Below are 230,686 nucleotides of genomic sequence, written 5' to 3' on the forward strand. Positions count from 1 at the left end.
GCGCAAATTCGAACGAGATCGTGGCGCACTACGCACACCGATCGGATACCCCAAACCATTTGTGGATGGATCTCCTGGTTGGAGCACAGCAGAATATCGATCTATTTGCTAACGCAAGCTTGTTTCTTCCAGAGGACAACCCGGAAGCAATCAGCATAATCAAACATAAGGCGAGCCGTGGCGTCAAGGTCCGCGTCCTGCTTGCAAACCCAGATTCAGCAGCCGCCGAACTTCGAGGAAAAGAAGAGCGACTGTTTGATGGCATACCCGGACGAATCAAGATGGCCCTCGCCTACTATCGCCCTCTGCTCGATACCCCCGGAGTCGAATTTCGTCAGCACGAGACGTCACTCTACAATTCAATCTTTCGTTACGACGACCAAATGCTCGTCAACCAGCACATTTATGGTACCTACGGCTACATGGCCCCGATCCTGCATCTGCGTAAAGCCGCCGGTGCCGACATGTTCGACACCTACCTGGCAAGCTTCGAGCTAGTCTGGAGTGAAGAGTCGTACCCTTACCGAGCCGATGACAAAGGGAAGATGACTTCCACGTCAGGCCCTGGTACGCACCTCCAGCAGGACCGACGAGAAACGGTCTAGATCAACCAGACTTTCTATGACGGCGTCCGCTCCCGCGGCTTGCAGAGTACTGACATCGCTGGCTCCGGTCGCGACTGCAATAATCTTAGCGCCGCCGTTGCGCGCAGCTTCAATGTCGCGAGGAGTATCACCAATCAGGATTGTTGAGGTAGCGCCAAACTTCTCGCCATACTTCAAACGGACCTTCTCACGGGCAGCATCGACCAGTTCCGATCTAACGATACTGTCTGAGCCGTAGCCGCCGACTCCCAAGTCGACTAGCCGATCAAGATCAAATGCGTGCAACTTCGCCCAAGCGTTCGCTTCGATATTGCCCGTGAGCACCGACTGCACAACGGCCGGGACTGATAACAGCGCTCTGAGCGCATCGGCTGCACCCGGAAGCGCGTAACCTCGGTCAGGCAGCAGCGGAGCGTTCCGTTTCATCGCCTCGGCAAGCGCCTGCTCGATCCTCCCGAGATCCGCACACCTGTCGGGGGCAACTGAATTCGCACTGAACAGCTCACGCATGATCTGGAAATCTGTCCGACCGTCTGTCACCGGCCGGCCCGACGGCAGCCTCCCCGTTAGCAGCTCGAACGCCAGACTATATGTCGCCTTGCTCACGCCCCCATTTTCAATCAGAGTGTGGTCGACATCCCAAAGAACGAGAGTCTTGGGTAGCTGGTCAAGAACGCCAACTCCTACGGCAGCCATACCCTCGATCCTTTCATGATCTCGATCGGAACCGAGCATCCCGGTGTGGTACCCGACACCGTCGCCATGATCTCTCGCGCCCGGCGAACACACGGACCCTGCTCGAACGGTTCCGGGCGCACGGCCTCAACGCAGTAGCTGGCGGTGCAGCAGGTCGGTGAGCCAGCGGGTGTAGCGCTCGGGCGGCCAGCCGAGCTCGAGCACCAGCAGCCCGTACAGCTCCGGCGAGGTGTGGGCGAAGAGCAGGTCCCGGGCCTCGGTGACGGTGAGGCCGGGGCGCGTCTGGCCGGTGTCGATCAGGTGTTCGGCGAACCGCGCCATGCCGTCCAGCCGCTCGGCCTTGCGCGCGGTCCAGATCTCGGCGGCGTCGTCGTCCGCGTCGGCGGCCGCCCGCACGGCGAGGAACAGCGGCGCGAGCGAGGCGTAGACACGGCCGATCTCGGTGGCCGCCGTGGCGAGCTTGGTCGCGGCGTCGGGCTGGGCCAGCACGCGGGCGACCCAGGCGCGCTCGGCGACCGGGACCGGGTGCGGCCCGCCCAGGTCGGCGTCCAGCAGCGCGCGCAGCAGCGCCGGTTTCCCCCGCACGTGCTTGTACACGGTCTCCACCGCCACGCCGGCGCGGGTGGCGATCTCCCGCATCGTGGTGCGGGCGTAGCCGCGCTCGATGATCAGGGCGCGGCCGGCGTCCAGCACGGCCTGGCGGGTGTCCTGGGCCTGCGCCTGGCGCCTGCTGGAGTCGTAACGGCGGCGCGGCGGCGGATTTGAGCGTACGATGCCTGTATCCAATCCATGCTGTCTGTATTCAATACTTCGAGGCTGACATGAACGGTACCGAAACCACCGCCGGCGACCTGGCCCGGCGCGCCATCGACCTCATCAACACCCGCCGCCCCGACCTCGCGGCCGAGATCTTCGCCGAGGACTTCGTCATGATCGACCCGCACGGGCACGACCACGCGCCGGAAGGCAGCCCGCGCGGACCGGCGGTGTTCGCCAACATCGTCGGCTACCTGCACCGGATCTTCGACGACCTGCGCGTCGAGGTCACCGACAGCTACGACGCCGGCGACCGCGCCGCCGTGGTCGTCGACGTCATCGGGAACTACCGGGGCACCCCGGAGTCCCCCGGCCGGGGCCAGCCGGTCCGTGTCGAGCAGGTGCACTTGTGGCGCGCCAGGGACGGCAGGCTCGCCTGGCACCGGTTCGTGGAGAACGACGCCGAGCTCGAACGCCAGCTCGCCTAGCGCGAGCCCTGCTGGACGGCGCGGCCGCGCTCGGCGAGCTGATCTCGCCGCCGCGCTAGGGAACGTGGCCTCCGCGAGACCCGGACGCCTCGACGCGGTAGTGGGCGAGGCTTGCGCGGACGCTGATCGTGTGGGGGTGGTCGGCGCCCAGCACCCGGGCGAGATCGCCGAGAAGCTGCTCGAAGGCGGCGGCCGCGGCGGCCGGGTCCCCTGCCTGGCCTCGCGAACGTGCGATGTTGTGCCGGATGGCGAAGATGTGAGGGTGGTCGGGGCCTACCACCCGGAGTCGGTCGGCGAGAAGCTGCTCGAAGGCGGCGGCCGCCCCGCCCGGATCCCCCGCCTCTCCTCGCCAGCGCGCCGCGAGGTGGCGGGCACCGAGCGTCTGGGGATGGTCGGCCCCCAGCACCCGGAGGCACTCGGTGAATATCCGCTCGAAGGCATCGGCCGCCCCGGCCGGGTCGCCTGCCCGGCCTCGCCAGTGCGCAAGAGACATGCGAGTACCGAGGGTATGGGGGTGATAGGCACCGAGCACGCGGAGACGGTCGGGAAGCAGGCCCTCGTAGGCGGCGATCGCGCCGGCATGATCCCCCGCCTCGCCTCGCTGTTCAGCGACGTTGGCGCGGGTGGTGAGGGTGTCGGGATGGTCGGCGCCCAGCACCCGGAGGCGGTCCGGGGGCAGCAGCTCGAACTCCTCGGCCGCGCCGCCCGGATCTCCGGCCTGGCCTCGCCAGTAGGCGAGGTTTCCTCGGGTCGTGAGGGTGTCGGGATGATCGGCGCCCAGCACCCGGACGAGATCGGCGACCAGCTCCTCGAAGGCGATGACCGCGCCGCCCGGATCCCCTGCCTCGCCTCGCCAGCGCGCGAGGTTTCCTCGGTGGGCGAGGGTGTCGGGATGATCGGCGCCGAGCAGCCCGACGAGATCGGCGACCAGTTGCTCGAAGCCGGCGGCCGCGCCGGCCGAATCGCCCGCCTCGCCCTGCCAGTAGGCGAGGCTGCCTCGGACGGCAAGGGTCTCGGGGTGGTCGGCACCGACAACCCCAACAAGATCGGCGACGAGCTCCTCGAAGTCGGTGGCCGCGCCGGCCGGATCCCCGGCCTCGCCTCGCCAGTCCGCGAGACCGCGGCGGCAGGCGAGAGTGTCGAGGTGGTCGGGGCCGAGACGATCGCGGGATTCGGACACCATCCGCGACCAGTAGGTGATCGCCGCGTGGACCAGGCCGCACTCGCCCAGGCTCCGTCCAGCTCGCCACAAGAGCGGGTGCGCCTCGGGTTGCCAAAGATCCGCGCCGGCGCGGGTGACGAGTGTTGCGGCATTGGATCGCAGGACCTGGCCCAGTTCGGCGTCGCGCTCGGTGTGCGGCCAGATCGCCGCCAGGCTGTCGGCGGCTGCCCTGTGCAGCGCGCTGAGCCGGCCCGGGGTGAGACGCTCGACGGTGGCGCGCTGGACCAGGCCATGCACTCGCGCCGTCGCGACGGGGGCGTCGGGCTCGAGGGTGATCAGGCTGAACCGAGCGAGGTTGCGCAGGGCGTCCGAAACATCGCGCGCATCGCGTGGCCGGATTCCTCGGTCGGCCGCGTAGTCGGTGGCGGCGGCGGTGGTGGTGAGGATGTCGGTCGGGATGCCCTTGGGGTCGAGCACACCGAGCAGTTCGAGGATCGGACGAGCCAGCCCTGCCGGGGGCAAGGCGTCAGCGGCGTCGATGGAGATCGACCATGTCGCGGCCACGGTGGCCCGGTAGTCGTCGGCCAGCGCGTCCGGCGGGAACACCTCGGCAAGGCGGCGCCGGCGGTCGGTCAGGCGGGCACGGTAGCGGGCGCAGGTGTCCCCGCGATCGAGGATGAACGCGCCGGCCTGGGCCAGCGCCAACGGCAACCGGCCAAGATCGGCGGTGAGCTCATCGACCTCGCGCATCCGCGCGTCACCCGGGTCGATGTCCAGGTGGGCGCCGAGCTTCTCGGTCAGGTAGGCGCGGGCCTGGTCCGGGGTGAACACCCCGACGTCGACCCGCAGGCGTGAGATTCCGGGTCCGGTCAGGGCCGCGTCGACGCGCCGGGTGGTGACCACCGTCAGTCCCCGTGGCCCGTCCGGCCACAGTCCTTGCAGGTCCGCGGGATCGACCAGGTCGTCCAGCACGATCAACCACGACCGCTCGGTCGCGCTCTGCAGCCAGGCCAGCAGCCACCGGGCGGCCTCCTCGGCATCGCCGAAGGACCGGTGGCCGAGTTGCGCGGCAGCCCGCGCGTAGCCGGTGAGAATGGCGTCGCGGCTGTCCGAGGGCATCCACACCAGCAGATCGACATCGCCGCGGGTGCGCGCGTAGGCCGCGGCCAGCTGTGTCTTGCCCACCCCGCCAAGGCCGGACAGCACCCGCGTCACCGCCGCCGTCCCACCCTCGTCGGCCGCGGCGGCCAACAAGCGGCTTTCCTCGCGGTCCTGGAAGCAGGCCGCGAGCAACGGCACCGCGCCAACCCGTATCGGCCACGAGATCTCCACCGGCGCCATGACCGTGACGGGACCGTGGATGTTGGTCTGGACGTTGCGGTGGCCGTACTGAACGCCTTGCGCGCCTCGGAAGTCGGGTCCGCTGCCCGTGCTCACGCTGTCCTCCGCCCGAGGGGTCACGGTGATGCTACCCCGCCGCGCCGAGCGCGCTGATCAGCTCAGCATCGCCTTGACCCAGGCGCGGCCCTGGTCGCTGAGCTTCGGCGGGATCGGGGCCGCCGGCGCGCCGTCCAGCGCGTCCGACACCAGCCGCAGGAACGCGCTCGCCCGCAGGCCCTCGTTCGCCTCCCACCAGACGGCGGCCTCGCCCATCTCGGGCGTCCAGACCCCGCCGCCGAGGGCCAGCACCCGACCCTGCTCGTCGCGTTTGCGCACGCCGCTGTGGTGGATGCCGACGACCTCCCACTCGTCGTTGAACAGCGGCGCGCCCGACGAGCCCGGCGCGGTGTCCGTCTCGTAGTGCAGCCAGTCCTCGGCGAGCGCCGGGCTCTCGATCGCGGTGAGCCGGTTCTCCCGGATGCTGATCACTCGCGGCTGGCCCTGGGGGTGGTGCACGGCGTTGACCATGCCGCCCTTGGTGAGCTTGCCCAGCTCGGCGCTGAGCGCGTTGTGCGGGAGCTGGTCCAGGGTGAGCCCGTTCGAGTCGGCGCGGGCGGTGGGTGCCACGGCCACCAGGGCGTAGTCGTGCCCGCCGTCGGCGGGGCTGGCCAGGAACACCTCGTCCGGGGCCAAGTCGAACGTCGCGGTCGGCGGGATATCGCCGTCGAAGCCCTCCTCGTAGTCGAACTCGATGCGGCTCTCCCGCGCGGTGGCCAGGTCCGGCAGCACGTGCTGGTTGGTGACCATCAGGTTCGGCGCGACCAGGAAACCGGTCCCGTAGCCGACCCGCCGACCGGCGAGCCGGATGTGCACCCGCCCGACGCTGCGCCGCAGCTCGCCGCCGCGCACCAGGAACCAGGCCGGCTGGCTGTCGTTCCCGCCGATGTAGCGCTCCAGCCCCCGGTCCTCGTCGCCGGCGACCATCGCGCGGGCCGGGCCGGCGAGCAGCCGGCGGCGGCGCAGCTCGATCCGCTCCGGCGCGTCCGCGTCGAGCAGGGTGCCCAGCCGCACGTGCCTCCAGGTGGCGGTGCGCTCCTCGCGGGTGGCGCGAACGCGGCTCTCGGCGTCGGGCTGCATCGGACTACAGGGCGACGTTGGCGAAGTCGGCGCCGATGGGGAGGCGGGTCGGCGCCCTTTCCAGGCCGCTGGAGTCCAGCGGTGTCTCGTGCGCGGCCAGGTAGCCGAAGTCCAGCCCGGTGCGTTCGCCCAGCTCGGCGAGGGTCACGCGGTACATGCCGGCGTCGAACGCGGCCTCCAGGTCGGGCAGCTCGTGGATCAGCGCGGCCTGCTCCAGGGCGTAGGCCGAGGCCGCGAGCTCGCCGGCCGGGCGGCGGAACACCGCGATCTTCCAGAACGCCAGCGGCAGGCGCACGCCCTTGTAGAGCGGGTCGTCGTCGGCCATCACCGGCCCGGTGAACACGGTCAGCCGCTGGTCGGCCAGGTCGGCGTGGCCGAGCAGGAAGTTCTCCAGGCCCTGCCAGAGGTCCTGGCCCTGGTTGAACCGCTCGTGCTGCGGCGAGCAGTTCGTGAAGTGGAAGGTGTCGTCGTTGGCGCGGGGGCCTCGGTCGCCCCACACCGGGTCGAGCCGGCGCACCAGGTGGCCCCGGTCGAGGGCGTTGCGGCGGTAGAGGCCCTCGCCGATCTGCTCCGACTCGGCGATCCGGGGGTCGAAGTACCACTTGTCGTCGGCCCGCTCCAGCTCGATCGACTCGGCGCCGTCGATGTTGACCACCGTGTAGTACGCGAGCTGCCGGCTGCGGTTCATCACCAGGCTGAAGTGCGTGTAGGGCAGCACCGTGTCGTCGCTGCCGGGGTCGGCGGCGGTGTTCTTCGCGGCGTTGCGGCGCTGCTCCTCGGTGAGGACCGGCACCGGGACGCTCACCCCGAGGAAGGCCGGGTCGTAGCCCCGGTAGGCCGCGTAGTAACCGATCGGGCGGGTGGCTCCGGCCAGGGCGGGGCCGAGATCCGGGCCGGCGGTCGTGGTGTCCATGGTTGGGATGAGCGGGGGCGCGGACGCCCAGATACCGCCGCCACCCGAACGGCTCAACGCGGTTGGTGTCGCTTGAGCATCGCCCAAACCATCTCGCAAGAACCCAGGAACCATTTGTTGAACGACCACAGCCGAATCTTCAACATGCTCAGCGGCCTCATTGGTCACGCCCCTTCTCAAGCGCCTTTGCCCGAACCACCGGATGACAATTTCCAGCCGGGCACAGACCAACTTCTCGCCACGGCTGGGGCTGCATGTGATGTAGGGGATCAGATACCCGACCTGATCGCAACCGTACGTGCGGTTGAATCTATGTACGTCGAGTGGCAACGTCATATGCGTGCCGGACTGAAGCAGTCGCAAACTCAGCCCGTTCCACTCTACGAGAGAACTCGACTGTTCAGGGTGTACGAGAACACCGTGATACCTGGACTTTTCCACACGGCCGAGTATGCAGCGGCGATCTTTCGGTTCTGGAACACGTTTCTCGATATCCCCAACGATGTGGATGAAGCAGTGGCCGCACGCATGGACCGACAGCACATCCTTTACGCCGGCCGTCGTCGCTTCTCGTTTGTACTGGAGGAGCAAACCTTGTACACCCGGGTCGGTGACGTGAGTGCTATGGCTGGCCAGCTTGACCGACTTTTGGCCGTGATGACTCTTCCACGTATAAGTCTCGGCATCATTCCAGCATCCGCGGAAAGGCACTGCCTCACCCAAAGAAGTTTCTGGATTTTCGACGAGGAACGCGTGGAGGTTGAAGGCGTGTCAGCGGGTCTTGACATCACACAACCGCGGGAGATCGCACTACATGCCAAGGCATTTGCACTGCTCCAACAGTCGGCCGTGCACGGCCAAGCTGCCCGTGAGCTCATACAGCGCGCCATGACCGACCGCGCTCGAAACCTAACGGCAGTCTCGATGAAGTCGCCGGCCGGGCGGTGTAGACATAGCCGGCGCATTCAACCGCCGCCACCCGATCGGCCGCGTCAGTGCGCCCTGGCCGCCGCGGTCCGGCCGGGGGTGAGCACGGCGGGGGGCGGGGCGGGAGCGGTGGTCGCTTCGGTCGCGATGTAGCGGGCGGCGAGGCCGCCGAGCTCGGCCAGGGGCAGCGTGACGGCGGTCAGGCCGAAGATGGCGGCGGCCCGGGTGCCGCCGATGCCCGCGATGGAGACGTCGTCGGGCGCGCGCAGGCGGTGCTCCCACAGCGCGGCGAGCGCGCCGACGGCCACCTCGTCGTTCACGCAGACCACCGCGTCGGGCAGCCCGCCGGACTCGATCAGCCGCGACATCGCGGCCTTGCCGGACTCCTGGCTCAGCCCGTCGGTCTCGGCCACCGCGGCGCCGAGGCCCGACTCCCCCAGCGCCCGGCGGTAGCCCGCGATGCGCCGCTCGGTCGCGGTCAGGCCGGGGATGCGGCCGAGGCAGGTCACCTCGCGGTGCCCGAGCGCGAGCAGGTGGCGGGTCACCTCGTAACCGGCCAGCTCGTTGTCGACGATGATCTTCGTGGCGTCGAAGCCGCGCGGCGCCAGCGTCACCACCCTGGTGCCCTCCCGGACCGCGAAGTTGACCTCCTTCGCCAGCCGGGCGGTGCCGGGCGAGCCGTCGATGTCGCTGCCGCAGAACACGATCCCCGACGCCCGGTGCTCGCGCAGGACCTGGAACTTCTCCCGTTCCTCCTCGGCGTCGCGGTTCGCGTTGGCCAGCACGGTGACGTGGCCGTGGCGCGCCGCCTCGACCTCGATCCCCCGCGCCACCTCGGCGAAGTACGGGTCGAGGACGTCGCTCACGATCACGCCGATTATCCGGGCGCGCCGGTGCTTGAGCGCCTGGGCGGCGGCCGAGGGCGCGTAGCCCAACCGCTCGGCCGCCGCCTGCACGGCCTGCCGGACTGTCGCGGACACCGGGTGGTCGGAGCCGTTGAGGACCCGGGACGCGGTGGCGACCGAGACCGAGGCCGCCTCGGCCACCTCACGCAACGTGCTCATCGACGCGGATCCTCCGCCGTTGACACCCGGAACTGTCGAACCTAGGTTAGCGGCAAACGTTATCCATGATTCCGGGCGACACACCGGTACGAACGGCAAACGTTATCCACGGACGGAAGGAACCACGTGACGGGGAGCTCATTCGACCTGGTAGTCGTCGGCGCCGGCGCGGGAGGCCTGGCCACCGCGAACCGCGCCGCGAGCCTCGGCGCACGAGTCCTGGTGCTGGAGAAGGGTGCGGACGTCGGCGGCTCGGCGGCGCTGTCGGCCGGCATCCTGTGGACCGCGCCGGACCTGGCGACCCTGTGGCGGGTGCAGCCCGACGCCGATCCGGTGCTCGGGCCGCTGGTGGTCGAGGGTTACGAACGGGCGGTTGCGGACGTGCGCGCCGCCGGCGCCGAGGTCAGCGAGCCGTGGGCCGACCACCTGGAGTGGGGCCTGGCCTGCAAGATCGATATCCCGGCGTTGTTCGCGGCGTGGTCGGCCGAGGTGCGGGCGAGCGGGTCGCTGCTGACTCAGGTGAGCGAGGTCGAGCTGGTGCGCGAGCGGGGGCGGGTGGCCGGGGTCGAGTACACCCACGAGGGGCGGCGAGAGCGGGCGTCGGCCCCGGCGACGGTGCTCGCCACCGGCGGGTTCCAGGGCGACCCTGAGCTGCGGCAGGCGTTCATCGGCCACGGCGCCGACGACATAGCGGTGCGCAGCAACCCGTGCTCGGTCGGCGACGGCTTCCGGCTCGGCAAGGCCGCGGGCGGCGCCGCCAGCCGGCACCTGTCGGCGTTCTACGGCCACCTGCTGCCGAGCCCGATGGCGGTCACTCGCGAACGACTGCTGCGGCTGACGCTGTACTTCTCCGCCTACGGCGTGCTGGTCAACCGGGACGGGCGCCGGTTCACCGACGAGTCACTCGGCGACGAGGTGTCCAACCAGTTCGTGGTGCGCCAGCCCGGCCGGCGCGCGGTGCTGATCTGGGACGAGCGGGTGCAGCGCGAGCGGGCGCTGGCCGTGCCGTACCCCAGCGGCATGGCGCTGGACCGGCACGCCGAGGCGACCGCCCTGGGCGCGCGCGCCGCCCGGTGCGCGGACCTCGGCGAGCTGGTCGACGCGGTCGCGGGCTGGGGCGTGGACGGCACGGCGCTCGCGGCCACCCTGGACGGCTACCGGCGGTTCGCGGCGGGCGAGGCCGTCGCGCTCGACGCCCCGGCCAGCAGCCCGTGCCGGCTGGGAGACGGCGGTCCGTACTACGCGCTGGAGGTGCAGCCGTGCATCACGATCCCGTTCGGCGGGCTGCGGGTGGACGGCGACGCGCGCGTGCTGGACCGCGACGGCGTCTCGGTGCCCGGCCTGTACGCGGTGGGCGCGGACGCCGGCGGCGCCCAGGACCTGCGCTACATCGGCGGGCTGGTCTTCGGGTTCGTGTTCGGACGCCGCGCGGCCGAGGCGGCGCTGTGCCGGGCATGACGACGGCGACGAACCGGGTCGTGCGGTGGGCCGGCGCGCGGCGGCTCACCGTGGAGGACGCACCGTTCCCGGACGCCCGCCCTGACCAGGTCGTCGTCCAGGTGCACGGCGTCGGGATCTGCGGGACGGACCTGAGCGTGTGGCGCGGCCAGGTCGGCCGGGCGCGCCCCGGGGTGGTGCTCGGGCACGAGTTCGGCGGCACGGTGGCCGGCGTCGGGTCCGAGGTCGCCGAGTGGCGGGAAGGCCAGGCCGTCGCGATCGACCCGAACGACGGCTGCGGCGACTGCTCGCACTGCCGCGAAGGTTCGCTCGGCGCGTGCGCCCGCCGCAAGCTGCTCGGGGTCGACCTGGACGGCGGCCTGTGCCGCTACCTCGCGCTCGACCCCGCCCAACTGGTCGCCGCGGACCCCTGCACGGAGCCCCACCGCCTGGCCCTGGCCGAGCCCCTCGCGGTCGCCGTCCGGGCCTGCGAACGGGCCCGGATCGCGGCGGGCTCCCGGGTCGGAGTGATCGGCGCCGGCTCGATCGGCACGGCCTGCGTGGTGCGCGCCCGCGACCTGGGCGCGGCCTCGGTCACGGTGGTCGAGGCCGCCCCGGACCGGCGCGCGGACGCCGCCCGGCGGGGCATCGACGCCATGGCCCCCGACGAGCTGAGGCCGGACCGCTGGGACGCCGTCGTGGACACCGTCGGCATCGGCGCGACGGCGGCCTCGGCGGCCGAGGCGACGCAGCCCGGCGGCACCGTCTGCGTGGTCGGGCTCGCGCCCGAGCTGACCCCGCCGCTCGGCCAGCGCCTGGTGCGCGAGGAGATCACCCTCACCGGGTCGTTCTGCTACTCGCGCGCGCAACTGCACGAAGCGACCCGGCTGCTCGCCCGCATCGACCCCGCCGACCTGCCGGTCCGCGTCCTCGACTCGCTCGACCACGCCCCGGAGGCGTTCCTGGCCCTGGCCGACGGCGCGCTCGGCCCGTACAAGACGGTCTTCCGCCCCGAAGGAGCCCAACGGTGAGCTCGAACAGCCCCCGCCGCGCGGCGGTCGCCAGCCTGGCCGGCAGCACCCTGGAGTACTACGACAACTACATCTACGCGCTGGCCGCCGCGCTGGTCTTCGGCGAGGTGTTCTTCCCGCACGCCGGGGGCGTCGCCACCCTCGCCTCGCTGGCCACCTTCGGGGTGTCCTACGTGGCCCGCCCGCTGGGGGCGATCCTGCTCGGCCACATCGGCGACCGGATCGGCCGCAAGCACGTCCTGGTGCTCATCCTGCTGATGATGGGCTCGTGCACGTTCCTGGTCGGCTGCCTGCCCGGGTACGGCCAGATCGGGTTCTGGGCTCCGGTGCTGCTGGTGACGCTGCGGATCCTGCAGGGCATCTCGGTCGGCGGCGAGACCGCGGCGGCCACCACGCTGACCGTCGAGGTGGCCCCGCCCGGGCGTCGCGGGCTGTTCACCAGCTTCGGGCCGGTCGGCATCGTCGCCGGCTTCACGCTGGCCACGCTGGTGTTCCTGCCGATCGAGGCGCTGCGGCCCGACCAGCTGGCGAGCTGGGGCTGGCGGGTGCCGTTCTGGCTGAGCGTGTTCGTCATGCTCGCCGGCTACCTGATCCGCGCCAAGCTCAGCGAGCCGGAGGCGTTCGTCGCGGCGCAACGCAACGACGAGCTGGCCAAGCTGCCGATCGTGGAGGTGCTCCGCACGCACTGGGCGGCGATCCTGCGGGTCACGTTCTGCTCGCTGGCCTTCGCGGTGGACACCATCATCAAGGTGTTCGCGCTGTCGTACGCCACCGGCCAGAACCACGTCTCCAAGACCACCATGCTGTGGGTGCTCGTGGTCACCCACCTGTGCGCGCTGGCGACCCAGCCGCTGCTCGCGGCGCTGTCCGACCGGATCGGCCGCAAGCCGGTGTTCGTCGCGGGCAACCTGGCGTCCGCCGTGATGATCTTCGGCTACCTGGCGGCGATCGACAGCGGCAACGTCGTGCTGGTGCTGCTGGCCGCGTTCGGGTCGGTCACCGGGGCGTACGCGGCGATCAACGCGGTGTACCCGGCGCTGTTCGCGGAGATGTTCACCCTGCGGGTGCGCCAGACGGGCATGGCGCTGGGCATCCAGATCGGGCTCATCGCCGCCGGCCTCGGCCCCGCGCTGGCCACCGCGGTCACCGGCGGCTCCACCCGCTGGCTGCCGGTGGCGATCATGACGGCGGCGGTGAGCCTGATCGCGACGGCGGCCGCGCTGACCGCGAAGGAGACCTTCCGTACGCCGCTGTCCGACCTCGGCGCGCCGGCCGTCCAACGCCCGAGAAGGGTCGACGCCGCCCATGGCTGACCCCACCGGCCTCGCCGACACCCGCTGCCTGGTGGTCGGCGCGGCCAGCGGCATCGGCGACGCCGTCGCCACCCTGCTGGCCGGTGCCAGTGCCGGTGCCGAGTTCGTGGCCGCCGACCTGCCCACCGCCCGCTGGCCCGACCCGCGCCCTGGCGAGCACCGCGTCGACATCGACGTCACCGACCCGTCGAGCGTGGACGCCGCGGTCGCCGCCGCCGGGGAGGCGCTCGGCCGGATCGACGCGGTGGTCAACTGCGCCGGCGTCCTCGGCCGGGTCCAGCCGTCCTCGCACGAGACCGTCCAGGAGTTCGAGCGCCTGCTCGCCGTCAACCTGACCGGGGCGTTCATCCTGTCCCGCGCGGTGCTGCCCGCGATGGCGGCGCGCGGCTACGGCCGGCTGGTGCACCTGTCCTCCACCGCCGGCAAGGAGGGCAGCGCCGGCATGACCGGCTACTCGGCCGCGAAGGCGGGCGTCCTCGGCCTGGTCAAGGCCCTCGCAAGGGAGTACGCCGACACCGGCGTGACGGTCAACGCGATAGCCCCCGGCACCGTCGAGACACCGCTGATCGCCGCGATGTCCGAGCGCCAGCGGGCCGAGAAGCGACGGCTCATCCCGATGGGCCGCTTCGGCCTCCCCCGCGAGGCCGCCGAGCTGATCGCGTTCGTGATCTCCCCCCAGGCGTCGTTCACCACCGGCGCCGTCTTCGACCTCTCCGGCGGCCGCGCCACCTACTGACCGCCCGCACACCCAGGAGCGAGCCGCATGACCGTCGAACTGAGCCTCAACCAGGCCACCACCCGCCCCTACCCGCTCACCGACACCGCCAGGGCCGCCTCCGCCGTCGGCATCCGGCACCTCGGCCTGTGGTGCGAGCCCGTCCGCGAGCTGGGCGCCGGTCCGACCGCGCGCCTGCTGCGCGACACCGGCCTGGGCGTCACCTCGCTGAGCCGGGTCGGCTTCGTCGCCGACAAGCGCGGCCCCGAGCTGCGCGCCGCCCTCGACGAGGTGGCCGGGGCGATCGAGCTGGCGCACGCGGTCGGCGCGCCGATGCTCACCTTCATCGCCGGCGGACTGCCCACGGAGAACCCCGACCCGCGCGCCGCCGAGGCCCGCGTCGCCGACGCCCTCGCCCAGGTCGAGCCGCTCGCCCGCGCCGCCGGCGTCCGGCTCGCCCTGGAACCCCTGCACCCGCTGTTCGCCGCCGACCGCAGCGCGGTCACCACCCTGCGCGCCGCGCTGCGCACCATCGCCGAGCTGCCGCCACAGTCCGTCGGCGTGCTCATCGACAGCTACGCCACCTGGTGGGACCCCGACCTCGCCGAGGGCGTCGAGGCCGCCGGCCCCCGCATCGCCGGCTACCAGGTCAGCGACTTCCGGCTGCCGCTGCCCGCGCCCGACCACATGAACGGGCGCCTGCTGCCCGGCGACGGGATCATCGACCTGGCCCGGATGACGACCACCGTGCGCGCCGCCGGCTTCACCGGGCCGATCGAGGTCGAGGTCTTCAACGACGAGATCTGGACGCTCCCGCTCGCCGACATCGTCGCCAGGACCGTCCAGCGCTTCGAGACGCACGTCGCGTCGGGTATGCCCTACCGCCGTTAGTCGGGACAACTCCATCGCGGTCCAGTCAAGATTCGGGTGAGGTGTCCTGTGGCTGGCTACGATGTGTCGCCGTGGCGGAGGGGAGCCGTGATGGGTTACTGCCTCGGTGTAGATCTCGGCACTACCTTCGTGGCCGCCGCGCGCGCCGACGGGGCTCAGGTCGAGATGGTCACCCTCGGGGACCGCTCGGTGGTGATGCCCTCGATCGTCTACGCCGGCGAGGACGGCACCCTGGTGACCGGGGAGGCGGCCAACCGGCGGGCGGCGACCAGCCCGGAACGGGTCGCCCGCCAGTTCAAGCGGCGCCTCGGTGACCCGACGCCGATGCGCCTGGCCGACAGCTCGTACTCGGCGACCGACCTGCTCGCCACCCTGCTCCGCGAGGTGATCACCAGGGTCACCGAGACCGAGGGCGAGGCGCCGGAGCGGGTGGTGCTGACCCACCCCGCGAACTGGGGCCCGTTCCGGCGCGGCGTGTTCGAGGACGTGCCCCGGCTGGCCGGCCTCGACGACTCCGTGATGATCACCGAGCCGGAGGCGGCGGCCACCCACTACGCGGCGTCGCGGCGGCTGGAGAGCGGCGCCCTGGTGGCCGTCTACGACCTCGGCGGCGGGACGTTCGACGCCACCGTGGTGCGCAAGGTCGGCAACGGGGTGGAGACGCTGGGCACGCCCGAGGGCGTCGAGCGGCTCGGCGGGATCGACTTCGACCAGGCCGTCTTCGACTTCGTCAGCTACTCCTCGGACGGGGCGCTGGCCGACCTCGACACCCGCGACCCGAAGGCCCTGGTGGCGTTGAGCCGGCTGCGCCAGGACTGCGTGCTGGCCAAGGAGGCGCTGTCGGTCGACACCGAGACGCTGCTGCCGGTGTTCCTGCCCGGCAGGCACTTCGACGTGCGGATCACCCGCTCCGGGTTCGAGGACCTGGTGCGGGCGCAGATCGAGTCCACCATCAGCGCGCTGTCCCGCGCGCTGCGCTCGGCCCAGGTGAGCGCCGATGAGCTGAGCGCCGTACTGCTGGTGGGCGGCTCGTCGCGCATCCCGCTGGTGGCCAAGATGGTCTCCGACGAGCTGGGCCGGCCCATCCTGGTCGACACCCACCCGAAGTACGCGGTCGCGCTGGGCGCGGCCACGGTGGCGAGCATGGCCAACGGCACGGCGGCCGACCCGACGCCCGTCGAGGCCGCCCCGGCACCGGCCCGCCCAACCCGCCAGCGGGTCCGGGCGGCGGCGCCCGAGGCGACGGCGGTCGACACCGGACGGCCCGCCACGTCGGTCGTGTCGAAGATCCTGCTGGCGGTGGCGCTGCTCGCGTTGGCGGTGGCGATCGTGCTGGTCGCGATGTTCGTGTTCCAACAGATCTGGTCGGGGGCCAACCCCACCTCGGGTTAGCGGGATGGCACTCGGGTTTGGGGGGCGCACCCCCTCGTACCGCCCGGGTGCCGCTGGGAAGCTTCGGTTCGAGACGAACTCTCGAAGGGGGAAGATCATGAGCCGACGCGGGCCGTACCTCACGTTGCTGGCGGTCGCGGTGCTGGGCCTGGTGCTGCTGGGCGTCAACCTGTCCGGCACGCCGTCCTCTGCCACACCGGCACCGGCACCCGCCGCTCAGGCCCCCGCCGCGCAGGCACCCGCGCCGGCCCCGCCCGCTCCGGCGGCGGTCAGCGAGCCGTTCCCGGCCGAGGCCAAGTACACCGGGTACACCGAGGGCAACCACGCCGCCATCGCGGTCACCGTGCGCGGCGGCAAGGTGGCCGCCTACCTGTGCGACGGCAAGGCGACCGAGGCCTGGTACCAGGGCAGCGCGACGGACGGGAAGGTCGACGCCAAGGGCGGCGGCGGGGCGAACACGCTGAACGGCACGCTGGCCGGGTCCACCCTGACCGGCACCGTCACGGCCGGCGGCAAGTCCTGGACCTACTCCGCGGCGGCCGCCTCCGCACCGGCCGGGCTCTACCGCGACAAGGCCGGCGAGCGCACCACCGGCTGGATCAAGGACAAGGACGGCAAGGTCACCGGCCTGTCCCACCGGGGCACCACGATCGAACCGGCCGCCCCGCTCAACCCGTCCGCCGCCCAGTTCGTCAGCGGTGACCTCGGATGACCACACCACCGGTCCCGCCCCGCACCGACCCGAAGGCGGCCACCCTGGTGGCCCCGGTGCTGGTCGGGTGCCTGGTCGCGGTGGCGCTGGGCGTCTACGGCGCCGTGCACCAGCCGACCGGCTTCTCCATCAACGTGTCCGGGTTCAGCAGCGGGGTCTACGTCAAGTCCTGGCTGGTCACCGTGTCCGCGCTGCTGGCGATCACCCAGCTGGCGACCGCCTCGCTGCTCTACCGGGGCAACACCGCGAGCTGGGTGCCGGCCCTGCACCGCTGGTCGGGGCGCGTCGCCGTGCTGCTCACCGTCCCGGTGGTGGTGCACTGCCTGTTCGCGCTGGGCTTCGAGGCCTCCAGCCCGAGGGTGCTGGTCCACTCGCTGCTCGGCTGCCTGTTCTACGGCGCGTTCGTGACCAAGATGATGACCCTGACCAGGCGCGGCCTGCCGGGGTGGGTGCTGCCGGCGGTCGGCGGCGTCACGTTCACCGCCCTGATAGGCCTGTGGCTGACCTCGGCGCTGTGGGCGTTCGGCAACCAGGGCCTGCACCTGTAGGAAACCGCGCTACGAGCATGGCGGCTCGATCGTCGAGCCGGACGGCAAGAGGGCGCGCTCGGCCGGGGTGAACGGGCGGTTGGAGAACCGGCAGAGGGAGTCGAACCACTGCTGGCCCGTCAGCGGCATGCTGAACGGTGCCGAGCCGTCCACGCCCCTGGCATCCATCCCGCGACCGTTCTTGAGCCGACCGGCGAGTTGGTGGAACGCCGTCGGCACCAGGAACGAGCCGCTGAGATGCCCGCCCTCGACCTCCCACAGCTGAGCGAGCTGCTGGGTGCCGCCCACCGTGCGCACGAGCATGACGTGTCCGTCCTCGGTGAAGCCCTCCGCCTGCGCGAGGACGCCGGTGGGGATGGGTGGACGGATCAGCTCGCCCGTCTCGACGTCCCAGATGTCGAGCGTGCGGGCCTGGGTGGTGGCGGCGAGGCGGCGTCCGGTCGCGTCGAACGTAAAGCTCACCGTCTTGCGCCCACCCAGGCTCGGCAGCGTCACCAGCCGCCGGCCGGCCACCGCGTCCCAGACCTGGATGGCATTGTCCGGGCCCAGCGCGGCCACCTGCCCCGGATGCCCCGGCCTCGCTTCGAAGTTCGCGGCGCCTCGGAACCATCCCTGCTCGGCGGGGGTCTGACCGAGCCGGGTCGGCGGCGCGAGAGGCGCGGCGGAGGCCCGGTCCCACACGGTGACCACCCCGCCGGCATAGCCGACCACCCGCCCGTCCGCGACCTCGAACCACCGGCTGTGCTCCGACTCGCCCGCCGCACGCGGCATCGTGTAGCTGCCCATGAGGGCCAGCGTGGGAAACGCGTGATCCCGAAGAACCCACCGGTCGGGGGTCTCGATCGCCACCAGGACGGAGTCCCCCACCATCTCTTCGACGCTGCCCCCGGGGCCGGCGTCGGGCTTGGCGGCCCTGGTCAGCTCGCGGCCCGAGGCCGCATCGAAGACCGTGTACCCGGCGTCCTCGACGCCGATCAGGAACCTCCCGTCATCGCTGCCCCCCAGGGCAGGGCCGGTCCCGTCGGGGCGGACGCCCACCCGGCTCGCGCCCCGCATCCGCAGCAGCGAGGTGCCCTGGCCGAGCACGGCCGAGGGGGCGCCGTCCCGCGCCGGGAGCACGCCGAGCAGCGTCTGCACCGTGACCTGGTTCGGGTCGATCATGGGGTTCTCGCCGGGCATCGCGACCTCGAACGTGCGCCCGTCGACCAGGTTGGTGACCCGGGTGGTGCTGTAGTCCCGCGCGCCGTGCGGCCTGTCGACGAGGTGGTACCCGTCCCGGGAGATCGTGGACCGAATCCCGGACTGCAGGCATGACCGCGTCGGGATGCGCAGCAGCTCGGCGGACAGGTCGGCGCGCTGGACGACGGCGGTCCGCTCCCCCGCGCAGGAGACCACCGCGTCCCCGCTGCCACGCAACACCGTGCCGGGCGGGTACTCCCGCGTCACCGAGCCGTTCGACAGCGACCGCGCCACCAGCCGCCTGCTGCCGCCGACCGGGTCGCCCCGGCTGACGAACAGCGCGTCGGGGTCGGCGCCCAGCGCGATGTCGGAGACGTCCGCCTCGGCGAGCGGCGCGAGCGGACCCCCGGTCCGCGCCCGGCGCTCGACGTCCCAGACCTCGATCCCGCGCCCGGCCGGCCCCGGCGGCGTCAGCCAGGCGAGCCGGCGCCCGTCCGGTGAGAAGGCGTGCCCGACGGGGTCCGCGCTGCCCGGCTCGGCCAGCCGGTCCGGCCCCCGGCGCGCCGCCACGTCCCAGGTCCACACCGCGCCGTCACGGTCCGCGACCGCGAGCCGGCGCCCGTCCGGGCTCAGCGCCGACCAGCGCGACCTCGGCGGCACCCCGGGCACCACCCAGCGCGACTCCGGCCCGCCGACGACCACCAGCCCGGCGCCGTCGGGGAGCAGCACGGTGCCGTCGGTGGACATCTGGTAGTCCACGATCGGGGTGTCCGTCACGCCGGCGAGCACCGCGTCCACCGACCGCAGCCCCAAGAACTGCTTGGCGAGCACGGTTCTGGCGTTGGCGTTGCGCGGGTCGAGCCGGAACGCGGCGAGCGCGAGCTGGGTGGCGGTCACCGGGTCGTTGTCCGCCTGGGTCAGGGCGTTCGCGGCGAGCAGCTCGGAGTTCGCGGTCCGGAGCTGGTCGCCGAGCTCGTCGCCGCGCCGCACCGCGACCGCCGCGAGCACCCCGGCGAGCACGACCAGCGTCGCCAGCACGGCCGTCACCAGCCGCCAGCGCCGCGCGTCCCGGCGCTGGCGGGCGCGGCTGCGCCGCACGTACTCCCGGCTCGGCTCCGCCAGGTCCCCGGCCCGCGCCGGCAGCCAGTCCGACGCCGCGGCCAGCGCCGCCCCGCGCAGCAGCGAGCCGTCGTCGTGGCCGGACTCCTCCCACCGCTCCCGCTGGGCGTCGAGCCGGGCCCGCCAGGTCAGGAAGGCCTGGTCCTCGGCCAGCCAGTCACGCAGCCGGGGCCAGTGCTCGATGACGGCCTGGTGCGCGAGCTGGACGACGTGCTCCCCGCCGGCCTCCACCACCAGCAACCGGCCCTCGATCAGCCGGTGCACCAACGGGTGCAGCTCCGGCGCCAGGTCCTCCAGCCGAACCGGCCGGCGGGTCAGCCGCCCGTCGCGGTCCGCGCCCGCGAGTGCCACGAACAGCCGGCGCAGCTGCGGCTCGTCCATCGAGCCGGTCACCTGCTCGGCGCGCTTGGCCACCACCCCCGCGACGCCACCGGCGCGCTCGTACGCCTCCACCGTGAGGAAGCCGCCCTCGCGCCGCTCCCACAGCTCGGTGAGCAGGGACTCCACCAGGGGCAGCTGGCCGGGCTCGGCTGCGGCGTCGTCCAGGATGCGGTCGACCAGTCCGAGCTCGAAGGACAGCCCCGGCGCCCACTCGGCGGGCGCCACGATCGCGTCCCGCAGCTGGCCGCGCCGCATCGGCGGCAGCAGCACGGTCCCGGTGCTCAGCAGCGCCGCCGCCTCGGGCGCGAACAGGTTGTCCAGGGTCGCCGAGCGCAGCGTGAGCAGCACCAGCACCCGCCGGGCGTCCCGTTCGGCCAGCTCGACCAACCGCTCCAGCAGCTCGCCCGCCTCGGCCGGCTCGGTCGACTCCAGCTCCTCGAACTGGTCGACCAGGAGCACCAACCGCTGTTCGCGCTCGGTCCTCGACAGCGCGGCGTCCAGCGCGGCCGCGGTGCGTACCTCGACGATCTGGTCGCCCCGCGCCCGCAGCCTGGGCAACAGTCCGGCCCGCACCAGCGACGACTTGCCGGCCCCGGACGGGCCCGCCACCGCGACCAGCCGCTGCCGCGCGGCGACCTCCTCGAGCCGGGCCAGATCGTGCCCCCGGCCGAAGAACAGCGAGGCGTGTTCCTCGCCGAACGGTTCCAGCCCCCGGTACGGGCAGGGCAGCAGCTCGGGATCCACCCCGAGCACCGCGTCCAGCGGGATCAGGTACGCCGTGGTGGTGGCGCCGCTGCCGTCCGCCGCGACGGTCATGCCCACCACCGCGCCGGCCTCGGTGTGCCACACCGGCGAGCCGCTGTAGCCGCCCACGATCTGCTGCTCGCCCACCTCGGTCTGCAGCTGGAACCAGCCGGTGGCCTGCTCGCCCCTGATGTGCCCGGTCGTCCAGACGCCGTCCGCCATCCCCTCGGGGAAGCCCAGCACCCGGAACCGCTGGTCCCACATCTGGTCGATCCGCCGCAGCGGCGGCATCCGGACCCCGGCCGGCAGCTCGCCGCGCAGCGCCAGCACGGCGATGTCCCCGCTGCCGTCCGCCCCGATCGGCCGCCACCGACGCACGGTGGCCATCACCGACGGCGGCGCCGAGCCGGGCTCGCCGAACAGCGGGAAGTCCACCCGCACCGGCGTGGTGGGCGCCGCGTCCCGATGCGGGTCCTCGCCGAGCGCCGTCGCGATCACGTGCGCGCAGGTGACCATCCGCTCCGGATCGATCAGGAACCCGGCGCCGACGACCTCCCCCTCCGAGCCAAGAACCCGCACGACCACCCGCGCCGCGAGCGAGTGATCCTGCCCAGCCGCACTCACCCATCCAGGCTAGCCACGCCGCCGCTTTCGGCCGCACACACCTCATGGCCGCCGCACACCAACCGCCGCCACCCCCGCCAGTGATCATCAGGTCACCACGGTTGCTATAGCACCCGCGCAACAACCGTAGTGACCTGATGATCTTCTTACACCGCTAGACCGACCGTCGGTCTAGAAGGTTCCGGGCGACCAGGAACGCGACACCGAACCAGCACGCGGACCTCACAACATGCCGCCCAGCACCCGGCGACGCCTCGGTGAACGTGTCGAAGTCCCCGTCCCTCGGTCAGCCCCGACAACGTCGAGCCGATCGAGCGGCCCGTCACCGCGAGCGGCAAGGCGGCCGAGGCGATGCCGCCCCGATCACGGGCGCACGCCGGCCTGCGCACCCCGTTGCCCGTGCCACCCAGCGCTGATCATCAGGTCACCACGGTTGCTATAGCGCCCGCACAACAACCATGGTGACCTGATGATCTCTTCACACCACTAGACCGACCGTCGGTCTAACCGGAATCGGACGTGTCACCGCCGACGGCGAAGGTCAACAAGGCGTTCCCGCACGAGCGGTCCCGAACCATGCCGTCCGCGTCACGTCGCGATGCCGGATCGGCAGTTCGCGCGCCCCCGCACATCGACTGGGATGGGTGCATGAGCACGGACGAGCTCGACCCCGCCGGCATCGACCTGTCGGACATCAACGGCTTCTGGAGCCGCCCGATCGAGTACCGGCACGCGGCGTTCGACGCGCTGCGCGCCCGCCCCGGGCTGCCGTTCTACGCCGAGCCGGACTTCTCCTTCGGGCAGCCCGGGCCCGGCTACTACGCGCTGACCAGGCTGGACGACATCGTCACCGCCAGCCGCACGCCGGCCGTCTACATCTCCGGGGAGGGCGCGGCCGGCGCGGTGGACTTCCCCGTCGAGCTCCGCGAGTTCTACGGCTCGATGATCAACATGGACGACCCCCGGCACGGCAGGCTGCGCCGGATCGTCTCCCGGGGGTTCACCCCGAAGATGCTCGACGCGCTCACCGACAACGTCTCCCAGGTCGCCACCCGGATCGTCGACGAGGTGATCGAGTCGGGCGAGTGCGACGCCGTCGCCGACCTCGCCGCCAAGCTGCCGCTGACGATCATCTGCGACATGATGGGCATCCCGGCCAGCCAGCACCGGTTCGTCTTCGACACCACCAACGTCATCCTGGGTACGCAGGATCCGGAGTACGTCCCGGACCGGAGCAACATCTTCCAGGCCTTCCTCGATGCCGGCCAGGACATGGCCAACCTGGTGCGCGAGCTGGCCAAGCTGCGCGCCGAGCACCCCACCGACGACCTGATCTCCAAGCTGACCAACGCCGAGATCGACGGCGAGTCCCTGACCCCCGACGAGCTGGCCTCGTTCTTCATCCTGCTGGTGGCGGCCGGCAACGAGACCACCCGCAACGCGATCAGCTGGGGCATCGACCTGCTCACCAAGAACCCCGAGCAGCGCACCGCCTGGCTGGCCGACCTCGACGGCGTCACCCCGACCGCGGTAGAGGAGATCGTCCGCTGGGCCTCACCGGTGATCTTCATGCGGCGCGTGCTCGCCGAGCCCGCCGAGCTGTCCGGCCAGCGCCTCGAACCCGGGGACAGGGTGCTGATGTTCTACTGGGCCGCCAACCGCGACCCGGCCCACTTCGAGCACCCCGAACGGTTCGACGTGCGCCGCTCGCCCAACCCGCACATCGGCTTCGGCGGCCCCGGCCCGCACTTCTGCCTGGGCGCCCACCTGGCCCGCCGCGAGATCACCGTGATGTTCCGCGAACTGCTCACCCGCATCCCCGACATCCACGCCACCGCCGAACCGGCCCGGCTGAGCTCGCAGTTCATCAACGGCATCAAGCGGCTGCCCGTCGCCTTCACCCCAGGAGGCACCATGTGATCGTCAGCCCTTGACCGAAGGAGAGAAGCGGATGACCGACGGCCGGCTGCCGAAGATCACGTTGGAGGAGGCGTACCAGCACCCGGACGCGGTGCGCGCCATTCTCGCGAACGAGGAGGACCTGCGCGGGCTGTTGGAGAGCGTGGCGCTGACCCCGGAGTACTACCACCGGGTCGCGCGGCGGCTGCCCGAGTTCGACGAGCTGCGCCTGGCCAGCATGGACGCCGCCGGCATCGAGCACCAAATCATCTCGCTGACCGCCCCCGGCATCCAGGCCATCGCCGACCCCGCCGAGGCCACCGCCGAGGCCCGCCGGCAGAACGACTTCCTGGCCGGCCAGGTCGCCCGCCACCCCGCGCGCTACTCCGGTTTCGCCGCCGTCGCGCTGCAGGACCCCGAGGGCGCCGGCAAGGAGCTGCGCCGGGCCGTCACCGAGCTGGGGTTCAAGGGCGTGCTGGTCAACGGCTACACCAACGTCGGCGGCCACGAGCACGGCCGGTACCTCGACGACCCCGCGTACCACCCGTTCTGGGAGGCGCTGGCCGAGCTCGACGTCCCGCTGTACCTGCACCCCCGCCCGCCGCTGCCCGGCGCGCAGGCCGACCTCTACCGGGGGCATCCGGAGATGCTCGGCGCCACCTGGGGCTTCGGCAGCGAGACGGCCACCCACGCGGTGCGGCTGCTGCTGAGCGGGCACTTCGACAGGTTCCCCAGCACCCAGCTGATCCTCGGTCACCTCGGCGAAGGCCTGCCCGCGCTGCTGTGGCGGACCCAGAACATGTTCGACCTCAACCCCGGCGACAAGAAGATCAGGAAGACCATCCCGGAGTACGTCGCGGACAACATCTGGATCACCACCAGCGGCACCTTCTCCGACCAGGCCCTGATCAACGCCGTCCTCGCGGTGGGCGCCGACCACATCCTGTTCTCGGTGGACTACCCCTACTCGGACAACGCCGACGGCGCGGCCTGGATCGAACGCACCCCGATCAGCGAGCTGGACCGCCGCAAGATCGCCCACGGCAACGCCCGCGCCCTGTTCGGCCTGGGCTGAACCCGTCAGCTCCGGGCGGTGTTGGCGCCGCAGAGCACGACGCACACCGACTCGCCCGGTTCCGGGGCGTACGCCGGGCGTTCGCCCAGCAGCGCGGCCAGCGCGGTGGCGGTGCCGTGCTCGACCAGGATCCGGAGGTCGTCCCAGAGCAGCTCCCGCGCCGCCGCGATCAGCGGGTCGTCCACCAGCACGCAGCGGGTGTCGAAGGACAGCGCGGTGCGCACCGCCAGCTCGCTCGCCCGGCGCGCGCCCAGCGAGTCCGCCGCTATCGAGTCCACCTCGACGTCCACCGGCCGCCCGGCCGCCACGCCGGCGTGCAGGGCGCGGCTGCCGGCCGGCTCCACCCCGACGGTCCGGATGCCGTGCGCGGCGGCGGCCGTCGCGACGCCGGAGAACAGCCCGCCCCCGCCCACCGCGACGACCAGCGTGGCCAGGCCGGGCAACTGCGCGCGGATGTCGGCCACCAGGGTGCCGGCGCCGGCCGCCATCAGCCGGTTGTCGTAGGCGTGGCCGAGCAGGACGTCCCGCTTCAGGGCGAACTCGCGGCAGGCCTGGGCGGCGTCGCCGTACTCGGTGCCGACCCGGTGCACGACGGCGCCCAGCCCGCTCAGCCGCTCCAGCTTGACCGCCGGCGTTCCGACCGGGACGAACACGTTGGCCTTGGCGCCGACCAGCCCCGCCGCCCAGGCGTAGGCAAGGCCCGCGTTCCCGCCGCTGGCGATGGCGACCCCGCCGGGCGGCAGCGTGCCGTCGGCGGCGTGCGCGAGCACGAAGTTGGCCGCCCCTCGCGCCTTGAACGAGCCGGTGAACTGCAGGAACTCCAACGCCAGCGACGCGCGCACCCCCGAGGGGGCCACCCGGGCGACGGTCACGGGGCGCACCACGCCGGCGATGCGCTCACCGGCCTCGGCGATGTCGTCGGGCTTCAACAGGTCGATGTGGGGATGTTACCGGCCCAGGGCGGTGTGGCGGGTGCGGTAGGTGCCCGGTGGCGGTCCGAACGCGCGCTTGAACGCCCTGGTGAAGGTGCCGACCTCGGGGAAGCCCCAGCGCGCGGCGATGGCGGAGATGGGCTCGTCCAGGCCGGAGCGGATGAGGTCGCGGCGGGCGTTCTCCAGACGGCGCTTGCGGATCCAGCTGCTCGGCGACTCGTTGCGGGAGTGGAACAGCAGCTGCAGCGAGCGCAGCGACATGAAGTGCGCGGACGCCACCACCTGCGGGGTGAGGTTGGCCTCGGTGAGGTGCGCTTCGATGAACGCGAGCACCTCGGCGAAGCGCCCGGACTCGGTCTCGGACAGCGAGCTGCCGAGCGCGTCGCGCAGCACCGCCCCGCCGAGCTCGATGAGGGTCTCGGACAGCGCGAGGCGGTTGCGCTCGGACAGGGTGTGCACGTCGGAGTTGAGCCCGCGCATGATCCGGGCCAGCACCCTGGCCGCGCCGCGCTCGATGGGGGTGGCGGTCGCGGTGACCGACGCGACGGCGTCGCCGGAGATGTCCAGGGCGTCCCGAGGGATCATGAGCACCTGGTGGCTGTACGGGCCGAGGAAGTCCAGCGAGTACGGCCGGGTGGTGTCGGAGATGACCAGGGCGCGCTGCTGCAGCTCGGCGGTGCGCCCGTCCTGGGAGACCCGGCAGGTGCCGCCCAGGTGGAAGATCAGCTTGTAGAACCCGTCGTCGCCGCCCGAGCGCACCAGCTGCGGGGTGCGTTCGACCGTGGCGGAGTCCGCCCTGATCGTGAGCACCCGCAGGTTGCCGACCAGGTCGGCGCACAGCCGCCCGACGGACTCGCCCCGGGAGTAGACGTTGATCGGGACCGAGGCCCGGGCGATCGCCCGGTTCCAGGACCCGGCCCGCTCGTCCGCGCGGGTGTGCCGGGTGTCGATGTCCACCAGGTGCCGAGCGTCGATGCTCATCGCTCGACGGTAGGCCCTCTGTCCAGCCGCCCGGCAGCGGCGGTTCGCGGAATGCCGGCCGGTGTGCGCGTTGTGCCGGTTCGGCGGGCCGGCCGCCACGGTTAGCGTCATTTGGCCATGAGTGACGACACCGCACAGTTCGGTTATCGGCAGGAGTTCCGCCGCACCGTACGGTCATTCGGGTCGTTCGCGATCGCATTCTCCACCGCGTCCGCGCTGACCGGAATCGTGACGACGTACGGGTTCCTGCTCACCACCGCGGGCCCGCGCGGCACCTGGATGTGGATCGGCTCGGTCGTCGGCCGGCTGGCGGTCGCGCTCATCGTGGCCCAGTTCGTGGCGCGCATGCCGCTGACCGGGTTCATCTACCAATGGTCGTCCAAGCTGGCGAACCCGATTGTGGGCTGGGGAATGGGCTGGCTGTATTTCGCGACGATGCCGATCGTGATCGTCGCGACGGACATCGGGCTGGCCACCCAGGCGTTCCTGCCGCTTTTCGACATCGAACCAACCCCGTTGGCGATGACGCTGGTCGTGCTCGCCACGCTGTGCCTGCAGGCGCTGGTGGCGGCGTACTCGACCCGGCTGGTCAACGCGGTCAACGGCACGGCGGTCGGCGCCGAGATCGTCGCGCTGGTGGTGCTCACCGTCGCGCTGTTCGTCGCGGCGCTGGCCAGCGGGGGCGTGCGCCCGGCAACCCTGTTCTCCGCCGGCGTCGTCGACGAGGGCGGCTACTGGGCGTTCGCCGGGCCGTTCATGATGGCCGCGCTGCTCGGCGCGTACACCATCGCCGGGTTCGAGGGCGCGGCCGAGCTGTCCGAGGAGACGCACAACCCGAGCCGCACGGCGCCGCGCGCGATCATCCGCGCGGTCGTCATCTCCGGGGTGACGGGGTTCGTGTTCCTGCTCGCGCTGACCATGGCGATCACCGACGTCGGGCAGGTCAGCGAGGCCGGCTCGCCGGTCGCGTTCATCCTGGGGCAGTACATCGGTCCGCCGGCGGAGCGGTTCGTGCTCGCGCTGGTGACGGTGGCGATGTTCTCCTGCGGGCTGTGCCTGATGCTCTCGGCGTCGCGCACCAGCTTCGCGATGGCCCGCGACCGGCGGTTCCCCGGCTACCGGCTGCTGCGCCGGGTTCCGCCCCGACTGGGCACGCCGGCCTGGGCCACCGCGCTGGTGTGGGCGATCGCGGTGGCGGTGGTGCTGACCGTCGGGCAGCGCCCGGAGCGGCTCAACGACGTGCTCTCCGGCGGGACGATCATCTCGGTGTTCCTCTACCTGTGCACCGTCGTGGTCTACCTGGCGATCCGGCGACGGCTGCCCGACGTCCCCGCCGGCGGGTTCGACCTGCGCGGCTGGGACCTGCCGGTGGCCGCGTTCGCCGGGCTGTGGTGCCTGTTCGAGCTGCTGGTGCTCACCGTCCCGGAGATGTTCCACGCCGGGCTGGCGCTGTCCACGGTGTTCTTCGGCACCGGCGCGGCGATCCTGGCCTGGTACCTGCTCGTCCTGCCCGGCCGGTTCGGCGAGCGTCAGCGATGAGCGTCGAGGCGCCGTTTCGCATCTCGGTGGACGTGGGCGGCACGTTCACCGACCTGGTGCTCGACGACGGCTCGGGCTCGCCGCGGGCGTTCAAGGCGAGCACCACCCCGGACGACCCCACCCAGGCCATCACCGCCGCCCTGCTCAAGGCCGCGCAGGCGTCGCGGCTGCGGCTGCGCCAACTGCTCGGGCGCACCGAGCTGCTCATCCACGGCACCACGCGCGCGCTCAACGCCATAGTGACCGGCCAGACCGCGCGCACCGCGTTCGTGACCACCAAGGGCCACCCGGACATCCTGCTCTACGCCGAGGGCGGCCGGACCGACCTGTTCAACTATGCGGTCCCTACCCGCGAGCCGTACGTGCCCAGGGCGCTCACCGTCGAGGTCGACGAGCGCATCGGGGCGGGCGGCGAGGTGGTGCGCGCGCTGGAGCCGGCCGAGGTGGACCGGGTCGTCGCGGCGGTGCGCGCGCTGGGCGTCGAGGCGGTCGCGGTGTGCCTGCTCTGGTCGCCGGCCAACCCGGCCCACGAGCTGCGCCTGGCCGCCGCGCTGGGCCAGGCCCTGCCCGCGACGGCGATCACGCTCTCGCACCGGCTCAACCCGACCCTGCGGGAGTACCGCCGCGCGTCCTCGGCCGCGATCGACGCCTCCCTCAAGCCGCTGATGGCCGCGTACCTTGGCGGGCTGGAACACCAGCTGCGCGACAACGGCTTCGCCGGCCGGCTGCTGGTGGTGACCTCGTCGGGGGGCTTCCAGGACGCCCGGCGGGTGGCGGAGAAACCGATCCTCAGCGTCAAGTCAGGCCCGGCGATGGCCCCGGTCGCGGGCCGGCGCTTCGTCGAGCGGGAGCTGCCCGGCCGCACCGCGATCGTCACCGACACCGGCGGCACCACCTACGACGTGAGCCTGGTGCGCGACGGCGCCATCCCGACCACCAGGGAGAGCTGGATCGGGCGGCGCTACCTCGGGCACATGACCGGGTTCAGCTCGGTGGACATCCGGGGCATCGGCGCGGGCGGCGGCTCCGTCGCGTGGGTGGACCGGGGCGGGGTGCTGCACGTGGGCCCGCGCAGCGCCGGGTCGACGCCGGGGCCGGCCTGCTACGGGCTCGGCGGCGAGGAACCGACGCTGACCGACGCCTGCCTGGTGCTGGGCTACCTCGACCCGGAGTACTTCCTCGGCGGCGCGGTGCCGCTGGAGCCCGGCCTGGCGCACGAGGCGATCGGGCGCGGGGTCGCCGAACCGCTCGGCATCGACCCGGTGGAGGCCGCCGAGGCCGTCCACCGCCTGGCCACCGAGCGGATGGTCACCGGGATCGAGGAGATCGCGCTGGAGCAGGGGCAGGACCCGGCCAAGGCGGTGCTGGTCGCGGGCGGTGGGGCGGGCGGGCTCAACGCGGCGGCGATCGGGCGCCGGCTCGACTGCCCGGCGGTGATCATCCCGCACGCGGCGCCGGTGATGAGCGCGTTCGGGGCGCTGACCAGCGAGCTGTCCGACGAGTTCGAGCTGCCGGGGCCGACCTCCAGCGACGGCTTCGACCACGACGCGGTGGGCGCGGTGCTCGGCGAGCTGGCGGGCCGCTGCGAGAAGTTCATCGCCGGCCCCGGGGCGGGCAGCCTGGCCGCCCGGGTCGCGTACTCCGTGGAGGCCCGCTACCCGAACCAGGTCTGGGAGCTGGCCGTCCCGTTCGAGCACGACGGCGCTGTCAACGCCCGGGACCTGGTCGGCCGGCTGGTCGCCGGGTTCCACGACGCCCACCTGCGCACCTTCGCCGTCGCCGACCCCTCCTCGCCGGTGGAGTTCATCACCTGGCGGGCCCGGGTGGACTGTTCGCTGCGCCCGGCGCCGGAGGTTCCCCTGGACACCGGCACCGGCACCGACACCGGCACCGACCCCGAGCCCGACGCCCGCCCCGCCGGCCGGCTGGCCTACTTCGCCTCGCTGGGCTGGGCCGAGGTGGGCGTGCACCGCCCGCTGTCCATGCCGGTGGGCGCGCGCGTCGCCGGGCCGGCGATCGTGGAGTCGCCGATGACCACGGTGGTGGTGGAACCGGGCTGCGGCGTCGTGCGCACCGCCGACGGCAACCTGCTCCTGCGCCTCGACCGGGAGCCACGGGGATGACCAGGAAGGACTCGCGTGGCGTGGCGCTCGCGGTGATCACCACCCGGATCGAGGCGGTCATCCGCAAGATGGTCAACACGCTCTACCGCACCGGCCGCTCCGGCGTGATCAACACCGCCAACGACTTCTCCTGCGCGATCGTCACCGCCGGCGACGAGCTGCTGGCCTCGGTGGAGAGCCTGCCCATCCACGTGATGAGCGGGCCGGACCTGATGGCGGCCTCGCTGCGGGAGTTCCACCCCCGGTTCGCCGCCGGCGACGCGTTCCTGCACAACTCGCCGTACCACGGCAACAGCCACGCCGCCGACCACACGCTGCTCGTCCCGGTCGTCGACGCCGACGGTGTGCACCGGTTCACCGTGGTCGCCAAGGCCCACCAGGCGGACTGCGGCAACGCCCTGCCCACCACGTACATGCCCGCCGCCTCGGACGTCTACGAGGAGGGCGCGCTGATCTTCCCCGGCGTCCGGATACAGCGCGACTACGCCGACTGCGAGGACATCGTCCGGATGTGCCGGATGCGGCTGCGGGTGCCCGACCAGTGGTGGGGCGACTACCTCGCGCTGGTCGGCGCCGCGCGGGTCGGCGAGCGCGGGCTGCTCGCGCTCGGCGAGGAGCTGGGCTGGGACGCGCTGGAGCGCTACGTGGCGGACTGGTTCGACTACAGCGAGGCACGCATGGCCGAGGCGATCCGGGGGCTGCCGGAAGGGTCCGTGTCGGCCACCAGCGTGCTCGACCCGAACCCGGCCGCGCCGGACGGGCTGCCGATCACCGCCCGGGTGAGCGTCGACCCCGCCGAGGCCCGGGTCACCGTCGACCTGCGCGACAACCCCGACTGCGTGCCCAGCGGCCTCAACCTCACCGAGGCCACCGCCCGCACCTCGGCCATGATCGGCGTGTTCAACAGCCTCGGCCCGGGGATCCCGCCCAACGCCGGCAGCTTCCGCCGGCTGCGGGTGCTGCTGCGGGAGAACTGCGTGGTGGGCATCCCGCGCCACCCCACCTCGTGCTCGCTGGCCACCACCGGCGTCGCCGAGCGCGCCGCGAACGCGGTGCAGGCCGCCCTGGCCGAGCTGGGCGAGGGCGTCGGAATGGCCGAGGCCGGCTACGTCATGCCGCCGTGCGACGCCGTCATCTCCGGCACCGACCCGCGCCGGGGCGGCGAGCGGTTCATCAACCAGATCTTCTTCGCCAGCTCCGGAGGCGGCGGCGCGCCGGTGGAGGACGGCGTGCTCTGTCTCGGCCACGTCGGCGCGGCGGGGGTGGTGCGCCGCGACGGGGTGGAGATGAACGAGCTGCGCTTCCCCATCCGCATCGTCGCCCAGCGCCTGCTGGTGGACAGCGAGGGCGCCGGGCGGCGGCGCGGCTCGCCCGGCAACTACGTGGAGTACGGCCCGGTCGGCACCGAGCTGCGGGTGATCTACAGCGCGGGCGGGTCGGCGCACCCGGCGGCCGGGGTGCGCGGCGGCGGGCCGGGCAGCCGCTCCCGGGCGATGCTGCGCGCCCGCGACGGCTCGGTGCGCGAGCTGCCCGCCGACGGTGACCTGGTGCTGCGCGACGGCGAGACGGTGATCTCGCTGGCCTGCGGGGGCGGTGGCTACGGCCCGCCGCACGAACGCGAGGTCGAGCGGGTGGCGCACGACGTTTCCGAGGGCTGGATCTCTGCTGAACGCGCCCGCCAGGTGTACGGGGTCGTCTTCGACGCCGACGGCAACCCAGGGAGGCACCCGTGAGCGCTGAAGCAATCATCGCCCGTGAAAGGGCCGCCTACCGCGCCGCGCACCCCGCCTCCGAGCGGATGCGCGAACGTGCCCGCCGCGCGCTGCTGGACGGCGTGCCGCTGCACTGGATGGACCTCTACGCGCTGCCCTACCCGTTCTACCTCGACCGGGCCGAGGGCAACCGGGTCCGCGACATCGACGGCAACGACTACCTCGACTTCGGCCTGTGCGGCACCGCCGCGCTGTGGGGCCACTCCGGCGCGGAGATCCTGTCCGAGCTGGCCGACGACCCGGGCGGCGGCGTGGTGTCCGGCTGGCCGGGGGAAGACTCGGTGCGGGTGGCGGAGAACCTGGCCGGGCGGTTCGGGCTGCCGCTGTGGCAGTTCACCCTCTCGGCCACCGACGCCAACCGCACCGCGCTGCGCCTGGCCAGGCTCGCCACCGGCAGGCCCGGGGTGCTCGCGTTCACCGGCTGCTACCACGGCAACCTCGACGAGCTGACCACCGCCGAGCGCGTCGAGTTCAACGACCCGCCCGCGCTGGAACGTGCCCTCGCGCGCGGCGACATCGCCGCCGTCATCGCCGAACCCGTCCGCACCACCGGCGGCGGCATCGCCGCGCCCGACGACGGCTTCCACCCCCGGCTGCGCGAGCTCACCCGCGCGGCCGGCGCGCTGCTGGTCGTCGACGAGACGCAGACGATCGTGGCCGGCCCCGCCGGCGTCACCGGATCCGGCACCGGCCTGGACCCCGACCTGCTCGTGCTCGGCAAGTCGTTCGCGTTCGGCCTGCCGATCGGCGCGGTCGGCATGACGCAACCGGTCGCGGACGCCTTCCACGCCCACACCCACCCGTCCAACCAGGGCGGCCTGGGCGGCACGCTCAACGCCGGCCAGCTGCCGATGCGGATGGCCCGCCGCTGCCTGGAGACCGCCATGACCGAGGCGGCCTACCGGCGGATGAGCGCGCACGCCGCCCGCCTGGCCGACGGCCTGGACGACGCGATCCGCCGCGCCGGCCTGCCCTGGACGGTCGCCAGGCTCGGCGCGATGGTGACCTGCGCGCTCCCCCACAACGACCCGACGCTGCGCGACCTGCTCTTCCTCTACCTGGCCAACCGGGGCGTCCTGGTCGGCTGCTTCGGCGGCGCCGCCGTGGTCTCCCCGCACACCACCGCCGCCGACGTCGACGCCCTGCTCGACGCCGCGCGCGCCGCGATCACCGAGATCGCCTCAGAGCCGCCAGGACCGCAGCCAGACCGTCTGCGGTGACCCGCCCAGGGTCGAGAGCGTCTCCTCGGGCAGCGCCGCGTCGGTGTCGGTGACGACGTAGCCGTACTCGCCCCTGGTGGACAGCGACTGGCCGATCACGTTCGTCCCCGCGTCGGCGACCGCCCGGTTGATCCCGGCCAGCGTCCCCGGCACGTTCCGGTGCAGGTAGGCCATCCGGAACACGCCCGGCGGCCGCGGCGGCGCCACCTGCGGCAGGTTGACGCACAGCGCGGTGCCGCCGCCCTGGACGAACCCGATCAGCTTGCCGGACACGAAGTGGCCGATCTCGCGCTGCGCCTCCTGCGTCGAACCGCCCACGTGCGGGGTGAGGATGACGTTGTCCAGCCCGCGCAGCGGGGACTCGAACGGGTCGCCCTGGGCCTTCGGCTCGATCGGGAACACGTCGATCGCGGCGCCGGCCAGGTGGCCGGACAGGATGTTCTCCCGCAGCGCCGCGTCGTCCACGACCATGCCCCGTGACGCGTTGATGAAGATCGCTCGCGGCTTCATCTTGGCGAACTCGTCCGCCCCGAACAGCCCCGCGTTGCCGGGCCGGCCGTCGACGTGGATGCTCACCACGTCCGACTCGGCCAGCAGCTCGTCCAGCGAACCCATACGCTTCGCGTTGCCGTGGGCCAGCCGGTCGGCGGTGTCGTAGAAGATCACCCGCATGCCGAAGGCCTCGGCGACGTTGGACAGCTGGGTGCCGATGTTGCCGTAGCCGAGGATGCCCAGCGTGCGGCCCCGCACCTCGTGGCTGCCCTTCGCCGACTTGTCCCAGACGCCCTCGTGCATCCGCTGGGTCTTCTCCGGCAGCCGGCGCGCCAGCGCCACGATCTCCCCGATGACCAGCTCGACCACGCTGCGGGTGTTGGAGAACGGCGCGTTGAACACCGCCAGCCCGCGCTCCGCCGCCTCGTCCAGGTGCACCTGGTTGGTCCCGATGCAGAAGCACCCCACGGCCAGCAGGTCCTTGCCGGCCTCCAGCACCCTCGGGGTGACCCTGGTGTTGGACCGGATGCCCAGCAGCTCGACCCCGGACAGCTCGTGGACCAGCTCGTCCTCGCTCAGCGAGCCGGCGCGCACGTCGACCTCGCAGCCGGCGTCGCGCAGCGCCCGCGCCGCGTCCGGGTGGATGCCCTCCAGCAGAAGTACCTTCACACGCCCCAACGTAGGCCACCGCCGCGTGTAGTCCGCCGCACACGCCGGGTGAGCCCGCCACCCCCTATGGTGTTCGCCTGTACACGCTCGGTAACGAGTTTCGCCAGGAGGGGATCCGAAAGATGCGCGTGAAGCCAACGGGACGCGGGCTCGCCGGCATGCTGGTCGTCGCCGCCGCCACGACGGCCGGGCTCGCCCTGGTCACCGGCCCGGCGTACGCGGCCGGCCCGAAGACGCTGCCGGCGCAGGGCGGCGACGCGCCGTCGTCGTGCCGGCCGGCCAACCATCGAGCCGTGGTCACCCCCGACCACCCCAGCGCCGGCCACCGCCACTATCGCGTCGTACTGACCGCCGCCCCGGGCTACAGCGACTGCACCCTCGCCGGCGTCCCCACCGACGTGGTCTTCCAGGGTGACGGCGGCGGGCCGCTCGGAGTCCGGCCGGCGCCGGCGTCCGCGCAGGCCGTGCCGGTGACCTTCGGACCCGAGCACCCGGTGCACTTCGACATCCAGGTACCCAACATCCCCGGCGGCGCCCGCGCGAGCGGCCTGACGTACACCCTGCCGGCCCCCGGCGGCGACATTCCCGGCGAGCAGGAGGCGTCGGGTCCGCTGGAGGTCGACGGAGGCACCCAGATCGGGCCGGTCCAACCCGGCCGGTAACGGCGCGTTTGCAACCGGCGGTATGCCGCACCAGAATAGCCGTAACCACATGTAGGCTTGAAACTCATCGATCGTTCTCCCCAACAGCACGCGATCGATAGAAACTATTCAAAATCGTTTATCACAAAAGACCCTCATTTGATCGCCCGAAACCGGCGAGATAGATTGATGCCGGTTTTCGGCGTCCTAGAGGGGTGGCTCACGCATGGGCGGCTCGAATCGCGGTCGAACGGCGAATGTCCCGCTATTGCTGATAGTCGTCGGAATGATCGCGAGCGGGTGCGGCTGGGCGGTCACCGAGGACCAGCTCGCCACGCTGCCGCCCCGGGCCGCGTTGCCCTCGGCGCAGGAATGCGCCGACCGGGCGGGCCGCGGCCACCCCGAGGAGGTCCAGGAGAACGACCGCTTCAACCACGTCGAGCCGGCCAAGGCGGTGTTCCCGGTCTGGGAGGACTTCACGGTCCAGGCCAACCAGCGGTTCGTCTCGCGCATCGACGGCCGGTTCGGCGGCAGCACCGGCGAGATCCTCGCCTGGGGCGCCTGCAAGTGGGGCCTCGACCTCGACGTGCTGCGCGCGGTGGCCTACCAGGAGAGCGACTGGAAACAGGCCACGACCGGCGACAAGAGCGACGACCCGGCCGACTGCCAGGGCGGGGCGAAGCCGCCGTGCCCGACCAGCTTCGGCATCCTCCAGCTCAAGGCCACCGACCTGCCGGGGTCCTACCCGCACTCCCAGGCCAGCACGGCGTTCAACGTCGACTACTACGGCGCCCGGATGCGCGCCTGCTACGAGGGCTGGGTCACCTACCTCGGCGCCGACTACGCGCCCGGCGACCTGTGGAGCTGCGTCGGCTGGCACTGGTCGGGCAAGTGGAAGGACGCCGGCGCGCTGAACTACATCGCCAGGGTCCAGCGCCACCTGCACAACAGGTCCTGGACGGACCTCGACCACCAGACCTGACAGGGGGCGACGGTGCGTACCAGGTATGGCCGGATGGGGGCCGTGGCAATGCTCGGGCTGGCGCTCGCGCTGGGCGGATGCGCGGGCAAGCCGCCGATCGAGAAGGTCAGGGTGGGCGTCCTGCTGCCCGGGGACGACGCCGGGCCGCGCTGGGAGCAGGCCGACCGCCCCGCCCTGGAGAACGAGTTCAAGGGCCAGAACTACGCGTTCCAGCCGGACATCGAGACCGCCTCCACCCCCGCCGAGGCGACCGCCGCCGCCACCAAGATGATCAACGACGGCGGCCGGGTGCTGGTGTTCGCCGCCGCGAACCGGGACGTGGAGGCAGCGATCACCGCCACGGCCAGGGCGCGGGGCGTCCCGACCATCGGATACGACCTGACCGACGCCAAGGGCAACAGCGCCGCCGCCTCGGCCGACTTCGTGGTCACCACCGACTACCGCCAGGTCGGCGAGCTCGCCGGCCGGGCCCTGGTCCGAGGCATCCGCACCAAACCCGACGCCACCGTCATCGAGCTCGCGTCCGGCCCCACCCGCGAGGCCGCCGTCCAGATCGCCGAGGGCGAGCGCGACATCCTCGCCCCGCGCTACGACAAGCGCCTCTACCGGCTGCTCGCCACCGAACCCGTCAACCCGGCCGACGCCCGCGCGGTCACCGCGACCCTGACCCGGCTGCTCGACGCGCACGGCGGGCGCGTCGACGCCGTCCTGACCGCCAACGACGCCGTCGCCCAGGCCGCCATCGCCGTGCTGCGCCAACGCGGCCTGGCCGGCAGGACCATCGTGACCGGCTACGGCGCCCGCACCGACGCCCTGAAGGCCGTGCTCAGGGGCGACCAGTTCGCCACCGGCTACACCCCGCCGCCCGCCCAGGCCACCGCCGTCGCAACGCTCGCCAAGGCACTCGCCCTCGGCGACCGCGCCCGCGCCGACCAGCTCAGCGCCCCCGGCCGGCCCCGCCGGCTGCTGGTCGCGCCGGCCGCCGTCACCCTCGCCGACATCAGCCAGGTGTTCAACAACGGCATCGCCGAGTCGTCCGACGTCTGCGATCCCACCCTCGCCCTGCGCTGCAACCAGCTCAGCGTCCCCTAGCCCGTGCCGTCAGCATCGTGATTCGCTACGAGACTGCTGGTCGCGACGATGCCGCGCCCCCGCAACCCGGGCCTGGCCGGCGGGGATGCTCATCGCGGCTGCTCGGCGCGCAGCGCGGGCAGGAACGTGTCGCCGACGAAGGACTCGATGCTGGTGGGTGTGGTCGTCCGCCGGGTGCGCGGTTGCAGGGTCGCGGTGTGGCCGGAGTTGATCGCGTGCACGACGTCGACCATGAGCCCGGTGACGTTCTCCGAGACGCCCGCGCGGCGCTGCTCGGCCGCGAACTCCTCGACGGTCCGCCGGACGTAGCGCAGGCCCGGCCGGCCGGTGACCGCGGCGATGACGTCGACGACCTCGCTCATGCTCAGGTCGCGCTCGCCGTGCAGCTCCAGGACCTCCGGTGCGCCGGCCGAGGCGGCGGTCGCGCCGGCCAGGCGGTGCGCCGCGGCGCGGCCGACGTCCTCGGCCGCGATGAACGGCATCGGGAGGTCCGGCGCGAACGGAGCCGCGACGACCCCGCCGGCGTGGACGCTCGCCACCTGGCCGAGCAGGTTCTCCATGAAGTAGCCGGCCCGAAGGTGGGTCACCGCCGCGTCGAGGGCATTGGTCCGCTCCTCGAGGTGGCGCAGCCCGAGCACCGGCCCGGTGCCGTGCTCCTTGTCCGCGCCCCAGCTGCTCAGGGTGACGACCCGCCCGACACCGGCCGACGACAGCGCCTCGGTCATGGCGTCGACGATGGCGCGCTGGTGGGCGGGGAAGTCCGGGCTGTCGGGGATGTAGTTCGGCTGGACCATCACGTACACGCCCTCGGCGCCGGAGAACGCCTCGGCCAGGGCGTCGCGATCGGTCGGCTCGGCCACCGAGGCGCGCGCGCCCGCCGCCTCCAGCGGCGCCAGGGTGCGCGGGCGGCGCCCGATCGCTCGGACCGGGTGGCCCGCGCGGAGAAGCTCGTCGACAACGGCCCGCCCGGTGCGCCCTGTCGCGCCCGTCACCACGAACATCCGCCCGTCCTCCTCGTTCGACCCGTCAGCGCCACCGACGCTAGGAGCGGGCACCCGTTCGCCGGTGGTGCCGACAGGCCCACCCCGGGTCGCCGAACCGCACGTACGGTGGGCGGAGTGGGCAGCACCTCGGACGCGCTCGGCGAGTTCCTTCGCGCGAGACGCGCGCTCGTGCGGCCCCACGATGTCGGCCTCGACCCCGGCGGGTCACGGCAGGTCCCCGGCCTGCGCCGCGAAGAGGTCGCGGTCCTGGCCGGGGTGAGCACCGACTATTACGTACAGCTCGAACAGGGCAGGGGGAAACGCCCCTCGACCCAGGTTCTCGACGCGCTCGCCCGGGTCCTGCGGCTCGACTTCGACACGCACGCGCACCTGCGCAACCTGGCGGCCCGCGACACGGCCCTCCGAGGGTCGGTCGCGATCACCGACGACACCCGCCGCGCCCTGGATGACCTGGTTCGGCGGTGGGTGGGCGTGCCGGCGATGCTGGTCACGCCCTGGATGGACGTCGTAACCCGCAACGGGCCGGCCGATGCGCTCTACGCCGGGCTGGCGTTGCGCGACAACCTGGCCCGGATGGCGTTCCTCGACGAGAACATCGGGAGCTTCGTCGCCGACCCCGCGCACCTGGCCCGGTGCACGGTGGCGACCCTGCGGGCCTCGGCGGGGCCCGAGCCCCACGCACCGAGGCTGGTCGAGCTGATCGGCGAGCTGTCCGTGCGCAGTGAGTTGTTCCGCCGGCTGTGGGCTCGACACGACGCCCACAACAAGGCGAGCGCGGTCAAGCACTTCCGCCATCCCGCGGTCGGCGACCTCACGTTGCACCAGCACGTGATGTCGCTTCCTCATAACCCCGAACTTCAGCTGTGGATCTACCAGGCCGAGCCGGGGTCGGCGTCGGAGAAAGCCCTGCTCCGGCTCTCGGGCTAGCGCAGCACGCGATAGGTCAGGTGGGTGACCGAGTTCGTTGCGCGCGACTCCACCTGCTCCAGGTTCAGCGGCCCGACGCCGTCGAACAGCCGCGTGCCGGCGCCGAGCGTGAGCGGCGAGATGTGCAGCCGCAGCTCGTCGATCAGGCCGGCGGCGAGGTACTGGTTGACGGTGGTCGCGCCGCCGTGGACGGAGACGTCGCCGTCCCCGGCCGCGTCGCGCGCGCGTTCGAGTGCGGACTCGATGCCCTCGGTGACGAAGTAGAACGTGGTGCCGCCGTCCATTGGCTGAGGCTCGCGCGGGTGGTGGGTGAGCACGAAGACCGGGGCGTGGTACGGCGGGTTGTCGCCCCACCACCCGGTCCACGGCCGGTCCCACTCGCCGCGCACCGGGCCGAACATGTTGCGCCCCATGATGAACGCGCCGGCCGAGGTCCCCCGGTCGATCTCGGGCCGGTTCTCCTCGGGACGGCCGTACCAGGCGTGCAGCTTGTCGCCCCAGCCGTCGCCGCCGTCGTCGCCGAACGGGCGCTGCTCGGTCTGGTTGAGCCCGGCGGAGTACCCGTCCACCGAGATCGTGAGATCGCAGGTCACCCTGCCCGTCCGTGTAGCCATCTGCCGTGCCTTCCCGTGCGGCGAGCCTCTGTGTGGAGCGTCAGCATGGAGCAGCCACGACATGACGTCCAATTCAGATTCCGTGTCGACTCATTGATATTCTTAATGGATGCTCAACCTGGTCCACCTGAAGGTCCTGGCGGCGGTGGCCCGACACGGCTCGGTGACCGAGGCGGCACGAGAGCTGCACTACTCCCAGCCGTCGGTGAGCCACCACCTGGCCCGTCTGGAAGCGGCCACCGGCGTCAAGCTGGTCCAGCGGATCGGCCGAGGGATCCGGTTGACGCCGGAGGGACGGCTGCTGGCCAACCGGGCCGCCGAGATCCTCGGACGGGTCGACGCGGCGACCAACGAGCTGGCCGGGCGGGTCGGCCTGCGGGCGGGGCGGGTCCGGCTGGCCGCCAACGCGTCCACGCTGAGCACGATCGTGCCGAAGGCGGCCGCCGCGCTGACCGAGGCGCACCCGGGCCTCCAGCTGAGCCTGTACGACCGCCACCCCGTCGAGGCGCTCCAGATGCTGCGCCACGGCGAGATCGACATCGCCCTGGTCTTCCGGTACCCCGACGCCCCGGTCGAGGAGGAGGGCCTGCGCCTGCTGCACATCGGTGACGACCCGATCCACCTCATCAGCCGGCAACCCGAGGACACCATCGCGAACCACCGCCACTCCGCCTGGATCGGCGGCTGCGACAGGTGCCGGGCCGAGCTCACCGCCGTGTGCCGGCACGAGGGGTTCACCCCGCGCATCGCCTCGTACAGCGACGACATGGTCGTCGTCCAGGCCCTGGTCGCCGCGGGCGTGGGCGTCACCACCCTGCCCGGCCTCGCGCTCCGAGCCCACCGCCGACCCGACATCCACGCCACCGAGCTGACCGGCTTCCGCCGCCAGATCCACGCCGCCACCTACGGCGACCCGCCCAACCCACCGGCCGTCGCCGCCGTGCTCACCGCCCTCACCGAGGCCGCCACCCCAACGGCAACGAGGTAGCCGATCACAAGACGGCAGCCGCTTCGCGCCGGCCAACTCGTGATCGTGCACGCATCCACGCCGGCGACGGCCTCGGCGCAGGCCATGTTGGCCCACACGCCGTCCTCGAACGCGAGGTTCCTAGCGCGCCATGACCAGCCCTGGTCGGCTAGCACGCCTATCTGCGCTACATTATAGCCATACCGAATATTATAGGTCACTCATTAGTTTCACATTGCACACGAGTATTCCCATTGTCCCCACTGTCGCCATTCGCAACAGTATTAGCTCTTCTTAATTTGCAGACACCACTTTCCATAACCCTCGCGGTTCGCAGTCGTTTGGCCCTATGTCCGCTGCTGGATGCAGTCAGGATGCAACGGAGACGAGAACTGGGGGATCCATGAACATTCGCTCAGCTCGACAGATGCTCATAACGGTGGCAATTTCGGCGATTCCAGCCGCCGGTATAGCGTCGGTCGCGGTAGGCCACGCATCCACGCCGACGACTATGGTCGCCGCGGCATCGTCAAAGGAATGCCGAGGCGACGACGCAAAGCAGTCAGCTCAGTGCGAGCAGCGATCCGAGGACCAAGACGAGTCTGGTTTCCCGACTCTGCCGGTACTCTCGGGAAGAAAGAACGGTCCGGCACCGGCACCCGAACAGCCCGGCACCTCAGTTTCTCCGGGGACGGATGTTTCACCCACGACGGGCAGCAACAATAACATTTCGCCTAATGTTGCGCCGATCACTATTGGCCGTTAGTTCGCCCTGCCGAGCGTTTTACAGTCATCAACTTCGGCTCGTTCCGCGTCGCCGCCAAATAGCAGGCGATTGTCCTTGTTGGTTCTGTTGAACTCACTCCGCGCCGCGGCCGGGGTCGACGTTCACCTGCTGCACAGGGGAGTTCCTCGGATGGCTCGACGTCTGGCAGGAAGCCTCAAGGCAACTTGTATGGCTCTCGCAGTCCTGGTGGCGGTCGTGTTCGGTGGTGATGTCGCGCCTCCCGATGCGCGGACGCCCAGTGAGTTGCCGTTCGTCGAGCTCAGCGAGTCAAGCCCGGCGGCGGTTCACCATAGCGACGGTTCCTGGACCATACCGGTCGTGGCTCCGGCAAGCGTGCGAGGCGGAGACAAGCGCCAACAACCAGTCGGTGTTTGCAAGGGCAGCGCGATCGACCCGGAGATTGTTGCCCGCAGCCCGGGTACGGCCGTGCACTTCGCCACGAAGTACTTCTGTACCGGCGTCGTCCAGTGGACGATCCGTACCGGGGTCACCAACTGGTATGACGAAACTATCGATGGCCCGGTCCTCCCACACCCCGGCGGAGAGACGGTCGCACACGGTGTAGGCCAGCAGGCGTACGCAGAAGGGTTCTCTCCCCCATGCCGGACCAACCAGAACAGCGGCTGGGAGCCGTGGGACGAATCGCAGTTCGGCAATGGGCATGCCAAGCACAGCGGGAAGCGGATCACCGTCGGTTGCCGCATGTGACCGGACACTCGGTACGCTCGGCAATATGGTCGACCTGAACGAGCCCGAGGGGCTGAGCGACGAAGAGCGCGTTGCTTGGCTACGCAAGATCGGCACCGAGCTCGTCGCCGAGACGGGCGAGTTTACCGGATCCGTCGAGCACTACAGGGAAGGCCAGAACCAGCCCGACTGGTTCGTGTGGTGGACCGAGGACCCCGCGGACACCGACGATCAAGACCAGCGCTCCTGAGGGACTGTCGATCGCGGTCGAGACCGGTCACGGCCCGGACGTCGCGCACCGGCAGGCGGCCACGCCGATCGACCTCTCGGTGTTCCGTCCCGGGGCCGGGAGGCGTCCGTGCGGTTCGATCGCGCCTGCGCGGGCGCGGGCCGGCGGATCCCGCGACCTCGTGATCGACGTCGACCGGCGCGTCAAGCGCCGGAGCCGGGAGCTGGACTCGCTGAAGAACCGGCTCGGAGTCGCGTGATCCTCGCCGGCGCGCGGACCGGCTCGTTGGCCAGGGGGACGCCGGCATCCAGGCGCCCGAGCATGGCGTCCAGCTCGTCGAGGTAGCGCTCGGCGCGCCCGGCGTCCAGGCGTGCTCGGGCCGCGTGGCGGGCGCCCAGCACGATGGCACTGAACAGCAGCACATCGGGGTCGTCGGGCTCGCGGTCGGTGGCGGCAGCGATCATCCCGGTGTACTGCTCGATCCCCCACGCGTCGCGCTCGCGCAGGATCGCCGCGATGGCGGGCACCGTCAGGGCCAGCTCCATGCGGACCTCCTCGATGTCGCGGGCCTCGTCGTCGAGGGAGGCGAACGAGTCCCGCAGCACGCCGCGCAGGGCCTGGAGCAGTGGCGTCCCCTCGGGCACCTCGGCCATCATGCGGCGCATCGCCGGTTCCACGTTGTCGAAGAGGAGCACGTCCTCCTTGGTGCCGAAGTACCGGAAGAAGGTGCTGCGGCTGACCTCGGCGGCCGCCGCGATGTCGTCCACCGTCGTCTCGGCGTATCCCCGGTCGCGGAACAGGCGCAGGGCATGACGCTGCAGCTCGGCGCGCGTGCGCCGCTTCTTCCGCTCCCGCAGGCTCATACGACGATTGTGACACGCGGAACCTTTTGACACTGAGTCTCATTTGAAGCGTAGTGTCAGTTCTATGGATGACGCTGCGGGCAGGGGCGACCTGGATGTGATCGTCGCGGGCGCGGGGCCGACGGGCCTGATGCTGGCGTGTGAGCTGGCGCTGGCCGGCGTGGACGTACTGCTGGCCGACCAGATCGCCGAGCGCAGGGCGAACGAGGAACGAGCGGGCGGCATGCACCCGCGCACCCTGGAGGTGTTGGACCAGCGCGGGCTGGCGGACCGGTTCGTCGAGCGGGGCCGCCCGATGCAGTTCGGCCACTTCTCCGGGCTGTGGCTGGACTTCAGCGGCTTCCCGACCCGTTATCCGTACGGGCTCATGCTGTGGCAGCACCAGGCCGAGCTGCTCCTCGAGGAACGCGCGGCCGAGCTCGGTGTGCGGGTCCGCTGGTCCTCGCCGGTGACGGAGGTACGCCAGGACGACGACGGCGTCGAGGCCCTCGTCGGTGGCGAGCGGATCCGCGCGAGCTACCTGGTGGGCTGTGACGGTGGCCGGAGCACTGTCCGCCGGCTCGCCGGGATCGACTTCCCCGGCACCGACGCGACCCTGACCGCGATGCTGGGCGACGTCGAGCTGGTCGATCCGCCGGACAGGATGTTGTTGTTCGAACGCCGCCAGCACGGCGACTTCACGGTGGTCGAGAACGAGAACGGCTGGTACCGGGTGGCGACCGGGGAACACGACCACGTGACCGACCGGGACGCGCCGATGACGTTCGAGATCCTGCGGGACTCGATGCGCAAGATCGCCGGGACGGACTTCGGCATGCACAGCCCCCGCTGGGTGTCCCGGTTCAACGACACCGCACGGCTGGCGAGCCGGTACCGCGACGGACGCGTGCTCCTTGCCGGCGACGCGGCGCACATCCATTACCCGGCGGGCGGCCAGGGCATGAACACCGGCGTGCAGGACGCGGTCAACCTCGGCTGGAAGCTGGCCGCCGTGGTACACGGCCACGCCCCCGGCGACCTGCTGGACACCTATGAGGCGGAGCGGCGCCCGGTCGCCGAACGGGTGCTGCACAACACCCGCGCGCAGACCGCGCTCACCCGCCCGGGCCCTCACGTGGACGCGTTGCGGGACATCATGACCGGGCTGATCGAGCAGCCCGGCGTCAACGCGTCACTGGGCGGCATGATCTCCGGGCTGGACATCCACTACCCCGCCGGCGACGGCCATCCGCTGATCGGCCGCCGCGTCCCCGACCTGGATGTGACGACCGAGTCCGGCCCGACCCGGGTGTACGAGCTGCTCCACCCCGGCCGCCCGGTCCTGCTCGACCTTGGCGCGGGCGTCTCGGCGCCGGGCGGCTGGGTGGACGTGGTCACGGCCCGGTGCGACGCCGGCGAATGGGCGGTTCCGGTGCTGGGCCCGGTGCCCGCGGTGGGTGCGATGCTGATCAGGCCGGACGGGTACGTGGCCTGGACCGACGGTTCCGCGGAGCCGCCCGCCCTCACGCCCCGAAGAACGGATCGTCGATGACGTAGCGCCACCGCCCGTCCGGCTGGCGGCGCAACACCTCGGTGGTCGTGGTCTCGAGCGGCTCGTCGGCCACCCCCGTGGCGGTGGCGTCGTTCGACACCAGGGCCAGGTCGCCGACGACGTGCACCTTCACCGGGTCCAGGGTGATGCGCGCCCCGGCCGCGACATAGGAGGCCAGGCCGTCCCGGATCGCGGCGCCGCCGGTCGCGCGAGCCCCCGGCCGGGGCACGAAGACCGCCTCCGGCTCGTACAGCGACACCAACCCGTCCAGGTCCCCGGCGGCGAGGTGCCGCACGAACAGCTCGCCCAGGCGCTCGGGGGCGGTGGCGTCCGCCGAGTCGCGGCCGGCGGCGGGCCGGTCGCCCCAGCCGTTGCGCGCGATCAGCTCGCGCCACTCCGGCATCGTCCCGACCGGCACGCACGGGCGCAGGAGGTGGCCGGGGAACGTCGACGGATCCGCCTTGCCGGGGTTCCGGGCGGCCTGCGCCACTATCGCGTCGGTCAGGGCGTAGCCGATGTCGGCGCGCGGCAGCACCGCGTGCACCCGCTCGACCAGCTCGTCGGGCAGCTGGTCGCGGTCCATCCCGAGCACGTCGGCGCCCGTCCCGGCGTGGGTCAGGGCGATCTCGGGGCGTTTGCGGCCGGCGATCCCGACCGAGGTGTGCAGCGCGATCGCGTCCCACACGATCTCGACCCGCCGCTCGTCCACGCCTCGGTCACGCAGGAACTCGGCGGCCAGGTCCGCGCCGTCGACCTCGAAGCGCTGGTCGCCGTTGCCCCGCTCGCTCAGCCCCATGTCGTGCAGGACGCAGCCCAGGAACAGCAGCTCGTCGTCGTAGTCCGCCGGCCCCAGCCCCCGTCGCCCGGCCAGTTCGCGGGCGTACACGTAGCTGCGGACGCTGTGGTGGAACACGAACGCCGGCACGCCGGCCTCGGCGAACCGGTACGCCTCCACGGCCAGCCCGGTCCGGGGAAGCCGCAGGTCGGCGTAGTAGGCGGGAAGATCATCGGTCATGGTGAGGCACTCCCTGGCGTGAGACGGCGTGCCCCGATCCTGCTGTCCCGCCCGAGCCTCAGCCAGTGGCCACAATGCCAGTATCCACTAAGATCTGGCCATGACGACGATCGCGGTGCTCGCGCTCGACGGCGTGGTCGGTTTCGAGCTCACCGTCCCCGGCATGGTCTTCGGGACCGCCAACGCCGTCACCGGCTCGCCGCGCTACGAGGTCCGTGTCGTCGCGCCGGGCGGCGGCGTGAGCACCGACGCGCGCCTGGACGGCTTCCGGATCCACACGCCCTGGGGCCTGGACGCCCTGGCCGGGGCCGACACCGTCATCGTCCCCGGTCACGCCGGTTTCCTCGCCGAACCGCCCGGCGCCGTGCTGGACGCGCTGCGCGAGGCCGCCGGGCGCGGCGCGCGGATCGCGTCGGTCTGCATCGGCGCGTTCACCCTCGCCGCGACCGGCCTGCTCGACGGGCATCGCGCCACCACGCACTGGCAGCACGCGGAGGAGCTCGCCCGCCGCCACCCGCGCATCGACGTCGATGCCTCGGTGCTGTTCATCGACAACGGGAGCCTGCTCACCTCGGCGGGCGTCGCCGCCGGCCTCGACCTGTGCCTGCACCTGCTGCGCGGCGACGTCGGCAGCACCCTCGCCGCCGCCACCGCTCGACGCATCGTCATGCCGCCGCAACGCGACGGCGGCCAGGCGCAGTTCATCGAGCACCCCGACCCGGACGGCCAGGACACGCCCCTTCGCCACATCCTGGAGTGGATGGAGTCGAACCTCTCCCGCCCGCTGACCCTGCACGACATCGCCCGGCACACCAGGACCAGCGTCCGCGGCCTGAACCGGCACTTCCGCGCGCAGATCGGCACCACACCGCTGCAATGGCTGCTGCGAGCCCGCACCAACCGCGCTCAGGAGCTGCTGGAAACCACCACGCTGTCCATCGACCGCATCGCCGAGGAGACCGGGTTCAACACGGCGAACACGCTGCGCTATCACTTCACCCGCCGCACCGGCACCTCCCCGCACGCCTACCGCACCGCGTTCCACTCCCCGGTCAACCAGCCCCCACCCAGGGACCCAGACCGCCGACCCGCTCCGGGCGGATCCGGACGATGACCGCCGTGCGCGAGCCCCTGTTCGGCAGCGGGTACGCCTCGGTGCCCAGGTAGCGGCGCGCGAGCCGGTCCATCAGCCGGGTGAACCGATCCGCGATGCCCGGCCCGTCGATGGTCGCCCTCCCCCGGACCGTCAGGAACCGCACCAGGCCGTTGTCCGCCCGACACGTGTCCTGGACGATCACCGCCGCGACCGGGTCGCGTCGCAGGTTCTGGACCTTCCGGCGCCACCCTTCGGCACCGAACACGATGTCGTCGCCGTCCAGCTCGACCCAGACCAGCGAGACCTGGGGCGTGCCGTCGGGGTTCGTCGTGACGACGGTGGCGTGCAGGTCCCGCTCGAACAGCCGGCGGGCGGACGGCGGCAGCACCTGTCGGTCGGGTACGGATCGGGTCATCGTCGGTGGCTCCCTCGGTCGCGTTGGCGTTCCCGGCCGACGGTAGGCCGGCGTAGGTAACCGAGAGGTACCTTGGGAACCGTGGGAGACTTTGAGGGCGCGGGCGACGTGTTCCTGGCGGACTGCCCGGCCCGGCTGGCCATCGAGCTCATCGCCGACAAGTGGTCGGTCGTGGTGCTCTACGGGCTGAGCCGAGGCCCGCGCCGGCACGGCGAGCTCCTCGAGCTGATCGGCGGCGTCTCGAAGAAGATGCTCACCCAGACGCTGCGTCGGCTCCACGGCCACGGCCTGGTCACCAGGACCGCCTATCCCGACGTGCCGCCGCGCGTGGAGTACGACCTCACGGCGCTCGGCCGCACCCTGATCGACCCCATCGCTAGCCTCACCGCCTGGGCCGAGGCCAACGGCGCGGCGGTGCTCGAGGCGGGCGGCGGCGCACGCGCCTGAAGAACGGCGTGAACGCTCGACGATATCGATATAAGCTATCCCACTCTTGGCTGACGTGGAGATGGCATGGGACGGTCGGCAGGTCTCGCGGCGGTGATCGTGGCCATCGGGCTGGTGATGACGTCGGCGTGCGGTTCGCCGGCCGCGCCGCCGGCTCCCGCCGAGCACCCGCCGCCGCACGCGGCCACCCTGCGCCCGCTGATCGAGCGGGTGATGAGGGAGAACGCCATCCCGGGTGCCGTCGTGCTGGTCAGGTCGCCGGGCCAGGGTGACTGGCTGGCGGCGTTCGGCTCCCGGGTGGTCGGCCGCGACGAGCCCATGTCGACCGAGGACCACTTCCGGGTCGGCAGCAACACCAAGACAATGACCTCGACGGTGATCCTGCAGTTGGCGCAGGAGGGCAGGCTCCGCCTCGACGACCCGGTCTCGAAGTACCGCCCCGAGGTCCCGAACGGTGACAAGATCACCATCGCGCAGCTCTCCGACATGCGCAGCGGGCTCTACAGCTACACCTTCGACACAGGGTTCAACGAGTCCCTGGACCGCGACCCCGGCAAGGTCTGGACCCCTGAAGAACTGCTGGCGATCGCCTTCGCCCACCCGGTGAACTTCGCGCCGGGACAGAGGTTCGACTACTGCAACACCAACACCATCCTGCTGGGCCTGATCATCGAGCGGCTCACCGGCATGCCGGCCGCACGGGCCTTCCAACAGCGGATCTTCACCCCGCTCGGCCTGACGCACACCTCGCTGCCGGCGGGCACGGACGCCTCGCTCCCCGACCCCCATCCGCGCGGCTACTCGTTCGGCACCAACGTCTCCACCATCGACACCTACGCCCTCCCGCCTGCCCAACGGGCCGAGGCGCTCGCGGGCACGCTGAAGCCGAACGACGACACCGACGCCAGCCCGTCCTGGGCGTGGACGGCCGGAGGCGCGATCTCGACGGTCGGTGACCTGGCCGTCTACGTCAGGGCGCTGGTGGGCGGCGGACTGCTGAACGAGCAGACCCAGAAGCTGCGCCTCGACAGCATCCAGCCCACCGACCCCGCCCAGCCCGCCGCCGCGGGCTACGGGCTGGGCATCGCCCGGTTCGGCCCGCTGATCGGCCACGACGGGCAGATCCCCGGGTTCATGACCTTCATGGGCCACGACCCGACGACCGCGCGCACCGTCGTCATCGCCACCAACCTCGCCGCCGTGCCCTCCGGAGAAGGATCGGCGCTGACGTTGCTCAAGGCCATGCTGCCGGTCCTCTACCCGGCCGCGCCGGGCTCGACCACACCCACCCGCTGATCGGCGGCCTCCGGCTCACCGTCCTCGATCGCCCGATGACGCGTCTCGGCGAGGAACACCAGGCACAGCAGCGAGATCACCGCTGTCGCGACCATCAACGTCACGACCGGCAGGTAGCCACCGAAACCGGCCACCAGCGCCGCGGCCACGATCGGGGTCGGGCCGCTGATCAGCGCGGCGGCCAGCTGGTAGGCGAGCGAGATGCCGCTGTAGCGAGTCCGCGCGGTGAACGACTCGGCGAAGAAGCTGGAGGTCACCGCGTAGACCGGGGCATGGCCCAGCGCGAGCCCGAGCACCGTGGCGAGGGTGAGCAGCGCCGCCGATCCCGATGCGGCCATGGCGAAGTAGGGATAGGCGAAGACCGCGAGGAATATGTTTCCGAAGATGAGGATGGGCCGGCGGCCGACCCGGTCGGAGAGCAGCGCGAAGAGCAGGATCGCCACGAAGTCGACGATCGAGCCGACGATCAGGGCGAAGAGCGTCTCGTTCCTGCTCAGGCCCACGGTGGTCGTCGCGTAGGCGATCGCGTAGACCGTGATCACGTAGAACCCGACATTGATGCCCGCGCACAGTCCGGTGGTGAGCAGGACCTGTTTCTTCGCCGTCCGGAGGATCTCGCCGATCGGGAGCTTGACCTGGCGCCCCTGGGCCCGGATGCGCGCGAACACCGGCGATTCCTCGACGCGGAGGCGAATGATCAGGCCGACGACCACCAACAGGGCGCTGAGCAGGAACGGCAACCGCCAGCCCCAGGAGACGAACGCCGCCTCGGGCATCGCGGCGGATATTCCGGCGAGCGTTCCCGTGGCCAGGATGAGCGACAGCGGGATGCCCAACTGCGCCCAGCTCGCGTAGAAACCACGCCTGTTCGAGGGCGCGTGCTCGACGCTCATCAGCACCGCGCCGCCCCATTCCCCGCCCACCGCGACGCCCTGCAGGATGCGCAGGACCACCAGCACGATCGGAGCCCAGATGCCGATCTGGGCGTAGGTCGGGAGCAGGCCGACGAACACGGTCGCCAGGCCCATGATGAGCAGCGTGGTCACCAGGGTCGTCTTGCGGCCGACCCGGTCGCCGAGATGTCCGAAGATGATGCCGCCCACCGGCCTGGCCACAAAGCCGACCGCGAATGTCGCGAGGCTCGCGAGCGTCCCGACCACCGGGTCGAACTCGGGGAAGAACAACCGGTTCATCACCAGCGCTGCGGCCTGGCTGTAAATGACGAAGTCGTACCATTCAATAGTCGTTCCGACAAGGCTGGCGAAAGCGACCTTACGAATCTCACGAGCTGGTCGGTCGTCTGACTTCATTGTCGTCCTCAAAGAAAGAAGAAAGTGGAGCCCGGACGAGGAACGCGGCCGGGCCGGCGCCGTCGACGCGCGACCCGGGCCGCCGCGTGGATCGCCGGACCGGGCAGCGCCATCGACGTGGGGGCGAGCGACATGCCTGACCTCTCCTAGCCGGCGCCCACGGCGCCGATCGGCCCGAAAGTATTGGATTGTCCTACGGTTGGTCAATAGGGCTGTTGGGCAGTAGGTGTAACCTACAGGCGGCAGAGGGGAGCCCCGATGAAGATCACCCGCGTCTACGCCCCGGTCCGCGAGCAGGTCGTCGAGGTGATCCGGGCGGAGATCGTCAACGGGGATCTCCGGCCCGGCCAACGGCTGGTGGAGCGGGAGGTGTGCGAGCGGCTCGACATCTCCCGCAACACCCTGCGGGAGGCCCTTCGCCAGCTGGAGGCCGAGGGATTCGTGACCATCGCGCCCAACAGGGGCCCGGCCGTGGCCGTGCTGACCGCCGACGAGGCCCGCCAGGTCTACCAGGTTCGCGAGGCGCTCGAATGCATGGCGGTGCGGCTGTTCGTCGAGCGTTCGGACAGCTCGGATCGTGACAAGCTGCGCGACGTGGTGGCCCGGCTGCGCGACGCCCACACCACCGGTTCGGTCACCACCATGCTCGACGCCAAGACCGGCTTCTACGACGTGCTCTACGCCGGGTGCGGCAACGACGTGCTCCGAGGCCAGGCCGCGCTGCTGCAGTCCAGGCTCTACCAGCTGCGGGCCCGGTCGCTGTCCAGGCCCGGCCGGCCGATCGACAGCATCGCCGAGATCGAGCAGGTGCTGGAGCTCATCGCCTCGGGGGACGCCGCCGGCGCCGCCGAGCTGTGGAGCCGGCACATCCGAGGGGCGGCCGCCGCCGCACTGGCCGACAACACCGACAACATGACGGAGAGCGGAGGACGACAGTGACCGGCCCGACGCCCGACACCACCAGGATCTGGGTCCAGAGCGTCACCGACCTGAGCGTGCTGCCCTTGTACGCGCAACAGCTCGAGGAGCACGCCGCGCGCTGCGTGCGGCCCTCGACAGTGGTCGACGTGCACGGAGTCGCCCCCGGCACCTACCCCGAGGGCGTCCCGCCGGTCGAGCTGCTGCGCTATCCCGCCGCCGAGTACCTGCTCGGCGTGCAACTGCTGCGCAACGCCGGACGCGCCGAACAGGAGGGCTACCACGCCTTCGCGGTCAGCTGCTTCTTCGACCCGGTCCTGGCCGAGCTGCGCGGCGCCGTGGACATCCCCGTCGTCAGCCTCTGCGAGAGCACGCTCATGATGAGCGCGGCCGCCGGGTGCCACCTCGGCCTGATCGGCATCGCGGAGTCGAACAAGGACCGGCTCGTCGACCTGGTCGGCCGGTACGGGTTCGCGGCGAGGGTGGCGGCGATCGTGGAGGTCGACCCGCCCATCGGCGAGGACGAGATGCATCGGGCGTACGGCGACCCCGCCCTGCTGCTCCCGAGGTTCGAGGCCGCGGCCGGACGCTGCGCGGACGCCGCCGCGGACCTGTTGATCCCGGCCGAGGGCGTGCTGAACAGCCTGCTCACCCGGGGTGGCATCGGTGAGCTTGCCGGGATCCCGGTGGTCGACGCCTTCGCCGCGCTGCTCGCCCATGCCGAGGCGCTGGCCTGGCTGTCCCGCAACTCCGGGCTGACCGTCAGCCACCGGCACGGCTACGCCCGGGCGCCCGCCGAGATGATGGACGCCGTCTCGGCGCGTGCGCGCGAGGCGCTGGCGGAATCGGCGACGGCCGTTCGAGGTTTGCGCACCACCTGACGGGGTAGGTCCGGGCGTCACAACGGGGTTTCCGTGAGGAGGCGGTTCGCCGTGGCCCGCGTGCCGAGAGGCCCAGACATTCTCGATACGGTTCCCACCCCGGACCCGGCTCACGAACAGGACGACCGACCGGATCTGGCGGCGCTGCACGACAATCTCTTCGACGGGGAGCGCTTCGACGGAATCTACCGGGGTTGCCCGGGAGGGATTCACCTTCTCGCGGTCACCAACCGGCGCCTCATGGTCCTGGACTCCAGCCGCCGCGAAGGCCGAACGGCCCTCACCTCGATACCGATCTCCCAGATATCCACCGTGAGCTACCTCGCCCCGGACCACCGCTCGATCCCCAGGTCCACCACCGTCGAGATCCAGGTGCGCTCCACCTACTTCGAGCTGTGCTGCCAGGACGAGGAACAGGCACACGAGGTGCACGACCTGCTCATCTGGAACCTGGTCGGCGTCTGAGCGCCGTTTGGACCGACTCCGAGCGGGAACCTGAACCCGCAAGAACCTGGTCCAGCGCGCGCCCTCCCCCACCGACGCCCGCGCGGTCCGCGTCGAGCTCACCGGATCCGGCGGCGCCCTGCTGGAGCACGTCCAGCAGTCCCACCGCGCCGGGATCCGCACCGCGCTCGACCGCATCCCGCCCGGAGACCGGCTGCCCCTGGTGCGAGCGCTGCGCGGCCTGGCGGCGGCCGCCGTTCCCCGGTAAACCGTTTCGACCCCGTCCCCGCCCGTACCGAGGCCGTGGGACACTGTGCGGCGTACGCGTCCGGGTTCTGACCCGGATCGCCCTCGGCCGCGGTGCGTGAGTCCGCCCGCACCCCGCCCATCAAATCCCCTTGATGAACCGCGACCGTCACCGCGCGGGCTCCCAGCCATGCACAAAGAGAATGGAGTAACCCCATGAGTGCCGACCGAATGACCAATGGCGCCGAACGAGAGCTCATCGAGAACACGCTCGATCGCAACCGCGAAGCGCTGATCGAGACCGCGCGCGGCCTCTCCGAAGCCGACGCCCGCCGGCGACTCGTCCCGTCGCTGACGACACCGATCTCGCTGATCAAGCATGCCGCCGCCGCCGAACGGATCTGGTTCCAACGGTTCTGGGCGGGGCTCGACGAGTCCGAATGCGACGGATACTCGAACCGTGACGAGGGCACCTTCGCCGTCGCGGACGACGAGCCCCTGGCCGACGTGATCGCCGAGTTCGAACGCGCCAGCCGGCGGTCACGGGTCATCGCCGCCCGCTTCGACCTCGACGACACCAAGGACAACCCCCGCGAAGGGACCGTCAGCATGCGGTGGACCCTGCTCGCCATGATCGAGGAGTTCGCCCGGCACGCGGGGCACGGCGACATACTTCGCGAACAGATCGACCGGTCCACGGCCCGGCAGCGCGAGCGGCGGTGAGCGGTCGCCTCGGCGCGCGTGTTCTCATGGTCTGCCCAGCCGCACCAGCAACAGGGAGGGTCGGTATCTCGTACGCCGGCGTGGTCGACGACTGTTCGAAGTGGGCGGGCGGGGTCGCGCGCCGATACCCCGTGACGCTGGCCGTCGCGGTCCTCACCTCGGCCGTGAGCGTTCCGGCCCTGGTGTCCCCGGGGCTGGTGCGCGCGCTGGAGCAGGACCCGCACGCGTTCGCCCAGGGGCAGTGGTGGCGGCTGCTCACGCCCATGCTCATCCAGGGATACGGCCTCGGCCACCTCGCGTTCAACCTGCTCGGGATCGTGCTGGCCGGCATCGCCGTCGAACGCCGCTACGGATGGCGGCGCTGGCTGGTCGCCTACCTCGCCGGCGGTGTGGTGGCGATCGCGGTGACCTCGGTGTTGTTCCCGGACCAGACCGACTCCGGCTCGTCCGCCGGGGTCGCCGGCCTGATCGGCGCGATGATGGTCGCGGTGGCGTCCTCCACGCGCCTCCCGCCGTGGCCGAGCCTGCTGTACGGACTGTTCTTCGCGGCCTACCTGAGCGCGCTCGCGCTCGGCGGGCCCATCGCCGGGGCGGTGGCCGGGACGGCCATGATCCCGGCGTTCCGGCTCACCCGAAAGCTCGCCGGCGAGCACGCCCTGCGCGTCGGCATCCTCGTCGTCGTCGGCGCCGCGACCGTCGCGATGCTCGCCGTCGGGGACAGCCACGGGATCGGCCTGGCCACCGGAATGATCGTGGCGACGCTGCCGCCGCCGAGGAACCAATGAGCGTTCGGACGTGCTACACATGGCCGCGTACAGGCCCGCCGAGTGTTGCTCAGGGAGGGTGATCCCACCGTGGCCGACAGCTCACCGGATCCCAGGATCAACTTCGGCGTTCCCGGCGCCGCCAGGATCTGGAACTACTGGATGGGCGGCAAGGACTACTACGCCGTCGACAAACAGGCCGGAGACGCCGGCCTCGAGCTCTACGACATGCGCGCGATGGCGCGCGAGTGCCGGCAGGCCTCCATCCGCATAGTGCGTTTCCTGGCCGGCGAGGCCGGCATCCGGCAATTCCTGGACATCGGCGCCGGCCTGCCCGCCATGCAGAACACGCACGAGATCGCTCAGTCGATCGCCCCGGAATGCCGCGTGGTGTACGTGGACAACGACCCGGTGGTACTGGCGCACGCCCGCGCGCTGTTGACCAACACCACCCCGGAAGGGGTCACGGCCTACATCGAGGCGGACTGCCACGACCCCGACCTGATCGTCTCCGATGCACGCAACGTGCTCAACTTCAACGAGCCGATCGCCGTGATGTTCATGGGCGTGCTCGGCCACGCGCGCAGCTTCGAGGCGGCACGGTCGATCGTCGCGCGGGTGATGGACGCGGTCGCACCCGGCAGCTACCTGGCCACCAACGAGGCCAACGACACCAACGAGGACTTCACCACGCTCTGCGCGAACTACGAACAGACCGGCGCCGTGCCCTACGTCCCGTACCCGGTCGAGGAGATACGCCGACGGTTCGACGGCCTGGAGATGGTCGAACCCGGCCTGGTGCCCGTGACAGACTGGCGACCCGAAGTCCCCGAAATCGGCAGCCCCACCCCGATGCGCGAGGTTCACGTCGGAGTCGCGCGCAAGCCCTGAGCCCCTGTGGCCAGCATGGGTTTGAGCACGGCCGGCCGATCTGAGCACGGCGCTCACTCACGGATCAGCCCACCCCCGTGAGCAAGCTGGCGCAGTGCCAAAAGCGCGCCGGCGCGGCTTAGATCAGCGTGGAACCGTTGATTCGAAAAGTTGCGAAGGCAGCCGTAGCACGATGTTTCTTCACCGCAGTCACAGTTCTCGATCCGGCCGAAAGCTGAGGCCACCACGATGTCGAATGCCTCACCGATTCGGAGCACTCCTCCCGCGCCGCCGGGCACCGTGTCGAACAGGACGATTCCAGTTCCGTTCTCGGGTCGTCTGTAAAGAGTGCCGCCAATATCGTCACGGCCGAGCTCAAGCCCGATCGCGGCGCCCTCCAGTAGGCCGTAGAGCAACGACAACCATGCGTCCTTGGCCATGGTCGGCGGCACGGCCAACGGGTCGAACGACAGATCCAGCAGGTCGGTTTCGTAGGGGTGCGCGAGAGACCGCTGGCGCATAGGCCCGGCGCACTCGGTGTTGCGTAGCAAGTGGGGATGGCTCTTGGCGGGCTTGCTCAACACGCTGTGTCCCGCGCCGCACCAGTCACAGATCAAGTAGCCGCCGCCGTTCGGCCCCTCCGACACGGCGATCAGCTCGCCCCTGGCCTTTGAACGGGCGCGCACGGACCCGCCGTCGTGGGTACGCCACACCGTCGAGCCGACATCCTGGTCGCCGAGCGTGCGGACATAGGTCGCGCCGTTCCAGCTTCGTCTCGGCGGCGCGGTGCCGGGCTTGCTGGGTTCCGGTTCGGCGACAAAGCCGAATTCGGGAACATAATACTGCTTGTCCCGGTGCGCCACGACGGAGCAGGATGGGCACACCGGATCGATGTCCTCGTCACCCTCCCAGTAGTGCTGGCACCCCTCGCATACCACGTAACGTTTGCTGATCAGCTCACGTCCGGGCAATCGATAGACCCCGCCCGATCGCCACAGCCAACCGCCGGCGACCACCTCAGAGCCCGGCGCGTACTCATAGATGGCGGCGGACAGATCGCGGCTGAGTTCGAGCTTGCTGCCCACCGGATGGGCTGAGTAGCTGGTTCGAAGCTCGACAGTGTCGACAGGGAACCCGTACTTCGGAAGCACGTTGCGGTTGGCGAGGTAGCCGATGAGCTCCCGCGAGGTCAGTGTGGCGATGGTCTTCTCGAAACGCTGGACGTCGTACCCGCGCCGCTGCTCGAAAGCATGCTGTCGCCGTTCCTCGAGGTTGTCGACGTCGTGTGCAAGTTGGAGACGCACTACGTCGATCAGATCGCACAACGTCGTCACCCAGGCCCCGCTGTCAACGCCGATCGCCGTTTGGACGTCGGCGGGCAACACAGCGCGCAATGACCTGTCCACCCCCGAGGGGACCGGAGTTAGGAAAGCTCGAAGGCGCGAAGACGGTGGGCTGTCACCGAGGAAGAACTGCCCCGCGGTGCTCCATCGTTCACCCGCCAAGTCCATTGCGTGGCGGAAGAATGCGGCGAGCGCGATCGAGTGCGCATGTCGTCGGTCAATCCGTTGGTTGCCGAGCGGCACATAGGGCGCACGCACCTCGCCAGCGATCATCGCCTCGGGATGAGCGTAGCAGGACAGGTCGTGCGAGCGGCGTTGCGCGTAAGTGAGCACGAGGGCGGCTGATTCGGTACGGCGGCCAGCGCGTCCCGCCCGTTGCAGGTAGTTCGCGGTATTCGGTGGCATGTTGCGCAGCATGACTGACTGCAGCTCACCGACGTCGACTCCAAGCTCGAAAGTCGTCGAGCAGGACAGCACGTTCACCTGTCCTCTGACGAATCCCTGCTGTACCTCCGCGGCCTCGCGGCTCTGCAACTGCGCGGTGTGTTCCTTCGCCACCATCGGTACCGGATTCAGCGTTCTGTAGAGCCCTCGGTAGTGATTGTCGTCCTCGTCCGCACCACGCGGCAAGAAGGTGTGCAATGTGCCGTCACAGCCGAGCGTCGGGCAAATTCCCCGCACCGATACGGCAGCCACCCGTAGGCAGCGATCGCACTGGTAGATCGGTTTGTCCACCAGTGAAAGCTCCAGCCATGTGTGGTCTATTTGCCGCACGGCCCCCAACTGCCGAACGTTATCGCTCGCAAGCCATCCTTCGGCCGGCTGGGTGATAAACCTCCAGCAACCACGCAGTACCTGTGTGGGGTCGAGACCGCATTCGGTGGAAGCCAGCACTCGGCGCACGTAGTCAAGGCGACGGTTGCCTCCTCGTGTGGGCAACCAGCTGAGCACCTTTCGGGTTGGCTCCGATCCCTCTTCCCGCAGGTAGATCGGCCCTCGGCGGGGATCGAACGCTTCGTCGCGCGGGTCGACGCCATCAGGCATGTCGACGACGCCCTGCTGACGGACGGTGCGGATCAACTCGGACAACAGGTTCCACGCTTCCTCGTCGGACAATCCGAGGCCGGTGAAGCCGGGTGGGATCTTCCACCGCTCGTCGCGGCCGAGGCCGACCTTGAGCAGGGCGAGACCTTCCAACGATTGGCGGTCATCGACCGCTACCAGCTCCTGCATGATCCACAATGCAGCCGCGCGTTCGCGTTGCTGGCGCGAGTCGCGGCGGCGAAACACATTCGAGTGGCCGGCCGCCTGAGCGACGTGGAACGTCAAATCGCTCACGCTGATCGTTTCACCTGCGCGGGCACCTGCCGCGAGACCTCCGAGGATGAGCTTCCGGTGCTGGATGGACTCGTAGCTGGACGCCAGATACGGGGCGAAGAATGCGGCGGCCTGTCGGCTGTCGCTGAAGGACAGCAGCTTGCGCCCCTCTCCCGGCTGGTCGGCGAACGCTTCCTCGGCGGCTGGCGGCTGCTCCTGGTAGAGGGCCGTGGCCAGCACCGATGTCGCAGCGTCGGTGCCGCTGTCGAACAGGCGCACCATGGCGGCGCCGCGTGCGCCGCAGGCCAAGCATCCCCTCGGCGCGGAGCCGCGCACCTGCGACAGCAGTCGGACGGGCCACAAGGTCGTCGAAGCACATCCCGGTTGGCCGCAGGAACCACCGCCGGCTCCGGTGCTCAGGCCACCACAGCCCGCGCACAACAACGCATCACGTTCCTTCAGCGACGACGCCTCCTCGAGCTCTTCGTCGTCCTGATCGACCAATACAGGCGAGTCACCCAACAAAGCCCACGATCGCAGCTCGTCCGCTTTGACTCGAGGGGCAAAGCGGCCGTCGCTAGTGATCGTGCCGGTCAGGTAGACGGCTCCGCATCGTTTGCACGCGCCGAACTCGAACATGGCCCGAGCGCAGGTCTCGCAGACGTCATGCCGGCTCAGCGACACGTGTGGGTCGTCGGGCGACAGGCATGTGAAGGCGCCCTCGGTAGCGCGCGCAAACAGGTGGTACCGAGCAGACAGCACAGGGGCACCCGAAACGTCGGTAATCCGGCTGCCGAGTGCAACCACCGCCGCAAGCGCCTGGCGCGGGTCACCATCGGATGCGCACAGCTCACTTGCGAGGCCGTCGAGTGGCTCCGGACCGTCAGCCAGGCGCCGGCGAAGCGTCACCATGAGTTGCTCGTGTGCCAGCGCTTGCGCCGCATCGCTGGCGTCGAATCCGTGTTCCTTGGCCAACCGCACGATCGCGTCCGCGGGTTCCGCGCATGTGGCGAGCTGCCGGTAGGTGGCGGTCGCCAACGGCCCCCAGGGCTCACAGACCACAGTGGACTGCCGCGTCGCAGATACGAGATCTTGCCGATCGGAATCGTTGTTGGACCATTCGAACGGGACGTCGAACAGATTGGACGCAAACTTCACCACGGTGTACGGGTCGTCCCCGATGGTCGCGCTCGTGGCGATGCACTGTAAGGCTCTCTCAGGCGCGACACGATCGCGAAGCCTGCGAAGAAGCATCGCCATCTCCGCCGCCTTCGCCCCGTTGTAGACGTGTGCCTCGTCCACCGCGAGAAACCGCCAGGTCCCACCGTGGAACAGTTCTATGTCGGCCGGCCTCAGCAGCAGGTACTCGAGCATGGCGTAGTTGGTCAACAGCAGGTGCGGCGGGGCGGACCGCATCTCGTCGCGGCTGAGCAGCTCGTTCGGTAGGCGAGGATCATCGGGGTTGAGCGCTGTGAAAGTGTCTTCCGCGCGCTGCGCACTGTATTCGGTGTCCCCCGTGTACCGGCCGAAGGTAATCTGCGGCGTTCGGGCGAGCATCTGGCGGAGACGCTTGAGCTGATCGTTCGCCAGCGCGTTCATGGGGTATAGCAGCAAGGCCCGCACCCCCGGACCAAGCGTACCGTCGGCGTGCTCAGCCATGAGGGAGTTCAGGATGGGCAGAAGGAAGCTCTCGGTCTTGCCAGACCCGGTACCCGTGGCCACCACCAGGTTACGACCGCGCGATGCCTTCCGGATCGCCTGCTCCTGGTGGAGATACAGCGGACGGTCCAGCGGCAACGCGGCGGTCGCCAACTCGCCGAATGCCCGGTGAAGGACACCCTCGTCGATGAGCCGGCGGAGGGTTGCGCCAGGCGTATAGGGCGGCGTCGCCTCCAACAGCGGCCCCTTGGTGAGCATCGGACTATCGGCGATCTGTTGGTTGAGTGCGGCCAACATGTGCGAGTCGCGGATGGGCAACAGTGACCGCAGATAGCGCCGGTACGTGGCCGTAATCAGCTCACTCGCCGCCAGCGCATCGAGAGTCTCGTGCACTAGATCTCCTCGGTCTCAAGGCCGACCAACAACTCGGCCAGAACCAGATCGATGGTCACCAGCTCGGGGGCGCTTACCGCCAGTCGACGCCACTTCGCTCGATACAACTGCTCCATGCGCTGGCAGCGGACATCGCCGCGCGCGGCAAGGCGTGCGACGAGAGCCAGCGCTGCCGAAGCGGCAGGGAGGTCCAACCACTCGCCGGCACCGCGGGCGCCTTGTCGAGCAGTGATCTGAGCGCGAAGTCGCGGGCGACCATCCAGCAGAGCCAGGGCGTTGCGGGCGATGCCGGACGCCATACCTCCGACCTGCCAGACTCCGCGGTCCGCGCGGTGATCAAAGAGCCGACGGGCCGCGACCGCTCTGCTGTCCGGATCCAGCAGTGCCCTCGGAACGACCTGAGCTGCTCGCCACAGGCTCTCCAACTGCTGAGGCTGCATGGCAACCATGGCGATTGCCTCGCGTCCGAACCGACACACCGTCGCGGCCGGGTCTACGCCGGTCGACAGCAGAGCATCGACCGTTTCCCCGCACTGCGCGAGGGCGGCACCCCGGACATCCTCGTCGTCTAGATGAGCGGAGAGCGCACCGAGTAGCGGGACAACCGGCCAAAGCCGATTGGCGATCTCAGCACTCACCGTTGCGCCGACACCCGCGAGGCCCGAGCTGACCACCGCGGTCACGACCTCGCCGGGGGGCAGGCCCACATCAGCGAGTGCCACGAGTGCGGCACCTGGCCTGGACCGGAGGACCTCGGCGCACCGATCGGCGATACGGCTAGCCTCAGTCGACCGATACAGGCGCGGCGCAAGCGTGAGAAGCTGCCAGATCTTGCCCAGATCAGCACACTCGACCGGGATGTCCGCCTCCCCGGCCGCAAACTTCGACAGCGCGGTCTCGTCCGGGTCGCGGCTGGTCAGATACCCGATCCCGGGGGTATAAAGCGCGTCCGAAGGCCAACGCGGCCACGCGCTGGGAGCCCACGGATCGTCGACCCGAAGCGCCACGGTCAACGGGCCGGCATCCCGTAGCTCAGGCGGCACCGCAACGCTTCCGTCGGCTCCGACCAGCTGTGTGAGAGGCGCCCGCCACGGCGCGCGGAGAAGGTACAGGCCGGCCGTGAGGCCATCAACGCGGACTACGTCGCGCAGCCTGAGGACGTCGCCCACCTGTTCAACACCGGTGGCGAGCCTGCGGGGCCGAACCATTGCCAGCAGTGACCTGTTCGGAGCGTCGAGCACCAGATCAACCTGCTGATGCGCGGCCACGGTACCCGTCATGCGGACCAGCTCGAAGCGAGCGGTTCCCTCCCGTGTCCGACCACTCGAAGGGACCTCCTGGACCACCTCGCCGCTGGCAAGAACGCGCAACCGGGGCACTGTCGTCATGCCGGGAACACGCACCAGCAGGACGCCCGGCTCCTCGTCAAAGGTGTCGGCGGTGATCCGTACCGGGCTCGCCGACCAAGCCACCGGCTCATCCGCGCGCTCGTGCATGACCTGGACGTGCGGAGGCGTGACAACCAACGGCTCGGTTTCCGAACCGGCCCGGTACTCAACAACGCTTGTCCGCTGGGTCGAATCGAATGTCAGCACCCGAGGATGTGCCTGGGCGCCAATGGCCGGCACGAGCTCCGCCTGGGCCGAGGCGAGCCCGTCCATTCCGAATACCCGCACATCAGGAGTGAAAAGTACGTCCAATGACTCCGCGATAAAGATGGTCCGGGTGATACTACGTCCGAGCGAACCGCGGATGGTAATGTCGAACGAACCCAACAACGGTCGCGGCAAGCGGTCCCACAGCTCGGTGACCGTCTGGGGTTCGTCCAATGCAAAAGTCTCGAAGGCTCTCGCGTTGCCATCATTGCGCCGAATCTCCACCGCCCATGCCGTCCGTGCGTTCCGCTCTGCCGGCAGCCAGATGTCCGGTGCTTCGGTGCAGACCGGGGTGCCGTACGGCGTCGTTACTCCGCGTAGCGGTGGCGTCGTACCAATACGAGCCTGGGTGTATCCCTGGATCGGTCGACAAGTACCGGACAAGCCGTCGAGCCCGAGCGAGCGGACCCGACGCAGGTTGACCTGGCGCAGACGCCAGCCGTTCCACCCAAGAGGGAGCTGGCCTTCCACAACAATGTCGATTCGGCCGTCGCCGACGAGTTCGTTCGTCTCGGGGTGGACGACCCACACCACGTCCGGTGCCAGCGGAGCGGTAGCCGGGATGCGCCGTCCACCCTCGTCGAATACCAACATTGGATTGTCCGCGTCGATCACCGGAAGCTTGGTCTGATCAGTGCTGTCAAGCGTCGAGACCACGACTGTTCGCACAGGCCGAAGCAGTGCAAACGAGGTCGGCGGAGCGGACTCGGCCACTCCGGCCCACCGCGCCTGGCTCTCCACGACATGGGGTTGTCCATCAGCGGTCACCGACCAGCTGACGAAGCCTCCCGGGGCGTCGTTAACGGACGGAAGCACAACCTGGACGCCCCGGCCGAACGGGTCGAGGCCGATTCGAGGACGCTCCACGCGGCTTGCGCCGCCCCAGCGGACGTGTCCAAGTCGTGCCCCGAAGACCCCTCGCGCGGAGATCTCCTGGGCTCGCGCCACCACCCTGGGCGGCAGCCCCACGACGTCCAGGTACCCGGACCGCTCGCGCAGTCGGTCGAGCAGGTCGAAGCTTCGCTCGACGAAGTCGTAGGCGTACTCGCTGCCATACGTGAGGAAGCGACTGGCGGGCTTGTCCAGCGCGTTCAGCCGGTTCGCCCGGCCTCTAGCCCATTGAAAGAAGGACTCGGCATCCAAGTCCGGATCGAGGCGCCGCCGGTGATCGAGTAGTCGGAAGTAGTCCTCAAGGCAATAGTCGGGAATTCCCGCGTGCATCAGGATCGGGCCGAGGTTCTGTAGCGGGGACTCGTCGAACGTTGGCAATCCCAAAGCCGTCAGCGCCGCGCGAAACCCTCGACCCCACGCCGTCTGGTCGAATTGATTGCCGTCGTATCCGAGTTCATCCCACAGTTGCGGCCAGAGCCCACCCCGGCGATAGTCCCGGGAGGCGATCCCGGTCGTTGCCACCAGGACGCACGCCGGCCACCGGTTGAAGAGCTGCTCTGCTCGTCCTGTGCCCGTCCACTTCGCGTAGGTCCGCCCCAGTACCTGACAGACCTGCTTGCGATGTGCCTCCTTGATCTCGAGCTCGGCCACGAGTGAAAGGCCTCGAAGCCGCCGCGACCAGCGTTCTTCTCGCATCCGGAGCAGCTCGGCCGCCGACACCCTCAGAGCATGGCTCGGACTTGCATGATCTGTACTCACGTCGTGGCCCTGTTCTACGAGTCGAACGTGCGCGCACATCACCCGCAGAGCTCGGCGACATCCCACCGGCTCCCCAGCAGGTCGTCGCTTCGACTGCATCATCTGTTACGTGGGTCACATGAGATCTTCCTACACCCGGCGGTGGGGGGCGCACCACGGAACGAGGCGATCGCGGTACCGCTGGCGGTCTACGGCGTCGTCATGTACCTGCCCGAGGCGCTGTTGTGCTACCTGCTCAGCCGTCACGCGCGGACGGGCTCGGCGGAACGCGAGGCGACCCAGCCGGGGCTAGCGTAAGGCGCATGGGACTCTCCGCGGCGGAAGCCTTCGATGCGCTCGGCAAGGACTACGAAACGGCGTTCGCGGGGCTGACCGCGCAGCGCGACGAGCTCGACTGGTTGGTCACCGAGCTGTCCGAGGGTGCGCGGGTGCTCGACGTCGGCTGCGGCACCGGCCGCCCGACCGCCGAGACACTGGCCGCGGCCGGCCTCGACGTGACCGGCGTGGACGTCTCGCCCCGCATGGTCGACATCGCCCGCACGCAGGTGCCCGGCGCCCGCTTCGAGGTCGCCGACCTGCGTACGTTGACGTTTCCGGCGGGGAGCTGGGACGCGGTGGTGGCGTTCTTCCCGCTGCTGCAGCTGACCCGCGCGGAGATCGACGCGGCGCTGGCGAAGTTCGCCGGCTGGCTGGCGCCGGGCGGGATCTTCCTGCTGGCCACCGTGCCAGCCGACATCGAGAACGTCGAGGTCGAGTTCATGGGCAAGCCGGTGACGGTGAGCAGCTACCCGAGGGAGGTGTACCGCGAGCGGCTCGCCGGCCTGGGCCTGCGCGTCGTGCGGGAACAGGTCATCGAGTTCCGGCCCGACCACCCCGGCGCCGCGCCCGAGCACGACCTCTTCATGGCCGCGCGCAAGCCCTAGGCGACGAGCGGGTCGGTTGCTCACGCACGGCCCGTCGTAGCGGCCGGGAGGATGACATGGCGCCGCAACAGAACCGCGTCACTCCGCTGGGAGATATCGAGGCTTTCGCGTTGCGGGGCGCGTGGACGGGCAACCGCGGTGTGTTGCATTCCGGGCACGAGATCGTGCGCTTCCATGCCGGCAATTTATGGATCACCTGCGCGCTGGCGTTTCGCGGCCGGTGGCGGGAGCTGTGGCTGCCGAACAGGTGGACCCCTCTGTTCTTTCACGACGAGGCGGTGTCCATGGCCGCGGGGCACCGCCCGTGCGGCGAATGCCGCCACGCGAGCTACCAGGACTACAAGCGCGCCTGGGCGCGGACACACGGAGGACAACCACCCTCGGCCGGGGAGATGAACCGCCAACTCCACGGTGAGCGCATTTTCCGGGGCACGCACCGGCGGCGGCTGCACCGACTCTTGTGGCGTGACCTTCCGGACGGCACGTTCGTGTTCGACGACGGTGAGCTCGCGTTGGTGCTCGGCGAATGCCTGGTGGTCTGGACCCGCGAAGGGTACAGCGCGACGAGGGCGTTGCCGCGCACCGGCACGGCAGCCGTGATCACTCCTCCGTCGTCGGTCGATGTGCTCCGCGCGGGCTATTCGGTGCAGATCGACGAATCCGCCCGCGAATTGGCCGGGCTGTCCGGGTGATCCGGTTTCAGGGCTTGCGCCCCACGCCGCACAGGCTGACCACATCCAGTTTCTCGGCACCACCTTCCGGGCGCCACTCGTCGAGTTTCACGACTCCGGGCTCGACAAGTTCCAGACCCTCGAACATCTGCTCCATCTGCTCCCGAGTACGCGCATAGTAATGCGATCCCTCGCTGGCTATGGCGTTGAACGCGGCGAGCGCCTTCTGGTAGTCCGCATCGGTGTCCTCGCCCTCGTAGTGCGCCAGGTAGCTGCCCGACGGGACCGCGCCCATGTACCGCCTCACGATCGCAAGGACCTCGTCATAGTCCTCGAGCTGCCCGAGCGAGCCCATGAACATGACCCCGATCGGCTGGGTGAAGTTCAGGGTGGCGTGGGCGGCGGAGATGACCCGTTCGGTATTGCGGAGGTCGGAGTCGACGAATGCGGTGACGCCCTCGTCGGTGGTGTTGGTCAGCAAGGCCTGGGCGTGCGCCAGCACCACGGGGTCGTTGTCCACATAGACGATCCTTGCATCCGGGGCGACCGCCTGCGCGACCTCGTGGGTGTTCTCCGTGGCGGGAAAGCCGGTGCCGATGTCCAGGAACTGGCGAATGCCGGCCTCGGCGGCCAGGTACCGCACCGACCGGATCACGAACTCCCGGGACTGAACGGCGAACGTGACGATTCCGGGGAACGCCGCGCTGAACGCGTCACCCGCCGTCTTGTCGGCCTCGTAGTAGTTCTTCCCGCCTCCCAGATAGTTCCAGATCCGGGCCGAGTTCGGCCTGTTGAAGTCGATCTCCGCGGCCCGGCCACCCGACTCTGCATCGGCCATGAAATAATCCCTCCGGAAGATCAGATATTCTTGATTTCAACGGCAACCGAGCATCGGGGCGCGGCTTGTGCCCACACAACGGGATGAGGTCGCCACACCTCGACCCGTGAGCGAATATACTGTGAACGATCATATCCACGCCACCGCACGATTGAGCGCTCAGCACGTTCACGCCGGCAGCGGGCGATTGGTGCGTGACAGGCGCGCATCGCCTGTTACAGTGCGACGTCATCGCTTTCAGTAACGTGGAGTGGAAGCGTTCACCGACGCGGTTCAGCGAGACGAGAACGCCTGATGGGGCCTGGCGAACACGGACGACCAACCGGTGGTCCGACCGCGCTGCGGATCGCGCTCGGCACCCAACTGCGCCGCCTGCGCGAGGCCAAGGGCATCACCCGCCAGGACGCCGGGTATGCGATCCGCGCCTCCGAGGCCAAGATCAGCCGCCTCGAGCTGGGCAGGGTGGGCCACAAGCAGCGCGACGTCGACGACCTGCTGACCCTCTACGGCGTCACCGACGAACAGCGGCGCGAGGCACTGCTCGCCCTCGCCGACCAGACGAACGCCCCGGGCTGGTGGCACAAGTACGCCGACGTGCTGCCCAACTGGTTCGAGATGTACATCGGCCTCGAGCAGGCCGCCTCGGTGATCCGCACCTACCAGCTGCAGTTCGTGCCCGGGCTGTTCCAAACCGAGGACTACGTCCGGGCCGTCACGCTGCTCGGCAACCCGGGAGCCGCGCCCGGCGACGTCGACCTCCGCGTCGAGCTGCGCATGGCCCGCCAGGAGATCCTCACCCGCGCCGACCCGCCTCGGATCTGGGCGGTGGTCGACGAGAACGTGCTGCGGCGAGCGGTCGGCGGGACGACGGTGATGCGCGGCCAGCTCGAACGGCTGGTCGAGCTCACCGAGCTCGTGCACGTGACCGTCCAGGCCATCCCCTTCCAGGCCGGCGGGCACGCGGCGGCCGGCGGGGCGTTCAGCATCCTGCGGTTCTCCGAACCGGACATCAACGACGTCGCCTACCTCGAACAGCTCACCAGCGCGGTCTATCTGGACAAGCGAGCCGATGTCGACAACTACCTCAAGGTGATGGACCGCCTCTGCACGCAGGCCATCTCGCCGCCCGAAACCCGGCGGCTGCTCGAGAGCATCCTCGCCGAGATGCCCTGAACCGCACTCACACCGCTCGGTATTTTCTTGCATACAGTATTTATGTATCCTGTATACCTTGCTGGTGGCCTCCGGCTCGCCGCCGGCGGACGGAGGGCCACCGGCATGGGCTCGTCATCGGTCTCGTCCCGTCGCACGGTGCTCAAGGCCGGCGGGACGGCAGCGGCGCTCGCGGCGGCCGCGGCGTGCGCCCCGTCGGCACCCGCCCCGTCGGCACCCGCCCCGGCGGCTCCCCCGACGACGCCCCCGGGACCGAAGCGGCCGGCGACCGTCAGCGCGAACCCGTTCGGCGCACCGACCGGCCCGGACGGGGATCCCGGGGCAGCGGTCTCGGCGGTGCGCGGTTCCCGCGTCTCGGGCTGGCGGGAGCAGACCCGCTCGGAGGTCCTGGCCCGCAACGGGGTGGTCGCGACAAGCCATCCGATCGCCGCGCAGATCGGGCTGCGCGTGTTGCAGGAGGGCGGGAACTCGGCGGATGCCGCCATCGCCACGGCCGCGGTGCTCGGGCTGGTCGAACCCGCGAGCGCGGGAATCGGCGGCGACTCGTTCGCCCTGCACTACTCGGCGGCCGATCGACGGCTGTACGGCCTGAACTCCAGCGGTTGGGCGCCGAGCGCGTGGACGCCCGCGTACTTCCAGGGCCGTGGCCACCCCGCCGCCGGCGACATGCCCTACACCGGCATCGACTCCGCCACCGTTCCCGGCGCGGTCGACGGCTGGGACCAGATGCTCAGACGCTTCGGCAGCCGCCGGTTCGACACCGTGCTGGCGCCCGCCGCCCAGCTCGCCGAGGAAGGCTTCGGCCTCACCGAACGGATTCACAACGACTGGGCCGGCGGCGCCGCGCTGCTGGCCAAGGACCCGGACTCGGCACGCACGTTCCTGGTCGAGGGCAAGGCGCCCGCCCAGTACTCCCTGGTGCGCAACCCCGACCTGGCCAAGGCGTACCGCGCCCTCCAGCAAGGTGGGCGCGACGCCTTCTACCGGGGCGAGATCGCTGCGGCCATCGTGGACAAGAGCCAGCGCCTCGGCGGGTCGCTGCGGGCCGAGGACCTCGCCGACTTCCAGGCCGAATGGGTCGACCCCATTCACGTCAACTACCAGGGCTACGACGTCCACCAGCTGCCGCCGAACACCCAGGGCTTCGCCACCCTGGTCATGCTGGGCATCATCGAACAGCTCGGCCCGGTCCTCGGCTACGACCTGGCCGGGCTGGGGCCGCGATCGCCCCAGTTCTGGCATCTTCTGATCGAGGCGAAGAAGCTCGCCTACTCCGACCTCTACCGCTATGTCGCCGACCCGCGCTTCGTGCCCGTGCCGTTGGACATGCTGCTGTCCGAACAGCACGCCGCCGACCTGTGCGGCAAGATCGACCCGAACCGCGCGACGCCCCCGGGCACCCACGGCGCATCCACCCACGGGACCGTCTACCTCACCACGGCGGACCGGTGGGGAAACATGACCTCGTTCATCTACAGCATCTACGACACCTTCGGCTCGGGCGTCACCGTGCCCGGCTTCGGTTTCCCGCTGCACAACCGGGGGGCGCTGTTCTCGCTCGATCCGGCCTCGCCGAACATCGTCGCCCCGCGCAAACGCCCGTTCCACACCCTGATCCCGGCCTTCGTCACCAAGGACGGCCGCCCGGTGCTCTCCTTCGGCAACATGGGCGGCAACGTCCAGGCGCAGGCACAGGCCCTCGAACTGGTCGAGATGATCAACCTGGGGATGAACCCGCAGGCCGCCGGCGACGCCGCACGGTTCAACCACCACCAGTCCAAGGACACCGTCGGGCTCGAACCCGCCCTGCACGAGCTGGTCGGCGGCCCGCTGACCGCGATGGGCCACAAGCTCCAGGACCCCCGCAACGTCAGCGCCGGCGGCTACCAGGCCATCCACTTCACCCCCACCCGGCCCGGCGACTGGCCGGCCCAGGAAACGCCGGGCGGGCCGGTCAACGGCATCTACCGGGCGGCCTCGGACCACCGCAAGGACGGCGCGGCGGTCGGCTGGTAGTCCGCACTCGTAGATTGGTATCGCCCATAACCCGGGTTCCGCCGCGATCCGGCCGCCGCACAGCCTGCCGTGTGCGCGCATTCCGGTGGGAACCATGGCATCGATCTCCGCGCAACCACGACACCGGCCCCGTGGTGTCGCTCATCCGCACATCCGCGCCGTTGGCGCACGCCTGGCCGCTCGGCGTCGCCGGCCGTCTGGAGGAGAGCAACGCGCGGGACGCGAAGAGCGACATCAGGACGGTGACCAGGGCGAAGACCATCACCGGGAGGATGGATCCGAATGTGGTCGGCCGACGAACGGGGTGCTGCCGCCCAGCAGCATTCCGGCCAGGCCGTAGGCCAGTACTGGTCAAAGAGGTCCAGACCAGTCTACGCCGCAGGCTTCTGAGCTGGCGTTTTCGGCTCGGGTGCCGGTGGAGATGCGGCAGCGCGCACGAGGCGGTGTCTCGTGGTGTCGTTGAACCCCACCCGCCCGCGGTCACGGCCACACGGTCGGGGATCGACCAACTCTCGTAGGGCACGCCGGCTCGTCGATGAGCGCGGTCGCCGCCGGGTCATCGGCGGCCTGAGCCACTGGTCGCCGCCGCACTGCACGGCGCGACCGGGTCGTACTGGCCCATCGCGCTCTGTGTCGTGGTGATCAGCGCCCTCGGCCAGGCCGGCTTCACCGAGCGCGGCACGGCGTCGACCGAACCTCGGCCGAGGAACGCCGAGGGTGCTGACCGCGTTCCGGCTACCGGACCGGGCTCCTTGACCCCCCTCGCCGGGCCGGTCACGGTACGCCCACCTGCTCGACACCGGGTGGACGCGCCCGCCCGGTGTCGGCGTCCGCGCTGGCGGCGACCCGCGGGCCGGCCTGCCCGGACCGCGCTTTGCGGAGGAACCATGACCACCACGCACCCGCGGCACACCCCCGTCAAGGCCCTGCTGGCCAGCTGGCTCGGCACGGTCATCGAGTTCTACGACTTCTTCATCTACGGACTGGCGTCGTCGCTGATCTTCGCCCGGCTCTTCTTCCCCGACTTCGACCCGCTGGTCGGCACCCTCATCGCGCTGTCGACGTTCGGCGTCGGCTACGTCGCCCGCCCGCTCGGCGCGGTCCTGTTCGGCCACTTCGGCGACCGGCTCGGTCGCAAGTCGATGCTGGTCGTGACGCTCACGATGATGGGGGCGTCGACGTTCGCGATCGGCCTGCTGCCCACCTACCAGACGGTCGGGGTGGCCGCGCCGGTCCTACTGGTCGCGATGCGGATCGCGCAGGGCCTCTCGCTGGGCGGGGAGTACGGCGGCGCCGTGCTGATGACCGTCGAGCACGCCTCCGAGGGGCGCCGAGGTGTCACCGGCTCGCTGCTCAACACCGGAGCCGGCGTCGGGACGCTGACCTCCAACCTGGCGTTCCTCGCGGTGCTGCAGCTGCCCGAGGACGCGCTGCTGAGCTGGGGCTGGCGGGTTCCGTTCCTGCTCAGCGCGCTACTGGTCGCGGTGGGCCTGGCGGTCCGGGTCACGCTCGCCGAGAGCCCGACGTTCGTCGCCCTCCAGCGGCACGGCGCGGTGCGCCGGCTGCCGATCGTGGACGTGATCCGCTCGGACTGGCACCGCGTGCTGCTGGTGGCGTTCGGCACGGTCGGCGCGGGCGTCGTCATCACGATGACGACCGTGTTCTCGTTGGCCTACGGCCGACAGGCGCTGCAGCTGGACAACAGCGCGATGCTGGCGGTGCTGCTCCCCGCAGTGGTGGTGACCTTGGTGTGCCCGCCGCTGGTCGGGCCGCTGGCCGACCGGTTCGGGGTACGCGCGGTGTTCCTCGTCGGGGCCGCGGGCATGGTGGTCACGCCGTTCCTGTGGTTCGCGCTGCTCGACACCCGCCACTACGGGCTGATGCTGCTCGGCTTCGCGCTGCTGTTCGTGCCCTACTCGGCCAACTACGCCATGTTCCCGGCCTACTTCTCGCAGGTCTTCCCGCCCGCCCTGCGATACAGCGGCATGTCCCTCGGGTTCACCATCGGCACGATCGCCGGCAACGCGTTCGCGCCCGCGATCGCCACATCGATCCTGCGCGGCACCGGCAGCTGGGTCGGGATCGCCTGGTACATGGCCGCAATGGCGACGCTGTCGGTCGCCGCGGCCGTTCTCATGCCGATCCCCGCAGCCGAGGAGGACTCGGCCCCGCCCTCGAAGGCGCTCGGCACGGCGACCGCCTGACGCACCGGCTCACCGTCATCGCACGCGTGGCCTCAGTCCAGCGACTCCAGCAGGAATCCTGGGGCGGCCCGGAGAAGGGCGAGGACGGCTACTACGACGAGGTGCTCCCGCTGGCCGTGCGCATCTCCAACAACGGCGAGTTCGTGCACGTCAACGGCGCGACGGTGGGACAACAGGGCCGCTCGAACGTCTCCCACGGCTGCGTGAACCTCTCGCCGGCCAACGGCAAGGTCTTCTACGACTGGGTCCAGATCGGCGACCCGGTCAACATCGTCAACTCCACCCGCCCGCTCACCAAGGCCGACGGCGACATCCCCGACTGGCTGATGTCCTGGGAGGAGTACAAGGCCGGCTCCGCTCTGCACGGCCGCTCACCCGCACCGGTCGCGCAGTCCACGCCCGAACCGGTCTCTAAAACTGACGGAGATGCTTGACACTCGGTCTTCATGATCACTAAGGAGATCGGGTGAGTGAACCCGAGCTGGACCGCCAGGTGCGTCGCCGCCTGGCGGTCCTTCGTCATGTCGAGGAAGTCAGCGGGAACGTGGCGATGACTTGCCGCTACTACGGCATCAGTCGCCAGACCTACTACGCCTGGCTACACCGCTACGAGACTGAGGGCGTCGACGGCCTGCGCGATCGCTCCCGGCGACCACGGACCAGTCCGAACGCCACTCGGCCGGAGATCATCGAGAAGATCGTTCACTTGCGGCAGCACTACCACTTCGGGCCGCGCAAGATCGTCATGTACCTGCGGCGCTACCACGACGTCACCATCAGCGTGTCCGGTGTCTGGCGCATCCTGCATCGCCTCGACATGGGCCGGTTGCCCGCATCCCAGCGCTACAAGCGTCATGACCGGCGCTGGAAGCGCTACGAGAAACAACGCCCCGGACACCAGGTCCAGGTCGATGTGAAGTTCGTCGAACCCCTGCCTACCTGCACAAAGGCCGGTGTCACGCCGGCGCCGAAGCCGATCGGGCGGCGCGGGAAGTACTACCAGTTCACCGCCATCGACGACTGCACCCGGCTGCGGATCATGAAGATCTACCCGAAGGTCAACCAGAAGACAGCGATCCAGTTCCTGGACTACGTGCTCTCCCAGCTCCCCTTCGCCGTCGACGCCGTCCAGACTGACAACGGGGCTGAGTTCGCCTCGATGTTCCACTGGCACGTGCTCGACAAGGGCATCCGGCACGTCTACATCAAGCCCGGCACCCCACGCCTGAACGGGAAGGTGGAGCGCAGCCACCGCATCGACGCGGAGGAGTTCTACCGACTCCTCGATGGCGTCGTCGTCGACGACGTGAACATCTTCAACGCCCGGCTCAAGGAGTGGCAGGACTTCTACAACTTCGATCGCCCCCACGGCGGACTGGACGGCCAGACCCCCTATGAAAGACTCCGCCAGAAGACCCAAACCGAGGACCCGGGTGTAGTCGATCAACGTCAGCCGCACACATCAGCGCAGACGAGCTGGCCCGCAAGCCGGATCCTGTGGTTGCGTCTTCGGAGGTGGTCGCCTCGTTGGCGAACGGAGACCGCGACGGTACCGGGGTATTCGTCAGAGGACTCCCCCCTGATCACCGGATGGTCATCACCCCCTCCCCGAGTCCGCCGCGCCGTGTCAACGGGGCGGGGAACGCGCCGATGAAGCCATGCATGATCAGGACAGAGGCCGGAAACACCAGCGACGACGGAAAGGTCCGGCTGTCCTTGACCAGACCTTCGCCTGTAGCAGACGAACCCCTGGTCAGCACGTGGCGGAGAACGATATTGACAAGTTCCGAGCGCCATCGGCTGGCGAGCCACGGCCTTCAGCAACTCGCGGCCCGAGCCTGCCCTCGGAAAGTCAGGAACCACCGGTGACCAGATCGTAGGTGGCCTCGACCGGGAGCGTGCCACAGAGGACTCGCTGATCGGGCGCGTTCCCATCCTTGTGGTGCCCTGCCGAGGGCGCCACCTGCACCCCGCGTCAGTGGCGCGTTATCGGCGCGTCACCGCGCTGGGCGCCCAGCCGACGCCGCTCAATGTCTCACGCTGCCACCCCCAATGGGCGCACGCGGAGAGACCAGGCGATCTTGCTCGGGCATGAGCGCGTCGTCTCGGGCACCACTGCGTCCACAATGGACAGCCTGAATACGAAGTACAGACTCCGGAACGAAGCGAAACCGCAGGCCAGAAGAGTAACGACCCAAGGCTGGTGGGTGCGCCGCCAGGGACTCGAACCCCGAACCCGCTGGTTAAGAGCCAGCTGCTCTGCCAATTGAGCTAGCGGCGCGTGCCGTACGCTCCGTCGAGCGCAGAGCAGAAACTAGCACAGCCCCACCCGGGTGCGGTTGGGCGGGGCTCCGTTATGCCGATCGGGCATGCACCTCTAGCCGAGAGTAGAGCCCAAGTCAAGTAACCAGGCGGAGCGCCGGTCGTTATATGGGGCAGATGATGAAGCCTGGGGTCGGGGTTGACCACGGAGGTGGTGCGGGCATGGTTGTCGGGGCTCGGGGACGGTTAGGCGCCACGGCCGTGCTCGCCGCGCTGCTGTTGGGCGGTTGTGCGTCCGGCGGTGGGGTCGGTGGCGAGGTGCAGGACGTCGCCCAGCGGCGGATGGCGCAGGGGATGGCCGACGCGTTCCAGCCGAGCCTCACGGTGAACCCGCCGGACGGGGCGGCCGGGGTGTCGCCGGGCGAGCGGGTCACCGCGCTGGTGGCGAGCGGGCGGCTCACCCAGGTCGAGCTGCGCAGCGAGGGCGGGAACAAGGTCGACGGCGCGCTCTCGCCGGACGGCGAGCGGTGGATCTCGACGGCGCCGCTCAAGCCCGACACGTCCTACGTGCTGACCACGGCGGTTCGCGCCACGTCGGGCAAGGAGAGCAGCTCGACCTCGAAGTTCAGCACCCTCTCCCCCGGCCAGCAGGTGGGCGGCAAGATCACGCCGGAGGACGGCGCCACGCTCGCGTCGGACCGGGCGGTGAGCGTGGTGTTCGACAAGCCGATCGGGGACCGCGCGGCCGCCGAGCGCGCGCTGAACGTCAGCTCGGACCCGCCGGTCGGCGGCACCGCCGAGTGGCGCGGCGACCGGGAGCTGGTGTGGCGCCCGACCGGGCCGTGGCCGGCGGGTGGCCGGGTGACCGCCTCGATGGCCATGTTCGGCAAGCAGCTCGGGAAGGACCAGTTCGGCGCGCGTGACCTGCGCGCGGCGTACCGGGGGGCCGGTGGCGACCCGGCGCGGCAGGACGGCGACGTCCGGGCGAACGCCCCGAGGCGGGACGACACCGGGCTGGTGTCCAACTCGGTGCCCAGGGCGGCCCCGGCCACCCCCACCCCCCGTGCCACTCCGCCCCGGCCGCAGCGCCAGGCCCCGGCACCGGCCGCCCGCTCGACCCCGCGATCGACCCCTCGGCCCAGCCAGGAGCCGAACGCCGAGGAGAGCCGGCCGACCAGCACCAAGAAGAAGTCGTCGCCGGGCCTGCCCATCCTCGGATGAGCAGGGCGGAGCTTGCGCCGGATCGAACCGGCGCGTGCTCCGCGAGGGGTGGGGTGAGTGACGGGATTCGAACCCGCGACACCTGGGACCACAACCCAGTGCTCTACCGACTGAGCTACACCCACCAAGAACGCCGCGCGCGTACCGCGCCGGCCGAGACAGCCTAGCGTGCCCGTTTCCGGCGACTCCAACCGGATCCGGGTGCAGCCGACCCGTGAGTGGCTAGGGCCGTCATAGCGGCCCTAGCCACTCACGGGTCTGGCCAGGTGGGTGGCCAGGTACGCGCACGCCGCGGACAGCAGCGCCGCCGCCCCGAGCGCCAGGGTGGCCACGGCGAACGCCTGGTCGGCCGCCGAGGCCACAGACCCGGCCGAAGACCCGGCCGAGGACGCCAGGTAGAGCGTGCCGTAGAGGGCTATGCCGGTCGCCCCGCCGAGCGTCATCGTGGTGGTCGCCGTGCCGCTGATGTCCGAGGCGTGGTGCGCCGGCACCGCCCCGGTCAGGTGGCCGATCAGGGTGCTGAACTGCACGCCGAGCCCGAACCCGCCGAGCGTGAGCAGCACCACCAGCACGGCCATCGGGTGCCGGCCGCCGAACAGCACGCCGCTGATCGACAGGAACGCCACCGCCAGCATCAGGCTCCCGGACGGCGGCACCAACCGGGCCCACCGGGGCGCCAGCGCCGGGGTGAGGCGGCCGGTCACCTTGCCGGCCACCCCGAACGCGGCCACCCACGGCACCAGCATCAGCCCGGACACCAGCGCGCCCGCGCCCAGCCCGAACTGGACGTACTGGGCCAGCACGAACAGCAGCGCGTGGTACGTCGAGGTGGCCACGAACAGCGCCACCAGGCCCAGCGCGACCGACCGGTTGCCCAGCAGCCCCGTGTTGAGCAGCGGCAGCACGCCGCGCGCGGCCGCCCGCCGTTGCACCGCGAGCAGCAGCCAGAACGCCGGCCCGCTCGCCGCCAGGCACAGCCACGTCCAGGCCGGCCAGCCCTCGCCCCGGCCCAGGCACAGCGGCACGATCACCAACAGCACCCCCACCGACAGCGCCGCGACGCTGAGCGGGTGCACCCGAGCCGCCGGGTCCGAACCGGCGGGCGAGTCGGCGGGCAGCCAGCGGCGGCCGGCGGCCAGCACGGCGGCACACACCGGGACGTTCACCAGGAAGATCGACCGCCAGCCCAGGCCGGCCACGTCCGCGGCGATCAGCAGCCCGCCCAGGCACTGCCCCAGCACGGCGCCGCCGGAGAGCGCGAGCGTGTAGACGCCGATGGCCCTCGACCGCGCGCCGTCGGCGAAGTTGAGCCGGATCCCGGTCAGCGCCTGCGGGAACATCAACGCGCCCGCCGCCCCCTGCGCCGCCCTGGCCAGCACCAGCGCCGTCGCGTTCGGGGCGAGCCCGCACGCCAGCGAGGTGAGCCCGAACAGCGCGACCCCGAGCAGGAACATCCGCCGGTACCCCCGGCTCTGCCCCAGCCGCGAACCCGGGATGATCAGGACCGCGAACGCCACCAGGTACGCGCCGACCACCAGCTCGACGGCACCGTCCGAGGCCGCCAGCCCGGTGCGGATGGACGGCGTCGCCACGTTGGCGATGGTGGTGTCGAGCTGGGCCAGGAACGGCGCCATCACCAGCACCGTGAGCAACCGGTTGCCCGGCCTGGTGGAGACCGGGGTCGAGAGTGTGCCGGGCATGGAGGTCCTCGCCTTCGCCGTCGGGGTCGCCCAGCAGAACCCCGGCGAACGGCCGCCGGTTGCGGAGGACACTCCCGGCTCGACACGCCGAAGGTTACTCATTTCAGATGTTCCTCGTGAGTAACTCCGACCACTCGTGGCACCCGTTCATCGGGCTCGATCAGGGCACCGCGCACACTCAACTTCGCCGGGCGTCACGGCTCGCGCCAACCACCGGCGACAAGCGGGCTCAAAGAGGCTCCTCATCGTGTGCTGTTGCGATTTCAGGCCGGACGATGAGTGTGTTACCCATAAGGCTCACCTCATATGACGTGGTCGAACTGGTCCGCCAAACTTTCGCCGGACAGACTGTGAGGAGCCTGCGCGATGGTTGTGACGACGCTCGTCGACGAACGGGTCGATGAGGCCTGGACCGGAAAGCTCGCGGCCCGGGTCGCCCGGCAGATCGAGCGGGACATCGTGGCGACCCGCTGGCAGGTCGGGCACGTGGTCGGGTCGGAGACCGAGCTGCGGGAGCGCTACCAGGTCAGCAGGGCGGTGCTGCGGGAGGCGATCCGGCTGGTCGAGCACCACCAGGTCGGCACCATGCGGCGGGGGCCCAACGGCGGGCTGGTGGTGCGCGCGCCGGACGCGGGCGCCACGGCCAGCGCGATGGTGATGTACCTGAAGTCGGTGGGCACCACGCTGGAGGACCTGATCTCGGTCCGGATCATGCTCGAACCGCTGGCCGTGACGCTGGCCGCCGAGCAGATCACCGAGTCCGGGATCGCCGAGCTGCGCGCGGTGCTCGAGGACGAGGCGCGCTCCGGGATGGGGCGCGACGCCCACCTGCGCAACCAGTTACACCTGACGCTGGCCAAGCTGTCCGGGAACCCGGCGCTGCACCTGTTCATCGACGTGCTGCTCCGGCTGACCTGGCGCTACGCCGGCCAGCAGCTGCTGCACCTGCCGGCGCCCACCGATCCGGGGCTGGTGGAGGCCAACCACGCGCACCGGTCGATCGCGGACGCGGTGGTGGCCGGCCAGGGCGCCCGCGCCCAGTACCACGTCCAGCAGCACCTGGAAGCGACCCGGGACTACCTGCGCAACTGGCAGCCGCCGGAGCACTCCGCGCTGCAGCAGGCCAAGGACGTGCTCGGCACCCCGGTCCGGGAGCAGAAGCTCGCCGAGGTGGTGGCCGAGCGGCTGCTCACCGAGATCATCGAGCGCGGCTGGGAGGTCGGCTCCGTGATCGGCTCCGAGGCGATGCTGCTGGAGCGGTTCGACGTCAGCCGCCCGGCGCTGCGCGAGGCGGTGCGGCTGCTGGAGTACCACTCGGTGGCCCAGATGCGGCGCGGCCCCGGCGGCGGCCTGATCGTCACCAAGCCGAACCCCACCGCGAGCATCGACGCCACCGCGCTGCACCTGGACTACCAGGGCCTGAACACCGGCGACCTGCACACCGTGCGCGAGGTGCTGGAGCTGGGCTGCACCGACCAGCTGGTGACCACCACCGACCAGGACCTGCTCGCGCACCGGCTGCCCGCGTTCGCGCAGAGCCCCGCGCCGGAGACCGGCACCGGGTCGTGCCACCCCTGGCACATCGAGCTGGCCGACCTGTCCGGCAACCCCGCGCTGGCGCTGTTCCTGCGGATCCTGATCACGCTGCGGACCCGCCACCACGATCCCGTCGACCCGGCCGCCGGGGCGACCGACGCGGCCACCGCGCACCAGGGCATCGTGGACGCGCTGCTGACCGGCGACGCCGGCCTGGCCCGCCACCGGATGCGCCGGCACCTGCACCGGCCGGAGGATACGGGCGCCCACGGATACCGGGGGCCCCGGGAATGACCACCACCGACGGGCCGGCCAGCGACGCACCGGCCGGCCCGGCCACCGCCGAGCGCGGTGGCCGCCGGCGACGGTTGCTGGGCCTGGCGCTCACGGTGGTCGCGCTGGCCGTGGCGTTGCCCGCGTTCGTGGCGCGGGCGTACGCGGTCCCGTCGGACTCGATGGAGTCGACGCTGCACGGCTGCCCCGGCTGCGAGAACGACCACGTGCTGGTGGACAAGCTCGCCTACCACTTCGGCACGCCCCGGCCTGGCGACATCGTGGTCTTCGTCGTTCCGACCAGCTGGCGCAACAGCGAGCTGCCCGGCGAGGCGGACACCGACTTCATCAAGCGCGTGATCGCGGTGGGCGGCCAGACGGTGTCCTGCTGCGACGACCGAGGCCGGGTGATGGTGGACGGGCGGGCGCTGGACGAGCCGTACATCCACTTCGCCCCCGAGTACGGGCCGGCGGTGCAGGCGCGGTTCGGCCCGGTCCGGGTGCCGGACGGCCAGCTCTGGGTGATGGGCGACAACCGCAACGACTCGGTCGACTCCCGCGCGCCGAACAACGGCCCGGTCCCGGTGTCCGACGTGATCGGCAAGGCGCGGATGATCGTGCTGCCGTTCGGCAGGTTCGGCGGGATCCAGTAGTCGATCCAGTAGTCAGCGCCGCGGGGTCGTCAGCGCGGTGATGGTGGCGGCGATGGCGTGCTCGACGGCGCCGGCGCCGACCCCGTCCGGATCGGCCAGGTGCTCCATGGACAGGCCGTTGGTCAGGCAGTGCAGGATCAGCGCCGCCACCTCCGGGCTCACCGCGAGGCGCAGGCCGCCGCGTTCGACGATCTCGGTGACCAGCGCGGTGGCGGCCGCGCGCTGGGCACGCCGCAGCCGGGCGAGGATCGCCCGCACCTGCTCGTCGCGGACCGCGCGCGCCGCGAACTCCAGGCCCAGCCGGCCCCGCTCGGGATCGTCGACGACCCGCCGGGCGACGAGGCGTGCCGCCCGGCCGGCCGCCGAGGCCGGGTCGTCCCGGATCTCGCCGAGCAGCGCGGCCCGTTCGTCCTCGGCGCGCTCGCCGAGCACGGCCCCGAACAGCCCCTGCTTGCTGCCGAAGTTCGAGTAGATCGCGCCCTTGGTGAACCCGGCCGCGTGGGCGATGTCGTCGAGCCGGGCGTCGACGTAGCCGCGCTCGGCGAACACCCGGGCGGCGGCCGCCAGCAGGCGACGGCGCACCTCGGCCCGGGGGGTCCGGGGAATCGGTTCCGCGTTCACGGCGCCCAGATTAGCGTACTTTGGGTATCCGATACCGAAAGTACGGAGTTGTCCCATGGCGTTCGATCGAGGGTTGCGCGCCCGGCTGGGCTGGTACGGCTACGACTGGGCGAACTCGGTCTTCACCACGGCCGTGACGTCGATCTTCTTCGGCCCGTTCATCACCGAGGTCGGTGAGCGGGCCGCCGGGGCCGATGGGTACCTGCACCCGCTGGGCGTGCCGGTGCCGGCCGGTTCGCTGTTCCCCTACCTGGTCGCGTTCTCGGTGTTCGTTCAGCTGTTCGCGCTGCCCACGGCCGCCGCGCTGACCACCCGGTACGGCAGGGGGACGTTGCTGGGCGCGCTGTCCTCGTGCGGCGCCGGGGCCACCATCGGCCTGTACGCGATCGGCGAGGCCGACTACGCGCTCGGGGGCGCGCTGTATGTGGTGGCCACCATGGCGCTGGGGGCCTCGATCACGGTGACCTCGCTGGTGGGGACCTATGCGGTAATCGGGCTCGGGCTGTCAGGGAACGAGGTGGTCACCATCGTGCTGTTCGTCCAGCTGGTGGCCTTCGGCGGTGCGGTTCTGGTCGGGCGGCTGGCCGAGCGGTACGGCGGCCGTAGCGTCCTGCTCGGGGTGGTGGTCGTCTGGGTCGGCGTCATCGCGGTGGGAGCGGTGGTCCCGGACCGGTCGTTCGGGGCGTTCGGGGCGGTGTGCGCGGGCGCGGGCGTCGTGATCGGCGGGACCTACGCGCTGTCCCGGTCGGTGTTCGTCCGGTTGGTGCCTCCCGACCGCGCGGCGGAGTACCTCGGGATCTTCGAGACCGTCAACCGGTGCCTGGGTTTCGTCGGCCCGGCCACCTTCGGCCTGGTCCTGCAGTGGACCGGCAACTACCGCGCGGCGTGGGCGTCCATCCTGGCGTTCTGGCTGGCCGGGCTCTGCGCGCTGGTGGCCGGCGCGGCGGCGCGGCGGGAGGCGGTGCGCCATGGCTGAGGGAACGCGCCACCGCGTCCTGCTCACCGAGGCGTCCAGCAACTCGGCCAGGGAGGTGCTCACCGTGCTGGGCCGCCACGGGCACGAGGTGGGCGTCATGGACGGCGGTGGCGTCTCCCTCACGGCGTGCTCGCGGTGGGTGCGGCGCCGGCACCGCTGCCCCCGGTTCGCGGCCGACCCGCTGCGCTACCTCGACGCGCTGCGCGAGGTGCTGGCCGGCCACGACTACGACGTGCTGCTGCCCACGCACGAGCAGCTGGTCGCGCTGGCCCGTTACCGCGAGGAGTTCGGCGCGCTGGGGGCCGGGCTGGCGGTGCCGTCGTTCGCCTCGGTCCGCCGGGTGCAGGACAAGTCGGCGGCGGTACGGCTGCTGGGCGAGCTGGGGCTGCCCCAGCCGGAGACCGCGTTGGCGGCGGATGTCAAGGAGCTGCTCGGCCACGCCGGCCGGCTGCCCGTGTACGTCAAGCTCCCGGTGGCGACCTCCAGCCGGGGCGTCTGGCTGGCGGAAAGCCCGGAGCGGCTCGCCCGGGTCGCCGCGCTGCCCGCCGTCCGGGACGCCTTCGCCGCCGGCGGCACGGTTCTGGTGCAACGGCCGGTGCCCGGTCCGCTGGTCATGGTGCAGGCGCTGTTCGACGGCGGGACGCTGGCCGGCATCCACGCCAGCGCGCGCGGGCGGGAGGGCGTGCAGGGCAGCGCGTCGGCCAAGGAGTCCGTCGTGCTGCCCGGCATCACGCGGCACCTGGCCAGGCTCGGCGCGGCGCTGGACTGGCACGGGCCGCTGTCCGCCGACGCGGTCCTGGACGAGCGCTCCGGCCAGGTGCACTACGTCGACATCAACCCGCGCCTGGTGGAGCCGGTGAACGCCGAGCTGGCCGGGGCCGACCTGGTCCGGCGCTGGCTGGCGGTGTCACGCGGGGAGCAGACCGGACCGCTCCCGCCGCCGACGGCCGGGGTACGGACACACCTGCTGTTCGCCGCGATCCTGCGCCACGCGGAGACCGGCCGGGGGCGGCGGGCCATGCTCCGCGAGCTGGTCGACGCCGCGACCCGGCGCGGCTGGTACGCGGACAGCGTGGAGGAGCTGCTGCCGGTCGGGTCGGACCCGGCGGCCGCCCTGCTCCCGGCGGCCGTCACCGCCTGCCTGGTGGTCTCGCCGGGGCTGTGGCGGCGGCTGGCCCCCACCGCGGCGCCGGCCCACGCGCTCACCCCGAGCGGCTGGCGCCGGCTGCTGGAGGCGCCCTGAGGGCCGTTCCCGTCACGAGCGTGAGGAAGCCTCCTGGTCCCAGGTGGCGCGCAGGAAGTCGGCCAGCTCGGCGGCCGGCAAGCGCAGCCCGAGCACGCCGTCCGGGGAGCTCAGGATCAGCTCCAGCAGCCTCGGGTCGGCCAGGTCGCGCAGCAGGGCCACGTCCCCGAGTCCGGCCGGCCCGGCAAGCCCGGCGGCCAGCAGCTCGCGCGCCACGACCCAGTGCACGTCGGCGTCGGGGAACCCCAGCCACACCTCGAACGGCTCGCGGCGCGACCAGGTCATCGTCATGCGCACCAGCTCGTCGGAGTCCACCGGCCGCAGCCGCAGCTGCCAGGTGACGGTGGCCGGGCGGGCGATCATCTAACGACCCCGCGTCGCGAAGAACCGGGCGGTCCCGCGCCGGAGGGTGATCCCCCGGCCCGAGCCCGCCCGGTTCCGCCAGCCAGACATGGGCCGTAGTGGTCTAGTAGCTGCTCGTTGTGTTCGACGAGCCGTAGCGGGACTGGCACTGCGTGTTCGAGCCGCCGCCGTTGATCCAGCCGTGGTCGCACTGGGCGCGCGCGTAGCCGTCGTCGCCCGACCGGCCGTAGTCTCCGCCGTCGTCATCGTCGGCGTACGCGACGCCACCGAACGCGACGGCACCCCCGACCAGGAGCCCGGCCACCACGGCCAGCCCCCGAATGCCTCGAGTTCCGATCACCTGATTCATCCCCCAGTTGAACAGTGAGTTGAAGTGGGAACGCCGTGACGCGGGCTCGAGGGGTGGGTCCGCGCCACGGCGTCTTCCTACGGTCGGTCAGTGCCCTCGTCGCCGGCGTCAGCATCGGCTGGCGGCGGCGGCGGTGCCTTCTCGACCGAGCACTGTGTGGCCTCGCCGGAGTTCTGGCCGACCACCGCAAGGCCTACCGAAACAGGTGGGCCGACACAGGTCGCCTGGGCGGTGCCCCCGGATCGACCGTTGCCACGACCCTTGTCGTGCTGGCCTTGCGAGTCATCAGCAAACGCGGTGCCGACCATTAGGACGGAACCGACAGCGCCGAGCACCAGCGCGACGCTGGCAACGGCTGCCTTACGGCGGAACGTGCCGTTCACCCGTCATCCTCCACACTTCTCGTTGGGCTGCGAGCCACCACTCCCTGGGACTCGCGGCTGCATTCCGGCCCCGGGCTGTAGGGAGCCCTGTACAACCCCGGACCGCTCATTCGAACGTCGTGCGGAAACCAGTTGCGAAGACGGTTCCCGTACCTCGCGTGGACCACTATTATCACCGTCCTCGACGGACGACTTTGAGTGACCCATATCCACTCCGATGCGCCTTTCGGTACAGCCGTGCACACGACACCAGGAGTTGGCTGCACCGAAACCACGCCAGACTGCCACGTCGAACAGGTAGTGTTTCTCCTGGCCGCGAGGCACAGACGGTCGAACGAGCGACGGTCACGGTCGATCCGTCACACTTTACGGCGACCCCACAAACCGTGACCTAAATTCGGCGGTGGTAGCGGCCCCCGATGCATCCGGGGGCCGCTACCTCTATTGCCGCCTCACTGAGTCCGTCTGGTGACGGCTCAGTAGCTCACGCCAGGCGCCGCGGAGCCACCCGAGGTGCTCGCGTTGCACTGGGAGTTGCCGTCGGCCGACCCATTGCCGAGGATTCCCAGGCCAGCGGCGATCGGGATCAGGCACCACGACTGAGCGGTCCCGCCCTTGCCACCGGAACCACCGCTGAAGTGGTTGCTGCCGTGCTGGCCGCCCTTGCCGCTAGCGAAGGCGGTGGCCCCGAACAGCATGGTTCCGCTGGCCGCGAGCGCGGTCGCCGCGAGGACCACGGCGGCACGCTGACCGTACTTGCGAATCATCACTTACCTCCCCATTCGACGGCCAAGGCGCGTGTCGCCTCAGCCGCTGCACAGGTTTAGCGGCATTGCGATCACGTGTCCACGGTCGATCCCGTCGCGCGCGCGGAAAGTACCGTCAGGGGTGAGCCTGAGCGGGTGAGCGATCCATTCAATCGGGTTGTCACGCGTTTGACCCGCTACCCGAAGTCATCAAATTCTGGTATCGCCACCCCTTCGAGTGGTGTTACGAGACCGGTCGGGCGGCGGTTGATCACGACGCCTCCAACGGGCCTACCCGAGGTCGGTGCACTCTATTGGTGCCACCGACCCGCGTGGTTCCCCCGATCGCATGGCAATGACCCACGAGGACCCATGAATACCTTTCCCCTAATTCCGCGGAACGGCCGACACGGCGCGCCTGGACTACCACCTAGTAAGTGAGGGGGGCCGAATATGGATCACAACCGGACGGCAATACAGTCGTTGCGACAAAGCACGGGAAGAAAACCTGTGTGGTGGTGACGGGGGCAATGATTCAGCTCGAAGGTGTCAGCAAGGTGTACCGGGCCGGCCCGGCCGAGGTGCGGGCGCTGGACGCGGTCGATCTCACCATCGACGACGGCGAGCTCGTCGCGATCATGGGTCCGTCCGGCTCCGGCAAGAGCACGCTCATGAACATCCTGGGCTGCCTCGACGTGCCCAGTTCGGGGCGCTACCTGTTGGACGGGGTGGACGTCGCGCGCAGCGGTGACGACGAGCTCGCGGACATCAGGGGCCGCAAGATCGGCTTCATCTTCCAGGCCTACAACCTGCTCGCGCGGACCACCGCGGTGGCCAACGTGGAGCTGCCGCTGCTCTACTCGCGCGACGGCACCCGCCGGCAGCGTGCGCTCGCCGCCCTGGCCGAGGTGGGCCTCGCGGACCGCACCGACCACCTGCCGACCGAGCTGTCCGGCGGCCAGCAGCAGCGGGTGGCCATCGCGCGCGCCCTGGTCACCGAGCCGACCATGCTGCTCGCCGACGAGCCGACCGGGAACCTGGACTCCGCGACCAGCGTCGAGATCGCCGAGATGCTGGTGCGGCTCAGCGACGCCGGCCGCACCGTCGTGCTGATCACGCACGAGGAGGAGATCGCCGCGTTCGCCCGCCGGGTCATCCGGCTGCACGACGGCCAAGTGGTCAGCGACTCCTTGAACGACACGACCGGCACGAACGGCGCCTCCCCCAACGGGGCGGCCGGCTCAGAGAACGGCTCCGAGAACGGCACGGCCGAGACCGCTGACGACACGGACGACACCGACGACACCCCCGCCGGGCCCTCGGCGGGCAACGGGTCGCTGAAGGTCGAGGTCGCCAGGTGAGCCTCCGGGAGGCGATGCGGGTTGCGATGCGCGGGCTGCGCGCCAACCGGCTGCGGTCCCTGCTGACCATGCTCGGCATCATGATCGGGGTCGCGGCGGTGATCCTGCTGGTCGCGCTGGGCAACGGCACCTCGGCCCGGCTCAACGAGCAGATCGCGTCGCTGGGCACCAACCTGATCGGCGTGCTCCAGACCCGGGGCAGCGTGTCGAGCAGCGGCAAGAGCCAGCCGCTCACCGACAAGGACGTCGACGCGCTGCGGGACTCCTCCGAGTCCCCCCGGTTCGTCACCGTCACCCCGGTCAAGCAGGCCAGCGCGGTGCTCGACCACGACAACGAGATGTGGCGCACCAACATCGTCGGGTCGTCCAAGGACTACCCGGCGGCCTTCCACCGCACGGTCGCGACCGGCAGCTTCTTCACCGACTCCGACGTCCGCACCAGCACCCGCGTCGTGGTGCTCGGCCAGAAGCCGCTGGAGCAGCTGTTCGGCGGCGACAGCAACGGCGCGATCGGCCAGAAGGTGCGCATCGGCCGGCAGAGCTTCCAGGTCGTCGGCACGCTGGAGGCGAACGGGCAGGGCGACGACGTGGCGGTGATGCCGATCACGGCCGCGCGCAGCTACCTGGTCGGCGGCGAGGACACCGTCGACCAGATCGTCGTGGAGGCCACCAACCAGGCCGGCGTGCCGGCCACCATGGACAAGGTGGCCAGGGTCCTGATGGACCGCCACCACATCCTCAACCCGGACCAGAAGGACTTCGAGGTCCGCTCGAACCTGGACCTGCTCAAGCAGTACACCCAGGTCACCGACGTTTTCACGCTGTTCCTGGCGGCCATCGCGGCGATCTCGCTGCTGGTCGGGGGCATCGGGATCATGAACATCATGCTGGTCACCGTGACCGAGCGGACTCGCGAGATCGGCATCCGCAAGGCGGTCGGCGCCCGGCGTAAAGCGATCATGAAGCAGTTCCTCATGGAGTCCACGGTGTTGGCCGGGATCGGCGGCATCGTCGGGGTGGTCGTGGGGGTCGCGCTGTCGCTGCTGGGCGAGCTCCTCGGGGCCGGCTTAGGCAAGACCTTCGCGCCACCGCAGCTGTCCGGCGGCTCGGTGCTGCTGGCGTTCCTCGTCAGCCTGTGCATCGGCCTGTTCTTCGGCGCTTACCCGGCCAACAGGGCCGCGCGGATGCGCCCCATAGACGCATTGAGGCATGAATGATCCCCCGTTTCGACAGAAGAGGTAGTCGCGCCATGCATGCCCGGCTAGAGATGATCAAGGAGCGCGCCCAGGTGGTGCTCGGTGGCCGCCGCGGTTGGTGGGTCGCCGGCCTCTCGCTGGCGCTCCCGGTCGCCCTGGTCGCTGTCGCGTGCGGCACCGCTGAGTCGACGCCGACCTCGGTCCGGGTGCAGAAGGGCAGCGTGGCCCGCGTGGTGTCCGCGACCGGCACCCTGCAGGCGATCACCGAGCAGAAGCTGGGCTTCACCACGGGCGGCAGGCTCACCCAGGTGCTGGTCGCGGTGGGACAGCAGGTCAAGGCCGGCCAGCCGCTGGCCACCATCGACGACCTGGAGGCCAAGGCGGACCTGCAGCAGGCCGAGGCCAAGCTGGCCAGGGAGCAGGCCGGGCTGGACCGGATCAAGGACGGCAACAAGACCGACGCCACGGCCGACGACTACAGCCACGCCAAGGACGTGCTCGGCGCGACCGAGGAGGAAGGCGACAAGATCGACAAGGCCAACTCCGAGGCGATCGACCAGATCCGCAAGCAGCTGGACGAGGACCGCGACAGCCTGGCCCAGATCCGGGCGCAGGCCGCCGCCGACCAGGACAAGTGCAACCGGTCGATCACCGGCAACTCGCACCGCTACGACGGCTACGGCGACAACGCCGACGTGCACAGCGGCCGCCGGGGCCTGCTGCTGGAGAACCCGCTGAACCTGCACGCCCCGTCCTGTGAGAAGGCCGAGAAGGGCAAGTCCGCGCTCGCCTCCTACCAGCGGCGGATCAGCGAGGGCGAGCGCGACCTGCAGCGGGCGGAGCGGCGCAGGGAGACCGACAAGGCCCGCCAGAAGGTGTCCGTCGAGAACGCCCGCCGGGACGCCACCGCCGCCGGCCACGACGCCGACGCCGCCGAGAGCGACCGCCCGCACGACATCGACGAGCAGGCCGCCAACGTGTCCGCGGCCGCCGCCGACGTGCTCAAGGCCAAGCGGGCGGTGGAGGACACCACCCTGATCGCGCCGGTGCCCGGCGTCGTGGGCAGCATCAACGGCGCCCCCGGCGAGCACGTCGGCTCCGGCTCGGGCACCACGCCGCTGGCCCCCGGTGGCCGGACCGCGCTGCCCGACATGGACTCCGGCGTCGGCGCCAAGGACTCCGGCGGGAGCAAGGAGGAGCGCCCGGGCGCTGACTCGTTCATCGTGCTCAAGAACGTGAACAGCTTCCAGGTGGTGGTCCCGTTCGAGGAGGCGGACGCCGCCTCGATCAAGCCCAACCAGAAGGTCAACGTGACCTTCGACGCCGTGCCCGGCCTGACCAGCGTCGGCACCGTCACCTCGGTCGCGCCCACCGGGACCCAGATCAAGGACGTGACGAACTACTACGTCACCGTGGTGCTCACCGAGGCCGACTCCCGGCTGCACGGCGGCCAGACCGCCGAGGCGGGTGTGGTCGTCGGCGGGGTGGACAACGTCCTGGTGGTGCCCACGGCGGCGGTGCAGCGGGGCGGCCAGACCGGCGTGGTGCAGGTGCTCCAGAAGGACGGCACCGTCCGGCGGGTGCAGGTGCAGCTCGGCATGGTCGGGGACCGCACGGTCGAGATCGTGTCCGGGCTCACCGAGGGCCAGCGGGTGGTCATCCCGGAGACGTGACCGGGGCTCGCCACTCGGTTGCGAGCGCGCGCGCAGGGTTGTCGACGAAGATCCGGTTCGTGATCTCCGTGCCCAGCTCGCGCTCCAGCCGGGGGCGAAGGGTTCGGAGCAGGTAGGGCATGCCGGGGCCTTCGCCGGTGGCCGCCCGCGCCTCGGCGGTGGTGGTGTCCGCGCCGACCATCAGCTGGTCGGCGTGGCCGGCCTCGGCGAGCGCGACCAGGGTGTCCATCAGCCGCCAGTCGGTGGCGTGGTGGGCACGCGACGGGCCGTCGAAGGCCAGGAAGGCGCCGGACCGGGCGGCGGCGAGCTGCTCGCGCGGGTCCGGCCGGCGGTTGAGGTGGCCCAGGATCACCGACGCCGGTGGCACGTCGAGGTGGCCGCACAGCAGGTCGAGGACGTCCAGGGCGGCGGTGCCCTGTTCGTGGTGCACGGCGATCGGCGCGCCGGTGGCGTGGTGGGCGGCGGCGGCCTCGGTCATCGTCCACCGGGCGTGCTCGTCCAGGCCGTGGAAGCTCCCGGCCACCTTGATCAGGCCGGCCCGCGCCCTGGTCGGTGGGGCGCCGGGTGGGCCGTCGAGGCGCATGCCGTGCACCAGCTCGTCGACGAACAGTTGGGCCGGCTCTTCGGGGATCGTGTCCGGGCGGTAGTGGCGGGCCTGGTGCAGGCCGGTGGCGGCGACCAGGTGCACGCCGGTGGACCGGGACAGCTCCGCGAGCCAGTCACCGCCCCGGCCGGTGCCGAACGGCGACCACTGCACGACCGAGGCGCCGCCCGCCTCGGCGAACGCGCGCAGCTCTGCCTCGGCCGCGCGCGGATCGGTCAGCTCGTGGCCGGGCAGCGCGGCGCTGGTGAGGAACACGTGGTCGTGGGCGTCGCAGGTGCCGAGCCGCGCGGGCTCGATGTCGCCGCACACGGTGCGTACCGCCCTGGTCACGGCGTTTCCTCGGCGAGCGCGGCCGTCGCGACCCGCAGCCCTGCCAGCGCCTTCGGCACCCCGATATACGGCGCGAGGTGCACGAACACCTCCACCACCTGCGCGTGTGACAGCCCGACCCGCAGGCCGGTGCGGGCGTGGCCGGCCAGCTGCGGGTCCACCCCGCCGAGCGCGGCCAGCGCGCCCAGGTTGACCAGCTGGCGGTCGCGGAGCGTGAGCTCGCCGCGCTGGTAGGTGCCGCCGAACAGGCTCGTCACTATCCAGTCGGCGAACCCGGGCGCGGCCTGCTCCAGCGCCGGGAACGTGCTTTCGATCGTCCGTTCGTCCTGCAGCTCGCGCAGCAGCCGGTAGCCGGCCTCCCGGTCCAGCGTGGCTTCGTTCACGACCCCTCCTCTGTAACGGCTCAGTCGTTACAGAGGCTAGCTCATAGGTAACGGCTAAGGCGTTACACTTTTCGGGTGGCGGACGAATTCCGGCTGGACTGCGGGGCGACCTGGCTGAACCTGCTGGCCACCAAGGGGCAGGCGTTCGGCGCGCGGCCGGTCGAGCGGCTGGCCACCGTGGACCGGCTGCGCGAGTGGCTCGCGCTCACCGAGCTGACCCCGGCGCACCCGCCCGGCGAGGCCGACCTGCGGGCGGCGTGGCGGCTGCGGGAGACGCTGCGCCCGCTCGCGATGGCCACCGTGACCGGCGCGCCGCCGCCGGCCGCCGAGGCCGCCGAGCTGTCCGAGCTGCTGGCCGCCGCCCCCGACCCGGTGGAGCTGCGCGCCGGCGGCGAGCGACTGCTGCGTCGCCCGCCGCCGACCACCGCCGCCGCGCTGGCCCGCATCGCCCGTCAGGCCGTCGACCAGCTCACCGGCCCGCAGCGCCACGACCTGGCCATCTGCCCGGAACACGACTGCCGTGGCGTGTTCGTGAACCAGGGCGGGCGCCGCCGCTGGTGCCCCTCCCCCGCGTGCGCGAGCCGGGGCCGGGTCCGCGCCCTGCGCGCCCGCCGCCGCGCGGCCCCGCCGGACTGATCGGCCCCTCGGCCGGGCGCCCGTGACGGATCGCGGGCGCCCGACCGGGCCGGTCAGGCCGGTTCGTACAGGCTGAACGGGGTGCCCTGGTCGTCGTGGCAGTGCGCGATCCGGCCGACGCCGGGGATCGCCTGGACGTCCTCGCTCTTGCCGCCCAGCTCGGCCACCTTCCGCGCCGACGCGTCGATGTCGACGGTGTGGAAGTAGACCCTCGGGTGCGTGAGCTCGGCGTCCTTGGGCGCGATCGCGCCGGCCGGGCCGCCCTCGATGATGTGGTAGTCCTGCCCGCCGAACGGGCTGGTGCGCCACCCGAACAGCTGGCCGTAGAACCGTCCCGCGCGGGCGGTGTCCTCGGCGGGCAGCTCCAGCCAGTTGATCTCTCCGGACATGGTGGATTCCTTCCGTGTGCGTGGATGAACCCCCAGAGGACGAACGGCGACCGGCCCGCTCGACACCGCGGCCGAGATTTCTTCGGCGGCCGGCACAGGCCAGTACAGTGCGGTCGTGGCGGCGGAGCTGGTCCGGTTCGACCCGCGCAACTCGCACGTGCACAGTGAGCCGTACACCGTGTACGAGCGGTACCGACGGCTCGACCCGGTTCATTGGGGCCTGCCGTACGCGCCGGGCGCCCCTGGCTGCTGGTACCTGTTCCGGCACGAGCACGTGGTGGCCTTCCTGCGCGACAGGCGTTTCCACCGCAAGTGGCCCAGGCACGCGTCGGACGACCGGATCGCGCACGCGCCGGCGCGGCAGCGCCCGTTCCTGGAGGTGCTGGACCGGATGCTGCTGTCCACCGACCCGCCCGAGCACCGCCGGCTGCGCACGCTGGTCGGCAAGGCGTTCGGGCAGCGGGCCGTCGAGTCGTACCGCCCGCTGGTGCGCCGGCTCGCCGAGGACCTGGTCGACGCGCTCCCCCGGCCGGCCGAGTTCGACGTCGTCGAGCGGCTCGCCGCGCCGCTGTCGTTCACCGTCATCTGCGCGGTGCTGGGCGTGCCGACCGAGCACACCGATCGGCTGCGGACCTGGAGCGCCCGCTTCAGCGACGGGCTCGACCTGCGCAAACAGCCGGACACGATGGCGGCGGCCGGTGAGGCGACGGTCAGGCTGCTGGACTACTTCGGCGAGCTGGTTCGCCAGCGGCGGCGGGAACCGCGCGACGACCTGGTCAGCGCGCTGGTCAGCGCCCGCGACGACGAGGACCGGCTCAGCGAGGACGAGCTGCTGGCGATGATCATCCAGCTCATCTTCGCCGGCCACGAGACGACCGTCGCCCAGATCGGCGCCACCGTGCTCAACCTGCTGGAGAACCCGGACCAGCTCGCGCTGCTGCGGGCCGACCCCGGGCTCATCGGCAACGCCGTCGAGGAGAGCCTGCGGCGCACCGGTTCGGCGCACACGGCGGCCGGGCGCAAGCCGTCCGAGGACGTCCGGATCGGCGACAAGCTGATCCGGGCCGGCGAGCCGGTGATCGCCTTCATCGCGGCGGCGAACCGGGACCCGGACGTGTTCGACGACCCGCACCGGTTCGACATCCGCCGCGACACCTCGGCCGCCGTCCCGTTCGGTGCCGGCGTGCACTACTGCCTGGGCGCGCAGCTGGCCCGGCTGGAGGCCGAGACCGCCGTCGCCACCCTGTTCCGCCGCCTCCCCGACCTGCAGCCCGTTCCAGACCGACCGTCGGTCTACCGCGACAACATCGTGCTGCCCGGCATCGAGCACCTCATCGTCCGGGAGCCCGCCGCCCGCGATACCCGTCCGGGTCGCGCACCCGTCTCGTCGCCCGGCTAAGGTCGGAGAATCGTGGACCATCGGGACCTCCGGCGGCGGTTCGAGACGCTGACCACCGCCCACCTCGCCGACGCGTGCATCCGGGCACAGATCCCGGTGCGCTGCGCCCCCGCGCCGGTGCGCGCCGTGGTTCCCGGCGACCGCCTCGCCGGGGCCGTCCGACCGGCGCGGCACGCCGGCAGCGTGGACGTCTTCCTGGAGGCGTTCGAGTCCGCCGCGCCCGGCGACGTGCTGGTCGTGGACAACGGTGCGCGCCTCGACGAGAGCTGCGTCGGCGACCTGGTGGTGCTGGAGGCCAAGGCCGCCGGGCTGGGCGGGATCGTGATCTGGGGGCTGCACCGCGACACCGCCGACATCCGCGCGATCGGGCTGCCGGTGTTCAGCATGGGCGCGATCCCGACCGGCCCGCAGCGCCTCGACCCGCGCGCCGAGGACGCCCTGGGGTCGGCCACCGTCGGCGACTGGGCCGTGACCGGGCAGGACGTGGTCCTCGGCGACGACGACGGCGTGCTGTTCATCCCGTCCACCCGCACCGAGGAGCTGTTCGCGCTGGCCGAGACCATCCGCGACACCGAGCGGCGGCAGGCCGAACGGATCGCCGCCGGCACCTCGCTGCGCGAGCAGGTGCGCTTCGAGGCGTTCCTCGACCAACGCCGGCGGACGCCCTCGCTGAGCTTCCGCGACCACCTGCGCGCCGTCGGCGGGGAGATCGAGGTATGACCGCGCCCTGGCAGTTCGCCGAGTTCTCCCCGGTCGGCGTCGACCTGTCCAGCACCGACGCGGTGCGCGCCTACGACCGCAACCAGGGCACCGACCCGGCCCGCGACCGCGCGCTGCTGGACCGGCTCGGCGTCGGCCCCGGCACCCGCCTGGTCGACCTCGCCTGCGGCACCGGCTCGTTCGTGGTCGAGGCCGCCCGCCGGGGCGCGCGGGCGCACGGCGTGGACGTCTCGACCGAGATGCTCGCGTTCGCCGGCCGCCGCGCCGAGGACGCCGGCGTCGAGGTGTCGCTGTCCCACGCCGGCTTCCTGACCTACCGCCACGACGGCGCCCCGGCCGACGTCGTGACCACCAAGTCGGCGCTGCACCAGCTACCGGACTTCTGGAAACAGGCGGCGCTGCTCAACATCGCCGGCTACCTCGCGCCCGGCGGGCTGCTCTACATCTGGGACGTGATCTTCACCTTCCCTCCGGAGGAGTACGCCGGGCACCTGCGGCGGCTGGTCGACGAGTTCGGCCACACCGACGGCGAGGGCTTCAGCCGCGAGGACTTCGAGTCCCACCTGCGCGAGGAGTTCTCCACCTACGGCTGGATCCTGGAGGGAATGCTCGACCGGGCCGGGTTCGACATCGTCTCCACCGACTTCCCCCGGCCCACGCACGGCGAGTTCCTCTGCCGCCGCCGTTAGCTCCTCGGGAGCAGCCGGACGGCGGGGGCGGCGGCCGCGGCGAGCGCGACCACCACCCAGAGCGCGCCGGTGATCTCGTCCCTCGGGCCGGCGACGTAGACCGAGCCGACCACGCCGAGCCCGACCGCCCCCGCGACCTGCTGCACGTTGTTGATCACGCCGGACGCCGCGCCGGCCAGGTGCGCGGGCACGCCGGCCAGCCCGAGCCCCAGCACCGGGGCCACGATCAGGCCCATCCCGACGCCCGCGACCAGCAGGCCGGGCAGCATCCCCACGGTGGTCGCGGCGTGGGTGCCGGTGGCGGCCAGCAGCGCCAGCAGGCCGAGCACGAACAGCGCGACGCCCGCCTGGAGCACCCGGCGCCCGTGCGCGGGCACCAGCCAGCGCGCGGCCGGGGCGGAGGCCATCGGGATGCCGAGCGCCCACGGCAGGATGGTGACCGCGGCGTGCGCCGGGCTCCAGCCCAGCCCGGACTGCAGGTACAGGGTGAACGTGAAGAACAGGCCGAACACGGCCGCATAGACCGAGGCGGTGACCAGCACGGCGCCGGTGAACCCGGCCGCGCGGAACAGCCCGGGGTCCACCAGCGCCGACCCGCCCCGGCGGCGCTGCACGGCCACGAACCCGGCGAACACCACCGAGGCGCCCAGCAGCAGCGCGGCCTCCGTGCCGGTCCAGCCGTGCTCGCCGCCGCGCAGCAGCGCCAGCAGCGCGAGCACCAGCGATCCGGCCAGCAGCACCGCGCCCGGCAGGTCGAGCGCGGCGCGGCGGTCGCCCTGGCTCGCGGGCAGTGCCGTGCCCGCGGCCAGCACCAGCGCGACCAACGGCAGGTTCACCAGGAACACCGCGCGCCAGCCCAGCCCGAGCGGGTCGGCCTCGGTGAGCACCGCGCCGCCGATGGGACCGGCCACGGTGGCCACGCCCGCGACGGCGGCGAACACGGACAGCGCCCGGCCACGCTGCGTCGGCGGGTAGAGCAGTTGGATGAGCGCGAGCGCCTGCGGCACCATGATCGCGGCGGTCACGCCGTGCGCGGCGCGCGCCGCCACCAGCTCACCGGCGGTGCGGGCCAGCGCGCAGGCCAGCGAGGCGGCGCCGAACCCCGCGGCGGCGGCGAGCAGCACCCGCCGGTGTCCGAACCTGTCCCCCAGCCGGCCGCCGACGAGCATCAGCACGCCGAGCGCGAGCGGGTAGGCCGAGGCGATCCAACCGGCCGCCGCGCCGTCGGCGGCGAGCTCGCGGGTGATCACCGGGAGCACGGTGTTGACCACCGTGCCGTCGACGAGGTCCATCACGGCGGCCAGGATCACGGCCGCGAGCGCGATCGTTCGGGTGTGCATGTGCTGCCCCTGTCCTTCGCATCGAGAGCGGAAGGGAGGGGCCGTCCAGCCACCCGGTCTTCAACGGGCTCGGCGCCGGCAAAGTTTCCTCGCCGGCGGCTTTATCGATCTAGCGCATCGATCTAGCGCGCTCTGCTCAGCCAGGGCGAGACGCGGTCGCGGTCCAGCAGCTCCGGGCGGGCCAGGCCGCTCAGCATGATGCGGACGTGGGAGTGGACGTCGCTGGTCCAGGCGTGGCACAGGTCCTTGGACACACAGCGGTCGGGGCCTCGGTCGCGGGCGGAGGCGACGATCGTGTCCACGTCGGCGCGCACCCGCTCGCTCTCCGAGGCCGGGTCCTCCAGCGTCGCGCCGCCGGCGGTGATCACGGCGTCGATGTCCGAGAGCTGCCCGTGCAGCCACTCCCACGGCGCGGCCTTGACCTCCGCCGCCCAGTGCCGCCTGCTCGGTTCGACGCCGTCGAAGTACGGATGGAAGTGCGCCGCCTCGAACGCGGCCGGGACGCCGTCGATGCGGTCGAACAGGTCGGCGCGCCAGACCGGACGGTCCGCCACGATCCGCTGGGCGGCCGACTCGGTGCCCCGGTGCGGCTGGCCCTCCAACAGCCGAACCTCGATGCGTGCCCCGTGTTCCAGGTGGCTGTCGTCCAGGTCGATCTCGAACCAGTGCCGGACCAGGACGGCTACCTCGTTGTAGACGAACGCAGTGAGCACCGCGCGGCTCCTCTCCAAGTGGACTGACCACTCGACCCTAACGCCGCGCCGGCGCCCACACCCGGCGTACGGCGAGGTTGACATTGACGTTGACATTGACGCTGCGTCAACTTCTATGGTCGTGACATGCGGGAATGGTCGATCCACGACATCGCCCGCGCCGCCGGCACCACCAGCCGGACGCTGCGGCACTACCACCAGGTCGGGCTGCTGGCGCCCAGCCGGATCGGCGCCAACGGATACCGCTACTACGACGAACAGGGCCTGGTGCGGCTGCAACGGATCCTGCTGCTGCGTGAGCTGGGGCTCGGGCTGCCCGCCATCGCCGAGGTGCTGGCGGGCCAGCGGGACACGGCGCAGGCGCTGCGCGCCCACCTGGCGCTGTTGAGGTCCGAACGCGCGCGGCTCGGGCGGCGGATCAACTCGGTCCGCACCACGCTGCGCAAACTGGAACGAGGGGAGCCACTGATGGCCGACGAGGTACTGGACGGGTTCGACCACACCCGCTACCGCGAGGAGGTGATCGAGCGCTGGGGCGAGGACGCCTACCGCCGCTCGGACGACTGGTGGCGGACGCTGTCCGCCGAGGACAAGGAGTCCTTCCAACGCCGGCACCTGGAGATCGCGTCGGACTACGGCCGGGCGCATGCGGCCGGCCGTAGTCCGGACGGCGACGAGGCGCAGGAGATCACCCAGCGCCAGTACGAGTGGATCACCGACGGCTGGCGGGGCACCCGCCCGACCGCCGAGCAGTTCGCCGGCCTTGGCCAGCTCTACGTGGACGACCCGCGCTTCACCGCGAACTACGACAGGCACGGCGACGGCACCGCCGCCTTCGTCCGCGACGCGATGAAGGCCTACGCCGAGCGCCGGCTGTAGTGTCGTGTAAACGAGGTTCCTTGCCCGGATTCGGTGATCCAGGTGGATGCACCGCAAGGCGGAGGAGCCCCCGATACCGGGGTTGTATCGGGGGCGACGACAACGCGGCGGGGCGCCGCCTGGGCGCCGAAGACGGGTAAGACGACCTCGTTTACACGGCACTAGCTACGCCCCGGCGCCGGCGAGCACCTTGCGCAGCGCCTCGGCGAACTCCACCGGCCGGGGCAGGAAGCCGCCGTGGTCGCCGGGGAACTCGACGGGCGCGACGCCGAGCAGCCGGGCCAGCGCCACCGAGGTCCGGTAGGTGACCAGGTCGGTGGACTCCGCGCCGATGCCGATCACGACCCGGGTGGGCGCGGCCGACAGCGCCTCGACGTCGGGCAGGTAGCCGGCGGTCGCCCGCAGCTCGTGACCGAAGAACCGGGCGCTGTCCGCGAGGTGCTGCTCGACGGACCCCTCCTGGGGCGGGCCATCGACGTTTCCGTCATCGTCGCCGGAGAACCCGGCGTTGCCGATGAACTTCCGCCACGCCGCGTCCACGCCGTCCCGGTGGAACGTCTGGACGACCTCCTCGGTGGCGGCGCGGTGCTCGGCGGCGTCCGGGAGCAGCTCCAGCACCGGCGGCTCGTGCGCGACCAGCGTGCGCAGCCGCCCCGGGTGCCGCGCGACCACCGCGAGCCCGGTCACCGCGCCGCCGCTGGAGCCGAACATGTCCGCGGTCTCGGCCCCGAGCGCGTCCATGATCGCCGCGACGTCGTCCGCGCGCAGTTCCGGCGTGGAGTCCTGCTCGGGGTCGTCGACGGAGCTGCCCGAGATTCCCCTCGGGTCGGCGGTGACGACGGTGTGGTCGGCGGCGAGCGCGTCGGCCAGCGGCGCGAAGAACGCCGACGCCATCGGCGAGCCCAGGACCAGCAGCAACGGCCCCGAGCCGCGCACCTCGTAGTACAGGTGCGCGCCGGGGACGTCGAGGGTGTGGGTGGTTGTCATGTCCGGTAGTCCTTCCGTCGGGCTGATGTGTCGGCGGTAGGACTCCGACGGGCGGCGGATTTCATCGCTCCTCCGTGCCCGAATATTCAGGGGCGCGGTGCGAGCGCCCGTTCGATCAGCGCGGTGTCGCCGTACTCGATGATCTCCCGGATGAGGCCGCCGTCGAGCCGGTACCAGAAGCAGTACTCGTTGTCGTAGCGCGCGCCCGCCGTGGTGACCGAGTCGCCCGTACACCGCGCCACCACCCAGTCACCCTCCGCGAGCAGCTGCCGCACGGTGCGCCGGTACGGCTCGGCGAACTGGGCGAGCAGCGGCGCGAGCAGCTCCGTCCGTACCGCCGCCTTGCCCTCGTACGTGCCCGACCAGCTCGTCTCCCCCATCACCGTCCACCGCACGTCGTCGGCCAGCGCCGCCAGCCACCCCGCCCCGTCCCCGCCGGCCAGCCTCTCCTCGGCGGCCCGGACCAGTTCCTTGTTCTTCTCGGCCAGTCCCATGCCGCCGACGCTAAGCCCGCACCGCCCGCCCCCGCCCCGCCGCTTCGACACCGCCGCCATGCGCCGCCCGCATATCCCCAGCTCACAAGCCGTGAGTGGTTAGCGGTGCTATGACACCGCTAACCACTCACGGGTTCTGACCTGGGCACTTTCGGGTGCGGTTCGGTCGCCGCAGAATGTGGCGCATGGACAACGGGGTCGTGATGCGGGCGGCGGACATCGGCGGGAGCGGGAGCGGGAGCGGGGTTGGGCGGTACCTGGGATGGCTGGAGCGCGAGCGCGGGCTGGTGTTCGGGGGGTATGACGCGTTGTGGCGCTGGTCGGTGGCGGAGCCGGAGGCGTTCTGGGCGTCGATCTGGGACCACTACGGGGTTCGGGCGCGGCGGGGGTACGAGCGGGTGCTGGGCTCGGTGGAGATGCCGGGGGCGCGGTGGTTCGCGGGCGCGGAGCTCAACTACGCCGAGCACATGGTGGGCGACCTCGACACGAACTCCGACAGCGACGCGCTGGCGATCACGGCGCGTTCGCAGAGCAGGGGGCCGGTCGAGCTGACCTACGGTGAGCTGCGGGAACGGGTCGCGCGCGCCCGCGCGGGCCTGCACGAGCTCGGGGTGCGGGCCGGCGACCGAGTGGTGGCCTACCTGCCGAACGTGCCGGAGACGCTGGTCGCGTTCCTGGCGGCCGCGAGCCTGGGCGCGGTGTGGGCGTCGTGCGCCCCGGAGTTCGGAGCGCGCAGCGTGGTGGACAGGTTGGCGCAGGTGGAGCCGACGGTGCTACTCGCGGTGTCCGGCTATACGTACGGACGGACGTACCACGACCGCCGCGACGAGGTGTCCGCCATCCGCGCCGGGCTGCCCACGCTGCGGCACGTCGTGGAGGTGCCCTACGGCGAGCACCCGCTCCCCGAGACGATGGCATGGGACGAGCTGTTGGCCGCCGAGGGGCCGCTGGAGTTCGACCCGGTCGGGTTCGACCACCCGCTGTACGTGCTGTTCTCCTCCGGCACCACCGGGCTGCCCAAGGTGATCGTGCACGGGCACGGCGGGATCCTGCTCGAACACCTCAAGCTGCACGGACTGCACCTGGACACCCGCCCCGGCGACCGGGCCCTGTGGTTCACCACCACGGCCTGGGCGATGTGGAACATCACGATCTCCGCGATGCTGCACCGGGCCGCGCTGGTGCTGCTGGACGGCAACCCGCTGGCGCCCGACCTGGGCGCGCAGTGGCGCCTCGGCGCGGAGACCGGGGCGACGCTGTTCGGCACCAGCCCGGGCTACCTGATGGCCTGCCGCAAGGCCGGCCTGGCACCGCCGCGCTGGCCGGAGCTGCGCAGCATCGGCACCACTGGGTCGCCGCTGCCGGCCGAGGGGTTCGACTGGGTGTACCAGCGGTTCGGGGGCGATGTGCTGCTCAACCCGATCAGCGGCGGCACCGACGTGTGCAGCGCGTTCGTCGGCGGCGGCCCGTGGCAGCCGGTGTACCGGGGCGAGATGTCCGGGCCGTGCCTGGGGGTGGACGTCACCGCGTTCGACCCGGCCGGCAACGAGGTCGTCGGCGAGCTGGGCGAGCTGGTGATCCGCGCGCCGATGCCGTCCATGCCGCCGAGGTTCTGGAACGACCCGGGCGACGCCCGCTACCGCTCGTCCTACTTCGACGCCTACCCGGGCGTGTGGCGCCACGGCGACTGGACGGTCGTGTCGCCCCGGCGCAGCTTCGTCATCACCGGAAGGTCGGACGCCACGCTGAACCGGGGCGGGGTCCGGCTGGGCACCGCCGAGTTCTACGCCGTGGTCGAGGAGCTGCCCGAGATCGCCGACAGCCTGGTGGTGCACCTGGAGAACGGGCGCGACGGACAGGGCGAGCTGGCGCTGTTCGTCCAGCTCACTCCAGGGACGGAGCTGGACGACGCGCTGCGCGGGCGGATAAAGGACGCGCTGCGAGGACAGCTCTCGCCCCGGCACGTGCCGGACTCGGTGCACGCCGTGCCGGTCATCCCGCGCACGCTCACCGGCAAGAAGCTGGAGCAGCCGATCAAGCGGATCCTGCAGGGCGCGGCGGCCCGCGAGGTGCTCAGCCCGGAGGCGATGAACGACCCGAGCGCGCTGGACGCGTTCACCGAGCTGGCCGCCCGCCGCTGATCACGCCGGCAGCGACAGGTCCAGCTCGTCCCAGCCCGAGGTCGGCAGCGGCCGCACCTCGCGCACCCACTCCGCCCTCAGATACGGCAGGCACGCCTGGTCCGCGCCGCCCGGTTGCCACTCGTAGGACCGGTCGTGGAACAGCGCCTCCAGGTAGTCGTTCCACGCGCCGTAGTCGGAGCTGACCACCAGCTCCGCCGGCGCCTCGAACTCGACGGTGGCGTACCCGGTGCTCAGCTCGTGCTCGGCGTCCAACAGCAGGGCCGCGTCGACCAACCGCACCTCGCCGGTCCAGGCCCAGATCGGCGGCCGCCCGCCGGTGTCGACGCCGTGCCGCGCCATCGCGTCCACCATCGCCCGGTACGCCCGCGCATGTTGCGGGATGACCCGGTCCCAGTCCCCGACCAGCAGCCCGTCCGCATCCAGCTGCTCGACCCTGGCCAGCCGCTGGAACGTCCGCAACACCACGCTCACCCGAACGCCAGCGGCAGCGACACGAACCCGGTGTTCCCTGACATCGGCAACGCCTCGGGCGCCCCGTCCAGCCTCGGCTCGGGCAGCCGGCGGGCCAGCAGCGGCAGCGCCACGCTCATGTCCCCCCTGGCCACCGCGTGACCGATGCAGTAGTGCGCGCCGCCGCCGAAGGCGAAGTGCGGCGGTCGCTTGACCGTGATGTCGAACTCGGGGTCGGGCACCGCGTCCGGGTCCGTCCCCGCCGACTCGGCGAACAGGTGCACGGTGGTGCCCTCGGCGATGCGTACGCCCTGGAACTCGATGTCCTGGGCGGCCTCCCGGGTGATCCAGGTGGTGGTCGGGTTGACCCGCATGACCTCCTCGACGGCCGCGCGCCCCAGCTCGGGCCGCTCCGCGAGCAGCCGCCACTGCCCCGGATGGGCCAGGAACGTGCGCATGGCCAGGCCGAGCTGGTTGCGGGTGGTGTCCATCCCGCCGAAGATCAGCAGCACGATCGCGTTGCGCAGCTCGGCCTCGGTGAGCCGGTCGTCGTCGCGCTGGGCCAGCACCAGCCGGGACACGAAGTCGTCCCCTGGGCGTTGGATCCGGTCGGCGATCAGCGCGTCGGCGTAGCCCTGCAGGCCGGCCAGCGCGGCGTGCACCCGCCCGATGTCGCGCTGGATGGTCACGCCCAGCGCCAGCCCGATGTCGCCGGACCAGGCGGACATGGTGCGCCACTCCGACTCCGGGATGCCCAGCATGATCGCCAGCACCCTGGCGGCGTACGGCTCGGCGAAGTCCGCGATGAACTCGCAGCGCCCGGCCGGGGCGAACGCGTCGACCAGCTCGTCGGCCAGCGCCTGGAACCTCGGCGTGAGCTCCTTGATCAGCTTCGGGGAGAACGCCGGGGTGAGCAGCCGGCGGATCCGGTCGTGGTCCTCGCCCTCCAGGTTGAGCAGCGTGTTCGACCACCAGTGCGCGAACGGCCCCCCGTCCACGCCGTTGCGCTCCGGCCACCTGGCGCTGCCCTGCACCAGCCGCCGGTCCTTGAGCAGCGCATTGACCTCGCGGTGGCGCAGCACGGCCAGCCCGTAGTTGGTCCGCGCGTACCAGCCGCGCTCGCGGGCGGCGCGCACCGCCTCCGACTGGACGGAGAACGCCGGGTCGGCCACGTCGAAGTACATATTTCCCCCGCTCAGACGCCGGTGACGCCGTCTATTCGTTCCCGGATCAGGTCGGCGTGGCCGTTGTGGCGGGCATACTCCGCGATCATGTGCGTGTAGATCCACCGGAGGGTGACCTGCCCGCCGAGGAACGGGCTGGTCTGGTCCAGCCGCCGCGCGGCGGCGTGCTCGCGGCCCCGCTCGATCTCGGCCTCCCAGGTCTTGCGCGCGCTGCCGAAGCGGGCGTCGTCGTCCAGGTCGAAACCGCCGTCGTGGCCGTTCGGGTCGGCCTCCGGGTCGTAGATCGGTGGCGCGTCCTCGCCGACCAGGACGCGGCGGAACCAGTTCCGCTCGACCTCGGCCATGTGCCGCACCAGCCCGAGCAGGGTCAGCGGCGAGGGCGGCACCGAGGCGGTGCGCAGCTGCTCCTCGGTGAGCCCTTCGCACTTGACGGCCAGCGTGGCGCGGTAGAAGTCCAGCCAGCTCTCCAGGGTCTCGCGCTCGTCGGCGTTCAGCGGCGGCATCGGCCGTTCGGTGGTCACGATCGGCATCATGCCAGCGGGCACCGACGGCCCTACAGCTCGACGATGACGTTGCCCAGGTGCTCGCCCCGCAGCAGCTCCAGCAGCGCGCGCGGCGCCTCGTCCAACCCCTGGAACCGCCGCACCGGCACGGTGATCTCGCCGCGCCGCAGCCACCGCGTGACCTCGCGCAGGCCCTCGCGCTGCAGCTCGGGGTTGGCGCTGGTGACGAACCCGCGCACGGTGATCTGCCTGGACTGCAGCACCAGGCTGTCCAGCAGCACCGGCGCGGTGTCGTCGGCCCCCTCGCCGAGCTGGCCGGACAGCGCCCCGCACAGCGCGATCCGGGCGCCCGGCCTGGCCAGCTCCACGGCCGCTTGCAACTGCTCGCCGCCCACGTTGTCGAAGTACACGTCGATGCCGTCCGGCGCCGCCTCGGCCAGCCGCGCCGCGACCGGCCCTTCGCGGTGGTCGAACGCCGCGTCGAAGCCCAGCTCGTCGACCAGCCACCGGACCTTGCGCGCCGACCCCGCGCTGCCCACCACCCGACCGGCGCCCCTGAGCCGCGCGATCTGGCCCACCATGGTGCCCACCGAGCCCGCCGCGCTGGACACGAACACCGTGTCCCCCTCGCGCACCCCCGCTATCCCGACCAGCCCCACGTACGCGGTGTCGGCCTGCACGAGCTGGCCGACCGGATCGGCCCCTTCCGGCACCACCCGCACCCGGTCGGCCGGGCACACCGCGTACTCCCGCCAGCCCTGGACGTGCGCCACCGGCGTGCCCGCCGGCAGCTCGGCGGTGCCCTCGACCACCTCGCCGGCGGCCGGGCCCCACATCACCTCGCCGGGTACGTATGGCGGCACCGGCAGCCGGGTGCCCGCCATGAGCGACCGCATCAGCGGGCGCATCGCCAGGTGGGTGTTGCGCACCAGCACCTGCCCGAGGCCCGGCGACCCGACCGGCGCGTCGACGATCTCGAAGTGCTCGGGACCCACCGGGCCCGTGTTCGGGCGCGCGGCGGCGAGCCGGACCTCGCGATGAGTGGTCGGGGGCATGTCCGCGGAGCGTAGCCCGCGACACGCCGAGGACTGTGGCGTTTATCGGGCGGCCGGGACGGCCCCCACTGTGGCGGTCCCGCTGGACTCGGCGAGGCACTGGGCGGCGGCGGTGCGGTAGGCCTGGCCACAGGCCGGTGTGCTCACGGCGGCGAGTCGATCCCACAGCCCGGCTCGCTCGCGCAGCAGTTGTGACCGCGCTTCGGGCGAGACGCCCAGGAGCACGGCGTTGCTGGCCAGCGCTGACCACAGCTCCGCGTGCAGTTCCTGAGGCTGATCGCTCACGATCCGATGCTCACCGGCCATCACACGAATCCTCCTGATCGCTGGACCGACCCGCGGCCCGAGGTCGGGAAACACACACCGCTGTGCCGAGTACCCAGTCAGGCCTCGGAATACTCGGCGCTCGGCGTGTCGTTTCGGGTCCGCCCGATCGGGGGTGTGCGATTCAGGCGTTCGGTCCAGCGTGCCCTGAGGCACCCATCCGTACGTCACGGGTCTCTGGGCCGATCGCGGCGCCGGTGAACACCAACAGCCCCGCCAGCACCAGCAGCACCAACGCCGTGTAGCGCGGGGGAACGAACGCGGCCAGGCCGTTCTGGTAGAAGGCGTAGAAGGACGGCACGATCACGGCCAGGCTGTAGCCGACGCCGAAGCCGGAGGCGCGCACGCTGGTGGCGAACCGCTCGTTGATGTACGGGGTCACCGCGCCCCACATGGACAGCGCCAGGATGTTCACCACGATCAACAGCACCGCGAGCCCCACCAGCGAGCCCACCGACCCGGACACGATCACGCCGTAGCCGACCGGCACCAGCGTCGCGATCAGCACGCCGGAGCCCATCAGGTAGCGCCGCCGCCCGGTGTGCTGGCTCAGCGCGCCGCCGCCGGCGTAGGCGCCCACCAGCACGGCGTAGACGATGATCAGCAGCCCGGTGGTGGTGGAGCTGGTCAGCCCGAGCGCGGAGGTGAGCAGGCCGGGCAGCACGGCGGACATCATGTTCAGGGTCAGCCAGACGCCGGTCATCAGGACGAACACCTGCGCCAGCCCGCGCAGGTTGGACCCGGTGAACAGGTCCACGAGCGGGCGCCGGGCCTTCTCCGAGCCGGCCCACGACTCCGACTCGCGCACCGACCTGACGAACCAGGCCACGAACACGAAGGCGAGCAGCGCGCCGATCACGAACGGGATCCGCCAGCCCCACTGCACGTACGGCGAGTCCGGCCCGTTAGCCGGCAGCACCCGCAGCAGCAGGTAGGTGATGATCGCGACCAGGCAGTAGGCCAGCGGGTACCCGGACACGATGAACCCGCCGACGATCCCCCGCCGCCGGCGCGGGCTGTACTCCAGGGCCAGCGGGGTGGCGCTGGTGTACTCGCCGCCGAGGAACACCCCGTCGACGAACCGCAGCGCGATCAGCGCCACGATCGCCCAGACGCCCCAGGCCTGGTGGCCGGGCAGGCAGGCGATCACCAGGGTGGTCACCCCGAACCCGAGCACCGACACGATCGCGGTGCGCCGCCGCCCGATCCGGTCCGCGAAATGGCCGAACACGATGGCCCCGACCGGGCGGCCGATCAGCGTGGCGGTGAAGATCGCCGCCGCGATCACCGCGGCCGCGCCCGGGGACAGGCCCTTGGGCTCGAAGTACGCCATCGCCGGGGCCAGCGCCACGATCGGCAGGTACACGTCGAACATGTCGACGACGAACCCGAACCAGGCGCCGAACACCGCCTTGCGCGCGTCCGGCGACATCGCCTCCGTGGTCCGGCCGGTGTCGATCTCGGTCATGTCATCCGCCCGAGCCGCCCTCGTGGACGGCGACCGTCGGCTCCAGCCCCTCGGCGCCGACCACCTCGCGCCAGGCGTCGAAGCCGGTCTGGAACGCGACGATCCCGGCCTCGGGCAGGCTGATCTCGATCGCCTCCAGGATCTCCCTCGGGGTCAGGCCGAGGTCCAGCGCGACCCGGATGTGGCTCTGGATGTGGCCCTTGGACGCGCGCATCACCGTCAGGCTGACGATGAAGATCAGCTCCTTGGTCTTGCGGTCCAGCGTCCGCTGCTCCAGGTAGGCCGCGCTGACCAGGCCGTTCGCCGCCTGGAGCATCGGGAAGTCCTGGCTGGCCATGACCTTGTGGTAGTCGAGGACGTAGCCGCGCTTGCGGGCCATGTCGTCGATGTACTCCTGGGCTTCGCTCACGTGCGTGTTCCTTTCCGGTCAGACGGGCAGGGCGAGTACGCGGGCCGGCGAGCCGTCGCCGCCGACGATCTTCAGCGCGCCTACGACGAGGGTGAACCGGGTGTTCGTCACCTCGCGGAGGACCAGGTTCTCCAGGATGAGGACGCCGGCGCCGAGCAGCGTGGTGTGCACCGGGCACGGGTAGCCGGTGGGACGCAGGTCGCCGGGTAGTTCGGGGGTGACCGTGTCCACCCCGACCAGGCGGAAGCCTCGGCGCACTATCCATTCGGCCGCGGGTACGGACAGGTAGGGGTGGTGCAGGTAGCCGGGGTCGGTGAACAGCTCGTCCCAGCCGGTGCGGATCAGCAGGGCGTCGCCCGGTCGGGCGTCGGCGGCTTCCAGGTCGGCGATCTCGATCGGCTGGTCGGCGGGTTTGTCCACCGAGACGCACACCGCCGGGCCGATCAGCGTGGACGGCGGGACCTGGTCGATCGTGGCGCCGTCGGCGATGAAGTGCGACGGGGCGTCCAGGTGGGTGCCGAGGTGGATCGGCATCCGCAGCTCCAGGCAGCGCAGGCCGTGCTCCTCCATGGTGCGGACCGGGCGGAACGACGGCGCCGGGATCGTGGTGGCGTGCGGCATGCCCTCGTAGTAGGCCTGGGACAGGTCGATCACGGTGCTCATCAGGCCCCCTTTGCCGCGCGTTGGGTGGCTTCGTGCAGGTCCACGCCCGCGTTGGCGGCTATCCAGCGGGCCAGCAGGGTGTGGTCGGCGCCGGGGTCCTGGTTGGCGGCCAGGGTTGCGGCGGCCGCTTCGACGACGGCGTGTGCCACGGGGGTGGGGGTGGCGGTGTCCTCGGCGATCTCCAGCGCGGTCCGCAGGTCCTTGACCATCAGCCGCAGCGCGAACCCGGCGTCGAACGTGCCGGACAGGACGTAGGGCTCGAACTTGACCTGGGTGGCCTGGTTGCGGCCGGTGGAGGCGTTGATGACGTCGAGCATCACCTTCGGGTCCAGGCCGAACTTCGCGCCGGTGGTGAGCACCTCGGCCGCGCCGGCGATGCCGATCGCGGACAGCAGGTTGTTCAGCGCCTTGACCGCGTGCCCGGACCCGACCGGGCCGGTCGGCATGATCGTCGTGCCCATCGTCTCCAGCAGCGGACGGACCCGCTCGACGGCCTCCGCCGCGCCACCGACCATGATCGACAGCTCGCCGCTGACCGCCTTGACCTGGCCGCCGGAGACCGGGGCGTCGACGTACCCGACGCCGCGCGCGGCGGCCCGCTCGGCCAGCGCGACGGTGCTCGCCGGCCGCGACGAGCTCATGTCCACGATCACGGCGCCCGCCCGTACCGCCGCCAGCAGCCCGTCGCCGACCAGCACCCGCTCCACGACGTCGCTGCCGGGCAGCATCAGGACCACCACGTCCGCGCTCCCGGCCGCCGCCACCGGGTCCGCCGCGACGAACTCCGCGGCCCTGCCGGCGTCCACGTCGTGCACCACCAGCTCGAACTCGCCGCTGGCCGCCACGTGCCGGGCCATCGGCAGCCCCATCACGCCCAACCCGACGAACAACACCCTGCTCACTGGAACACCCGCCTCGCTCACGCGGTTCCCTCCTCCCCCTGCCGGGTCCGCAGCTGCTCCATGGCGACGGCGGCGGCCGACCGCACGTGCGCCTCGCACGCCGCCCATGCCGCGTCGCCGTCACCGGCCAGCGCGGCGGCCGTGATCGCGGCCAGCTCCCGCTCGGTGTGCGGCGCGCGGCCGGGTGCCTGCAGCGTCAGGCCGCGCAGCAGGCTGATCCGGGCGTGCACCCCGCGCAGCGTGGTACGGATGACGTCGTTGCCCGCGCCGTCCAGCAGCGCGTCGTAGAAACCGTCCTTCGCCGCGAGCACCGTGGCCAGCTCACCGTCGCGCAGGGCCGCCCGCACCTGCGCGAGCCGCCGCTTGAGCCCCGCCCGCTGCTCCGCCGTCGCGCGCTCGGCGAACGACCGCCCGGCCAGCGCCTCCAACACCGCCCTGACCTCGTACAGCGCCGCCGCATCCGCCTCGGTGAGCACCGCGACCACCGGCCCCCGGTTCGGTACCAGCGCCACCAGGCCCTCGGACTCCAGCTGACGCAGCGCCTCCCTGACCACCGTCCGGCTCACCGCGTACCGCTCGCACAGCACCCGCTCGACCAACCGCTCCCCCGGCTGGAAGTCGAAGCCCACGATCGCCGCGCGCAGCAGCTCGACCACCTGCTGCCGCAGCGGCGCGGCTTCCCGCCGCAACTCAGCCCTCATACCGTCCGACCGTAATACGGTATGAGCGCGCACGCAACGCCGCAGCTCAGAACCCGTGAGTGGTTAGCGTTGCTATGACAACGCTAACCACTCACGGGTCTTGAGCAGGCGTTTTGCGCGTTCGCGCGCTTCGCCGGAAACGTATCCGCAGGTCAGAAGCCGTGAGTGGCTAGGGCCGCTATGACGGCCCTAGCCACTCACGGGTCGGGTCAGAGGTAGGTGGCGCGGAGGGCGGCCTGGTCGGGGACGTCGAGGTCCGGCAGGGGCTGGCCGGTGGCGCGGGTGAGGATGTGGTCGGCCAGGGCGGGGTTGCGGGCGAGCACCGGGCCGTGCAGGTAGGTGCCGATGATCCGGTCGGTGCAGGCGCCCTCCGGTGACTTGCGGCCCGGGCCGCCGCCGGTCCCGTTGCCGATCCCGGACACCACCTGGCCGAGCGGGCGGGCGCCGGCGCCCAGCGTGGTGGCGCCCCGGTGGTTCTCGAAGCCGACCAGCCGGCCCACCCCGGGGACGTGGCAGTCGGTGACGATGTGACCGGTCGCGCGGTGGCGGCGGGGGCGGGTGGTGATGTCCAGCAGGCCGGCCCCGGGGTGCTCGGAGCCGTCCATGTTCGTCATGGTCCGGCCCAGGATCTGCAGGCCCGCGCAGACCGCCAGGGTCACCCCGGTCTCGGCGATGGCGCGGCACAGCCCGGTGTGGCGGCGCAGCCAGCTGGCCGCGAACAGCTGGGCGACGTCCTCGCCGCCGCCGAGCAGGTAGATGTCGCAGCTGGTCGGCGGCTCCTCCTCGGCGGTGCAGTGCAGGATGCGCGCCGGGATGCCGCGCCAGCGCAGCCGCTGGGCGAGCACCGTGGCGTTGCCGGAGTCGGCGTAGGTGCCGAGCACGTCGGGCAGGATCAGCCCGATGGTGATCTCCGACCCGGAGTTGTTGGTCTGCTGATCGGGCATGACAGGGTCCCTCACGCTCCGTCCGCGCAGGCGGTGTTCATGGTCACGCCTCACCTCAGCGGGCCGCGCCCAGGCGGCGCCGCAGGGCGTAGAAGGCCGTGTAGTTGGCGACCACGTCGACCTCCCCCTCGGGCAGCTCGGTGAGCGCCTCGAGCGGATCCGGGGCGGTGTGGTGCGCCAGGTCGGCGTAGCTCAGCCGCACCCCCAGGTCGGCGGCCCGCTCCCCGCTGGCCGCGAGCGGCCGCTCGCCGAGCGCCGCGAAGTCCACGTCCCACAGCCAGGAGGTGTCCCGTCCGTCGGCCTCGCGGGCGTTCACCACGATCAGCAGCGGGCGCCCGGGGGTGAGCATGGACAGCGTCGCCGCCCAGCCCGCCGGGTTCTTGGCCAGCAACAGCCGCAGGGTGCGCGCGCCGAGCGTCACGCTGGAGTAGCGCCCCGCCACGTTGTCCAGCCGGCCGATCGCCTCGGCCGCCTCGCCAGCCGGTACCCGTTCGTGGTCCGCGGCGGCCAGCGCCATCAGCGCGTTCGCCCGGTTGAACTGCCCGGGCAGCCCGATCGACAGCGGCGTCGCCGACTTGTCGGTCCGCGCCTCGGTCCCCGCCTCGGTCAGGCCGGCGTCGTCACCGTCCTCGCTCAGCCACCAGTCCGGCTTCGGCTGCGCCAGCCCGCACTCGCAGCGCCAGCCCACCGCCGACCAGCTCATCACCCGGCCACAGCGCGGGCAGGTCAGCGTGTCCTCCCGCCAGGCCGCCCCGGCCGCCACCCACACCACCTTGCCGGCGGCCTGGTCGGCGGCCCAGACGGTCATCGGGTCGTCCGCGTTGGCGATCACGGTGGTGTCCGGCAGCTCGGCGAGCGCGGAGCCGATCGTGGCGGCCGTCTTGCGGACCTCGCTGGCCCGGTCGAGCTGGTCGCGGGACAGGTTGAGCAGCACGATCGCCACCGGCCTCGACTGCCGCGCCACCGACGCCACGTGCAGCTCGTCGACCTCCAGCACCGCCCGCCCGGCGCCCCGGTCCTCGGCCAGCGCCGCCACCGCCCCGTCGGCCATGTTCGAACCCGACGAGTTGTGCGCCACCGCGCCCTGGGTGCGCAGCGCGGCGGCCACCATGTGGCTCGTGGTCGTCTTGCCGTTCGTACCCGACACCAGCACCACCCGGCGGCCGGCCGAGAGCCGCCGCAGCGCGTCGGGCTGCATCGCCAGCGTCACCCGCCCGCCGATGATCGACCCGCTGCCGCGACCGGCCCAGCGGGACAGCTTGGCCACGGCCAGCCCCGCCCGCACCGAGAGGTCACACCACCACCCCGGCGTCGAACGCTCACCGGCCGACCGGCTCTCAACCCGGGGCGGCAAGGACTCGGCAACTTCCGACGTTTTCGTGGTCCACCTCATTCGTCAGCGCCCAGGCCGCGACGCGGGAGGACAACGCCGACACCCAACACGGGCTCATCTCATCAGAATTCATAGGAAACGCACATTGTTAACGACTCGATCCCGATCGGGCGACGCCCGGAACCCGGGCGCGCGGCGTGAGCAAAGTCTAGTCCCACCGGCATCGCCCCAGGTCAGCGACCCGCGCTAGGTAACGTCGACTGAGACCATTGCCAGCAAACCCCGCCGTCCGTAGCCTGCCGACCCGACAACTGACGGGGGTGGCTCCGCCGACGCCGAACGCCGGCAATAGCCACCCCCGGGGCGACCGGCCCGGGAGCGCACGGGCTCAGTTCTTGATGGAGAACGAGTCGCTCACCGTAGTGCCGCCGCACACCATGTCGACCCGCACCGCGCCGCCCCTGGCGTCCCGGTTCACCTTGCCGAGGGTGGTGAAGCTGCCCCAACCCGGCGAGGTGCTCTCGAGCGTGAACGGCCCGGACGCCCGCAGCGCGGACGGCGAGGACACGCAGAAGGTGTTGATCCGCACCGTCTCCCCCGGCCGCGCCGCCCCCTTCACCTGGGCCTTGATGCTCGGCCGCTGCCCGTCGTCGCCCTGGGACGGGGTGGCCGGCGCCGGCGCGGTGCTGGACGGCGGCGCGGGCCGCTCGGCCCACGTGCCGCGCGACGGGCCGTACGAGGGACCGCGTGAGGGGCCGTACGAAGGACCGCGTGAGGGGCCGTATGAAGGATCGTGCGAAGGGCCGTACGTCGAGCCGTACGAGGAGCCGCCCGAGGTGTCGTCGGCGTCGTCGTCGATCGGCGCGGCCGTCGCCACCCCCGCCCCGCTCAGTAACGCGAGCACCATCAGCCCCACGGCAGCCGTCACCGCGCGAACCCGCATCTGGAATCCCCTCGATCGTGAGGCCCGTCCCTGAGGCCTCCGCACGCGAGGATTAACGGCCGCGCGACCTATCGCGTTAGCAGCATTCCGGAGTTATACGGGATCGCACGCCGAAGCCGTGAGTGGCAGGAGGCGCTATGGCACCCCTCGCCGCTCACGGGTCGTCGGGCAAGCTGTGGTCCATGCAGCGAGCTCACGGTGTCGAGGTGCCCGAGACGGTGGCGGAGATGTGCCGCCCGGACCGGGCCGCGGTCCTGGTGTACGACCCACAGGTGGGCATCCTCGCCCACGTCCAGGACCGGGAGGGGTTGGTGGAACGGACCAGGTCGGTGCTGGACGCGGCGCGCGTGGCCGGGGTGCCGGTGCTGTACGTGCGGCACGTCTCGGTGCCGGTCACGCACATGGGGGTGGCCGCGCTGCGCACGGCGATGGCCTGGCAGCGGCTGGACGACCCGAACAAGGTGGTCTCGCCGTTCCCGCCGGACGCCCCGCACGCCCAGATCGCCGACGAGCTGGCACCGGTGGCCGGCGAGCCGGTGTTCGACAAGCTCGGCATGTCCGCGTTCGTCGGCACCCCGCTGGAGGCGGTGCTGCGCGACCGGGGGATCACCACGCTGCTGCTGGTCGGGGCCGTGCTGGAGATCGGCATCGAGCCCACCGCCCGGCACGCCGCCGACCTGGGGCTGCTGCCCGTGGTGGTCACCGACGCCTGCGGCGTGGTCGAGCAGCCGGCCGCCGAGCGCTCGCTGGCCAGCCTCGACTACTCCCTGATGTCGTACCGCTGCACGGCGGAGGAAGCCGTCACAGCGCTGCTCGCCGGGTTCCCGCGCGGCTCGGGGTCTGACGAAATCCGCGACTCACCCTGACAAAATCCCCGACTCGCGGGCGAGCGTTAGCTCAGCGCGAGCACGTCGTCCTGGAACGCCAGGTACAGGTTGGCGATCAGCCGGGGCGAGGCGATCGGCGCGCCGAGCAGCTGCTCCACCTTGTGCAGCCGGTAGCGGACCGTGTTCGGGTGTACGAACATCAGCTCGGCGGTCCGCTTGACGTCCTGGTCACAGGCCAGGTACCTGATCACCGTCTCGGTCAGGTCGGCCGCCTTGACCAGCGCGCCGAAGTGCCGCTCGAAGCGCGCGGCGACCTGGGCGTCGTCGCGGCGGGTGAGCAGCCAGGTGGCGAAGTCGACCTCGTCGAGCCGGACCACGCGCTCCCCGCTACCCCTGTCGTGGCGCCGGGTCGCCACCCGCCACGCGGTGATCGCCTCCCGGAAGTAGCTGGGGCCGGTGGTGAGGTCGGCGAACGGGCCGCTGACCCCGACCAGGTGGGTGCCGCCGAGCAGCTCCAGCCAGTCCGCCGCGGCCGGGTCGTCGGCGAGCACGGCGGTCAGCGGGGTCTCCAGGTCGTCCGGGTCGTGCTCCTCGGACACGATCAGCCCGAGCTGGCGGGTGTGCGCCTCCTCCAGCAGCAGGTCCGCGGTGCGGCGGTGGTCGGCCTCGGGGTCGACCGGGCTGGCCGCGACCACCCGCAGCCCGCCGCCCACCCGGAACCGGAACCGCCGCAGCCGGTCCCAGGTCTGCCGGACCCGTGACGCCGGGGTGCCCGCGTAGAGCGTCCAGACCAGCCGCCCCGCCTCCGCCCGCTCCTGGCTCATGGTCAGCGCGCGCACCGCGTTCGCGGCGGCCAGCACGTGCTCGGCGGTCTGCAGCAGCTCCGGGCCCAGGTCGTCGAGCAGCGCGTGCCCCCGGGACGCCACCGCCAGCCGGAACCCGGAGCCGCGCAGCAGGAACGGCCGGGTGGCCACCGCCCACCTGCCGACCGCGAACCGCTGCGGCGCCAGCTCCCGCGCGGTGATCTCCTCCCAGATCAGCCGCAGCGGCCCCTGGCCGGTGGAGGCGATCACCCGCCCGGAGCTCTGGTACAGCACGGCGGCCCCGCGCGCCAACGTGGCCAGCCGGTTGACCAGCGCCTTCACCGGGTCCTCGGCGGCGAGCGCCTGCAGCAGGTCGTTCTGCAGCCACACCGTGCGGCGCAGCCTGTCGATCTCCGAAGAATGCCCGCTCGGCGGATCGACCTTGGTGCGGCTCATGTCCGATGCTCCAGGGCAACATGATGCGGGCGTGATTTGTCCAACCGTACAGCCTTATCAGTCACCATTAAGAGTTCTCACAATGACCGGCCGGCCGCCGTGGTGCACAGTCTGCAGCCAGCCGCTCGCGGCTTTCACTCCTGCATCCGCCGGAACATCCGAAGAACGGACTGAGGACAGAAATGGCCAGACAGCGCGTCGCCGTCGACGTCGGCGGCACCTTCACCGACGTGTGCATCTTCGACGAGGCCAGCCGCGAGGTCCGCGTCACCAAGGTGCCCTCCACCCCGGACGACCCGATGCGCGCGGTGCTGGACGGGGTGGACCGCGCCGAGGTCGACCTGTCCGAGGTCACGCTGTTCTCGCACGGCAGCACGGTGGCCACCAACGCGCTGATCACCAGGAACTTCCGGCCGGCGGCGATGGTCACCACCACCGGGTTCCGGGACGTGATCGAGATCCGGGACGGCACCAAGGACGACCTCTGGGACGCCTACCAGGACGTGGCGCCGCCCTACATCCGCCGCCGGGACCGCTTCGAGGTCACCGAGCGCATCGACTACTCCGGCCAGGTCGTCACCTCGCTGGACGAGGACGAGGCCCGCCGGGTGGCCCGGCTGCTCGGCAGGAGGGGCGCGCAGACGGTCGCGGTGTGCTTCGTGAACTCCTACGTCAACCCGGCGCACGAGATCCGGATGCGGGAGATCCTGGAGGAGGAGCTGCCCGGGGTGGCGGTGTCCACCAGCGCGGAGATCCTGCCGGAGATCTTCGAGCACGACAGGTTCGCCACCACGGTGGCCAACGCGGTGCTCGCGCCGCTGGTCAGCGGGTACGTCGGCCGGCTCGCGGAGAACCTGGAGGACGGTGGCTACGCCGGGGACCTGTTGCTGCTGCACTCCGGCGGCGGCTCGATGACCCCGAAGATGGCCGAGCGCTACCCGGTGCGGCTGGCCGCGTCCGGCATCGCGGCCGGCGCCATCGCGGCTCGGCACGTCGCCGCGCAGTGCGGGTTCGCCAACGCGATCGGCCTGGACATGGGCGGGACCAGCACGGACATCTCGCTGGTGCACGGCGGCGAGCTGCGCGTGACCAAGGAGTGGTCGGTGGAGTACGGCTACCCGATCATCTTCCCGTCCATCGAGGTGCTCACCATCGGCGCCGGCGGCGGCTCCATCGCCCACATCGACGAGGCCGGCTCGCTGCGCAACGGCCCGCAGTCGGCGGGCGCGGACCCCGGCCCTGCCTGTTACGGCGCGGGCGGCACCCAGGCCACCAACTCCGACGCCAACCTGGCACTCAACCGGCTGGGCACCTCGCTGGCCGGCGGCGCCAAGATGCTGCGCCCGGAGCTGGCCGAGAAGGCCATCCTGGGCGGGGTGGCCGGCCGGCTCGGGCTGGACCTGGAGCAGGCGGCCAGCGCCATCCTCAAGGTGGCGAACGCGAACATGGCCGATGCCGTGCGGCTGATCTCGATCCGAAGGGGCTACGACCCGAGGGACTTCGCGCTGGTGGCGTTCGGCGGGGCGGGCGCGCTGCACGGCGCCGAGGTGGCCCGCGAGCTGGGCATTCCCACCGTGATCGTGCCGCCGAACCCGGGCGTCACGTCCGCGCTGGGCTGCCTGCTGGTGGACATCCGCCACGACCTGTCGGCGATGTTCGGCGCGGTCGCGCACGAGGCCGACACGGAGGAGTTCGAGTCCGCGTACGCCGGCCTGGAGGCCGAGGCCACCGCCCGGCTGCGCCAGGAGGGCGTCGCGCCGGAGGACGCCGTGCTGCAACGGATGGTGTCCATGCGCTACCTGGGACAGTGGCGCTCGCTCACGGTGAGGTGCGGCAGCGGCAAGGGCGCGCTGGCCGAGGCCGTGCAGCTGTTCCACGAGCAGCACGAGCGGGAGTACGCGTTCCGCCGCGACGACACGCCCGTGGAGATCTACCAGCTCGGGCTGACCGCGATCGGCACCACCCCGAAGCCCGCGTTCGCCGCGCACGAGGTGGCCAGGCGCCCCTCCCCGACGCCCCGGCACGTCAGGGACGTCTACTTCGACACGCTCGGCTGGGTGGGCACGCCGGTGCACGCGCGCGACGAGCTGCCGGCCGGCACCGAGATCGTCGGCCCGGCGATCATCGACCAGCTCGACTCCACCACGCTCGTGCCGCCGGGCACCCGCGCCGAGGTCGACGAATGGCTGAACATCCGTATCCACCTCGGGGAGGCGTGATGGCCGACAACCATGACATGGACCCGGTGACGTTCGAGGTCCTCAAGAACGCCTTCGTCACCGCCGTGGACCTGATGAGCGAGCAGATCATGCGGACCTGCTACTCGTTCGTGATCTACGCCCGCGACTTCTCCTCCGCGCTGTGCGACGCCGAGGGCAACACGGTGATGCAGGGCAGCGCCGACATCGCCGTGCACGTGGGCACCCTGCACTTCCAGTGCAAGGCCGTGATCGAGGAGTTCGGCGAGGACATCAACCCCGGCGACGTGTTCGCCGTCAACGACCCCTACCGGGGCGGCACCCACTTCAACGACGTGAGCTTCATCCGTCCGATCTTCGTCGGTGACGAGATCATCGGGTACGCCCAGAACAAGGGCCACTGGGCGGACATCGGCGGCAACGTCCCCGGCTCGTTCGACGTCAACGCGAAGGAGCACTTCAGCGAGGGCCTGCGGATCACCCCGGTGCGGGTCTGGCACGGCGGCAGGTTCCTGCACGACGTGGCGCAGCTGCTGGTGTCCAACACCCGCTCCCCGTACAGCAGCATGGGCGACCTGAACGCGCAGGCCGAGGCCACCGCGGTGTGCGAGCGGGAGATCCTGCGGCTGGTGGACCGCTACGGCCGCGACACCGTGGTGGCCGCCATGGCCGAGGTGCAGAGCTACGTCGAACGCCTGGTCCGCCACCGCCTCACCGAGCTGCCGCGCGGCGAGTGGGAGGCCGTCGACTACATCGACAACGACCCTGGCAAGCCGGAAGGCCTGGTCCCGATCAAGATCAGGATGACCATCGACGCCGACGGCATCCACTACGACCTGAGCGGCAGCGCGCCCGCCGTGGCGACGTTCCTGAACTCCGGCTACGGCACCACGCACTCCGCGCTCTACGCCGGCACCAAGACGTTCTTCCCCGAGGTGCCGCTGAACTCCGGCTTCTACCGCGTGGTGCAGGCCGACATCGGTCCGGAGGGCACCGTGGTCAACGCCGGCTGGCCGTACGCGGTGACCGGGTTCTGCTCGGGGCCGTACGAGAAGCTGATGAACGGCATCTTCGAGATCTGGTCCCGGGTGATGCCCGAGCGGGCCATGGCGTGCGCGTTCAACCTGGAGTACCTGCTGGTCGGCGGCAAGGACGCGCGCACGGCGGAGCGTCCGTACTTCATGTGGTACGACTGGATGGCCGGCGGCTGGGGCGCCCGCGCCAGCAAGGACGGCTCCGGGGCGACCTCGCCGCTGTTCGGCGCCGGGCTCGCGGTGCAGCCCGTGGAGGGGCAGGAGCGCCTGTCCCCCGTACTGACCAGCGCGCACCGCATCGTCACCGACTCCGGCGGCCCCGGCCGGTTCCGGGGCGGCTGCGGGCTGGAGAAGGGCGGCACGCTCACCGACTGCGAGAGCACGGTGATGTCCTACTGCTGCGACCGGGCGCGCTCGATCACCTGGGGCCTGGACGGCGGGCTGCCGTCGCTGCCGCACGGCGTCTGGCTCAACCGCGGCAGCGAGGAGGAACGCTTCCTCGGCGCCACCTTCTCCAACGTGGCCGTGCACCCCGGCGACTCGTTCACCAGGCCCTCGGCCGGCGGCGGCGGACTCGGCGACCCGCTGACCCGCGACCCCGCCGCCGTGATGGAGGACGTGATCGACGGCTACGTCTCGGTCGACCGCGCGGCGAAGGACTACGGCGTGGTCATCACCGCCGTGGACCCCGAGCTGGACGACTACAACGTCGACCTGGCCGCCACCCGCCGCCTGCGCGCCGCGATCGCCAAGGACCGCCGAGCCTGGCTAGAAGAGGACCCTCACGACGTGGCCCGCCGCTACCGCGAGGGCGAGCTGACCATGCTCGACCTGGTCCGCCGCTACGGCGTGATCGTCGACTGGGGCACCGGCGAGCTCCACGAGAACACCACCCGCCAGTACCGCGCCCTCATAGCCCACCGCGCCTCCGCCCACTGGACCTAAAACCCCCCGCGAGTCGGGGCTCTCAGCACACTGAGTCGGGCGTTCTGGCACACGCGCTACCCGGCGGGCACGGCGGCGCGGATGAACCGGCCCACCTCGGTGAGGGCGGTGCGCGCTTCGGGGACGAAGTCGGCGGCGGCCTGGAACACGTGCGGCTGCCGCTCCCACACCTGCAGCCGGCACGGCACCCCGGCGGCGGCCAGCGCCTGCCCCATCAGCTCGGCGTCCGGCAACAACAACTCCGTGCTCCCGACCTGGATCAGCGTCCTCGGCAACACCTCCAGGTCGCCGTCCACCGGCGACAGGGGCGTGCCCGTCCGCCCGTCCAACAGCAGGTGCTCCGACGCCCGGTCGGCCAGGTCGTTGATCACCGGCAGCACGCCGGGCGCGAACAGCGGGTCGAGGCGGGCGTTCGGGTGGGCCAGCTTCGCGGCCAGGTCGAAGTCGGTCAGCGGGGACAGCGCGGCGATCCCGGCCGGCCTCCGCAGGCCCTGCTCGGCGGCGGCCAGCCCGACCAGGAACGCCAGCGCGCCGCCCGCCGAGTCGCCGGCCAGCACGATCCGCTCCGGCGCGACGCCCCGGTCGAGCAACCACCGGTAGCCGTGCAGGCCGTCCGCCACGGCGGTGCTGATCGGGTGCCGGGGCAACATCCGGTAGTCCACCGCGAGCATCGTGGCGCCCGCCGCCGCCGAGATCCGGGACACCAGCCGCCGGTGGGTCCGCAGCCCGCAGCACACGAACGCCCCGCCGTGCAGGTAAAGCACGTACCGCCCGTCCTCACCCCCCGGGGCGCGCAGCCACTCCGCCCCGCAGCCGTCCAGCCGTACCCGACGGCGCCGGGTGCCGCGCAGCGGGCGCAGCCCGAGCGCCGCCCAGTCGACCAGTCGGTACGGCCACGGCAGCGTGCTGGAACGGGCGTACACCCCGAGCGCCGGCCGCACGGTCATCCGCAGCCCCAACGCCAGCGCCCGCGACCGGCGCGACGTCCCCGAGCGCCATTCGACGACCAGATGAGTCCGCCCGGCAACGGGCCGATCGGGCTGAAAGGCACCGAGTGTCATCGTCGACAGCACCTCCCGCAGGAGCAACGATGCAACAGTAACACCCAGATGTTGCACTGTCGTATCGCAAGCGGGATTTGCTCCACAACCCCTTGTACGCGGCGTACAAGCGACCGTAGAACTTTGGGCGCGCCAGACCATCGCATCGTATCAGCAGGCTCCTTAACCTCCTGAGTACTGTTCTGGAACTGTCGATGCGGGGGTCGCCGTGGAGCTGGTCCGAAGCCACGGATCGAACATGTCAACTCAGGTGACGAGCACCTGCGAGTGCGGGCTGAGCACCGAGCCGCCGGCCGGCGCGCAGTGGTGGCGGCCGGACCTGGACACCGATCCGGGTCCCTCGGTGCGCGCCGTGGTGCGCTACGGCGAGGAGCCCGAGCTGCGCAGGGCGGTCCGGTGCCCGAACGGCTGGTCCGAGCACGGCGCGATGGTCAACTTCTACCAGGACATCACGCCGCCGATGAGCTGGACGCGGGTCGGCACCTGCTGGGCGGAGACGTCGCACCCGGTGGTGGCGGTGCGCGAGGAGCCCAACGGCGCCTGGACCGTCGAGTCCTGAAGCATCGACACTGGGGCCACCCCAAGTTTGTGGTAGCTCTCGGGTAGCGTGACACGCGTGCGCACCGAGCCAGGCCTGCGGGAACGCAAGAAGCGGCAGACCAGGCGGCACATCGCCGACACCGCGCTGGCGCTGTTCACCGCGCAGGGCTTCGAGCGGGTCACGGTGGCCGAGATCGCCCGCACCGCCGAGGTCTCCGAGGCGACGGTCTTCAACTACTTCCGAACCAAGGAAGACCTGATCTACGACGGGATGGCCGCGTACGAGCAGGCCCTGGTGGCCGCCCTGCGCGAGCGCCCGCCGGACCAATCCCTGCTCACCGCGTTCCGGGAGTTCCTGCTCGCCTCGCACGGCAGGCTCGCCGACCTCGCCCCCGCCGACCTGGACCGCATCGCCGACATCGCCCGCCTGATCACCGCCAGCCCCGCGCTGCAGGCCCGCGAGCGCCAGCTCATCGACGACTGCGCGCGGGCGGTGGCCGAGCTGCTGGTCGAGCAGACGGGCGCGGCGCCGGAGGACGTCACGCCGTGGGCCGTGGCGCACGCCCTGGTCGGCACGCACCGGGCGCTGGTGCACCACGCCTGGGCGCGGATCCTGGACGGCCAGGGCGGCGCCGCCGTGGCCGAGCGCATCCGCGAGCAGGCCGACCGGGCGCTGGGCCTGCTCGGCGACGGGCTGGCCCGGTATCCCGGTTGACCGGTCATGACAGCCTGGTGATCGTGAACGACTACGTGGCCGCCAACAGGGCGAACTGGGACGAACGGGCGCCGATGCACGTCGCCTCCCCCGACTACCAGGTGGAACGGTTCGTCAGCGATCCCGAGCACCTCAGCGGCGTGGTGAGGTTCGATATGCCGAGGCTGGGCCCGGTCGACGGGCTGCGGGCGGTGCACCTGCAGTGCCACATCGGCACCGACACGCTCTCGCTGGCCCGCCTCGGCGCGCGGATGACCGGCCTGGACTTCTCCGCCGCCTCGCTGGAGCAGGCCCGCCGGCTGGCCGAGCGCACCGGAACCGACATCGACTTCCGGGAGGCGGAGCTGTACGACGCGGTCGACGTGCTGGGCGCCGAGTCGTTCGACCTGGTCTACACCGGCATCGGCGCGCTGTACTGGCTGCCGGACGTGGCCAGGTGGGCGCGGGTCGTCGCCGGCCTGCTGCGCCCGGGCGGGCGGCTGTTCATCCGGGAGAACCATCCGATCCTGGAGACGCTGGACGTGCACGAGTCCGGGATCGGGCTCTACTACCCGTACTTCGAGCAACCCGAGCCGCTGAGGTGGGACGAACCGGGAACGTACGTACAGACCGACGGTCGGTCTGTACAAAAGGCCACGGTCACCTACGGCTGGAGCCACGGCGTGAGCGAGACGATCACCGGGCTGCTGGACGCCGGCATGCGGCTGACCCAGTTCGTGGAGCACGACAGCGCGCCGTGGAACGCCCTGCCCGGCCACATGGTCGCCGACGACATGGGCGAGTGGCGGCTGCGGGAGAAACCGGAGCGGCTGGCCGCCTCGTTCACGATCCAGGCCGTCAAGACCCACTCAGTCGAGTAGCCGGTCGCGCAGCGCGTGCAGGTCGTCCTCGGTGAGGCCGGCCGTACGCAGGTAGCCCACCGGCTCGAACGTCCGGAGCACGGCCAGGATGGCCTCCCGCGCGGTGGTTCCGTGCTCGGCGAGCAGCAGCTCCACCATCGGCGCCTGGTCGGGCTCGCCCCACCTGTCCAACAGCGGCCGCAGCCGCTCGGTGCTCAGTCCGTGGTCGGCGGCGATCACCTCGGCGGGCACCCCGGCGAACGCGAGCAGCACCATCGCGACCAGCCCGGTGCGGTCCCGCCCGCCCACGCAGTGGAAGAGCACCCCGCCGGGGCGGGCGTGCGCGACGGAGGCCACGGCCGAGCCGACGCGCGCCGGGAACCGCGCCAGGAACTGGCCGAAGTACAGCGGCGTGGCCAGCAGGCCGGAGGCGCGCCAGGCCTCCACCTGGGGGTCGTTCGGCGGGTCCAGCGGCGTGTAGACGGTGGTCAGGTCGGCGGGGCGCGGGACGCGGTCGGGCCACAGCTCGTCGGGGTCGGTCAGGTCGATGATCGTCCGGATCCCGTACGCGTACAGCTGCGCCCAGCCGTCCTCGGTCAGCATGGCCAGCGTCGCCGAGCGCACCACGGCGCCCAGACGGGTCCGCCGACCTCCCCCGGCGGGCAGCCCGCCGAGGTCACGCGCGTTGTACAGCCCGGACCAGCCTAGGTCTCGTCCGTCCTCCACATTGAGTGAGACGAATGAGACCCCCCTGAGGTTCGGTCTACTGGCCGTGCGGTGTCAGCACGCAGTCCGAACCCGGGAACACCAGCCGCTCGGTGCCGTCGGCAAACCTGACCAGGTACGGCGGCTCCCCGCCGTCACCTCGGACCTCGACCACCGTGGCAACCCGATCGGGCTGATCGAGCAGCCGGCTGTAGAAGTGCAGTTCGTCGCCCGCTTCCGCCTTCATCGCGGACCATCTCCCCGAGACGATACGTACTCCGGCCAGGACCAACGGTAGTGGTCCCGGTCAGCGCGTTCTAGGCCCCGCTCGGGTGCCGGCGGTACCGATCCAGGTACGTCGTCCAGTCCCAGGTGCCCAGGAAGCCGCGGGCCGCTTCGTAGCCGTCGTCGTGCAGGGCCTTGACCTGTTCGGGCGTGATGGCGAAGTCGGTGAACCCGGCGGCGTCCGAGTCGACCGCGATGGTCCGCGCCTGCACCCATGGTTTGTGCTGGTAGGCCTGGTCGCGGCCGATCACGGCGGTGGTGACCACCCGCTCCAGCAGGCGCACCGGGGTGGGCACGATCCGGCTCAGCCAGCGCGGCAGCAGCCCGTTGTCCCGGCCGGGGATGTCCGGCAGGAGCGTGATGCCGAACGTGGGCCAGCGCGGCGGGCGGCCGTCGGTGCGGTCCAGCGAGTCGATCGGGAAGTTGGACACCACACCCCCGTCGACCAGCGTGGACGCCAGCCCGGTGTCCGGGTTGGTGACGGTGGCCGGGCGGAACAGCAGCGGGATGGACATCGACGCGCGCACCGCGTCGGCCACCGGCTGGCGGTCCGGGTCGAGCCCGTAGACGTCCCGGTAGTCCCAGGGCAGCCGGATCAGCCGCCCGAGCGTGACGTCCGCGCAGGTCACCACGAGCTTGTAGCGCTGCTCCGGTGGCAGCTCGCCGTCGTCGAGCGCAAGGTCGGCGAACGTCCGCACGCCTAGGGCTTCCAGCTCGGTCGCGACCCAGTCGCGGGCGTAGTCGCCCCGGTACAGCCCGTCGTCGGCGAGCAGCGCCAGCCCGGCGCCGAGCAGCGGGATCCGGTCCAGCGGGACACGGTCGGCGAACCGCTCGTAGTCCAGCCGCATCGCCGCCTCGCTCAGGGCGTCGCCGGTCAGTCCCGCCGCGACCAGGGCGCCGACGATCGCGCCGGCCGACGTGCCGGACACCCGCCTGGGCTCGTACCCCGCGTCGGTCAGCGCCGCCACCGCCCCGGCGAGCGCGATCCCCTTCACCCCGCCGCCGGACAACACCAGATCAGCCCTCACCGTCCCATCCCACCATCCGTCGTCCGCGCCCTTCGCCGGGCCAGCCGAGTGGGCCGGCGGGGCTGTTATAGGCCACTATGCGCAGGTGCGGGTTTCAGCAAGGGCCGACTACGCCGTGCGCGCGGCGGTGGAGTTGGCGACCGAACCGGGTGCCCATCGCAACGCGGAGTCGATCGCGCAGGCGCAGGACATCCCCCAGAAGTTCCTCCAGACCATCCTGTGCGACCTGCGCCGGGCCGGCATCGTGGCCAGCCGGCGCGGCGTCGACGGCGGCTACCGGTTGGGCATGGCGGCCAAGGAGATCAGCGTGGCCGACGTGCTGCGCGCGGTCGACGGCCCGCTGGCCACAGTGCGCGGCGAGCGCCCGCAGGACCTGAGCTACCCGGGTGCCGCCGAGGCGCTGCGCCCACTCTGGGTGGCGATGAGGGCGAGCGTGCGCGGCGTGCTGGAGAACGTCACCCTCGCCGACCTCGCCGCCCGCAAGCTCCCCGCCCGGGTCCGCCGCATATCCGAGTCCGAGGACGCCTGGCGCAACCACTGACCGCCGCGGTCAGGCGGCGCGCCAGCGGGCGGCGAGGTCGCGGTCGCGGAGGGTCCGGATGCGGTGGCGCAGCTCGGCGGCGGCGCGCGGGTCGGTCTGGCCGCGTTCGATGTAGGCGGCCAGGGTGTGCAGGTCGCGCATGGCGCGCAGGGTCGGGTAGCCGCTCCAGCGGGTGGCGTCCCAGCCGTAGGCATCGCTGAACGCGGTGCGCTCGGTGAGGCCGCGGCCGAAACGCGCGCCCTGGTGGGTGTTGATCAGGTCCAGCTCGCGGGGGCCGAACGCCACCTCGTCCCAGTCGCCGAGGATCGCTCGGTCGCCGTCCCAGAGGGTGTTGCCGGGGTAGGCGTCGCCGTGGATCAACCTGCGGCCGAGCGTCGAGCGCAGCTCGTCGTACTCGGCGAGCAGCGCGGCACGCTGACGGGAGAGCCAGGCGCGGTCGTCCTCTGGCAGCCAGCCGGCGGCGGACCGGGTAACCGCGACGGGCCAGCCACCGCGTCAGGTCGAGCGCCAACCGCGCCCGCGCTCGGTTCTCTCCGCGATCCGCCCGCGCCACGATGTCCAGCGAGGTCAGCAGGTAGACGCCGGTGGCATGCTCACGCAGCTCCGAGAACGGTAGCGGCCGTCGACCTTCGACGGCATGGCACGAACGATCACGGGCCACCGCCAGTTATAGAACGTTCTATCTAGAGCTAGAACGTTCTATCAAGTCAGTCAGTCAGCCGCGTGTCAGAGCGCCGAGATCACGGGAGGCCCGGTCACCGGCCGTGCGGCGAACGTTTCGATCTGTCGTGCCAGCGCCCGCGCCCCGTCCGTGCCGGCATGGCGCGACAGCGGAAGTGACGCACCAACCCGGGCGACACCGTCGCGGACCTGCCAGATCCGCTGCTCCGGTGGCAGTTCGAGCACCGGCCGCAGGGCGGAGGCGGCTCCGTCGACGTCGCCGGCCGCCAGGCGCGCCGTCGCCACGTCCACCCTGGCGAGCGCCTCGTCGCCGTAGGACCGCTGCTCCGCCGGCCCTTTCTCGTAAAGGTTGATCGCCGCCCGTGAGGCCTGCTCGGCGCGTCCGTGCTGGCCAATCAGGTTAAGCGTTCCACCCGCGTAGTAGAGCTGCTTGGCCAGCGGGAACGTGAGTACGCCGCCGAAGCCGGTCAGTTCGTCGTCTTCGGCGGCCTCCTCCCGGGCGCGCTCGGCACGGCGAAGCGCGGCGACGGCGGCCCTGCCGTCTCCGGTCCGCGCCAGCGCGCGGGCTTCCAGCGCCGCGAGCCGGACCTTCGCGTCGAGCCCACGAGCGTGGTCCTGGCCGGCGCGCGCGAAGGTCACCGCCTCGACCGGGCGCCTCGATCCCTCCGCGATCAACGCCTGGGTGCCCTTGACCCAGGCGCACAGGCCGGTGTGGTCGGCGTGCTCGGCGCACGTCAGGGCGGTGCGGGCCTGCGCCATCGCGGAGGTCGACTCACCGAGGTTCTGCGACGCGTGCGCCAGCAGGAGACAGGTCGTTCCACTGAGGAAGAACATCTCACGCGACTGGCGAGGATTTGGTTGGTTGCGCAGCAGGCCAACTGTGGTGTCGCGCAATGCCACGAGGTCCCGCAACAGCGGCCGCAGCGGGTTGGCGACGTACTCGACAGCGATCCGCCCCAGCTCGTAGCGCACGTGCTCGACGACCGACGACGCGACCCGCTCCGCGTCGGCCCACGCCGCGAACGCGAGCGAGTCGCGCGCCGCCGACGCGGCCAGCTCGCGCGGGTCTGCGTCCCTCGGTGTCGTCGGCGCGTTCGGGGCGGACAGTAGATCGTCCAGCGAGTAGCCGTACAGCCTGCGCATCACCCGGCGCATGCTCGGGGTCGCCCGCGCGGCGGCGCGTTCGCCGGACGCCAGCCGCTGCAGGTGGCGCACGCTCAGCGTGGCCGGCTCGTTCAGCTCCCTGGCCAGGCGCGCGAACGCCTCCGCCTGTTCCTCGTACGTCGCTTCCCGCTGCCGAATGAGCTGCTCAAGCAGCGTACGGGGTGGCCGGCCGGACCGGCACCGGTTCTCGGACACGAGGCCCCCGCTACGCCCTCGACACGCCTGGACACGTCACGTTACGCGGCCACGCCGGCCATCCGCGGCGAGTCGCGCGCGCCGCCACGGGCCAGGTCACCCCGATGTCCGTCCTGGGTCCGCTGGTGACCGTGGCCTGGTCACCCAGGCCGGCGACACCCTCGCCCCATGCCCGGTGGTGATCAACCCTCGCTGACCCCGCCCGAGAAGCCAGGTCATCGTGCCCTGACGGCGGGCGCGTTCTGGATGACGTGCGCGGTCGACGGGCGCGAGCATTCGGTTACGGACGACGAGCTGGCGGCGGGTCGGCCGCACGGGCTCTACCGGGCGGTCTGCGGTCACCTCGTGGTCGCGGCGTCGCTGACCGCTCCGCCGGGTCACCGGTGCCGGGAGTGCGGGGTCGTTCGGCGCGGCGCGCAACCGGCCCGGCGCACTGCCCGAGCGGGTTGGCTCGTTCGAGCGGGATTTCCACGGCGACTCTTGCCGGCACGTTACGGTCCGTTCACATGAGCCAGCTCTTTCCGGAGATGCGCTACGAGTCGTGGCGCGACAGCCTCGCCACCGTGCACCGGTTCGCGCAGCTGGTCGGCAAGGTCCGGCTCGCGCACAGCCCGCGCCGCAACCACTGGTGGAACGTCCCCTTCCATCTGACCGGGCGCGGCATCACCACCCGCCCGATGGGCCGGGACCCGATCTTCGCCGTCGACTTCGACTTCCTCGATCATCGCCTGGACATCGCGACGGTCGACGGCGCGCGGCACTCGTTCACCTTGCCGGGGCTGTCGGTCGCGGAGTTCACCGAGCGGCTGCGCCACGGGCTGGACGCCGTCGGGATCGATCCGGACGTCCCGAGGCCCCACCCGTTCGACCTGCCGGACGCCGCGCGGCCGTTCGCCGAGGACACCGAGCACCGCGCCTACGACACCGCCGCCGTCACCCGCTACTGGCGGGTGCTCAGCCAGGTGAACCTGCTGCTCGAAGCGTTCGCCGCACGCTGGTCGGGCAAGACCAGCCCGGTGCACCACTTCTGGCACACGTTCGACATCGCGGTCACCCGGTTCTCCGACCGGCGCGTGTCGCAGCCGGACACCGTCGACCCGGTCACCCGTGAGGCGTACTCCCGCGAGGTGATCAGCTTCGGGTTCTGGTTCGGCGACGACGGGTTCCCCGAGCCGGCGTTCTACTCCTACACCGCGCCCGAGCCCGAGGGCCTCACCGACGAGCCCCTCGCCCCCGGCGCGGCGGCCTGGAGCGAACGCGGCGGCGGGCACCTGGCCGTGCTGCGTTACGACGCTGTCCGTGAGCTGCCCGACCCGCACGCCGCGGTCCTCGACTTCTACGAGAGCGCCTACCGGGCGGGCGCGCGCCGGGCCGGCTGGGACATCGACGGGTACGCCTGTCCCGACGGCGCGACCGACCCGCACGCGGCTACGTTCTCGGCGTGACATCCGCTTCCGGGGGACACCCGCGCGCGCCTTCCGGGCCTCGGCGGGCGCGGAGACTACGGTCCGTGATCATGGTGCGGTGGGACGTCTGGGGGTCGCGGCTGCTCGCCATCGGGCTGGCGGCCGCGACGGCGTGTTCGTCGAGCCCCACGGCGGCCGGCCCGGCGCAAAGCCCGGGAGGCACCGAGTCGGCGGTCACGCCGAGCCACTACATGGTGTCCAACACCGACAGCGCCGAGCAGGACGACAGGGGTTACCGGATCGGGTGCGCGGACGGCAAGGCGGGAGTGTCCGGGCCGAGGGCGCTGTTCTTCGGCACGCAGGAGTCCGGCGGCAAGATCCGTCCGCCCGGCACCACCGCGTCCTCGCCGGCCGCGCGGGTATCCGAGCAGTGGGTGGAGCGGGCCGCCGCCGACTGGGTGCGCGGGTTCACCGAGTGCGGGCAGGCCACCGCGATCGTGGCGCTCGGGGTGAACAACAAGTCCGACGGCGGGGCCGACCCGGCGCAGGCGGGGGCGGCCTGGGCGCGGCTGGTGGAGCGGGTGGCCGGCGCGGTGCCCGCCGGCCGGGTGACGGTGGCCGGCGCGCTGGACGGGGAGCCGTCCTGGTCCAAGCCGGCCTGGGCGCGCGGTTGGGTGGACGCCTTCGTCGCGGGCAGCCGGCGCGGGCTCTACGCGGTCAACTCCGCGGACGGCTGCCCGTCCGAGGGCACCGGCGAGACCTGCGGGAACGGCTGGACGGTCGGGGACGTCTACCACGTGTCCACCGGGGCGGCGGGCACCGTCGTCGCGCTGCCGCAGATCTACCGCACGGACGGCATCCAGGCCAGGCAGTGGGCGACGATCAGCCGGTGGGGGGTGCGCACCGGCGCCGGGCCGCTGCGGGTGGCCGGCGCGCTGAGCCAGGCCACCGCGTGCCGGCAGAAGCCCGGTTGCGGGCGCACCGGCAACTCCCCCGCCGACTCCCGCGACCAGCTCGACAAGGCGCTGGCGGCGGACCCGGCGACCCGGCCGGCCGAGCCGCTGGTCGCCTCCGACATCGGCTGGGCCAGCGCGCCGCCGTCCCCCTGATCCGGGGTTGTTTGTGGCTCCACCGGATTCTTTTGTTTCCGCTCGCCGCACCGCCGCCCTAGCGTTGGTGAAATGACGAACGGTTCACAGGGAAAAGTAGTACTCATTGCCGGCGGCGCGAAGAACCTGGGCGGGCTGCTCAGCCGGACCTTCGCCGACGACGGGGCGAGCGCGGTGGTCATCCACCATCACGGTGAGTCGTCGGCCGATGACGCGAACAAGACGGCGGAGGACGTCCGTTCCGCCGGCGCGCAGGCCTTGGTCACGAGCGGCGACCTGACCGATCCCTCGCAGGTCACGGCGTTGTTCGACGCGGCGGTGGACGCCTTCGGCGGGGTGGACATCGCGGTGAACACGGCCGGCAAGGTGCTGCGTAAACCCATCACGGAGACCACCGAGGCCGAATACGACTCGATGTTCGACATCAACTCCAAGGCCGCCTACTTCTTTCTCAAGGAATGCGGCCTGCGACTCAACGACAACGGCAAGGTCGTCACGATCGTGACGTCGCTGCTGGCCGCGTTCACCGACGGGTACTCCACCTATGCGGGCGGAAAGTCTCCGGTGGAGCATTTCACCAGGGCGGCGGCCAAGGAGTTCGCCGGTCGGGGAATTTCTGTTACGGCCGTCGCGCCCGGCCCGATGGACACGCCGTTCTTCTACGGCCAGGAGACGCCGGAGCGGGTCGCGTTCCACAAGTCGCAGGCGATGGGCAACCAGCTCACCCAGATCGAGGACATCGCGCCGCTGGTGCGGTTCCTGGCCACCGAGGGATGGTGGATCACCGGGCAGACCATCCTCGCCAACGGCGGCTACACCACGCGCTGATCCGCATCGCTTCGTATCCGTCGCAGTGGCTCGCGGGCGTGCCGGGGCACCGCGTCGGTCACCCAGACGACCTGCAGCGGCACCCGGGCCGGCGGTTCGAGGTCGAGGACGACGGCGTCCTCGGCGACCGGTCCGGGCTGGTCGGTCACGAACGCGACCCAACCGGTGTCGTGGACGGCGGTGGCCGGCGGCATGCCCTGCCGGGAGGTCACCACCAGCTCGGGGTCGAACCCGGCCGCGCGGCAGACGCCGACCAGGAAGTCGGTGTACGCGGAGTGTCCGGGCGGGCCCCAGACCACGAAGGTCTCCCCGGCGAGCTCGGGCAGCTCGACGGCGCCCCGCCCGGCCAGCCGGTGCCCGGAGTCCACGACCACCCGCAGCCGGTCGTAGCCGACCACCGCGCTGCTCAGGCCGGGATGGCTCGGGGCGGCCCGCACCAGCGCCAGGTCGGCGTCCCCGGAGAGCAACTGCCGCCAGATCTGGGACGGGAACTGCTGCTCGACCAGGACCGGGCCGTCCGCCGGCGCGGTGAGCGCGGCCACCCGCTCGCCGCTCACCGCCGGCGAGCGCAGCACGCGCAGCGGCTGTTCGTGCCCGCGCCCGGCCGCCCGGGTCGACTCGACCAGCGCGCGGGCCGCCGCCAGCAGCCGGGGCGCCTCCTCCGCGAGCACCCGGCCGGCCTCGGTCAGCGCGAGCCGTCCACCGGCACGCTCGAACAGCCCGACCCCGAGCTGGCGTTCGAACTCCGCCAGCGAGCTGCTCAGCGCCTGCTGGCTCAGGTGCACCGAGCGCGCGGCGCGGGTGATGTTCAGGTGCTCGGCGGTCGCGACGAACAGCTCGAGGCGGCGTAGGTCCAGGGTCACGGTCAGTGTTATAGCCCGTGTCAGGCCGGTCGGAACACGGCGGTCGCCAGTAGCGCGAGCACCGCCCCAACCGGGATCGACCAGGCCGGGGACACGGTGGCGGCGGCGATCGCGGCCGGGGTGGTCACCGCCGCCCCGACCAGCATCGGGCGGTGCGCGGCCAGCCAGGCGCCGGGCGCTGTGGTGGCGTCGGTGGTGGCGGTGGCCTGGCGGTGCCACCGTGCCGCGAGCAGGAAGGCGAGCGCCGCCAGCCCGCACAACCCGGCGCCCATCGGCTCCGGAGGCCCGGTGACCAGCGCGACCGCCGCGCACGCCACCGCCACTCCGACCGCCGCCGGCCCGGCGGCCCCGCGCGGGCGCGCGACGGCCAGCGCGACCGCGACCGCGCCGACCGCGAGTGGCACGCCGGTCAACACCGGCGCGCCGAGCACGGCGGGCACCGCAAGCATGACCGCGCCTGTGATGCCCGTGACGGTGGCGCTCATCGGCGGGCCCCGATCAGTGGCCGGCGGGACATCGGCCGCAGGACCTCGTCCAGCTCGACGCCGTCGGCCCAGACGCCGACCGGGACGCCCACGTCGGCCAGCCGCCGCCGGACGCCGCGACGCCCGATCCGCCACATCCGCACCGCGATCTCGTCGTAGTCCACGCCCGGGCGCGCGGTCGGCTCGGCGCGCAGCACGTCCACCACGGCCAGCGCGTACCCACGTCGGCGCAGGTCGATCAGTGCCCGCACCATCCGCTCGTCCAGCAGCGGCGAGAACACCACGACCGCCGCTCCCCTGGGCAGGATCGCGCGCGGGAACACCCGCGCGTCCACCGGCGCCGACGCCGCGCCCGGGCGCACGTCCAGCAGCGCCTCCACCACCCGGTGCAGGTGCCGACGCCCGAGATCAGGGGCCAGCCAGCGGACCACCCCGCCCAGCGCCACCAGCCCGGCCCGGTCGCCCCGGCGCAGCGCGGCGGCCACCACCGCCAGCGCACCGCGCACGGACAGATCCAGCGTGGACCCTGACCCGGACCCGGAGCCCTGCCTGACGTCCGCCGAGGCGTCGATCAAAGTGACCACCCGCGCGGCCTGCTCGGCCAGCCGCTCGGTGACGTACAGCGCGCCGCGCCGGGCGCTCACCGGCCAGTTCACCGCGCGCAGCGGATCGCCCGGCCGGTGCTCGCGCAGGCCGGCGAACTCCGGGCTCTGCCCGGTGCGCCGGCCCAGGTGCACGCCCAGCTGGTCGGGCAGGTCCAGCGGCCGGGGCACCGCGTCGACCCGATCCACCCTGGGATACACCGCCAGCTCGCCCAGCTCACCGACGGCCACGCCGTCCAACAGCCCGCCCGCACCCCTCGCCACCACCCGTACCCGCACGGTGTGACGGCCCCACCGCACCGCGCGCAGCTCCCACTCCCCGGCGACGCACCCGGGCTCCAGCCGCGCCCGCGTGACGACCACCCCCGCCCCGCCCTCGACGCTCACCGCCACCAGCTCAACCCCGTCCGGCGCGGCCAACTCCACCGCCACCGTCGTCGTCTCCCCCTCGAACACCCCCGTCACCTCGATGCGCGCCCGCACCCCCAGCACCGTCCCCGGCCGCGCGCTCCACCACACCCCGGCCAGCGCCCCAACCAGCGGCGCCCCGAACACCACCAGGTCGAACCGCCCCGCCAGCACCGCCGCTCCCGCCGCCGCCACCCCGCCCGCGACCGCCCAGCCCAGCCACCCCGCCGGCCGCCACACGATCCGCTCCTCCGCCATGGCTCCACTCGTTTCCGCTGGTCAGAACCCGTGAGTGGCTAGGGGTGCCATAGCACCCCTAGCCACTCACGGGGCCTGAGCACGGGGAACGGGGATGGTGGTGAGCGTGCGGGCGAGGATGTCCTCGGGCGGGACGCGGCGGACCCACATCTCCGGGCGCAGGCTCAGGCGGTGGGCGAGGGCGGGCACGGCGAGCGCTTTGACGTCCTCGGGGATGACGTAGTCGCGGCCGTGGAGGAGGGCTCGGGCGCGGGCGAGGGATACGAGTGCGAGCGATGCGCGCGGACTGGCGCCGACCAGGATGTCGGGGTGCTCGCGGGTGGCGGCGGCGATCCGGACCACGTAGTCGAGGACGTCGGGGTGCGCGGCGACGGTCTCGACGGACTCCCGCATGGCGAGCAGCGCGTCGGCGTCCAGGACGCGTGCGACGGTGGGCTCGGCGCTGCCACGTTCGATGCGGCGGGTGAGCATCCGCACCTCGTCAGGCGCCGGGAGGTAGCCGATCCGCACCCGGATGCCGAACCTGTCCAGCTGGGCCTCGGGCAGCGGGTAGGTGCCCTCGTACTCGATCGGGTTGTCGGTGGCCAGCACGACGAACGGGCTGGGCAGCCGGTGCGCGCGCCCGTCCACGCTGACCTGCGCCTCGGCCATCGCCTCCAGCAGCGCCGCCTGCGTCTTCGGCGGCGTTCTGTTGATCTCGTCGGCGAGCAGCAGGTTGGTGAACACCGGGCCGGGGCGGAACCGGAACTCGCCGCTGGCCTGGTCCAGCACGGTGGTGCCGGTCAGGTCGGCGGGCAGCAGGTCGGGGGTGAACTGCACCCGGCGGAACCCGAGCCCGAGCGCGGTTGCGAACGAGCGCGCGATCAGCGTCTTGCCCAGCCCGGGGAGGTCCTCGATCAGCACGTGCGCCCCGGCCAGCACCGCCGTCATGATCAGTTCGAGGGCGTCGCGCTTGCCGACGACGGCGCGCTCGATCTCGTCCAGCACCGCCGTGGCCCGTCCCGCCGTCACCTCGGTGGTCATGGCCGGTCCAGTTCGCGCAGGATCCGGAGCAGGGCGTCGCGGCCGGGTCCGGGGGCGGAGCGGTCGGGCGAGCGGGGCGCGTCCGGGTCGACCAGCGCCCACAGCTCGGGGTCGAGCCGGCGGGCGGCGGCCGCGAGGTCGACCAGTTCGGCGAGGACGGGGCGCACGCTGTGGTCCCAGTCCCGGGCCGAGCCGCCCGACCAGGCCGCGGCGGCGAGGTAGCGGCGGTAGGTCGGGGAGGCCGAGACGGTGTCGGGCTCGACGTCCGGGGTACGGGCGGTGGCACGCCACCAGCGGCTCATCGGGGGCCGTCCAGGGCGGTCAGGATCGCGGACAGGGCGTCGGCGGCGGCGTCCCGGTCGGCGGGGTGCATCGGGTGCGCGCTGAACCGCGCCTCGCGGAACAGTTCGAGCAGCGCGCGGGCGGGCGCTTCGGGGATGCGTGCGTCGCCGGTCAGGCCGCGGCGGAGCACCTCGTCGGGGGTGTCGGCGGCCCTCGGCGCCACCGCGCCGCCGAGACGAGCCAGCGCGCCCTCCATCGCGGCGAAGCAGGCCACGATGGCCCGCCTCGGGTCGGTGATCGCGCGGTCCCGCACGGCCGCGAGCCCTCGACCGGCCGCCTCCCGCGCCACAGCGTCGGCCGGCTCGGCCTCGGGAGCGTCGACGATCGCCCGGCGCCGACGTAACAGCAGCACCGCCAGCGCGAGCACCGAGGCCAACATCGCGAAGACGATCAAGTATCCGACGGGCCCAGGTTGACCCGCGTCGGATGCCGGCGCCGGCACGCCGCCGGGAGCCGGCGCATCGGTCGGCGTCACCGTCGGCGGCGAGGCCCCTGGCTCGCGCGGCGGTCGGTCCGACGGCGGCGGTACGGCGTACGGCCTGGTCAACAGCAGCACGCCGAGCCCGGCCAGCGCGCCGACCAACACCGCGACCAGCACCCGCCGGCGCCCGGCCGGCGGAGGCGGCGGCCGGCGCCGGACCACCGACACCGTCGGAAGCCGCCGCGCCCACCCCGCCCAGGCCAGCAGCACCAGCCCGGCCACCAGCACCCCGACGCAGACCACGCCCAGGACGTCGACCACCACGGCCCCGACCGCCCCGGGCACGCGTGGCATCTGTGGCACCCCGCCGGCCCGCTCCCGAGCCGCCACCACGACCAGGACGACCAACACGGCCACCGCACCGACGCGCACCGACGAACCGCCGTGCGTCCCGTTCGGTGGGTTGTCCATGAACCGCCTCCGGCGATGAACCCGCCCGAAGAAGGTTACTCACCCACCCGCAGCTCACGCAGCGGCCGACCGCCGTCGACGAACACCCGCCCACCGGGCGCCAACGCCGCCGCGATCCGTCTCAACGCCGCCCGCCCGGCCTCCGGATGACGCCCGTCCAACGCCCCGACCCGGATCGCGAACACGAGATCGAACGGCCCCTCCCCCGGTTCCGGCGTGAACGACTCCGCCGCGACCCGCCGAACGCTCATCCGCCCCGACGTGATCTCCTCCGCACACGCCGCCCGCGCCTGCGCAACCGCCGCGGCCGACCGGTCGACGGCGAGGATGTGCCCGGACGTCAGCCGGGCCGCCACCGCCCGTGCGGCGGCCCCCGGCCCGCACCCGATCTCCAGCACGCGCGCCCCCGGCGTCAGCGGCAGGGCGTCCACGATCTCCCGCAGCCGCGGCGACAGCGTCACCGCACGGCACCGGCCGCACGCACCATGGCCAGCCTCGGCCACCTGTCCAGCCCGGCCCCGCGCTCCATCTCCCGGATCGCCCGCAGCCCCGGCCCCAGCTCGCCCTCGGCCAGCTCGACGAACCCCAGCCTGCGGTAGTACGGCGCGTTCCACGGCACCTCGAGGTACGTGGTCAGGCTCAGCTCGGCGGTGCCGGCCGCGAGCGCCTCACCGCCGGCGTGCTCGATCAGCTCCCGCCCGAGCCCGCGCCTGGCCGCGTCCGGATGCACCGAGACCTGCGCGATGTGCAGCCGTTCGTCCACCGGATGCGCCAGCAGGAAGCCGAGGGCCGGCCCACCGTCCGTGATCACCCACGCCCGCCCGGCGCGCTGGTAGTGCGACAGGTCCGCCAGCGACGTCGGGTCCTCGTCGGCGATCATCGCCATGCCGATGTCCCGGAACGGCTCGCCGGAGGCCTGTTCCAGGGCCCGCAGCCCGGGCAGCTCGTCCTGCCGCGCCACCCTGATCGTGCTCAATGTCCTCGGAACGCCTCCGCCAGCCACCACGACCCGCCATCATCGGCGATCTTCGCGTCGATCACCAGCGGTTTGTCCCTCGGACCGTCCAGCCAGCCGGTGACCGCGTCCAGGTCCTCGACGGTACGGACGGTCACCCCTTCGCAGCCGAAGCCCCGTCCGACCGAGGCCAGGTCGGTGTCGGCGAACCGCACGATGTCCTGGTCCTCGCCCACGAAGTGGTGCACCTCGGCGCCGTACCCGGCGTCGTTGTACACGACCACCACCAGGGGAAGGCCGAGCCGGACGACGGTGTCCAGCTCGACCAGGCTCATCTGGAAGCCACCGTCGCCGACCGCGGCGACCGGCAGCCGGTCGGGGCGCGCCAGGGCCGCGCCGACGGCGGTGGCCAGGCCCAGCCCGATGGACTGGAACGACTGCGTGAAGCAGAACCCGAACTCGTCGGGCACCGACAGGTACGCGCTCGGGTAGCCCATGAAGTTGCCCGAGTCCACCGCCACCACCCGCTCGGCGGGCAGCAGCTCGTCCAGCCGTTTCGACAGCGTGCGCGGGTCGATCGCGTTCGCGGTGGAGATGTCGTCGTGCTTGACGTCGTTCCAGCGCCGCTGCTCGGCGATCCGGGTCCGCAGCTCCTCCGTGCGACAGCCCGCGCGGGCGGCCCCGAGCGCGGAACGGACGTCCGCCGCGGTCAGGCCCACGTCGCCGACCACGCCGAGGTCGACGGGACGGTTCGCGCCGAGCGCTGCCTGTTCGACGTCCACCTGTGCGACCTTGGCGTCCGCGCCGATCAGGGCGCCGTGCCGCATGGTCCACATGTTCAGCGCGCAGCCCCAGCCGACGACCAGGTCGGCGGCGGTGATGAGCTCGGCGGCCAGCGGCGAGGCGAACCCGCCGGAGATGCCCAGCGACCACGGGTCGTCGTGGAACAGCCCGTGCGCCACCGCCGAGGTTGCCAGCAGCGCCCCGGACGCCTCGGCCAGCTCCCGCAGCGGCCCGGCCGCCGCGCGCGCCCCCCGCCCGGCCACGAACACCGGCCGGCGCGCGTCCGCGATCATCGCGGCCAGCGCGTCCACCGCCCCGGGATCGGCCCGCACCGCCGCCGGCGCCCCCACCGCCGCCACCGACGCAGCGCCCTCCGGAACGGGAAGGTCCTGCACGTCCAGCGGCAGGTTCAACACCACCGTGCGCCGCTGCTGCACGGCCGTGCGGTACGCGCGCACCGTGTCCGCGACCGCGCTGCGCGCCGAGTGCACCCGCTCCGGCACCGCGCCCACCGCCCGCACCAGGTTGTCCTGGTCGATCCGGAAGTTGGACAGCACCGCCGCGCCCGCCGTGTCCGCGGTGAGCACCAGCAGCGGCGTCCGGCTCTTCGCCGCCTCGCCGATGCCGGTCATGGCGTTGGTCAGCCCGCAGCCCTGGTGCAGCGACACCACCGCGACCTCGCCGCTCATCCGGGCGTAGGCGTCGGCCATGGTGGCCGCCCCCGCCTCGTGCCGGGTGGCGATGTACCGCGCCCCGGCCGCCCGCAACGCGTTCGTCACCCGGAAGTTGCCACTGCCCACCACCCCGAACACCGGCCCCACCCCGAGCCGCCCGAGCGTCCCCCCGACCGCCTCGGCCACCGTCACTGTCGATGTCATGAACGCTCCACCAGCGCATACACCCGCGCCGGGCTGCCCGAGCCGCCCACGATCGGCAGCGGCGACACCACCAGCATCGCCCCGGTGGCCGGCAGCCGGTCCAGGTTGCGCAGCTGGGTCAGCCCGCACTTGCCCGCACCCAGGATCAGCTCGTGACACGGGAACGCCGGGTCCAGCTCCATCGCCCGGCCCGCGTCGGTACCCACCGTCTCCACCCCGAACCCGGCGATCGGCGACTCCTCGGCCAGCCACTTCGCGCACTCCGCCGCCACCCCCGGCGTGTGCGACCCCGCGTCGTCCACGTTCAGAAAGCTCTCGGAGTCGTTCGACCGCACGTCCCACCCCGTCCGGTAGAGCAACCAGCCGCCGTCGGGCAGCGCGCCGTGCTCGGCCTCCCACTTGCGCACGTCCTCGATCTGGAGCAGGAAGTCCGGGTCGGCGGCCACCCGGTCCGAGACGTCCAGCACCACGGCCGGCGCGACCAGCGTGCGCAGCGGGATCTGGGACACGTCGTTGCCGTCCTTGCCGGACAGCCAGTGGTTCGGCGCGTCCACGTGGGTGCCGGTGTGCTCGCCGGTGTGGATGTTGTTCCAGTACCAGCGCGGGCCGCGCTCGTCGTAGCGGCTGATCTCCTCGAGCTGGAAGTTGATCGTGTTGGCGAACGGCTCCGGCAGCCGCAGCACCGGCGTGGAGTCGCGCAGCGGCGCCGTCAGGTCGACGACCTCGATGCGGTTGGCGCTCAATGCGGACTGCAGCTCGGACAACACGGACATGTCAGGCTCCTTCAAGGGACTGGCGGGGGATGCGGATGCCTCTGGCTTCCAACCGGGGAATGACCTCGGCGGCGAAGTGCTCCAGCTCGCCGACGTAGTCCACGAACGACAATGTCATGCCGGCCAGCCCGGCCTTGGCGTAGCGCTCGATCTCGTCGGCGACGTCGTCCGGGCTGCCGATCAGCGGGCAGGTGCCGTGCCCGGCGGCGAACCGGGACCGGAAGGTGGCCAGCATCTCCTTGGTGAACGACTGCGCGTGCATGCCCTGCAGCCGCATCAGGTTGTCCACCGCGTCCCAGTCGGCGTTCTCCTCGGCGTAGTAGCGCAGGTACTCCTCGGCCTCCGCGCGGGTGGCCCGGCAGACCACGTGCGCCGGCGACATCACGCCCACCGACCGCTCGTACACGTTGCGGGCCGTCTCGGTGAGCTGCGTGACCACCTTCGCGCCCTCGTCGGCGTCGCCGATGATGGTGAACACGAAGTTGGCGTTGCGGGCGGCGAAGTCCCGGCCCTGCGGGCTGGAGCCGGCGTTGAGCACCGGCAGCGCGCCGTGCACCGGCTTGGGCATCGACTCCACGCCCCGCAGCGAGAAGAACCGCCCGTCCAGGTCGTACCGTCCCTCCCTGGTCCACAGCGTGCGGACGTGGTCGAACCACTCCTGCGCCAGCGCGTACCTGTCGTCGTGGCTGGACGGCAGCTCGACGCCCATCGCCTCGTACTCCGGCTGGTTCCAGCCCGCGACGATGTTCACCCCGGCCCGCCCGTCCGCCACCTGGTCGATGGTGGCGAGCTGTTTCGCACTGACCACCGGGTGGTTGAACGCGGTGTGCACGGTGGCGAACACGACCACGCGGCGGGTGCTGGCCAGCAGCGCGGCGGCCCACGGGATCGGCTCCAGCACGCCCTCGTGGAAGTTGGTCTCGCCGCCGTAGCCGATCCACCGGGCGATCGGCAGGATGAAGTCGATCCCGACCTCGTCGGCCAGCCGGCCCAGCGCCAGGTTGTCCGCCCAGCTCGCGCTCCACCGCTCCGGGACCCTGGTCACCGCCAGCCCGCCGGAGCAGTTCGGCGAGAACAGCCCGAGCTTGAAGTCCCTGCCGTCGGTCAGTGTGTTCACCGGCGCCTCCTGGAGCTTCGGGTCAGGGTGGCGGCGACGATGTGGCCGGACCCGCCGCCGAGCCCGGCGCCGGGGTGGGTGGACGCGCCGATGTGCCACAGCCCGGGCACCGCCGTCCGGTGCGACGCCGCCGCCGGGAACGGCCGCCACCACAGGTTCTGGTCCAGCTCGGACGAGCCGCCGTACGGGTCGCCGCCGACCGCGTTCGGGTTCGCCGCCGCCAGGTCCGCCGGGGTGATGACGTCCACCGCCCGCACCTTGGCCAGCAGGTCGGGCGCGTGCTCGGCGACCCTGGCCAGCACCCGGTCCGCGTACGCCCGCCCGACCGACGCGGACCACTGCCCTCCGGTCGCGATCTCGCCGCCCGCGTCCCCGACCGGCCGGGACGGCACCTCCTGCAGCTGCAGCCACAGCGCGGCCGCGCCGTCCGGCACCCGGGACGGGTCGAGCACGAACTGCTGGCCCACCGCCACCGTCGGGCGGGACGGCAGCAGCCCGGCCTCGGCCTGCGCGCACGCGATGCCGGTGCTGCCCGAGCCGTCCGAGACGTGGATCAGCGGCACCTGTGACAGCTGAGGCTCGCGCCAGGCCGGCGGCCCGGACAGCGCCACGTGCACCTGCATCGCGCCCCGGCCGTAGCGGTACCGCCCGGCCGCCTCGACCACGCGGGCCGGAACGCCGCCCCCGAGCAACCGCCCGTACAGCGCCGTCGGGGTCACCGAGGCGATCACCGCCCGTTCGGCGCGCAGCTCGCGCCCCGAGGCCAGCCGGACGCCGACCGCCCGGCCACCCTCGACCAGGATCTCGGTGACCGTCGAGTACGGCTCCACCTGCACCTTCAGCTCGTCCAGCAGCGCCGCGAAGGCCGCCACGAACCGGCCCGCCCCGCCGGCCACCACCGGCAGGCCGAACCCGTGCATGGTGGCCGCCAGCACCGGCAGCATGAACCCGCCGCCCGCCTGGTCCGGCGCCAGCCCGGCGTGCAGCAGCCACGGCGCCCAGAGCTGGTCGAACTCCCAGCCGTCGAACTCCCGCCGCCCGTACCCCCGCCCGCTGGTGGCCAGGTCGACCAGCATCCGCTCCGCGCCGCGCGCCCGCACCTTCCGCAGCAGCCCCAGCGCGGCCCTCATACCGCGCGGCGAGCGCGGCTCGGTGCCCATCAGCGCCCCGACCTGCCCGGCGGTACGGCCGAACGCGTCGAGCATGGCCAGGTACCGCGACCGGTCCCGCTCGTGCGCGAACCCGGCGACTGTCGCGGCCGGGTCGCGGTGCGCGATCACGCACCGGCCGTCGTCGGCGACGCTGGCGGTGACCATGCCGTCGGTGTTGCGGTACTCCAGCCCGTGCCGGTGCAGGTCCGGGCCGAGCGCGGCGTAGGCCGGCCCGGAGGTGAACAGCGGGTGCCAGGACGAGAACGTGTCGTGCAGGTACCCCGGCAGGGTGCGCTCCTCGGTGGCGATGAACCCGCCGAGCCGGTCGCCGCCCTCCACCAGCGCGACCGACCACCCCGCCTTCGCCAGCTCCGCCGATGCGACGAGCCCGTTGATGCCCGCGCCTATCACCACCGCATCGACGGTCATCCGCTACCTCTCAGGCCACTGGCGGGTGCGTGACGGCCCTCGGCCGCCGCCGGAGCACGTAGCGCATCACCTTGCCATTACTCGTCCTCGGCAGCGCGTCAATGAACTCGATCTCTCGCGGATATTTGTACGGCGCGATCGCCTGCTTGCAGAACGACTGCAGCTCGGCGGCCTTCGCCGGGTCGGGGCTCGCGGCGTCGGCCAGCACCACGAACGCCTTGACGATCATGCCGCGCTCCTCGTCGGGGGCGCCGACGACCGCCGCCTCGGCCACGTCCGGGTGCCCCAGCAGCGCCTCCTCCACCTCGGGGCCGGCGATGTTGTAGCCGGAGGAGATGATCATGTCGTCGCTGCGGGCCTGGTACCAGAAGTAGCCGTCGGCGTCCCGCACGTAGGTGTCGCCGGTGATGTTCCAGCCGCCGTCGACGTAGACCAGCTGGCGCTCGTCGTCCAGGTACCGGCAGCCGGTCGGCCCCCTGACGGCGAGCCGGCCGGGGGTGCCGTCCGGCAGCTCGTTGCCGTCGTGGTCCAGGATCGCGGCCCGGTAGCCGGGGACGGCGATGCCGGTCGAGCCCGGGCGGATGTCCCCGTCGGCGGCGGAGATGAACACGTGCAGCATCTCGGTGCCGCCGATGCCGTCGATGATCCGCACGCCGGTCTGGCGCCGGAAGTCCTCCCACACCGCCTTCGGCAGGTGCTCGCCGGCGGACACGCACCGGCGCAGCCCGGTCAGCTCCTTCGCCTTGCCCGCGGCCAGCATCGCCTTGTACGCCGTCGGCGCGGTGGACAGCACGGTCACCCCGTGCTCGGCGATCGCGTCGGCCAGCTCGGTCGGGCTCGCGCGCTCCAGCAGCAGGGTGGACGCCCCGCACCGCAGCGGGAACACCACCAGCCCGCCGAGCCCGAAGGTGAACCCGATCGGCGGGGTGCCGGTGAAGACGTCGTCGGCGTTGCCCTTGACCACGTACTTGCCGAACGTGTCCGCGATGGCCAGCACGTCGCGGTGGAAGTGCATCGTGATCTTCGGCGTGCCCGTCGTGCCGGACGTGGGGGCGAGCATCGCCACGTCGTCGGCGGCGGTGGCCACCGCGTCGAACTCACCGTCCTTGCCCGCGCACAGGTTGACCAGGTCGTCCGGGTCCGACCCGCCGTAGAGCACGGTGGCCATCGTGGTGCGCTCGACGGCGTCCAGCTCCTCGGCGAACCGCTCGTCGCAGATGGCGAGCACCGGGTCGGTCGCCTCGGCGATCACGGCGATCTCGTTGCGGCGCAGCAGCGGCATCGTGGTGACCACCACCCCGCCCGCCTTGAGCACCCCGAACCAGGCGGCCACCAGCCACGGGTTGTTCGGCCCGCGCAGCAGCACCCGGTTGCCCGCCACCAGCCCGAAGTCCTCGGTGAGCACCCGCGCCACCCGGTTCGACGCCCGCGACAGCTCGCGGTAGGTCCAGGTCTCGCCGGGCGCGCGCAGGCACGGGCGGTCGGGCCCGTGTACGCCCATCGTGTCCTCGAGCAGCGCGACGGCGCAGTTGACCGTCGTCGGGTAGCGCAGCTCGGGGAGGTCGAAGCTGATCTCGGGCCACTGCCCGGACGGCGGGAGGCGATCCCGGCAGAACGTGTCCAGATGCACCGAGGGGGACAGCTGCATCACCAGCACCTGCCTGTGGTCGACGTGGGGTGCCGCCGGCGCGGCGGAGCCGACCCAGTATCCCTCATTCGTGACGACAGTCAACAGATCGCTATATGGGCCTCGTGGGACCGAGGGCCAGTTCGTAGCGGCTGAGCCTGATCAGGCGGGCGTCGCGGGCGGGGAACTCGACGTCGCCGCGGTAGCTGAACCCGATTCGTTCGTAGTAGGCGCGCAGCCGGTGGTTGGTGGTGACGCAGTCCAGCCGCAGGAACTCGCGGGCATGGCGGAGGGACTGCTCGCCGGCCCAGGCGAGCAGGCGCGCGCCGAGGCCTCGGGCGTCGCGGCGGCCGGCGAGCCGGTGCACGTAGCCGGCGCGGCCGTCGGCCGTCCAGAGGGGGTCGGTCCAGGTCAGCGTGAGGGTGCCGAGCGGTTCGTCGCCGCGCTCGGCCAGCCAGGTGTGGCCGGCGGCGATGCCGGGGAGCACCTTGTGCGGTTCGAAGCGTTCGGGCCACTGAAGGATCTGGCGCTCGTGCAACCACCGGGCCGCGTCGTTGAGGACGGCGAGAACCTTGTCGACGTCGTGTTCGTCCGCGCGGCGGAAATGGAGTTCGTCCCCCGGAACGGTCACGTCGTCGATGTTAGGTGTGATCACGCGGTGTCACGGGCGCCAGCGGGCGTGGGCGGTGCCGTGGTCGCGCGAGCGGATCAGTTCGAGCCGGGGGCGGGGTTCCTCGGCGCGGCCGGCCTGGGGCTTGCGGCTGCCGGCGGCGAACTGCTTGGGCCAGGTCACGCCGGGGCCGGTGTAGCCCTGGTCGGCGGCGGCGTGCAGCGTCCACTGCGGGTCGTAGAGGTGGGTGCGGCCGACGGCGCACAGGTCGGCGCGGCCGGCCAGGACTATCGAGTTGAGGTCGTCGTAGGACGAGATCGCGCCGACGGCGATCACCGCGACGCCGTACTTGCGGCCGACCTCGTTGCGGATCCGGTCGGCGTACGGGGTTTGGTAACTGCGGCCGTACGCCGGGCGCTCCTCGGAGACCACCTGGCCGGTGGAGACGTCGACGCCGGCCGCACCGTGCTCGGCGAACGCCCGCGCCACCTCCACCGCCTCGTCCGCGTCCAGGCCGCCGGGGTACCAGTCGGTGGCCGAGATCCGCACGGTCATGGGGCGCTCGGACGGCCACGCCTCGCGGACCGCGTCGAAGACCTCCAGCGGGAACCGCAGCCGGTTGGCCAGCGAGCCACCGTAGGAGTCGGTGCGGCGGTTGGTCAGCGGGGAGATGAACGAGGACAGCAGGTAGCCGTGCGCGCAGTGCAGTTCGAGGACGTCGAAGCCGGCGCGGGCGGCGGCGCGCGCGGACTCCACGAACTGCGCCTTGATCTCAGCCAGCTCGGTGACGCTCAGCTCGCGCGGGGTCTGGTTCTCCGGGGCGTACGGCAGCGGCGACGGGGCGACGACCTCCCAGTTGCCGGCCGGCAGCGGCTGGTCGATGCCCTCCCACATGAGCTTCGTCGAGCCCTTGCGCCCGGAGTGGCCGAGCTGGATGCCGATCTTCGCGGCGCTGTGCTCGTGCACGAAGTCGACCACCCGCCGCCAGGCCGCCTCCTGCTCGGGGGTGTCGATGCAGGCGCAGCCGGGCGTGATGCGCCCGGACAGGGAGACGCAGACCATCTCGGTCATCACCAGGCCGGCGCCGCCGAGCGCCTTGCCGCCCAGGTGCACCAGGTGGAAGTCGGTGGGCACGCCCTCGCGCGCGGAGTACATGTCCATCGCGGACACCACCACCCGGTTCGGCAGCTCCAGCTCACCCAGCCGGAACGGGTGGAACATCGGCGGGGTCGGCTGTTCGGCACCGCCGGAGAACCACGAGTCGGTGGCCGCGACGAACTCCGGGTCGCGCAGCCGCAGGTTGTCGTAGGTGACCCGGCGGCTGCGGGTGAGCAGGTTGAACGCGAACTGCTCGGGCTCCTGGTGCACGTAGTGGCCGATGTTCTCGAACCACTCCAGGCTGGCCTGCGCCGCCCGCTGGGTGGACGCCACCACCGGCCGCCGCTCGGCCTCGTACTCCTCCAGCGCGGTCGGCACGTCCGGATGCTCGTGCAGGCACGCGGCCAGCGCCAGCGCGTCCTCCATCGCCAGCTTCGTGCCCGAGCCGATGGAGAAGTGCGCGGTGTGCGCCGCGTCCCCGAGCAGCACCACGTTGCCATGCCGCCAGCGCTCGCACCGCACCGTGCCGAAGCTCAGCCACTTCGAGTTGTTCGCCATCACCCGGTAGCCGTCCAGGACCTCGGGAAACAGCTCCTTGATCATCTCGATGGACCGCTCGTCGCTGGCCCCCGGCGGCAGCTCCTTCGTGGTGAACCCCGCGCGGCGCCACACGTCCTCGTGCAGCTCCACGATGAAGGTGCTCTCGGTGCGGCTGTACGGGTAGCCGTGGATCTGCATGATCCCGTGCGGGGTCTGCGCGATGTGGAAGGTGAACGCGTCGAACACCCGGTCGGTGGACAGCCAGATGTACTTGCAGCGGCGGGTCTCCACGCTCGCGCCCAGCTCGTCCGCATACCGCGCCCGGGTCGGCGAGTTCGCCCCGTCCGCGGCCACCACCAGGTCGTACTCGCGCGAGAGCGTCGCCGCGTCGGGCGCCTCGGTGCTCACGTGCACCCCGGCGCCGACCCGCCCGCACCGCGCCCGCAGGATGTCCAGCAGCCGCACCCGGCTCAGCGCCGCGAAACCGTGCCCGCCGGAGGTGAACGTGGTCCCGGCGAAGTGCACGTCGATGTCGTCCCAGCGGGCGAACTCGCGGCGCATCGCGCGGTACACCTCGACGTCCGCGTGCTCGATGCCGCCGAGCGTCTCGTCGGAGAACACCACGCCGAAGCCGAACGTGTCCCCCGCCGCGTTGCGCTCCCACACGGTCACGTCGTGTCGCGCCCCGTCAATAGCCCCGAGCTGCTTGACCAACGCCGCGAAGTACAACCCCGCCGGCCCGCCCCCGATGACAGCAATCCGCATGTCGACAGCACCTCCCCGCCACGCCGAGGATATGTTGTGTTTGCTACGACCGTCAAGAATCCGTAAGATCGCCGGGGTGGCGCCAACATCCCGGACCTGTCTGGTCACCGGCGCCGGGCGTGGCATCGGCAGGGCGATCGCCGTCCGGTTGTCCTCGGCCGGACACCGCGTCGCCGTGACCGCCCGCACCGAGACCGACCTGGCCGCCACGGCGGCCGAGCTGCCGGGGGCGACGCTCGTCGTCCCCGCCGACGTCACCGCACCCGCCGCCGAGGACGCCGTCTTCGAGCGGGTCGAGCGCGAGTGGGGGCCGGTCGAGGTGCTGGTGCTCGCCGCCGGGGTCGGTACGTCCGCGCCGGTCGCCAGGACCACGGACGAGCAGTGGCGCGACGCGATCGAGGTGAACCTGACCGCGCCGTTCCGGTTCCTGCGCCGGGCGGTGCCCGCGATGGTCGAGCGCGGCTGGGGGCGGGTCGTGGTGGTGGCCTCGATGGCGGCCAAGCGCGGCGACCCGTACGTCTGCGCGTACACCGCGAGCAAGCACGGCGTGCTCGGCCTGGTCCGGTCGGCCGCTGCGGAGCTGGCCACCACCGGCGTGACCGTCAACGCGGTCTGCCCCGGCTACGTCGACACGCCGATGACCGCCGCGACCATCGCCACCATCACCGCCAGCACCGGCCGCTCGGAGTCCGAAGCGCGTTCGGCGCTCGAACGCCGCCAGCCGATCCGCCGGCTCATCACGCCCGGCGAGGTCGCGGACGCCGTGGAGCTCTGCCTGGCCAGCGCGGCGGTGACCGGCCAGGGCATCAACGTCGACGGAGGGGCAGTCCAGTCATGACGCTCGAACGGATCAACCCGGCCGCGCTGGCCCGGCCGTCCGGCTTCTCGCACGCGATCACCGCGACCGGCCCCGGCCGGGTCATATTCCTCGCCGGCCAGACCGCCCTGGACCGGGACGGGAAGATCATCACCGGCGGCATAGTCGAACAGTTCGAACGCGCCCTGTCCAACCTGCTCACCGCTCTCACCGAGGCCGGCGGCCGCCCCTCCGACCTGGCCCAGCTCACCGTCTACATCGTCGACATGGACGACTACCGCCGCCACGCCCGCGAGATCGGCGCCGTGTGGCGCACCCTGGTCGGCACCGACTACCCCGCCATGGCCGGCATCGGCGTGGCCCGCCTCTGGGACGCCGAGGCCCTGGTCGAAGTCCAAGGAATCGCCTGGTCAGAACCCGTGAGTGGTTAGCGTTGCTATGACAACGCTAACCACTCACGGGCGGTGACCTGCGGAAACGTAAGCGTGGGCGCGGGCTTCGAGGCGGGTCTTGAGCGAGAAGAACAGGTCGGCGGCGCGGGCGCCGGCCCAGTCGGGCGGAAGTAGTTCGGCGGGCAGGCCGGGGTCGCAGTAGGGCAGCCGGCGCCAGTCGGTGAGGACGCGGACGTAGTCGACGAAGGCGTCACGTTCGTCCGGGCGTTCGTCCGGCCTGGTCCATCTGGTCAGCTTGGCGCGGTGTTCGCCCAGGAACTCCTCGTAGAGCCGGTGCAGCTCGTCGAGGTCCCACCAACGGGCGATCTTGTCGGTGAGGTCGCCGAACGCGAGGTGCTCGGCGTGGAACACCTCGGCGTAGGCGTCCAGGTCGTAGCGGCGCAGCATGCTGGTGGTGGCCGCGCGCAGGTGCGCGGGCGCCACCCAGACCCCGGGCGCGGCGGTGCCGAAGCCGAGCGCGGTGAGCTGGGTGCGCAGCACGTGCCGGCGGTGCCGCTCGGACTCCGGCACCGAGAACACCGCGAGCACCCAGCCGTCGCCGAGCGTCGCGCGCTCCCGCCGGAAGATCCGCTCGTCGCCCTCGCGCAGGATCTCCACCGCCTCGGCGGACAGCTCGTAGCCGGCCGCGCCGCCCTCCTTGCGCGCCTGGAGTATGCCGCGCCGCTTGATCCGGGAGATGGACGAGCGGACGGCGGGCTCGTCCACCCCGAGCTCGGCCAGCAGGCTGACCAGGGAGGCCACCGACAGCCAGCCGCCGCTCTCCCGAGAGTACAGCCCGTACACGGTCACGATCAGCTGGCGCGGCTGGGTGCTGCGCCGGGCGGTGTCCGCCTCGTCACCACTGACCGTTTCGGTCGTCACGCCGCCACGATATCGGGCCGGCCGGCGGCGGCCGGGAATACCGCCGCGCACGGGCGCTTTGACCCGGACATGCGCATCGGGATCTTCGTCGTCACCGAGGGGACGACGCTGCGGGCGATGACCGACCAGGTGGACGGGGCGGCGCGGGCCGGGCTGGACAGCGCGTACTTCGCCCAGCTCACCGCGTGGGACGCGCTCACGGTGCTCACCCTGGTCGGGCAGCGGGTGCCGGACATCGAGCTGGGCACCTCGGTGGTGCAGACCTACCCGAGGCATCCGCTGGCACTGGCCGGGCAGGCGCTGACCGCGCAGGCGGCCATCGGGAACCGGCTGGTGCTGGGCGTCGGCCCGAGCCATCCGTCGATCATCGAGGGCGGGTTCGGTTACTCGTACGAGCGGCCGGCCAGACACGTGCGGGAGTACCTCGGCGCGCTGCGGCCGCTGCTGCGGGGCGAGCAGGTCGACTACCGGGGCGAGACGCTGGCCGCCTCGGGCCGGGTCGAGGTGCCCGGTGCCGCCCCGCCGCCGGTGCTGATCTCCGCGCTCGGGCCGGTCATGCTGCGGCTGGCCGGGGAGCTGGCGGACGGCACGGTGACGGTCTGGGCCACGCCCGAGACGATCGGCGAGCACGTGGTGCCGGCGATCACGAAGGCGGCGCGGGCGGCCGGGCGGCCGGCGCCACGGGTCGTCGCCTCGCTGCTGGCCGGTGTCACGGCCCGGCCGGAGGAGCTGCGCGGCGAGCTGGCGGCCCGGCTGGGCGCGGCCGGCGAGCAGCCCAGCTACCGGGCGCTGCTGGACCGGCAGGGCACCCCCGGGGTGGCGGACACGATCGCGGTGGGCGACGAGGACGCGGTCGCCGGCGTGGTGCGCCGCTACGCCGAGGCGGCGCCACCGAGCTGCTGGTCAACGCGCTCGGCGACGACGCGGAACGGGCCAGGACGCTCGACCTGATGGCCACGCTGCGCCGCGAGTCGGTCCGGACGGGCGGCGCGAGGCCGGCGTAGGGTCCGCAAGCGTGAGGAGGGCGGACATGGGCGGCGGTGCGCGGGCGCGGGTGCGGGAGTTCTGCGAGCGGTTCGGGCTGGAGGTTCCGATCCTGCAGGCCCCGATGGCCGGGGCGTGCCCGCCCGAGCTGGCCATCGCCGTCGCGTCCGCCGGCGGCATGGGCGGCGACGGGGCGCTGCTGGACGGCCCGGAGCGCATCGCGGACTGGGTCGCGCGGTTCCGTGCCGGATCGTCGGGCGCGTTTCAGCTGAACATCTGGATCCCGGACCCGCCGAACGAGGACCAGGCCCGGATCGACGCGGCCCGCGACTTCCTGGGTCGGTTCGGCGAGCCGGGCACCGAGACCAGCACCGAGGCCGGCGCCGGGCCGGTGTTCGACCAGCAGTGCGAGGCCATGCTGGAGGCCCGGCCCACCGTCATCTCGTCGATCATGGGCCTGTTCGACGCCGACTACGTGCGGCGGATACATGAACACGGCATCTCCTGGTTCGCCTGCGCCACCACGTTGGACGAGGCGCTCGCCGCGCAGGAGGCCGGCGCGGACGCCGTGGTCGCGCAGGGCATGGAGGCCGGCGGGCACCGGGGCACGTTCGACCCGGACGCCGCCGAGCGCACCCAGGTCGGGCTGTTCGCACTGCTGCCCCGGCTGGTCGACGGGCTGCGGGTGCCGGTGGTCGCGGCCGGCGGGATCGCCGACGGGCGGGGCGTGGCCGCCGCGCTCACCCTGGGCGCGAGCGCCGTGCAGGTCGGCACCGCACTGTTGCGCTGCCCGGAGACCGGGATCAGCAAGGGCTGGTCGGCGTCCCTGGACGGGCTCGCGCCGGAGGCCACGGTGACCACCCGCGCCTACTCCGGCCGGCTGGGCCGCGCGGCGCCGACGCCGTACGTGCTGGCCTGGTCCGAGCCCGGCGCGCCGACGCCCGCGCCGTACCCGCAGCAGCGCCGGCTGCTCACCCAGTGGCGCCGGGGCCTGCCCGACGAGCCCGCCGGCCAGGCCGGTCTGGACCGCTCGAACCACTGGGCCGGCCAGGGCGCCGCGCTGGCCACCGAGGAGCCGGCCGCCCAGGTGATCACCCGGATGTGGCGCGACGCCTCCGCCCTCCTCCCCCCGACGTAGATCGGCTACGCTCCGGCGGATCTCGGAGGGGTGTGATCACACAGTGGCCTACACAGCGCGCGACAACCCACGTCGTGCCGCCGCCAAGATCAACGGTGTCCCACACTCGGCCCGGATCTGGAACTACTGGCTGGGCGGCAGGGACCACTACCCCGCGGACCGGGAGGCCGGCGAGGCCTGGATCACCGTCGACCCCGGGATCGTCCCGCTGGCCAGGCAGTCCCGGCGGTTCCTGATCCGCGTGGTGCGGTTCCTGGCCGGCGAGTGCGGCATCCGCCAGTTCCTGGACATCGGCACCGGCCTGCCGACCATGCAGAACACCCACGAGGTCGCCCAGGGCGTCACCCCCGGCTCGAAGATCGTCTACGTGGACAACGACCCGATGGTGCTCGCGCACGCCCGCGCGCTGCTCACCAGCACCACCCCGGAGGGCGCCACCGCCTACGTCGACGCCGACTTCCACGACCCCGATGTGATCATCGCGGGGGCCCGGGGCGTGCTGGACTTCGCCGAACCGATCGCCGTCATGTTCATGGGCGTGCTCGGGCACGTGGCCGACTACCGGGAGATGCTGTCCATCGTCTCCCGGGTGGTCGACGCGGTCCCGTCCGGCAGCTACCTGGCGCTCTGGGACGGCACCAACACCAGCCGGGAGATCGTGCGGGCCGGCGAGGCGTACGCCAACACCGGCGCGGTCCGCTACGTCCTGCGCAGCCCCAACGAGCTGACCCGGTGCTTCGAGGGCCTGCGGATACTCGACCCCGGGCTGGTCACGCTGACCCGGTGGCGCCCCGAGCCGGACGGGAACGGCGCGGCCCCGGAACCGGTGCACGGCTACGGCGCCGTGGCACGTAAGCCCTAGTCGCGACCCGTGAGTGGCTAGGGCCGTCATAGCGGCCCTAGCCACTCACGGGTTAGGCTGCGCTGGTCCGACGGCGGGCGAGGGAACCCGGTGAGAGTCCGGGGCGGTCGCGCCACTGTGACCGGGCCGAACACGGCCCGGCAGCCAGTCCTCTCCCCGCCGTGCCACCGCCGCTGGGCCGCGCCAGCCCGAGGAGGTACCGCGCCATGACGTCACCGCTCGTTCTTCTCCCGCGTACCACCAGGGCCTGACCCGGTGGCGCGTCGCGCGCCAACCCCGCTCGTCCTGCTGCTGCTCGTCGCCCTGCTGGCGGTCAGCGTGGTGCTCTCCACGGGGTTCGGCGCCGAGCAGCTCGCGCCCGGGGTGGTGCTGGACGTCCTGCGCGCCCAGCTCACCGGCGGCCCCGTCGACCTGGCGTACCACACGATCGTCTGGGACCTGCGGATCCCGCGCACGCTGCTGGCGGTGATCGTCGGGGCCGGGCTGGCCGTGGCGGGCGCCGGCATCCAGACCCTGGTGCGCAACCCGCTGGCGGACCCGTACCTGCTCGGGGTGTCCTCCGGGGCCAGCGTCGGCGCGGTCGCGGTGATCACCACCGGGGTGTTCGCGGGCGCGTTCGCGCTGTCGGCGGGCGCGCTGGTCGGGGCGTTGGTGGGCGCGCTGCTGGTGTTCGCGGTGGCGCTCGGCCAGGGCGGGCTGACGCCGCTGCGGCTGGTGCTGACCGGCACCGTGCTGGCGTCGGCGTTCGCCTCGATCGCCAGCTTCCTGGTGTTCCGGGCGGCGGATCCGCGCGCGGCGGAGTCGGTGCTGTTCTGGCTGTTGGGCAGCCTGGCCGGGGCGCAGTGGGCGGGGCTGGCGCTGCCGGCGGTCACGGTGGCGGTGCTCGCTGTGCTGTTGTTCGCCGGCAGCGGGTGGCTGGACGCGCTGGCCGCGGGGCCGGACACGGCGGCCGCGCTGGGGATCCCGGTGCGGGCGGTGCGCGGCGCGCTGTTCGCGGTGTTCGCGGTGCTGGTCGGGGTGTTGGTAGCGGTGGCCGGAGGGATCGGTTTCGTCGGGCTGATCCTGCCGCACGTGGCCCGGTTGCTGGTGGGCGGACGGCACCGGCGGATGCTCCCGGTGGCCGGGTGCGCGGGCGCGGTGTTCCTGGTCTGGGTGGACGTGGCGGCGCGGGTCTCGGTGCGGCCGGTGGAGATCCCGCTGAGCGTGGTCACCGGGCTGGTGGGGGCGCCGGTGTTCCTGCTGCTGATGGGACGGCGCCGGTACCGCTTCAGCGGCGGCGGCGCATGACGGCGGACACGCCGCACCTGAGCGCGAGCGGGCTGGACTGCGCGATCGGCGGGCGCACCGTCCTGCGCGGGGTGGAGCTGAGCGTCGGGCGCGGCGAGACGGTCGGGATCGTGGGGCCGAACGGGTCCGGCAAGTCCACCCTGCTGCGGGTGCTGGCGGGCATCCTGCGCCCGGCCGCCGGTCAGGTGCGGCTGGACGGGGTGGCGCTGGACCGGCTGCCGGGACGCCGCCGGGCCCGGCTGATCGCGCTGGTCGGCCAGGAGGAGCAGCTGCCCGCCGAGCTGCGGGTGGGCGAGCTGGTGGCGCTCGGCCGGGTGCCGCACCAGCCGCCGTGGGCCGCCGAGTCGCGCGAGGACCGGGACGCGGTGATCCGCGCGCTGGACCTGGTCGACATGGCCGACGCGGTGGACCGCCCGGTGGACCAGCTCTCCGGCGGCGAGCGGCGGCGCGCGCTGCTGGCCAGGGGGCTCGCGCAGCAGGCCCCGCTGCTGATGCTGGACGAACCCACGAACCACCTGGACGTGCGCCACCAGCTCGCGCTGCTGGAGCTGGCCAGGGGCCTCGGCCGGACGGTGCTGATGGCCATGCACGACCTGAACCTGGCCGCCAGCGCGTGCGACCGGCTGGTGGTGCTGCACGACGGGCGCGCGCGGCCGGCCGTGGCGCCGGAGCGCGCGCTCGCCCCGGACGCGGTGCTGGAGGTGTTCGGCGTGGACGCCGTCCCGGTCGCGCACCCGTTCACCGGCGAGACCCACCTGCTGTTCACAACTCGAGGACGGAGGCGCCCATGACACGCCGCTCGCTCACGGCGCTGGTACTGAGCGGCGTGCTGGCCGGCGTCACCGCGTGCGCCGCCCCCCAGGCCGCACCGCCCACCACCGGCAACACGGTGACGATCACGAACTGCGGCGCGCCCGCGCAGTTTCCCAGCCCGGCGCGGCGGATGTTCGTCAACGACGGGAACATGATCTCGCTCGCGCTGGCCCTCGGCGCCGCCGACCAGGTGGCCGCGATCTCCAGCCTGGAGGCGGACGCCCCGATGCTGCGCCGCCATTACGGCGACGCGCTGGACCGACTGCACATCGCCGCCCCCCGTCAGCCCGCGCGAGAGACGGTGCTCGCCAGGCACCCGGACGTGATGCTGGCCGGCTGGAGCTACGGCTACGCCGAGGCCACCGGCCTGACCCCGGACACCCTGCGCGCGGCCGGCATCGCGCCGTACATCCTGACCGAAAGCTGCCGACAACGCGCCGGAGAAAAGGCCAGGGGCACTGTCGAACCCTGGACGGCGGTGCGCGAGGACCTGACCAACGTCGGCGCCATCACCGGCCGCCAGGCCCGCGCCGCCGAGCTGGTAGCGGACATCGACCGCCGCCGCGACGCGCTCGCCAAAGCCCCCGCCCCACCCCGCCCGATCACCGTGTTCCTGTTCGACAGCGCCACCGACACCGTGTTCACCAGCGGCCGGTTCGGCGGCCCGGAGGCGATCATCACCGCCGCCGGCGCCCGCAACGCCGCCGGGGACGTGTCCGACACCTGGACCCGAGTGTCCTGGGAGCGCGTGGTCGCCAGCAAACCTGACGCGTTCGCGTTCGTCGACTACCCCAGCCAGACCTTCGCCGACAAGGTGGCGCTGCTGCGGGCCAGGCCCGGGGTGGCCGAGCTGCCCGCCGTCGCCCAGGGCCGTTTCCTGAACCTGCCGTACTCCATGTGGACCTCCGGCCCCCTCAACATCGACGCCGCCGAGACCCTGCGCCAGTCCCTGGAAGGCTGGGGCCTGGCACCCCCGTCCGGCATCCGCCCGCCCATCGACGACCGACTCGACTGAGCCCGCCACTCCCCGGCCGCCCCCGTTCACTAGTGCTGCGGAAACGAGGTTCCTTGCCCGGATTCGGTGATCCAGGTGCTGTGTCCCCGCGGGACACCCGCACCCGGGCAACCGCAAGGCTGTGTCTGATTCGGAGCCCCCGATACCGGGTTTGTATCGGGGACGACGACCTTCGGTCGACGACGCTGTGCCTTGCGGGGACACCCCGCATCCCGGGGGCGGGGCGCCGCCTGGGCGCCGAAGGCGGGTAAGACGACCTCGTTTCCGTGGCACTAGGGTGCCCGCATGGCGAAGCGCACGCGCCCGGGGGCCGGCAGGCCACGGCGCGTCACACCCGCATCAGGCCACGTCCCGAACGCCCCGCACGCCGAGCGCGAGCCCGACCTCCTCGACGACGTCCGCAACGCGCTGGCCGACGAGGATCCGCTGAGCTTCCTGAGCCTGGCCAGCACCCTGTTCGAGGCCATCGACCCGCGCAACCAGGACCCGTTCGCCTCCGACCACGACGACCTCCCCGCCTCGCACGACCAGCTGGTCAGGTCGTTCCTGGACGTCAGGCTCCCGGAGACCTCGGCGCTGCTGGCCGCGATCGCCGAGCTCACCACCGACGAGCTGCTGCGCGCCCGGATCGGCCGCGAGCTGGCCACCCGCGCCCACCCGCTGCCCCGGTGGCTGGCCACGCTGCACGACGCCGAGGTCGGCCCGACCAGCGAGGTCGCCCACGTGCTCGGCGACGGCGACGACATCGTGCTCGGCGTGCGGCTGGCCACCGGGCACGAGCTGTCCGTGCTGGTGTACGTCGACCACAACCTGGGCACCGTGGTGAAGGACGCGTTCGTCGTCTCCGAACCGTTCGCCGAGTTCCTCGACCTGATGATGACCGCGGCCGACGACCCGGACACCACCTGCACCCCGCTCGACCCGGCGGACGCCAGGGCCCGGGTCACCGAGGCGGTCGAGCAGGGCATCCGGATCTACCCGCCGCTGGAGTCGGACACCTGGCCGGCGTGCCGCCCGCTGGTCGAGTGGGCGGTGCGCCGGCTGCCCACCGGGGGCACCGGGTACGTCCGTCCCGACTGGAGCGACCGGGAGCTGGCGGGGCTGGCCGGGCGGTTCTTCGGCTCGGAGTACGGCCGGGGCCTCGACGACCGCGACCACCGCGCGCTGCTCGACTCGCTGCTCTGGTTCGGCATCGGCTACGGGCCGGGCGACCCGCTGCGCTGGAGCCCGGTCGCGGTGGAGATCCTGCTGGTGGACTGGATCCCGCGCAAGATCGTCGCCACCACCGAGTACCTGGCCAAGGCGCCCGAGCTGCTGCGCGCGTTCATCCGGTTCTGCCACCGCGAGCGGGACATCCGCGCCGAGCTCACCGAGGAGACCCTGGCCGCCGTCGACGACTACGAGCCGGACTACCTGGAGATCATCCGGATGTCCCGGCCGCGGGGTCCGGCCGCGCTGCTGGAGGCGATGGGGACCTTGTACCCGCCGGGCTCGGAGCCGGGCGTGCGGCGCCCGGACGAGGAGTTCGAGCTGGCCAGGGCGATGCTGGAGTGGGTCCGCATCGAGGTCGGCGGCCAGGACGCGATGGAGTCGCTGGACGACGCGCCGCTGCCCGACGAGCCGTTCGACTGGACGGGCGTGCCCGGCGACATCGCCGAGCGGGTGGGCGAGGTGCTGGGGCTGCTCGACGAGGGCTGCGAGGCGCTGTTCGGCATGGAGGCGCGCACCGCGGCGCGGCGGGTGCTGGCGCGGGCCGTGGCCGGTGACCCCGCGGTGTTCCGCCGGCGGGCTCGGGCCGCCACGGCCGCCGCCGCGGTGTGCTGGATCGTGGCGAAGGCCAACCACCTGTTCTCGATGGCCCGGCCCGGTCGGATGGCCAAGGACCTGCACGCGCATTTCGGGCTCAGGCAGAGCTCGTCGCAGCGCGCGCACACGCTGTTGCGGGCGGCGGGGTTCGACGACGACTTCGCCGGCGACATCGTGCTCGGCTCGCCGGAGTACCTGACGTCGGAGCGCCGCCGGGTGCTGATCGAGCTGCGCGACACCTACCGTGAGCGGGCCGGGGTCACCTGAGGGAGACCAGCGGGACGTCGCGCCAGAGCTCGCGCTCGTTCCCGCGCGGGTCGTTCAGGACGTGGGGGTCGAGGTCCCAGGTCATGGTGGCCCGGTTCGGTGGGTGGTACGGCGGCCAGTCGGGGCGCGGCGTCAGCTTGCGCGCGTTCGGGTCGCCGGTGCGGGCGAAGGACGTCCAGGCGTCCACCATCCGCGCGGACAGCTCGGCCAGCCGGTCCCGGTCGGTGCGCAGCGCCTCGGCGCCGCCGGCGATCCCGGTGAAGCGCAGGGTGCCGAACACGAACGGCAGCTCGGCGGTGTGCACGGCGCCCACCCCGGCGGCGGGCCGCCAGGCGAACTCGTAGAGGTACGTGGGCCGCCAGCGGGCCTGCGCCTCGGCCAGCCGGATCGCCGGCACCCGCATCGCCTGGTCGGTGAACATGGCCAGCTCGGCGTCGGTGGGCGAGCGGCCGGCCCGGTAGGCCGCGGCCATCCGCTCCCGCGCCGGCGCGAGCGAGCGGGGGAAGAACGTCGGGCCGTACGCCTGCGCCAGCGCCCGCATCCGCTCCGGCCCCTCCTGGCCGAAGAAGTTCACCTCGTCGCGGTTGGTGCCGAGCAGGATGTCCACGCCCTTGGCGTTTCCCTCGGTGACGCGCGCGATCGTCGAGTCCCGCACCAGCGTGCCGTCCACCGAGGGCCCGAAGTAGACGGCACCGGCGGCACCCGGCGCCGTTCGCGCGAGGGCCTTCTCCTGCCGTTCGACCAGCTCGCCGGCCGGCATCGTCTTGAGCACGGCCATGTCCTCGACCGGCGGGCGGGCCGGTCGCGCCGCCGCCGAGTGCACCAGGTACCCGGTGCCGCTCTGCAGGATGACCCGCCGGAACAGCCGCTCGGGGTGGTCGGTGGCCAGCATCGCGGACAGGCCGAACGCGCCCTCGGACTCGCCGAACGCGGTGACGTTGGCCGGGTCGCCGCCGAAGTCCGCGATGTGCTCGCGCACCCAGGCCAGCGCGGCCATCTGGTCGCGCAGCCCGTTGTTGGCCGAGCCCCGGTACGCCGGGTCCAGGCCGCCGAGCTCCGCCCAGCCGAGCGCCCCGAGCCGGTAGTTGATCGAGACGACCACCGCGTCCCCCTTGGTCGCGAGCGCGGCGCCGTCGTAGCGCGGCTCGTTGGCGGTGCCGAACCGGGCGGCGCCGCCGTGGACGAACACCAGCACCGGTCGGGCCGACGACCGGTCCGGCCTCGGTGTCCACACGTTCAGCCGCAGGCAGTCCTCGTCGCCGAACACCTCACGGTCGTCCGGGTACTCCTCGGACAGGCTGTCGCGCACCTGCGGGCAGACCCGCGACCCGTCGGTGGCGCGCAGCGTCCCCTGCCACGGCGCGACCGGTTGCGGCGGCCGGAACCGCAGCTCGCCGGTGGGCGGCGCGGCGTACGGGATGCCCCGGAACACGCACAGCCCGTCCCGTGCCGCGGCGCCCTCGACAGCGCCCTCCACGGCACCTTCCACGGCACCTTCGACGGCGCCGAGCGTGGTCCGCGCCGCGCAGCCGCTCGCGTCCGTACCGCCCTGCTCGTCCGCGTCGTCGCCGCACCCGGCCGCCGCCAGCCCACACACCGCGAGCGCCGCGGCCATCCGTCTCCACATGAGCCCATGCTCACCGCGCACCGGCCCCCGGCGGATCGCCGACGCGACCGAACCCGTCCTCGCTCCTCAGCGGGAGTCCTGGCCCGGGGTGACGAACCCCGCCTCGTAGGCGAACACCACCGCCTGCGCCCGGTCGCGCAGGCCCAGCTTCATCAGCACGTTGCTGACGTGCGTCTTCACCGTGTGCTCGCTGACCACCAGCTCGGCGGCGATCTCCGCGTTGGACAGCCCGCGCGCGACCTGCCGCAGGGTGGCGGACTCCCGCTCGGTCAGCTCGTCCAGCTGCCGCCGCAGCACCGGCCGCGCGGCGCCCCTGCGCACCACGTCGTCGATCAGCCGCCGGGTGACGGACGGGGCCAGCAGCGCCTCGCCCTTCGCCACCACCCGGACCGCGTCCGCCAGGTCGTCGCGCCGCACGTCCTTGAGCAGGAACCCGCTCGCCCCCGCGCGCAGCGCCTGGTAGACGTACTCGTCGACGTCGTACATGGTCAGCACCAGCACCCGCGCGCTGGTCCGCCGGCAGATCTCGGCGGTGGCCTCCACCCCGTCCATGGTCGGCATCCGGACGTCCATCAGCACCACGTCCGGCTCCAGCTCGACGGCCCTGCGCACCGCCTCGGCACCGTCCGCGGCCTCCCCGACCACCGTCAGGTCGTCCTGCGCGTTCAGGATCATCGCGAACCCGCCCCGGAACAGGTCCTGGTCGTCCACCACGAGCACCCGAACCGGCGTCACGACGCCCCTCCGACCGGCAGCGTCGCGGTCACCGTGAAACCGCGAGGGTCGATCTCCAGCGTCCCCCCACAGTCCCTGGCGCGCTCGCGCATGCCGAGGATGCCGTGCCCCTCCTCACCGCCCGTACCCCCACCCCCGGTGTCCGCCACCCGCACGACCAGCGCGTCCCCCGCCCAGTCCAGCAGCACCCGCACCGCGCTGCCCTTCGGGGCGTGGCGCAGCGCGTTGGTCAGCGACTCCTGCACGATCCGGTACGCCGCCGCGTCCACCCCGACCGGCGACTCCCTCGGCGTCCCCCGCCGCTCCAACGCCACGTCCAGGCCGGCCCTTCGGGCCCGCTCCACCAGCCCGGGCACCGCGTCGATGCCCGGCCGGGGCTCGCGGTTGCGGTCCGCCGCCTCCTCCTGCCGCCCGTGCAGCGCGCCGAGCACGTGCCGGAGCTGGCCGATCGCGTCCCGGCCGGTGGACGCGATGGTGTCGAACACCGCCTCGGCCCTGGCCGGGTCGCTGCGCACCACCAGCGGCCCGGCCTCGGCCTGCACCACCATCAGCCCGACCGAGTGGGTCACCACGTCGTGCATGTCGCGGGCGATCCGGGTCCGCTCCCTACGCACCGCCGACGCCCGTTCCTCGGCCAGCCGCCGGGCCCGTTCCTCCTCCGCCCACCGCTGCGTCCGGCGAGCCCGCTGGCCCACCCCCAGCGCGTACGCGGCGATCGTCGCGCTGATCACGTAGCGGTAGGTCTCGAAGTCCTCCCCGGGCAGCGCCAGCGACACGATCAGCCCGACCGCCAGCGCGATGCTCGCGCCCACCCGCCACGCCGTCGACATCGTCGCCGCCGCGAACGTGTACACGCACACCAGCGAGCCGTACGGGAGCAGCAGCAACGGCACGTGCGCCAGCAGCTTGTAGGTCAGCGCGAACGCGATCGTCGCCCCGCCCACCAGCACGCAGACCGGCAGCAGCGCCACCCGCCGCCACACGACCGGCACCGAGGCGAGCACCGTCAGCGCCAGCGCCCACCACGGCCGAGGGTACGGCACCAGCGCGGGGCCGACGGTGAGCAGCGTGACGGCGGCACCGAGCGCCGCATCCCCCCGGCTCACCCGCACAGCGCCCACCCGCAGACGGTATGCGCCCGCCGCCGTCGCCGCCTCCCCCCGGGGAGGGAGCCGCGCCTCGCTCACACGGCCGACGTCAGTGACCGCCGGCGAGCCCCTTCGGGAAACGGTCCCCGACGGCGCCGAGCTCGACGCCGTGTTCGAGCAGCGCCTTGAGCGCACACAGGGCGATGGTGAACCCGCCCGTCGAGTCGCCGACATGGCGGGCCACCTCGTCCTCGGTGCCGCCGAACCCGGTCTCGGTGACGTCGACGTAGGTGCCGTCCGGCAGCGCCTCGAAACGCAGCTCGACGGTCATGCCGTCGTTCCACTCGAAGACGATGCGGCTGTCCGGCTCGACCTCTTTCACCGCGATCCGCGCGGAGGCGCCGTACATCTCCCATTCCCAGGTCAGGTCCGCACCGGCGACCATTTTCCCGCTACTCTTGGTGTACCAGAACTTCGTGGTGATGGCCGGGTCGGCGAACGCCTGGAACACCTCACTTTGCGGCCGGCGGACAAGCATTCCCGCCTTGACCTTGCGAACATCGGTCACTGTCATGAGCCTTTCTGTTCCGTTGTGACGGGCAGCGTGTCGCCGGTCTCCAGCAGGGTCTTCAGGTCCGACAGCAGGTGCGGCCACCCGCCGCTGACCAGCTCCAACACCGTGCTGCCCGGCTCGAACCCCTCGTGGACGACCGTCAGCTTGACGGTCTCGCCGAGCGGTTCGATGTCGAAGCTCACCCGTGAGCGGGGCTCGGCGGCCGCCTTGGCGAGCACCTCGTCGCTCATTCCGACGGCGGCCGCGAACTCCGGCGTGAACGTGTGCCAGGTGTACGCCAGCCGGCGGTAGGGCTCGGACTCCAGGATGACCTGCTCCGGGTCGCTCATCCGCACGCCGTTCTGCGTCCAGACCATCGTCGAGCCCTTCTCCCAGTCCGACTCGAAGGTGGCCTGCCAATAGCGTCGGGTGAAGGCCGGATCGGTCAGCGCTCGCCACAGCCGTTCCGGTGTTGTCTTGATGTACGTGGTGTAGACGAACTCCGTACTACCCATCGGTTCCTGCTCCAATGCGGTCTTCAGGTCGGCGAGCGCACGGGCGCGCTCGCGGTCGTAGCGGTTGATCCAGCGGTCGGCGATGGCGTTGATCGGCGCGGCGTTGAGGTAGTGCAGCTTTTCCCGGCCTCGGCGCACGGTGGTCACCAGGTTCGCGGCCTCCAGCACCGCCAGGTGCTTGCTGACCGACTGCCGCGCCATGTCCAGCCCGGTGCACAGCTCGCGCAGGTTCTGCCCGTTGCGGGCGTTCAGGCCGTCCAGCAGCCGGCGCCGGCTGGGGTCGGCCAGCGCCTTGAACACCTCGTCCACCCGCACCGCCTCCGACATGCAGCCTTTTGGCTGCCTGAACAATAGGCAGCCGTCTGGCTGCATGTCAATCGCGGGTCGCCGCCCTGCCGCCGCCCTGCCGCGTGCTCGATACCGTGCCGGCATGCCACCTCCGTCGACCCGGCCGTCGCTGCGCGTGACGTCCGTGACGATCGCCGCGCCCGACCCGCGCGAGCTCGCCGCGTTCTACAGCGCCCTGCTCGGCTGGCCGGTGACCACCTCCGAGCCGCCGCGCCCCGGCATGCCGCCGTCGGACGGATGGGCGCAGCTGCGACCGCCCGAGGGCGCCGTCGGCCCGACGCTGAACTTCGAGTACGAGGCCGGCTACGTGGCGCCGGTGTGGCCGTCCGTCGAGGGCGAACAGCAGCTCCAGACCCACCTCGACATCGCCGTCGACGACCTGCCCGCCGCCGTCGCCTGGGCGCGACAAGCCGGCGCGACGCTCGCGCGGTACCAGCCCCAGGACGGCGTGCGGGTCATGCTCGACCCGGCGGGCCACCCGTTCTGCCTGTTCCTGTCTGGCTGATCCGCGCGCGGTCACCTTTGCTCGCCCTAGCCCGTCGCTGTGGGTAGATCGCCCGACAACGACCGAACAGGACGCCATGCCCGACTCGGAAGTACTGACCACCCCGTTTGTTGGCCGGCCCCCCAGGTTTCCGCGCCCGGTCGCCTTTGCCGTGGCCACCGTGATCCTGGTGTTGTTCCAGGCGGCGTCGAGCGCACCGGCACCTTTGTACGTCGTGTACCAACGAATGTGGGGATTCTCCTCGGCGACGCTCACGCTGGTCTTCGCGGTGTTCGCGTTCGGCCTGCTCGGCTCGCTGCTGGTGCTGGGCCCGCTGTCCGACCGGATCGGGCGCCGGCCTGTGCTGGCGGGCTCGATCGCGCTGGTCGCGGCCGCCCTGCTGCTGTTCCTGACCGCCCGCGACGTGACGACGCTGCTGATCGCCCGGGTGGTGCAGGGGGTGGCGACGGGAATGGTGCTGCCCGCGCTCGGCGCCACCCTGGTCGATTTCGATCCGCCGCGCGCGCCGGGCCGGGCCGCGGTTGTCAACGGCGTCGTCCCGATTGCCGGGCTCGCCATCGGCGCGCTCGCGTGCGGCGCCCTGGCCCAGTACGCCCCCGACCCGACCCACCTGGTCTGGGCATTGCTGCTCGGCGCGATGCTGCTCGCGTTTCTCGCCGTCCTCGGGTTGCCATCGTCGTCGGCGCCGCGCCGCCGGGTCCCGTTGTCGCTGCCGCCCCGGTTGTCCGTTCCGCACGGGCTGCGCGCCGACGTCTATCCGTTGTTTCCCGTCATCGCTTCCGGCTGGGCACTCGGGGGCCTGTACCTCTCGCTCGGCCCGTCCGTCGCGGCCACCGTCTTCGGCATTTCCGACCATTTCCTCGGCGGCCTGGTGGTGACCCTGCTCTGCGGCACCGGCGCGGTGACCGCGTTCGCCCTCCGCAACCGTTCGAGCACAATGGCATTGCGCACCAGCCTGACCCTGCTCACCGCCGGGACCACGTTGACGCTGGTCGGCCTGCTCGCCCATTCCCTCGCGGCCGCGGTCGCCGGCACGGTGGTCTCCGGAATCGGCTACGGTGCCTCCGGGCTCGCCACCTTCGGCGCGCTCTCCAAGCTCGCCGGCCCCACCCAGCGCGGCGAACTGTTCGCGGTGGCCTACACGGTTGCCTTTCTCACGTTCAGCCTGCCCGCCATCGCCGCCGGCTGTGCCGCCACAATGGTGGGACTGTGGGCCACGGTCGTGGCCTATTCGCTCCTGGTGATACTCACCGGAATCGTCGCGTTCGTCCTCGTCCTGAAACCGACTCGGTCATGACCGCCTCCCTCGCCTCGACGAGGCGGACGACCGCCACACCCTGTGGAGCGCTGGACTCATTGCCACGGGGAGCGCCCGAGTGGTGGTAGTATCGAACATATGTTCGAGTCATGGCCCACCGTCGAGCCTCCGGGCGGCCCCGGAGCGGGGTGGTCCGCGTGCGCACCCGACGGGTTGCTGGCCGAGGCGCTGTCCGGGCAGTCCGGTGGTTCCTGCGCCGAGCGGCTGGAGCGCGTGGCGGCCTGGGAGCGCGTGATCGCATGGGCTCAGGCCGCACAGCTTCGTGAGATCGCCGGCTTCGTGACGGAGGCCGGCTCGGATCCCGAGTTCGGAGACGACGCCGAGCAGGCACACCGCTCGGCGTGCGCCTCGATCGGGCTGGTGACGCGCGTCGCCGCGGGGACCGCCGCCAACCGGGTGCACGACGCATCGGTGCTGGTCGAGCGGCTACCCGCGATCTGGGATGCGCTCTCGTCGGGCCGGATCACACTGCCGTCGGCGCGCGCGGTCGCGGAGGAGACCCTGGGGCTGGACGCCCGGCACCTCGACGAGGCACAGACCCGGATCCTGGAACGTGCCGCCGGCCAGACGACGGGCCAGGTGCGCGCGCACGCGAAACGGGTGGTGGCCCGGCTGGACGCCGAGGCTGTCCGCCGCCGGGCCGAGCAGGCCCGCCGCGAACGATCCGTCAGCCTCGACCCGGAGCCCGACGGCATGGCCACCCTTCGGGCCTATCTGCCCGCGCACGAGGCGGTCGCCGCCTACGAGGTGCTCGGCGACTACGCCCGCCGCGCCGGCTGCCCCGACAACGCACGAACGATGGACGCGCGGCGCGCCGACGCCCTGGTCGACCTCATCCTCCGCCCGGGCACGCCCGACCCCGACGAGCCACCGACCGCCGGCCGCAACAGGGCGTCAGCGCAGATCCTGGTCACCGTCTCACTGACAACGCTGCTCGGCCTCGATCAGCTCCCCGCCGAGCTGGCCGGCTATGGCCCGATCCCGGCCGACGTCGCCCGCGAGCTCGCCGCCGAGGGCACCTGGCGACGGTTGATCACCGACCCGGTGACCGGGAGCCTGCTCGACTTCGGCACCGCCCGCTACCGCCCGCCGCCCAACCTGGCCGAGTTCGTGATCACCCGGGACCAGACCTGCGGCTTCCCCGGTTGCCGCGTGCCCGCGCATCGCTGCCGCCTCGACCACACGGTCCCCTTCGACCCACAGACGCGCGCCGGCCCCACCAACGCCGACGACCTCCGGCCGCTCAGCCGGGCACACCACCTGCTCAAGCACAGCCCGGGCTGGAGCCTCGTCCGCAACAGCGACGACAGCCTCACCTGGACCGCGCCCACCGGCCACCGGTTCACCCGGCACCCGCCCCGGATCGGCGAGCCGGACCGAGCCCCCGCACCGGTCACACCAAGCCCGCGCGAGTCACCGCCCGAGCAGGCCACCACCCCGGGTGCAGGCCCGGAGCCCTGACCTCGGCGATGATGGCCCGGTGACCGTGTACTTCATCGGCGCCGGCCCAGGCGCCGCCGACCTGATCACCGTCCGAGGTCGCGACCTCCTCGCCGCCTGCACGGTGTGCCTGTACGCCGGCAGCCTGGTACCGCCCGCGCTGTTGGACGAATGCCCGCCGGGGGCGCGCCTGGTGGACACCAAGGACCTGACGCTGGACCAGATCGTCGACGAGCTGGTCGCCCGGCATCGGGAGGGGCACGAGATCGCCCGCCTGTGCTCGGGCGACCCGTCGGTGTTCAGCGCGGTGGCCGAGCAGGCCCGCCGACTGGAGGCGGCCGGGGTGCCCTACGACATCGTCCCCGGGGTGCCGGCGTTCGCGGCGGCGGCGGCCACGCTGCGCCAGGAGCTCACCGCGCCCGGCGTCGGGCAGACGGTGGTGCTCACCCGGACCGCCGCCCGCGCCACGCCGATGCCGCCGGGTGAGGACCTGGCCACGCTGGGGGCGTCTCGGGCCACGCTGGTGCTGCACCTGGCCGTGCAGCGCATCGACGCGGTGGTCGCCGAGCTGGTGCCGAACTACGGCGACGACTGCCCGGTTGCGGTGGTGGCGCGGGCCAGCCGGGACGACGAGCTGGTGCTGCGCGGCACTCTCAGTGACATCGCCGGTCAGGTCCACGAGGCCGGGGTGCGGCGGACCGCCGTGATCATCGTCGGCCGGGTGCTCGGGGTGCCGGGCGGCGACAGCCACCTGTACTCGGCCGCGCGCGTGCGGAGCTGACGCGCGCATCCGGGCACTAGCCCGCTCATCAACATCATGTGTCACTCATGGCTCGTTGCGTCTCTTGTTCCACAGGGAGGCTTGCGAGCGTCATCGTTCTGTGGAAAATGAGCGACGTGTCCAATGCCAAACTGGACCTGGCGTCCAATCCCGATGCGGCGCCCGCCACGGCGGGGGCGGCGAAGGCGCTGGTGAAGGGGTTGGCCTTGGTCGACCTGGTGGCGGCGCACGACGGGCCGACGCGGCTGGTCGACCTCGTCGCCGACAGTGGGCTCCCCCGGCCGACCGCGCTGCGGCTGCTCGAGGCGCTCTGCCGGTCCGGGGTGCTGCGCACCGACGACGCCGGGCACTATCGGCTCGGGCCCCGTGTCGCGGCGTGGGGGCACGCGTTCGTGAACGAGCTGGACCTGCCCGCGATGGCCGCCGAGCCGATGGCCGGGCTGGTCGAGGCGTCCGGCGAGACGTGCTTCCTGGGCGTGCGTGACGAGGCGAGCGTGGTCTACCTGGTCGCGGTGAACAGCCCGCAGGCTGTCCGGCCGGCCGCCAGGGTGGGCTCGCGCAACCCGTTGCACTGCACGGCGATCGGCAAGGTGCTGCTGGCCTGGCTGCCCGAACCGGAGATCCGCGGCGCGCTGGTCGCCCCGCTGGAGCGGCGCACCGCGAACACGCTGGCCGACCCCGACGCGGTGGTTGCCGAGCTGGCAGCGGTGCGCGAACGGGGCTTCGCCACCGACGACGTGGAGAACGAGGACGGCGTGCGGTGCGTGGCGGCGCCGATCCGCGACCACGCCGGCGCGGTGGCCGCGGGGCTGTCGGTGTCCGCGCCGGCCTACCGGTTCTCCCGGGACGACCTGTTCCGGCTCGCGCCGGAGGTGCTGCGGGTGGCGGCCACGGTGTCCGAGCGGCTCGGTCACAGCGCGACCCGCACCGACACCCAAGCAACCCCGCAATGAGCGCTGTTCCAGCCTCGCCAGCGAATGAGGCGACAACACAGTCCGACACGACACGGAGGCGGCCGGTGAACAGCCCGAACGACGAGAGCTGGCGGGGCAGGGTCGGCCGGCTGGAGCGCGACGAGCTGGCCGCGTTCCTGGCCGAGCCGGTCATCGCGCGGCTGGCCTGCCTGGACGGGGACGGCTGGCCGTACGTGGTGCCGTGCTGGCAGGAGTGGGACGGGGAGGCGTTCTGGGTGATCCCGAGGGAGCGGTCGGAGTGGGCCGGCTACCTGGCCGCCGAGCCGCGCTGCGCGATCACCGTCGACGAGGACGGCGCCCAGCGCAAGGTGGTCGCCCGCTGCCTGGCGCACCTGGAGGAGCGGCCGAACGTGGGCGGGCGGTGGGTGCCGATCGCGGAACGGATGAGCACCCGCTACCTGGGCGAGAACGGCCCGAGGTACCTGGCGCCGACGCTGGACCGGCCGCGCTGGCTGTTCCGGCTGCAGCCCAGGACGATGCGGACCTGGCAGGGCCAGGACTGGGCGCGGCGGTACCGGTCGTGACGGTGGGTACGGGCGGTGACAGGTCCGGCGGCGGGGCCGGCGGCGGTCGTGCCACGGCGCTGGCCGGGCTGGTGGCTCCCGCGTCGGGGTTGGTGCTGGTGCTGGCGCTCGCGGCGGTCACCACGCCGGGGTTCTTCCGGGCGGAGGTGCTCGCCCTGGTGCTGTTCCAGGTCGGGCTGATCGGCATCACGGCGCTGGGCCAGACCGCCGTGCTGCTGGTCGGCGGCATCGACCTGTCGGTGGGCGCCGTGGTCGGGCTGACCACCGTGATCGTGGCGTCCTACGCCGGGGGCGCGGACGCTCGCCTTGCCGTCGCGGCCGGGCTGGCGCTGGCGGCTGGGCTGCTGGTCGGGTCCGTGAACGCCGGGCTGGTGCTGCTGCGGCGGGTGCCGCCGTTCGTGGCCACGTTCGCCACGTTCGTGCTGGTGCAGGGCGCGATCACGGCGTGGACCAGGGGCGCCCCGGCCGGCGCCATCCCGCCCCGGCTCGCGCCGCTGGGCACCGGCCGGCTCTACGAGGTGCCGGTGCCGGCGTGGCTGTTCGCCGGGCTCGCGCTGGCGCTGGGCGTGCTGCTGGCCAGGACGGGGTTCGGACGGCGGGTGTACGCCACCGGCGCGAACCGGACCGCCACCGCGATGGCCGGGGTGCGCACCGGCTGGGTGATCGCCACCTGCTACCTGGGCTGCGCCGCGCTGGCCGTGCTGGCCGGGCTGGTCAACGCCGGCTACCTCGGCTACGTGGACGCGCGGCTGTCCCGCAACCTGGACCTCAACTCGATCGCCGCCTCGGTGATCGGCGGCGTCGCGCTGGCTGGCGGGCGGGGCCGGATCGGCCAGACGGTGGCCGGCGTGCTGCTGCTGGCCACGCTGTTGACCTGGCTGGTGCGGCTCGGCGCCGGGCCGGGCGCGCAGCTGGTCGTCGAGGGCGCGGTGATCCTGGCGGCGGTGTGGTTGCGTAGCACGGGCTGGCGCCGCCGGCGCATGACCGAACAGGGAGCGTCGTGACATGGGCGTGATCACGAGGACGCGGGCCGCGGCGCTGGCGGTGTTGCTGGGCGCGGCGCTGGTCGCGGGCTGCAGCAGCCAGCGGGAACCGGTCGGCGGGGCCGGCGGCGCGGGCGAGGGCGGGTGTCGCAACGCGGCGGAGGCGCAGGCGAAGTACCAGCAGGCCTGGGCGACCGCCCGTACCCAGCTGGGCATTCCGGAGCTGGCCGCCGTCAGCGAGCAGGTGTGCGAGGTCGACACCGCCCGCTACGCGAAGCCGCCCAAGACCGGCGACGGCTACCGGATCGCCTTCGCGGCGCAGGGGCCGACCAACTCCTGGGGCCTGACCAGCGAGGAGGCGTTCAAGCGACACGCGGCCGGGATCGGCGTGCAGACGCTGTACGCCTCGGCGAACGGCGACGCCGCCACCCAGGTGGACAACATCACGCAGCTCGCCTCGCGGGACCCGGACGCGATGGTGGTGGTCCCGATGGGCGACAGCATCACCGGTCAGGTCCAGGCGGCCGCCGCGCAGGGCATCCCGGTGGTGCTGTGCTCCGGGCGGCTCGGCGCGGGCAGCGGTGCGGTGTCCACGGTGACCCGCCAGTACGAGCTGCTCGGCGGCATGTACGCCGAGTGGCTGGCGCAGCGGCTCGGCGGCCAGGGCAAGGTGGCGATGCTCTCCGGGCTGGCCGGCGTGCCGACCGCCGAGTACCAGCGCACGGCCGCGAAGAAGGTGTTCGCCAAGTACCCGGGCATCACCGTGGTCACCGAGCAGTACACCCAGTGGTCGCCCACGGTGGCCAAGACAGTCGCGGCGAACCTGCTCACCCAGTACCCCGACCTGAACGGGATCTGGTCCGACTCCGGGTACGGCGACATGGGCGTGGTGCAGGCCTACCGCGACGCCGGCAAGCCGGTCCCGCCGCTGACCGGCGACGCGGTGAACGGCTTCCTCAAGGCCGTCCAGGGCACCGACACGGCGTTCGCGGTGTCCTCGTTCCCGCCGGAACAGAGCATCCAGTGCCTGGACACGGCAATGGCCGTGTTGAAGGGCCAGCCGGTTCTCGACAAGATCTACATTGACTCGCCGAGCTTTACGAACTCCCGGCTCGCCGAGTACGTCAGGCCCGACTGCGGGGACAACCTGCTGGTGCCGTCCTCCCTGCCGCGCGAGCAGCTGACCGAGCTGAAGCTGTGTTGACCAGGACCGGCGGGAGGCCGTTCGGCAGCGAGGTCGCCACCCTGACCGCTACCGGGCTGACCAAGACGTTCCCCGGGGTGCGGGCGCTGGACGGGGTCGACCTGACCTGCCGGCCAGGGCGGGTGCACGCGCTGGTCGGCGAGAACGGCGCCGGCAAGTCGACCCTGGTGCGGGTGCTCACCGGCAACACCGCGCCGGACCAGGGGCGGATCCTGTTCGACGGCGCGCCGGTGACGCTGCGGACGCCCCGGCACGCGCTGGAGCTGGGCATCACCGCCGTGCACCAGGAGCTGACGGTGCTGCCCGAGCTGACCGTCGCGGAGAACGTGCTGCTCGGCCAGGAACCGACGGCGCTGGGCCGGCTGGACCGCCGCGCCGGCGACGCGTGGGTGGCCGGGGCGCTGGACCGGGTCGGGCTGACCGGGCTGGACCCGGAGCGGCGGGCCGGCGAGCTCTCGCTGGCCAACCGGCAGCTGCTGGAGATCGCCAGGGCGCTGGTGCGGCGCAGCCGGGTGCTGATCCTGGACGAGCCGTCGGCGGTGCTCTCCGGGGACAAGCTGGCCGCCCTGTTCGACGTGGTGCGCGCGCTGGCCGCCGACGGCGTGGCGGTGGTCTACATCAGCCACCTGCTCGACGAGGTCAGGTCGCTGGCCGACGACATCACCGTGCTGCGGGACGGGGCGGCGGTGTCGTCCGGGCTGGCGCACGGCTACAACGTGCGCCGGATCGTCCGCGAGATGGTCGGCCGGGACGTGGACACGGTGTTTCCGGTGCTCGCGCCGCCGACGGCGGACGCCGTGCTGGAGGTTCGCGGGCTGGTGCCGCGCACCCGGGGTCCGGTGCCCGATCCGGTGTCGCTGGACGTGTGCGCCGGGGAGATCGTGGGGCTGGCGGGCCTGGTGGGGTCCGGGCGCAGCCGGTTGTTGCGCACCCTGGCCGGGGTTCGGCCACGGGCGGCCGGGACCGTACGGGTCAAGGGGCGGGCGGTGCGGCGGGGCGGCTCGGTGGGCCGCTCACCGCGGCGGGCGATGCGGGCCGGGATGGTGCTGGTGCCCGAGGAGCGCAAGGCGGACGGGCTGGTGCTCGGGCTGTCGGCGAGGGCGAACACGACGCTGGCCACGCTGCGCCAGGTGAGCCCGCTCGGCTGGGTGTCCGCGCGCCGCGAGCGCGCCGCGTTCGCCGCCGAGCAAGATCGGCTGGGCATCCGGGCGGCCGGCCCCGACCAGGACATCGGCCAGCTCTCCGGCGGCAACCAGCAGAAGGTGGTGCTGGCCAAGTGGCTGCGCAGGCGGCCCTCGGTGCTGCTGCTGGACGAGCCGACCCGGGGCGTCGACGTCGGCGCCAAGGCCGAGATCTACCGGACCATCGCCGGGCTGGCCGAACAGGGCATGGCGGTGCTGCTGGCGTCCAGCGAGCTGCCCGAGGTGCTCGGGCTGGCGCACCGGGTGCTGGTGTGCCGGGGTGGCGCCGTCGTGGGCGAGCTGACCGGCGCGGACCGCACCGAGGAGAAGGTGATGCACCTGGCGCTCGGGACGGACTTCCTCGGGGCCGGCGAGGGGGCGCGGACATGACGGGCGCGGGCGTGACCACCGTCGAGCCGGCGGCCCCGGCGCCGGTGAGGCGGTTCGGTTTCGGCCGCTTTGGATTTGGCACCGCGGTGCGGGGCGGTGCCGCCGTGTGGGTTGTGGTCGCGGCCGCGCTGGTCGGGCTGACGATCGCCGACGGGCCCGGCTTCTGGTCGGCGGCGAACCTGGCCACCGTGCTCTCCGGCACCGTGGTGCTCGGGCTGGTGGCGCTGGGTCAGCACCTGGTGGTGCTCGGCGGCGGGATCGACCTCGCGGTCGGTTCGACGGCGACGCTGGCCGCGCTGCTCACCGCGATGCTGATCGACGGCTACCCGATACGGACGGTGCCGGTGGTGCTCGGCATGGTGGTGCTCGGGGTGCTGGTCGGGCTGGGGCACGGGCTGCTGGTCTCGCGGGCGAAGTTGCCGCCGTTCATCGTCACGCTGGCCACCCTGTACCTGCTGCAGGGGGTGGCGTTCACGGTCAGCACCGCGCCGGTGGGACGGGTCAGCTCGGCGCTGTCCGGGTTCGCGCTGGGCCGGTTCGGTCCGCTGCCGTACGCGCTGGCCGTGCTGGTGGTCGCGGTCGCGGCGGTGGCGTACCTGCTGCGGCGCACCACGTTCGGCCGGCACCTGCGCGCGGTGGGCGGGGACGCGCGGGCGGCGCGGTCGGTGGGCATCCGGGTGCCCCGGGTGCTGGTCACGAGCTACGTGCTGGCCGGCGTGCTGGCCGGGCTGGCCGGGGTGCTGCTCGCGGCGCGCGCGACCGTCGGCTCGCCGACCGCCGGGCAGGGGCTGGAGCTGTCCGCGATCACGGTGGTGGTGCTGGGCGGGACGTCGCTGCTGGGCGGGCGGGGCAGCCTGGTCGGCACCATGGGCGGCGTGGCGCTGCTGGCGCTGGTGGCCAGCTCGATGACGCTGCTGCAGCTCCCGGCCACCCTGACCGAGCTGGTCAGGGGCATCGTGATCATCATCGCGGCCGCGGTGTTCGTCACGAAGGTCAGGCGGTGAACGTGCTGTCGGTTGTGGACGGGCATGCGCACGTGTTCGGCGCGGCGGGTGAGACCGGGCGGTCGGTGCACCCGCTGACGCCGCCCGAGCGGACCGCGCCCGTCGAGGAGCTGCTCGGGCTGATGGCCGGCGCGGGGGTGACGGCGGCGGTGCTGGTCCCCGTCGACACCGCCGACGACGTCGTCGCGGACGCGCTGGCCCGCTATCCCGGCCGGTTCGCCGGCGTCGCGGTGGCCACCGACGCCGAGCTGGGCCGTTCCGGCGCCGACCCGGTGCGGGCGCTGTACGCGCGGCGGGCCCGGTGGCCGTTCGGCGCGGTACGGACCGGCTGGCTGGGCGACCCGGCCCGCCCGATCACCGACTCCCCCGCGCTGCCGATGCTGCGGGCGATGGCCGCCGACGGGCTGGTGCTGTGGAGCTACCTGCCGCCCGAGCAGCTCGGCCTGCTCGAACAGCTGGTCCGCGCGCTGCCCGAGCTGCGGGTGGTGCTCAACCACCTCGGGTTCTGCCCGCACGACATGCGGGTGGACGAACACCTGCGGCCGCGCTTCGACGACCCGTTCCCCGGCGAGCTGGTGCGGCGGCTGGCGCGGCTGGCCGACGCGCCCGGCGTGCACGTGCTGGTCTCCGGCCAGTACGCGCTGTCGGCGGCCGCTGCCCCGTACGCCGACCTGTTCGCCGTGATCAGGCGGCTGGCGGCGGTGTACGGGCCGGAGCGGCTCATGTGGGGTTCGGACCATCCGTGGCCGAGCCGGGTTCCCGGCTACGGCGCGCTGCCCGGGCTGGTGGACGCCGCCCTGCCGGACCTGGACGCGGCCGGCCGTGCCCGGGTGCTCGGCGGCACGGCGCGCGCCCTTTTCCCCGACCTGAACCGAGAGGACATACACCGAATGGGAGCTTTGACATGACCGGGCGGATCGGCATTGGCACAGCGCTGGAGGCGACCCGCGTCGTGGCCATCCTGCGGGCGGCCCGGGGTGATCGGCTGGAGGCGGTCTGCGAGGCGCTGCTCGGCGCCGGGGTCCGCTGCCTGGAGATCACCACCAACACCCCGAGCGGGCTGGACGCCGTGCGCAAGCTCGCCGCCGCCGGCACGGACGCCGAGGTGGGCGTGGGCACCGTGCGCACCGTCGAGCAGGTGGACCGGGCCGCCGAGGCGGGCGCGAGCTTCGTCGTCGCCCCCGGCACCAACGCGGCGGTCGGCCGCCGGGCGGGCGAGCTCGGGCTGGCCTGGTACCCGGGCGCGCTGAGCCCGACCGAGATCGAGCACGCCTGGTCGCTAGGTGCGGCCGCGGTCAAGGTGTTCCCGGCGGCGTCTGCGGGCGGCCCCGGCTACCTGCGCGAGGTGCGCGCCCCGCTGGACGACATCCCGCTGGTGCCGACCGGCGGGGTGCGCATCGACGACGTCGCCGCCTACCTCGACGCCGGGGCGTTCGCGGTGGGCCTGGGCGGCCAGCTGATCGGCGACGCGCTGGTGTCCGACGACGCCGACCTCGCGGCGCTGCGCCAGCGGGCCGAGCGGGCGCTCGCCGCCGCCGGGACGGCCGGCCGGTGACCGGTGCGGGACGTATGGCCGGTGCGGGACAGGTGACCGGCGCGGGAGTCGTCACGCTCGGCGAGACCATGGCGTTGATGACCGCCGAGCAGGTCGGGCCGCTGCGGCACGCGCGCTCGCTGCGCCTGACCATCGCGGGCGCGGAGTCCAACCTGGCCATCGGGGTGCGCCGGCTCGGCGTCCCGGCGGCCTGGCTGGGGCGCGTCGGGGACGACGAGTTCGGCGAGCTGATCCGGGGCACGGTGGCCGGCCAGCGGGTGGTGACCTCGGCGATCGTGGACCCGGACGCGCCGACCGGACTGATGATCAAAGAACGGCGGACGGGGACCCGGACCAGGGTGCGGTACTACCGCTCGGGCAGCGCCGGCTCCCGGCTGGCGCCCGCCGACCTGGATCACGCGCCGATCGCCGACGCCCAGGTCCTGCACGTCACCGGCATCACCCCGGCGCTGAGCCCGACCGCCCGCGACACCGTGTTCGCGGCCATCGAGCTGGCCCGCGAGCACCACGTCCCGGTATCGGTGGACCTGAACTACCGGCAGGCGCTCTGGGCTCCCGACCAGGCCAGGGCCGTGTTCCGCGACCTGGCCGGCCGCGCGGACATCCTGCTGGCCACCGAGGACGAGGGCCGCCTGGTCGCGGACGCCGAGGAGCCCGCGCGCCTGGCCGCCGACCTCGCCGCGCTCGGACCCGCCGAGGTGCTGGTCAAGCTCGGCGAGCGGGGCGCCGCCGCGCACATCGACGGCCGTCCGTACCCGGTGCCGCCCCGGCCGGTCGCGGTGCTCGACCCGGTCGGCGCCGGCGACGCGTTCGCCGCCGGCTACCTGGCCAGCCGCTGCCGGGGCGCCGACGCACCGGCTCGACTCGACGCCGCCGCGACCACCGGAGCGTTCGCGGTCACCGTCGCCGGCGACTGGGAGGGCGCGCCGACCATGGCCGAGCTGGACCTGCTCGACGGCGCGGGCGACGCCGTCAGCCGCTGACGGCCGTCTTCAGGTGCGCGGCGTAGAAGCCGGTGACCGCCGCCCAATGGCGCTCGTCCGCGGCGGCGTCGTAGGTCGGGTTGTCCGGCACCGCGAACCCGTGCGCGGCCGGATACACCTCGACCGTGTGCTCGACGCGAGCGTCGGTGAGCGCCCGCTCCAGCCGCTCGACCTGCTCGGCCGGGCAGAACGGATCGTTCTCCGCCACCGCCGCGTACACCGCCGCGCGCATCCGCCCGGCCAGCCGATGCGGGCTGTGCGGGTCGTCCTCGCCACCCAGCCCGCCGCCGTGGAACGACGCCGCCGCGGCGACCCGCTCCGGGTAGTGCGCGGCCATGACCAGCGCGAGCCGCCCGCCCATGCAGTACCCGGTGGTCCCGACCCTGTCGCCGGACACCCGAGGGTCGCTCTCCAGGAACCCGAGGAAAGCGCCCGCGTCCCGCACATGCATCTCGGCGCTCACGCTGTGCGCCAGCTCCGTCAGCCGCCGCATCTCGTCCGGATCGTCGGCCACCGTCGCCGCATCGAACGGCTCGTACCCGCCGGCGCGGTAGTACACGTCCGGCAACAGCACGGCGTACCCCGCCGCCGCGAGCCGATCCGCCGTCACCCGAAACGTCTCCCGCACCCCGCCCGCGTCCGGGTACAGGATCACCCCGGGCCAGCCGCCCGTACCACCCGGCGTGTGCAGGGTTCCCTCACAGGTGCCGTCCTCGGTGTCGATGACGACGTCGTTGCGCGGCATGCAGCCTCCTGATCTCTCCGTGACTAGTGGCCCCGCCATTCCTACTCCCCGCCGGGTCGAGCGTCAGGAGTAGCGGCGTGGGGTGTAGACGACCTGGTCGCCGTCGCCGCGCTCGGCCACCTTGGTCCGCGAGGAGCCGATGAGCAGCATGGTGCGCATGTCGACGGTCGACGGGTCGAGGTCGGCGAGGCGGGTCACGGTGACGCGCTCGTCAGGGCCGCCGACGTCGCGGCCGACCACGACGGGGGTGTCCGGGGAGCGGTGTTCGAGCAACAGGTCGCGGGCGGCGCCGACCTGCCAGGTGCGGCTGTGCGAGCCGGGGTTGTAGACGGCGATCACCAGGTCGGCGGCGGCGGCCGCGGCCAGTCGCGAGGCGATCACGTCCCACGGCTTGAGCCGGTCGGACAGCGAGAGCACGCAGTAGTCGTGGCCCAGCGGCGCGCCGACCCGACTGGCCACCGCCTGGGCGGCGGTCAGCCCGGGCAGCACGCGCACCGGTATGTCCTTCCACCGCGGCTCGCAGGCGACCTCGAGCACGGCGCTGGCCATCGCGAACACCCCGGGATCGCCGGAGGAGACCACCGCGACCCGGGCGCCGGCGCGGGCCAGGTCCAGGGCGAACTCCGCGCGCTCGGACTCCACCCGGTTGCCGGACGGATGGCGGCGCTGGCGGGGGTTCGGCGGCACCCGCTTCAGGTACGTGCGGTAGCCGACCAGGTCGCTGGCCTCGGACAGCGCGGCCTGCACCTCCGGGGTCAGCCACGGGCGGCCGGCCGGGCCAAGGCCGACGACCGTGACCGACCCCATCGCGGGCGCCTCGGGTACGGCCGTCTCGGACACCGAGGTCATGGTCGCGGCGGCGAGCGGGCTGGGCAGCAGCGCCAGCGAGAAGTACGGCACGGTCTCCGGCTCCACCTCGGTGAGGCGGGCGACGCGCTGTTCGGCGGTGCTGGCGCGCTCCACGTAGTGCAGGTCGGCGAGCACGTCCGCGTCCGCCGCGGCGGCGCTGACGGTCTCGAAGGTGCGGCCGAGCTTGAGCACGGCGGCGGCGTCGGTCCCGGCGAGGCGGCGGGCCAGCTCCGCGCGGGGCAGCGTGCCGGGCAGCACGGTGAGCACCTCGTCGCGCTCGACCAGCGGGCGGCCCAGCGCGGCGGCCGCGGCGCTCATCGACGTCACCCCGGGCACCACCTCGGCGCGGTAGCGGTGCGCCAGCCGCTCGTGCAGGTGCATGTAGGAGCCGTAGAAGAACGGGTCGCCCTCGGCCAGCACCACCACGTCGCGCCCGGCGTCCAGGTGCGCGGCCAGCCGCTCGGTCACCTCGGCGTAGAAGTCGTCCAGCGCGCCCCGGTAGCCGCCCGGGTGGTCGGTCGTCTCCACGGTGACCGGGTAGACCAGCGGCTCCTCCACCTGCGAGCCGGTCAGGTACGGCTCGGCGATGCGGCGCGCGGTGCTGCGGCCGTGCCGGGCCGAGTGGTAGGCGATGACGTCCGCCGCGCCGATCAGCCGGGCCGCCTTGACGGTGACCAGCTCGGGGTCGCCGGGACCCACGCCGACACCCCACAGCCGGCCGGCGCGCGGCCGAGGTTCGGTCACGGGCGGGACCTGGCCCTGGTGGCGGCCGCGCGCACCGAGGCCAGCTCGGCGCCGGTGTAGTGGCATTCGCCGTCGGACTCCACGCGGTAGCCGTCCGCGTCGGCGACGACGTCGACGACCGGGCCGACCGGCCGCCCGCAGCGCCGCTCGCAGCCCGACCAGTGCACCGGCAGCTGCACCTCGCCGGACGCCGACGGCGGCACCGCGGTCCCGGCCGGGCGGTCGGCGGCCACCGAGGCGTCGGCCCGCACGTCGGCCAGCGCCAGCGCGCAGCCGGGTCGGCCGATGCACGCGGACACCCCCAGCGCGGGCGAGGTCGGGTCGAGCACCAGGCCCGCCCCGGCCAGCCGCCGGGTGGCCGGGGCGATCGCCGGCGGCGGCAGGTCGGGCACCACCACGCCGCGCCACGGGGTGAGCACCAGCTCGCGCTCGGCCACCGCGGCCAGCACCTCGCAGCGCGCCAGCGTCAGCTCGCCGAGCGGCACCGACACCGCGAGCGCGACCCTGCCGTCGGTCTGCTCGATCCGTCCGACCGGGCCGATCGGATCCCGCTCGGGCACCCCCACCGGCGGGCCGGTCTCCGCTTCCGGCAGCGCCGCCGAGACGTCCTCGACAAGCGCCATCGGGCCGTCGGGCAGCTCGGACACCCGCCACACCCGCTCGTCGGCGCGGCGCCGCAGGAACGCCGACGCCGCAACGAGCAGCCCGGTCACCGCGGCCCGTACCGGCAGCCGAAGCCCGCTGTCCCGACCGCCGAACAGCACCGCCACCCGCTGCCCCGGCAACGCCAGCACCGCCACGTCGGCCCGCAGCCCCGCCACGTCGCCCCGGCCGTCGTCCAGCGCGAACTGGAACCGCCCCGGCAGCGCGGCCAGCTCCGGCGACGCACACAGCCGCCGGTCCAGCTCCGCGACCAGCGGTCGCACGTCCAGCACGCCCAGCCCGTCCCGCCCGGACAGCGTCGAGGCCAGCACGTTGCGCGCCCGGTCGTGCGCGGGCGAGGGCAGCAGACCGCACTCGGCCAGCCGGGCCGACAGCTCGACCTCGGCGCCCGGGGCCAGCCCGCGCATCTGCAGGTTGCCCCGCGCGGTCAGCTCCAGCCGCCCGTTGCCCAGCTCGCGCGCCCACCTGGCCAGCGCGGCGAGCGCGTCCCGGGACAGCGTCCCGCCGGGCACCCGGATGCGGGCCAGCCCGCCGTCCTCGGCCTGGTGCAGCGCGACAGTGCCCGGGCAACGGTCCGCTCCGGAGCGAGCCGTGGGTGGGGAGACCAGCGACAGGACCACAGCCCAAGGGTAAACGGCCCGGCCGACCCGATCGCGGCGATCCGCCGCACACCGCCGGCGTGAGACGGACGACTCGAACGCTCTGTCCGCCGGCCTTGGTGCCATAGGGTTGCGGCAAGAGCGCCCACCCCCGGAGTAGCCCGTGATCCTGCTGCTGTCCACGTCCGACACCGACCTGCTCAGCGCCAGGGCCAGCGACGGCGACTACCGGCTGGGCAACCCGGCGCGGCTGGCCGCCGAGGACCTGCCCGAGCTGGTGGAGGGCGTCGACCTGGTGGTGGTGCGGCTGCTCGGCGGCCGGCGGGCCTGGGAGGACGGGCTGGACGCGCTGCTCGCCGGCCCGCGCCCGGTGGTGGTGCTCTCCGGCGAGCAGGTGCCGGACCCCGAGCTGATGGAGTGCTCCACCGTGCCGGCCGGGGTGTGTGCCCAGGCGCACAACTACCTGGCCCAGGGCGGCCCGGCGAACCTGGGCGAGCTGGCCAGGTTCCTCTCCGACACCGTGCTGCTGACCGGACACGGGTTCGCGCCGCCGGCCGAAACGCCGGTGTGGGGCGAGCTGGAGCGGCCGGCCTCGGGGAACGGGCCGGTGGTCGGGGTGCTCTATTACCGTGCCCATCACCTGGCCGGGAACACGGCGTTCGTGCACGCGCTCTGCGATGCCATCGACAACGCGGGCGGGCGGGCGTTGCCGCTGTTCTGCGCCTCGCTGCGGACCGCTCCCCCGGAGCTGCTGGACGCCCTGCGCGGGTGCGACGCGCTGGTGGTGACGGTGCTCGCGGCCGGTGGCGCGACGCCGGCGACGGCGGGCGCGGGCGGCGACGACGGGTCCTGGGACGTCGGCGCGCTGGCCGCGCTGGACGTGCCGATCCTGCAGGGCCTGTGCCTGACCAGCCCGAGGGCGACGTGGGAGGAGTCCGACGACGGGCTGTCCCCGCTCGACGCCGCCACCCAGGTGGCCATCCCGGAGTTCGACGGCCGGCTGATCACGGTGCCGTTCTCGTTCAAGGAAATCGACGCGGACGGCCTGACCGTCTACGCCGCCGACCCGGAGCGCGCCGCGCGGGTGGCCGGCATCGCGGTGCGCCACGCCCGGCTCCGCCACATCCCGCCGGCCGAGCGACGGCTGGTGGTGATGCTGTCCGCGTACCCGACCAAGCACTCGAGGATCGGCAACGCCGTCGGCCTGGACACCCCGGCCAGCGTGGTCCGGCTGCTCGCCGCCCTGCGCGAGGCCGGCTACGACGTGGGCCCCGAGCAAGGCCCGGACGCGCTGCCCGGCCTGGCCGCCCAGGACGGCGACGCGCTGGTGCACGCCCTGATCGCGGCCGGCGGCCAGGACCCGGACTGGCTCACCGAGGAGCAGCTCACCGGCAACCCGGTGCGGATCGCCGCGCAGAGCTACCGCTCGTACTACGACACGCTCCCGGCGCAACTGCGCGAACGCATCGAACAGCACTGGGGCCCGCCGCCCGGCGAGCTGTACGTGGACAGGTCGCGCGACCGCAACGGCGAGATCGTCCTGGCCGCGCTGCGCGCCGGCAACGTGGTGGTGATGGTGCAGCCCCCGCGCGGGTTCGGCGACAATCCGATCGCCATCTACCACGACCCCGACCTGCCGCCCACCCACCACTACCTGGCCGCCTACCACTGGCTGGCGCGCGCGACCGCCGACGGCGGGTTCGGCGCCGACGCCGTCGTGCACGTGGGCAAGCACGGCAACCTCGAATGGCTGCCCGGCAAGACCGCCGGCATGTCGGCCGCCTGCGGCCCCGACGCGGCCATCGGCGACCTCCCACTGGTCTACCCGTTCCTGGTCAACGACCCCGGCGAGGGCACCCAGGCCAAACGCCGCGTGCACGCCACCCTGGTCGACCACCTGGTCCCGCCGATGGCCCGCGCGGAGAGCTACGGCGACATCGCCCGCCTGGAGCACCTGCTCGACGAGCACGCCAACATCGCCGCCCTGGACCCGGCCAAGCTCCCCGCCATCCGCCAGCAGATCTGGACGCTCCTCCAGGCCGCCAAGCTCGACCACGACCTCGGCGTCACCGACCGCCCCCACGACGCCGAGTTCGACGACTTCCTCCTGCACGTCGACGGCTGGCTCTGCGAGGTCAAGGACGCCCAGATCCGCGACGGCCTGCACATCCTCGGCGAGGCCCCCACCGGCGAGGCCCGCATCAACCTGGTCCTCGCCATGCTCCGAGCCCGCCAACTCTGGGCAGGAGAGAACGCCCTCCCCGGCCTCCGCGAAGCCCTGGGCATGCGCGAAAACGCCGAAGCCCGCACCACCACCGACGAGTTCGAAGCGCGCGCCCGCGCCCTGGTCACCACCATGGAGTCCCACGCCTGGACCCCCACGTCCGTACCCCAAGCAATCCGCGAGTCGGGGATTCCGTCAGGGCGAGTCGCGGATTCCGTCAGCTCGGTGCTGAGGTTCGCCGCCACCGAGGTCGTCCCCCGCCTGGCCCGCACCACAGACGAGATCACCAACGTCCTGCACGCGCTGGACGGCGGCTACGTCCCCGCCGGCCCTTCCGGCTCCCCGCTGCGCGGCCTGCTCAACGTCCTGCCCACCGGCCGCAACTTCTACTCCATCGACCCGCGCGCCGTCCCCAGCCGCCTGGCCTGGGAAACCGGCTCGGCCATGGCCGAGTCCCTGCTCACCAAGTACCGCGAGGAGCACGGCGACTGGCCGCGCTCGGTCGGCCTGTCCGCCTGGGGCACCTCCGCGATGCGCACCGCGGGCGACGACGTCGCCGAGATCCTCGCGCTGCTCGGCGTGCGCCCGCGCTGGGACGAGGCGTCGCGGCGGGTCAACGGCCTCGAACCGATCCCGCTCGACGAGCTCGACCGGCCGCGCATCGACGTCACGGTCCGCATCTCCGGGTTCTTCCGCGACGCGTTCCCGCACGTGGTGACCATGCTCGACGACGCGGTACGCCTGGTCGCCGGCCTGGACGAGCCGCACGAGCGCAACTTCGTCCGCGCCCACGCTCAGACCGACCTGAGCGAACACGGCGACGAACGCCGCGCCACCACCCGGATCTTCGGCTCCAAGCCCGGCGCGTACGGCGCGGGCATCCTGCCGCTGCTGGAGAGCCGCAACTGGCGCGACGACGCCGACCTCGCCGAGGTGTACGCCACCTGGGGCGGCTTCGCCTACGGCCGGGGCCTGGACGGCCGCGAGGCCCGGGGCGACATGGAGACCGCGTACCGGCGGATAGCGGTGGCCGCGAAGAACGTGGACACCCGCGAGCACGACATCGCCGACTCCGACGACTACTACCAGTACCACGGCGGGATGATCGCCACCGTACGCGCACTGACCGGCCGCGCCCCCGCCGCGTACGTCGGCGACAGCACCCGCCCGGACGCGGTCCGCACCCGAACCCTGTCCGAGGAGACCGCCCGCGTCTTCCGCGCCCGCGTGGTCAACCCGCGCTGGATCAACGCCATGCGCCGCCACGGCTACAAGGGCGCGTTCGAACTGGCCGCCACCGTCGACTACCTGTTCGGCTACGACGCCACCACCGGCGTGGTCGCCGACTGGATGTACGAGAAGCTCGCCCAGGCCTACGTCTTCGACCCCGAGACCGCCAAGTTCCTCCAAGAATCCAACCCCTGGGCCCGCCACGGCATCACCGAACGCCTCCTCGAAGCCGCCGACCGAGGCATGTGGCAACACCCCGACGCCGAAACCCTGGCCGCCCTCCGCCAGGCCTACCTCGACACCGAAGCCACCCTCGAGGAGTCCGCCGAGTAACCCCCGCCCACAAACCGCCCGCGAGTCGGGCGTCTCAGCACACTGAGTCGCGCGTTTCAGCACACCGCCCGGCGCAGCTTCGCGCGGACCAGGCCACGAGCGGCCGGCCCGAGGTCGTCGAACACCTCGACGAGCACGCCCAACCGCGCCAGCGCCGCCATCGCCCGGTCCGCGCCCTCCCCGTCCACCCCGTCATAAAGCTCGAACCCGACGAACGCCGCCGAGAACGCCCTGGCCAGACCAGAAACGTCGATTACATCGGCAAGCGGCGAGGACCCCAGTACACGGGAGAGCACCCGCTCGACCTGATCCGTCCACAGCCCCAGCGCGGCGGCGGTCGCGGGCGCCAGGCTCGGCTCGGACTGCGCGCCGGCCAGCATCTGGGCCAGCACGATCACATTGCCCTCGGCCCGCTCGCGCGCGTGCAGCCGCCTGCCCAGCTCCAGCAGCTCCGGCAGCGACCGCACGGCGTCGAACTCCGCCACGTAGCCGGCCACCCGTTCCCGCGCGCCGTGCACGCACGCCTCGGTGAGCAGCTCGTGCACGCTGCCGAAGTGGTAGAAGACCAGGGCCTGGTTGACGCCGGCCTCGGCGGCGATCGCGCGGGCCGAGGCGCCGGCGATGCCCTTCCCGCGCAGGGTCGCCACCGCCGCCTCCAGCAACCGGGCGCGGGTGCCAGGCCGATCAGGTTCGCGCCTGCTCACGGACCGGCTTCACCCTCTCCGGCACGTCGCGGCACTCCGGGTAACGAGCGCTGAACGTACCGTGATACCCGAACAGCGGGCCGAAGCGGTGGTTGGTCACCGCGACCTCGATGCGGAACCGCCCGAGCTCGTCGTCGAACGACTCCCGCACCTCGGCGGTCCCGGTCACGATCCGGGGCACGCGGAAGGTCAGCGGCCCCTCGTGGAAGCGCTGCTGCCCGGAGCGGATCAGCAGCCCGCCGCGCTCGTCCACGGACACCCGCAGGTCGACGGCGAGATGCTGGTGGCTGCCCAGGTAGTCCACGACGGTCCCCCGCTCCGGGCTGTAGATCATGGTCGCGTTCCACCGGCGCGGCACCGCGAACCGGAACGTGCGCGCGAACGAGACGCTCTCCCTGCCGAAGGAGTCGAGATAGGCGTAGTTCTCGATGGTGAACCCGACGTCGGTGCCCTCCTCGGGGACGAGGATGTTCCGGGTGGCGCCGAGCGCGAGGAACGGCCGGGTGAAGCCGCGACCGTGCCACACCCGGTCCATGGAGCCGGTCCCGATGCACGCCACGCCGTCCGCGCTGCCGATCCCGAACCGGCGCCGCAGCTCGGGGTGCAGCCGGTCGAAGTCACGGCCGAGCACGCGCTGGAACAGCGAGGTCATGGGCGCTCCAGGGTTCGCAGGGTGGCCGGCGCGGTCGCCGACCGGGGGTCGGGTGGCCGGCGCAGGCACCGCCGGGCGGCCGGCGTGGACGGCAACGGCGGCAGCGCCACGGCCAGCACCGTCAGCGCGGCGGCGGCCACCGGCGGCGCGGCCAGCCAACCCGCCGCGCAGGCCGCCGCCCGGATGCCCGCCTCCGACAGCGCCCGCCGCAGCGAGGCCTCCGGCGGCGTGCCGTCCTCCAGCCACAGCCGCAGCCTGTCGAACGACCAGGCCGTCCCCCACCCCATGAGCGGACGGAACAGCAGGTCGACCAGCCGCCCCCAGCCGGGCGCGTAGTCGTATCCGGTGAGGAAACGGACGCCCGCGCCGGTCGGCACGTAGCGCCAGTAACCCGAGCCCGAGCGGATCGGCGAGAGCGGATGCTCCGAGCGGAACCGCAGCGCGGACGTGCGCGAACCGCCCGGACCGAACCGCTCGCCCACGCTCACCCCGACCCCGTGCACGGCCAGACCCGGCAGCGGCCGCACGGCGTACCGGAACCGGCCGGGGTCGGCACCCGCCAGCCGCTCGATCCGGGTGAACCGCAGGTCCCAGCGCTGATGTACGTCCGGCTCCTGGGTCCGCCGCCACAGCTCGTCGAGGTCGCACCGGATCAGCGCCTCCACGTAGATCCGTCGCGCCATACGCCCTCCCTGACGAGAGTTAAGCGAACGCTCAAACGCAGGTTACAGCCGCCCGGCCCCGACGGACAGATCCAAGGGTGTGGAAACATCGGATACGGAACAGCGGGAAAACACAGAAAGAGCGGCGCAGACGTGACGATCGTCCTGGGCATCGAGACCTCGTGCGACGAGACGGGCGTGGGGTTGGTGCGCGACGGCGAGCTGCTCGGCGAGGCGCTGGCCTCGTCGATGGACGAGCACGTCCGGTTCGGCGGCGTGGTGCCCGAGATCGCGGCGCGCGCGCACGTGTCCGCGCTGGTCCCGACCGTGCGCGAGGCCATGCGCAAGGCCGGCGTCGGGCCGAAGGACATCGGCGCGGTGGCGGTCACCGCCGGGCCGGGGCTGGCCACCGCGCTGCACGTCGGGGTGGCGGCGGCCAAGGCGTACGCGACGGCCTGGGACGTGCCGCTCTACGGCGTGCACCACCTGGCCGGGCACGCGGCGGCCGACGCGCTGGAGCACGGGCCGCTGCCCGAGCGCAGTGTGATCCTGATCGTCTCCGGCGGGCACACCTCGCTGCTCGCGGTCGGCGACCTGGCCCGCGACGAGGTCGTGCACCTGTCCGACACCATCGACGACGCGGCCGGCGAGGCGTTCGACAAGGTGGCCAGGATCCTCGGCCTGCCCTACCCCGGCGGCCCGTCCATCGACCGCGCGGCCCGCGACGGCGACCCGGACGCCATCGCCTTCCCCCGCCCGCTGACCGGCCCGCGCGACCCGGAGCTGGGCTTCTCCTTCTCCGGCCTGAAGACCGCGGTGGCCCGCTGGGTGGAGCGGTGCGAGTCCGACGGCCGCCCGGTCCCGGTGCCGGACGTGGCGGCCAGCTTCCAGGAGGCGGTGGCCGACACCCTCACCGCCAAGGCCCTGCTGGCCTGCGAACGCCAGGACGTGCGCGAGCTGGTCATCGTCGGCGGCGTAGCGGCCAACAGCCGAGTCCGCTCCCTGGCCGAAAAGCGCGCCGCCGACGCCGGCATCACCCTCCGAATCCCCCCCATGCGCCTGTGCACCGACAACGGCGCCATGATCGCCGCCGTAGGCGACCTCCTGGTCCGCGCCCACGCCACCCCCACCCCCCTCACCGTCACCGCCCACCCCACGGTCCCCCTGACCCGCGCCCAACTCACGTAAACGCATCCGCGAGTCGGGGATTCTGTCAGGGTGAGTCGGGATTTCTGTCAGGTTCGGCGCGCCGCATGTGATCTACGCTGAAGCGGTTAAGTTCCCGACGACGGTGAGCCATGCAGCGTCCCACGATCCAGGACATCGCGCGCGCCGCCGGGGTGTCCAAGGGCGCCGTCTCGTACGCGCTGAACGGACGGCCGGGCGTCTCGACGGAGACCCGCGCGCGGATCCTGAGCATCGCCGAGGAGATCGGCTGGGTGCCCAGCAGCGCGGCCCGCGCGCTGTCCAGCGACCGCGCCGGCGTGGTCGGGCTGGTCGCGGTGCGCGAACCCGAACTGATCGCCACCGAGCCGTACTTCATCCGGATGGTGGCCGGCGTCGAGCGGACGCTGGCCGAGCACGGCGTGGCGCTGCTGCTCACCGTGGTCCCCGATCCGGCGCGCGAGCTGGACATCTACCGGCGCTGGTGGGGCAGCCGGCAGGTGGACGGCATGCTGCTGTTCGACATGCGCGTGCGCGACCCGAGGCCGGCCTGGCTGCGCGCGTCCGGGGCGCCCGCGGTGATCATAGGGGCGCAGCGGGCGTACCGGGGCATCTCCGCCACCCGGGTCAGCTACCAGGACGCGATGGCGCAGGCGGTCAGCCACCTGGTCCAGCTCGGCCACCGCAGGCTGGCCCGCGTCTCCGGGCCGCGCGCGCTGGAGCACGTGCTGCGCCGCGAGCGACACTTCGCCGAGGTGACGAAGGAGCTGCTCGGCGAGGCGCAGCCGCAGCCGCAGGTGGAGACGGACTACACGGCCAGGGCGGGCGTCCAGGCCACCCGTGAGCTGCTGTCACGGCCGAAAGACCAGCGGCCGACCGCGATCATCTACGACAACGACGTGATGGCGGCCGCCTCGGTCTCCACGCTGGCCGGCGAGGGCGTCCGGGTGCCGGCCGACCTCGCGGTGCTGGCCTGGGACGACTCGCCGCTGTGCGAGCTGGTGCACCCGGCGGTCACCGCGTTCACCCACGACGTCATGGCCGAGGCGAGCCAGGCCGCCGACCTGCTGCTCACCCGGATCGAGCACGGCCCCACCCCGGACCGCTGGCTCGCCGCGCCCCGCCTGACCGTCCGTGCCAGCACCGCCGGCCACCTAGTGCCGTGACACGAAAGGTTCGGCACGTTTCTCGGCGGCCCAGACGCCGCCTGGCGGCGTTGTCGTCGCCCCAGATACAACCCCGGTATCTGGGGCTCCTCCGCCTTGCCAGCCGACGCCTGGATCCACCGAATAAACGCACCAACCTTCCGCGTCACGGCACTAGCGGACGACCGGTTATGCGCGCCGCGATTTTGGGTTAGCATGCCGCACGAGCTGAACCGGTTAACCACACCCGCCGGCGGGCACCGCGACGAAGGAGTCGATCGTGCGCTTCAGGACGCTCATGGCCGCGCTCGCGGTGCCCGTACTCACGGTGACCGGCCTGACCGGATGCTCCGGCACCAGCGGCTCGGACCCCAACACGATCACCTACTGGGCCAGCAACCAGGGCCCGAGCCTGCAGCGCGACAAGGAGATCCTCACCCCCGAGCTGGCCGAGTTCACCAAGCGGACCGGCATCAACGTCAAGCTCGAAGTGATCGACTGGACGCACCTGCTGGACCGCATCACCACCGCGACCACCTCCGGCGACGGCCCCGACGTGGTCAACATAGGCAACACCTGGTCGGCATCGCTGCAGGCCACCGGCGCGTTCGTGGACTTCGACGGCCCGACCCTGGACAAGATCGGCGGCCGGGACAAGTTCCTGGCCACCAGCCAGAGCTCGACCGGCGCGGCGGGCAAGACCCCGGCCTCCGTACCGCTCTACGGACTCTCCTACGGCCTGTTCTACAACAAGAAGGCGTTCGCCGCCGCCGGCATCACCACCCCGCCGAAGACCTGGGCGGAGTTCGTCGCCGACGCCCAGAAGCTGACCAACCCGGCGGCGAACACCTACGGACTGACCCTGGCCGGCGGCAGCTACACCGAGAGCGCCCACTTCGCGTTCATCCTGGGCAAGCAGCACGGCGGCAACTTCTTCGACCCGGCCGGCAAGGCGAGCTTCGCCACGCCCCAGAACGTGGCGGCCGTGAAGCAGTACCTGGACCTGATCGGCGTGCACAAGGTGACCATCCCCAGCTCCGCCGAGCACGACACCACCCAGGACGCCACCGCCGACTTCGCCGCCGGCCGGGCCGCGATGATGATGGCCCAGACGAACACCACCGAGTACATCGCCGCCACCGGCATGCCGGCCGGCGACTACGGCGTGGCCCCGCTGCCGTTCGAGGTCCCGCCGCCGCCCGGCGCGGAACGGGTCAACAGCCACGTGGCCGGGATCAACATCGCGGCGTTCAAGGACAAGAACACCGAGGCGGCGCTGAAGTTCATCGACTTCATGACCGGCCGCGACGAGCAGGTCAAGCTGAACAAGGCGTACGGCTCCCTGCCGGTCACGAAGGACGCCGCCACCGACCCGGCCTTCCAGGGGCCCACCACCAAGATCTTCCTGGACGTGCTCGCGACCACCTCGGCGCCGATGCCGATGGTCACCAACGAGAGCCAGTTCGAGACCACCGTGGGCTCGGCGGTCAAGGACATGGTGGCGCGGATCGTGGGCGGCAAGCCCGTGTCCGAGGCCGACGTGCAGGCCGCGCTGGCCACCGCGCAGCAGAAACTGGTCAGCGGCGGCTGATGGCCCTGCCCACGGCACGAGGCGCACGAGGCCAGCGAGGCCGGTGGACGCCGAACGCGCGGACCCTGCCGTACCTGTTGCTCGCGCCCGCGCTCCTGTTCGAACTGCTGGTGCACGTGGTCCCGATGCTCACCGGCGTGGCGATCAGCTTCCTCAAGCTCAACCAGTTCTACCTGCGGCACTGGCTGCAGGCGCCGCTGGCCGGGATCGAGAACTACCGGGTCTCGGTGAACCTGAACAGCGAGATCGGGCTCGGGCTGCTGCGCTCGATCGGGATCAGCATGGGCTACAGCGCCGTGGTGGTGACGTTCAGCTGGTTGCTCGGCATCTTCGGCGCAACACTGCTGCAGCGCCCGATGCGCGGCCGGTCGGCGCTGCGCACGCTGTTCCTGATCCCGTACGCGCTGCCGATCTTCACGGCGGTGATCGTCTGGAAGTTCATGCTGAACCAGGACAGCGGCATGGTGAACCACGTGCTCGAACAGCTCGGCCTGGGCAGCGGGCGGCACTTCTGGCTGCTCGGCGACAGCGCGTTCGTCAGCATGGCGCTGGTCGGGATCTGGCGGTTCTGGCCGTTCGCCCTGCTCACGCTGATGGCGGGCATGCAGTCCATCCCGACCGAGGTGTACGAGGCCGCCGAGGTGGACGGGGCGAACCGCTGGCAGCAGTTCCGCACGCTCACGCTGCCGATGCTGCGCCCGGTGAACCAGGTGCTGGTGCTGGTGTTGTTCCTGTGGACGTTCAACGACTTCAACATCCCGTACACGCTGTTCGCCAGCTCGACGCCGGCCAGCGCGGACCTGGTGTCGGTGCACGTCTACCAGAGCTCGTTCATCACCTGGAACTTCGGCCTGGGCTCGGCGATGTCCGTGTTGCTGCTGTTGTTCCTGCTGGTGGTCACGGCCGGCTACCTCGTGATGACGTCACGAAGGACCAGGCATGCGTGAGTCGCGGGCGTTCCGGGTGCTCAGGGCGGTCGGGCTGGGCGGGCTGCTGGTGTTCACCGTGCTGCCGCTGTACGTGATGCTGTCCACCTCGGTGAAGCCGCTCGGCGACGTGCGGGACGCGTTCCGGTGGTGGCCGTCCGAGCTCACCTACCGGCCGTTCGTGGACATCTGGTCGACGGTCCCGCTGGCCCGCTACTTCGTGAACAGCGTGATCGTGGCGGGGTGCGCGAGTGCGGTGTCGGTGACGCTGGCGGTGTTCGCGGCGTACGCGATCAGCCGGTACACGTTCCGGGGCCGGGAGATGTTCCGGATGGCGGTGCTGTCGACGCAGATGTTCCCCGGGATCCTGTTCCTGCTGCCGCTGTTCCTGATCTACGTCAACATCGGCCAGGTCACCGGCCTGAAGCTGAACGGCAACCTGTCCGGGCTGGTCATCACCTATTTGACGTTCTCGCTGCCGTTCTCCATCTGGATGCTGGTCGGCTACTTCAACTCGATCCCGAGGGATCTGGACGAGGCCGGGCTGGTGGACGGGGCCGGGCCGGTGCGGGTGCTGCTGTCGATCGTGGTGCCGGCGGCCAAGCCGGGGATCGTGGCGGTCGGCGTCTACGCGTTCATGACGTCGTGGAGCGAGGCGCTGTTCGCTTCGGTGCTGACGGACGACAGCTCCAAGACGCTGGCGGTGGGCCTGGCGGAGTACTCCACCCAGAACGCCGTCTACTGGAACCAGATCATGGCGGCGTCGCTGGTGGTCAGCGTCCCGGTGGTGCTCGGGTTCCTGTTCATGCAGCGCTATCTCGTCCAAGGGTTGACCGCGGGGGCGGTCAGGTAAAGGAGGCACGTGCCTGTTCGGCGGGGTTCAGGGAAGCTCACGGACGCCTGGCTCGGGGCGAACTTCTGGTCGCGGACCGGGGGGCCGTTGATGTGGCGCAACTACGACCCCGGCGTGGTCCGGGACGAGCTGCGGGTGCTGGCCGAGCACGGGCTGCGGCAGACCCGCTCGTTCTTCTACTGGCCGGACTTCCACCCGGAGCCGGGCCGGGTGGACACCGCGAAGGTCGAGCTGTTCCGGGACTTCCTGGACGCGCACCGCGAGCTGGGCATGGGTTCGATCCCGACGTTCATCGTCGGGCACATGTCGGGTGAGAACTGGGATCCACAGTGGCGGGCGGACAAGGACCTGTACGCGGACGTCTGGCTGGTCGGACGGCAGGCCTGGTTCATCGAGAAGATGGTGCGCGCGCTGCACGAGCACCCGGCGGTGGCCGGCTGGCTGATCAGCAACGAGATGCCGATCTACGGGCGGCGGCGCGGCGAGCCGGAGGCCCCGACGGCGCAGGTCACGGCGTGGGCGACGCTGATGGTCCAGGCGGTGCGGGCCGGCGGCGGGCACCAGCCGGTGTCCCTGGGCGACGGCGCCTGGGGCATCGAGGTGACCGGCGAGGACAACGGATACTCCATCAGGGAGACGGCCGAGCTGGTGGACTTCGTGGGCCCGCACGTCTACCAGATGGAGACCGACCGGATCCGCCAGCACCTGGCCGCCGCGTTCGCCTGCGAGATGGCGGCGGTTGCCGGCAAGCCGGTGATCCTGGAGGAGTTCGGGCTGTCCAGCGACTTCGTGTCCGCGACCAACCAGGCCCACCACTACCGCCAGCAACTGCACAACTCGCTGCTCGCCGGCGCCACCGGCTGGCTGGCCTGGAACAACACCGACTACGACAACCTCGCGCACCAGGACCCGTACCGCCACCACCCGTTCGAGATGCACTTCGGGATCACCACCAACACCGGCGAGCCCAAACCGCCGCTGCTGGAGCTGCGCGAGTTCGCCCGCATCCTGGACCGGGTGGACTTCGTCAACACCCGTAGGGAGGACGCCGACGCCGCGCTGGTGGTCACCTCGTACGCCGAGCGCGACTACCCCGTGTCCAACGCCGCCGACCGTGCCCTCGCCGTCCGCACCCTGCGCCAGGGTTATGTGGCCGCCCGCGAGGCCAGCCTGCCGGTGGCGTTCTCCCGCGAGGAGGACGGGCTGGACGGTGATGCGCGCCTTTACCTGCTGCCGTGCGTGCGACAACTCCTGGCCCCGACCTGGGAGCGGCTCGGCGAGTTCGCGGACGGCGGGGCGACGGTGTACCTGTCGTTCTGCTCCGGCGAGCACGGACTGCACCGGGCGTTCTGGCACGCCGGGCTGAACGAGATGTTCGGGGTGGAGCACGAGCTGGCGTACGGGCTGGTCGACCCGATCGTCGAGGACGTCATCGAGCTGGAGTTCGTCGAGGACTTCGGCGGAATCGCGGCCGGGGAGGTGCTGCGGTTCGCGTCGGGCGGTAACGAGCACGGACGGGCGTTCTTGCCGGTGACTCCGAGGGGCGCGAAGGTGGTGGCGGTGGACGGGCACGGGCGGCCGGCTTTGTTGCGGCATCGTGCCGGCGACGGGGAGACGGTGTTGTGCACGTATCCGCTGGAGTACCTGGCGGCGACGCGGGCCGCGGTGAACCCGGAGCCGACGTACCGGATCTACGACGCCCTGGCCAGGGAGGCCGGGGTGCGGCGCCCGCTGGTGGTGGACGACCCACGGGTGTTCACCGACACGCTGGTGCACGCCGACGGGCGGCGGTTCGGCTGGCTGGTCAGCCAGCACGCTGAGGAGGTCACGGTGAGCCCGGTCGGTGACGCCGAGCGGACGGTGACGCTGGAGCCGTACGGGGTGCGGGTGTTCGAGCTGTTCGGGGAGGCGACATGAGCGAGCTGAGGTTTCCTGACGGGTTCCTGTGGGGTGCGGCGACGGCGTCGTACCAGATCGAGGGCGCCGTGCACGAGGACGGACGCGGCCGCTCCATCTGGGACACGTTCGCGCACACCCCCGGCAGGACGGCGCGCGGCGACACCGGCGACGTGGCCTGCGACCACTACCACCGCTACCGCGAGGACGTGGCGCTCATGCGCGAGCTCGGGCTCGGGGCGTACCGGTTCTCGGTGGCCTGGCCGAGGATCCAGCCGGACGGCAAGGGCCCGGCGAACCCCGCCGGCCTGGACTTCTACCAGCGCCTGGTGGACGAGCTGCTGGCGGGCGGCATCACCCCGTGCGTGACGCTCTACCACTGGGACCTGCCACAGGCGCTGGAGGACGCCGGCGGCTGGCGGGCGCGCGAGACCGCCGAGCGGTTCGCAGAGTACGCGACGCTGGTGCACGCCGCGCTGGCCGACCGGGTCCCGATGTGGATCACGCTGAACGAGCCGTACTGCTCGGCGTTCGTGGGCTACGCCGAGGGCCGTCACGCCCCCGGCGCCCGGGAGGGGCACGGCGCACTGGCCGCCGCACACCACCTCCTGGTCGGGCACGGCCTGGCGCTGCGGGCGCTACGGGAACAGCGGCGCGGCGACGAACGGCTCGGTCTCACGCTGAACCTCAACCACGTGCGGCCGGCCACCTCCGATCCGGCCGACGTCGCGGCGGCGGGACGCGCCGAGCTGCTCTACAACCGGGTGTTCACCGACCCCGTTCTGGCCGCGCGCTGGCCGGACGGCGAACGCGAGCTGTGGTCGTCCATCACCGACTTCTCGTTCCGCCGCGACGGCGACCTGGATCTGATCGGCCAGCCGCTGGACTTCCTGGGCCTGAACAACTACTTCCCGTCCTACGCCAAGCACGCCCCCACCGCCGACGAGGACCCGGCGCACCGGGCGGCCACCGACATCGACATGCTGGAGAACCCGCCCGCCGAGCTGCCCCGCACCGCGATGGGCTGGCCGGTGGAGCCGGACGGCCTCGGCCGGCTGCTGCGCTGGCTGCGCGACGAGTACCCGGGGCTGCCGCCGATCCACATCACCGAGAACGGCAGCGCCTACCCGGACACTCCCGGCGTCGACGACACGGCCCGGGTGGCGTACCTGGACAGCCACCTGCGCGCGGTGCGGGCCGCGATCGAGGACGGGGTGGACGTGCGCGGCTACTTCTGCTGGACGCTCATGGACAACTTCGAGTGGGCATACGGTTACACAAAGCGATTCGGCCTGGTATACGTCGACTACCCGACGCAGCGGCGCATCCCCAAAGCTAGCTTCCGCTGGTATCGGGAGCTGATCGCCCGCTGCTAGAGAGGCGTATGCCGTGAGCCGAGAACGGATCGAGCGACGGTCCATCGACGTCATCCCCGACGACGAACGGCACGGCTCGCCGCGCAACCAGTTCACCCTCTGGTTCGGGGCGAACATGCAGATCACGGCGATCGTGGACGGCGCGCTGGCGGTGGCGTTCGGCGCCGACGCGCTGTGGGCGATGATCGGGCTGCTGATCGGCAACCTGGCCGGCGGCGCGGTGATGGCGCTGCACTCCGCCCAGGGGCCGCGCCTCGGGCTGCCGCAGATGATCTCCAGCCGGGCCCAGTTCGGGGTGTACGGCGCGGTGGTGCCGCTGGTCATGGTGGTGCTCATGTACCTGGGCTTCGCCGCGACCGGCACCGTGCTCGGCGGCCAGGCCATCGTCGGCATCGTCGGCGGCGACACGCCCGCGGTCGGCATCGTGCTGTTCGGCCTGCTCACCGCGATCGTGGCCACCCTCGGCTACCGCTACATCCACGTGATGGGCCGGGTGGCCACCGTGGTCGGCATCCTCGGCTTCGCCTACCTGGCCGTCCGGTTGCTCACCGGCTACGACATGGGCTCGCTGATCGGCGTCAAGCCGTTCGAGGCGCCGACCTTCCTGCTCGCCATAGCGCTCGGCGCGGGCTGGCAGCTCACCTACGGCCCCTACGTCGCCGACTACTCCCGCTACCTGCCCCGCGACACCCCCAAGCGCGCCACCTTCCACTGCACGCTGTGGGGCAGCGTGCTCGGCTCGCAGTGGTCGATGTGCTTCGGCGCGCTCATGGCGGCCATTCCCGCCTCCGCCGGCGGCAACTTCCTCAAGTCGCAGGTCCCGTTCCTGGGCCAGCTCGGCGGGGGCGGCGCCATCGCGGTGGCCATCTACCTCGTGATCATCATCGGCAAGCTCACGGTGAACTGCCTGAACGCCTACGGCGGGTTCATGTCCCTGCTGACCACCGTCACCGCCGTCACCCGCGCCACCCGCGTCTCCCAGGCCGGCCGGGTGGCGTTCATCGGCCTGTTCATCGTCGTCGCCGTCCTCATCGCGCTACTGTCCACCGAGCACTTCCTGACCAACTTCCGCAACTTCGTGCTGGTCCTGCTCATGGTCTTCACCCCGTGGAGCGCGGTGAACCTGGTCGACTACTACCTGGTGTCCGCCGAGCGCGTGGACGTGCCCGCGCTCTACGACCCGGACGGCCGCTACGGCCGCTGGAACGCCCCGGCCCTGGTCTCGTACGCGATCGGCATCGGCATCCAGATCCCGTTCCTGGCCCAGAGCCTCTACACCGGCCCGATCACCGAACTGCTCGGCGGCGCCGACATCTCCTGGCTGGTCGGCCTGCTCGTGACCGCGGCCATCTACTACCCGTGGGCCAAACGCACGGCCAACCCACCGGCGGAGATGATCTACGCGGCGCCGGAGACGGCCGAGGTGGGTGAGGGCGCACGCAGCGATTGACGAAAATGTCATGAAACCGGCCCGGTCACGACATTTTTGGCAATCGCGCGCGGGGGGCTTGCTGTACTCCCGGCTAGCACGATTGTCCGGTGACGGATTCGCGGAGCGCGGAGCTGGACCGGACGATCGCGGTGATCCACGATCTGTTGGCCGACTGGTCGGACGGGCCACCGGAGCACTGGGAGAACGCCTCGGTGCCGCGCTACCTGGAGGCACTGGCCGCCCGGCTGGGGAGCTGTGATGGCTTCTACGCCAACCAGGGCGAACCCGTCCCTTGGAACGGCTGGGAGGTCCTGCGGGAGGCGATCCAGGCCGCCGCCATCTACGAGTAGTCGCGGTGCCGTCGTCGCAGGCTCGGGTACTTGAGCCAGCCGTTCGCGGCGACCTGCCGGTCGTCGGACAGATGCGGCACCTCCTGGCGTTGGCCCTTGACGAACAGCGACTCGGGATGGCGCTCGCCGGGGGTGTCGAGCCGGTACCACTTCAGTCGCAGGTACGACCGGTCTGCTCTTTTGGGAGACTTCTGGAATGGCCTCAGGTAGCGCAGGCGGGGAACGGGTTGCGGTTCTTCGCAAGGCGCGTGGCTTGACGCAAACCGCGCTGGCGCGCCGGGCCGGAATCTCGACGTCGCTGCTGAGCAAGATCGAGGTCGGCGACCGCACGTTGTCCCCGGAGGTTGCAGCCGCGATCGCCCAGGCGCTGAGGATGACGCTCGGGGCGCTCTACGGAGAAGCCGAACTCTCCGAGGACCAGAGCGTGCGCCTCGAACACCTGCGCACCGCCGTGCGTCGCTTCGACATTCCCGACCAGACCGCCGTGCCCGAGGAGGCTGGACTGCGCGGCGAGCTGGACCGTGCGGTGAGCCTCCGGGAGCACGCCGCACTAGACGAGCTGCTACGAATGCTGCCCGGCCTGCTGACCCGCGCTACGACCTATGCGCATGCGGTCGTCAGCTCGACGGGATGGGCGATGCTTGCCGATGTGTACAGCGTCGTCTACGCCCTGGCGGCACGGCATCGCTGGATGGATCTGGTCGAGATCGCCCCCGCACGGCAAGCATGGGCGGCCGCCCAGCAACCGAATCCTTTGGTCGCCGTCTGCGCTGGGCGCGACCGCGCCGGCACATTTCTCAACTGCGGAGACTTCGACGGCGGGCTGACGGTGGTCGACAGGGCAATCATGGCCGCCGAGTCCACCCTGTCCGGGCCGGACAAGGCGTTCGCCGCCGGTACGTTGCACCTTCGCGGCATGACCCTCGCGGGACGGCTCAATGACCGACACTTGGCACAGCGGCACATCCGTGCGGCGTGGGCAGCCGCAACGGAGTTCCCGAACGACGTGCGGCTGCACAACCAGATCTTCGGACCAGCCAACACCGCCACCCATGTTCTGGCCACCGAGGGCGATCTCGGTCGACCGCGTGAGGTGGTCCGCCTGGCAGACGAGCTGGCGAGCGGAGAAATCCGGCTACTGCCCCCTACCCGGCTGGGGCCGGTGCACATCAACACCGCCCGTGCCCGGTTGGATCTCGGTGATCGTGACGGGGCGGAGGACTCGCTGCTCGATGCATGGGCTGTCGCCCCTCAGATGGCGCGCATCCATCCGATGAGCCTGGAGGTGCTACGCGTACTGATCTCGCTGCACCGTCGGAGCAGCCCTCGTCTGGTCAAGCTGGCCCGACAGGCCGGGATCAATCTCTAGGCTCCCGCCTGTCTCTCAACGCCCATGAGTGACGCAGAGTAGGCGGCGCCACGGGGAGTGACCAGCTTGGCCGACCCGCGAGCGGCCATTCCGGCCCGCGATGCACATTGCACTGTTCTACCGCGCGCACCTGACAGATTGCCTCGTGACCCGCGCCTCACCAGCGCCTACCGTTCAGCGTCAACGGTGACATCGGCGTCACGAGGAGGTCGCGCCATGGGCAGCGTCGGGCACGTGGGGGTCGACGACTACGCGCTGGCACGGGTGCCGGCGGAGCAGCGGTACTCCTGGTGGACGGTCGCTGTGCAGCGGTTCGGCCAGGTGTCGGCGTTGAGCCAGTTCCTGTTGGGCTCGACGGTCGGGTTCGGCATGACGTTCTGGGGTGCGTTCTGGGCGTTCACGCTGGGGTCGGTGGTGTTGGAGCTGGTGTCCATCGGGGTCGGGGTGATCGGCGCGCGCGAGGGGCTGCAGACCTCGGTGCTGACCCGGTGGACGGGGTTCGGGCAGGGCGGCAGCGCGCTGATCGGGGTGGCCATCGGGGTCAGCCTGATCGGCTGGTTCGGCGTGCAGTCCGCGGTGTCGGCGGAGGGCCTGGTCAGGCTGATCGGGGTGCTGCCGGTGTGGGCGTGGGCGCTGGTGTTCGGGCTGGCGGTGACGTTCATCGTGCTGTGGGGGTTCGCCTCCATGAAGTGGGTGGCGTACCTGACGGTGCCGGCGTTCCTGGTGCTGGTGGGCTGGTCCATGTCTCGCGGGCTGCTGTCACATCCGATCGGGCAGCTGGTGGCCTCCGCCCCGGCGGGTCCGTCCATGTCGCTGCTGGAGGGCACCACACTGGTGGCCGGCGGGTTCATCGTGGGCGCCGTGATCACCCCGGACATGACCAGGTTCAACCGCGGCGCCGCCGACGTGGTGAAGCAGACGGTGCTGGGCTTCACCGTCGGGGAGTACCTGATCGGGCTGTCCGGGGTGCTGCTGGCGCACGCCGTCAGGTCCGACGACGTGATCACGATCGTGACGTCGTCGGTGGGCTGGGTCGGCACGCTGGTGATCATCCTGGGCACGTTGAAGATCAACGACTGGAACCTCTACAGCTCCGGGCTGGGCGTGGTGAACTTCGTGTCCACCGTGTTCGGCAGGCGGGTGGACCGGGCGCTGGCCACGCTGCTGCTCGGCGTGGTGGGCAGCCTGCTCGCCGCCGGCGGCATCCTGGAGCGGTTCACCGGGTTCCTGACGCTGCTGGGCGTCTCCTTCCCGCCGATCGCCGGGATCATGGTCGCGGAGTACTTCGTGGTCAAGCGCTGGCGCCCGGAGCTGGAGCGCAGCCGCGCGGCCGGGACGCTGCCCGAGTCGGCGCCGACCTGGGTGCCGGCCACGCTGGTCATCTGGGTGGGCGCGGCGCTGCTGGGCGGGCTGGTGGACTGGGGCCTGCCGAGCATCAACTCGCTGGTCGCGGCGTTCGTGGCCTACGTCGCGGCCGGGAAGCTGGGGCTGCTGCGCGGCTTCGGGACCAGCCCCACGGTGTCGAGTGAGCTGCAACCTGTTCGCGACTGAAGGAGTCTTATGCGCATCGGTATCGATGTCGGAGGTACCAACACCGACGCCGTCCTGATGGACTCGGCGGAGCCGGATCGGGTGCTGGCGGCGGTGAAGGCGGCCACCACGGCGGACGTCACCTCCGGCATCGTGGCCGCGCTGGACGGGCTGCAGCGCCAGCATGCGTTCGACCCGGCGGCGGTGCGGGCCGTGATGATCGGCACCACGCACTTCATCAACGCGCTGGTGGAGGCGCGGCGGTTGGCTCCGACGGCGGCGCTGCGGCTGGGGCTGCCCGCGACGGCGTCGCTGCCGCCGATGGTGGACTGGCCGTCGCGGCTGGTGGAGGCGATCCACGGGCGGGCGTACCTGGCGCACGGCGGGCACGAGTTCGACGGGCGGCACATCTCCCCGCTGGACGCCGGCGAGCTGCGCCGCCACGCCGCCGACATGGCCGCGCACGGGGTGCGCTCGGTCGCGGTGTCGTCGGTGTTCTCGCCGGTCAACGACGAGTTCGAGGTGCGGGCGGCGGAGATCCTGGCCGAGGAGCTGGGGCCGGAGCTGCCGGTGTCGCTGTCGCACGAGATCGGCCGGGTCGGGCTGCTGGAGCGGGAGAACGCCACGATCATCAACGCCGCGCTGCGCGAGCTGGCGGCGAACATCGTGGACGCACTGGCCTCCTCGGTGGCCGGGCACGGCATCACCGCGCCGCTGTACCTGAGCCAGAACGACGGCACGCTGATGGACGTCGGCTACGCGCGGCGGTACCCGGTCGCGACGTTCGCGTCCGGGCCGACGAACTCGATGCGCGGCGCGGCGGTGCTGTCCGGGTTGTCCACCTGCGCGGTCGTCGACGTGGGGGGTACGACGACGGACGTGGGCGTGCTGACCGGAGGTTTCCCGCGCGAGGCCACGGTGGAGGTGAGCGTGGCCGGGATCCGCACGAACTTCCGGATGCCGGACGTGCTGAGCATCGGGTTGGGCGGCGGCAGCCTGGTGCGCGGCTCACAAGCCGACCTGACGGTGGGGCCGGACTCGGTGGGGTATCGGCTCACCGAGCGGGCGCTGGTGTTCGGCGGGGACACGCTGACGGCCACCGACATCGCGGTGGCGGCCGGGCGCGCGGACATCGGCGATCGTGCGCGGGTGAGCGACCTGCCGCCCGACGTGGTGCGCGCCGCGCTGGAGCGGATCGCGGCGGACGTGGCGGACACGGTGGACCGGATGCGGATCTCCGCCGACCCGCTGCCGGTGGTCGCGGTGGGCGGCGGGTCGGTGCTGCTGCCCGACGAGTTCCCCGGGCTCGGCGCGGTGAACCGGCCGGAGCACTTCGCGGTGGCCAACGCCATCGGCGCCGCGATCGCGCAGGTCGGCGGCGAGGTGGACAGGGTGTTCGCGATCGAGCCGGGGCACCGCGACGCCGCCGTCGACCAGGCGCGGCAGGAGGCGGTGGACCGGGCGGTGGTGGCCGGCGCGGACCCGGCCACCGTGGAGATCGTGGACTTCGACGAGGTGCCCATCCCCTACCTGCCGGGCAACGCCACCAGGATCCGCTGCAAGGCCGTCGGCGACCTGCGCATCGAACAGGGCACGGCCGTCTCCGGGCAGGCCCGATGACCGAGGAGAACATGATCGCCGCCGAGGACGTCGAGGCCCTGGCCAGGGGCGCGGCGGTGCTCGGCACCGGGGGCGGCGGCGACCCGTACGTGGGCCGGCTGCTCGCCGAGCAGGCGCTGCGCGAGCACGGCCCGATCCACCTGGTACCGCCGTCGAAGCTGGACGACGACGCCCGCGTGTTCCCGATCGCCATGATGGGCGCGCCCACGGTCATGGTGGAGAAGACGCCGTCCGTACACCTGATCGGCGCCGCCGTGACCGCCCTCGCCGACCACCTCGGCGTCACCCCCACCCACCTGGCCTGCATCGAGGCCGGCGGCATCAACTCGACGATCCCGCTGGTCGCCGCCGCGCAGCTGGACCTGCCGCTGGTGGACGGGGACGGCATGGGGCGGGCGTTCCCCGAGCTGCAGATGGTGCTGCCCACGCTGGTCGGCGTCTCCTGCTCGCCGATGTCGATCGCCGACGAGAAGGGCAACGTCGGCATGCTGCACACCATCGACAACCACTGGTCGGAGGCGCTGGCCCGGTCGGTGACGATCACGATGGGCTGCTCGGCGATCATCTCCAACTACATGCTGACCGGCGCGCAGGCCCGCGACTCGCTGGTGGCCGGCACGCTGAGCCTGTGCCGGCGGCTCGGCGAGCGGATCGCGGCGGTCAGGGCCGAACACGGCGACCCGGTGGCGGCGGCCGCCGACGAGCTGGGCGGGCGGCTGCTGCACGTGGGCAAGGTGACCGACGTGGCCCGCCGCACCACCACCGGCTTCGCGCGCGGCGACGCGATGGTCACCGGCCCGGACGGGGTGCTGGAGCTGCGCTTCCAGAACGAGCACCTGGTCGCGCTGCGCGACGGCGAGCCGCTGGTCACCACGCCGGACCTGATCATCGTCCTGGATACCGAGAGCGGCGAGCCGGTGACCACCGAGGCGCTGCGCTTCGGCCACCGGGTCAGCGTGATCGGCGCGCCGGCCGACGAGCGCTGGCACTCCCCGGAGGGGCTGGAGCTGGTCGGGCCGAGGTACTTCGGCTACTCGATCGACCCGGTACGGGTGTGGGGGACGCGATGAGCTGGATGCTGCGACCGGAGGACCTGCCCGACCTGGCGCGCGGGGCCGCGCTCCTGGGCACCGGGGGCGGCGGCGACCCGCACATCGGCCGGCTGATGGTGGCCGAGGCGATGAGGCGGCACGGGCCGGTCACGGTGCTCGACCCCGACGAGGTGGCGGACGGCTCGTTCGTGATCCCGACCGCCATGATGGGCGCGCCCACCGTCATGGTGGAGAAGATCCCGCGCGGCGACGAGGCGGTGCTGTCGCTGCGCGCGCTGGAGCGCCACCTGGGCCGCACGGCGGACGCCACCATGCCGATCGAGTGCGGCGGCATCAACTCGATGATCCCGCTGGTGGTGGCCGCCACGACCGGGCTGCCGGTGGTGGACGCGGACGGCATGGGCCGGGCGTTCCCCGAGCTGCAGATGGAGACGTTCGGGGTCTACGGCGTGCCCGGCTCGCCGATGGTGGTCAGTGGCGACCACGGCGAGTCGGTGCTGATCGACACCGGCGCGGACAACCGCCGGATGGAGTGGCTGGCGCGCGGGGCGACCATCCGGATGGGCGGCGCGGCGCTGATCGCCGAGTACGCGATGAGCGGCGCCGAGGTCAAACGGACGGCCGTACCGAACACGCTGTCGCTCGGCCTCACGCTCGGCAGGGCCATCCGGGAGGCCCGCGAGCAGCTGCGCGACCCGATCTCCGCGCTGGCCGAGGCGCTGGCCCCGACCCTGTACGCGCACCTGCGGGTGCTGTTCGCCGGCAAGGTCACCGACGTGGAGCGGCGCACGGTGGACGGCTTCGCCCGGGGCCGCGCCCGGTTCACCTCGTTCGACGGCGGCTCCACGCTGCGCACCGAGTTCCAGAACGAGAACCTGGTCGCCGAGGTGGACGGCGAGGTCGTCTGCATCGTGCCGGACCTGATCTGCGTGCTCGAGGCCGAGTCCGCCGAGCCGATCACCGCCGAGTCGTTACGGTACGGCCAGCGGGTGGTCGTCGTCGGGATCTCGACACCGGAGATCATGCGCACGCCGGAGGCGTTGGCTACGTTCGGGCCGTCGTGCTTCGGCCTGGACCGGCCGTTCCTTCCGGTCGAGGCCGAGGCTCGTGAGTGGCGGGTGTGGCTGTAGCTCGTCACTCACGGCATCGGAGGTGAGTGTGAGGCTGCGGCCCGAGGACGTGGACGCGTTCGTCGTGGGCCTGGCGCTGCTCGGTTCGGGCGGTGGCGGTGACGCGCTGCCCTACCGGCAGGCGCTGCGCACCGCGCTGCCCGCCGACGGGCTGGAGCTGCACGACCCGGCCGCGCTCGGCGACGGGCCGGTGCTGCCGGTGGGCATGATCGGCGCCACCCGGATGTACGCCGAGAAGCTGCCGGGCGGGCAGGAGATCCCGCGCGCGGTGCGGGCGCTGGCCCGCTGGACGGGGGTCGAGCCGGTCGCGGTGATGCCGTACGAGGGCGCCGGGCTGAACGGAGCGCTGGCCACCATGGCCGCCGCGCAGCTCGGGTTGCCGCTGGTCGACGCCGACCTGATGGGCCGCGCGCTGCCCCGGCTGGACCAGATCAGCCGTGCGGTGGAGGGCGGCGCCGTCACGCCGTTCGCGATGTGCGACCCGGGCGGGCAGACGGTCCTGGTCGACTCCGTGGACCCGGTCGGGCTGGAGCGCACCGCGCGGGCGTTCGTCGCGCACGGCGGCGGCTGGGCCGGGACGGCGATGGTGGCGGAGCCGGCGCGGGCGCTCGGGCGCACGGCCTGTGTCGGCACCCTGGGGCGGGCGCTGCGGGTGGGGCGGGCGCACCTGGGGCTGCCCGAGAAGGCCGCGCCGGAGCACGTCGCCGAGGTGCTCGGCGGGCGGCTGCTCGGCACCGGTCGGGTGGCCGACATCAGCCGGCAGCGCTCGGCGTCGTTCGGGCGGGCCAGCATCACCGTGCTCGCGGCCAGGGCCGGCCGGGACGGAGCGGGCGGCGCGGTGCTGCGGCTGGAGGCGGAGAACGAGTACCTGCTGGTGCTGTGCGACGGCGAGCCGGCGGCCAGCTGCCCGGACCTGCTGTGCGTGCTGGACCGGCGGACGGCCACGCCGATCGCGGTGGACTCGCTGCGTCCCGGCGACGACGTGATGGTGCTGGCGCTGCCGGGCCCGCCGTGGTGGCGGGAGTCGCGGCGGCGGCTGCGGCGGGTCGGGCCGCGCGCGTTCGGGCTGGGCTGCGACCCGGTGCTGCTGCCCTCCGGTGCTGGCGCGGGCGACCCGGTGGCGGTGGCGCCGTGACCGGCGAGGGCGGGGTGCGGCTGCGCGCGCTGCTCGGGCACCCGGACTGGTCGCGGGTCGGCGTGCTGGCCGGGGTGGACCCGGTGGATCCGACGGTGCGCGCGGTGGTCGCGGTGCCCGACCTGGCCGCCGAGCCCAAGGACATGGCCGGCGCGCTGTTCGCCGTGGTGCTGTCCGCGCCCCGGGAGGACTGGCACCTGGACGCGCTGCTGCGGCGGGCCGGCGCGGCGCGGGTGGCCGCCGTGCTCCTGCCCGGCACCGCGCCGCTGCAGCCGGCCAGCCACGCGCTCGCGGCCAGGATCGGGCTGCCCGTGCTCGGCGCCGAGGACCCGCTGGCCGCCACGCTCGCCGCCGCCCGACTGATCCACCAGCCCGACCTGGTGGTGGCCGACCTGGTGGCGCGCACGGTGGCCGCCTGCGCGAGCTCGAGGGACACCGGCGTCGACGCCCTGGTCGCCGAGCTGGCCCGGGTGTGGCGCCGCCCGGTGTGGCTGCTCGACGCGGCGGACCGGGTGGTGGCCGGGCCGGAACCGGGGCCGTCCGGGACCGACGTGCGCCAGCTGCCGGTGGGCGCCGACGTGCCGGGCGCGCGGCTGGCGGCCGAGGTACCGACCGGGGTGCCCGCCGAGGCCGCGTCGGTGACCGCCGCGCTCGCCGTCGCGGTGCAGGCGGTGGGCCGGCGGCTGGCCGGGCAGCGGCTGGCGGTGGAACGCGACGCGCGGCTGCGGATGGCGCTGCTGGCCGAGATCGTCGCGCACGGCGGCGAGCTGCCGGCCGGCACCCGGCGGCGGGCCATCGACGCGGGCTGGCAGCTGGAGGGCTGGCACGTCGGGGTCCGCATCGACGCGCCCGGCACGGTCGACCCGGTGGCGACCCGGCCGCACGTGCTGCGCGCCGCGGACTCGGCCGGGCTGCGGGCGGTGGTGGTGGAGCAGGGCTCCGGCTGGGGGCTGTGGTCCACGTTCGACCAGCGGCCCGGGCCGGCCGAGCTGCAGCGGCACGCCTCGGCGGCGCGGGCGGCGCACTGGGAGCTGCGCGCGTCGCTGTCCACGTCGATGGGCGTCGGGCGGGCGCACCACGGGGTGTCCGGGCTGGCCCGCACCCTCGGTGAGGCCGGCGACGCCGCGCGGCTGGCCGCCGGCCGCTCCACCGGCGGGCACTTCGTGCACGTCGACCGGATGGGCCTTGGCCAGATGCTGCTGGCCTGGACCGGCACCGACACGTTCCTGCCGGCGGCCACGTCACTGCTCGAACCGCTGCGCGGCCAGCCCGGCGACCTGCTGGTGACGCTGCGCGCGTTCCTGGACGCCGAGTCCTCGCTGACCGAGACAGCCGCCGTGCTCGGCGTGCACCGCAACACCGTGGCCGCCCGTATCGCCCGGGTCCGTGACCTGCTCGGCGTCGAGCTCACCGACCCCGACGAGCGGCTGGCGCTGCACCTGGCCTGCCGAGGCGTGACCCTGCACGGCTGACACCGTGCTCGGGCCGGTACGCCCGGCTAGCCGGCCCGGCTCACCGGCAGCGTGGTGAACTCGTCCCCATCCTGGTCGACGGCGGGAAAGTTCAGGACCGGCACGGCCGCGAGGCGCTCGCGGGCCAGCTCCTCCAGCGCCGCCGGCAGGCTCGCGCGCGGCGCGCCGTGCAGGTCGGCGCGGCACCTGCGCACGACCTGGGTGATCGTCCACAGCCCGTGCAGCGGTTCGAACTCGCGGAACAGCCTTTCGACGACATCCGCGTAAGAGTCGGGCTCGGTGGTCATGTGCAACGACCTGACTTCGCCGGTCGACCGGCGAGAACATCAAAATCCCGATCCGGCGCATCGAAGAAGCGCTCTCGGTATCAAGGCGTCTTCCACCATACACATCCGAGCCCCCGCGACCGGCCCCTTCGGCCGAGGCGGCCCCAGGACCGGCTCCCGCTCAGGCCTGGCCCAGGCGGGCGGGCAGGGCGGCGAGCGGGTACTGGCGCCAGAAGAAGGCGTCGGCGGCGTGCTGGTCGCCCGCGAAGTTGACCGCCTCGACGATGGTGCCTGCGTTGATGCGGAAGGCCAGCGCCCAGGTCATGTCCAGGCCGGCCGGGGTCGTGCTCCAGCCCCGGTGCAGGTCGACGACCCAGTCCCGGTCGGCTGCCAGGAAGATCGTCTCGGCCTTGAAGCCCGCACGGGCGAGCTGGCCGAAGAAGGCGAGCACCTCGTCGACGCCGCGCTTGGTGCCGGCCAGCGGGTGGTGGCCGGGGATCGTCCAGCTGATGTCCGGGGCGAAGAACCGCCGCAGCGCGCCCAGGTCGCCGGACGCGTACGCCTGGTAGTAGCGGCGGATCAGCTCCAGGTTCGGATGGTCCTGACCGGGCGGCGAGGCTGGCACGGCGGCCGCGACACCGGCACCGCACGCCGTCAACGCCGTCGCGACCCCGGCCACGGAAAGTCCGCGCAGCAGGTCGGCACGGCTGAGCTGTCCGGGCATGGCTCCCCTTTCGGATCCGGCCCGCTCACGGGCCCCGCCGTCCACGATCACGCCGGCGACGCTCGACGTCCAAGACCTGCCGTGATAACCAATGGTTATGGACGTGCACCTGCGGGAGCTGCGGTACTTCCTCGCGGTCGCCGACCATCTGCACTTCACCAGGGCCGCGCGCGCCCTCTACGTCAGCCAGCCGGCGCTGTCCAAGCAGATCAGGGCGCTGGAGGCGCGGCTGCGCACGCCGCTGTTCGTGCGGGACCGGCACGGCGTGCGGCTCACCGGAGCCGGCGAGGCGCTGGTCCCGCACGCCCGTACCGTCCTGGCGGCCTGGAACGAGGCCGAGGCCGGGATGGCCGCCGCCGTGGCGCGGCAGCGGGCGACGCTGGTGGTCGGGATCAGCACCGGGCTGGGGCGCGGGCTGCTGCCGTCCGTGCGGACCCACCTGGCCGAGACCGCGCCGGGCACCGAGCTGCGGGTGCGCCAGGTCGGCTGGGACGACCCCACCGGCGGGCTGGCCGCCGAGCAACCCGACCGGGTCGACGCCGCGTTCGTCTGGCTGCCGCTGCCCGACCCCGACCGCTACCGCTGGCTGGAGGTCGTCACCGAGCCCCGGCTGGTCGCCATGTCCGCCGCGCACCCGCTGGCCGCCCGCGACGACCTGCACATCCGCGACGTGCTCGACGAACCGTTCCTGGCGCTGCCGGCCAGCAGCGGCGAGCTGCGCGACTACTGGCTGGCCACCGATGCGCGCGGCGGCCGGACCCCGGTGATCGGCGCGGAGATCGCCGGCATCGAGGAGACGGTGGAGGCGCTCGTCGCCGGGCTCGGGCTGTGCCTGCTGTCCGCCGGCAACGCCCCGCTGATCGCCCGCGACGGGGTGGCGATCCGGCCGATCAACGGCATCGGCCCCAGCCACCTGGTGCTGGCCTGGCGCCGCGACGACGACCGCGCCCTGCTGCGCCGCCTGCGCGACGCGGTCGCCGAGGCCAGGCCCGGTTAGCGCACGCCCACCCGCCAGACCGCGTCCCCGGCGTCGTCGGCGACGAGCAGCCCGCCGGCCCGGTCCGTGATGACCCCGACCGGCCGCCCGTACGTCTCACCGGATCCGGCGTCGGGCTTGAAGCCGGTCAGGAAGTCCTCCGGCGGGCCGGCGGGCATGCCGTCGCGGAACGGCACGTACACCACCTTGAACCCGACCGAGTAGCCCCGGTTCCAGGAGCCGTGCTCCCCGATGAACGCCCCGCCCCGGTACCGCTCGGGGAACGCGGTGCCGTCGTAGAAGCTCAACCCGAGCGCGGCGACGTGCGCGCCGAGCGCATAGTCCGGGCGCTGCGCCCTGGCCACCAGGTCCGGGCGTTGCGGCTGCACCCGGTCGTCCACGTGCTGCCCCCAGTAGCTCCACGGCCAGCCGTAGAAGTCCCCGTCGCGCGCCCGGGTCAGGTAGTCCGGGGCGACGTCGTCGCCGAGCAGGTCGCGCTCGTTCGCCACCGTCCACAGCACCCCGGACACCGGCTCGACAGCCAGCCCGTTCGGGTTCCTGATCCCGGACGCGCGCACCCGCTCCCCCGTACCGTCCGGGTTGATCTCCAGCACGCCCGCGCGGCGGACCTCGTTGTCCAGCCCGTTCTCCCCGACGTTGCTGCCGGATCCCACCGTGACGTACAGCTTCGTACCGTCCCGGCTGGCCAGGATGTTGCGGGTCCAGTGGTTGTTGTAGCCGCCGGCCGGCAGCGGCAGGATCTTCTCCCCGGCGGCCGTGACCCGGGTCTGGCCCGGTTGGTAGGGATAACGCCACACGCCGTCGGTGTTGCCGACGTAGAGCGTCTCGCCCAGCAGCGCCATGCCGAAGGGCTGGTTCAGGTTCTCCAGGAACGGGGTGCGGACGTCGGCGACGCCGTCACCGTTCGTGTCCCGCAGCAGGGTGATCCGGTTCGCGCTCGCCCCGCGCCCGGAGCCGTCGTTGCGCCGCAGCCAGTTGAACAGCCGCCTGATCGGCGACCCGTCGGCACTGCGCAGCGTGTCGGACTCCGCGACGAGCACGTCGCCGTTCGGCAGCGCGTGGAGCCAGCGCGGGTGGTCCAGCCCGCCGGCGAACCTGGTTACCGCGAACCCCGGTGGCGCGGTCGGCGTCCGCCCCTGTGGCCACCCCACCACGTTCGCCGGGTTCGTGGTCGGGATCAGCGGCGCGTCCGGCGCCGCGAGCCTCGGGTCGGCGCCCAGCCCCGCCGGGTCCGGCGGATCCCCGCTCGGGTTCGTGACCGTGTACGCCACCGCCCCGACCAGTGCGAACACCACCAGCACCGCCGCCAGCACGATCCGCCGCCACCGCGGCCACCGCCGCCCGGCCGACCGCCGGGGCATCCGCTCAACAGACACGACCCACGCCCTTCTCCACGAGAACGGATAGTCAAACTATCGATAGTGAGACTATCCGTGTCCGCGAGCGTGACCGTCAAGCGGTTACTCGACTTCGGCCGGCTACCAGGTCACCGGGAGCGTCGTCACCCCGTAGACGATGGAGAACGGCCGGTAGGACAGCTCGCCGGACGGCACCGCGAGCCGCAGCGACGGGAACCGGCGCAGCAGCGCGGGGTAGGCGATGGCCATCTCGCGGCGGGCCAACTGCGCGCCGACACAGTGGTGGATGCCGTACCCGAAGGCGACGTGCGGCGCCACCGACCGCCCCGGGTCGACCTTCTCCATCTCGGACCCGAGCTCCGGGTCGCGGTTCGCCCCGGACAGCGAGCACACCACCATGTCGCCGGCCCCGACCTTCTGGCCGCCGATCTCGGTGTCGTGCCTGGCGAACCGGGGGAACGCCACCTGCACCACCGAGATGTAGCGCAGCAGCTCGTCGACCAGCGGGCCGACCCGGTCCGGGTCGAGGGCGGCCGCGTGCAGCTCCGGGTCCTCCAGCAGCATCACGGTGCCCAGCGCGAGCATGCTCGCCGTGGTGTCATGCCCGCCGGTGAGCAGCCCGTCGGCCAGGCCGGCCAGCTCGCGGTCGGTCAGGTTGTCGCCGTGCTCGCGCACCAGGTGGCCGAGCAGCCCGTCGCCGGGCTGCGCCCGCTGCCGGGCCACCAGCCCGCCGAGGTACTCAACGGCCTCGTTGACGGCGTCGATCCCGCCGCCCAGCGCGCCGAGGGAGATCTCGAAGCGGTTGTTGCTGATCCGCTGGAAGTCGGCCCGCTCGTCGTCCGGAACGCCGAGCAGCTCGCAGATCACCAGCGCCGGGATCGGCATCGCGAACGTGCCGACCAGGTCGACCTGGTCGCTGGAGCCGCGCGCGGCGACCATGTCGTCCAGACACCCCTCGACCACCTCGGTGATCCGGGGCTCCAGCGCGCGCAGCCGCTTGGCGGTGAACTCGGGCATCAGCATCCGGCGCAGCCGGGTGTGCTTCGGCGGGTCGGACATGCCGAGCCCGCCGGGGTCCTGGTCCTCGCTCGGGCCGCCGGCCCCGGCCAGGTTGGCGAAGTCGTTGCTGAACGTCTCGGCGTCGCCGAGCACGGAACGGACCTCGCGGTAGCCGGTGACCAGCCACGCGGTGGGCCCGTTCGGGATGACCAGCGGGCTGACCGGCTGCTCGGCCCGCAGGGCGGCCAGCTCTGGTACCGGGTCGAGCCCATGCCGGAGGAACTGCACCAGGGTCAAGGTCGTCTCGGACATCACCCCGGATAGTCGCTCATTCGGTCGACCGGGTTCCCATCGGGGCCGGAGATTATTCATTGACTTCGTCAGTAAACTCTTTGACATCGTCAACGAAAAGAGAGGAGCAGGCGCGATGACCCCTTCAGCCGAGCCGAGGGAGGACCGGGTGGCCCAGGTCCGCGCGTTCAACCGCTTCTACACACGGGTGATCGGCGTGCTGCGCGCCGGCCTGCTCGGCTCGCCGTACTCGCTGGCCGAGGTGCGGGTGCTCTACGAGCTGGACCAGCGCCCCGAGAACGGCATCGAGGGCAGCGAGCTGCGCCGGCTGCTGGACCTCGACGCCGGCTACCTGAGCCGGATCCTGACCAGGTTCGACACCAACGGGCTGGTCCGCAGGCAGACCTACCGGGGCGACGCCCGCCGCCAGCTCATCCGGCTCACCGAGGCCGGCCGCGTCGCGTTCGCCGCGCTGGACAAACGCCAGGTCGAGTCCGTACGGGAGATGCTCGCACCGCTGTCCACCGAACAGCAGGCGACCCTGGCCGAGGCGATGTCGACCATCGAACGGACCCTGACCGGCAAGCCCGCCGATCGCGCGTTCGTGCTGCGCGCGCCCGAGCCCGGCGACCTGGGTTGGGTGGTGGCCAGGCACGGCGCCCTCTACGCCGACGAGTTCGGCTGGGACGCCACCTTCGAGGCGCTGGTGGCGCGCATCGTGGCCGACTACGCCGACAAGCACGACCCGGCGCGCGAGGCCGTCTGGATCGCCGAGGTGAACGGGCGGCCGGCGGGCTCGGTGTTCTGCGTCACCGACGCCGACGACCCGACCGGGCGCACCGCGCGGCTGCGGCTGCTGCTGGTCGAGCCGACCGCGCGCGGGATGGGCATCGGCGACCGGCTCGTGGAGGAGTGCATCCGGTTCGCCCGCCGCGCCGGGTACTCCCGGATCACGCTGTGGACGAACTCGGTGCTGCACGCCGCGCGGCGGATCTACGAGCGCGCCGGGTTCACCCTGGACGAGGAGCGCGCGTACCGGGGCTTCGGCCACGACCTGGTCGGCCAGGACTGGTCACGCCCACTCTGATCCCCCTGTGGCCCGAGAGACAGCCCGGACGGGAGTTTTGTCGGGCGCTCACTCGTTTCGTCGGTTGGGTGAAAGTTACTCTTCGCAGTGAACCGACGGCCGTCGACACGCGTGTTAGCTCAATGGAGTGGCATGACGGCCCCGTGGAACCGCGCCGTGAGTGACTCTCCGGGGAACGCCGCCGGCGTTCCTCTGCGCCAGACGTGTGAGAGAGACCCGGGTGAGAGCAGTGCTGGACGCGATCCGGAAGCGGTCGACGGTTCGGGCGTTGACCGCGCTGGCGGTCACCCTGTTGCTGTCCGGCGCGCTGCTCCTGGTCGACGCGTTCGACGCTCCCCCGGCCTCCGCTCACGAGAACTCGCTGGCCAGCAGCGAGCCGCCGGCCAGCGCGACGGTGTCGCACCCGCCGAGCCGGGTGATGCTGAACTTCAGGTGGCCGGTCCGCCCCGAGTCGGCCGAGGTCACCGTGATCGGGCCGGACGGGACGACGCAGTGGCAGCACGGCACCGCCGAGGTGACCGACCGCTCGATCGGCGTGGTGCTTCGCCCGCTCGAACCCGCCGGCCGGTACGAGGTGCGTTACCAGGGCATGAGCGGCTGGGGCCGCCCGTTCCACGGCGCCGTGGCGTTCACCCTGGCCGAACCGGTGTCGGCCGAACCGGCGGCCGGCGGCTCCTCCGGCACCGGGCTGCCGCTGGTCTGGATCGTGGGCGTGGTGCTGCTGACCGCCGCGGCGACTACGGTCGGGGTACGACTCGGGCGCACGCTGCCGTAGCCGAGCCCTGACCCGCACCAGAACGCCCCGGAGGAAACACCAGGATGGACTACGTCAAGCTGGGCTCGACCGGCCTGGACGTCTCCCGGATCTGCCTGGGCTGCATGAGCTTCGGCCAGCCCGACCGGGGCACCCACCCCTGGTCGCTGGACGAGGAGCGCAGCCGGCCGCTGATCCGCCAGGCCATCGAGGCCGGCATCAACTTCTTCGACACCGCGAACGTCTACTCCGCCGGCTCCAGCGAGGAGATCGTCGGCCGCGCGCTGCGCGACTTCGCCGACCGCGACGACATCGTCCTGGCGACCAAGCTGAACGGGCGGATGCGCCCGGGTCCGAACGGGGCCGGGCTGTCGCGCAAGGCGGTGTTCGCCGAGATCGACCACAGCCTGCGCCGGCTGGGCACCGACTACGTGGACCTCTACCAGATCCACCGCTGGGACCCGGCGGTGCCGATCGAGGAGACCCTGGAGGCGCTGCACGACGTGGTCAAGGCCGGCAAGGCCCGCTACATCGGCGCGTCCTCGATGTGGGCCTGGCAGTTCGCCACTGCGCTGCACACCTCCGAGCGGGGCGGCTGGACGCGGTTCGTGACCATGCAGAACCACTACAACCTGATCTACCGCGAGGAGGAGCGGGAGATGCTCCCGCTGTGCGCCGACCGCGGCGTCGGGGTGATCCCGTGGAGCCCGCTGGCCCGCGGCCGCCTGACCAGGGACTGGGACGCCGCCACCGCCCGCACCGAGACCGACGAGTTCGGCCGCACGCTCTACGTGGACTCCGACCGCGACATCGTGTCCAAGGTCGCCGAGATCGCCACCGCCCGAGGCGTACCCCGCGCCCAGGTAGCCCTCGCCTGGCTCCTGAACAACCCCACCGTGACCGCCCCCATCGTCGGCGCCACCCGCCCCGAGCACATCTCCGACGCCGTCGCCGCCCTCGACCTGACCCTGACCACCGCCGAAACCGACCAACTAGAAAAGCCGTACACCCCCCACCAGGTCGCGGGGTTCTAGCCCGTACCCGTGAGTGGCTAGGGGTGCTATGGCACCCCTAGCCACTCACGGGTTATCCACAGGCGGCCGGTGATGTGGCTACGCGGAGTCCGTAGATCGGTCACTGTTGAGGTATGTCCAGGCCTCGCCACCCGATCCCCCGTCAAGTCGTGGCTTCTCGACGTCCGGAGTGGCTGCGGACGATCGCCGATCAGCACGGGCTCGTGGAGGTCCGGCAGTTGACGGCGTTCATGTTCACCGCCGACGCCATCAAGGCGAACGTGCGGGCCGGCCGCTGGCGGGCGATCGCGCCGAGGGTGTATGCCACCTTCACCGGGCCGCTTCCCCGGGAGTCACGGATCGCGGCCGCCCTGCTCTACGCCGGCCCGATGGCGGTACTGAGCCATTGCACCGCGGCCGAGGAATGGGGGATGCGGCCGCCGTCGTCCGGGCCGGTGCATGTCACGGTGCCGTACAACTGCTCGGCGATCTCGCAGCCTCCGCTGGTCATGGTGCATCGCTCGCGCGCGTTCCGGCACATTGCGGTGGACGGACGACCGCCGTTGACCAATCGCGCGGACACCGTGATCGACCTTGCGGTCGCGGAGCCGACTCCCCGCGATGCGCAGCGGACGATCACCGAGATGGTCACGGGTCGGCGGGTCGCGGCCGCCCAACTACGGGAGCGGCTTTTCGAACGTCCACCATGGCGGTATAAGCAACCGATCTTGGAGGCCGTGGACCGGCTGGAGACGGGCGTGCAGTCGATGCTCGAGGAGCGCTACGCGGTCGAGACCGAGGCGGCGCACGGTCTGCCTGAGGCGCGCCGCCAGCAGCCCGTGCTCGTAGACGACAAAACACTCGTCGAGGACGCCGTCTACGACCACCTCGGCATCCCGCTCACCGTGCGACTGGACGGACGTACACATCTGGAGCCGGACGTCGCATACCGGGATCGACGGCGCGACAACGCCGCCGAGCTCGCCGGACGCTCCCGCCTCGTCTTCGGCTGGCGCGAGCTATCCGAAAGCCCGTGCCAGGTTGCCGACGAGGTCGCGCACGTGCTCCACGAATACGGTTGGCACGGCCCGCTCCGACGCTGCCCGAAATGCCCAGGTCAGGACCCGTGAGTGGCTAGGGGTGCCAGAGCACCCCTAGCCACTCACGGGTTAGCGGCCGGCGGCGTAGCCCTGGGAGCCTCGGGGGTTGGCGGCGGCCACCAGGTGGTCGGACTCGCGGAGTACGGCGGAGAGGCGGCCGAGGCTCCACGGGTCGGACTCGACGATGCGGTGGCCTCGGCGGCGGAGTTCGGTGAGTACGGACGGGGGGAAGCGGGACTCGACGGTGAGCTGGCCGGGGTTCGACGCGCGCGGGTAGAACGAGCTCGGGAAGTGCCCGGAGTGCATGGCGGGGGCCTCGATCGCGGCCTGCGGACCCAGGCCACCGTGCACCATGGCCAGGAAGAAGTGCAGGCTCCACTGGTCCTGCTGGTCGCCGCCCGGGGTGCCGAACGCCATCCACGGCTCGCCGTCGCGCAGCGCCATGCTCGGCGACAGCGTGGTGCGCGGGCGCGCGCCGGGGCGCAGCGAGTTCGGCAGGCCGTCCTCGATGGCGAACATCTGGCCCCGGGTGCCCAGCGGGAAGCCCAGCTCCGGCAGCACCGGCGAGCTCTGCAGCCAGCCGCCGCTCGGCGTGGCGGAGACCATGTTCCCTGCCGAGTCGACGACGTCGAGGTGGCAGGTGTCCCCGTTGACCCGGCCGTCCGGGCCGGTGACCGGCTCGCCGACCCCGGCGGAGGACGCGAGCGTCGGCTCCCCGGCGCCGGGCAGGGTCATCCCGAGCCCGGCCATGCCCAGCGCGCCCACGCCGGCCAGCGCCTCCCCCACCGGAGAGAGCGCGAACCGGGGCAGCCGGGGCGCTCGGTCGCCGAGGTGGCCGGGGCGCAGCTCCAGGCTGGCCTCCGGGCCGATCAGCGAGCGCCGCGCGGCGGTGTACTCCGGGGCGAGCAGGAGCGCGAGCGTGTCCGGGTGCGCGGAGTCGCCGTACCACGCCTCCCGGTCGGCGAACGCGAGCTTGGTGGACTCGATCACGGCGTGCAGGTAGTCGGGCGTGCCGTAGGCGTCCAGGTCGAGCCCGTCGAGCAGCGCGAGCTGCTGGCCGAACGCCGGTCCCTGGCCCCACACCCCGGTCTTGAGCACCTGGTAGCGCCCGGCGTAGTCGAACACCGCCGGCGCCTCCACGGTCGGCTCCCAACCGGCCATGTCGTCGGCGGTGAGCAGCCCGCCGTGCTCGCGGCCGGAGGTGTCCAGCCAGTGCGTGTCCGCGCAGAACCGGCCGATCTCCTCGGCCACCCAGCCTCGGTACCAGATGTCCCTGGCCGCCCGCAGCTGTGCCTCCCGGGAGCCGCCGGCGCGGGTCGCCTCCTCCACGATGCGCCGGTACGTCCGCCCCAGCGCCGGGTTGCGCAGCCGGCCGCCCGCCCGGGGCGGCGCGCCGCCGGACAGCCACACCGCCGCCGAGGTCGGCCAGTGCTTGACAAACAGCTCGGAGACCTCGGCGATGGTGTCGACGATCCTGGGCAGCGCCGGGAAGCCGGACTCACAGAAGCCGATCGCGTAGTCCAGGACGTCGGCCAGCGACCAGGTCCCCCACCGCTCGACCAGCAGCGTCCACGCCCCGAACGAGCCGGGCACCGTCGCGGCCAGCGGCCCGGTCCCCGGCACCAGCTCCAGGCCCAGCTCGCGGAACTTCGCCACCGACGCGGCGGCCGGCGCCACGCCCTGCCCGCACAGCACCTGTGCGCCGCCCGCGGCCGCGTCCCAGAGCAGCATCGGCACCTCGCCGGCCGGGCCGTTCATGTGCGGCTCGACCACCTGCAGGACGAACCCGCCGGCGGCCGCCGCGTCGAACGCGTTGCCGCCGCGCTCCAGCACGCTCATCGCCGTCGCGGTGGCCAGGTAGTGGGTGGAGGCGGCCATCCCGAAGTGGCCGACTAACTCGGGGCGAGGAGGAGTCACGGCATACACCATACGATCGGACCCCGTCTCGCGCCCGGTGTCACGACGCGTCAGGATGTCCGGAACGGACGTTCAGTCACAGACCTCGGGAGGTTCAGTGGGCGAGAGCAGGGTGGCCATCGTGACCGGCGCGGCGCGCGGCATCGGGGCCGCCACGGCGCAACGGCTGGCCAAGGACGGGCACGCCGTGGCCGTGCTCGACCTGGACGAGTCGAGCTGCGCGGACACCGTCACCCGGATCACCAAGGACGGCGGCCACGCGCTGGCGGTCGGCGCGGACGTGAGCGACGCCGACGCGGTCAACGCCGCCGTCGAGCGGATCGCCGAGGTGCTCGGCCCACCCACGATCCTGGTCAACAACGCCGGCGTGACCAGGGACAACCTGCTTTTCAGGATGACCGAGGCGGACTGGGACACGGTGATGGGCGTGCACCTGCGCGGCTCGTTCCTGATGACCAGGGCGGCGCAGAAGCACATGGTCGCGGCCAAGTGGGGCCGGATCGTGAACCTGTCCAGCACGTCCGCGCTGGGCAACCGGGGGCAGGCGAACTACTCGACGGCCAAGGCGGGCCTGCAGGGCTTCACCCGGACGCTGTCGGTCGAGCTGGGCCAGTTCGGCATCACCGCGAACGCCATCGCGCCCGGGTTCATCGCCACCGAGATGACCCGCGCCACCGCCGAGCGGGTCGGGGTGTCCTGGGAGGACTTCCAGCAGGGCGCCGCCGCGCAGATCCCGGTGCGCCGGGTCGGGCAGCCCGAGGACATCGCCAACACGGTGTCCTTCCTCACCAGCGAGGAGTCCGGGTTCGTGTCCGGCCAGGTGATCTACGTGTCGGGCGGTCCGGGGCGGCGCTGACGCGCCAGAACCGGTTCGGCCAGGTGAGCGCGGCGGTGGCCAGCGCGAGCAGGACGGTGCCGGCCAGCGCGGCGGCGAACGCGAGCGGGTACGAGCCGGTGCCGAGCACCTGGTAGAAGACGGCGCCGAGCACGGCCAGCCCGGTCGCGCCCGCGGCCTGCTGCACGGTGTTCAGCGTTCCGGACGCGGCGCCCACGTGATCGGCGGGCACGCCGGCGAGCACCTGCCCGGTCAGCGGCGCCAGCACCATGCCCATGCCGAGGCCGGTGACCAGCAGGGTCGCCACCAGTGACCAGGTCGCCGGCCCGGCGCCCGCCAACACCGCGGCAGCCAGCCCCGCCTGACCGACCGCCCAGAGCAGCGCGCCGAGCGTCAGCGCCCGCCGCCCCAGCGCCCTGGCCAGCGGCCCACCCAGCGCCGAGGACACCGCGAACCCGGCGCCCAGCGGCACGAACAGCAGGCCGGACTCCAGCGCCGAGCGGTGCAGGCCGTCCTGCAGGTACACCGCGAAGGTCAGGAAGAACGCGGCCTGGGCGCCGTGGAAGGCGGCGGCGGTGAGCACCCCGGTGCGGTAGGACGCACGCGCGAACGTCGACAGCTCGATCAGCGACGAACCCCGCCGGGCACGACGCCGGCGCTGCTGGACGAGAAGGACGACGAACAGCGCCACCGAGCCCGCCAGGCAGGCCCACGCCCACGCCGGCCAGCCGCGCTGCCGCCCCTCCACCAGCGGCACCAACAGCGCCACCAGCGTCGACCCGACCAGGACGGCGCCCACCGGGTCCAGCGCCGCCGGCCGCGCCGACCGGGACGCCGGCAGCGCCCGAGGCCCGACCAGCAGGGCCAGCGCCGTGACCGGCACGTTGATCAGGAACGCGTTCCGCCAGCCCATCCCGAGCAGGTCGGCGGTGGTCAGCCAGCCGCCGAGCAGCTGCCCGCCGATGGCCGCGGTGCTCAGCGCCAGCCCGTACAGCGTGAACGCCCGCACCCGACGCCGCCCCTGGTACGACGTACTGATCAGGGCCAGCACCTGCGGCATGACCAGCGCCGCCGCCAGCCCCTGCGCGACCCGCCAGCCGACCAGGCCCGCCGCCGTCGAGGCCAGCCCGCAGGCCAGCGAGGTCAGCCCGAACAGCGCCATCCCGCACAGGTAGACCCGCCGCCGCCCGTACCTGTCCCCCAGCCGCCCGCCCGTGATCAGGCCGGCGGCGTAGGCCGTCGCGTACCCCGCGACGAACAGCTGGACCTGGGCATCGCTCGCGTCCAGCTCGCGCTGGGCGGACGGCGCGACCGTGTTGATGATGAAGAAGTCCAGCGTGGCCACGAAGGCGCCGAGCAGCGTCACCGGCAGCGCCAACCTATTTACGTACATGTACGTAAACTAGCCTGAGGGTCAACCTGATAGGACTGTGCCGATGAGCACGCCAGCGCCTAAAGCCAGGGCCAGGGCCAGGGCCGGCCGCCCCAGCCGGGTGTCACGGCCGGAGATCGTGGCCGTGGCCAGGCGGATCCTCGCCGAGGACGGGCTGGCGGCGCTGAGCATGCGGCGGGTCGCCAAGGAGCTCGGCGTGGCGCCGATGACGCTGTACAACCACGTCGAGGACAAGGACGACCTGCTGCTCGGCGTCATCTACGAGTTCGCGTCCGACTGGGAGCGCCCGCAACTGCCCGAGCAGCCAAAGGAACGGCTCATCGCCGTGGTCGTCTACATGCACGACCGGCTGGCCGAGCGCCCCTGGATGGTGGAGGTGCTGCTGGCCGGCGACCTGGTCGGCCACTACGCGCTGTGGATGACCGAGACGATCATCTCCTCGGCCGTCGCCTGCGGGCTGTCCACCGAGGCCGCCGTGCTGGCGTACCGCTCGCTGTGGCACTACGTGGCGGGCGAGCTGATGACCGCGATCGCGGCCGAACGCAGGTCCGCGAGCAGCGACCGGCCGCACTACTTCGCCGGCCTGCTCGCCGGCCTCGACCCGGCCACCCACCCGACGCTGGCCGCGCTGGGACCCGGGTACCTGGAGATCACCCGCGGCTACGACTTCGCGGCCGGCGTGCGGGCCTTTGTCGACGGATTGCTGAGCGCCACGCACGACGGGTGACGCACGTCCCACCGGCGGGTCGGCATAATGCACAGGTATGTACAGGAGCGCGCAGGCTCGGCTCGGTAAACGAGACCGGCTCGCCGCCGACCTGAGGGACCAGATCCGCTCCGGGCGCCTGGCCCACGGTGTCCAGCTCCCCGGCGAGCAGGAACTGGCGCGGCGCTACCGGGTCAGCCGGGGCACCGTCCGGGGGGCGCTGGCCGAGCTGCAGCGCCAGGACTTCATCGCCACCCAGACCGGGGTCGGGTCGTTCGTCACGTTCGACGGGGTGCGGCTGGACCAGTCGGTGGGCTGGGCGGCCGCGCTGGCCAGCTCCGGGATCCGGATCGACACCGCGCTGCTCGGCATCGAGCGCACCACCGAGCCGGAGCTGTCCGAGCGGTTCGGGGTGGACGAGTTCGTGGCGGTGCGGCGGCTGCGCCGTGACCCGTCGGCGGGGCCGGTGTCGCTGGAGGTCGCGCTGGTCCCGGCCACCGGAACGCTGGCGAGCCTGCCCGAGCGCGGTCTTGTCGACGGTTCGCTGACCGCCACCCTGGCCTCGGCGGGGCTGCGCGCGGCCCGGGGCGAACAGTGGATCAGCGCCGAGGCGCTGGCCGGGGACGCGGCGGCGCTGCTGGAGCGGGCCGAGGGCGAGCTGTTCCTCAAGGCGATCCGGGTCAGCACGGACGGCCGGGGCCGGTTGGTCGAGCGCGTGGTCAGCCTGCTCGACCCCGCCCGGTTCCGGCTGCACCTGGCCTTCGGTGGCCGGTGAGCCCCCGCGACCGCGCGCTCGGCGCGTTCTACGGCCTGGCGCTGGGGGACGCGCTGGGCATGCCCACCCAGTCGATGTCGCGCGAGCAGATCACCGAGCACTACGGCGGCCCGATCCGGGAGCTGCGCGCGGCGGTGGCGGAACAGCCGATCTCGCCGGGGCTGTCCGCGGGCTCGGTCACCGACGACACCCAGCAGGCGGTGCTGGTCGCGCGCCTGCTCATCGACGGCGGCGGGCGCATCGAGCCGATGATGTACGCCGAGGCGCTGCTGGACTGGGAGGCGGACATGGCCCGGCGGGGGCTGTCCGACCTGCTCGGCCCGTCCACCAAGCGCGCCCTGGAGCGGCTCGGCTGCGGGGTCTCCCCGTTCGAGGCCGGGCGCAGCGGCACCACCAACGGCGCGGCCATGCGGATCACCCCTGTCGCGATCGCCACCCCGTCAGACGGGGTCGAGACGCTGGTCGACGCCGTGGTCGCGGCCAGCGCGCTGACCCACAACACCAACCTGGGGATCGCCTCGGCGTCGGCGGTGGCGGCCGCGATCTCCGCCGGGATCGACGGCGCCGACCTGCCCGCCGCGCTGGACCACGCCGAGCGCGCGGCGGCGGCCGGCGGGCGGCGCGGGCACTGGTACGCCGGCGGCGACGTGGCCGCCCGTATCCGCTGGGTCCGCGCGTGGGTGCGCGGCATGGACCCGCCCGCGCTGGCCGACGCGGTGGCCGGGGTGGTCGGCACCTCGGTGGCCGCGCAGGAGTCGGTGGTCGCGGCGTTCGCGCTGGCCGAGGCCCTGGGCGACGAACCGGCGGACGCGCTGATGCTGGCGGCCGGGCTCGGCGGCGACACCGACACGATCGGCGCGATGTGCGGCGCGATGCTGGGCGCCCGGCACGGGCTGTCCGGCCTGCCCGCCGAGCTCACCGCCACCGTGCGCGAGGTGAACGGGCTGGAGCTGGAACCACTGGTCGACGGCCTCCTTCACCTCCGAAGGAGACCCGGATGACCCGCGGCGACGTCACGACCAGCGGTCTCGAGGGCGCGCTGGAGACCAGGGGCATCGAGCCGGTGCCGGAGGTCGAGCGGCGCGGGCATCCGATGCAGCTGTTCTGGGTGTGGTTCGCCGCGAACATCTCGATCCTCGGGCTGCCGCTGGGCGCCACCCTGGTCGCGATCCAGGGCCTGGCGTTCTGGCAGGCCGCGATCGTGGCGCTGCTCGGCTCGGTGGGGTCGTTCGCGATCGTGGGCGCGGTGTCCATCGCCGGGCGGCGCGGCGGCGCGCCGGGTCTGACGCTGTCCCGTGCCGTGTTCGGCGTGCGCGGCAACGCGGGGCCGACGCTGGTCTCGCTGGTCTCCCGGCTCGGCTGGGAGACGGTGAACACCACGACGGCGGCGTTCGCGCTGCTGTCGCTGTGCACGATCGTGTTCGGCACCGCGTCCGAGGCGAAGGCCGCGCCCGCCCTGACCATCGCGTGCATCGCGGTGTTCGTGGTGTGCACGGTGATCGTGTCCGGGCTGGGCCACCGGGTGCTCGTCGCCGTGCAGCGCTGGGCAACCTGGGTGTTCGGCGCGCTGAACGTCGTCGTCGCGGTGGCCCTGGTGGCCATCGTGGACTGGCACGCGGTCGGCTCCGCCCCGCCGGCCTCGGTCGGTGCCATGATCGCGGGGGTGGGCACCATCGCGGCCGGCACCGGGATCGGCTGGGCGAACGCCTCGGCGGACATGTCCCGCTACCAGGCGCCCACGGTGCGGGCCGGCGCGCTGGTGGCCTCGGCGGCGGCTGGCGCCGGCATCCCGCTGGTGCTGCTCATCTCGCTGGGCGCGCTGCTCTCCGCCGGCGACCCGACGCTGGCTCAGGCCGGCGACCCGGTGGCCGCGATCCGGGTGATGCTGCCGGCCTGGATGGCGGTGCCGTACCTGGTCGCGGCGTTCGGCGGGCTGCTGTTGTCCAACCACCTGTCGGTGTACTCGGCCGGGCTGACCACGCTCACCCTGGGCATCCGGGTCAAGCGGGTGTACGCGGTGGTCCTCGACGTGGTGGTGACCACGATCGGGGCGATCTACTTCATGCTGGTCGCGGACGGCTTCTACACCCCGTTCATCACGTTCATCAGCCTGCTCGCGGTGCCGATCACCGCCTGGGTCGGCGTGTTCGTGGTGGACCTGGCCCGCCGCCCGCGCTACGACCCGGACGCGCTGATGGATACCGGCCGCTCCAGCGGGTACTGGTACCGCCACGGGATGGAGCCGAGGGCGCTGACCGCATGGGGGCTGGCGATCGTGGTGGGCTACCAGTTCGTCACGGCGGGCGAGGGCGAGCACGCGTGGTTCGCCGGGGTGTTCGCCGACTCCTGGCCGGGCACGAACGGGCTCGGCTGGGTGATCACGTTCGCGGTGGCGGCGGGGTTGTACGCACTGCTCGGCAGCCCGGAGCGACGATGAACGGGCGGCTGGTGCACACCGGCCAGGTCGTGATCGACCTGGTCATGCGGGTGGGCGCGCTGCCCCCGGCCGGTGGCGACGTGGCCGCCTCGCAGACCAGGCTGCTGCCCGGCGGCGGGTTCAACGTGATGTCCGCGGCCGCCCGGTCCGGGGCGCGGGTGCTGTACGCCGGCGCGCACGGCACCGGCCGGTTCGGCGACCTGGCGCGCGCCGCGCTGCGCGACGAGGGCGTCGCCGTCGCGCACCGCCCGGAGCCGGGCGCGGACACCGGCGTGTGCGTGGTGCTGGTGGACGACACCGGCGAGCGCACCTTCGTCACCGGCACCGGCGCGGAGGGCCGGCTGCGGCCCCGCCAGCTCGCCGAGGTCGACGTCCGCGACGCCGACCTGGTCTACCTCACCGGCTACAGCCTGCTGCACGAGTCGAACCGGGCGGCGCTGCTGGGCTGGCTGCCCGGGGTGCCCGCGCGCGTCCTGTTCGACCCGGGGCCGCTGCTCGGCGCGATCCCGCCGGGCGTGCTGGACCGGGTGCTGCCGGAGGTGGACATCCTGAGCTGCAACGCCACCGAGGCGTACGCGCTGACCGGGCTGCGCGACCCCACCGCCGGGGCCGTCGAGCTGACCGGGCGCGTCGGCCGGCACGCCTCGGTGCTGGTACGGACCGGCGCGTCCGGGTGCGTGCTGGCCCATCCCGGCCGGGCGGCGCGGCCGGTCCCCGGCTTCCCCGTCACCCCGGTGGACACCAACGGCGCCGGCGACACCCACTGCGGCGTGCTCGCCTCGGCGATCCTGGCCGGCGTCGAGCTGGAGACGGCGGCGGTGCGGGCGAACGCGGCGGCGGCGCTGTCCGTGCTGCGGCTCGGCCCGGCCACCGCCCCGCTGGGCACCGAGGTCGACGAGTTCTTGCTGGAAGGCACCAGGGCTACGGCGCGGGGGTGAGCCGGCGCGCCCGGTGGCGGGTGACGAACTTCCTGGCCACAGGCTCCACCACCCGCGCCAGCACCGGGCCCAGAACGGCCATCAGCAGCACGTACGTGGTCGCCAGCGGCGCCAGCCCGCTGTCCAGCGCACCCGAGGTGAGCGCCAGGCCGGCGATCACGATGGAGAACTCGCCCCTGGCCACCAGCGCGGCGCCGGCCCGCAGCCGCCCGACCGGGCTGACGGTGGTCCTGCGCGCCGCGAACCACCCGGTGGCGATCTTGGTGAGCGCGCTGACCACGGCCAGCGCGATGGCGACCGGCAGCACGGCCGGGATCTCCGCCGGATGGGTGTTGAAGCCGAACACCACGAAGAACATCGCGGCGAACAGGTCGCGCAGCGGGGTGAGCACCTTGGTGGCGTTCTCGGCGGTCTCCCCGGAGATCGCGATGCCCAGCAGGAACGCGCCCACCCCGGCGGAGACCTGCAGCTGCGAGGCCAGCCCGGCCACCAGCAGCGCCACCCCCAGCAGCCGCAGCAGGAACACCTCGGAGCTGGGCGACTCCACGATCATGGACAGGAACCGCCCGTAGCGCAGCGCCACCACCAGCACCACCGCCAGCAGCGCCAGCGCCACCCCGACCGTGCGCAGCCCGGCCAGGAACCCGACCCCGGCCAGCGCGGCGGTGGTGATCGGCAGGTACAGCGCCATCGCCAGGTCCTCCATGACCAGGACGGACAGCACCGCCGGCGTCTCCCGGTTGCCGAGCCGGCCCAGGTCGCCGAGCACCTTGGCGATGATCCCGGACGACGACACCCAGGTGACCCCGGCCATCGCCAGCGCGCCCAGCGGCCCCCAGCCGAGCAGCAGCGCCGCCACCGCGCCGGGCGCCGCGTTGAGCACCATGTCGACCACCCCGGCCAGCCAAGACCGCCGCAGCCCGGAGACCAGGTCGGTGGCGCTGTACTCCAGCCCGAGCAGCAACAACAGCAGCACCACGCCGACCTCGGAGGCCAGCTCGGTGAACGGCTCGATGCCCTTGAGCGGGACCAGCCCGCCGGTGCCGAACGCCAACCCGCCCAGCAGGTACAGCGGCACCGGCGACAACCCGATCCGGGCGGAGAGCCGCCCGAGTACGCCCAATCCGAAAAACAGTGCGCCCAGCTCGGTCAGTGCTAATGCTGTATGGGGCACGAACTCGGGTCAGCCCTGCTCAAGGATGTGGGCGGCCTGCTTGAGGCCGTCGGCGGTACCCACGATCACGACCAGGTCGCCGGACTCGAAGCGGAAGTCCGGCCGGGGCGAGGCGCTCACCTCGCCGGCGCGCAGCACGGCCACGATGGACGCGCCGGTGCGGGTGCGCAGCGCGGTGTCCCCCAGCGTGCGACCGACGTACGGCGAGCCGGTGGTGATCGGGAACTGCGCGGTGGCCACCCCCGGTACCTCGGACTGCTCGGCCCGCAACTGCGCGACCAGGTTCGGCGCGCCGAGCAGGGTGCCCAGCGCCACGCACTCCGGCTCGGTCAGCGCGACGGTGGCGCTGCACGCGTCAGGGTCCGTCATGTCGGAGACCAGAAGCTCACGGTGTCCGTCCTTGTGGGTGAGCACGCCCACCCTCCGGCCGGTGATCGTGGTGAACTCCTGCTTGGTCCCCACCCCCGGCAACCTGGTGACCTCGACATCCACGCGTGCCACCCTAACTCGGCGGTTCGCCGACGGTGTGATCACGGGGTCGGCGAACCGCCCAGTCGCCCGCTGAGCGGAAGCAGCACCAGCAGGGCGGCGACCGAGAAGCCGCACATCAGGGCGGCCAGCGGGACGGCGGTGCCGGTGTACAGCGCGCCGGCCAGCGGCGCCGCGGCCGCCCCGCCCAGGAACTGCACGGTGCCCAGCACCGCCGACGCGCTGCCCGCCCGGGGCCGCCCGGACAACGCCAGCGCCGTGGTGTTCGGCCCGAGCAGCCCGCCGCTGGCGACCACCGCGAACATCCCGACCAGCACGGCCGGCAGCGGCAGCCCGGCCAGCGCGGCGACCAGCATCTCGGCGCCGCCCAGCACGGCCAGGCCGGCGCCGGCCAGGCACATCCGCCTGGGCGAGACCCGATGCACCAGCGCGCGGTTGAGCTGCCCGAGCAGGACGATGCCCAGCCCGTTCGCCGCGAACACCAGCCCGAACCCCTGCGGGCTGAGCCGGTAGATCTCCTGGAGCACGAACGGCGACGCGCCGATGTAGCAGAACAGGGTGGCCGCGGACAGGCTGCCGGCCAGCACGTAGCCGGCGAACCGCCGCTCCACCAGCAGCCCGCCCATCGCCCGCAGGGCGGCGCCCAGCCCGTCCCGGTGCCGGGCGCTGGGCGGCAGCGTCTCGCGCAGCCAGAACGCCGCGCTGACCAGCAGCGCCAGCCCGTACCCGGCCAGCACCACGAACAGCCCCTGCCACGGCAGCACGCGGAGCAACTGGCCGCCGAGCACCGGGGCCAGGATCGGCGCCATGCCGTTGACCAGCATCAACAACGACAGGAACCGGGCCATCTCGACCCCGGAGTACAGGTCGCGGACGATCGCGCGCGCGATCACCACCCCGGCCGCGCCGGCCAGCCCCTGCACCAGCCGCAACCCGGTGAGCGCCCCCGCCGTCGGTGCCACCGCGCAGCCCAGCGAGGCCGCTACGTACACCGCGAGCCCGGCCAGCAGCGGCCCGCGCCGGCCCAGCGCGTCGCTGCACGGCCCGGCGAGCAGCTGCCCGACCGCGAGCCCGGCCAGGCAGGCGGTCAGCGTCAGCTGGATGTCCGACTCGCCGACCCCGAACCGGCCGGCGAGCGTGGGCAGCGCCGGCAGGTACAGGTCGATGGACATCGGCGCGAACGCGCTCAGCGAACCGAGCAGCAGCACCGGGCCGGCGCCGCGCCGTGCGGCCGACCGGGACGGGCAACGAGCCGGGTCGGCCGTGCCTGTCACTTAACGCTGCCGATGCGGGGCAGGAACCGGCCGGTGCGGCCCTGGTACTCGGCGTAGTCCTGGCCGAACAGGCTGGCCAGATCCGGCTCCCTGACCGCCCGTACCTCGATCTGCACCGCCACCACCAGCAGCACGGTGGCCACCACCGCGAGCAGCGTCGGCACCATCAGCAGCGTGCCGGCCATGGCCACCACCATCCCGGTCAGCCCCGGATGGCGGACCAGCTTGTACACCCCCCTGGTGACCAGCGTCGGCCCCGCCTCACCGCGCCACCACCGCCCGCGCACCTGGCGCACCTCCAGCTGCGCGGCCAGCAGCAGCGCGACCCCGAGCAGCATCACGCCGGCGCCGACCACCACCGCGCCCGGGTTGGCCAGCAGCGGGATGGGCTGCAGCACGTCCGCCGCGACCAGCAGCGGCGCGGCCAGACCCAACAGCATCGCCAACCCGTACAGCACCCGCGCCAGCCGCCGGGTCGGCCGACCCCGCCGAGGCGCCGGATACGGACCCGGTCCGCGCCCGCCCGGATGCGCGGGCGCCCGGCGCCGCACCACCCAGCCGGCCAGCGCCGCCAGCAGCGCGATGCCCAGCGCGATCCAGCCGGCGACATGATGGTTGAGCAGCCCGCTCGCGGAGGCCGCCGCGTCCGACCACTCGATGCCGAACGCGTGCGTGGCGTCCACCAGCAGCCAGGCCCCGAACAGGGCGAACAGCGCGGACGCCGCCCGGCGCACCAGCGTGTCCGGCATCCGCCGCGCGATCACCCTGCCGACCACCATGGCCAGCGCGTCCGCGAGCACCATGCCCAGCGTCGAGCCCAGCCAGGTGCCGAACCAGCCGTGCTGCGTGGCCAGCGTGATGGTGGCCAGCATCGTCTTGTCGCCCAGCTCGGCGAGGAAGAACGCGAACGACGCCGCCATCACCGCCGAGCGGGTCGACCGCCCCGCCATCCCGCTCTCCGCGTCGGACAGCTCGTCGCCGCGCAGCGTCCACGCCGCGAACACCAGGAACGCCAGGCCGCTGGCCAGCAGGATCCACTCCGTGGGCAGCGCGCTGCCCAGCCCGTACCCGATGGCCACCGACACCGCGTGCACCACCGAGGTGGCCAGCGTGATCCCGGCCAGCACCGGCGGTATCCGGTAGCGGGCGGCGAAGGTGAGGGCCATGAGCTGGGACTTGTCCCCCAGCTCGGCCACGAAGATGACGCCGAAGCTCAACAGGAAGGCGGTCAGCCACCCGTCCACGATCAGTCCTCCGATCCCGCCGGACCGGAGGAAATGCGCGACCCCGATCCGGCTGTGCCGAATCGAAGGTCTCGCTCGCCTCCCCTAGGAGGCCGCGCGGCCGGGCAACACGAGCGTCACCAGCGTGTCGACCGCGACGTTGGGAGCTACTCCCCTTCGCTGTCCCCGATGTTATCAGCCGAGGGCGCGCGGCTACTCGAAACGCAGCGCCTCGATCGGGCGGAGCCGAGCGGCGCGGTTGGCCGGGTAGCCGCCGGCCATCAGGCCGATGATCAGGCTCACCATGAACGCGATCACCATCGGCGACGCCGTGATCACGGGCGGTGGGAACTGCGGGACGAGCTGGGGCAACAGCAGGCCGCCCGCGTACGCGACGGACACCCCGACGACCACCCCGACCAGCCCGCCGAGCCCGGTGAGCACGATCGCCTCGATCAGGAACTGCCGCAGGATGGCGCCCCTCGGCGCGCCGATCGCCTTGCGGATGCCGATCTCGCGGGTCCGCTCGGTCACCACCACCAGCATGATGTTCGCCACACCTATGCCGCCCACGATCAGCGAGATCGCCGCGATCGCCGCGACGAACAGCGTCAGGAAGGTGAGGAACTGGCCGCGCTGCTCCAGGAACTTCTGCGGCGCGCGGATGTTGAAGTCGCGCAGGTTGGCCTCCCGGATGTGGTGGTGCTCGTCCAGGATCCGGGTGACCTCGTCGGTGGTCGCCGGCACCGTCGTCGCGTCCGGCGCCTTGATGATGATCTGGTTGACGATGTTGCCGCTGCCCAGCAGGTACGCCCGCGCGGTGCCCATGGGCATCATGATGGCGTTGTCCTGCTGGCGGTCCTTCTCCATCACGCCGATGACCTTGAACGAGACCCGGCCGACCCTGATGTCCGCGCCGAGCACCTTCCCCATCTGCGTGCCCGGCCCCCAGAGGTTCGCGACCGCGTCCTGGCCGAGGACCGCGACCTTGGCCCTGGTCCGCTCCTGCGCCGGGGTGAACCAGGTGCCCGCCACCGGGTGCCTGTCCACGATGTCGGGGTAGTCGGCCGTGGAGCCGATCACCTTGGCCCTGTCCTGGCGCTGGTTGTAGTACACGACGGCGTTGCCGGTGGTGGTCGGGGTCACGGTGGCCACGTGCGGCGCCCTGGTCGGGTCGCGCAGCGCGTCGACGTCGGAGTCGGTCAGGTCGCGCGCCTCGCCGCCGCCGGGCACCGCCCCGGTCAGCTTCATGATCGTGATCTGGTTCGCCAACCGGCTGAACCGCTCGTCGAACCCGGCCTTCACGCCGTTGCCCAACGCCACCAGAATGATCACGGCGGCCACGCCGATGATGATGCCGAACGCGGTCAGCAGCGACCGCAGGCGGTTGCTCCGCACGCTTCGCAGTGCGACGACGACCGTCTCCGCCAGGTTCATCGCAACGGGCCTTCCCGCCGCCCGGGGTCGAGGCGGACCGAGCGGAAGCTAACCAGTTATACCTGTGCGGAACCTGTGGACAACCCGTGAGTGGTTAGCGTTGCTATGACAACGCTAACCACTCACGGGGTTCGTCAGGCCAGGCCGGCGCGGCGCAGGGCGTCGGCCATGGCGCCGTTCGCGGCCGGGGCGGGGCGGCGGTCGCGGCGGTCCGCGCCCTGTTTCGAGCCCTGTTTCGAGCCCTGCTTGCGGGCGCCGCCACGGCCACCGGCGTCCCGGTCGGGCTTGCCGCCGCCGCGCTGGCCCCCGCCCTTGTCGCCGTTCTTGGCACCGTTCCTGTCGCCGGGCTTGCCGTCACCCCGGCCGCCGCCGTTCCTGCCGCCGCGCGGGCGCTCCGCCGAGGCGTCCTCGTCCAGCCGCAGCGTCAGCGAGATCCGCTTGCGGGCGATGTCCACCTCGCGCACCTTGACCCGCACGATGTCGCCGGGCTTGACCACCTCGCGCGGATCCGAGACGTACCTGTTCGACATGGCCGAGACGTGCACCAACCCGTCCTGGTGCACGCCGACGTCCACGAACGCGCCGAACGCGGCCACGTTCGTCACCACGCCCTCCAGCACCATGCCGGGCTTGAGGTCGGCCAGCTTCTCCACGCCCTCGGCGAAGGTCGCGGTCTTGAACGCCGGCCGTGGGTCGCGGCCGGGTTTCTCCAGCTCGGCGACGATGTCGGTGACGGTCGGCAGGCCGAACGTGTCGTCGGTGAACTCGTCCGGGCGCAGCGCGCGCAGCGTCCGGGTGTCACCGATCAACTTGGGCAGCTCGGTGCCGACGCTGGCCAGGATGCGCCGGACCACCGGGTAGGCCTCGGGGTGCACGCCGGAGGAGTCCAGCGGGTTGTCCCCGCCCCGGATGCGCAGGAAGCCGGCGCACTGCTCGAACGCCTTCGGCCCGAGCCTGGGCACCTCGGCCAGCGCGGTGCGGGCGCGGAACGGGCCGTTGGCGTCGCGGTGCTTGACGATGTTCTCCGCCAGCCCCTCGGTGATCCCGGAGACCCGGCGCAGCAGCGGCGCGGACGCGGTGTTGACGTCCACGCCGACGGCGTTCACCGCGTCCTCCACCACCGCGTCGAGCGAGCGGGACAGCTTCACCTCGGCCACGTCATGCTGGTACTGCCCGACGCCGATGGACTTCGGGTCGATCTTGACAAGCTCGGCGAGCGGGTCCTGCAGCCGCCTTGCGATGGACACCGCGCCGCGCAGCGAGACGTCCAGCTCGGGCAGCTCGGCGGCGGCGTACGCGGACGCCGAGTACACCGAGGCGCCCGCCTCGGACACCATCACCTTGGTCAGCTTGTGCCCGACCATCTTGGACACCAGCTCGCCGGCCAGCTTGTCGGTCTCCCGGGACGCGGTGCCGTTGCCGATCGCGATGAGCTCCACGTCGTGCGCCTTGGCCAGCCCGGCGAGCTTGATCAGCGCGTCGTCCCACTGCCGGCGCGGCTCGTGCGGGTAGATCGTGTCGGTGGCCAGCACCTTGCCGGTGCTGTCGACCACCGCGACCTTGACGCCGGTGCGCAGGCCGGGGTCGAGGCCCATGGTGACGCGCTCGCCGGCGGGCGCGGCCAGCAGCAGGTCGCGCAGGTTCGCGGCGAACACCCCGACGGCGCCGTCCTCGGCGGCCTGGAAGAGCCGGCCGCGCACGTCGATGCCCAGGTGCACCTGGATCCGGGTCCGCCAGGCCCAGCGGACGGTGTCGGACAGCCACTTGTCGGCGGGCCGGCCCTGGTCGACGACGTCGAACCGCGCGGCGATGCTCCGCTCGTAACTAGACCGACCGTCGGTCGGTTCTTCCTCGGGTTCGAGTACGAGGTCGAGCGCCTCCTCCTTCTCGCCCCGGAACATCGCCAGGATGCGGTGCGAGGGGAGCTTGGTGAACGGCTCGGAGAAGTCGAAGTAGTCGGCGAACTTGGCGCCGGCCTCCTCCTTGCCCTCGCGCACCTTGGCGATCAGCCGGCCGCGCTCCCACATCCGCTCGCGCAGCTCGCCGATCAGGTCGGCGTCCTCGGCGAACCGCTCGACCAGGATCGCCCTGGCCCCGTCCAGCGCGGCGGCGGCGTCGGCCACGTTCTCGGTGATGTAGTCCGCCGCGAGCGTGGCCGGATCCTGGGAGGGGTCGGCGAGCAGCGTCTCGGCCAGCGGCTCCAGCCCGTTCTCCCGCGCGACCTGCGCCTTGGTCCGCCGCTTGGGCTTGTACGGCAGGTAGATGTCCTCGAGGCGGGCCTTCGAGTCGGCCTCCAGGATGCGCGCCTTGAGCTCGTCGTCCAGCTTGCCCTGGGACTCGATGGACTCCAGCACGGCGGCCCTGCGTTCCTCCAGCTCACGCAGGTAGCGAAGGCGTTCCTCCAGCGTGCGCAACTGGGTGTCGTCCAGCCCGCCGGTCGCCTCCTTGCGGTACCTGGCCACGAACGGCACCGTGGAGCCGCCGTCCAGCAGCCCGACGGTGGCGTCGACCTGGCCGGCACGCACCCCGAGCTCCTCGGCGATACGCAGATGAATCTTGCGCGCGACTGCGTCACTCACGTCTTCAATGGTGGCGCCATCCGGTGTGAGCACAACCCCGGGGCGGGTGGCAATGCTCGGAACATCACGTGGTAGTAGGGCAGGCTTGGGCCCATGAACGAGGAGCCGGTATCCAGCCCCGCGCCCACGCTGCTGTTCGACCTGGACGGCACCTTGATCGACAGCGTGTACCAGCACGTGCTGGCCTGGAGGGAGGCGCTCAACGAGTTCGGGCTGGACCTGGCGATCTGGCGCATCCACCGGCGGATCGGCATGAGCGGCGGGCTGTTCGTGTCGGCGCTGAGCCGCGAGACCGGCCGCCCGCTCTCCGACGAGCAGGTCCGCGAGCTGACCGAGGCGCACGTGCGCGCCTACTCCCGGCTGCGCGAGTCGGTGCGCCCGCTGCCCGGCGCCCGCGAGCTGCTCACCGCCCTCACCGACCAGGGCGTGACCTGGGCGATCGCCACCAGCGGGCTGGCCGCGTCGGCCCGCTCGGCGCTGGCGCTGCTCGGCCTGCCCGAGGACACCCCGATGGTCACCCGCGACCAGGTCCGCTACGCCAAGCCCGACCCCGACCTGTTCCTGACCGCGGCCGCCCGGGTGGGCGTGGACGTCCGGCACGCGGTGGTGGTCGGCGACAGCGTGTGGGACCTGCTGGCCGCGCGGCGGGCCGGGGCGCTCGGCGTCGGCCTGCTCTCCGGCGGGTACGGACGCGAGGAGCTGGAGCGCGCCGGGGCGTACCGGGTGTACGCCGACCCGGCCGACCTGCTGGCGCATTTGGACGAGATAGGCGTGCGCCGATCCGGCTCTTGACCTGAACTATTGTTTATGTTTCAAGCTGACCAACCATGGACGAGGTTGACGAGCGGGACATCAGGAACACGCTGGCCACGTACACCGACCTGTGGGTGCGGCACGAGATGGACGGCTGGGGCGAGCTGTTCACCGAGGACTCCGACTTCATCACCCATCGGGGCATCTGGTGGCGGTCGCGGCGGGAGAACGTCACCGGGCACAAGGACGTCCCCGACTCGGTGCTCGCCCAGAAGAAGAACTACACCCAGGAGATCGTGAGCATCCGGGCCGTCACGTCGGACGTCGCGCTGGTGCACACCGCCTGGAGCTGGCCGGGCCTCGTGGTGCCGCCGGCGGACGCCCCCGAGGACCGCGGCGGGCTCGTCACGCTCGTGATGGTCAGGCGCGGCGGCAACTGGCTGATCCGCGCGGCCCAGAACACCAGGACCGACGGTTGACCCCTGATCAACACCCAGGCACTCGTTTCCCCGATTAGGCTCCCAGCGGGCCGACACCGGCCGGCCGCCGGGCGCAAGGAGGCGAGGCGTGACGTTCACCCCAGGTCCCGAGGCCGAGGAGCTGCGCACGGTGGTGCGCGGGTTCCTGGAGAAACGCTCCGGTGAGGCGGACGTGCGGCGGTGGATGGACACCGACGCCGGCTACGACCCGGCGGTGTGGCGGCGGGCCGCCGAGGAGCTGGGCCTGACCGGGCTGCTGGTGCCCGAGCGCTGGGGCGGCTCCGGGGCCACGCTGGTGGAGCTGGGCGTGGTGTTCGAGGAGATGGGACGGGTGCTGTTCGGCGCGCCGTTCTTCGGTACGGCCGCGCTGGCCGCGAACGCCCTGCTCTGCCTGGACGACGAGGCGGCGAACGAGCGCTACCTGCCGGCCATCGCGGACGGGAGCACGGTGGCCACCGCGACCTGGGGCACCACCCACCCGCTGACCAGCGCGATCACCGCTGAGCACGGGCCGGGCGGGGACGGCGGCTGGCGGCTGCACGGGACGGCGGACGTGGTGGTGGACGCGGCCGCCGCCGATCTGATCCTGGTGGCCGCCCATACACCCGACGGGCTGGGCGCGTTCGCGGTGGCCGGGGACGCGGACGGCCTGGTCCGCACCCCGCTCACCCCGCTGGACCTGACCCGCAAGCTGGCCGCGTGCCGGTTCGACGGCGCCGAAGCCCGCGCCATCGGCACCCCCGGCACGGTGCTCGGCCATCTGGTCAACGCCTACGACCGCGCGGTGCTGCTGCTGGCCTGCGAGCAGCTCGGCGGCGCCGCCCGGGTGCTGGAGGCGTCGGTGAACTACGCCAACACCCGCGTGCAGTTCGGGCGGAAGATCGGCTCGTTCCAGGCCATCAAGCACCGCTGCGCGGACATGCTGATCGAGGTGGAGTCCGCGCGCTCGGCCGCCTACCACGGCGTCTGGACGGCGGTGCACGAACCGGACGAGCTGGCGTTCGCCGCCTGCCTGGCCGGCTCGGTCTGCTCCGAGGCGTACACCAGGGTCGCGCTGGACAACGTGCAGAACCACGGCGGCATCGGGTTCACCTGGGAGCACTCCGCGCACCTGTACCTCAAGCGGGCCAAGGCCTCGCAGGCGTTCCTCGGCTCGCCGGCCAAGCACCGGTCCCGGCTGGCCACCCTGCTCGACATCCCGGAGGTGGCGGCATGAGTGAGCTTGCGAACGAATCATCGACACGGACCCAGGAAGACGTCGAGCGGCTGGTCAAGGACTTCCTGGACGAGCACCCTGTCGACGCCACGCCGGACCGCGAGCTGCGGGGCGCCCGGTTCGACGCCGGGCTCGCGTTCGTGCACTTCGACGTGGGCTTCGGCGGGCTCGGGCTGTCGTCCTCGCTGCAGCCGCTGGTGGAGCGGCTGTTCACCGACGCCGGCGCCGAGGACTGGATGGCCCGCAACGTGATCGGGCTGGGCATGGCGGCCCAGACCGTGCACGCGCACGGCACCGACGAGCAGCGCCGCCGGCTGCTGCGCCCGCTGTTCACCGGCGAGGAGATCTGGTGCCAGCTGTTCTCCGAGCCGGGCGCGGGCTCCGACCTGGCCTCGCTGGCCACCCGCGCGGTGCCCGACGGCGAGAACTACGTAATCAACGGCCAGAAGATCTGGACCTCGCTGGCGCACGTGGCCCGGCGCGGCCTGCTGGTCGCCCGCACCGACCCCGACCTGCCCAAGCACCGGGGCCTGAGCTACTTCGCCCTCGACATGACCAGCCCCGGCGTCGAGGTCCGCCCGCTGCGCCAGATCACCGGCCAGGCCGAGTTCAACGAGGTGTACCTGACCGACGTCCTGGTACCGGCCTCGGACCGCCTCGGCGCCGACGGCGAGGGCTGGCGGGTGGCCATGACCACGCTGATGAACGAGCGCGTCGCCATCGGCCGGCGGGTGTCGCGGCGCGGCGAGGGCTCGATCGCGGCGGCCGTCGCCGAGTTCCGCGCCGCCGCCGCGACCGGCCGCGCCGACGCCTCCGAACGCGACCGGCTGATGCGGCTGTGGACCCGCGCCGAGGCCGCCCGACTGACCAACGTCCGCGCCTCCGCCGCGCAGGCCGGCAGGGCGCCCGGCCCGGAGGGCTCGATCGCCAAGCTGCAGATGGCCGAGCTGAACAAGGCCGTCTACGAGCTGTGCGTGGACCTGCGCGGCACCGACGGCATGCTCATCGACGACTACACCGAGACCCGCCCGGACCGCTCGGCCGTCGGCGGCGCCCTGGACGTCCGCAAGGCCTTCCTCCGCTCGCTGGCCAACTCCATCGAGGGCGGCACCTCCGAGGTCATGCGCAACATCCTCGGCGAGCGCGTGCTGGGCCTGCCCGGCGAGCCCCGCACCGACCGCGACCTGCCGTGGAAGGAAATCCCCAGGTCATGACCCGTGAGTGATGAGGGTCGCAATAGCGGCCCCAACCACTCACGGGGCGGGAGCAGCACGGATGCGTCATGCTGAGCGGGGACGCCGGTTCGGTTGACGGGAGGCGGGATGGCCTTAGGGGCGGCCAGCATCGACGGCCAGCGGTTCCGGCGGGTGTTGGGCAACTACCCGACAGGGGTCACGGTGGTCACCGCGATCGGGGACGACGGGAACCCGGCGGGCATGGCGGTCGGGTCGTTCACCTCGGTGTCGCTGGACCCGCCGCTGGTCGCGTTCCTGCCCACCAAGTCGTCCACCAGCTTCCCCAAGATCCGCACCGCGAGCAGCTTCTGCGTCAACGTGCTGGCCGCCGACCAGGAGCCGCTGTCCCGGGGCTTCGCCGCCAGGGGTGGTGACAAGTTCGCCGGCGTGAGCTGGTCGCGCACCCCGTCCGGGGCGCCGCGCCTTGACGGGGCGGCGGCCTGGATCGACTGCGAGTTCGAGTCCGTCCAGGAGGCCGGCGACCACTACCTGGTGATCGGCCGGGTCCGGCACCTGGACTCGGACGGCGAGCGGCTGCCGCTGGTGTTCTTCCAGGGTGGGTACGGGCGGTTCTCGCCCGCCTCGCTGGTCGCCGTGCCCGAGCCGGACTTCATCAGCCACCTGCGGCTGGCCGACCTGTCCCGGACGGAGCTGGAGCGGGTGGCCGCCGAGGTCGGCACCGAGTGCCTGGCCATCGCCGCGGTGGACGACCAGCTGGTGGTGCTGGCCAGCGCCGGCACGCCGTCGCGGGGCGCGGAGTACACCCGGGTCGGGCAGCGGATGCCGTTCGTGCCGCCGATCGGCGCGCCGTTCGTGGCCTGGGCCGACGACGACGCGGTGCGCGCCTGGCTGACCCGCGCCGGCCGCCCGTTCACCGACGCCGAGCGCGAGCGGCACCTCGCACTGCTGACCCGGGTCCGCGCCCGGGGCTGGTCGATCAGCCTCGGCGGCGGCGAGACCGGGTCCGGCACCCAGGGCGAGCTGCTGGACGCCATCGACAGCTACGACGAGGGCGAGGCGGACGGCCGGGAGCGGGTGCAGCGCCTCGGCGTCGAGCTGGCGCACCGGTTCGAGCCGGAGCACGAGCTGGAACCCGACGCCGAGTACGACGTGCGGCTGGCCAGCGTTCCGGTGTTCGGACCGGACGGCGCGGTGGTGCTCACGCTCACATTG

Annotated in this window: 211 protein-coding genes, 2 tRNA genes, 1 pseudogene and 1 riboswitch (2 of these 215 cut by a window edge); of the genes and pseudogenes, 121 read left to right on the forward strand and 93 right to left on the reverse strand. The window is 72.3% G+C overall.

Annotation, left to right across the window (positions count from 1 at the left end; translation table 11 throughout):
* Positions 1-605: the 3' portion of a helix-turn-helix domain-containing protein gene (locus tag N912_RS62445; protein WP_084211291.1), read on the forward strand. Its footprint begins 208 nt before the window's first position; the window shows 605 of its 813 coding nt (coding positions 209-813); its start codon lies beyond the left edge, outside the window; its stop codon occupies positions 603-605.
* On the opposite strand, the gene N912_RS62450 is transcribed toward N912_RS62445, so the two are convergent.
* The gene (locus N912_RS62450) at positions 558-1,340 is read right to left on the reverse strand and encodes an HAD family hydrolase (protein WP_211261425.1); all 783 of its coding nucleotides are present in this window, start codon (positions 1,338-1,340) and stop codon (positions 558-560) included. The two genes, N912_RS62445 and N912_RS62450, sit on opposite strands and share 48 nt — an antisense overlap.
* An 87-nt stretch (positions 1,341-1,427) precedes the next feature.
* Positions 1,428-2,087, reverse strand: a complete 660-nt coding sequence (locus N912_RS0128285; protein WP_084211293.1) for a helix-turn-helix domain-containing protein — start codon at positions 2,085-2,087, stop codon at positions 1,428-1,430.
* 35 nt (positions 2,088-2,122) lie between these two features.
* Between N912_RS0128285 and N912_RS0128290 the strand changes: the two genes are divergently transcribed.
* On the forward strand, positions 2,123-2,545 hold the full coding sequence (locus N912_RS0128290) for an ester cyclase (RefSeq protein ID WP_028925038.1): 423 nt from the start codon (positions 2,123-2,125) through the stop codon (positions 2,543-2,545).
* A 55-nt stretch (positions 2,546-2,600) separates the two neighbouring features.
* Here N912_RS0128290 and N912_RS55205 read toward each other — a convergent pair whose 3' ends face one another.
* The 3 genes from N912_RS55205 to N912_RS0128305 are packed head-to-tail and all read right to left on the reverse strand — an operon-like array spanning position 2,601 to position 7,137.
* Positions 2,601-5,144, reverse strand: coding sequence for a tetratricopeptide repeat protein (locus N912_RS55205; RefSeq protein WP_156994111.1), 2,544 nt, complete (start codon positions 5,142-5,144; stop codon positions 2,601-2,603).
* A gap of 57 nt (positions 5,145-5,201) precedes the next feature.
* Positions 5,202-6,224, reverse strand: coding sequence for a trypsin-like serine peptidase (locus tag N912_RS55210; protein WP_051580916.1), 1,023 nt, complete (start codon positions 6,222-6,224; stop codon positions 5,202-5,204).
* Positions 6,225-6,228: 4 nt separating this feature from the next.
* Entirely contained in the window at positions 6,229-7,137 is a 909-nt protein-coding gene (locus tag N912_RS0128305; RefSeq protein ID WP_051580917.1) for a DNA/RNA non-specific endonuclease, read from the reverse strand.
* Between the two features lie 117 nt (positions 7,138-7,254).
* Here N912_RS0128305 and N912_RS63845 point away from each other — a divergent pair, with 117 nt between their 5' ends.
* Positions 7,255-8,217: a DUF5753 domain-containing protein gene (locus tag N912_RS63845; protein ID WP_156994113.1), complete on the forward strand. Its 963-nt coding sequence runs from the start codon at positions 7,255-7,257 to the stop codon at positions 8,215-8,217.
* Here N912_RS63845 and N912_RS55215 read toward each other — a convergent pair.
* Positions 8,130-9,128, reverse strand: coding sequence for a LacI family DNA-binding transcriptional regulator (locus N912_RS55215; RefSeq protein WP_051580918.1), 999 nt, complete (start codon positions 9,126-9,128; stop codon positions 8,130-8,132). The genes N912_RS63845 and N912_RS55215 overlap by 88 nt on opposite strands.
* Before the next feature lie 126 nt (positions 9,129-9,254).
* On the opposite strand from N912_RS55215, the gene N912_RS0128315 reads away from it, so the two are divergent.
* From N912_RS0128315 to N912_RS0128350, 8 genes are all read left to right on the forward strand, one after another.
* On the forward strand, positions 9,255-10,586 hold the full coding sequence (locus N912_RS0128315) for an FAD-binding protein (RefSeq protein ID WP_028925040.1): 1,332 nt from the start codon (positions 9,255-9,257) through the stop codon (positions 10,584-10,586).
* Positions 10,583-11,596 (forward strand): zinc-dependent alcohol dehydrogenase, encoded by a 1,014-nt coding sequence (locus tag N912_RS0128320; protein WP_156994115.1) that lies wholly within the window; start codon positions 10,583-10,585, stop codon positions 11,594-11,596. Before N912_RS0128315 ends, N912_RS0128320 begins: the two co-directional genes overlap by 4 nt.
* Entirely contained in the window at positions 11,593-12,909 is a 1,317-nt protein-coding gene (locus tag N912_RS0128325) for an MFS transporter (protein WP_028925042.1), read from the forward strand. Before N912_RS0128320 ends, N912_RS0128325 begins: the two co-directional genes overlap by 4 nt.
* Complete coding sequence (locus N912_RS0128330) at positions 12,902-13,645, forward strand: SDR family NAD(P)-dependent oxidoreductase (protein ID WP_028925043.1); 744 nt, start codon at positions 12,902-12,904, stop codon at positions 13,643-13,645. Before N912_RS0128325 ends, N912_RS0128330 begins: the two co-directional genes overlap by 8 nt.
* A 27-nt stretch (positions 13,646-13,672) precedes the next feature.
* Positions 13,673-14,515: a sugar phosphate isomerase/epimerase family protein gene (locus N912_RS0128335; RefSeq protein ID WP_028925044.1), complete on the forward strand. Its 843-nt coding sequence runs from the start codon at positions 13,673-13,675 to the stop codon at positions 14,513-14,515.
* A gap of 90 nt (positions 14,516-14,605) precedes the next feature.
* Positions 14,606-15,907, forward strand: coding sequence for an Hsp70 family protein (locus tag N912_RS55220; protein WP_156994116.1), 1,302 nt, complete (start codon positions 14,606-14,608; stop codon positions 15,905-15,907).
* A gap of 97 nt (positions 15,908-16,004) precedes the next feature.
* Positions 16,005-16,619: a hypothetical protein gene (locus N912_RS0128345; protein WP_028925045.1), complete on the forward strand. Its 615-nt coding sequence runs from the start codon at positions 16,005-16,007 to the stop codon at positions 16,617-16,619.
* Complete coding sequence (locus N912_RS0128350) at positions 16,616-17,167, forward strand: DUF6529 family protein (RefSeq protein WP_028925046.1); 552 nt, start codon at positions 16,616-16,618, stop codon at positions 17,165-17,167. Before N912_RS0128345 ends, N912_RS0128350 begins: the two co-directional genes overlap by 4 nt.
* Before the next feature lie 9 nt (positions 17,168-17,176).
* Here the strand turns inward: N912_RS0128350 and N912_RS66525 are convergent, their stop codons facing one another.
* Positions 17,177-21,214: an nSTAND1 domain-containing NTPase gene (locus tag N912_RS66525; RefSeq protein WP_156994117.1), complete on the reverse strand. Its 4,038-nt coding sequence runs from the start codon at positions 21,212-21,214 to the stop codon at positions 17,177-17,179.
* Positions 21,215-21,862: 648 nt separating this feature from the next.
* On the opposite strand from N912_RS66525, the gene N912_RS0128360 reads away from it, so the two are divergent.
* Both N912_RS0128360 and N912_RS55225 read left to right on the forward strand, forming a co-directional pair.
* The gene (locus N912_RS0128360) at positions 21,863-23,134 is read left to right on the forward strand and encodes a cytochrome P450 (protein ID WP_028925048.1); all 1,272 of its coding nucleotides are present in this window, start codon (positions 21,863-21,865) and stop codon (positions 23,132-23,134) included.
* Positions 23,135-23,165: 31 nt separating this feature from the next.
* Positions 23,166-24,188, forward strand: coding sequence for an amidohydrolase family protein (locus N912_RS55225; RefSeq protein ID WP_051580920.1), 1,023 nt, complete (start codon positions 23,166-23,168; stop codon positions 24,186-24,188).
* 5 nt (positions 24,189-24,193) lie between these two features.
* On the opposite strand, the gene N912_RS0128370 is transcribed toward N912_RS55225, so the two are convergent.
* Positions 24,194-25,117, reverse strand: a complete 924-nt coding sequence (locus N912_RS0128370) for a pyridoxal-phosphate dependent enzyme (protein ID WP_028925049.1) — start codon at positions 25,115-25,117, stop codon at positions 24,194-24,196.
* An 18-nt stretch (positions 25,118-25,135) separates the two neighbouring features.
* On the reverse strand, positions 25,136-26,101 hold the full coding sequence (locus N912_RS0128375) for an AraC-like ligand-binding domain-containing protein (RefSeq protein ID WP_028925050.1): 966 nt from the start codon (positions 26,099-26,101) through the stop codon (positions 25,136-25,138).
* Positions 26,102-26,218: 117 nt separating this feature from the next.
* Between N912_RS0128375 and N912_RS55230 the strand changes: the two genes are divergently transcribed.
* From N912_RS55230 to N912_RS0128395, 4 genes are read left to right on the forward strand one after another with little or no spacing between them, the layout of a single operon-like run.
* Positions 26,219-27,640 carry an APC family permease gene (locus N912_RS55230; protein WP_037067082.1) on the forward strand — a complete coding sequence of 474 codons (1,422 nt, stop codon included), beginning with the start codon at positions 26,219-26,221 and terminating at the stop codon, positions 27,638-27,640.
* On the forward strand, positions 27,637-29,763 hold the full coding sequence (locus tag N912_RS0128385) for a hydantoinase/oxoprolinase family protein (protein WP_028925051.1): 2,127 nt from the start codon (positions 27,637-27,639) through the stop codon (positions 29,761-29,763). Before N912_RS55230 ends, N912_RS0128385 begins: the two co-directional genes overlap by 4 nt.
* A complete protein-coding gene (locus tag N912_RS55235; protein WP_037067085.1) occupies positions 29,760-31,496 on the forward strand; it encodes a hydantoinase B/oxoprolinase family protein in 1,737 nt (578 codons plus the stop codon). Before N912_RS0128385 ends, N912_RS55235 begins: the two co-directional genes overlap by 4 nt.
* On the forward strand, positions 31,493-32,755 hold the full coding sequence (locus N912_RS0128395) for an aminotransferase class III-fold pyridoxal phosphate-dependent enzyme (protein ID WP_028925052.1): 1,263 nt from the start codon (positions 31,493-31,495) through the stop codon (positions 32,753-32,755). Before N912_RS55235 ends, N912_RS0128395 begins: the two co-directional genes overlap by 4 nt.
* Here the strand turns inward: N912_RS0128395 and serA are convergent.
* The gene (gene serA / locus N912_RS0128400; RefSeq protein ID WP_028925053.1) at positions 32,717-33,916 is read right to left on the reverse strand and encodes a phosphoglycerate dehydrogenase; all 1,200 of its coding nucleotides are present in this window, start codon (positions 33,914-33,916) and stop codon (positions 32,717-32,719) included. The two genes, N912_RS0128395 and serA, sit on opposite strands and share 39 nt — an antisense overlap.
* 122 nt (positions 33,917-34,038) lie before the next feature.
* Here serA and N912_RS0128405 point away from each other — a divergent pair, with 122 nt between their 5' ends.
* From N912_RS0128405 to N912_RS0128415, 3 genes are all read left to right on the forward strand, one after another.
* Positions 34,039-34,578 (forward strand): DUF4232 domain-containing protein, encoded by a 540-nt coding sequence (locus N912_RS0128405; RefSeq protein ID WP_028925054.1) that lies wholly within the window; start codon positions 34,039-34,041, stop codon positions 34,576-34,578.
* Between the two features lie 265 nt (positions 34,579-34,843).
* Entirely contained in the window at positions 34,844-35,539 is a 696-nt protein-coding gene (locus N912_RS0128410; RefSeq protein WP_028925055.1) for a hypothetical protein, read from the forward strand.
* 33 nt (positions 35,540-35,572) lie between these two features.
* Entirely contained in the window at positions 35,573-36,631 is a 1,059-nt protein-coding gene (locus tag N912_RS0128415) for a substrate-binding domain-containing protein (protein ID WP_084211295.1), read from the forward strand.
* An 89-nt stretch (positions 36,632-36,720) separates the two neighbouring features.
* On the opposite strand, the gene N912_RS0128420 is transcribed toward N912_RS0128415, so the two are convergent.
* Positions 36,721-37,632: an NmrA family NAD(P)-binding protein gene (locus N912_RS0128420; protein WP_028925057.1), complete on the reverse strand. Its 912-nt coding sequence runs from the start codon at positions 37,630-37,632 to the stop codon at positions 36,721-36,723.
* Between the two features lie 117 nt (positions 37,633-37,749).
* On the opposite strand from N912_RS0128420, the gene N912_RS0128425 reads away from it, so the two are divergent.
* Positions 37,750-38,562: a helix-turn-helix domain-containing protein gene (locus tag N912_RS0128425; protein ID WP_037067090.1), complete on the forward strand. Its 813-nt coding sequence runs from the start codon at positions 37,750-37,752 to the stop codon at positions 38,560-38,562.
* Here N912_RS0128425 and N912_RS0128430 read toward each other — a convergent pair.
* A complete protein-coding gene (locus tag N912_RS0128430; RefSeq protein ID WP_028925059.1) occupies positions 38,559-39,176 on the reverse strand; it encodes a dihydrofolate reductase family protein in 618 nt (205 codons plus the stop codon). The genes N912_RS0128425 and N912_RS0128430 overlap by 4 nt on opposite strands.
* A 109-nt stretch (positions 39,177-39,285) precedes the next feature.
* Here N912_RS0128430 and N912_RS0128435 point away from each other — a divergent pair, with 109 nt between their 5' ends.
* The 3 genes from N912_RS0128435 to N912_RS0128440 all read left to right on the forward strand — a co-directional run bounded on the left by N912_RS0128435 (position 39,286) and on the right by N912_RS0128440 (position 41,867).
* The gene (locus tag N912_RS0128435; protein ID WP_028925060.1) at positions 39,286-40,164 is read left to right on the forward strand and encodes a LysR family transcriptional regulator; all 879 of its coding nucleotides are present in this window, start codon (positions 39,286-39,288) and stop codon (positions 40,162-40,164) included.
* Positions 40,165-41,059: 895 nt separating this feature from the next.
* A complete protein-coding gene (locus N912_RS63850) occupies positions 41,060-41,638 on the forward strand; it encodes a hypothetical protein (protein WP_156994118.1) in 579 nt (192 codons plus the stop codon).
* A gap of 25 nt (positions 41,639-41,663) precedes the next feature.
* Complete coding sequence (locus N912_RS0128440) at positions 41,664-41,867, forward strand: hypothetical protein (RefSeq protein ID WP_028925061.1); 204 nt, start codon at positions 41,664-41,666, stop codon at positions 41,865-41,867.
* 182 nt (positions 41,868-42,049) lie between these two features.
* On the opposite strand, the gene N912_RS55245 is transcribed toward N912_RS0128440, so the two are convergent.
* On the reverse strand, positions 42,050-42,709 hold the full coding sequence (locus tag N912_RS55245) for a TetR family transcriptional regulator (protein ID WP_051580922.1): 660 nt from the start codon (positions 42,707-42,709) through the stop codon (positions 42,050-42,052).
* A 64-nt stretch (positions 42,710-42,773) separates the two neighbouring features.
* Here N912_RS55245 and N912_RS0128450 point away from each other — a divergent pair, with 64 nt between their 5' ends.
* Positions 42,774-44,240, forward strand: a complete 1,467-nt coding sequence (locus N912_RS0128450) for an FAD-dependent monooxygenase (protein ID WP_028925062.1) — start codon at positions 42,774-42,776, stop codon at positions 44,238-44,240.
* Here N912_RS0128450 and N912_RS0128455 read toward each other — a convergent pair.
* Positions 44,212-45,255: a DUF4440 domain-containing protein gene (locus tag N912_RS0128455; protein WP_028925063.1), complete on the reverse strand. Its 1,044-nt coding sequence runs from the start codon at positions 45,253-45,255 to the stop codon at positions 44,212-44,214. The two genes, N912_RS0128450 and N912_RS0128455, sit on opposite strands and share 29 nt — an antisense overlap.
* A gap of 100 nt (positions 45,256-45,355) precedes the next feature.
* Between N912_RS0128455 and N912_RS55250 the strand changes: the two genes are divergently transcribed.
* Positions 45,356-46,369 (forward strand): GlxA family transcriptional regulator, encoded by a 1,014-nt coding sequence (locus tag N912_RS55250; protein WP_051580923.1) that lies wholly within the window; start codon positions 45,356-45,358, stop codon positions 46,367-46,369.
* Here the strand turns inward: N912_RS55250 and N912_RS0128465 are convergent.
* Positions 46,308-46,766, reverse strand: coding sequence for a TIGR03618 family F420-dependent PPOX class oxidoreductase (locus N912_RS0128465; protein ID WP_037067096.1), 459 nt, complete (start codon positions 46,764-46,766; stop codon positions 46,308-46,310). The genes N912_RS55250 and N912_RS0128465 overlap by 62 nt on opposite strands.
* An 81-nt stretch (positions 46,767-46,847) precedes the next feature.
* Between N912_RS0128465 and N912_RS0128470 the strand changes: the two genes are divergently transcribed.
* Together N912_RS0128470 and N912_RS55255 are read left to right on the forward strand one after the other, a co-directional pair.
* Positions 46,848-47,213: a winged helix-turn-helix transcriptional regulator gene (locus N912_RS0128470; protein ID WP_037067099.1), complete on the forward strand. Its 366-nt coding sequence runs from the start codon at positions 46,848-46,850 to the stop codon at positions 47,211-47,213.
* Positions 47,214-47,279: 66 nt separating this feature from the next.
* Positions 47,280-48,509 carry a serine hydrolase domain-containing protein gene (locus tag N912_RS55255; RefSeq protein ID WP_037067100.1) on the forward strand — a complete coding sequence of 410 codons (1,230 nt, stop codon included), beginning with the start codon at positions 47,280-47,282 and terminating at the stop codon, positions 48,507-48,509.
* Here N912_RS55255 and N912_RS55260 read toward each other — a convergent pair.
* Complete coding sequence (locus N912_RS55260) at positions 48,470-49,819, reverse strand: MFS transporter (protein ID WP_051580924.1); 1,350 nt, start codon at positions 49,817-49,819, stop codon at positions 48,470-48,472. The two genes, N912_RS55255 and N912_RS55260, sit on opposite strands and share 40 nt — an antisense overlap.
* A 258-nt stretch (positions 49,820-50,077) precedes the next feature.
* Here N912_RS55260 and N912_RS0128485 point away from each other — a divergent pair, with 258 nt between their 5' ends.
* The 6 genes from N912_RS0128485 to N912_RS0128510 all read left to right on the forward strand — a co-directional run bounded on the left by N912_RS0128485 (position 50,078) and on the right by N912_RS0128510 (position 54,686).
* Complete coding sequence (locus N912_RS0128485) at positions 50,078-50,758, forward strand: GntR family transcriptional regulator (RefSeq protein WP_028925066.1); 681 nt, start codon at positions 50,078-50,080, stop codon at positions 50,756-50,758.
* The gene (locus tag N912_RS0128490) at positions 50,755-51,618 is read left to right on the forward strand and encodes an aspartate/glutamate racemase family protein (RefSeq protein ID WP_028925067.1); all 864 of its coding nucleotides are present in this window, start codon (positions 50,755-50,757) and stop codon (positions 51,616-51,618) included. The genes N912_RS0128485 and N912_RS0128490 overlap by 4 nt, the downstream gene beginning before the upstream one ends.
* A gap of 51 nt (positions 51,619-51,669) precedes the next feature.
* On the forward strand, positions 51,670-52,083 hold the full coding sequence (locus N912_RS0128495; RefSeq protein ID WP_156994119.1) for a hypothetical protein: 414 nt from the start codon (positions 51,670-51,672) through the stop codon (positions 52,081-52,083).
* A 441-nt stretch (positions 52,084-52,524) separates the two neighbouring features.
* A complete protein-coding gene (locus N912_RS0128500) occupies positions 52,525-53,031 on the forward strand; it encodes a DinB family protein (protein ID WP_028925069.1) in 507 nt (168 codons plus the stop codon).
* 80 nt (positions 53,032-53,111) lie between these two features.
* Positions 53,112-53,816: a rhomboid family intramembrane serine protease gene (locus tag N912_RS60780; protein WP_051580925.1), complete on the forward strand. Its 705-nt coding sequence runs from the start codon at positions 53,112-53,114 to the stop codon at positions 53,814-53,816.
* A gap of 69 nt (positions 53,817-53,885) precedes the next feature.
* On the forward strand, positions 53,886-54,686 hold the full coding sequence (locus N912_RS0128510) for an SAM-dependent methyltransferase (protein WP_028925070.1): 801 nt from the start codon (positions 53,886-53,888) through the stop codon (positions 54,684-54,686).
* A 53-nt stretch (positions 54,687-54,739) separates the two neighbouring features.
* Here N912_RS0128510 and N912_RS0128515 read toward each other — a convergent pair whose 3' ends face one another.
* Complete coding sequence (locus N912_RS0128515; RefSeq protein ID WP_028925071.1) at positions 54,740-59,377, reverse strand: DEAD/DEAH box helicase; 4,638 nt, start codon at positions 59,375-59,377, stop codon at positions 54,740-54,742.
* Positions 59,377-62,643, reverse strand: a complete 3,267-nt coding sequence (locus N912_RS0128520; protein ID WP_156994120.1) for a hypothetical protein — start codon at positions 62,641-62,643, stop codon at positions 59,377-59,379. The genes N912_RS0128515 and N912_RS0128520 overlap by 1 nt, the downstream gene beginning before the upstream one ends.
* Positions 62,644-62,823: 180 nt before the next feature.
* Here N912_RS0128520 and N912_RS63855 point away from each other — a divergent pair, with 180 nt between their 5' ends.
* The 3 genes from N912_RS63855 to N912_RS55270 are packed head-to-tail and all read left to right on the forward strand — an operon-like array spanning position 62,824 to position 64,297.
* Complete coding sequence (locus N912_RS63855; protein ID WP_156994121.1) at positions 62,824-62,979, forward strand: hypothetical protein; 156 nt, start codon at positions 62,824-62,826, stop codon at positions 62,977-62,979.
* A 5-nt stretch (positions 62,980-62,984) separates the two neighbouring features.
* The gene (locus N912_RS0128530; protein WP_028925073.1) at positions 62,985-63,605 is read left to right on the forward strand and encodes a class I SAM-dependent methyltransferase; all 621 of its coding nucleotides are present in this window, start codon (positions 62,985-62,987) and stop codon (positions 63,603-63,605) included.
* A 56-nt stretch (positions 63,606-63,661) separates the two neighbouring features.
* A complete protein-coding gene (locus N912_RS55270) occupies positions 63,662-64,297 on the forward strand; it encodes a hypothetical protein (RefSeq protein WP_037067102.1) in 636 nt (211 codons plus the stop codon).
* A gap of 7 nt (positions 64,298-64,304) precedes the next feature.
* Here N912_RS55270 and N912_RS0128540 read toward each other — a convergent pair whose 3' ends face one another.
* Positions 64,305-65,114: an SAM-dependent methyltransferase gene (locus N912_RS0128540; protein ID WP_028925074.1), complete on the reverse strand. Its 810-nt coding sequence runs from the start codon at positions 65,112-65,114 to the stop codon at positions 64,305-64,307.
* Between the two features lie 294 nt (positions 65,115-65,408).
* Here N912_RS0128540 and N912_RS0128545 point away from each other — a divergent pair, with 294 nt between their 5' ends.
* From N912_RS0128545 to N912_RS55280, 5 genes and pseudogenes are all read left to right on the forward strand, one after another.
* Positions 65,409-66,287, forward strand: coding sequence for a helix-turn-helix domain-containing protein (locus N912_RS0128545; protein WP_028925075.1), 879 nt, complete (start codon positions 65,409-65,411; stop codon positions 66,285-66,287).
* Positions 66,288-66,392: 105 nt separating this feature from the next.
* Positions 66,393-68,303, forward strand: a complete 1,911-nt coding sequence (gene ggt / locus N912_RS0128550; RefSeq protein ID WP_028925076.1) for a gamma-glutamyltransferase — start codon at positions 66,393-66,395, stop codon at positions 68,301-68,303.
* A gap of 887 nt (positions 68,304-69,190) precedes the next feature.
* Positions 69,191-70,507, forward strand: coding sequence for an MFS transporter (locus N912_RS65900; RefSeq protein WP_037067105.1), 1,317 nt, complete (start codon positions 69,191-69,193; stop codon positions 70,505-70,507).
* Positions 70,508-70,533: 26 nt separating this feature from the next.
* On the forward strand, positions 70,534-70,941 hold the full coding sequence (locus N912_RS0128560; protein WP_028925077.1) for a L,D-transpeptidase: 408 nt from the start codon (positions 70,534-70,536) through the stop codon (positions 70,939-70,941).
* 47 nt (positions 70,942-70,988) lie between these two features.
* Positions 70,989-71,921: pseudogene (locus N912_RS55280) on the forward strand (IS481 family transposase); the annotation flags it as partial.
* Positions 71,922-72,715: 794 nt separating this feature from the next.
* Here N912_RS55280 and N912_RS0128570 read toward each other — a convergent pair.
* Positions 72,716-72,788: transfer RNA gene (locus tag N912_RS0128570), tRNA-Lys, on the reverse strand.
* 203 nt (positions 72,789-72,991) lie between these two features.
* Here N912_RS0128570 and N912_RS0128575 point away from each other — a divergent pair.
* The gene (locus N912_RS0128575; protein ID WP_156994122.1) at positions 72,992-73,990 is read left to right on the forward strand and encodes an Ig-like domain-containing protein; all 999 of its coding nucleotides are present in this window, start codon (positions 72,992-72,994) and stop codon (positions 73,988-73,990) included.
* A gap of 49 nt (positions 73,991-74,039) precedes the next feature.
* On the opposite strand, the gene N912_RS0128580 is transcribed toward N912_RS0128575, so the two are convergent.
* Both N912_RS0128580 and N912_RS55285 read right to left on the reverse strand, forming a co-directional pair.
* Positions 74,040-74,115, reverse strand: a tRNA-His gene (locus tag N912_RS0128580).
* 117 nt (positions 74,116-74,232) lie between these two features.
* Complete coding sequence (locus N912_RS55285) at positions 74,233-75,690, reverse strand: MFS transporter (RefSeq protein WP_051580926.1); 1,458 nt, start codon at positions 75,688-75,690, stop codon at positions 74,233-74,235.
* Positions 75,691-76,056: 366 nt separating this feature from the next.
* Between N912_RS55285 and N912_RS55290 the strand changes: the two genes are divergently transcribed.
* Both N912_RS55290 and lepB read left to right on the forward strand, forming a co-directional pair.
* Positions 76,057-77,520, forward strand: a complete 1,464-nt coding sequence (locus tag N912_RS55290) for a FadR/GntR family transcriptional regulator (RefSeq protein WP_084211297.1) — start codon at positions 76,057-76,059, stop codon at positions 77,518-77,520.
* Positions 77,517-78,152: a signal peptidase I gene (gene lepB / locus N912_RS55295; protein ID WP_051580928.1), complete on the forward strand. Its 636-nt coding sequence runs from the start codon at positions 77,517-77,519 to the stop codon at positions 78,150-78,152. Before N912_RS55290 ends, lepB begins: the two co-directional genes overlap by 4 nt.
* 12 nt (positions 78,153-78,164) lie before the next feature.
* Here lepB and N912_RS55300 read toward each other — a convergent pair whose 3' ends face one another.
* Positions 78,165-78,773: a TetR/AcrR family transcriptional regulator gene (locus N912_RS55300; protein WP_037067107.1), complete on the reverse strand. Its 609-nt coding sequence runs from the start codon at positions 78,771-78,773 to the stop codon at positions 78,165-78,167.
* A gap of 55 nt (positions 78,774-78,828) precedes the next feature.
* Here N912_RS55300 and N912_RS0128605 point away from each other — a divergent pair, with 55 nt between their 5' ends.
* Both N912_RS0128605 and N912_RS0128610 read left to right on the forward strand, forming a co-directional pair.
* Positions 78,829-79,749, forward strand: a complete 921-nt coding sequence (locus N912_RS0128605) for an MFS transporter (protein ID WP_028925079.1) — start codon at positions 78,829-78,831, stop codon at positions 79,747-79,749.
* On the forward strand, positions 79,742-80,992 hold the full coding sequence (locus tag N912_RS0128610) for an ATP-grasp domain-containing protein (protein WP_028925080.1): 1,251 nt from the start codon (positions 79,742-79,744) through the stop codon (positions 80,990-80,992). The genes N912_RS0128605 and N912_RS0128610 overlap by 8 nt, the downstream gene beginning before the upstream one ends.
* A 12-nt stretch (positions 80,993-81,004) precedes the next feature.
* Here the strand turns inward: N912_RS0128610 and N912_RS55305 are convergent, their stop codons facing one another.
* The 4 genes from N912_RS55305 to N912_RS0128625 all read right to left on the reverse strand — a co-directional run bounded on the left by N912_RS55305 (position 81,005) and on the right by N912_RS0128625 (position 82,854).
* A complete protein-coding gene (locus N912_RS55305; protein ID WP_051580929.1) occupies positions 81,005-81,355 on the reverse strand; it encodes an SsgA family sporulation/cell division regulator in 351 nt (116 codons plus the stop codon).
* Between the two features lie 103 nt (positions 81,356-81,458).
* Positions 81,459-81,695, reverse strand: a complete 237-nt coding sequence (locus N912_RS0128620) for a hypothetical protein (protein WP_156994124.1) — start codon at positions 81,693-81,695, stop codon at positions 81,459-81,461.
* Positions 81,696-81,781: 86 nt separating this feature from the next.
* On the reverse strand, positions 81,782-82,087 hold the full coding sequence (locus N912_RS63860) for a hypothetical protein (RefSeq protein WP_156994125.1): 306 nt from the start codon (positions 82,085-82,087) through the stop codon (positions 81,782-81,784).
* A 476-nt stretch (positions 82,088-82,563) separates the two neighbouring features.
* Positions 82,564-82,854 (reverse strand): hypothetical protein, encoded by a 291-nt coding sequence (locus N912_RS0128625; RefSeq protein ID WP_028925082.1) that lies wholly within the window; start codon positions 82,852-82,854, stop codon positions 82,564-82,566.
* 509 nt (positions 82,855-83,363) lie between these two features.
* Here N912_RS0128625 and N912_RS55310 point away from each other — a divergent pair.
* Genes N912_RS55310 through N912_RS0128640 form a run of 3 tightly spaced genes read left to right on the forward strand, consistent with a single transcriptional unit; the run spans position 83,364 to position 87,063 of the window.
* Positions 83,364-84,194, forward strand: a complete 831-nt coding sequence (locus tag N912_RS55310; RefSeq protein ID WP_064745411.1) for an ATP-binding cassette domain-containing protein — start codon at positions 83,364-83,366, stop codon at positions 84,192-84,194.
* Positions 84,191-85,411 (forward strand): ABC transporter permease, encoded by a 1,221-nt coding sequence (locus N912_RS0128635; RefSeq protein WP_028925083.1) that lies wholly within the window; start codon positions 84,191-84,193, stop codon positions 85,409-85,411. Before N912_RS55310 ends, N912_RS0128635 begins: the two co-directional genes overlap by 4 nt.
* Before the next feature lie 32 nt (positions 85,412-85,443).
* On the forward strand, positions 85,444-87,063 hold the full coding sequence (locus tag N912_RS0128640; RefSeq protein WP_037067109.1) for a permuted SH3 domain-containing protein: 1,620 nt from the start codon (positions 85,444-85,446) through the stop codon (positions 87,061-87,063).
* Here the strand turns inward: N912_RS0128640 and N912_RS0128645 are convergent.
* Positions 87,047-87,997 (reverse strand): phosphotriesterase family protein, encoded by a 951-nt coding sequence (locus tag N912_RS0128645; protein WP_028925085.1) that lies wholly within the window; start codon positions 87,995-87,997, stop codon positions 87,047-87,049. The two genes, N912_RS0128640 and N912_RS0128645, sit on opposite strands and share 17 nt — an antisense overlap.
* On the reverse strand, positions 87,994-88,380 hold the full coding sequence (locus N912_RS0128650) for a carboxymuconolactone decarboxylase family protein (RefSeq protein WP_028925086.1): 387 nt from the start codon (positions 88,378-88,380) through the stop codon (positions 87,994-87,996). Before N912_RS0128650 ends, N912_RS0128645 begins: the two co-directional genes overlap by 4 nt.
* Positions 88,381-88,455: 75 nt before the next feature.
* Here N912_RS0128650 and N912_RS0128655 point away from each other — a divergent pair, with 75 nt between their 5' ends.
* Positions 88,456-89,016: a CGNR zinc finger domain-containing protein gene (locus tag N912_RS0128655; RefSeq protein WP_028925087.1), complete on the forward strand. Its 561-nt coding sequence runs from the start codon at positions 88,456-88,458 to the stop codon at positions 89,014-89,016.
* 53 nt (positions 89,017-89,069) lie between these two features.
* On the opposite strand, the gene N912_RS0128660 is transcribed toward N912_RS0128655, so the two are convergent.
* Positions 89,070-89,405 (reverse strand): VOC family protein, encoded by a 336-nt coding sequence (locus N912_RS0128660; protein WP_028925088.1) that lies wholly within the window; start codon positions 89,403-89,405, stop codon positions 89,070-89,072.
* A 115-nt stretch (positions 89,406-89,520) separates the two neighbouring features.
* Here N912_RS0128660 and N912_RS55315 point away from each other — a divergent pair, with 115 nt between their 5' ends.
* The 3 genes from N912_RS55315 to N912_RS0128675 are packed head-to-tail and all read left to right on the forward strand — an operon-like array spanning position 89,521 to position 92,213.
* Positions 89,521-90,804, forward strand: coding sequence for a cytochrome P450 (locus tag N912_RS55315; RefSeq protein WP_064745412.1), 1,284 nt, complete (start codon positions 89,521-89,523; stop codon positions 90,802-90,804).
* Positions 90,805-90,816: 12 nt separating this feature from the next.
* Positions 90,817-91,524, forward strand: coding sequence for an RraA family protein (locus tag N912_RS0128670; protein ID WP_028925089.1), 708 nt, complete (start codon positions 90,817-90,819; stop codon positions 91,522-91,524).
* Positions 91,521-92,213: a class I SAM-dependent methyltransferase gene (locus N912_RS0128675; protein ID WP_028925090.1), complete on the forward strand. Its 693-nt coding sequence runs from the start codon at positions 91,521-91,523 to the stop codon at positions 92,211-92,213. Before N912_RS0128670 ends, N912_RS0128675 begins: the two co-directional genes overlap by 4 nt.
* On the opposite strand, the gene N912_RS55320 is transcribed toward N912_RS0128675, so the two are convergent.
* Together N912_RS55320 and N912_RS60785 are read right to left on the reverse strand one after the other, a co-directional pair.
* A complete protein-coding gene (locus N912_RS55320) occupies positions 92,210-93,553 on the reverse strand; it encodes an MFS transporter (protein WP_051580930.1) in 1,344 nt (447 codons plus the stop codon). The genes N912_RS0128675 and N912_RS55320 overlap by 4 nt on opposite strands.
* A gap of 122 nt (positions 93,554-93,675) precedes the next feature.
* Complete coding sequence (locus N912_RS60785) at positions 93,676-94,266, reverse strand: hypothetical protein (protein WP_051580931.1); 591 nt, start codon at positions 94,264-94,266, stop codon at positions 93,676-93,678.
* A gap of 126 nt (positions 94,267-94,392) precedes the next feature.
* Here N912_RS60785 and N912_RS0128690 point away from each other — a divergent pair, with 126 nt between their 5' ends.
* On the forward strand, positions 94,393-95,145 hold the full coding sequence (locus tag N912_RS0128690; RefSeq protein WP_028925091.1) for a MerR family transcriptional regulator: 753 nt from the start codon (positions 94,393-94,395) through the stop codon (positions 95,143-95,145).
* A 165-nt stretch (positions 95,146-95,310) separates the two neighbouring features.
* On the opposite strand, the gene N912_RS0128695 is transcribed toward N912_RS0128690, so the two are convergent.
* Together N912_RS0128695 and N912_RS0128700 are read right to left on the reverse strand one after the other, a co-directional pair.
* The gene (locus N912_RS0128695; RefSeq protein WP_028925092.1) at positions 95,311-96,132 is read right to left on the reverse strand and encodes an alpha/beta fold hydrolase; all 822 of its coding nucleotides are present in this window, start codon (positions 96,130-96,132) and stop codon (positions 95,311-95,313) included.
* Between the two features lie 86 nt (positions 96,133-96,218).
* Complete coding sequence (locus N912_RS0128700) at positions 96,219-96,626, reverse strand: nuclear transport factor 2 family protein (protein ID WP_028925093.1); 408 nt, start codon at positions 96,624-96,626, stop codon at positions 96,219-96,221.
* 185 nt (positions 96,627-96,811) lie between these two features.
* Between N912_RS0128700 and N912_RS0128705 the strand changes: the two genes are divergently transcribed.
* Positions 96,812-98,767 (forward strand): acetoacetate--CoA ligase, encoded by a 1,956-nt coding sequence (locus tag N912_RS0128705; protein ID WP_051580932.1) that lies wholly within the window; start codon positions 96,812-96,814, stop codon positions 98,765-98,767.
* Here the strand turns inward: N912_RS0128705 and N912_RS0128710 are convergent, their stop codons facing one another.
* The 13 genes from N912_RS0128710 to N912_RS65290 all read right to left on the reverse strand — a co-directional run bounded on the left by N912_RS0128710 (position 98,768) and on the right by N912_RS65290 (position 109,634).
* Positions 98,768-99,241: a hypothetical protein gene (locus tag N912_RS0128710; protein WP_028925095.1), complete on the reverse strand. Its 474-nt coding sequence runs from the start codon at positions 99,239-99,241 to the stop codon at positions 98,768-98,770.
* The gene (locus N912_RS0128715) at positions 99,238-100,404 is read right to left on the reverse strand and encodes a cytochrome P450 (protein ID WP_037067113.1); all 1,167 of its coding nucleotides are present in this window, start codon (positions 100,402-100,404) and stop codon (positions 99,238-99,240) included. The genes N912_RS0128710 and N912_RS0128715 overlap by 4 nt, the downstream gene beginning before the upstream one ends.
* An 11-nt stretch (positions 100,405-100,415) precedes the next feature.
* Positions 100,416-100,907 carry a DinB family protein gene (locus N912_RS0128720; protein WP_037067286.1) on the reverse strand — a complete coding sequence of 164 codons (492 nt, stop codon included), beginning with the start codon at positions 100,905-100,907 and terminating at the stop codon, positions 100,416-100,418.
* A gap of 50 nt (positions 100,908-100,957) precedes the next feature.
* A complete protein-coding gene (locus tag N912_RS0128725) occupies positions 100,958-101,962 on the reverse strand; it encodes an MDR family NADP-dependent oxidoreductase (RefSeq protein WP_028925098.1) in 1,005 nt (334 codons plus the stop codon).
* A 42-nt stretch (positions 101,963-102,004) separates the two neighbouring features.
* The gene (locus N912_RS0128730; RefSeq protein WP_156994126.1) at positions 102,005-102,247 is read right to left on the reverse strand and encodes a hypothetical protein; all 243 of its coding nucleotides are present in this window, start codon (positions 102,245-102,247) and stop codon (positions 102,005-102,007) included.
* Positions 102,248-102,410: 163 nt separating this feature from the next.
* Entirely contained in the window at positions 102,411-103,754 is a 1,344-nt protein-coding gene (locus tag N912_RS0128735; RefSeq protein ID WP_028925100.1) for an MFS transporter, read from the reverse strand.
* Between the two features lies 1 nt (position 103,755).
* Positions 103,756-104,163 (reverse strand): carboxymuconolactone decarboxylase family protein, encoded by a 408-nt coding sequence (locus N912_RS0128740; protein WP_028925101.1) that lies wholly within the window; start codon positions 104,161-104,163, stop codon positions 103,756-103,758.
* 18 nt (positions 104,164-104,181) lie between these two features.
* Positions 104,182-104,826 carry a cyclase family protein gene (locus N912_RS60790; protein ID WP_051580933.1) on the reverse strand — a complete coding sequence of 215 codons (645 nt, stop codon included), beginning with the start codon at positions 104,824-104,826 and terminating at the stop codon, positions 104,182-104,184.
* Positions 104,826-105,728 (reverse strand): NAD(P)-dependent oxidoreductase, encoded by a 903-nt coding sequence (locus N912_RS0128750; RefSeq protein ID WP_037067119.1) that lies wholly within the window; start codon positions 105,726-105,728, stop codon positions 104,826-104,828. Before N912_RS0128750 ends, N912_RS60790 begins: the two co-directional genes overlap by 1 nt.
* Positions 105,729-105,745: 17 nt before the next feature.
* Positions 105,746-106,429, reverse strand: a complete 684-nt coding sequence (locus tag N912_RS0128755) for a GntR family transcriptional regulator (protein ID WP_037067122.1) — start codon at positions 106,427-106,429, stop codon at positions 105,746-105,748.
* 209 nt (positions 106,430-106,638) lie between these two features.
* Entirely contained in the window at positions 106,639-107,373 is a 735-nt protein-coding gene (locus tag N912_RS0128760; RefSeq protein ID WP_028925104.1) for a type 1 glutamine amidotransferase, read from the reverse strand.
* A 55-nt stretch (positions 107,374-107,428) separates the two neighbouring features.
* Complete coding sequence (locus N912_RS0128765; RefSeq protein ID WP_028925105.1) at positions 107,429-108,658, reverse strand: MurT ligase domain-containing protein; 1,230 nt, start codon at positions 108,656-108,658, stop codon at positions 107,429-107,431.
* 436 nt (positions 108,659-109,094) lie between these two features.
* A complete protein-coding gene (locus tag N912_RS65290; protein WP_211261426.1) occupies positions 109,095-109,634 on the reverse strand; it encodes a hypothetical protein in 540 nt (179 codons plus the stop codon).
* Between the two features lie 197 nt (positions 109,635-109,831).
* Here N912_RS65290 and N912_RS0128775 point away from each other — a divergent pair, with 197 nt between their 5' ends.
* A complete protein-coding gene (locus N912_RS0128775) occupies positions 109,832-110,515 on the forward strand; it encodes a cysteine hydrolase family protein (protein ID WP_028925106.1) in 684 nt (227 codons plus the stop codon).
* 26 nt (positions 110,516-110,541) lie between these two features.
* Here the strand turns inward: N912_RS0128775 and N912_RS55340 are convergent, their stop codons facing one another.
* Positions 110,542-111,735, reverse strand: coding sequence for a PucR family transcriptional regulator (locus N912_RS55340; protein ID WP_051580936.1), 1,194 nt, complete (start codon positions 111,733-111,735; stop codon positions 110,542-110,544).
* 182 nt (positions 111,736-111,917) lie between these two features.
* Between N912_RS55340 and N912_RS0128785 the strand changes: the two genes are divergently transcribed.
* Together N912_RS0128785 and N912_RS0128790 are read left to right on the forward strand one after the other, a co-directional pair.
* Positions 111,918-113,954 carry a hydantoinase/oxoprolinase family protein gene (locus tag N912_RS0128785; RefSeq protein ID WP_028925107.1) on the forward strand — a complete coding sequence of 679 codons (2,037 nt, stop codon included), beginning with the start codon at positions 111,918-111,920 and terminating at the stop codon, positions 113,952-113,954.
* The gene (locus N912_RS0128790) at positions 113,954-115,912 is read left to right on the forward strand and encodes a hydantoinase B/oxoprolinase family protein (protein ID WP_037067294.1); all 1,959 of its coding nucleotides are present in this window, start codon (positions 113,954-113,956) and stop codon (positions 115,910-115,912) included. Before N912_RS0128785 ends, N912_RS0128790 begins: the two co-directional genes overlap by 1 nt.
* Before the next feature lie 56 nt (positions 115,913-115,968).
* On the opposite strand, the gene N912_RS0128795 is transcribed toward N912_RS0128790, so the two are convergent.
* The gene (locus N912_RS0128795) at positions 115,969-116,973 is read right to left on the reverse strand and encodes an alpha/beta hydrolase (RefSeq protein WP_084211338.1); all 1,005 of its coding nucleotides are present in this window, start codon (positions 116,971-116,973) and stop codon (positions 115,969-115,971) included.
* Positions 116,974-117,211: 238 nt separating this feature from the next.
* On the opposite strand from N912_RS0128795, the gene N912_RS0128800 reads away from it, so the two are divergent.
* Genes N912_RS0128800 through N912_RS0128810 form a run of 3 tightly spaced genes read left to right on the forward strand, consistent with a single transcriptional unit; the run spans position 117,212 to position 119,088 of the window.
* On the forward strand, positions 117,212-117,532 hold the full coding sequence (locus N912_RS0128800; RefSeq protein WP_156994128.1) for a hypothetical protein: 321 nt from the start codon (positions 117,212-117,214) through the stop codon (positions 117,530-117,532).
* A 57-nt stretch (positions 117,533-117,589) separates the two neighbouring features.
* Positions 117,590-118,228: a TetR/AcrR family transcriptional regulator gene (locus tag N912_RS0128805; protein ID WP_028925111.1), complete on the forward strand. Its 639-nt coding sequence runs from the start codon at positions 117,590-117,592 to the stop codon at positions 118,226-118,228.
* Between the two features lie 23 nt (positions 118,229-118,251).
* A complete protein-coding gene (locus tag N912_RS0128810) occupies positions 118,252-119,088 on the forward strand; it encodes a class I SAM-dependent methyltransferase (protein WP_028925112.1) in 837 nt (278 codons plus the stop codon).
* Here N912_RS0128810 and N912_RS0128815 read toward each other — a convergent pair.
* From N912_RS0128815 to N912_RS0128825, 3 genes are all read right to left on the reverse strand, one after another.
* Entirely contained in the window at positions 119,077-119,793 is a 717-nt protein-coding gene (locus N912_RS0128815) for a tyrosine-protein phosphatase (RefSeq protein WP_028925113.1), read from the reverse strand. The two genes, N912_RS0128810 and N912_RS0128815, sit on opposite strands and share 12 nt — an antisense overlap.
* A gap of 37 nt (positions 119,794-119,830) precedes the next feature.
* The gene (locus N912_RS0128820; protein ID WP_028925114.1) at positions 119,831-120,019 is read right to left on the reverse strand and encodes a DUF1918 domain-containing protein; all 189 of its coding nucleotides are present in this window, start codon (positions 120,017-120,019) and stop codon (positions 119,831-119,833) included.
* A gap of 70 nt (positions 120,020-120,089) precedes the next feature.
* Positions 120,090-121,085, reverse strand: a complete 996-nt coding sequence (locus tag N912_RS0128825; protein WP_028925115.1) for a patatin-like phospholipase family protein — start codon at positions 121,083-121,085, stop codon at positions 120,090-120,092.
* Between the two features lie 85 nt (positions 121,086-121,170).
* Between N912_RS0128825 and N912_RS0128830 the strand changes: the two genes are divergently transcribed.
* Entirely contained in the window at positions 121,171-121,626 is a 456-nt protein-coding gene (locus tag N912_RS0128830; RefSeq protein WP_028925116.1) for an RrF2 family transcriptional regulator, read from the forward strand.
* A gap of 9 nt (positions 121,627-121,635) precedes the next feature.
* Here N912_RS0128830 and N912_RS55345 read toward each other — a convergent pair whose 3' ends face one another.
* On the reverse strand, positions 121,636-122,076 hold the full coding sequence (locus N912_RS55345) for a phosphotransferase family protein (RefSeq protein WP_084211303.1): 441 nt from the start codon (positions 122,074-122,076) through the stop codon (positions 121,636-121,638).
* A gap of 276 nt (positions 122,077-122,352) precedes the next feature.
* The gene (locus tag N912_RS55350; protein ID WP_051580938.1) at positions 122,353-123,666 is read right to left on the reverse strand and encodes an NsdA family TPR-like regulatory protein; all 1,314 of its coding nucleotides are present in this window, start codon (positions 123,664-123,666) and stop codon (positions 122,353-122,355) included.
* 506 nt (positions 123,667-124,172) lie between these two features.
* Between N912_RS55350 and N912_RS0128845 the strand changes: the two genes are divergently transcribed.
* The 3 genes from N912_RS0128845 (at position 124,173) to N912_RS0128855 (ending at position 127,009) form a co-directional block, all read left to right on the forward strand.
* Entirely contained in the window at positions 124,173-125,111 is a 939-nt protein-coding gene (locus N912_RS0128845) for a DUF5996 family protein (protein WP_028925117.1), read from the forward strand.
* Positions 125,112-125,176: 65 nt separating this feature from the next.
* Positions 125,177-126,181, forward strand: a complete 1,005-nt coding sequence (locus N912_RS0128850; protein ID WP_051580939.1) for a hypothetical protein — start codon at positions 125,177-125,179, stop codon at positions 126,179-126,181.
* A gap of 72 nt (positions 126,182-126,253) precedes the next feature.
* Positions 126,254-127,009 carry an SDR family oxidoreductase gene (locus N912_RS0128855; protein WP_028925119.1) on the forward strand — a complete coding sequence of 252 codons (756 nt, stop codon included), beginning with the start codon at positions 126,254-126,256 and terminating at the stop codon, positions 127,007-127,009.
* On the opposite strand, the gene N912_RS66530 is transcribed toward N912_RS0128855, so the two are convergent.
* From N912_RS66530 to N912_RS0128930, 15 genes are all read right to left on the reverse strand, one after another.
* Positions 126,994-127,872, reverse strand: a complete 879-nt coding sequence (locus N912_RS66530; protein ID WP_028925120.1) for a LysR family transcriptional regulator — start codon at positions 127,870-127,872, stop codon at positions 126,994-126,996. The two genes, N912_RS0128855 and N912_RS66530, sit on opposite strands and share 16 nt — an antisense overlap.
* Positions 127,873-127,892: 20 nt before the next feature.
* A complete protein-coding gene (locus N912_RS64635) occupies positions 127,893-128,357 on the reverse strand; it encodes a hypothetical protein (RefSeq protein WP_028925121.1) in 465 nt (154 codons plus the stop codon).
* Positions 128,354-129,625 carry a DUF58 domain-containing protein gene (locus N912_RS0128870; RefSeq protein WP_028925122.1) on the reverse strand — a complete coding sequence of 424 codons (1,272 nt, stop codon included), beginning with the start codon at positions 129,623-129,625 and terminating at the stop codon, positions 128,354-128,356. The genes N912_RS64635 and N912_RS0128870 overlap by 4 nt, the downstream gene beginning before the upstream one ends.
* A gap of 66 nt (positions 129,626-129,691) precedes the next feature.
* Positions 129,692-130,648 (reverse strand): AAA family ATPase, encoded by a 957-nt coding sequence (locus tag N912_RS0128875; protein WP_028925123.1) that lies wholly within the window; start codon positions 130,646-130,648, stop codon positions 129,692-129,694.
* Positions 130,645-130,950, reverse strand: a complete 306-nt coding sequence (locus N912_RS55355; protein ID WP_037067130.1) for a hypothetical protein — start codon at positions 130,948-130,950, stop codon at positions 130,645-130,647. Before N912_RS55355 ends, N912_RS0128875 begins: the two co-directional genes overlap by 4 nt.
* Complete coding sequence (locus tag N912_RS55360; protein WP_051580940.1) at positions 130,947-131,882, reverse strand: DUF4129 domain-containing protein; 936 nt, start codon at positions 131,880-131,882, stop codon at positions 130,947-130,949. Before N912_RS55360 ends, N912_RS55355 begins: the two co-directional genes overlap by 4 nt.
* Before the next feature lie 35 nt (positions 131,883-131,917).
* The gene (locus N912_RS0128890; RefSeq protein ID WP_028925124.1) at positions 131,918-132,343 is read right to left on the reverse strand and encodes a methyltransferase domain-containing protein; all 426 of its coding nucleotides are present in this window, start codon (positions 132,341-132,343) and stop codon (positions 131,918-131,920) included.
* Positions 132,340-132,858, reverse strand: a complete 519-nt coding sequence (locus N912_RS0128895; RefSeq protein WP_028925125.1) for a GNAT family N-acetyltransferase — start codon at positions 132,856-132,858, stop codon at positions 132,340-132,342. Before N912_RS0128895 ends, N912_RS0128890 begins: the two co-directional genes overlap by 4 nt.
* Entirely contained in the window at positions 132,855-134,486 is a 1,632-nt protein-coding gene (locus tag N912_RS0128900) for a thiamine pyrophosphate-binding protein (RefSeq protein ID WP_028925126.1), read from the reverse strand. The genes N912_RS0128895 and N912_RS0128900 overlap by 4 nt, the downstream gene beginning before the upstream one ends.
* A gap of 8 nt (positions 134,487-134,494) precedes the next feature.
* Positions 134,495-135,271: a cyclase family protein gene (locus tag N912_RS0128905; RefSeq protein WP_028925127.1), complete on the reverse strand. Its 777-nt coding sequence runs from the start codon at positions 135,269-135,271 to the stop codon at positions 134,495-134,497.
* A 1-nt stretch (position 135,272) separates the two neighbouring features.
* Positions 135,273-136,388: an LLM class flavin-dependent oxidoreductase gene (locus tag N912_RS0128910; RefSeq protein WP_028925128.1), complete on the reverse strand. Its 1,116-nt coding sequence runs from the start codon at positions 136,386-136,388 to the stop codon at positions 135,273-135,275.
* Positions 136,385-137,968 (reverse strand): phytoene desaturase family protein, encoded by a 1,584-nt coding sequence (locus N912_RS0128915; RefSeq protein WP_028925129.1) that lies wholly within the window; start codon positions 137,966-137,968, stop codon positions 136,385-136,387. The genes N912_RS0128910 and N912_RS0128915 overlap by 4 nt, the downstream gene beginning before the upstream one ends.
* A 10-nt stretch (positions 137,969-137,978) precedes the next feature.
* Positions 137,979-139,616, reverse strand: a complete 1,638-nt coding sequence (locus N912_RS0128920) for an AMP-binding protein (protein WP_028925130.1) — start codon at positions 139,614-139,616, stop codon at positions 137,979-137,981.
* Positions 139,617-139,707: 91 nt separating this feature from the next.
* Positions 139,708-140,226, reverse strand: coding sequence for a GNAT family N-acetyltransferase (locus tag N912_RS55365; RefSeq protein ID WP_051580941.1), 519 nt, complete (start codon positions 140,224-140,226; stop codon positions 139,708-139,710).
* A 30-nt stretch (positions 140,227-140,256) separates the two neighbouring features.
* The gene (locus N912_RS0128930) at positions 140,257-142,608 is read right to left on the reverse strand and encodes a bifunctional salicylyl-CoA 5-hydroxylase/oxidoreductase (protein WP_028925131.1); all 2,352 of its coding nucleotides are present in this window, start codon (positions 142,606-142,608) and stop codon (positions 140,257-140,259) included.
* 76 nt (positions 142,609-142,684) lie between these two features.
* Between N912_RS0128930 and N912_RS0128935 the strand changes: the two genes are divergently transcribed.
* On the forward strand, positions 142,685-143,446 hold the full coding sequence (locus N912_RS0128935) for an SDR family NAD(P)-dependent oxidoreductase (protein WP_245645455.1): 762 nt from the start codon (positions 142,685-142,687) through the stop codon (positions 143,444-143,446).
* The gene (locus tag N912_RS0128940; RefSeq protein WP_028925133.1) at positions 143,443-143,856 is read left to right on the forward strand and encodes a RidA family protein; all 414 of its coding nucleotides are present in this window, start codon (positions 143,443-143,445) and stop codon (positions 143,854-143,856) included. Before N912_RS0128935 ends, N912_RS0128940 begins: the two co-directional genes overlap by 4 nt.
* A 24-nt stretch (positions 143,857-143,880) precedes the next feature.
* Here N912_RS0128940 and N912_RS0128945 read toward each other — a convergent pair whose 3' ends face one another.
* Entirely contained in the window at positions 143,881-144,738 is an 858-nt protein-coding gene (locus N912_RS0128945; RefSeq protein ID WP_028925134.1) for a PaaX family transcriptional regulator, read from the reverse strand.
* 69 nt (positions 144,739-144,807) lie between these two features.
* Between N912_RS0128945 and N912_RS55370 the strand changes: the two genes are divergently transcribed.
* From N912_RS55370 to N912_RS0128980, 7 genes are all read left to right on the forward strand, one after another.
* Complete coding sequence (locus N912_RS55370) at positions 144,808-145,689, forward strand: TIGR03564 family F420-dependent LLM class oxidoreductase (RefSeq protein WP_245645456.1); 882 nt, start codon at positions 144,808-144,810, stop codon at positions 145,687-145,689.
* A 64-nt stretch (positions 145,690-145,753) separates the two neighbouring features.
* On the forward strand, positions 145,754-146,860 hold the full coding sequence (locus N912_RS0128955) for an NAD(P)H-dependent flavin oxidoreductase (protein ID WP_245645458.1): 1,107 nt from the start codon (positions 145,754-145,756) through the stop codon (positions 146,858-146,860).
* A gap of 43 nt (positions 146,861-146,903) precedes the next feature.
* Positions 146,904-147,722, forward strand: a complete 819-nt coding sequence (locus tag N912_RS0128960; protein WP_051580943.1) for an SAM-dependent methyltransferase — start codon at positions 146,904-146,906, stop codon at positions 147,720-147,722.
* A gap of 80 nt (positions 147,723-147,802) precedes the next feature.
* Positions 147,803-147,874, forward strand: a riboswitch (cobalamin riboswitch).
* Between the two features lie 103 nt (positions 147,875-147,977).
* Positions 147,978-149,009, forward strand: a complete 1,032-nt coding sequence (locus N912_RS0128965; RefSeq protein ID WP_028925137.1) for a FecCD family ABC transporter permease — start codon at positions 147,978-147,980, stop codon at positions 149,007-149,009.
* Positions 149,006-149,800 carry an ABC transporter ATP-binding protein gene (locus tag N912_RS0128970; RefSeq protein WP_028925138.1) on the forward strand — a complete coding sequence of 265 codons (795 nt, stop codon included), beginning with the start codon at positions 149,006-149,008 and terminating at the stop codon, positions 149,798-149,800. The genes N912_RS0128965 and N912_RS0128970 overlap by 4 nt, the downstream gene beginning before the upstream one ends.
* Positions 149,797-150,837, forward strand: a complete 1,041-nt coding sequence (locus tag N912_RS0128975) for an ABC transporter substrate-binding protein (RefSeq protein WP_028925139.1) — start codon at positions 149,797-149,799, stop codon at positions 150,835-150,837. Before N912_RS0128970 ends, N912_RS0128975 begins: the two co-directional genes overlap by 4 nt.
* Before the next feature lie 285 nt (positions 150,838-151,122).
* Positions 151,123-152,910 (forward strand): DUF6398 domain-containing protein, encoded by a 1,788-nt coding sequence (locus N912_RS0128980; RefSeq protein ID WP_028925140.1) that lies wholly within the window; start codon positions 151,123-151,125, stop codon positions 152,908-152,910.
* On the opposite strand, the gene N912_RS55375 is transcribed toward N912_RS0128980, so the two are convergent.
* The 5 genes from N912_RS55375 to N912_RS0129005 all read right to left on the reverse strand — a co-directional run bounded on the left by N912_RS55375 (position 152,903) and on the right by N912_RS0129005 (position 157,737).
* Positions 152,903-154,537 (reverse strand): carboxylesterase/lipase family protein, encoded by a 1,635-nt coding sequence (locus N912_RS55375; RefSeq protein ID WP_051580944.1) that lies wholly within the window; start codon positions 154,535-154,537, stop codon positions 152,903-152,905. The genes N912_RS0128980 and N912_RS55375 overlap by 8 nt on opposite strands.
* Positions 154,538-154,603: 66 nt before the next feature.
* Complete coding sequence (locus tag N912_RS0128990; protein ID WP_037067133.1) at positions 154,604-155,272, reverse strand: response regulator; 669 nt, start codon at positions 155,270-155,272, stop codon at positions 154,604-154,606.
* Entirely contained in the window at positions 155,269-156,393 is a 1,125-nt protein-coding gene (locus N912_RS55380) for a sensor histidine kinase (protein ID WP_169747964.1), read from the reverse strand. The genes N912_RS0128990 and N912_RS55380 overlap by 4 nt, the downstream gene beginning before the upstream one ends.
* 76 nt (positions 156,394-156,469) lie before the next feature.
* Positions 156,470-156,928: an SRPBCC family protein gene (locus tag N912_RS0129000; protein ID WP_028925142.1), complete on the reverse strand. Its 459-nt coding sequence runs from the start codon at positions 156,926-156,928 to the stop codon at positions 156,470-156,472.
* Between the two features lie 2 nt (positions 156,929-156,930).
* Positions 156,931-157,737 carry an ArsR/SmtB family transcription factor gene (locus tag N912_RS0129005; protein ID WP_028925143.1) on the reverse strand — a complete coding sequence of 269 codons (807 nt, stop codon included), beginning with the start codon at positions 157,735-157,737 and terminating at the stop codon, positions 156,931-156,933.
* Positions 157,738-157,858: 121 nt separating this feature from the next.
* Here N912_RS0129005 and N912_RS0129010 point away from each other — a divergent pair, with 121 nt between their 5' ends.
* The 13 genes from N912_RS0129010 to N912_RS0129070 all read left to right on the forward strand — a co-directional run bounded on the left by N912_RS0129010 (position 157,859) and on the right by N912_RS0129070 (position 170,618).
* Positions 157,859-158,281 (forward strand): VOC family protein, encoded by a 423-nt coding sequence (locus tag N912_RS0129010; protein ID WP_245645460.1) that lies wholly within the window; start codon positions 157,859-157,861, stop codon positions 158,279-158,281.
* A 76-nt stretch (positions 158,282-158,357) separates the two neighbouring features.
* Complete coding sequence (locus tag N912_RS0129015; protein ID WP_037067138.1) at positions 158,358-159,578, forward strand: MFS transporter; 1,221 nt, start codon at positions 158,358-158,360, stop codon at positions 159,576-159,578.
* A gap of 99 nt (positions 159,579-159,677) precedes the next feature.
* A complete protein-coding gene (locus N912_RS55385) occupies positions 159,678-161,060 on the forward strand; it encodes an HNH endonuclease signature motif containing protein (RefSeq protein ID WP_051580945.1) in 1,383 nt (460 codons plus the stop codon).
* Positions 161,061-161,079: 19 nt separating this feature from the next.
* On the forward strand, positions 161,080-161,820 hold the full coding sequence (gene cobM / locus N912_RS0129025) for a precorrin-4 C(11)-methyltransferase (RefSeq protein WP_028925146.1): 741 nt from the start codon (positions 161,080-161,082) through the stop codon (positions 161,818-161,820).
* 116 nt (positions 161,821-161,936) lie between these two features.
* Positions 161,937-162,773, forward strand: a complete 837-nt coding sequence (locus N912_RS55390) for an IclR family transcriptional regulator (RefSeq protein ID WP_169747972.1) — start codon at positions 161,937-161,939, stop codon at positions 162,771-162,773.
* Between the two features lie 65 nt (positions 162,774-162,838).
* A complete protein-coding gene (locus tag N912_RS60795; RefSeq protein WP_051580947.1) occupies positions 162,839-163,318 on the forward strand; it encodes a pyridoxamine 5'-phosphate oxidase family protein in 480 nt (159 codons plus the stop codon).
* A complete protein-coding gene (locus tag N912_RS55400) occupies positions 163,315-164,322 on the forward strand; it encodes an ABC transporter permease (protein WP_051580948.1) in 1,008 nt (335 codons plus the stop codon). The genes N912_RS60795 and N912_RS55400 overlap by 4 nt, the downstream gene beginning before the upstream one ends.
* A gap of 1 nt (position 164,323) precedes the next feature.
* Positions 164,324-165,505, forward strand: coding sequence for a substrate-binding domain-containing protein (locus N912_RS0129045; protein WP_028925147.1), 1,182 nt, complete (start codon positions 164,324-164,326; stop codon positions 165,503-165,505).
* Positions 165,499-167,076, forward strand: a complete 1,578-nt coding sequence (locus N912_RS55405) for a sugar ABC transporter ATP-binding protein (protein ID WP_156994130.1) — start codon at positions 165,499-165,501, stop codon at positions 167,074-167,076. The genes N912_RS0129045 and N912_RS55405 overlap by 7 nt, the downstream gene beginning before the upstream one ends.
* Positions 167,073-168,080 carry an ABC transporter permease gene (locus N912_RS55410; protein WP_051580949.1) on the forward strand — a complete coding sequence of 336 codons (1,008 nt, stop codon included), beginning with the start codon at positions 167,073-167,075 and terminating at the stop codon, positions 168,078-168,080. The genes N912_RS55405 and N912_RS55410 overlap by 4 nt, the downstream gene beginning before the upstream one ends.
* On the forward strand, positions 168,077-168,988 hold the full coding sequence (locus N912_RS0129060) for an amidohydrolase family protein (protein ID WP_028925148.1): 912 nt from the start codon (positions 168,077-168,079) through the stop codon (positions 168,986-168,988). Before N912_RS55410 ends, N912_RS0129060 begins: the two co-directional genes overlap by 4 nt.
* On the forward strand, positions 168,985-169,635 hold the full coding sequence (locus N912_RS0129065; protein ID WP_037067142.1) for a bifunctional 4-hydroxy-2-oxoglutarate aldolase/2-dehydro-3-deoxy-phosphogluconate aldolase: 651 nt from the start codon (positions 168,985-168,987) through the stop codon (positions 169,633-169,635). The genes N912_RS0129060 and N912_RS0129065 overlap by 4 nt, the downstream gene beginning before the upstream one ends.
* 32 nt (positions 169,636-169,667) lie before the next feature.
* Positions 169,668-170,618 (forward strand): sugar kinase, encoded by a 951-nt coding sequence (locus N912_RS0129070; protein WP_245645464.1) that lies wholly within the window; start codon positions 169,668-169,670, stop codon positions 170,616-170,618.
* Here N912_RS0129070 and N912_RS0129075 read toward each other — a convergent pair.
* From N912_RS0129075 to cobG, 3 genes are all read right to left on the reverse strand, one after another.
* Positions 170,608-171,363 (reverse strand): dienelactone hydrolase family protein, encoded by a 756-nt coding sequence (locus N912_RS0129075; protein ID WP_028925151.1) that lies wholly within the window; start codon positions 171,361-171,363, stop codon positions 170,608-170,610. The two genes, N912_RS0129070 and N912_RS0129075, sit on opposite strands and share 11 nt — an antisense overlap.
* 63 nt (positions 171,364-171,426) lie before the next feature.
* On the reverse strand, positions 171,427-172,956 hold the full coding sequence (locus N912_RS0129080) for a precorrin-2 C(20)-methyltransferase (protein WP_028925152.1): 1,530 nt from the start codon (positions 172,954-172,956) through the stop codon (positions 171,427-171,429).
* Positions 172,953-174,239, reverse strand: coding sequence for a precorrin-3B synthase (gene cobG / locus N912_RS55415; protein ID WP_245645465.1), 1,287 nt, complete (start codon positions 174,237-174,239; stop codon positions 172,953-172,955). The genes N912_RS0129080 and cobG overlap by 4 nt, the downstream gene beginning before the upstream one ends.
* Before the next feature lie 142 nt (positions 174,240-174,381).
* Between cobG and cobN the strand changes: the two genes are divergently transcribed.
* A complete protein-coding gene (gene cobN, locus N912_RS0129090) occupies positions 174,382-178,005 on the forward strand; it encodes a cobaltochelatase subunit CobN (RefSeq protein WP_028925153.1) in 3,624 nt (1,207 codons plus the stop codon).
* 56 nt (positions 178,006-178,061) lie between these two features.
* Here cobN and N912_RS0129095 read toward each other — a convergent pair whose 3' ends face one another.
* The 3 genes from N912_RS0129095 to N912_RS0129105 are packed head-to-tail and all read right to left on the reverse strand — an operon-like array spanning position 178,062 to position 180,044.
* A complete protein-coding gene (locus N912_RS0129095; RefSeq protein ID WP_028925154.1) occupies positions 178,062-178,709 on the reverse strand; it encodes a TetR family transcriptional regulator in 648 nt (215 codons plus the stop codon).
* Positions 178,690-179,361 carry a DUF4166 domain-containing protein gene (locus N912_RS0129100; protein WP_028925155.1) on the reverse strand — a complete coding sequence of 224 codons (672 nt, stop codon included), beginning with the start codon at positions 179,359-179,361 and terminating at the stop codon, positions 178,690-178,692. The genes N912_RS0129095 and N912_RS0129100 overlap by 20 nt, the downstream gene beginning before the upstream one ends.
* Positions 179,358-180,044, reverse strand: coding sequence for a hypothetical protein (locus tag N912_RS0129105; RefSeq protein WP_028925156.1), 687 nt, complete (start codon positions 180,042-180,044; stop codon positions 179,358-179,360). Before N912_RS0129105 ends, N912_RS0129100 begins: the two co-directional genes overlap by 4 nt.
* A gap of 132 nt (positions 180,045-180,176) precedes the next feature.
* Here N912_RS0129105 and tsaD point away from each other — a divergent pair, with 132 nt between their 5' ends.
* The 16 genes from tsaD to N912_RS0129190 all read left to right on the forward strand — a co-directional run bounded on the left by tsaD (position 180,177) and on the right by N912_RS0129190 (position 200,064).
* The gene (gene tsaD, locus N912_RS0129110; RefSeq protein ID WP_028925157.1) at positions 180,177-181,211 is read left to right on the forward strand and encodes a tRNA (adenosine(37)-N6)-threonylcarbamoyltransferase complex transferase subunit TsaD; all 1,035 of its coding nucleotides are present in this window, start codon (positions 180,177-180,179) and stop codon (positions 181,209-181,211) included.
* Between the two features lie 110 nt (positions 181,212-181,321).
* The gene (locus N912_RS0129115) at positions 181,322-182,353 is read left to right on the forward strand and encodes a LacI family DNA-binding transcriptional regulator (protein WP_028925158.1); all 1,032 of its coding nucleotides are present in this window, start codon (positions 181,322-181,324) and stop codon (positions 182,351-182,353) included.
* Between the two features lie 259 nt (positions 182,354-182,612).
* Positions 182,613-183,923, forward strand: coding sequence for an ABC transporter substrate-binding protein (locus N912_RS0129120; protein WP_211261427.1), 1,311 nt, complete (start codon positions 182,613-182,615; stop codon positions 183,921-183,923).
* On the forward strand, positions 183,923-184,870 hold the full coding sequence (locus N912_RS55420) for a carbohydrate ABC transporter permease (protein ID WP_051580950.1): 948 nt from the start codon (positions 183,923-183,925) through the stop codon (positions 184,868-184,870). The genes N912_RS0129120 and N912_RS55420 overlap by 1 nt, the downstream gene beginning before the upstream one ends.
* A complete protein-coding gene (locus tag N912_RS0129130; protein WP_028925160.1) occupies positions 184,863-185,702 on the forward strand; it encodes a carbohydrate ABC transporter permease in 840 nt (279 codons plus the stop codon). Before N912_RS55420 ends, N912_RS0129130 begins: the two co-directional genes overlap by 8 nt.
* 9 nt (positions 185,703-185,711) lie before the next feature.
* Complete coding sequence (locus tag N912_RS0129135; protein WP_028925161.1) at positions 185,712-187,619, forward strand: beta-mannosidase; 1,908 nt, start codon at positions 185,712-185,714, stop codon at positions 187,617-187,619.
* Complete coding sequence (locus tag N912_RS0129140) at positions 187,616-188,974, forward strand: GH1 family beta-glucosidase (RefSeq protein ID WP_028925162.1); 1,359 nt, start codon at positions 187,616-187,618, stop codon at positions 188,972-188,974. The genes N912_RS0129135 and N912_RS0129140 overlap by 4 nt, the downstream gene beginning before the upstream one ends.
* A 13-nt stretch (positions 188,975-188,987) precedes the next feature.
* Positions 188,988-190,424 carry a purine-cytosine permease family protein gene (locus tag N912_RS0129145; protein WP_028925163.1) on the forward strand — a complete coding sequence of 479 codons (1,437 nt, stop codon included), beginning with the start codon at positions 188,988-188,990 and terminating at the stop codon, positions 190,422-190,424.
* 89 nt (positions 190,425-190,513) lie between these two features.
* Positions 190,514-190,756, forward strand: coding sequence for a DUF7660 family protein (locus tag N912_RS55425; protein ID WP_051580951.1), 243 nt, complete (start codon positions 190,514-190,516; stop codon positions 190,754-190,756).
* A 196-nt stretch (positions 190,757-190,952) separates the two neighbouring features.
* Positions 190,953-192,125, forward strand: coding sequence for a helix-turn-helix domain-containing protein (locus N912_RS0129160; RefSeq protein ID WP_028925164.1), 1,173 nt, complete (start codon positions 190,953-190,955; stop codon positions 192,123-192,125).
* A 216-nt stretch (positions 192,126-192,341) separates the two neighbouring features.
* Positions 192,342-193,676 carry a purine-cytosine permease family protein gene (locus N912_RS0129165; RefSeq protein WP_028925165.1) on the forward strand — a complete coding sequence of 445 codons (1,335 nt, stop codon included), beginning with the start codon at positions 192,342-192,344 and terminating at the stop codon, positions 193,674-193,676.
* A 9-nt stretch (positions 193,677-193,685) separates the two neighbouring features.
* The gene (locus N912_RS0129170) at positions 193,686-195,275 is read left to right on the forward strand and encodes a hydantoinase/oxoprolinase N-terminal domain-containing protein (protein WP_028925166.1); all 1,590 of its coding nucleotides are present in this window, start codon (positions 193,686-193,688) and stop codon (positions 195,273-195,275) included.
* Positions 195,272-196,345 (forward strand): S-methyl thiohydantoin desulfurase family protein, encoded by a 1,074-nt coding sequence (locus tag N912_RS0129175; protein ID WP_028925167.1) that lies wholly within the window; start codon positions 195,272-195,274, stop codon positions 196,343-196,345. The genes N912_RS0129170 and N912_RS0129175 overlap by 4 nt, the downstream gene beginning before the upstream one ends.
* A complete protein-coding gene (locus N912_RS0129180; protein WP_028925168.1) occupies positions 196,342-197,457 on the forward strand; it encodes an S-methyl thiohydantoin desulfurase family protein in 1,116 nt (371 codons plus the stop codon). The genes N912_RS0129175 and N912_RS0129180 overlap by 4 nt, the downstream gene beginning before the upstream one ends.
* Before the next feature lie 22 nt (positions 197,458-197,479).
* Positions 197,480-198,592, forward strand: coding sequence for a DUF917 domain-containing protein (locus tag N912_RS55430; protein WP_169747973.1), 1,113 nt, complete (start codon positions 197,480-197,482; stop codon positions 198,590-198,592).
* The gene (locus tag N912_RS0129190) at positions 198,589-200,064 is read left to right on the forward strand and encodes a PucR family transcriptional regulator (protein WP_051580953.1); all 1,476 of its coding nucleotides are present in this window, start codon (positions 198,589-198,591) and stop codon (positions 200,062-200,064) included. The genes N912_RS55430 and N912_RS0129190 overlap by 4 nt, the downstream gene beginning before the upstream one ends.
* 26 nt (positions 200,065-200,090) lie before the next feature.
* Here the strand turns inward: N912_RS0129190 and N912_RS55435 are convergent, their stop codons facing one another.
* Together N912_RS55435 and N912_RS0129200 are read right to left on the reverse strand one after the other, a co-directional pair.
* Positions 200,091-200,351, reverse strand: coding sequence for a hypothetical protein (locus N912_RS55435; protein WP_051580954.1), 261 nt, complete (start codon positions 200,349-200,351; stop codon positions 200,091-200,093).
* A 160-nt stretch (positions 200,352-200,511) separates the two neighbouring features.
* On the reverse strand, positions 200,512-201,054 hold the full coding sequence (locus tag N912_RS0129200) for a nuclear transport factor 2 family protein (protein WP_028925170.1): 543 nt from the start codon (positions 201,052-201,054) through the stop codon (positions 200,512-200,514).
* 97 nt (positions 201,055-201,151) lie between these two features.
* Here N912_RS0129200 and N912_RS0129205 point away from each other — a divergent pair, with 97 nt between their 5' ends.
* Positions 201,152-202,051 carry a LysR family transcriptional regulator gene (locus tag N912_RS0129205; protein WP_211261428.1) on the forward strand — a complete coding sequence of 300 codons (900 nt, stop codon included), beginning with the start codon at positions 201,152-201,154 and terminating at the stop codon, positions 202,049-202,051.
* Here the strand turns inward: N912_RS0129205 and N912_RS0129210 are convergent.
* Both N912_RS0129210 and N912_RS0129215 read right to left on the reverse strand, forming a co-directional pair.
* Entirely contained in the window at positions 202,048-203,427 is a 1,380-nt protein-coding gene (locus N912_RS0129210; protein WP_211261429.1) for a PQQ-dependent sugar dehydrogenase, read from the reverse strand. The two genes, N912_RS0129205 and N912_RS0129210, sit on opposite strands and share 4 nt — an antisense overlap.
* A 102-nt stretch (positions 203,428-203,529) precedes the next feature.
* Positions 203,530-204,720 (reverse strand): cytochrome P450, encoded by a 1,191-nt coding sequence (locus N912_RS0129215; RefSeq protein ID WP_037067151.1) that lies wholly within the window; start codon positions 204,718-204,720, stop codon positions 203,530-203,532.
* Positions 204,721-204,835: 115 nt separating this feature from the next.
* On the opposite strand from N912_RS0129215, the gene N912_RS0129220 reads away from it, so the two are divergent.
* The 4 genes from N912_RS0129220 (at position 204,836) to N912_RS0129235 (ending at position 208,683) form a co-directional block, all read left to right on the forward strand.
* Positions 204,836-205,786 (forward strand): bifunctional helix-turn-helix transcriptional regulator/GNAT family N-acetyltransferase, encoded by a 951-nt coding sequence (locus N912_RS0129220; RefSeq protein WP_028925174.1) that lies wholly within the window; start codon positions 204,836-204,838, stop codon positions 205,784-205,786.
* A gap of 220 nt (positions 205,787-206,006) precedes the next feature.
* Positions 206,007-206,561, forward strand: coding sequence for a copper resistance CopC family protein (locus tag N912_RS55440; RefSeq protein ID WP_156994131.1), 555 nt, complete (start codon positions 206,007-206,009; stop codon positions 206,559-206,561).
* Positions 206,562-206,605: 44 nt separating this feature from the next.
* Positions 206,606-207,574: an aldo/keto reductase gene (locus N912_RS0129230; protein WP_028925175.1), complete on the forward strand. Its 969-nt coding sequence runs from the start codon at positions 206,606-206,608 to the stop codon at positions 207,572-207,574.
* A 203-nt stretch (positions 207,575-207,777) separates the two neighbouring features.
* Positions 207,778-208,683, forward strand: coding sequence for a hypothetical protein (locus tag N912_RS0129235; RefSeq protein WP_245645469.1), 906 nt, complete (start codon positions 207,778-207,780; stop codon positions 208,681-208,683).
* 39 nt (positions 208,684-208,722) lie between these two features.
* On the opposite strand, the gene N912_RS0129240 is transcribed toward N912_RS0129235, so the two are convergent.
* Positions 208,723-210,570, reverse strand: a complete 1,848-nt coding sequence (locus N912_RS0129240) for a gamma-glutamyltransferase family protein (protein WP_169747974.1) — start codon at positions 210,568-210,570, stop codon at positions 208,723-208,725.
* 97 nt (positions 210,571-210,667) lie between these two features.
* Here N912_RS0129240 and fabG point away from each other — a divergent pair, with 97 nt between their 5' ends.
* On the forward strand, positions 210,668-211,426 hold the full coding sequence (fabG, locus tag N912_RS0129245; RefSeq protein ID WP_028925178.1) for a 3-oxoacyl-ACP reductase FabG: 759 nt from the start codon (positions 210,668-210,670) through the stop codon (positions 211,424-211,426).
* On the opposite strand, the gene N912_RS55445 is transcribed toward fabG, so the two are convergent.
* Positions 211,356-212,798, reverse strand: coding sequence for an MFS transporter (locus N912_RS55445; protein ID WP_084211315.1), 1,443 nt, complete (start codon positions 212,796-212,798; stop codon positions 211,356-211,358). The two genes, fabG and N912_RS55445, sit on opposite strands and share 71 nt — an antisense overlap.
* 43 nt (positions 212,799-212,841) lie before the next feature.
* Between N912_RS55445 and N912_RS0129255 the strand changes: the two genes are divergently transcribed.
* From N912_RS0129255 to N912_RS0129275, 5 genes are read left to right on the forward strand one after another with little or no spacing between them, the layout of a single operon-like run.
* Positions 212,842-213,525, forward strand: a complete 684-nt coding sequence (locus N912_RS0129255) for a TetR/AcrR family transcriptional regulator (protein ID WP_028925179.1) — start codon at positions 212,842-212,844, stop codon at positions 213,523-213,525.
* A gap of 37 nt (positions 213,526-213,562) precedes the next feature.
* The gene (locus N912_RS0129260) at positions 213,563-214,279 is read left to right on the forward strand and encodes a GntR family transcriptional regulator (RefSeq protein ID WP_028925180.1); all 717 of its coding nucleotides are present in this window, start codon (positions 213,563-213,565) and stop codon (positions 214,277-214,279) included.
* The gene (locus N912_RS0129265; RefSeq protein WP_028925181.1) at positions 214,276-215,280 is read left to right on the forward strand and encodes an ADP-ribosylglycohydrolase family protein; all 1,005 of its coding nucleotides are present in this window, start codon (positions 214,276-214,278) and stop codon (positions 215,278-215,280) included. Before N912_RS0129260 ends, N912_RS0129265 begins: the two co-directional genes overlap by 4 nt.
* Positions 215,277-216,716, forward strand: coding sequence for a purine-cytosine permease family protein (locus N912_RS0129270; protein ID WP_028925182.1), 1,440 nt, complete (start codon positions 215,277-215,279; stop codon positions 216,714-216,716). The genes N912_RS0129265 and N912_RS0129270 overlap by 4 nt, the downstream gene beginning before the upstream one ends.
* Positions 216,713-217,654: a PfkB family carbohydrate kinase gene (locus N912_RS0129275; RefSeq protein WP_028925183.1), complete on the forward strand. Its 942-nt coding sequence runs from the start codon at positions 216,713-216,715 to the stop codon at positions 217,652-217,654. The genes N912_RS0129270 and N912_RS0129275 overlap by 4 nt, the downstream gene beginning before the upstream one ends.
* On the opposite strand, the gene N912_RS0129280 is transcribed toward N912_RS0129275, so the two are convergent.
* The 6 genes from N912_RS0129280 to N912_RS0129305 form a co-directional block, all read right to left on the reverse strand.
* On the reverse strand, positions 217,638-218,828 hold the full coding sequence (locus N912_RS0129280) for a cation:proton antiporter (protein ID WP_028925184.1): 1,191 nt from the start codon (positions 218,826-218,828) through the stop codon (positions 217,638-217,640). The genes N912_RS0129275 and N912_RS0129280 overlap by 17 nt on opposite strands.
* Before the next feature lie 9 nt (positions 218,829-218,837).
* Positions 218,838-219,320 (reverse strand): cation:proton antiporter regulatory subunit, encoded by a 483-nt coding sequence (locus N912_RS0129285; RefSeq protein WP_028925185.1) that lies wholly within the window; start codon positions 219,318-219,320, stop codon positions 218,838-218,840.
* A gap of 38 nt (positions 219,321-219,358) precedes the next feature.
* The gene (locus N912_RS0129290; RefSeq protein WP_028925186.1) at positions 219,359-220,591 is read right to left on the reverse strand and encodes a multidrug effflux MFS transporter; all 1,233 of its coding nucleotides are present in this window, start codon (positions 220,589-220,591) and stop codon (positions 219,359-219,361) included.
* Positions 220,588-221,835, reverse strand: a complete 1,248-nt coding sequence (locus tag N912_RS60800) for a TMEM165/GDT1 family protein (protein WP_051580959.1) — start codon at positions 221,833-221,835, stop codon at positions 220,588-220,590. The genes N912_RS0129290 and N912_RS60800 overlap by 4 nt, the downstream gene beginning before the upstream one ends.
* Before the next feature lie 192 nt (positions 221,836-222,027).
* On the reverse strand, positions 222,028-223,212 hold the full coding sequence (locus tag N912_RS0129300) for an ABC transporter permease (protein WP_169747975.1): 1,185 nt from the start codon (positions 223,210-223,212) through the stop codon (positions 222,028-222,030).
* Between the two features lie 173 nt (positions 223,213-223,385).
* Entirely contained in the window at positions 223,386-225,830 is a 2,445-nt protein-coding gene (locus N912_RS0129305; RefSeq protein ID WP_028925188.1) for a Tex family protein, read from the reverse strand.
* A gap of 93 nt (positions 225,831-225,923) precedes the next feature.
* Between N912_RS0129305 and N912_RS0129310 the strand changes: the two genes are divergently transcribed.
* The 5 genes from N912_RS0129310 to N912_RS0129330 all read left to right on the forward strand — a co-directional run.
* Positions 225,924-226,622 carry an HAD family hydrolase gene (locus N912_RS0129310; protein ID WP_028925189.1) on the forward strand — a complete coding sequence of 233 codons (699 nt, stop codon included), beginning with the start codon at positions 225,924-225,926 and terminating at the stop codon, positions 226,620-226,622.
* A 35-nt stretch (positions 226,623-226,657) separates the two neighbouring features.
* Positions 226,658-227,062 (forward strand): SgcJ/EcaC family oxidoreductase, encoded by a 405-nt coding sequence (locus N912_RS0129315; protein WP_028925190.1) that lies wholly within the window; start codon positions 226,658-226,660, stop codon positions 227,060-227,062.
* A gap of 88 nt (positions 227,063-227,150) precedes the next feature.
* The gene (locus N912_RS0129320; protein WP_028925191.1) at positions 227,151-228,278 is read left to right on the forward strand and encodes an acyl-CoA dehydrogenase family protein; all 1,128 of its coding nucleotides are present in this window, start codon (positions 227,151-227,153) and stop codon (positions 228,276-228,278) included.
* Positions 228,275-229,492: an acyl-CoA dehydrogenase family protein gene (locus tag N912_RS0129325; RefSeq protein WP_028925192.1), complete on the forward strand. Its 1,218-nt coding sequence runs from the start codon at positions 228,275-228,277 to the stop codon at positions 229,490-229,492. The genes N912_RS0129320 and N912_RS0129325 overlap by 4 nt, the downstream gene beginning before the upstream one ends.
* 108 nt (positions 229,493-229,600) lie before the next feature.
* On the forward strand, positions 229,601-230,686 hold the 5' portion of the coding sequence (locus N912_RS0129330; protein WP_028925193.1) for a flavin reductase. 108 nt of this gene lie beyond the right edge of the window; 1,086 of the gene's 1,194 nt are visible here — the first part of the coding sequence; it begins with the start codon at positions 229,601-229,603; its stop codon lies beyond the right edge, outside the window.

Source organism: Actinospineispora acaciae DSM 45401, from assembly GCF_000620785.1.
Classification (GTDB): Bacteria; Actinomycetota; Actinomycetes; order Mycobacteriales; family Pseudonocardiaceae; genus Pseudonocardia; species Pseudonocardia acaciae.

Bases quoted from the DNA above. Each gene is read 5' to 3' on its own strand.
- N912_RS62450 (WP_211261425.1), bottom strand. From the start codon at position 1,340: ATGCTCGGTTCCGATCGAGATCATGAAAGGATCGAGGGTATGGCTGCC.
- N912_RS0128290 (WP_028925038.1), top strand. From the start codon at position 2,123: ATGAACGGTACCGAAACCACCGCCGGCGACCTGGCCCGGCGCGCCATC.
- N912_RS55210 (WP_051580916.1), bottom strand. From the start codon at position 6,224: ATGCAGCCCGACGCCGAGAGCCGCGTTCGCGCCACCCGCGAGGAGCGC.
- N912_RS0128305 (WP_051580917.1), bottom strand. From the start codon at position 7,137: ATGGACACCACGACCGCCGGCCCGGATCTCGGCCCCGCCCTGGCCGGA.
- N912_RS55215 (WP_051580918.1), bottom strand. From the start codon at position 9,128: ATGAGCACGTTGCGTGAGGTGGCCGAGGCGGCCTCGGTCTCGGTCGCC.
- N912_RS0128320 (WP_156994115.1), top strand. From the start codon at position 10,583: ATGACGACGGCGACGAACCGGGTCGTGCGGTGGGCCGGCGCGCGGCGG.
- N912_RS0128330 (WP_028925043.1), top strand. From the start codon at position 12,902: ATGGCTGACCCCACCGGCCTCGCCGACACCCGCTGCCTGGTGGTCGGC.
- N912_RS0128335 (WP_028925044.1), top strand. From the start codon at position 13,673: ATGACCGTCGAACTGAGCCTCAACCAGGCCACCACCCGCCCCTACCCG.
- N912_RS55220 (WP_156994116.1), top strand. From the start codon at position 14,606: ATGGGTTACTGCCTCGGTGTAGATCTCGGCACTACCTTCGTGGCCGCC.
- N912_RS0128345 (WP_028925045.1), top strand. From the start codon at position 16,005: ATGAGCCGACGCGGGCCGTACCTCACGTTGCTGGCGGTCGCGGTGCTG.
- N912_RS0128350 (WP_028925046.1), top strand. From the start codon at position 16,616: ATGACCACACCACCGGTCCCGCCCCGCACCGACCCGAAGGCGGCCACC.
- N912_RS0128360 (WP_028925048.1), top strand. From the start codon at position 21,863: ATGAGCACGGACGAGCTCGACCCCGCCGGCATCGACCTGTCGGACATC.
- N912_RS55225 (WP_051580920.1), top strand. From the start codon at position 23,166: ATGACCGACGGCCGGCTGCCGAAGATCACGTTGGAGGAGGCGTACCAG.
- N912_RS0128375 (WP_028925050.1), bottom strand. From the start codon at position 26,101: ATGAGCATCGACGCTCGGCACCTGGTGGACATCGACACCCGGCACACC.
- N912_RS55230 (WP_037067082.1), top strand. From the start codon at position 26,219: ATGAGTGACGACACCGCACAGTTCGGTTATCGGCAGGAGTTCCGCCGC.
- N912_RS0128385 (WP_028925051.1), top strand. From the start codon at position 27,637: ATGAGCGTCGAGGCGCCGTTTCGCATCTCGGTGGACGTGGGCGGCACG.
- N912_RS55235 (WP_037067085.1), top strand. From the start codon at position 29,760: ATGACCAGGAAGGACTCGCGTGGCGTGGCGCTCGCGGTGATCACCACC.
- N912_RS0128405 (WP_028925054.1), top strand. From the start codon at position 34,039: ATGCGCGTGAAGCCAACGGGACGCGGGCTCGCCGGCATGCTGGTCGTC.
- N912_RS0128410 (WP_028925055.1), top strand. From the start codon at position 34,844: ATGATCGCGAGCGGGTGCGGCTGGGCGGTCACCGAGGACCAGCTCGCC.
- N912_RS0128415 (WP_084211295.1), top strand. From the start codon at position 35,573: ATGGGGGCCGTGGCAATGCTCGGGCTGGCGCTCGCGCTGGGCGGATGC.
- N912_RS0128420 (WP_028925057.1), bottom strand. From the start codon at position 37,632: ATGTTCGTGGTGACGGGCGCGACAGGGCGCACCGGGCGGGCCGTTGTC.
- N912_RS0128430 (WP_028925059.1), bottom strand. From the start codon at position 39,176: ATGGCTACACGGACGGGCAGGGTGACCTGCGATCTCACGATCTCGGTG.
- N912_RS0128435 (WP_028925060.1), top strand. From the start codon at position 39,286: ATGCTCAACCTGGTCCACCTGAAGGTCCTGGCGGCGGTGGCCCGACAC.
- N912_RS63850 (WP_156994118.1), top strand. From the start codon at position 41,060: ATGGCTCGACGTCTGGCAGGAAGCCTCAAGGCAACTTGTATGGCTCTC.
- N912_RS0128440 (WP_028925061.1), top strand. From the start codon at position 41,664: ATGGTCGACCTGAACGAGCCCGAGGGGCTGAGCGACGAAGAGCGCGTT.
- N912_RS55245 (WP_051580922.1), bottom strand. From the start codon at position 42,709: ATGAGCCTGCGGGAGCGGAAGAAGCGGCGCACGCGCGCCGAGCTGCAG.
- N912_RS0128450 (WP_028925062.1), top strand. From the start codon at position 42,774: ATGGATGACGCTGCGGGCAGGGGCGACCTGGATGTGATCGTCGCGGGC.
- N912_RS0128455 (WP_028925063.1), bottom strand. From the start codon at position 45,255: ATGACCGATGATCTTCCCGCCTACTACGCCGACCTGCGGCTTCCCCGG.
- N912_RS55250 (WP_051580923.1), top strand. From the start codon at position 45,356: ATGACGACGATCGCGGTGCTCGCGCTCGACGGCGTGGTCGGTTTCGAG.
- N912_RS0128465 (WP_037067096.1), bottom strand. From the start codon at position 46,766: ATGACCCGATCCGTACCCGACCGACAGGTGCTGCCGCCGTCCGCCCGC.
- N912_RS55255 (WP_037067100.1), top strand. From the start codon at position 47,280: ATGGGACGGTCGGCAGGTCTCGCGGCGGTGATCGTGGCCATCGGGCTG.
- N912_RS55260 (WP_051580924.1), bottom strand. From the start codon at position 49,819: ATGAAGTCAGACGACCGACCAGCTCGTGAGATTCGTAAGGTCGCTTTC.
- N912_RS0128485 (WP_028925066.1), top strand. From the start codon at position 50,078: ATGAAGATCACCCGCGTCTACGCCCCGGTCCGCGAGCAGGTCGTCGAG.
- N912_RS0128500 (WP_028925069.1), top strand. From the start codon at position 52,525: ATGAGTGCCGACCGAATGACCAATGGCGCCGAACGAGAGCTCATCGAG.
- N912_RS0128530 (WP_028925073.1), top strand. From the start codon at position 62,985: ATGGGACTCTCCGCGGCGGAAGCCTTCGATGCGCTCGGCAAGGACTAC.
- N912_RS55270 (WP_037067102.1), top strand. From the start codon at position 63,662: ATGGCGCCGCAACAGAACCGCGTCACTCCGCTGGGAGATATCGAGGCT.
- N912_RS0128540 (WP_028925074.1), bottom strand. From the start codon at position 65,114: ATGGCCGATGCAGAGTCGGGTGGCCGGGCCGCGGAGATCGACTTCAAC.
- N912_RS0128545 (WP_028925075.1), top strand. From the start codon at position 65,409: ATGGGGCCTGGCGAACACGGACGACCAACCGGTGGTCCGACCGCGCTG.
- ggt (WP_028925076.1), top strand. From the start codon at position 66,393: ATGGGCTCGTCATCGGTCTCGTCCCGTCGCACGGTGCTCAAGGCCGGC.
- N912_RS65900 (WP_037067105.1), top strand. From the start codon at position 69,191: ATGACCACCACGCACCCGCGGCACACCCCCGTCAAGGCCCTGCTGGCC.
- N912_RS0128575 (WP_156994122.1), top strand. From the start codon at position 72,992: ATGGTTGTCGGGGCTCGGGGACGGTTAGGCGCCACGGCCGTGCTCGCC.
- N912_RS55285 (WP_051580926.1), bottom strand. From the start codon at position 75,690: ATGCCCGGCACACTCTCGACCCCGGTCTCCACCAGGCCGGGCAACCGG.
- N912_RS55290 (WP_084211297.1), top strand. From the start codon at position 76,057: ATGGTTGTGACGACGCTCGTCGACGAACGGGTCGATGAGGCCTGGACC.
- lepB (WP_051580928.1), top strand. From the start codon at position 77,517: ATGACCACCACCGACGGGCCGGCCAGCGACGCACCGGCCGGCCCGGCC.
- N912_RS0128605 (WP_028925079.1), top strand. From the start codon at position 78,829: ATGGCGTTCGATCGAGGGTTGCGCGCCCGGCTGGGCTGGTACGGCTAC.
- N912_RS0128610 (WP_028925080.1), top strand. From the start codon at position 79,742: ATGGCTGAGGGAACGCGCCACCGCGTCCTGCTCACCGAGGCGTCCAGC.
- N912_RS55305 (WP_051580929.1), bottom strand. From the start codon at position 81,355: ATGATCGCCCGCCCGGCCACCGTCACCTGGCAGCTGCGGCTGCGGCCG.
- N912_RS0128625 (WP_028925082.1), bottom strand. From the start codon at position 82,854: ATGATTCGCAAGTACGGTCAGCGTGCCGCCGTGGTCCTCGCGGCGACC.
- N912_RS55310 (WP_064745411.1), top strand. From the start codon at position 83,364: ATGATTCAGCTCGAAGGTGTCAGCAAGGTGTACCGGGCCGGCCCGGCC.
- N912_RS0128640 (WP_037067109.1), top strand. From the start codon at position 85,444: ATGCATGCCCGGCTAGAGATGATCAAGGAGCGCGCCCAGGTGGTGCTC.
- N912_RS0128660 (WP_028925088.1), bottom strand. From the start codon at position 89,405: ATGTCCGGAGAGATCAACTGGCTGGAGCTGCCCGCCGAGGACACCGCC.
- N912_RS0128675 (WP_028925090.1), top strand. From the start codon at position 91,521: ATGACCGCGCCCTGGCAGTTCGCCGAGTTCTCCCCGGTCGGCGTCGAC.
- N912_RS55320 (WP_051580930.1), bottom strand. From the start codon at position 93,553: ATGCACACCCGAACGATCGCGCTCGCGGCCGTGATCCTGGCCGCCGTG.
- N912_RS0128690 (WP_028925091.1), top strand. From the start codon at position 94,393: ATGCGGGAATGGTCGATCCACGACATCGCCCGCGCCGCCGGCACCACC.
- N912_RS0128695 (WP_028925092.1), bottom strand. From the start codon at position 96,132: ATGACAACCACCCACACCCTCGACGTCCCCGGCGCGCACCTGTACTAC.
- N912_RS0128700 (WP_028925093.1), bottom strand. From the start codon at position 96,626: ATGGGACTGGCCGAGAAGAACAAGGAACTGGTCCGGGCCGCCGAGGAG.
- N912_RS0128705 (WP_051580932.1), top strand. From the start codon at position 96,812: ATGGACAACGGGGTCGTGATGCGGGCGGCGGACATCGGCGGGAGCGGG.
- N912_RS0128715 (WP_037067113.1), bottom strand. From the start codon at position 100,404: ATGTACTTCGACGTGGCCGACCCGGCGTTCTCCGTCCAGTCGGAGGCG.
- N912_RS0128720 (WP_037067286.1), bottom strand. From the start codon at position 100,907: ATGCCGCCGCTGAACGCCGACGAGCGCGAGACCCTGGAGAGCTGGCTG.
- N912_RS0128725 (WP_028925098.1), bottom strand. From the start codon at position 101,962: ATGCCCCCGACCACTCATCGCGAGGTCCGGCTCGCCGCCGCGCGCCCG.
- N912_RS0128735 (WP_028925100.1), bottom strand. From the start codon at position 103,754: ATGACCGAGATCGACACCGGCCGGACCACGGAGGCGATGTCGCCGGAC.
- N912_RS60790 (WP_051580933.1), bottom strand. From the start codon at position 104,826: ATGAGCACCGTGATCGACCTGTCCCAGGCCTACTACGAGGGCATGCCG.
- N912_RS0128755 (WP_037067122.1), bottom strand. From the start codon at position 106,429: ATGAGGGCTGAGTTGCGGCGGGAAGCCGCGCCGCTGCGGCAGCAGGTG.
- N912_RS0128760 (WP_028925104.1), bottom strand. From the start codon at position 107,373: ATGCCCGATCAGCAGACCAACAACTCCGGGTCGGAGATCACCATCGGG.
- N912_RS0128775 (WP_028925106.1), top strand. From the start codon at position 109,832: ATGCAGCGAGCTCACGGTGTCGAGGTGCCCGAGACGGTGGCGGAGATG.
- N912_RS55340 (WP_051580936.1), bottom strand. From the start codon at position 111,735: ATGAGCCGCACCAAGGTCGATCCGCCGAGCGGGCATTCTTCGGAGATC.
- N912_RS0128785 (WP_028925107.1), top strand. From the start codon at position 111,918: ATGGCCAGACAGCGCGTCGCCGTCGACGTCGGCGGCACCTTCACCGAC.
- N912_RS0128790 (WP_037067294.1), top strand. From the start codon at position 113,954: ATGGCCGACAACCATGACATGGACCCGGTGACGTTCGAGGTCCTCAAG.
- N912_RS0128795 (WP_084211338.1), bottom strand. From the start codon at position 116,973: ATGACACTCGGTGCCTTTCAGCCCGATCGGCCCGTTGCCGGGCGGACT.
- N912_RS0128800 (WP_156994128.1), top strand. From the start codon at position 117,212: ATGTCAACTCAGGTGACGAGCACCTGCGAGTGCGGGCTGAGCACCGAG.
- N912_RS0128820 (WP_028925114.1), bottom strand. From the start codon at position 120,019: ATGAAGGCGGAAGCGGGCGACGAACTGCACTTCTACAGCCGGCTGCTC.
- N912_RS0128845 (WP_028925117.1), top strand. From the start codon at position 124,173: ATGAGCCAGCTCTTTCCGGAGATGCGCTACGAGTCGTGGCGCGACAGC.
- N912_RS0128855 (WP_028925119.1), top strand. From the start codon at position 126,254: ATGACGAACGGTTCACAGGGAAAAGTAGTACTCATTGCCGGCGGCGCG.
- N912_RS64635 (WP_028925121.1), bottom strand. From the start codon at position 128,357: ATGAGCGCCACCGTCACGGGCATCACAGGCGCGGTCATGCTTGCGGTG.
- N912_RS0128870 (WP_028925122.1), bottom strand. From the start codon at position 129,625: ATGGCGGAGGAGCGGATCGTGTGGCGGCCGGCGGGGTGGCTGGGCTGG.
- N912_RS0128875 (WP_028925123.1), bottom strand. From the start codon at position 130,648: ATGACCACCGAGGTGACGGCGGGACGGGCCACGGCGGTGCTGGACGAG.
- N912_RS55355 (WP_037067130.1), bottom strand. From the start codon at position 130,950: ATGAGCCGCTGGTGGCGTGCCACCGCCCGTACCCCGGACGTCGAGCCC.
- N912_RS55360 (WP_051580940.1), bottom strand. From the start codon at position 131,882: ATGGACAACCCACCGAACGGGACGCACGGCGGTTCGTCGGTGCGCGTC.
- N912_RS0128905 (WP_028925127.1), bottom strand. From the start codon at position 135,271: ATGTCCGTGTTGTCCGAGCTGCAGTCCGCATTGAGCGCCAACCGCATC.
- N912_RS0128915 (WP_028925129.1), bottom strand. From the start codon at position 137,968: ATGACCGTCGATGCGGTGGTGATAGGCGCGGGCATCAACGGGCTCGTC.
- N912_RS0128920 (WP_028925130.1), bottom strand. From the start codon at position 139,616: ATGCAGCTGTCCCCCTCGGTGCATCTGGACACGTTCTGCCGGGATCGC.
- N912_RS0128930 (WP_028925131.1), bottom strand. From the start codon at position 142,608: ATGCGGATTGCTGTCATCGGGGGCGGGCCGGCGGGGTTGTACTTCGCG.
- N912_RS0128940 (WP_028925133.1), top strand. From the start codon at position 143,443: ATGACGCTCGAACGGATCAACCCGGCCGCGCTGGCCCGGCCGTCCGGC.
- N912_RS55370 (WP_245645456.1), top strand. From the start codon at position 144,808: ATGCGCATCGGGATCTTCGTCGTCACCGAGGGGACGACGCTGCGGGCG.
- N912_RS0128970 (WP_028925138.1), top strand. From the start codon at position 149,006: ATGACGGCGGACACGCCGCACCTGAGCGCGAGCGGGCTGGACTGCGCG.
- N912_RS0128975 (WP_028925139.1), top strand. From the start codon at position 149,797: ATGACACGCCGCTCGCTCACGGCGCTGGTACTGAGCGGCGTGCTGGCC.
- N912_RS0128980 (WP_028925140.1), top strand. From the start codon at position 151,123: ATGGCGAAGCGCACGCGCCCGGGGGCCGGCAGGCCACGGCGCGTCACA.
- N912_RS55375 (WP_051580944.1), bottom strand. From the start codon at position 154,537: ATGTGGAGACGGATGGCCGCGGCGCTCGCGGTGTGTGGGCTGGCGGCG.
- N912_RS0129010 (WP_245645460.1), top strand. From the start codon at position 157,859: ATGCCACCTCCGTCGACCCGGCCGTCGCTGCGCGTGACGTCCGTGACG.
- N912_RS0129015 (WP_037067138.1), top strand. From the start codon at position 158,358: ATGCCCGACTCGGAAGTACTGACCACCCCGTTTGTTGGCCGGCCCCCC.
- N912_RS55385 (WP_051580945.1), top strand. From the start codon at position 159,678: ATGTTCGAGTCATGGCCCACCGTCGAGCCTCCGGGCGGCCCCGGAGCG.
- N912_RS0129045 (WP_028925147.1), top strand. From the start codon at position 164,324: ATGGGCGTGATCACGAGGACGCGGGCCGCGGCGCTGGCGGTGTTGCTG.
- N912_RS55410 (WP_051580949.1), top strand. From the start codon at position 167,073: ATGACGGGCGCGGGCGTGACCACCGTCGAGCCGGCGGCCCCGGCGCCG.
- N912_RS0129065 (WP_037067142.1), top strand. From the start codon at position 168,985: ATGACCGGGCGGATCGGCATTGGCACAGCGCTGGAGGCGACCCGCGTC.
- N912_RS0129075 (WP_028925151.1), bottom strand. From the start codon at position 171,363: ATGCCGCGCAACGACGTCGTCATCGACACCGAGGACGGCACCTGTGAG.
- N912_RS0129100 (WP_028925155.1), bottom strand. From the start codon at position 179,361: ATGACCTCGCTGTTCCAGCGCGTGCTCGGCCGTGACTTCGACCGGCTG.
- N912_RS0129105 (WP_028925156.1), bottom strand. From the start codon at position 180,044: ATGGCGCGACGGATCTACGTGGAGGCGCTGATCCGGTGCGACCTCGAC.
- N912_RS0129115 (WP_028925158.1), top strand. From the start codon at position 181,322: ATGCAGCGTCCCACGATCCAGGACATCGCGCGCGCCGCCGGGGTGTCC.
- N912_RS55420 (WP_051580950.1), top strand. From the start codon at position 183,923: ATGGCCCTGCCCACGGCACGAGGCGCACGAGGCCAGCGAGGCCGGTGG.
- N912_RS0129130 (WP_028925160.1), top strand. From the start codon at position 184,863: ATGCGTGAGTCGCGGGCGTTCCGGGTGCTCAGGGCGGTCGGGCTGGGC.
- N912_RS0129140 (WP_028925162.1), top strand. From the start codon at position 187,616: ATGAGCGAGCTGAGGTTTCCTGACGGGTTCCTGTGGGGTGCGGCGACG.
- N912_RS0129160 (WP_028925164.1), top strand. From the start codon at position 190,953: ATGGCCTCAGGTAGCGCAGGCGGGGAACGGGTTGCGGTTCTTCGCAAG.
- N912_RS0129165 (WP_028925165.1), top strand. From the start codon at position 192,342: ATGGGCAGCGTCGGGCACGTGGGGGTCGACGACTACGCGCTGGCACGG.
- N912_RS0129170 (WP_028925166.1), top strand. From the start codon at position 193,686: ATGCGCATCGGTATCGATGTCGGAGGTACCAACACCGACGCCGTCCTG.
- N912_RS0129175 (WP_028925167.1), top strand. From the start codon at position 195,272: ATGACCGAGGAGAACATGATCGCCGCCGAGGACGTCGAGGCCCTGGCC.
- N912_RS0129180 (WP_028925168.1), top strand. From the start codon at position 196,342: ATGAGCTGGATGCTGCGACCGGAGGACCTGCCCGACCTGGCGCGCGGG.
- N912_RS55435 (WP_051580954.1), bottom strand. From the start codon at position 200,351: ATGACCACCGAGCCCGACTCTTACGCGGATGTCGTCGAAAGGCTGTTC.
- N912_RS0129200 (WP_028925170.1), bottom strand. From the start codon at position 201,054: ATGCCCGGACAGCTCAGCCGTGCCGACCTGCTGCGCGGACTTTCCGTG.
- N912_RS0129205 (WP_211261428.1), top strand. From the start codon at position 201,152: ATGGACGTGCACCTGCGGGAGCTGCGGTACTTCCTCGCGGTCGCCGAC.
- N912_RS0129215 (WP_037067151.1), bottom strand. From the start codon at position 204,720: ATGTCCGAGACGACCTTGACCCTGGTGCAGTTCCTCCGGCATGGGCTC.
- N912_RS0129220 (WP_028925174.1), top strand. From the start codon at position 204,836: ATGACCCCTTCAGCCGAGCCGAGGGAGGACCGGGTGGCCCAGGTCCGC.
- N912_RS0129230 (WP_028925175.1), top strand. From the start codon at position 206,606: ATGGACTACGTCAAGCTGGGCTCGACCGGCCTGGACGTCTCCCGGATC.
- N912_RS55445 (WP_084211315.1), bottom strand. From the start codon at position 212,798: ATGTACGTAAATAGGTTGGCGCTGCCGGTGACGCTGCTCGGCGCCTTC.
- N912_RS0129255 (WP_028925179.1), top strand. From the start codon at position 212,842: ATGAGCACGCCAGCGCCTAAAGCCAGGGCCAGGGCCAGGGCCGGCCGC.
- N912_RS0129260 (WP_028925180.1), top strand. From the start codon at position 213,563: ATGTACAGGAGCGCGCAGGCTCGGCTCGGTAAACGAGACCGGCTCGCC.
- N912_RS0129270 (WP_028925182.1), top strand. From the start codon at position 215,277: ATGACCCGCGGCGACGTCACGACCAGCGGTCTCGAGGGCGCGCTGGAG.
- N912_RS0129275 (WP_028925183.1), top strand. From the start codon at position 216,713: ATGAACGGGCGGCTGGTGCACACCGGCCAGGTCGTGATCGACCTGGTC.
- N912_RS0129310 (WP_028925189.1), top strand. From the start codon at position 225,924: ATGAACGAGGAGCCGGTATCCAGCCCCGCGCCCACGCTGCTGTTCGAC.
- N912_RS0129315 (WP_028925190.1), top strand. From the start codon at position 226,658: ATGGACGAGGTTGACGAGCGGGACATCAGGAACACGCTGGCCACGTAC.
- N912_RS0129325 (WP_028925192.1), top strand. From the start codon at position 228,275: ATGAGTGAGCTTGCGAACGAATCATCGACACGGACCCAGGAAGACGTC.